Raw genomic sequence first — 230686 nt, forward strand, 5'->3', positions numbered from 1 at the left:
CGATACTGTTTTGAGATACATCCCATATATAGTAGGAAATAGTATCTGTATTTTTTTTGCTGGTTCTGCTAAGAATCGAAACAGAATATCCTTTTTCAAGCAACATTGCTGTCAAATAGCGCCCAATAAATCCAGTACCTCCCGTCAATAATACATTTTTTTTCATAACACGTGCATTAGGTATCAATTAATCCTATACAAATATAACAAAATATTTTGTTTAACTATATTAATAATTCATTAAACATTACGTACCTTTATACTCTAATTAAAATAGAATTAAAATGGCAACTAAAAAATCTCCTTTATCCAAAGACAAAATTGTTTCAATGTATATGAATTATACTTTAGAACACAATGAAAAGCCGAAGTCTGTATTTCATTTCACTAAGATAAATGATTTTACTGAAGCTGAATTTTACATCTATTTTGGCAATTTAGAGATCATCGAAAAAGAAATATTCAATATGTTTTTTGACAAAACCATTGAATTACTGAATAAAAATACCGATTACGAAACCTACGACATGAAAAGTAAGTTGCTCAGTTTCTATTTTACTTTTTTCGAATTGGTAACAGCGAACAGAAGTTATGTGGTATTGACATTGAAACAACATCAAAATCAGTTGAAAAATGTAATGATTTTGTCTGATTTGAGAAAGAAATTCAAAAGCTATATTTCAGAAATTATCACCGACGATTTCAGAACACAACAAGAAAAGTTGCAAGAATTTCAAGAAAAAGCGACTACAGAATCGTTTTGGTTTCAATTTTTACTAACCATCAAATTTTGGCTCGATGATTCATCAGCCGCGTTTGAAAAAACTGATATTTATATCGAAAAATCCGTAAAAGCATCATTTGAATTGATGAATATCACTCCTATTGACAGCTTAATTGACTTTGGAAAATTCATTTTCAAAGAAAAAATCTACAACAAATAAATGAAAACAATCGATTATATTCCAACTTCAAAAATTGAAAGAGCCTCAAAACTGGTGCAAACCGGTGCAAAAGTAGGTGTGAATTATTTGAAATATTACGGCGAAAAAATGGTCAATTCTGATTTGACACGTGATAAACTCAACGAAGACAATGCCGAAGATATTTATGACGGACTAAAAAGCTTAAAGGGCAGCGCACTCAAAGTCGCGCAAATGTTAAGCATGGACAAAAGTTTTCTGCCTCAAGCGTATGTAGAAAAATTTTCTTTGTCGCAGTTTTCGGTTCCACCATTATCTGCTCCATTAGTTTTAAAGACCTTCAAAACTAATTTCGGAAAAACACCTTACGAGATTTTTGACGAATTTAATGCGAATTCTGTTAATGCGGCCAGTATTGGACAAGTGCATTTGGCCGTGAAAAACGGAAAAAAATTAGCCGTGAAAATTCAATATCCGGGTGTTGCCAATAGTATTTCATCTGATTTGGCTTTGGTAAAACCTATTGCCATCCGAATGTTCAACCTGCAAGGAAAAGATTCCGACAAATATTTTAAGGAAGTTGAAGACAAACTGATTGAGGAAACCAATTATTTATTGGAACTCAAACAAAGTCAAGAAGTAGTAGAAGCCTGTAAAAAAATTGAGAATCTGGTATTTCCTAATTACTATCCGAAATTTTCTTCTGAGAAAATAATCACCATGGATTGGATGACAGGAATTCACCTTTCTGAATATACCGCAAAAAATACCAATCAGGAATCGGCGAACGCCATTGGTCAGGCACTTTGGGATTTTTACATGTATCAAATTCATATTTTAAGAAAAGTACATGCTGATCCACATCCCGGAAACTTTTTGGTTAATGATCAAAACCAGTTGGTTGCTTTGGATTTTGGATGTATGAAAAAAATACCGAGCGATTTCTATATTCCTTATTTTGAATTAATTGACAAAAAAGTAATCGACAACAAGCAATTGTTCAGCGATAAACTTTTTGAGTTAGAAATCCTGAGAGTGGATGATTCTGAAGAAGAAATCAAGTATTTCACCCAAATGTTTTATGATTTATTGTCTTTGTTTACCAAACCTTTTCAGGAAGAAAATTTCGATTTTTCGGATGCCGTTTTCTTTGAAAACATAGCACAATTGGGCGAACGCTTTTCGAAAGACACTAATTTGAGAAAAATGAATGGCAACCGAGGTTCGAAACATTTTATCTATATGAACCGAACATTCTTTGGTTTATACAATTTAATGTTTGACTTGAAAGCTACGATTGTGGTGAATCAATATAAGAAATACGAATAAATTGAAAAAGGAAAATCTGCCCACAAAGGTCTGTTTGGTTTGCAAACGACCTTTTACCTGGCGGAAAAAATGGGAAAAAGTTTGGGAAGAAGTTAAATATTGTAGCGAAAAATGCAGCAGAAACAAAAAGGGTTAGTTTGGTTTAGAAATAATTTAAGAGTCCATGACAATGCGTCATTAACTCAGGCAATTCAAGAAAATGAAACTGTAATAGCCGTATATTGTTTCGATCCCAGACATTTTGAAAAAGATGCTTTCGGATTTAAAAAAACCGAAAAATACAGAGCTCAATTTTTGATTGAATCGGTAAATGAGTTAAAAACAAATCTGGAAAAAATTAATATTTCTCTTTTTGTTTATCACGATACACCCGAGAACAGTATTAGCGCTTTCGCAAAAGAGCATCAGATTAATACGATTTATTTTCAGGAAGAATGGACTAGTGAGGAAGTTGAAGTTAGTGCTAATTTGAGAACCCAATTACAAACAACGGTTACTTTTACGACCCATTACGACCAGTTTTTATTTCATCCTGATGATATTCCTTTTGATTTAAATAGCATTCCAAAAGTTTTTACGCAGTTTAGAACGCTATGTGAAAACCGAGTAAAAATAAGACCTATTTCGGTTTTGAGTTCTTTGGATAAACAAAATTTAATTGCCAATAGTACACTAATTCCTTCCCTGACCGATTTAGGACTGGATACATTTACAAAGGATATGAGAACTGCTTTTCCTTTTCGAGGTGGCGAAAATCAAGCCTTAAAGCGAATGGAGCATTATTTTTGGGACACCGAAAAATTAAGCGTTTACAAATCCACCCGAAACGGATTGATTGGCACCGATTTTAGTTCAAAATTTTCGCCTTGGCTGGCTAATGGTTCCATTTCGGCAAAGATGATTTATTGGGAAATCATGCAATATGAACAACAAATCGTCCGAAACGATTCGACCTATTGGCTGATTTTCGAATTGATTTGGAGAGATTATTTCAAATACGTCTCGATGCAATATGGGAATTCTATTTTTAAAATTGGTGGAATTTTAGACAAAAACTATGATTGGAAAACCAATACAGCTGAAGTCAGCAATTGGATTAACGGGAATACGCCGGAACCGTTTGTGAATGCAAATATGATAGAATTGCAACAAACAGGCTGGATGAGCAATCGAGGTCGACAAAATGTAGCTTCGTATTTTGCTAAAAACCTGCTTCTGGATTGGCGCATTGGAGCAGCTTATTTTGAATCGCTTTTGATTGATTATGATGTTCATAGCAATTATGGCAATTGGATGTATGTTTCCGGAGTTGGCAATGATCCGAGGGATCGAAAATTCAATATTAAGTTACAAGCAGAGAATTACGACAAACAATCAAAGTTTCAACAATTATGGCTGCAACAACAATTATTTTAGAACAATAGATGAATCACAATCGAAATCATATTAATGTAGTTTGGTTCAAAAGAGACCTGCGTTTGCTGGATAACGAGGCGATTTACAATGCCATTCAATCAAATAAGCCAACGTTGTTGCTTTATGTTTTTGAAAATTCGTTAGAAAATGATCCGCATTACAACGCAAGACATTGGAATTTCATCAAACAATCTATTGTAGATATCAACAAACAATTGGCTGCTTTTAACACCAAGATATTGAGCGTTTCCGGTGAAGTAATTGCTGCTTTTAATAGCATTCAGGAAAATTATCGAATAGATACCGTGTATTCGCATCAGGAAACTGGGTTGAAAATCACATATGAAAGAGATAAATCCTTCAAAAGATTTTGTAAAAACAATCGAATTGAATGGGTTGAAAATGTGAATAACGGCATTTTTAGAGCGTTAAAAAACAGAAGCAACTGGGTGGAAAAATGGGAAAATTACATGAATGCATCTCAATTTACGTTCAACCCAACTGCTGAAAACTTCTTGAATACAGATGCGATTCTGGAATTAGAAAATAGCTTAGAAAAACCCAATTTATACACTATTCCGGATACCGTTTTTCAAAAAGGAGGATTCACCATGGCCAATAAATACCTGGACAGTTTTTTTAACGAACGCTATCACGGCTATAGTTCTAATATTTCAAAACCATTATTAGCCAGAAAAAGTTGCAGCCGATTATCACCTTACATCGCTTGGGGAAATCTATCCTCAAGACAGGTTTTACAAAAAGCAGCGACATTCCGGTTGACGTGTACGGATAAAAAACAAATTGATTCTTTCGTTTCGAGATTGACTTGGCAAGCGCATTTTATTCAAAAGTTTGAAATGGAGGAAATCATGGAGTTTGAAAGTGTCAATAAAGGATTTCATTCATTGAAAAAGAAAGTCAATGAGAACTATATTGAAGCTTGGAAAACCGGACAAACAGGATTTCCGCTGATTGATGCCTGCATGCGTTGTTTGAACGAAACCGGCTATCTAAACTTTAGAATGCGCGCGATGTTAGTTTCTTTTTTTACCCATAATTTATGGCAGCCTTGGCAGGAAGCTACCCAACATTTGTCGCAAATGTTTCTGGATTTTGAGCCGGGCATTCATTTTCCTCAATTGCAGATGCAAGCCGGAGAAACAGGCATCAATATGTTGCGCATTTACAACCCGATAAAAAACAGTTATGAACACGATCCTGAAGGGGAATTTATAAAGAAATGGGTACCCGAATTGCGCGATTTACCCAAACAGTTCATCCATGACCCATCGAAAATGACTTATCTGGACCAAAAATTCAGTGGTTTTGAACTGGGTGTTCATTACCCGAAACCCATTGTAAATATGGAAAGAACCCGAAAATTTGCCAGTGATTTTTTATGGGGAATGAAAAAAAACCCTTTAGTAAAAGAAGAAAGTTTCCGGATTTTGAAACTGCACACCATGGCCGATATTGGCGACAGTGAATAATTGTTCCATAGAAAATTTAAATCAATAGTAATTTTAATTAAAAAATATCGTGACTACAAAAAAAGAACTTACCGATATCGATAAAGACCGAATTATAGAAATGGCATGGGAAGACCGAACTACATTTGATGCTATTTTACTGCAATTTGGATTAAAAGAACAAGAAGTAATCGACCTAATGCGGGCAGAAATGAAACGGTCCAGCTTCAAGATGTGGCGCGAACGCGTTCAAGGGCGAAAAACAAAGCACGAAAAATTGAGAGATTTTAGAGAAGGCCGTTTTAAATGCTCTATGCAAAGACAAATAAACAACAACAAAATTGCCAAAAGATAGGTGGCGCTTTTGAGATTAAACTAACTATAAACCTAATAAATTTTTAAATAACAGATTGAATAATACATATGAGAAACATAGTAATCATTGGCGGAAGCAAAGGAATTGGAAGTGCTATTTTATTGCAACAATTAGAAAATAATAAAGTATATAACATCAGTAGAACCGCTCCGGAAGTTTCGCATCCTAATTTAGTGCATTTCCCGATTGATATGCTGCAGGACGCTTTACCGGAAATTGAAGCCGTCGATGTTTTAATTTACTGTCCGGGTTCGATTACACTGAAACCAATTTCAAATTTGAGCATTGATGATTTCAGAACTGATTTTGAAATCAATGTGATCGGTGCTGTAAAAGCCATTCAGAAATATTTACCAAATTTGAAAAAAGGACAAAATCCATCGATTATTTTGTTCAGCACAGTAGCAGCAAAACTAGGAATGCCATTCCACGCCAGTATTGCCACCGCAAAAGCAGGAGTTGAAGGTTTAGTGAAATCGTTAGGAGCAGAATTAGCATCGGTAGTACGCATCAATGCCATAGCTCCTACGATCACTGAAACTACCCTTTCAGCAGGAATTTTAAGAAATGACCGAATGAAAGAAAACATGACAGAGCGCCACCCGATGAAAGGGTATTTGAAACCGGTTGAAGTCGCACAAATGGCCAACTTTCTGATATCAGAAAATGCGAAGTCTATATCAGGACAAGTATTCGAAATGGATTACGGCATTGTCACTTTTAAAATATAAAAACTAAACCCATTTAATATAGAAGACCAAAACAGCATGATAAAAGAAATGAGAAGTTACGAGAAAATTGAACAATACGACACGGAAGTAACCAATGCGTTATCCGAAAATTACAAAATAATCATTGGTAATTTAGGCGAAGATGTGACCCGAGAAGGGCTCGAAAAAACTCCGGAGCGCGTGGCAAAAGCCATGCAATATTTAACCCACGGATACGAATTAGACCCGTTAGAAATTTTGAAATCGGCATTGTTTAGCGAAGACCACCAACAAATGATTGTCGTAAAAGACATTGAAGTATACTCTATGTGTGAGCACCACATGTTACCGTTTTTTGGTAAAGCACACGTTGCGTATATTCCGAACGGGAAAATTGTCGGATTGAGCAAAATCCCAAGAGTTGTAGATGCTTACGCCCGCAGAATGCAAGTTCAAGAGCGATTGACAGACCAAATAAAAAACTGTATTCAAGAAGCCTTAAATCCGCTTGGAGTGGCTGTCGTTATTGAAGCGCAACACATGTGCATGCAAATGCGCGGGATTCAAAAACAAAACTCTGTTACGACAACTTCTTCTTTTACCGGCGCGTTTGAAAAAGACAAAACCCGTAAAGAATTCATTAGTTTAGTGTCCAATCGCTTGAGCTAAAAATAAAGAAAAAACCAAACCATGAAAATTCTCTTAACAGGCGCAACAGGTTATATCGGGAAGAGGCTGCTCCCTATTTTGGTCGCGCAAGGTCACGAAATAATCTGCTGCGCAAGAGATAAACATCGGTTTTATTGCCCAAAGGAATTCGAAAAAAGTGTAACAGTTATCGAAGTCGATTTTCTGAAACCAGAAACATTGTCGGCTATACCTCCCGATATTGATGCGGCGTATTATCTGATTCATTCGATGTCCGGTTCAGCATCTAATTATGATGAATTAGAAAGTATTTCGGCGCTAAATTTTGTAGAAAGAATCAATCAAACCCGTGCCAAACAAGTGATTTACTTGAGCGGTATTGTTAATGACAAATCCCTCTCTAAGCATTTATCCTCCCGAAAAGCAGTAGAAGATATCTTGAACATGGGCGTCTTTGCAACCACCACTTTACGGGCAGGAATTATTGTAGGTTCCGGAAGTGCCTCGTTCGAAATTATTCGGGATTTAGTGCATAAACTTCCCGTGATGATTACTCCAAGATGGCTGAATACTAAGTGCCAACCCATTGGTATTCCTGACGTTTTAGAATTTTTGATGAAATCTCTATTAAATCCAAGTACGTACAATCAGAGTTTTGATATTGGCGGACCAGACATTTTGACTTATAAAGAAATGCTTTTGGGTTTTGCAAAAGCAACACATGTTAAACGGTGGATTTATACCGTTCCCATCATGACGCCCAAACTGTCTTCGTATTGGCTGTATTTTGTGACCTCAACCTCGTATAAATTAGCATCGGCATTAGTGAGCAGCATGAAAGTAGAAGTGATTTGCAGCGACAACCGAATCAATGATTTACTGCAAGTAACCCCCATGACTTATGAGCAAGCCTTGTCACGAGCCTTGATAAAAATCAATAAAGACGACATCCCGTCGAGCTGGAAAGATGCTATGATTAGCGGGCGCTTCAAAGGAAGTTTGATGGATTATCGTAAAGTACCCAAAAAAGACTGTTTTATAGACCGTCGCAAAATGGAAATTGAAAACCGTGATTTTACCATCGAAAGAATTTGGTCTATTGGTGGAGAAACTGGCTGGTATTACGGCGATTGGCTATGGAGTTTGCGTGGTTTTATCGATAAATTGTACGGTGGCGTGGGTTCCCGCAGAGGAAGAACCAACAAACACGATATTCATTCCGGAGATGCATTGGATTTTTGGCGTGTTTTATATGCCAATAAAGAAGAAGGCAAACTTATTTTGTATGCCGAAATGAAATTACCCGGAGAAGCCTGGCTTGAATTCAAAATCATCAACAACACCTTATACCAAGCGGCAACATTCAGACCAAAAGGCGTTTGGGGAAAATTATACTGGTATTCCGTTTTGCCGTTTCATGGTTTTATTTTTAAAGGGATGTTGGAAAAACTGATTAAATAATTCTGCTGAAAACGAAAATTTCTATTGGGAAGCCTACTATAGAAACACAATCACCTAAAAGAATCTAAAAAGGTCAAATTTGGGGTTAAGGACGTCATCTATGACGCGCTTGAGGTCATATTTGACGTTGACGACGTCATATTTGACCCTATACCACGTCAAATTTGAGGTTCTTGACGTCAAATTTGACGTAGCGGACGTCAAATTTGAGGTTCGCTACGTCATGCATGACGTTCTGTTCGTCAAATTTGACGTTTTGGAGGTATTTTGAGGAAAATTACTTTACGATTCCTGCTTTATAGGTAGCAATGGCTCGGTCTCTGGCCATAGCATGTTCCACAATGGGTTTACCGTATCCCAAATTGAATTCGGGTATCCATTTGCGGATGTAAATTCCTTTTTCGTCAAATTTTGTGAGTTGAATTTCGGGATTAAAAACTCGGAAATACGGTGCAGCATCACAACCGGTTCCCGCAGCCCATTGCCAATTGCCAACATTAGCCGACAATTCGTAATCTAATAATTTCTGGGCAAAATACGCTTCCCCCCACTGCCACTGAATCAATAAATGTTTGCATAGAAAACTGGCCACCACCATCCGAACCCGGTTGTGCATATAGCCCGTTTCGTTCAGTTGACGCATTCCGGCATCAACCATCGGATATCCGGTAGTTCCGGTACACCAGCGCTTGAACTCTTCTTCGTTATTGCGCCACTGAATGCCATCGTAAGCCGATTTGAAATTATGGGTAACCACTTTTGGAAAGCTGAATAGAATTTGCATAAAAAACTCTCTCCAAATTAATTCACTCAAAAAGACTTCGTTTTTACGAACCGCCCAATTGACTAATTTTCGGATACTGACGGTCCCAAAACGCAAATGTGGCGACAAATAAGAGGTGCTGTCTATTGCAGGAAAATCGCGGGTTTCGTGGTAATTAGCAATTTTTGATAAGTTGTGTGGTTGTACTTTTATGGTGCTTTCTTCAAATCCGATTTGTTCCAATGTTGGAAAATCAAAATGAAATTTAAAGAAATTTGAAAAGATATTAACCGCCTCAAATTCTGGAATCGGTGCCATGGATTTGTATTTTTCCAGCCACTTATTTTTATACGGTGTATAAACGGTATAGGGCAATCCATCGGCTTTTGTGATTTCTTTTTCTTCAAAAATCACTTGGTCTTTATACGAATGTGGTTTTGTTTTATTGGATTCTAATAATTCGCTGATGGCCAAATCCCGCTCTAATGCATACGGTTCGTAATCTTTATTGAAATAGACTTCCTTTACTTCAAATTCCTGAAGGAGTTCTTGCCAAACTTGCTGTGTTTTTCCTTTTTTTACCAAAAGGGAACTACCAATTTCCTGCAATTGTTGGTTGATTTTAGCCAAGGATTCGTGTATAAAACCAACTCTGGCATCGTTTTTTGGTAAACTGTCTAAAATCGCATCGTCAAAAATAAACAAGGGAATCACCGGAAATTTTGATTGTAAAGCGTGGTACAAACCTACATTATCTTCTAATCGTAAATCACGTCTGAACCAAAAAAAAGTTACTTCTTGCTTTGTCATTATTTAGCATTAAAAAGTTGATCTACCATGACGTGTCTGTGGTCAAAAATGGCTTTCAATTTATTTTTTACTATTAATGTATTCATGATACGGCCAATGAAACCCAGTGGTAAACCGTAATGAACTAAATCGGTCATTTTGACTCCATTTTCTGTTTCTTCAAAAAAATGTTTGTGATGCCAAAGTGCATACGGTCCAAAACGTTGTTCATCAATAAAATAACTATTTTCTTTTACGAAAGTAATTTCGGTTACCCAAGGCAGTTTTATACCCAAAAGAGGAGAAACTTTGTATTGAATTATTTGACCTGCATACATTTTTTTTCCATCAAAATCGGTGATTTGAAAACCCATTGTTTCAGGAGTAATTTTCTGCAGGTTTTGTGGACTGGAGAAAAAGGCCCAACATTCTTCGATACTGGCATTTACATATTGTGTGCTTTCTTTGGTATAGAGTTTCATGGGTAGGATTGTTGTAGTTTTTAATAGGTTTTTTGGAGTAAATTGGAGTGCGTGAGGGATAATAGTGGAGCTCTTTTTGAGGTTGGCTTTTTGGCCAGCCTCAAAAAAGCGGGAACGGATAGCCCGACCCTTGTGGTCACGCCCAAATACTGTTGTTACATTTTGTAATATTTGAAAGGCACAAATAACATACCGAAGCACTCGCCATGCTCTTTTCCAAGATGTTTGTGGTGTACTTTGTGGGCTTTTCGCAAACCAACCAGGTACTTGTTATTGGTGTTTTTAAACCATTTGAAACGTTGGTGAATTAAGACGTCGTGTATCGTGAAATAGCAAAAACCGTAAAAGGTTATCCCTAAACCAATGAAAAATTTGTAGTTCATACCGCCTTCTACCCCGAAGTAAAAAAGAATGATGCTGGGTATGGCAAAAATGACAAAAAAGATGTCATTACGCTCAAAAACACCTGCATATTTAGGCTGATGATGATCGGCATGAAAATACCACATCAAGCCGTGCATAACGTATTTGTGGGTACACCACGTAACACATTCCATAAAAAGGAAAACGCCCAGAAAAATCAAAAAAGATATCATTTTGTTATTTGTTTAATGAAAAAAGTGTCTTTATAAAAATACAATTATTGAACTAATTTTAATTTATAGGATACGAAAGATTGTGCCAATAATCCGGCTTTGGTATAATTTGACACCCGAATTCTAGTCGTGCCAATTTCGTGACATGGTGTGTTTTCGAGTTTCTTAAGCAGCTTTTTGTAATAGACAAAAGCGGTGTAAACACCAAATTTAGCTTCTATCGGCAGCTTGATAATTCCTTGATACGCTACTCTAAAATCTTCTTGTATCTCTTTTATGATGGCAATTTTTGACTTTTCGTCAAAGGAATTCAAATCGACACCAGGGAAATAATTACGGTTTAAAACCAAATTATCATCTTTCAAATCGCGTAAAAAATTCACTTTTTGAAAAGCAGAACCCAAACGCATCGCCTCGTCTTTGAGTTGGTCGTATTTAGTGTTATTCCCTTGCACAAAAACTTTGAGACACATCAATCCCACTACATCAGCCGAACCGTAAATGTACTCATCATACTCGGATTTACTTTGGTATACTGATTTAGTCAAATCGAGTTTCATACTTTTCAAAAAAGCCTGAATCAAATCATCGGAAATATTGTTTTGCTTCACCGTAATTTGAAAGGCGTTTAAAATAGGGTTTAAACTAATTCCAGAATCGTATGCTTTGTAATATTCTGCTTCAAAATCATGGATAAGGTTTTCTTTTTCGAAACCATGAAAAGAATCTACAATTTCATCGGCAAAACGCACAAAACCATAGATGCTGTAAATGGCATCCCTAATGCTTGGCGAAAGCATGTAAACCGCCATTGAGAATGAAGTGCTGTAGTTTTTGGTAACCAATTTGCTGCACTTAAAAGATACCTCATCAAATAATTGCTTCATATTATGCTTCTGAAAATTGTTTATTTATTAAATCTGATACTAGTTTTCCTGAAATTAATGCCGGTGGAACTCCGGGACCAGGAACGGTTAATTGCCCTGTGAAATATAAGTTTTTTACTTTTTTACTTTTTAATTTCGGTCTCAAAAATGCGGTTTGTAATAACGTATTGGCCATTCCGTATGCATTTCCTTTGTAGGAGTTATATTCTTCTACAAAATCATTTTTGCAAAATGAGTGTTGAAATATAACATTATTTTTTACACTTTGCTGTGTCAAAGCCTCAAAACGATCAATAATTTTATCAAAATATTCAGACCTCAAGGCTTCTGTATCTTCTATTCCGGGTGCTAATGGCACTAAAAAGAAGGCTGATTCCATTCCTTCGGGCGCAGCAGTTGGATCGGTCAAAGAAGGAAAGTTAGCATAAAACAAAGGCTCCGCAGGCCATTGCGGTTCATCATAAATGTCTTTGGCATGCTGATAAAAATCAACATCAAAAAACAATGCATGATGCGAAATATTCTCTATTTTTTTGTTAAACCCAATATAGAAAAGCAATGACGATGGTGCAAAAACTCGACTGTCCCAATATTTTTCGGAGTAAACACGATGCTCTTCGTCTAATAAGGTTTCGGTATGATGGTAATCGGCTCCGCTTAAAACCAAATCAGAATCTATTCTTTCTCCATTTACAATAAGTGCTTTTGCTGTTTTATTTTCAACAATAATTTTATCAATTGCTGCATTGGTCACAAATTTTACACCTAATTCTTTGGCTAAACTTTCCATGGCAAAAACCACATCAAACATTCCTGTTTTTGGATGCCAAGTTCCTAAACCAAAATCTGCATAATTCATAAAACTATAAAACGACGGTGTATCTGATGGTTTCGCTCCAAGAAACAAAACTGGAAATTCAAGAATCTGAATCAATCGTTGGTTCTTAAATTTTTTGCGAACATCTCGGCTGATTGTACTGAAAAACTGCCCCACTTTTTTAGCTGTTTCTACTGTAACTAATTCTAAAGGAGAAACTCCCGGACGGTAAACCAAATCTTTTATGGCAATGTCATAATTGCTTTTGGCTTCAGCCATAAAATCTTGTAAAATTTTACCGCTTCCTTTTTCAATTCCTTCAAAAGTGGCTACAATTTCCTCCAAATTATCCGCTATTGTAATGTAATCATCAATGCCATAGTACACTCTGTAAGCCGGAGACAACTTTATCAGTTCGTAGTAATCGGTTGTTTTTTTGTTGAAATCAGCAAAAAAACGATCAAAAACATCTGGCATCCAATACCAACTTGGTCCCATATCAAAGGTAAAACCTTCTGCTTTTAACTGTCGCGCTCTTCCTCCTGTGGTTGCATTTTTTTCATACACGGTAACTCTGTGTCCGCTTTGCGCTAAATAGCATGAAGCAGCCAATGAAGAAAACCCAGAACCTATAATTGTAATATTTTTTATCTTTGTCATTTGTTCAGCAAAAGTATAAAATGTTTAAACAAAAATACTATAACAGACTAACTAATTCTGAGATAGAAGTGAAAATTGAAATTTTATCGGACAGGTTTTCCTTTTGGATAAACTCTACTTGTCGGCCTGTAAACCACAACTCAGTATTTTCATCAACCAACTGTGAAGTCATTTCATTGATATATGTATCGATTGAATCCCTTTCCGGCTGAACGGTAAGATAAGAAACAAATACAATAGCGTCATAATGTCTTTTTAAATCTTTCAGATTCTCAATAGGCATACTTTCACCCAAATAAATTGACTTGTAACCATTTAACAGAATTTCGTAATGCAAATACATCAAACCCAACTCATGAATTTCATTCATAGGAAGCGAAAGAACGAAGACTTTATCATTTTTAGTTTGTTTTAAAACTTGAAGTTTTTCGGTGTTGACTAATAATTTTTGTTTGATTAGATAGCTTATAAAATGCTCATGTGCAGGCGTAATCGTATCTGACTGCCATAATAATCCAAGTTCATTCATCAAGGGAATAAAAACTTGATGAAAGATTTCTTTGAATGATTTTTCAGCAATAAGCCAATTGTAAGTCGTAAAAAAGAGCTCTTGATCAAAGTTCATCATTGCCATTTTAAAATCACTTATTGCATGACTTTTGGCCGTTTTAGACGAAATTATTTCTCTTACCAAAGAAGGAATCTTATCTTCGGAATAAGTTGCTATTTTTGATATTTTGTATCCGTAATCATGTAACAATGTAATATTCAAAAGTTTTTGAAGACTCGGAAGATCATACAGTCTGATATTTGTATCGGTACGCATGGGTTTCAAAACATTATATCTTTTTTCCCAAATTCGTATGGTATGCGCTTTTATCCCGGAAAGATTTTCAAGATCTTTAATGCTAAAAACATTTTTTATATTGTTCATCGAATATTAAAATTTATTAAACAAATGTAAAATAAATTTTGTTATAAATCTAACGAATTCAAAAACTATCTTTTATGGTTACTTATTGCTTAATTACTTTTGTGGTGGTGAAAGTATTTTCATCATAAATGGTAATAAAATACAAACCTTTGGAATACGAGCTAAAATCAACTGAAATCATATCTGTTTTTGGTTTGATTTCAGTTATTAAATGCCCTGAAACATCAAAAATTTTGACGCCTTTAATTGTTTTTTGAACACGAATATTTAAAATATCAGCAACCGGATTTGGATAAACCGAAATTGTAGAAGTTTCAACATAAGATGGAGTTGCCAAAGTTACACTCGATGACGAAATCCAACTCGAAGCCAAACCATTGTCTAATGTCGTATCAATTAATTGCAAATAACTGCCTTGTCCATCGGCATCGGCAGGCCAAGGTGCTACATCAAAATATTCTACCGAATCGATGGTGTTTCCATATCCATCCGCCAAAACCAGTTTTTGAGAACTGTTAGATAAATTCCTTGTAAATTGTCCAAACGCCGTTATTCCGTACTTCGCCTTAAAAGTAGTTGGATTACTTGCCAGAAAAATACTTTCATTAGCCAAAACCGAAGAATTAGCCGGAAACTGATAACTCACACCCAATTCCCGCAAATAGAAACCCGTCAAATTAACGGTAGTAGCGCCTGTGTTTTTTATTTCGATGAATTCTAAATCATTCGCTGGAAAACCATCAGAAATTACAGGATTATAATTTATTTTATTGATTACTAATGCTGGAATTACAACTGAATTACAATCGGAATAAGAACCCAAATTAGTTGTAATCCAAGAAATTCTATTAGACAAAAACGCTTTCAAATTGGTTATTTCCGTGTCTTGATTGGTTACAGTTCCCCATTTTTGATGTTCTCTGACTTTGGCTTCACTAATATAATTCAGTGTTGCATCAACAAACTGAACCAGACTAGAATAATTCAAAGGCTGTCCGGTTTGAGTAAGCTGGTTCCATCTTTTGGCGAAATAGCATTTATACAGTGGATTATTGAATAAATCAGTCCAAAATTTAGCTCCTTCATTGTCTCCGTTTGAAAACTGCCAGATATCGGTTTTGCTTCTGTCAAATCCCCATAAAAACAAATCATTCCCGTATGTTAAATTAAAATCCCAAATAGGTCCGGCACGTAATTTTCCGTTTCTGTCTTTGTGAAAATAGGTACTGAATTGATAGGCATCAGCGTTAGAAGCCAATTCATTAATGAGCATGAAATCTACAAAAGAAGGCACATCGATTACGGAAGGATATCCATTAATTACACTCGTTGCATTAGCATTTGAAGTGGATGCCAATTGAAGAAACTGATCGTAAATATAGGCCGTTTGTGCTGGCTGAACAGCTGCAGGCTTTGGCAATTCATGAATAAAATCTACTGTTGTGGTATAAGATGGCATTGACCAGGCAATTGGATCGCCTCCTGTGGTTTTATCCGCTTTAGTAATAAAACCTCCTGTAACATTTGGCGAAGTAATATCTGAAGTCCCAATTTTTAAAACATTGACACGATCAGAACCTGCTTTGATTTTTTCCTGCAAAATATACAATCCTTTGTACTCGCCATTTATTACAACCTCACAATATGCGGTTCGGGTGGCATAATTCCCTATTTGTCTGGACAAGTTATATGACAAGTAATCTCTAACCAATGACGGATCAAAAGCGATTCCGTTTAGAATCCAGTCATTTTCACTGGGCATTCCTAATAATTCTACATTATTATTACTGGTATTATCTGCTTTTAAAGTAGTTAATCCGTAGCCTTTTTTAGGCAAAGTTTGCGAAGAGGAACCTCGGATTTCAATACCTATTCTGCCGTTATAATTTAAAAAAGTCGGTGTATTTATATCTGTAAGATAGTTTCTGGTTCCATCCGGTCTTTTGATGATTTTCATAGTCGCCAAAATTTTGGGATCATCCAAAATATCAAGAGGCAAATTTGTATTGGGATTATTATCTGTAGTAATACTGACAATTGGTAAATTACTGTCGGTAAAAGTCTGCGCAGAACTGTTAAAAGAGAAGAAGAAAACAAATCCTAAAAGAATATTGGAAACCGTAAAAGGTCTTACAAAGTAAAATTTTATCATAACTAATTTATTTCGATAAAAATAAGAAATAAATCACAAATAAAAACATAAAAGTCCCGTTTAAATATCTTTTAAACGGGACTTTTTATAAAATTTTAATTCAAAAAATAAACGCTACTTTTTAAGTATTTTTTTGGTAGTCTGACCATCTTCATCATAGACTGTTATAAAATACGTTCCATTGGCATACGCACTCAAATCTGTATTTATGGTTTCTGATTTTGCTTTAATCTCTTGAATTAAAACGCCTGAAATCGAATATATTTTAACCCCATCCATCGTTTTTGTACTGTGAATCATCAATGTATTCGTAACCGGATTAGGATATATAGACAAAGATGATTTAGCAGCAAAAGATTTATTTGATAAAACGACATTATTAGAAGCTACCCAATTTGTTGCTATATTATTATCCGAAGCCGTATCAATTAACTGCAAATAACTTCCTTTTCCATCAGCATCTGAAGGCCAAGGCGAAGCATCAGAATATTCAACTTTGTCAATAACATTACCGTAAGCATCCGCTAAAACAATTTTTTGCGTCTTATCCGAAAAATTTCTTGAATATTGACCAAAAGCAGGAAAGCCGTATTTGCTTTGAAATGTAGCCAAATTACTGGTGAGATAAAGACTTTCATTAGCTCCAATAGTTGAATCAAAAGGAAATTGATAACTTGTTCCTAACTCTTTAAGATAAATTCCCGAAAGATTTACCGTTTCTGAACCGGTATTTTTAATCTCAATAAATTCTAAATCTTTAGACGTGAAATCTGTTGAAGCTACAGGATTATAATTGATTCTTGAAATCACCAAAGGCGGAGTAACTACATCTGCACATTTTGTATAAGAACCTATATTACTTGATATCCAACTGATGCGTTGAGCAATAAAGGTTTTTATACGAGTCACATCAGTTTCATGATCTGTCAAAGTTCCCCATTTCTCATTCTCTCTGGGAATTGCTTCGCTAATATAAGCCAATGTATTGTCTATAAAAGTGTTTAAAACATCCACATTCATTGGTTGACCTGAAGCAATCATCTCATTCCATCTTTTAGAAAAATAACATGGGTACGTTTTATTATCAAACAATCCAGCCCAAAACCAAGGTCCTGTATTGCTGTTATTGCTAAATTGCCATTGATCAACATCACTTCGGGGCGTAAAAGTAGTTCCAAAAGTAAGATTGAAATCCCAAACTGGTCCTGCTCTTAATTTCCCTCCTCTGTCCTTATGGAAAAAAGTACTGAACTGATACGCATCAGCATTTGATGTTAATTCATTCACCAACATAAAATCAACAAAAGAAGGAACATCAATAACAGATGTATATCCATCCAACAAAGAATCATTGTACAAATTATCCGCTAATTTATCGAACTCGCCTTTGATATAAGCCGTTTGTTCTGCAGTAGCATTTTCCGGTTTTGGCAATTCATTGATAAACTGTGTTTCTTCCATAACCCAAGCCGGTAATTCTCCTTCATCTGTTCGGTCAGCTTTTGTAATGTAACCTCCTGTAACGTTAGGAAAATCAATATCGGACGAGCCAATCTTAACCACATTTACTCTGTTTTCATTCGATTTTATTTTTTCCTGAAAAATATACAATCCCCTGTAAGAACCATTTACAATCACTTCACAATATTCAGTTCGAGTAGCATAATTACCCATTTTTCGGGCCATATTATAAGCAATATAATCTCGAATTAAGGAAGGGTCAAATGCTAATGAATTTAAAATCCAATCATTCTCACTCGGCATTCCTAATATACTAACATTATTATTAGACGTATTATCTGATTTTAAAGTAGTTAAACCATATGGCTTTTTGCGTAATTCCTGTGACGTAGAACCTCTTAGTTCAATTCCTATTCTACCATTATAATTTAAATATTCAGTAGTATTCTGGTCCGTAAGATAATTTCGGGATCCATCTGGTCTTTTGATGATTTTCATCGTAGCCAATACTTTCGGATCGTCCAAAATTGCAAGAGGAGAACCTGTTAAAGGATCTGTATCTGTAGTAATAATAACAATTGGCAAATTACTATCAGTAAGGGTTTGAGAAGAAACTCCCAAAGAAGATAATAATACAAAAGCTAAAATAATTTGGGAAACTAAAGTGATTTTTTGGGGGTAAAGTTTTATCATAAAAAAATTAATTTTTACAAATGTAAGAATAAGTTTAATTAAAAAGAACTAAAAAAGTTCGCTTCTTCATCAGTAAAACATTAATCCATAATTTAATACAAAAAATTAGGCATCCAAAATGATTGTAAAAGTGGCTCCTTTTCCAGTATCACTTATTGCGGTAAGGGTTCCGCCTTGTTTTTCGATACTGTTTTTAGACAAATACAATCCTATTCCGGTTGATGGCTCATTTGAAGTTCCCAATCGGCCTTCTTTCGTGAATTTTTGAAACAACACTTCTTTTTGATTGGAGTCAAAACCAATTCCAGAATCAGAAACGGTGAAGATTATTTTTTTAGCTTCCAAATAAATTCGAACATGAATCTCACTATCTGGAAATGAAAATTTAATGGCATTATTAACTAAATTTGACAAAACGCTAAGCAAGGAATCTTGATCTATTTTCAGAAATACTTCCGAAACTTCTATTTCCGAAATCAATTTGATGTTTTTCTTGTTTAATGATTGTGTCGCTAGTTCAGTTACAGATGCAATAAGTTCCGCTGGACTGATGCGGTTTTTCTGTTCTGTTTTTTTAATAAACTGATCCTGATCTTTCAATACTTTTATAAAATTCTCTATATATACGAGTTGCTGTTTAGACGATTCTACAATTAATTCTGCTAATTCTTGAATTGCTGCCGAAGGATTTTCGTCTAAAATAAGGGTAGCAATCGCTTGTGGATTTCCGGCAAATGTCCTTAAATCATGAGAAAGCAAATAAACCATATCTTGTTTATCCTTGATAAAAGTTTCATTATCCTGAATCGATTCATGAATATTGCGCATCAACAAACCGGCTTCATCAGTAAAATTTAATGGTAAATCCGAAAAAACTCTGTCGGTTCTGTAATCATTTAATGCTTTAGAAGCCACTTCGATTGGTTTTATTAACCTTTTCAGAATAAACAACGTCAATATCGTAGCGGTCAAAGTCATTACAAGTGCAAAAACCAAAATCATATTGGGAGAAATATTCTGACTGCCGTAAAGAACAAAAAACAACAATCCTATAAGCGGAATATGAATGCCAATAAAGGCAACAAAAAGAAATTTAAATGCATAACTATTTTTGAGAAATCCAATCTGAGCTAATTTTTTATACAATACCATAAACACTTTATTTTTACAAACTCAACAGAGTTTTGATTTTCAATTTGTTAAAACTTATAAAAATAATATTAAAGTTATAATCAACTGTAAAAAAATATATTTTTAATTTATTCTGTTATTGTTTTTGTATATCAGTTTTTTTTAAACAAAAAAGAGGCTCAATTTATACCTAAACTGAACCTCTTTTTTTTATGAAAATTTTACACTAAAGTCGCTGTAGTAGAAATTTCGGTGTTGAATAATTTTGAAATAGGGCAATTTTTCTCTGCCTTAGTCACTAATTCCTGAAAAGCTTCATTTGCAATCCCTTTAACTTTGGCAGTAACCGTCAGATGAGATTCAATAATTGTTCCTTCAACCAAATTAATATCACATTTTGTTTCGATACTTTCTATCTCAAAACCGCCTTCGCTAATGTAAGCCGAAAGCTGCATAGTAAAACAACCTGAGTGAGCGGCTGCAACCAATTCTTCAGGATTTGTCCCTACGCCTTCTTCAAAACGGGATTTGAAAGAATATTGCGTATTCTCTAACGTCGTACTTTGTGTCGTTAATTTACCGGCGCCTTCTTTAAGCGAACCGGTCCAAACTGCGGTGGCATTTCGTTTCATAATAGATTTTTTAGTGTACTCAAATTTAGCTTTTTAAACAAAGTATGATTTTATAAGGTTAGTTTTTTAACGAAAATTTAAAACTAAATCCACATTCCAGAATTTGAAATTAGACCTATTTAATTACTTGATTGCAGTTATTGAAGCAAAAAGCAATTGTAGATTTAAATAAAAAACAGCCGATATTAAAAATATTTCCCAATTTGAATTTATAAAACCATTCAAACACTTATTTTTGCGCTATGGCAAAGAAAAATACAGACAAAGTTGTCTTTCATCAAATAAAAGTCCTTGATGCTGGTGCAAAAGGCGTATCGGTAGCGAAAGCTCCTGATGGGAAAGTAGTTTTTATCCCCAATGTAGTTCCGGGTGATGTAGTTGATGTGCAAACCTTCAAAAAGCGCAAAGCCTATTATGAAGGAAAAGCAGTGAAATTTCATGAATTCTCAGAACACAGAATCGAACCTATTTGCGAACATTTTGGAGTTTGTGGTGGTTGTAAATGGCAAAATATGAAATACAGCCAACAATTATTCTACAAACAAAATGAAGTTAAAAATCATTTGCAACGCATTGGAAAAATAGAACTTCCGGAATTTGAACCAATTTTAGGTTCTGAAAAACAGTTCTTTTATAGAAACAAAATGGAGTTTTCGTTTTCAAACAGCCGTTGGTTGACCGAAAAAGAAATTGAAAGTACCGAAGATCTAGGCAACAGAAACGCACTTGGTTTTCATATTCCAAAAATGTGGGACAAAATTCTGGATATCAATAAATGTCATTTACAAGAAGACCCTTCAAATGCGATTCGAAATGAAGTTCGTGCTTTTGCAAACGAGCATGGTTTGACTTTCTTCAATCCAAGAGATCATGAAGGTTTGTTAAGAACTTTAATGATTCGTACCGCTTCGACAGGTGAAATCATGGTTTTGATTCAGTTTTTTGAAAATGACAAAGCCAACAGAGAATTACTTTTAGACCATCTTTACGAAAAATTCCCTCAAATTACTTCGCTTCAGTATGTAGTCAACAATAAAGCAAACGATACTTTATACGATACCGATATTAAATTGTATAAAGGAAGAGATTATATCTTGGAAGAAATGGAAGGGTTGAAATTTAGCATTAATGCCAAATCTTTTTACCAAACTAACTCGGATCAAGCCTACGAATTATATAAAATTACCCGCGATTTTGCCGGACTTACCGGAAATGAAGTCGTTTATGATTTGTACACCGGAACCGGAACTATTGCACAATTTGTTTCAAAAAAAGCAAAAAAAGTAATTGGTGTAGAAAGTGTTCCTGATGCGATTAAAGACGCTAAAGCAAATGCGGTACGCAATGAAATCACGAATTGTGAGTTTTTTGTAGGTGATATGAAAGTAGTGTTCAACGATGATTTCATCGGACAACACGGACATCCTGATGTAATTATCACAGATCCGCCAAGAGATGGAATGCATAAAGACGTAATTGAACAAATCATGAAAATTGCTCCCGAAAAAGTAGTTTATGTAAGTTGCAATTCGGCCACACAAGCGCGTGATTTAGCGTTAATGGACGAAAAATACAAAGTGACTCGTGTTCGACCTGTGGATATGTTTCCGCAAACGCATCATGTGGAAAATGTAGTACTTTTGGAAAGAAGATAATATTTTGTAATTACAAATTGAAATTTTCCCTTGGGCTGTCCAATTTTGTTCGGGTTTACACAAAAATAAATGGTAAATGAAAAAAATAATTTTATTAGTATTGCTGGTCGTTTTTGCTTTCTCAGGTTGTGAGAAGGATGATATTTGCGACGCCAATACGGCTACTACGCCCCGATTAGTCTTATCTTTTTATGACATTAATAATTCGACAGTTTTAAAAAATGTAACCCGATTAAAAGTAGTGGGAGAAGGAATGACCGAAGGTGTTATTTTTAACGCCTCCGCATCTGGCGAATCAAAATACCTAACGAGCGGAAACACGATTTCTATTCCTTTAAAAACGGATGAAGACACCACCACTTACAGCTTTACATTCAATTCAGGAAATACAAATCCTGACTTAATTTTTGTAGATAACGTAACGATCAATTACACTCGAAATACGATTTATGTATCCAGAGCTTGCGGGTATAAAACTATTTTCACACTAAACCCAACGAATGCGATAGTCCATACTGCAGAACCTGTTTCTAGTGAAACATGGATGCAATATATTTCAGTTGAAAAAACTAACATAGAAAACGAAAATGAAACACATCTTAAAATATTCTTTTAGTTTCTGTCTTTTGTTGTCTTTGTTTTTGGCGAAAGCGCAAGAAACTACTTCAACTAAACCCAATCCTAAAACCACCCAAATTGAGGAAATACTTCCTGAACCTCCAAAAAAAGTGATTAAAAAACTTCCAGAGGAAAAAGTGCTTGACAGTATAGCTCCAAAAACAAACCGATATGGATTGCGTGTAGGTGTTGACTTGTATAAATTAACACGTGCCTTATATGACAGCAATTATAAAGTAATAGAATTAGTGGGAGATTACCGATTAACCAAAAAATACTATTTGGCCGCCGAAATCGGAAATGAAAATAAAACAACCGATGATGACCGACTGAATTCAACCGCAAAAGGAACATATATCAAAGCAGGTTTTGATTACAATGCCTATGAAAACTGGCTGGATATGGAGAATATCATTTCTGTAGGAATGCGTTATGGCGCAAGTACTTTCAGCCAAGAATTAAACAGTTATAAAATTTACAATGCAAATCCATATTGGGACGAAGTACCTTCGATTACCAGCGGAGAAAAATACAACGGATTATCTGCCAGTTGGATTGAAGTGGTTACTGGTGTAAAAGCTAAAGTTTTCAATAATGTCTTTATTGGCTTTAGTTTACAATTGAAAATGCTAATTACCAATAAGCAACCAGACAATTTTGAGAATCTTTATATTCCGGGATTCAACAGAACCTATAATGGCGATTTTGGAGTAGGATTTAATTATACCGTATCGTATTTTATTCCTATTTACAAAAAGAAAGCAGTAGCCGAAAAGAAGAAATAATTACGATTCAAACTCAATAAAAAAAGTGCCAATTTAAATTTTAAATTGGCACTTTTTTTTCTAGTTAATCTCTTTGATTCCTTTTACAAAAATCCATTTCATAAATAGCTTCTCCCCGTCTTTGGTCTTTACCGCTTGGAATTTTGGAGACAAAACAGTTCCAATCACAAAAGCAGCCAATGAAATATAAAAACCGGTTAAAGGCGTGTACTCTTGAACTAAATATCTAAATGATGTGAATAATATCGCAAAACAACCTATTTGGTATAGAAATGCGCGTACTTGTAATTTGGTCATTTTCTGGTTTAAAGTTTAAGTTTTAAAAAAGTATAAAATAGTAAATACAGTTATTTGAATCTAAATACTGGTGTCTGGAACAACCTGAAATTTGGTTCTTTTGCTTCCTTCATACATTTCGTATTTTACCAAACGAGCTTCTAGGCTGGCATTAAAAAGTTTTATTTTTCGGGAAGGTTTTAGTCCAACAAATTTTAAAGCTTCCAGATTTGCAGTAATAAACCAAGCATTAGTTCCCGGATAATTTTTCTTTAAGGTATCGCCAATATTTTTATAGAATTCTTCCATATGAATGTCCAATCGCTCATCATAAGGCGGATTAAAAACCATATGTAATTTTCCTTGAGACGTTTTTTCGGTATCAAAAAAGTTCTTTTCTTCGATAGAAATATATTCGTCAAGATTGGCATTTTTGATATTGTCTTTGGCTTTTTGAACCGCACTTGGCGCTTTGTCATAGCCTTTTATAGTGTAATGAAACTCCCGCACTCTTTTCAACAAACTATCAGTAATATTGTCGAATAAATCGTTGTCCCAATCATTCCATTTTTCGAAAGCAAATTCTTTACGGTTGATATTCGCCGGAATATTACAAGCAATCATTGCTGCTTCGGCCAGAAATGTTCCGGAACCACACATCGGATCCAAGAAATCGCCTTGACCTTCCCAACCCGAAAGCAATAAAATTCCTGCTGCCAAAACTTCATTTATCGGAGCAATATTGGTAGCCGTTCTATAACCACGTTGGTGTAAAGAATTCCCGGAAGTATCCAGCGCAACCGAAACCTGGTCTTTGTCGATATGAATATTAATTCTCAAATCAGGAAAAGCCTTATCTATACTCGGACGTTGCCCGGTTCGTTCTCTAAACTGATCTACAATCGCATCTTTACATTTTTGGGAAACAAACTCAGAGTGATTAAAATACTCTGAATGTACCGTTGCATCAATCACAAAAGTCTGATTGGCATCAATGAATTTTGACCAATTTACTCCTGAAATTCCTTTATACAATCCTTGCTCATTATTAGCTTTAAAAAAATAGATGGGTTTTAAGATTTTAAGAGCCGTACGCAAAGACAAATTTGCTTTGTACATAAATCCCTTATCGCCTTTAAAACTAACCATTCTAACCCCTTGCTCCACGTCTTGTGCGCCCAACATTTGCAATTCTTTTGCCAATATTTCTTCAAAACCAAAAAAGGTTTTGGCAATCATTTTATAATTATTTTCCATTGTAAAATCAAGTATTCGTTGCAAAAATACACTAAATTTGCGGTACTTGAATTAATTGAAAACGAATAAATGCCGAATTCCGAAAAACACGAAACCTTAAATCCACAAGAGCCCACTCAAAACTGGTTTGCTTCTTGGTTTGATACTCCTTATTACCACATTCTGTATAAAGAAAGAAACTATAGAGAAGCCCAGATTTTTATGGATAATCTGACGCATTATCTCAACCTGCCCGAAAAGGCAAAAGTATTGGATTTAGCGTGTGGCAAAGGCCGTCATTCTATTTACCTGAATCAATTGGGATTTACTGTTCTGGGAGCTGATTTATCTGAAAACAGTATCGCCGAAGCTACTAAAAACAGTAATGAAAACTTGCAATTCAAGGTTCATGATATGCGTGAAACTTTCGAAGAGAAATTTGATGCTATTTTTAATTTGTTTACCAGTTTTGGCTATTTCGAAAATGATGAAGACAACCTCATCACCTTAAAAGCCATAAAAAACAGCTTATCTGAATACGGATTTGCAGTAATTGATTTCATGAATGTCAATCAAGTTCTTGACACTTTGGTTCCTGAAGAGACAAAAACAGTTGATGGAATTGACTTTTACATCAAAAGATATTTAAAAGACGGACATATTTACAAAGAAATTGACTTTGAAGATAAAGGACAAAAATTTCATTTCACCGAAAAAGTAAAAGCCCTGACGCTCAAAGATTTTGAAGAATTAATGGAAGAAGCCGGGATTTTCTTATTGGATGTTTTTGGCGATTACAAATTAAAAAAATTCCACAAAACAGAAAGCGAGCGATTAATCATGATATTTAAATAGGTAAATTGTTTATAGATAAAACCATTAACCCATTCAACGATTCAACAAGAAATATGAATTACCTTTTACCCTTACTTTCTGTTTTATTAGGCTACATACTGGCGTTAATCATAAAGCCAAAAGACAAAACTAAACTCAAATTATTATTAGCATTTAGTGGTTCTTTTTTGCTTTCGATAACGGTTATGCACTTATTACCCGAAGTGTACGAAAACAATAATCAGAATGTTGGAATATACATTATGCTTGGAATTTTATTTCAAATTATATTGGAATTTTTCTCCAAAGGTGCGGAACACGGGCATGTACACGGACACAAAAAAATGTTACATATGCCTTGGCTACTGTTCATCAGTCTTTGTATTCATGCTTTTCTAGAAGGATTTCCGGTAAGCCATCATCATGATTTAGCCATAGGAATTGCGATACACCATTTGCCAATCGCTATTATTCTGACGACTTTTTTCATCAATTCATTCTTAGATAAAAAAGAAGTTTTTCTATTTATGGCAACCTTTGCCATAATGACGCCACTAGGAACAGTCCTTTCGGATTATTTACCCATTTTGAATGACTATTATACCGAAATTACCGCTGTTGTAATCGGAATATTGTTTCATATTTCTTCCACTATCATTTTTGAAAGCAGCGAAGGACACAAATTTAATATCGCTAAAGTTTCAATGATTATTTTTGGAATTGCATTGGCTTATTTTATATAATATTCACCGTACGGACAACTCGTAAGTTTTCCCTTCAAAAAATATAAAAATGACTTTTACCAAAACGACTGAACAATCCTCAAAATACGAACATTTAGAAAAAATGTCGGTGAAGGAATTACTTTTCAATATCAATCAAGAAGACCAAACTGTGCCTCTTGCTGTAGAAAAAGCAATGCCGCAGATTGCCTCTTTGGTTGCCGAAATCGTAACAAAAATGAAACTTGGCGGACGATTATTTTATATCGGGGCAGGAACTTCAGGACGATTAGGAGTCGTTGACGCATCAGAATGTCCACCAACATTTGGCGTTTCATTCGATTTGGTTGTAGGGATAATTGCAGGTGGTGACAAAGCCATTCGCAGAGCCGTAGAAAATGCCGAAGATAATGCCACACAAGCTTGGATAGATTTGAAAGCATTTGATGTAAATGAAAATGATGTCGTTGTAGGAATCGCAGCTTCAGGAACAACTCCATACGTTATTGGCGGGTTACAAGCTTGCAACGAACACAATATAAGCACCGGAAGTATTTCCTGTAATGCAGAAAGTCCACTTTCGCAAACTGCAAAATTTCCTATTGATGTTGTCGTAGGACCCGAATTTGTTACGGGAAGCTCCCGAATGAAAGCAGGAACTGCTCAGAAATTAGTGCTCAACATGATTTCAACCGCTGCCATGATTCAACTCGGAAAAGTGAAAGGCAACAAAATGGTTGATATGCAATTAAGCAACAGCAAATTAGTCGATCGTGGAGTAAAAATGATTATGGGAGAAATTCCGGTTTCATACGAAGAAGCATCACAATTATTAAAAGAATATGGAAGCGTGAGAAAAGCAGTTGATTATTACCTGACTAAATAATGGTATTTATTTTCTATTTTCTTTTGTCACTAATTCCTGTTTTATGGATAGTAACAGTCTATTTTTTAAGAAAATGGAAACACATTTACAGGTTTTGTTTCGTGAATATTTTACTGGTGGCACTTTACTTCTTTTTGCAATTTAATTCCACTTTACGCATTTTCAAAACGGATCCTATGGGACTAAAAAACGTTTTTTTATTTCTGTATCTAATTGTTTTTCAAACAGTATTCGGTTTTATTTTTGCACTGTATTATAAATTTAAGTTATCTAAAAATGGCAACTAACAAAGAACAGTTAACAAAAGGAATTAAATATTTAGCCGGTGCATTACCGCTATTATTTATTGGTCCGGTCGTGATTCATAATGCATTTATGAACCAACAGAATATATGGCATTATTTGGTTTTAGCCATTGGAATAATAGCTTGTATTTCGGCGATGTATTTGATGTATTGGGGTTTAAAAACAATTATGAAAGGATTATTTAACGACTAATGGAAAAAATGGAAAGCCTAATTCACGTTCAAAAAACATTTGAAAAAGTAGTTTACATTGATAAAAGAATTAACCACAGGGAGTTTGATGATTGCGTTTTTAAAAACAGTGATTTCTCTAACAGTGATTTCTCCTATAATAGTTTTATAGATTGCGAATTTATAGATTGTAATCTTTCGATGCTCAATTTGGGCGGAACAAGTCTAAAAACAGTTCGTTTCAAAAACTGTAAATTGTTAGGTATTCAATTTAATGCTTGCGAAGATTTTTTATTCAGCGTTGAATTTCAAGATTGTGTTTTAGATTATTCTCTATTTAATAATAAGAAAATGCCAAAGACAAAATTCAATTCCTGTTCGATGAAAGAAACGAGTTTTATTGGGACTAATCTAACGAATTCGGTTTTTGACAATTGCAATTTAGACAACGCTATTTTTAATGATACTATATTAGCTGCAGCCGATTTTACAACGGCTTACAATTACAAAATAGATCCTGAATTCAATCCGATGAAAAAAGCTAAATTTTCTACGCGAGGAATTGCGGGACTTTTAGACAAATATGACATTAAAATCGAATAATAGTAAACTAGAATTCTACTTATGAAAAAAATAATTGTACTGCTTCCGCTCCTATTGCTATTTTCTTGCTACAATGTCGAAAATAATTGCAAAGATTTTAAAACCGGAAAATTCAAATTTGAATATGAAGTGGATGGCATTAAGAAAACCACCGTTTTCGAACGCAATGACAGCATTGAAGTCGAAACTTTTGAAGGTAAAACTGATACTGCTTCTATCCGATGGGTTAACGATTGTGAATATATATTACAAAAATTACATCCAAAAAATATGTTGGAAGAAAAAGCAATCGTTATGAAAATTTTGACAACATCAAAAAATTCCTATACCTTTGAATTTGGGATGGTTGGCGTAGATGCAAAACAAAGAGGAACCGTAACCAAGATTTCCGAATAGGACTTTTGAACAAAAAATAAAAATCATAAACTATAACTAAATAAAATGGAAGTATTTTTAAATCCCGATGCTTGGATTGCCTTATTGACCTTAACTTTTCTGGAAATCGTATTAGGAATCGACAATATTATTTTCATCTCGATTGCCACGGGAAAACTTCCTGTAGAAAGTCGTAAAAAAGCGACCAAAATAGGAATGTTCCTTGCCATGTTCATGAGAATTGCGTTGTTGTTTGGTATTAATTTATTGATTCAAATGAAAAAACCTTGGTTCACGATAGATTTCAGTTGGTTATCAGCAGGAATCACCGGGCAAAGTGTCATTTTATTCTTAGGGGGTTTATTTCTTATTTACAAAAGCACCAAAGAAATTCATGAGAAAGTAGATATAAAAGGGCATGAAGAACAAGAAATAAGTAAAGCAGCAACAAAATCATTACAAAGCGTGCTTTTGCAGATAATAATGATTGATTTGGTTTTCTCTTTTGACAGTATTCTTACTGCTGTCGGGATGACAAACGGAGTTCCTGGCGCATTATACATTATGATAACTGCAGTTGTAATTTCAGTATTAATAATGATGCAATTTGCTGTTCCTGTTGGGAATTTTGTCAATAAACATCCTTCAATTCAAATTTTAGGTTTATCCTTCTTGATACTAATTGGATTCATGCTATTAACAGAAAGTGCTCATTTATCTAATGCCCTTATTTTAGGAAGTCATGTAACACCGGTACCAAAAGGCTATTTATATTTTGCCATATCATTCTCTCTATTTGTTGAGATTTTGAATATGAAAATGAAGAAAAAAGAATAAAATATTCTATTAGAAAAAGCTCCATTAAGGAGCTTTTTTTTATACAGAAGACAAATTAATTCCAACCCGTTAACCAAACTAAAATAAGTGCAAATTTGATCTTTTTTCTTTTCCACTATTATTTTATAAATTAACTTAGTTGCTACAAATAAGCGTTATGAAAAATACAATCTCCCATAGAGTTGCAGACTTTTTAAAAAACTTCCCTCCTTTTAACTTTTTGCAGCAAAAAGAAATCGAAACACTTTCCGAACAAATATCAATTATTTACAAAGAAAAAGACAGCGTGGTTTTTGCCGAAAATGAAGAAACGCATTCTTCTTTTTATGTTGTCCATAAAGGAGCTGTAGCACTCCGAAAAGGAGAGAAAAATGATGTTTTGGACATGTGTGACGAAGGAGATATTTTTGGATTAAGACCACTTATAGCCAATGAAAACTATAAAATGGAAGCCAGAACCTATGAAGAAAGTATTCTTTATGCTATTCCTATCGCCATATTTAAACCTTACGCTCTTGAAAATAAAGCTGTAGGGAACTTTTTAATAGAAAGTTTTGCTTCTAACACCCGTAATCCTTATTCTAAAAGTCATCGCGGAAAATTATATGGTGACGCAACAGGTGGCGAATTATTAGATTCTGATAAAAATTTATTAGACTTACAGCCTGTAAAATATTCTAAAAAACTAATTACCTGTTCTTCGACAACCACAGCAAAAAACATTGCTGAAATCATGACCAAAAAAAATGTAGGCGCTATTCTCGTAGTAGAAGACACATTGCCAATTGGTATCATTACTGATAAGGATTTGAGAAACAAAATTGTAACGGGAGAATATCCAATCACTACCTCAGCCGCTGAGATAATGACAGCGCCTGTAATCACGTATCCAAAAAAACTGACCATCACGCAGGCTCAAATGGCCATGATGAAAAGTAATATCAGCCATTTATGTCTTACAAAAGATGGAACAACGAATACTAAAGCTGTTGGAATCTTGTCTAAACATGATGTCATGGTATCGCTGGGAAACAATCCGGCAGTATTAATAAAAGCTGTAAAAAGAGCAAAAAAATTCAAAAACATAAAACCGATACGAGCCGGAATTATGCATTTGCTACAAGGATATTTAGATCAAAATATTCCTATGACGCTGACTTCTAAAATCATTACTGAATTAAATGACGCTTGCATCAAGCAAGTCATAGCAATAGCATTAACCAAAATGAAAACGCCTCCGCCTGTAAAATTTGCATGGTTGGCATTGGGAAGTCAAGGACGAAGTGAGCAGTTACTACAAACAGATCAAGACAATGCTTTAGTTTATGAAGATGTTCCAGAAGAGTTAGAAGCAGCAACCAAAAAATATTTTTTAGAATTGGCGACACATGTCAACAAAGGACTTTTTGATATTGGCTATGAATATTGTCCGGCAGAAATGATGGCTTCGAACCCAAAATGGTGTTTGAGCCTTGGTCAATGGAAAGATTTAGTCTACCATTGGATTACTAATCCCGGGAAAAATGAAGTCTTATTATCGTTTATATTTTTTGATTACAGTCTTTCCTATGGCGATAGCGAATTGGTAAATAATCTCTCCGACTCTATTTTCGAAAACATAAAGGCGAATCCTGTATTTTATATTCACTTAGTAAGTGGCGCTTTGCAAAGCCCATCACCAACCGGTTTTTTCAGACAGTTTTTATTGGAACAAGACGGCGCAAACAAAGATTTTTTTGATATAAAAAGACGGGCTCTAATGCCTTTGACTGATGCCGCAAGAGTATTGATTATCTCACATTCGGTAAAATCCATCAGTAATACTCCAGAACGTTTTGAAAAATTAGCCGAGTTAGAACCTGCCAATAGAGAGTTGTATTTAGCCTGTTCCTACTCCTATAAAACCTTATTGAAATTCAGAACCAAACAAGGTCTTTTACATAATGATTCCGGGCAATATATTGCCTTGGAAACGCTCTCTAAGCTAGAAAAAATAAAGCTGAAAAGCACCTTCAAAACCATTAAAGAATTGCAAGAACTTATTACTATCCGATTTAATGTTTCAAATGTATTATGATAAACTTCTTCCAAAAAATCAAAGCAGTTTTATCTGATTTTTGGGGTAAACCCGATGAATCATTCGATGAATCAATATCTATAGATTCGACTCGTTTTGTAGTCTTGGATACTGAAACTACTGGTTTCGATTACACAAATGACCGAATACTCTGTATTGGAGCACTCGTTTTACAAAACGGTGTAATTCCCATTAACGAAAGTTTAGAAATTTTTATCCAACAGGAACATTACGATGAGTCAAGTGCCAAAATTCATGGAATCTTAAAAGAATGCGTGATAGAACGTCCCTCAGAATTACAAGCGTTACAAGAGTTTCTAAGCTTTCTGGGAGATTCAATCATAATTGCGCATCATACCGTTTTTGACATTACGATGATTAACAAAGCATTAAAAAGAAATGGTTTACCAGAATTAAAAAACAAAACACTAGACACTGCAGTTCTTTACAAAAAAACATTATTGATTTCTAATTTATTAGAACGCAAGGAAGCCTATAGTTTAGACGAGCTGGCCGATAAATTTGATATTTCTAAAAAAGACAGACATACCGCAATGGGCGATGCTTACATTACCGCAATAGCTTTTTTAAAAATTCTAAAAAAATTGAGAGAAAAAAAGGAAATGACGCTAAAAGAATTATTCAGATAAAAACAGCAAACAATTCCTAAAAGTATTTAAATTAAAAAAGCTCCTAAAAAGGAGCTTTTTTTTCTATTCTAAACTTAATGTTATTTGTCCGTCATCTTCAAGTTGACCAGAAATAGCATCAGAATCCGTTTCGCCTTGAACTTCTATTTCTTCGGGAATAATTTCCTCTGGTGCTTCATAAGGCAGCGGTTCCAGTAAATTAACTTGTTTCAATTTATCTGTTGTTAATTGATTTCCTAAAGCTTTAAATCCTTTCACAGCAATAAAAGACTCAATATCTACCGTCATGTTTTCTTTTTGAACTCCTTTCACTTTAGTGAAAATTAATTCGGCAACAGGACGATAATCCGTAGCAACAATTTCCAATTGAGAATTAGGATGTTCCGTTATGAAAATTTCCTCTTTATTTTCGGTTTCCACCAAAAAACGCTTGATGTAATACCGTTCTTTTTCACCATCATAATAAATGGCAGAAATTGGTTTTTTAGGAATCCATTTTTCCAAAACAACCATATCTTCATCAAAATGAGTAGATAATTCCGGCGTAATCACTTTCAGTTTTCCCGATTGATGAATCACTAATATTTTGTCATTTGGCCTGAATTCACCTAACAATTCTCCTCGCGCATCTACATTTAATCTTTGCACAGTGTCATCAAACCAGACTTTTCTTGGTAATAAAGTAGAAATTCCTTTCTCTTTCAATTCGATTTTTTTGATTGGATATTTGGTTACCAAATTCCCTTTAGACGCTCTGCCTTTTATAGCTAAATTAGCAAAATCAATATCGAATTTTAATTTTTTCACACTTCCAACCTGACGTAATATAATCGTGATAACCTCCGCTTCTCCGTTTGGATTGCAGGAGAAATAAAGAATTTGTGAACCAGCGGTTTCATTAGTCAAATCGTATGCTTTATCACGAGTCACTCCGGAAACATTAAATCGTTTAATGTAAGACGGACCTGATTTTCCGTCGCGATAAATCATATTGTAAATCGTTCTTTTATCACTTTTATCAAAAATCGCAATATGAATGATGTCCTTACCTACGAATGTTTTTGCATCCACTTTGGTAATCATCATTTTTCCATCTCGCAGAAAAACAATTACATCATCAATATCAGAACAATCGGTAACATATTCGTCTTTTTTCAGGCTTGTTCCCACAAAACCTTCTTCTCTGTTTACGTAGAGTTTTGTATTTCTTAAAACTACTTTTGTCGCTTCAATATCATCAAAAATTCGAAGTTCTGTTTGGCGTTCCCGTCCTTTACCGTATTTTTCTTTTAATTTGGTAAAATAGGCAATCGCAAAATCAATCAGATGCTCTAAATTATATTTTACTTGTTCGATATCACCTTCCAGTGATTCGATTTTATCCTGTGCTTTATTGCTGTCAAATTTAGAAATACGCATGATTCGAATATCCAACAAACGCAAAATATCTTCTTCGGTAACGGCTCGTTTCAAATGTTTAATGTGTGGTTTCAAACCATCATCAACGGCCTTAATTACCGTTTCTCTCGTCGTCATTTCTTCAATATCGCGATAGATTTTATTTTCAATAAAAATACGTTCCAATGAAAGGAAATGCCATTGCTCCTCTAATTCCCCCAACTGAATTTCGAGTTCACTTTTCAAAAGTTGAACCGTTCTGTTGGTCGAAATTTTCAACATATCCGTCACCCCGATAAACAATGGTTTATTGTCTTCGATCACACAACCCAGTGGCGCCACCGAAGTTTCGCAAGCGGTGAATGCAAACAAAGCATCAATAGTTTTATCCGGAGAAACTCCAGGAAAGAGATGAATTAATATCTCAACATCGGCAGCTGTATTATCTTCAATTTTTTTGATTTTGATTTTCCCTTTGTCATTGGCTTTCAAAATACTGTCAATCAAAGTCGTCGTATTGGTAGAAAACGGGATTTGGGTAATCACCAAAGTATTTTTATCCAGTTGGCCAATTTTTGCACGCACACGCACACGACCGCCTCGCATTCCATCATTGTAATTCGACACATCGGCAATACCTTGCGTCATAAAATCCGGATACAACGTAAACGGTTTTCCTTTTAATATTTTTATGGAGGAATCAATTAATTCATTGAAATTATGTGGCAATACTTTTGTCGAAAGTCCCACTGCAATACCTTCGGCTCCTTGTGCCAAAAGCAACGGAAATTTCACAGGAAGATTGTTCGGTTCTGCACGACGACCATCATAAGAAACACCCCAATCGGTTATTTTTGGAGAATATAAAACTTCTAAAGCAAATTTTGACAAACGCGCTTCAATATAACGAGAAGCCGCAGCGCCATCTCCTGTTAGAATATTCCCCCAGTTTCCCTGGCAATCTATAAGTAATTCTTTCTGACCAATTTGTACCATTGCATCACCGATACTCTGATCTCCGTGCGGATGATACTGCATGGTGTGACCAACAACATTAGCCACTTTATTGTAGCGACCATCATCAAGCTCTTTTAGAGAGTGCATGATTCTGCGCTGCACCGGTTTGAAACCGTCCTCAATAGCGGGGACAGCGCGCTCCAAAATTACATACGAAGCATAATCCAGAAACCAGTCCTTGTACATTCCCGTAACTTTGGTAATGGTATCGTTTCCGTCTTCTTGATTTTCGTAAAAATGCTGTCCTTCAAAAGATTTTCCTTCAAACTGATTTTCATCAATTGAATTATCCTCGTCTTGCCCTTCTGGAATTGTATTTTCGTCTTCTTCGTCTTTCATTTATGCTAATTCGAAATTAAAATTCGATTTTATTTTCAATTTAAAAAAGCAAATAATCCTGATGCTTTTTCTAATTTTATAAAACTGTAGATTACTCTACTAATATCTTTTTCATGCAATCAGATTATTAACTTACCTCTATTACATCTAAATCTACTTTTAGATTTTTAATAATAAACTCTTGTCGGTCCGGTGTGTTTTTCCCCATATAAAAGGACAGCAATTGCTCGATTGAGGTATTTTTGTCCATCATAATCGGATCTAAACGAATGGTTTCTCCAATGAAATTTTTAAACTCATCCGGAGAAATTTCTCCCAAACCTTTAAATCGAGTGATTTCTGGTTTCGGTTTTAATTTTTCAATGGCATCTTTACGCTCGTCATCAGAATAGCAGTAAATCGTTTCTTTTTTATTTCGAACCCTGAAAAGTGGCGTTTGCAAAATATACAAATGCCCCTCTTTGATTAATTCAGGAAAAAATTGCAGGAAAAAAGTAATCAATAACAGGCGAATGTGCATTCCGTCGACATCGGCATCGGTTGCAATCACGATGTTGTTGTACCGCAATTTTTCCAATCCGTCTTCAATATCTAATGCCGCTTGCAACAAATTGAATTCTTCATTTTCGTATACAATTTTCTTGCTCATTCCATACGAATTCAACGGCTTACCACGCAAACTAAAAACGGCTTGTGTATTTACATCACGTGATTTGGTAATCGACCCGGAAGCCGAATCTCCCTCAGTAATAAAAAGGGTGCTCTCTAAACTTTTAGGATTTTTAGTATCCGGAAGATGCGCCCGACAATCTCTTAATTTCTTATTATGCAGATTCGCTTTTTTGGCACGATCTGTTGCTAGTTTTCGAATACCTGATAATTCTTTACGCTCTCTTTCGGCTTGAAGAATTTTTCGCAACAATGCTTCGGCAGTTGGAGGATTCTTATGTAAATAATTGTCTAATTTCGTTTTCACAAAATCATTTACAAAAGTACGAACCGAAGGCATTCCGGGTTCTGAACCCATATCTGTCGAACCCAATTTGGTTTTGGTTTGTGACTCAAAAACCGGCTCCATCACTTTGATACTAATCGCCGTAACAATCGATTTTCGAACATCAGAAGCTTCAAAACTTTTATTGTAAAATTCACGAATGGTTTTTACAATTGCTTCACGATAAGCAGCTAAATGTGTTCCGCCTTGCGTTGTATTTTGTCCATTCACAAACGAATGGTATTCTTCGCTGTATTGAGTTTTACTGTGCGTTAAGGCAATTTCTATATCATCACCTTTCAAGTGAATGATTGGATATTCCAGATCATCCGCATTAATAGTTTCTTCTAATAAATCTTTCAGACCATTCTCTGAAAAATATTTTTCACCATTAAAGATTATAGTCAAACCATTGTTTAAGTAACAATAGTTTTTGAGCATTTTGATGATGTACTCAAATCTGAATTTATAATTTTTGAAAATCGCTTCATCCGGAATAAAAGTAACTTTGGTTCCTTTTCGCTTGGTCGTTTCAATGATATCTTCTTCGAGAACTAAATTTCCTCCACAAAATTCTGCTGCTTTTTGTTTATCGTCACGTACGGATTCTACACGAAAATAATTAGATAAAGCATTAACGGCTTTTGTTCCAACCCCGTTTAAACCAACGGATTTCTTAAAGGCTAGTGAATCATATTTTCCACCGGTATTCATTTTAGAAACAACATCGATTACTTTTCCAAGCGGAATTCCACGACCATAATCCCGAACGGTAACCGTTTTATCCTTGATGGTTACTTCAATAGTTTTGCCCGCACCCATAACGAATTCATCGATACAGTTATCGAGCACTTCTTTTAATAAAATATAAATACCATCATCGGATGATGAACCGTCGCCCAATTTCCCAATGTACATTCCAGGACGCATACGGATGTGTTCTTTCCAGTCGAGAGAGCGAATATTGTCTTCGGTGTATTGATTTTGATCGGACATGAGAAATTTTATCGATTTTGTGCTAATGTAAGCTATATCGATAGATTTTAAAAGAGGAAAACACCAAAGTTATTAAGAATGATATTGACAAAAAAAAGTAAAAATTTGAAGTTTCAAAAATTAAAAACCCTTAACGATGTCTTTCAGTTGCTTATCTAATGCTGGGTTCGAAATTGTATTATTTACAACATCAAAATTTTCATTGAAACTAGGTAAGGAAAACGTTGCTTTAATATTTCCTCCATAACGAGGCAAAGCATTTTTTGCTATTTCCAATACACTTAATCCGCCTCTGGCTCCCGGCGAAGTTGCCATGAGAAGCATAGGCTTATCTTGAAATACTTTGGCACCAATTCTGGAACACCAGTCGAAAATATTTTTGAAAGCCGCAGCATAATTTGCGTTATTTTCGGCTAATGAAATTACTAAAATATCCGCTTCACTAATTTTAGAAAGAAATGCTTTTGCGAGCGGGTGTTGACCAATCTCAGCCTCGATGTCGACACTAAAAATTGGCATCTGAAAATCATTCAAATCCAAAACTTCCACTGTGGCATTTTCGAACAAATGTGCGGCATAAGTGGCTAATTTCTTGTTGATTGAATTTTTACTGGGGCTTGCGCCAAAGGCTATAATTTTCATAAGAATTAGTTTTTTTACTAAAATTAATCGAAATATAAATAGTAAACCAACACTTACGGATTAAATTATGAAAAAATTAGAACTTTAAAAAAAAGAGATACTTATTCTTTGTAGTATTTACACAATTTTCTATTCAAATCTCTAGGGATAAACGGTTTTGTAATATACTCATTGACGCCTATTTGTATTGCTTTTTCCAAACTCAAGTAAGAAGTTGAAGCCGTTAAAGCTATTATAGGAATCGAAGAATTTGTTCTTCTTATAATTGCTGTCGCTTCATAGCCATCCATTACAGGCATGGACAAATCCATCAAAATGAGATTATACATATTTTCTTTAAACTTTTCTATAGCCTCAAGCCCATTTACAGCAATATCAACATCAATATTCCAGCGCTTTAATATTCTATCGGCAACTTTAATATTGATTAAATTATCTTCAACCAAGAGTACTTTAAATCCACTCAGGTCTTTTTCTTGATAATCATCCGAATTACCAATTGCATTTAACTGGCTATTTTTTTCTGCTATCGGTAAGTCGAGAACAAAACTAAAATTAGAACCTGAACCTATTTCACTTTTTAATTCAATCTCAGAAAGCAAAATTTTAAGTAATTTTTTTACAATTATCAAACCTAATCCTGAACCACCATATTCTCTTGACGTCTTATTATCAGCCTGGGTAAACTTTTCAAAAATAGAATTAAACTTTTCTAAATCGATTCCAATTCCATTATCAATGATTTGAACTTTAAAAACAGAATTATTATTCTTAACTCCAATTTGATCTATTTTAATCTGAATCAATCCATTTTTAGTGAACTTTATTGCATTCATAACCAAGTTGGTTATAATTTGACTGATTCGTAATGGATCACTAATAACACTAGTTACAAAATGATCATCAAAAAGCACTTCTATCTGATTTCCATTCTCTAATGCTCTTGTTTTAAGTGATTTAACTACATCTAAAACCAATTCTTTGAAGTCAAACGGAATAGTTTCTAAAATTATTTTTCCAGCTTCAATTTTATTAAAATCTAAAATATTATTGATTAATAAGAATAAATTTTGAGCGGAATTTTTTAAGACATCTAGATTTTCCTGAAAGCTTTCTATCGTCCCTTCCTTTTCCATGATATACAAAAGACCAATAATTGCATTCAATGGAGTACGGATTTCGTGACTCATAATCGACAAAAAATCAGACTTAGCTTCGTTTGCTTTCTCGGCATTAAGTTTAGCTGTAAACAATTGACTTTCTGCTTCTTTTTTAAATTCTATTTCATTTTGCAATATTTGCAACAACTCAACTAAATTATCATCAGTATCAAGCGCTATGTTATTATTTGTATTTAATTGTTTTATAGCGCCAATCAACTTTTCTTGAATACTTCTTTTTTTATCTAATTGATCTTTAATTCTGTTATTAATATCATAAAATTCTATATCGTTTAAACGAATAGATTGTTCAAATAGTTCCGCATCTTTTTCATAATTCAAATAGGATTGATTTACCACATCAATAAATTTTTGAATCGAAGGATTATCATTAATAATTTCCTCTGACAAAAACTTATTAATTTGTCTTTTTAAATGAATATGCAAATCAGTACTATTCATGCAATTATTCCTCCATTATTGTTAAAACAGCTATCGTTTGATTGTGTAATTCACATGTTTTATTTTTATCAACCACTGGTGCAATTTCTCCATAAGAATAAAACCCACAAATTAATGTTTCATTCCCAGAAGCTTCTTTTACCGATTCAAATTCCTCCTCTATTCTATCCCCAAGCACCACTTTTCTTCCTACACAACTTACAACCAATGCTAGTTTTGGTTTTTTTGAATGGCTCGAAAATGAATCCATTGTTGCACTATATGAGGCGTCAATTAGTTTATCGACATTTCCTTTCATTAAACGAACAAATGAACCTTGCGGAACATTTCCTGCAAAAGTCATTGATTTACGATTTTCATCAATAGATAAAATAGTTCGCACAACCGGCAAAGAATGTTTGTTTTCTTTCATTGAAAGCGGAAAATACAATGCCGATCCTGGTAAATCATTCGCATATTTGCCCAAATATTCCTTATATAAATCCAAGGCAAATCGGTCTCCTATTTTATATACTATATTATTCTCTGCAACTGAAACCTCTCTTTCCGGACCAAAATCAGACCATCCCCCTTCACAACCATATCCTAAATGTATAGCATCGCCGTAAAAACCAATAACCACGATTTTTCCTTCACTTCCATCAGCATTAAACCCCACCAAAGTTCTTTCGAAATTAAGATTATCTCCAGCCAAACCTCCAAAAATTGGAATTTTGAATTCGGTTTGTTTTTCTAACTCATTTACTAACTCACTTCCATTAACATAACTCCCTTCAGAAATAACTAAAAGAGATTTCAAATCTTCTGATAAAAGTTCTTTTTTAATGACTTCTCCTAAAGCGCTAATACTATTATTTTCCAAAAGGTCAATCTCGGCAACTTTAATTTCAGTTTTTTCGAATGCTATCGCTGTCGCAATAACATTTTCAGATTCTATAGTATTATTTGAGATTTGACCGGCAGTAGAACAAATAACAATTTGAGCATTAGGATACAATTCTTTCAGTTGAGCATAAGGCATAGAAACCTCTAAAATAACTCGTTCTCCAAACACCAATACTAAATTTGCTTGTGCTGCCAAAAAATCAGGATTAGAAAAAATAATTTCCGATTGATTTTTATCACTAATTTTAATTTGCTGTAGTTTCATGTTACTTTATTCAAATATTAGCTTATTTGCTATTAATTGTATTTAAATTATTAAAAACAAATTAATTTAATAAATAAAAATACTGTTTTTTACGATTAAATAACAGAAACTAATATATAAAAGCAAATTAAAAAGCTATAAATTAAAATCTCAAACGAAAATTTAACTTCCTATTTCTTAAAATAAATTAAATTTTATAAAAAAAGCTGCAAAATTACTCTTGCAGCTTTTTTTATTACCATTACTATTTTTCAAATTTAAACACCTGCCTTTAAATTAAAAGTATTTGTGTTCAATTGAAAAGATTTTATAAATACAAAAGACATTCCTGCCTCCTGAAACGTATCTTACTAAACGTTGAATCTAAAATGCATTACATCACCATCTTTTACAACGTATTCTTTTCCTTCTACTTTGAATTTTCCGGCTTCTTTACATTTAGCTTCTGAGCCATAGTGAACGAAATCTTCATATGAAATAACTTCGGCACGAATGAATCCTTTTTCGAAATCAGTATGAATAACTCCTGCAGCTTGTGGTGCTGTTGCCCCTACATTGATTGTCCAAGCACGAACTTCTTTAACACCAGCAGTAAAATACGTTTGTTGTTTCAATAATTTATAAGCCGCACGAATTAATACAGATGCTCCCGGCTCTTGTAATCCCATGTCTTCCAAAAAAACCTGACGCTCTTCGTAACTTTCCAGTTCTGTAATATCAGCTTCGGCACCTACCGAAAGTACAATAACCTCTGCTTCTTCGTCTTTTACCAATTCACGAACTTGGTCAACATATTTATTTCCGCTAACTGCTGAATTCTCATCAACATTACAAACATACAATACTGGTTTTGCAGTAATCAATTGAAAACCTTCCATTAATACTTCCTCGTCATTGCTTTGAGGAATTACAGTTCTGGCAGATTTTGCTTGAAGCAACGTTTCTCTGATTCTATCTAAAAGTGCTTTTTCGGTTTGCGCTTCTTTGTTACCGGTTTTAGCTGCACGGTTCACTTTTTCCAAACGTTTTTCAACATTTTCAAGATCTTTTAACTGCAACTCGATATCAATCGTTTCTTTATCTCGAATTGGATTTACGTTCCCGTCAACGTGAACAATGTTATCATTATCAAAACAACGCAACACATGAATAATAGCATTACATTCTCTAATGTTACCCAAAAATTGATTTCCAAGTCCTTCGCCTTTACTCGCTCCTTTTACAAGACCTGCAATGTCAACAATATCAACTGTTGCCATTTGTACACGTTCTGGTTTGACCAACTCTTCTAATTTTTCCATACGGGAATCAGGAACATTGACAACTCCTATATTAGGTTCGATTGTGCAAAAAGGAAAGTTAGCACTTTGCGCTTTTGCATTAGATAAACAATTAAACAATGTTGATTTTCCAACATTCGGTAATCCTACAATTCCTGCTTTCATGATATTTTAGTTTACAAACAGCAGTTTCCTGCTAAAAGTTTTTAGTACTTAACTTTAAAAGTTTGCAAATATAAGATTAAAAAAATTTTAGAAAGCATAATGCTTCCATTAATCCATTAAGATTGGTTCTTTTTCGTATTATCAATTCAATATTATTTTTTGCATCATTTTATTTACTCCATAATTTTAATTATTGATTTTAGTTTATCCGTAATATTTACAAAAAAATAAATCGACTGTAAATGTTTTGTTAAAAAAAATCTATATTGCACCTAAATTAAACCAAACCAAACAAAAATTCAACAGATTATGAAAAAAATGACCTTATTGTTTTTTTTACTGAACATCAGCTTTCTTTTTGCTCAAAAAGAAGTTTCCGGTGTGGTAAAAGACAACGCCGGAGCAACACTTCCGGGCGTTAATGTGATTGAAAAAGGGACCAAAAATGGAGTTTCTACCGATATGGACGGAAACTACAAAATCAAAGTCAACGAAGGTGCTACTTTAGTATTCAGTTATATTGGATACAAATCAGTTTCAAAAGCGGCTACAGACACTACAATTGATGTAGTATTATCTGGAGAAGGCGAACAAGAATTGAAGGAAGTTCAAATTGTAGGTTCCAGAAATTCTAAAAGAACAGTAGTAAATTCAGCCGTGCCGATTGACATCATAAGTGTTAAAGATGTTACTACACAAAGCGGAAAATTAGAAATTAATGAATTATTGCAATACGTTGCTCCTTCATTTAACGCAAACAAACAATCCGGTTCTGATGGTGCGGATCACGTTGACCCAGCTTCGTTAAGAGGTATGGGACCGGATCAGACACTTGTTTTAATTAACGGAAAAAGAAGACATCAATCGTCACTTATCAACCTTTTTGGAACACGCGGAAGAGGAAATACAGGAACCGATTTGAATGCAATTCCAGCTTCTTCTATTAAAAGAATTGAAATTTTAAGAGATGGTGCAGCAGCACAATATGGTTCTGATGCCATTTCTGGAGTTATCAATATTGTTTTGAATGACAATGTAAACGAATTAACCGGTAGCGTAACTTATGGCGCTTTTAACACCAACGCCAAAGGAGATTTTCCTGCGGGAACAGCTAATACAGACGGGAACCGTTTAGATCAAAACGGAAACGGGAATACCTTTGGAAAAGACAAAGCTTTTGACGGAGGTTCTGTAAAAGTAGCTGCAAATTATGGTGTTGCTCTTGGCGAAAAAGGTGGTTTTGCTAATTTCACAACAGAATATTTAAGTAAAAACAAAACTTTACGTCCTGGATTTGATTTCAGAAAAGGATTTGGAGAAGCTGAAATACAAGGTTTCAACTTTTTTGGAAACATGGCAATTCCAGTGTCTGATAAAACAGAATTTTATGCTTTTGGCGGAAGAAACTACAGAGATACTGATGCCTATGCTTTTACCAGAAATGATGGAAAAAGAGTGGTAGAGTCTATTTACCCGGGAGGTTACACGCCAAGAATCACCTCTAATATTCTTGACAACTCCTTTGCTGCAGGTTTCAGAACTGAAACGGCCAGCGGTTGGAAAATTGACATCAGTAATACCTATGGAAAAAATCTTTTTCACTACTTTATTAAAGGAACTATCAATGCTTCTTTGGAAGAAGCTTCACCAACAGAATTTGATGCGGGTGGACATAGTTTAAGCCAAAATACAATGAATTTTGATTTTTCAAAAAATTATAGTTCTGTTTTAAACGGAATGAATATCGCTTTTGGAGCAGAATTCCGTACTGAAAAATTCAACATTTTTGCTGGAGAACAAGGCTCTTATGCAACTTACGATACAAATGGATTGCCAATTACTAATCCTGCAACACAATCTGCGCCTATCGACCCAATTTCGGAAGAAGCAAGACCAGGAGGTTCTCAAGGTTTCCCAGGATACAGTCCAGCAAATGCAGTTGACCAAAGCCGAACAAACTTATCTTTGTATTCTGATGCGGAGTTTGACTTGTCAGAAAGTTTCTTAGTAAGTACAGCAGTTCGTTATGAAAACTACAGTGATTTTGGAAGTACCCTTAACGGAAAAATTGCCGCCAGACTGAAAGCTTCTAAAAACATTAATTTCAGAGGTTCATTGAGTACTGGATTCAGAGCACCTTCATTGGCACAAATTTACTATAATTTAAGATTTACCAATTTCTCTTCTAGTGGAGCATCAGAAATCTTACTTTCTCCAAACAACAGCCCGGTAACAAAAGCTTTTGGAATAGATAAATTGAATGAGGAAAAAGCGATTAACGGTTCCTTAGGTATGACGGCAAATTTTGGAGATTTCACCGCTACTATTGACGGATACATGATAAATGTAAAAGATAGAATTGTATTGACCGGATATTTTGATGCATCAACATTTGATATTGGTGTAGATGAGGCTCAATTTTTCGTAAATGGTGTAGATACTAAAACAACAGGTCTTGATGTCGTTTTGGCTTGGAAAAAGAAATTTGGAGACAGTTCTTTTGGAGCTACATTAGTAGGAAACGTTAATAACATGAAAATTGACAAGGTTAAAAACGGATCTTTAGACAAAGAAATTTTCTTTGGAGAAAGAGAAAAAGCGTTTTTATTAGCTTCTGCTCCAGAAAACAAATTTGGTTTAAATTTGAATTTCGACCAAAAATGGTTTAATGCTGGCTTAGCATTCACTCGTTTTAGCGAAGTAAAATTATTAGATTATCAAATGTATGAAAGCGTTGAAGACTATGGTACTTTTGCTGACCAGATAAAAGCGGCAACAGATACTTATGGAGCTAAAATCGTAACTGATTTAACTTTAGGCTTCAAACTTTCTAAAGCTACTAAATTAAGTATTGGAGCAAATAACTTATTCAACATCTATCCTGATCAACAAGATGACTGGGTTGAAGCTGGTGGATATTGGGATGCTGTTCAAATGGGCTTCAATGGAGCGTATTATTATGCCAGATTAGGATTTAACTTCTAATCAAGACACATATAAAACAAAAAAATCCTGAGTTAACACTCAGGATTTTTTTATATAAAAATATTTTTTTTTTAATCTATTCGTTGTGCAATAATGCTTGTCTGTTAAGCAATGTTTCCTCGCTTTCAACATGATTATCGTCAGGAATACAACAATCTACTGGACAAACTGCAGCACACTGCGGCTCATCGTGAAAACCTTTACACTCGGTACATTTCCCAGGAACAATATAATACACTTCATCAGAAATTGGTGTTTGTGCAGCATCAGCATCTATCTCAGTTCCATCTGCCAAAATCACTTTTCCTTTTAGCTTTGTACCATCTTTGTATCTCCAATCATCTGCTCCTTCGTATATTGCAGTATTTGGACATTCTGGTTCACAAGCACCACAATTGATGCATTCATCTGTTATTATAATTGCCATTTTCTTATTGGTTATGAGTTAGAAAGTTATGTATTGTGAAGGAAAACTGTTGAACATTTTTTTCTCCATTGACTTATAACTTATTATAGCTTATTTTTGTGCAAAATTACAATCAAAACTATTCATATACAAATTACTTATGTTACAAAACGAAAAAAAAAGAAGTTTTATTGAATTAGGAAAATTTTTAAGTCAGTTTTCCGAAAATAATTCATCAAAGAATCCGACTGTTTTACATAACGATATTTTTTTTGAGGATTGTATCAAATTAATCCATTTATCGCAGTCTCACAACGGCTGGTATACTCCGGAACAAGTTTATTTTGCTATAGAATCATGGGCAGAAGCTTTAAAAGAAGAAAATTTAGGCCAATGGTTATCTGCTTATGAGCCTATAATAAATGAACCTAAAAATATAGCCTTAATTTTAGCAGGAAATATTCCTCTGGTGGGTTTTCATGACTTTTTATCGGTATTGATTTCCGGTCATAACGTATTAGTGAAAACATCTTCAAATGACCAACATTTACTGCCTTTTTTAGCTAAATACATTATTTCTGTTGACCCTGAATTGACACATAAAATCACTTTTGTGGATGGAAAACTAGAAAATTTTGATGCTGTAATCGCAACAGGAAGCAACAATACATCCCGATATTTTGAATATTATTTTAAAGACAAACCTTCTATCATTCGAAAAAGCAGAAATTCGGTAGCGGTTTTAAACGGCGAAGAAACCAAAGAAGACTTAATTGCTTTAGGAGAAGACATATTCCGCTATTTTGGTTTAGGTTGTCGCAATGTTTCTAAATTATTTGTTCCAAAAGACTATTCCTTTAATTCCTTTTTTGAAGCTATTTTCGAATATCAAGACGTTATTCATTACGAAAAATATGCTAATAATTATGATTACAACAAAGCAGTCTTCCTGATGAGTAATTTCAAATTATTAGATAATGGTTTTCTTACTTTAAAAGAAGATAAAAGTCATGCATCACCTATTTCGAGTGTTTTTTATGAATATTACGAAGATCTTACTAATTTAGAACAACAATTACAATCGGAAAGTGAACATATTCAATGCATTGTGAGCAATAATCTGGTTGAAAACAGTATTTCTTTTGGGCAGACTCAAAGGCCTAAATTATGGAATTACGCAGATAACAGAGATACCATTTCGTTTTTGTTAACAATAAAGTAGAAAAATGTTTAATTATTTCGAATTATTTAACGCTTTTTAAACTCCTATTCCCGAAATTTGCATTTTTAAATTTTGGACATAAACTACACCATGAAAAAACACAACTACAGCGCAGGACCTTGTATTTTACCACAAGAAGTTTTTGAAAAATCAGCACAAGCTATTTTAAATTTCAATAATTCTGGCTTATCTATTTTAGAAATTTCGCACCGAAGTAAAGATTTTGTTGCCGTAATGGAAGAAGCAAGAGCACTCGCTATTGAATTATTAGGATTAGAAGGCAAAGGATATCAAGCGCTTTTCCTAGCCGGCGGAGCTAGTTTAGAATTTTTGATGGCACCATATAATTTGATGAAAGAAGGCGGAAAAGCTGCTTATCTTGATTCAGGAACATGGGCAAGTGCTGCAATAAAAGAAGCTAAGTTTTTTGGAGAAACTGTTATTGTAGCTTCTTCAAAAGAAGAAAATTACAATCACATTCCAAAAGGATATACTGTACCAGCTGATGCAGATTATTTCCATTGCACGAGTAACAATACTATTTTTGGAACTCAAATGAAGGAATTCCCTTCTCTTGATATGCCAATTGTATGTGATATGAGTTCTGATATATTTTCAAGAGTATTAGATTTCTCTAAATTTGATATTATTTATGCCGGAGCACAAAAAAATATGGGCCCTGCAGGAACTACTTTGGTTGTTGTTAAAGAAGAAATTCTTGGTAAAAACGGACGTGCAATTCCTAGTATGTTAGATTATACGAAACATATTAAAGCAGAAAGTATGTACAATACTCCACCTGTTTTCCCAGTATATGCTTCATTACTAACGTTACAATGGTTAAAAAACCTTGGCGGAATTGCTGCAATTGAAAAAATAAACAATGCCAAAGCGGCTTTGCTTTATGCAGAAATAGACAGAAACCCATTATTCAAAGGAGCTGCTGTTACTGAAGATCGTTCTAATATGAATGCTACTTTCTTATTAAATGACGAAGCACATGCGCCAATTTTTGATGCTATGTGGAAAGAAGCCGGAATTTCAGGATTACCCGGACACCGTTCAGTAGGAGGTTACAGAGCTTCTATGTACAACGCACTTCCATTAGAGAGCGTTCAAGTATTAGTGGATGTAATGAAAGAATTAGAAACAAAAGTTTAGTCGGTTAATCGTTAATTTGGTTAAACGAAATAACCAGATAACAAATCGATTTTTTAATAAATATCTACGTTAATCAAAATCTAAACGATTAAACGGTTAACCAAAAAAACAAATAAACTAAAAATGAAAGTATTAGCAAACGACGGAATTTCAAAAAGCGGAATTGTAGCTTTAGAAAAAGGTGGATTTGAAGTAATCACTACAAAAGTAGCACAAGAACAAGTGGCTAATTTTGTAAACGAAAATAATGTAAGTGTAGTTTTAGTTCGTAGTGCAACCAAAGTTCGTAAAGATATTATCGATGCATGTCCAGGTCTTAAAATCATTGGTCGTGGTGGTGTAGGAATGGACAATATTGATGTGGATTATGCAAAAAGCAAAGGAATTCACGTAATTAATACCCCTGCATCTTCATCAGAATCTGTAGCAGAATTAGTTTTTGCTCATTTATTCTCTGGTGTTCGTTTCTTACATGATTCAAACAGAAATATGCCTCTTGAAGGAGATTCAAATTTTGAAGGTTTGAAAAAAGCATATGCTAATGGAATTGAATTAAGAGGAAAAACTCTTGGTGTTGTAGGAATTGGCCGTATTGGTCAAGCTACAGCAAAAATGGCATTAGGTTTAGGCATGAAAGTTATCGCAGCTGACAGTTATATTGATAAAGTAGATGTAAAAGTTGAATTTTTTGACGGACAATCTATTACTACAACTATTGTTTCTCAATCATTAGAATCTTTATTTAAAGAAGCTGATTTCATAACATTGCACGTTCCTGCTCAAGATGGTTACATCATCAGTGAGAAAGAATTAGCGATAATGAAAGACGGTGTGGGTATTGTAAACTGTGCTCGTGGTGGTGTTATTGACGAAGTGGCATTAGTAAAAGCATTAGACAGCGGAAAAGTATTATTCGCAGGGTTGGATGTTTTTGAAAACGAACCAACTCCTGAAATGACTATTTTAATGAATTCAAAAATCTCATTAACTCCTCACATTGGAGCTGCAACTGCAGAAGCTCAAGATAGAATTGGAACTGAATTAGCTTCACAAATTATAGGTTTATTGGGTTAGTCTATTTCAATTAAAAATAAAAAAAGGATGTCCACAAAAGACATCCTTTTTTTTATGTTAAAATACAAATAAGCGATGATTTGTTTTTGTAACTTTATGCATCATTTCAACGTCATGAAAAATAGTTTTTACATAGTCGTCCTTATAGTTTCTGTTCTCGTGGGATGTAAAACCTCAAACTCAGGTTTTACAGAGACGAAAAAACCTGCAACATCAATAAATGACACCGTAAGAATTGCAAATGAGGAATTAGAATATGAAGTTATTATCATTGATCCAGGCTTCAGTACTTGGCTAAATACAATGGCTTTACCTCGTGGTTATTATTCCCAATCCTATTTAGAAAGTAAAAATCAGCTTTATGTAAGCGAATGGAATAATCGTGTTATGCAACCGCTAAGATACAACCCGAATCTTTATGAAATGACTATTAATTATGACCCTGCAGTTAATTATGGTTATGAAGTAAATTATTTAATATACAACTATATGATTTATTTTCAGAACAAATACAAACAAAGACTTTTTGGTCATGTTCCCATAAGATAATGTCCCAAAACTTGAATGCTTCATATATTGCAGATGGAAAAATTAAAAAAACGTTGGGGAATTGAAACCAACTTACAACTCACAATCATATTTATCGTTTTTGCGATTACCGGTTCCGCTTCAGCTTGGGTTTCAAAACCATTTTGTTTTTGGCTGGGAATTGTAAAAGAAGACTTAGGCTATTTATTCACACCTATCAGGTTGCTATTAATTTTCCCTTTATACCAAGTTTTATTAGTTGCAATTGGATTGATTTTTGGACAATTCAAATTCTTTTGGGCATTCGAGAAAAAAATGTTGAAACGAATGGGATTAGGTTTTCTGTTTAAAGAACAATAACATTATTTGACACGACCTTTATTCTTTTTTTATCCAATAATTATAGATCCAAGTCATTGTAAATGTTGGAATAAAATCTGAAAACGGTAAAATTTCTTCTAAATAAGTAATCACTCCTCCTACTTTTCCCACGGTTCCTTTATACATCCAAGTCATCAGAAATCCCGCTAATGGCGCCCAAACTACATCTGTAAATTCACCCACAAAAGGAATCGTAAACGACAACATACCTATAGCATCAAAAAGTAATCCTAAGAGCAGCTGTTTCTTTTTATTTGTTTTTGTTTCCGATGCGGTTTCTATTGGTATTATTTCTTTCATTATCACTAATCTAAATTTTAAATCTAGTTAACAAAACTAATGCCAATTACTTTTTGAGTTTATCTGAATATACCTTTTTCAACTTCTCCATTTTTGGTGTGATCACATAATTACAATACGATTGTGTTTTATTTAGATTGTAATAATTACTATGATACGTTTCTGCAGGATAGAAAATTGGCGCTAATGACACTTTGGTTACGACTGGTTTTCCAAAAGTATTTTCATGATTCAAAATCGAAATATACTCTAAAGACAGTTGTTTCTGATTTTCATTATGATAAAAAATTTCACTTCGGTATTGAGTACCAATATCATTTCCTTGACGATTTAAGGTTGTAGGATCATGAGTCGCAAAAAAGAGTTCCAGTAATTCCCCGAAAGAAATTATATTTGGATCAAAAACAATCTCAATTGCTTCTGCATGACCTGTATCTCCGTTACAAATTTCTTTATATGTTGGATTCTGCGTCAATCCACCAATGTAGCCCGAGCGAACTGACTTTACACCTTCTATTGCTAAAAAAACGGCTTCGGTACACCAAAAACAACCTCCCGCAAATGTTGCCGTTTCTAATTCTTGATTCATTTCCATTATTTTTCTTAATTGATTATAAATTCTATTTCTAAAAAAATCAAACTGATTCCTTTTCTTCTTTTCAAAGTTATTCATTATTATTCATCTGCCCATTTATTAACTTTTATTTATAGTCTGTTGCACTTAAATTTATAAGGTCTTCCATTTCATTATCGACAGAATCTTTGTTTCTTTGTAAAAACAGTTTCAAATGATACAGGCAAAAAACATACATAAATATTACGATCAACTTCAAGTTTTAAAAGGAGTCGATTTACACATTTTGAAAGGCGAAATTGTTTCGATTGTTGGCGCTTCCGGTGCCGGAAAAACTACTTTATTACAAATTTTAGGCACTTTAGACAAACCAACTATAGAAGCAGGAACAACTTTATCTATCAATGGCGAAGAAGTGCTAACCATGAATGACAAATCACTATCTAAATTCAGGAATTTGAATTTAGGTTTTATTTTTCAATTTCATCAACTTTTACCTGAATTTACCGCTTTAGAAAACGTATGTATTCCCGCTTATATTGCCGGAAAAAAACCTGCAGAAACAGAAATCGAAGCAAAAAAATTATTGGATTATCTGGGGCTTTCGCACCGCATAAACCACAAACCAAATGAACTTTCCGGTGGCGAACAACAACGAGTTGCCGTAGCCAGAGCATTAATAAACAAACCTGACGTTATTTTTGCCGATGAACCTTCGGGTAATCTTGACACCCATTCTGCCGAAAATTTACATCAATTATTCTTTCAACTTCGCGATGAATTCGGACAGACTTTTGTTATTGTAACCCATAACGAAGAATTAGCCAATATGGCCGACAGAAAACTAGTGATGGTTGACGGACAAATCAGTTTATAATACTCAAAAGTTTAGTTCAAAAAATGAATTCATCCGAACTCAAAGAATTTCTTGACGAAAAAGTGTTGTTGTATAACAACTTTGACTTTATCGAAAGTGATCCTGTACAGATTCCGCATTTATTTTCTCAAAAAGAAGATATTGAAATTTCCGGATTTTTGAGCGCAACAATCGCTTGGGGAAATCGCAAAATGATTATCAAAAATTCTCATAGAATGATGGATTTGATGGGAAACTCGCCTTATGATTTTGTAATGTCTCACTCCGAAACCGACTTAGAACGATTAGAAAATTTTGTTCACAGAACGTTTAACGGACAGGATTTTACGAGTTTCATCAAAAGTTTGCAGCATATCTACAAAAATCACAACGGACTGGAAGCTGTTTTTTCGGCGAACCAAGAAGCACATTCGATGCAAAAAAGCATCCATGAATTCAAAAAAATATTTTTTGAAATACCCCATCAATACCGAACACAAAAACACATTTCGGATCCCTTAAACAATTCTGCGGCAAAAAGAATAAATATGTACCTGAGATGGATGATTCGACAAGACAATAAAGGAGTTGACTTAGGGATTTGGAAGAACATTTCTCCCGCACTTCTGTCCTGCCCTTTGGATGTTCATTCCGGAAACGTGGCTCGAAAATTAGGAATCCTTACCCGAAAACAAAATGACGGAAAAGCATTAACCGAATTAGATTTGAAACTTAGAGAGTTCGATGTTGAAGATCCGGTTAAATATGATTTTGCTTTATTTGGTTTAGGTGTGTTTGAGGGATTTTAATGTAATACGTCGAAAATTTTTTTTTAAGGGCTGTTTTATTTGTAATATTACAACATAAAACACTGTATATCATGGACTTATTTATTTTATATCTAAAATATTATATCATTCCGACACTACTAATTTCAACTGTCTTATTGACACTTCTCTTACTTTTTAAACGAATATACTACGAGCAAAAAAAACCGCTCAAGGAATCAATTACTAATAAAGTAGAAATTTTCCTGACAGAAATGATTCTGTCAAAATCAAATAAAGAAATCCTAAGGAAGAATTTATCTGAATTCAGAAAAGAAATTCCACTTCATAAATCATGGTGTAAGGAAATGGTCATTAACGATATGATTCGTTTTAAACAAAACTTAAAGGGAAAATCAGCTGAACATGTAAATTATTTTTATCAGGTTCTTAAACTCAATACGTATTCGGCAGGATTAATTCGAGATTTTAGAAACTATAACAAATGTGAAGGTTTTTATCATTATCAGGCTTTGGATTATAAGGAAGGAATGCCACTAATAAAACCTTATCTCAAACATTCTAATATTATTATTCAGTCGAATGCTAATATGGCCTACATCTCATTATCCAAAAACATCATGGAAAGTTTCAAGGAATTTTCCGCTAAAATTTCCTTTTTGAACAGCATAAAAATAATGGATATTTTTCATGAGAAAAAAGTCCCTATGCCAAAAAATATTGACGAATGGATAGCAACCAATAACAATTCGGTAACACGATTAGGGCTAAAAACTATGGTCTATTACAATTACAGAAACAGGTCAAAAGAAATCATAGCATTGCTTAAAAAAGAAGATGATGTTTTAAAGAAAGAAGTTCTGATTACTGTTCGAGAACTCTTTTTGACAGAGGCTAAAGAAGATTTAATGTCCCTTTTTGAAACTTCTTCTGTAGAAATAAAATCAGAAATTCTGGAATCATTGAAAGTCATTGGTGATGAGAGTATAATTCCGTTCTTAAAACATCAAATACAATTAGAAACGAATAAAGACATCAAACTAAAAGCTGTTGATTGTTTGAATCAATTGAACAAAACAGCCTTAGATGAATTGGCAGATATGGATTCTGACACTGCAAAAATGGTTAAACACGTAAGAGAAATTTATTTATGATACATAATATAACCTATCAGCTCATTCATTCTTATGAAATTTTCATATTCATTTTTTCTGTAACCTACATTTTGATTTATGTTATTTTATCGTTTTTGTCTTATTATGCAATCTCAAAACATCTGAGATATCAAAAATTTATTTCGGAAGATATTCTCACCAGATCCAATCATGTATTAGGTGTTTCGGTTGTTGCTCCTGCTTTTAATGAAGGCGTAAATATTGTATATAACGTAAAATCATTATTGTCATTAACCTATCCGAAATATGAAATCATTATCATAAATGACGGTAGTACTGATGACACATTAACAAAATTAATAACTGAATTTGAATTGGTTAAAATCGATTTTTACTATCAGGAAAAAATTGTGACCCGACCCGTAAACGGACATTATAAATCGACCAATCCTATCTATTCAAAATTGATGGTTGTTGATAAAGAGAATGGAAAAAGTAAAGCTGATGCTTCTAATGCCGGTATTAATTCCGCTCAATATCCTTTATTTTTATGTACTGATGTAGATTGTATCCTTAAAAGAGATACCATTCTCAAATTAGCAAAACCTTTCATGGAGAATGAAACCAAAGTAATTGCAACCGGAGCCGGAATCCGAATTTCAAATTCCTGTGAAGTTGAAGAAGGTTTTTTACACAAAGTACATTTCCCGAAAGATTGGTATCCAAGATTCCAAGAATTAGAGTATGTTCGTTCGTTTCTCTTTGGTAGAATGGCTTGGAGCCAAATCAACGGATTACTTTTAGTTTCAGGTGGATTGGGAATGTTTGACAAAGAAATCGCTATTAAAGTAGGTGGTTATTGGCATAAATCATTAGGCGAAGACATGGAACTAATTACCCGAATGCGAAAACACATGCACGAAAACAAACAGAAATTTTTAATAAAATACATTCCTGAATCCTTATGCTGGACAGAAGTTCCAGAAACAAGAGAAGTCTTATTAAGACAAAGAACCCGCTGGGCAAGAGGACTTGTTCAAACACTTTACTTACATCGCAAAATGTTTTTTAACCCAAAATATGGCAAAACTGCTTTCCTGATATTACCATTCTTCTTTATGTTTGAATTTTTGGTACCCATCATAGAATTCTTTGGAATTATTGCTCTGACAACAAGCTTTATTATGGGATTTACAAATATTGAATACTTGGTAACGGTAAGTATATTTGTATATATTTTCTATTTATTAATTACATTGATTTCTATTTTGATAGATGACTTACTGTACAAAAGCTATGCAAATCACAAAGAATTAATCCTCTTAATTTTAATGGCCGCCATAGAACCCTTTGTTTATCATCCGTTAAATGTTTTTGCTTCGCTAAAAGGATACTGGCTCTTTTTTAGACAAACAGAACAAAAATGGGGAATAATGATTCGTAAAGGATATGGCACCATACAAAAACAAACCTCTTGATTAACCTTAAAACCAGAAGTATAATTTGTACTTAATTTTACCAGAATTCAAAATACTGTTGCCGGTTTATCCATTCGGCAAACCATTAATACTCCGTTTGATTGCGTAACTTTGGTCCCAGAAAAGTTCAAATCTTTAGATTCGTTCAACAATAAATGGAGAATCTTTTGAAGTATTAAAACTACTCCAGAAACTAAAATACCATTTAGCGTTAACGATAATTAACATTGGCATTATAAATTTAAAAATATGTACTCTAAACAACTAATTTTATTCAGAATACTATTTTTCTTAATTCTTTTCAGCTTCAAAACGATGGCTCAATCTACTATTATTATAGAAAATAAAAAAGCATCCGAAAATGTAATTCACATAACAAATGAAAGTGAAAAACCAGCTGCGTTACTTTTAAAATCCTATTTAGATAAAAGCTTTTTAAATTCTTTTTTAATTGAACTCGGAAATAAGAAAAATGAAAAATCGGCAATAATTAATCTTGAAATAACAAATGTAGAAGATGCTTTGGCAAAAAACACATTTACTATTAAAAGTGATGCCACGTCTATTTACTTGATTGCTCCTAATGAAAAATTATTGCGATATGCTGTTTATACACTTTTAGAAAATTGGGGATTTAGAAAATTCACTTCAAAAGATACTTACATACCACAGATAAAACAGGTTGAATTTCCAAGAAACACAGTGCAACAGCACCAACCTTCATTTGAATATAGAGTATTATTGTATCCGGATGCATATGATGAGGATTTTAGAGATTGGCATAAACTGGATTGGCATTTAGACGATTTTAGCGTTTGGGGACATTCGTTTGACAAACTGTTGCCTCCAGGAACTTATTTTAAAACCAATCCTGATTTTTTTGCACTGTACGAAGGCAAACGTATGGCGGAATCTATTTGTATGACGAACGATAGCGTCATAGAACTTGTGGCCAATAAAATGCAAAAAGTAATTGACGAAAATCCAAATCTTTCCTTTTACTCTGTAAGTCAAAACGATAATGCCATTTATTGCGAATGTGATAAATGTGGATTATTAAATGAAAAATACGGTGGTCCGCAAGGTTCTCTTTATTCGTTTTTGAATAAAATTGCTATCCGTTTTCCTAAAACGAAAATAGTAACTTTAGCTTATTTACATACGTATAAACCACCCATTGACCTGCCATTAGAAAAAAACATATATACTTTGTTTTGCCCAATTGAATTGAATCGAGGAAAAGCAATCATAGACGATACCGATGATACTTTTTTTATAAAAACACTTCAAAATTGGGATAAAACGGCTTCCCATCTTTATTTATGGGATTATACCGTTCAGTTTTCAAATTACCTGTCGCCTTTTCCTAACATTCATACTTTTGCAGATAATTACAAACTCTTTAAACAAAATAATGTAAAAGGTGTTTTTGTTCAAGGATATGCTGATGTTCCCGGAGATTTTACAGAGCTAAGACAATACCTTTTGGCCAAATTATTATGGAATACCGAAATAGATATTGAAGCCACAACCGATGATTTCTTAAGAGGATTTTATGGAAAAGCTGCACCTTATGTAAAAAAATATCTGAATCAATTAACGGAAAACCAACTAATATCAAATGCTGTTTTAGACATATACTCCGGTCCTGTTCAAAGCAGAATGACATTCTTGTCTCCTGAAAAAATGGATCTTTATGACCAATTGCTAGATGAAGCTGCAGTAGCCGTTGATGAAAACCCGAAATTACAATACCGAATAAAAAAATTACGACTCGCTTTAGAATTTGTATATTTTGAACAATCAAAGTTTTACGGAAAAGACCAGCACGGCATGTTTTTTATAAATGATAAAGGGTTGAAAGAAGTTAAAAAAGGACTTAATGAAAGAGTACGGAATTTTGCTGAAAATTGTAAAGAATTCGGAATATATGAATTGAGCGAGGGCGGATTATCACCGGAACAATACTATCAGGAATGGATTGAAATTGGATCAAAAACAATACACCATCTTGGAGAAAACTTAAAGGTTAATTTTATAACTCCTCCTGCAGAAGACTTTAAAGGAAAAGGAAGTTATGGCCTAGTTGATGGAGTTATTGGCAACAAAGATTATAACATCAACTGGATTGGCTGGTATGGAACAAATCCGGAAATAGAACTGATAACCAATAAACTCGAATTTAATCGAATTAAAATTAATTTTTTGGACAACCAAAGACATTGGATTTTTCCGCCTGAAAAAATTGAAGTTTATGGTTTTAAAAATAAAAAATGGCAAGTTCTCACTCATAAAAATTTAGATAATTTAACAGAAAATTATATCACAGAAATTACTGAAATAGAATTAGTTAACGAAAAATTTAGTAAATTTGATAAACTAAAAGTGGTTCTTCACAATCAAGAAAATTTACCCCTTTGGCAAAAAAGAAAAAACAAAAAACCAATGGTCATGATAGATGAGATTCAATTGTATAATAACTAAAATTTCTCAAAATGAGTAGTACAAAAAAAATATTAATAATCGACGACGATGAATTAATGATCAAGATTCTAAAATTCATTCTCCATAAAGAAGGCTATCAATTAAGCGTTGCAAAAGATGGTTTAAGTGCAATGAGACAGATGACTTTAATAGTTCCGGATATGGTAATTACAGATCTTATTTTACCATACAAATCCGGGCTTGAGGTAATTAATTTTGTTAAAAATAATTTTGAGAAAACTGCAATAATTGTTTTATCAGCTTTAGGTGAAGAAGAACAATCAGTCACTGAAGCATTCAAACTTGGTGCTGACGATTTTGTTTCAAAACCCTTCAATCCAAAGGAATTATTACTAAGGGTAAAGCGATTTTTAAAATCTGAATCCAATGAAAAACAATCAAAAGGACCAGTATTCCTTAATGATTAAAATTTATTTTCCAAAAGCACTCACAACATTACTTTCAACTACTAAATTTAAAAACAATCCACTAAACCAGTCATAATTCAAATTTAAAACTCAATCAAAATCAAGTTATTCTGTAAAAAAAAATTGATTTAATTAATGCTTTGACCGTTAATTTTTTATATTTACCTTTATGCTGTTAAAATTCACTTACTATTACAATAGTACTTAGTGTTATTATTAACTAATTTAAGGATACAACTATAGAATAAATCAAACAAAGCATGGTAAATTACTTGTGGTTTCTGATTAGGAACACTTACAATATGATTTTTTTTTCAAATTCAAATTCTAGCTTTGAAGATTTCTTTGCAGGTGCAAAAAAAGAATTATCAAATATTAATTATTCCTTTTTTACTACTGAATTTTCGTATGAAATACTTAAGTATTTTGTTATACCTTTTTTATTATTCCTTATCATACTTTTGGTAATTTTGTTAATTGCAAACCGCTATGGTTTTGAAAAAAAACTGATTCTAAAAAAAGAAGTTGAAATAAAAATAAATGATTTTCTTACTGAAATTATTTTCTCTGACTACACACCTCAAGAAACAAAAGAAAAAATAAATTTGTTTAAAGAACAAGAAGTTCCCTTTAAAAAAAAATGGTGTAGAGGGATAATCCTAAATAATATAATTACTGTAAAACGAAATATCAACGGAGTCAATCCAAACCAGATGTTATTGATTTACAAATACTTTGGATTTCACGCTTACAGTGACAAACTCATTCGAAGTAGTAACTGGGAAAATAAATTATTAGGGATTTATCATTATCAAATATTAGAATATAAAATAAAAACAGGACATATACGACCTAATATATATGTCAAAAATAAGTTTTTAAAGTCTAATGCCTTGATTGCAGTCATATCTCTTTCAGATGAAAAATTTGAATTTTTAAGCAAATATCAGAAAAAAATATCAACTGCTGATGAGCTTAAAATACTTGATATAATCTATCAGAAAAAATCTGCTTTACCTAAAAATATTAATGATTGGATCCACAATAAAAATAGCTCAATTGTAACATTGGCTATCAAATTAATGGTGCGATATAGAGAATCATTGACAATTGATCAAATAAAACATCTTTTGACTAATCCAAATGACCGCGTACGAAAAGAGACTCTGTCAGCCATAAGAACACTATATACAATCGAAGCGTCTGATATTTTAATAGATTACTATAAAGCCGAAACTAATAAACGCAATAAAATTTCTACTCTAAAGACTATGAGCGTTATAGGCGACAATGAAACTAAAGATTTTATTGCGAGTATAATGACACAAGAAAAAGACTTGGAAGTAAAATTTGAAATGATTAATTGTATTATTAAAATTGACAAAACCTTTTTTGACACATACAAATCAGATGATATCTCAGAAAACGAAGTCGTGAATAGAATTATTTTACATGTTAATAACCCACATTTAAATTGAATACATTAAAAAATATAATCAGGGCATATGAAATTTTTATTTCTTACTATTCTGTAAGCTATATTATTTTCTACTTATTATTAGCTATACTATCATGGGTAGCAATAAAAAGATATTATAAATCTAAATACTTCTTACTTAAAGAAATACTCGTAAAATCAAATCATGTTGTTGGTGTATCAATAGTTGCACCAGCTTTTAATGAAGAAACAACGATAGTATATAACGTTAAATCTTTACTTTTTCAAGAATATCCAAAATTTGAAGTTGTCATTATAAATGATGGTAGTACTGACAGCACCCTTGAAAAATTAATAAAAGAGTTCAGCCTTGTCAAAGTCGACTTTTTTTATCAAGACAAAATACCAACTCAACCAGTAAGAGGACATTATAAATCTACAGATCCAATATATTCAAAACTGCTTGTTGTGGATAAAGAAAACGGAAAAAGTAAAGCTGATGCCTCAAATGCTGGTATCAATTCTGCAAAATACAGTCTTTTTTTGTGTACTGATGTAGATTGTATTTTGAGAAAAGATACCATTTCAATGTTAGCTAAACCTTTCATTGAAAATACAGAAAAAGTTATTGCTACAGGAGCTGCAATACGAATTTCAAATTCTTGTGAATTTAAAGACGGAATGCTTTATCAATCCCATTTTCCGGACAACTTTTTTGCTCGCTTTCAAGAATTAGAATATATTCGTTCTTTTTTATTCGGCAGAATGGCATGGAGTAAAATAAATGGTCTACTTTTAGTTTCAGGAGGTTTAGGCATGTTCGACAAACAAACCGCAATAGAAGCAGGAGGATACTGGCATAAATCGTTGGGGGAGGACATGGAACTCATCACGAGAATGAGAAAACTGATGCATGAGAAAAAAGAAAAATTTTTAATCGTTTATATTCCTGAATCACTTTGTTGGACAGAAGTTCCTGCTAGTATGACTATTTTTCTAAGACAAAGAGTTCGCTGGGCAAGAGGTTTAATTCAAACGCTATTCTTGCATAAAAAAACAATTTTTAACCCTAAATACGGGATGACAGGTTTAGTAATACTACCCTACTATTTGTTCTTTGAATTTGCAGTACCCATTTTAGAAGTTTTAGGATTGATTGTACTAACATTAGATTTTTTATTTTTTTCAATTAATTATAATTTCTTGTTTATAGCTAGTGCTTTTGTATATTTATTTTACATTACAATAACTCTAATTTCTGTATTTTTAGATCAATTAATTTATAAACATTATACAGGAATTAAGGAAGTACTTATTTTGTTAGTGATGGTGTTCATTGAACCCGTTGTTTTCCACCCTATAAATGTTTATGCTTCTATCAAAGGGTATTGGCACTTCTTTAGACAAAAAGAACAGTCATGGGGAGTTATGATCAGACAAGGCTTTAACAAAAATGATTCATTACAATAAAAAACTAAATAGAAAACATCATGAAAAAAATATTAATAATTGAAGACGATAATTTAATAATCAAAATTCTTGATTTTATTTTAAAAAGAGAAGGTTACGAAACTTTCATCTCTAAAGATGGAAACGATGGTATAGATAAAATAGGCAAAGTACAACCAGATTTAATAATCACTGATATTATGATGCCTTATAAATCAGGTTTAGAAATTACTGCTTATTCTAAAAAAAATTACCCAACCATTCCTATCATTATAGTTTCAGCTTTAGGTAAAGAAGATTTAACTGTAATTGAAGGATTCAAATTAGGTGTTGATGATTTTATAGCAAAACCATTTAATCCAATCGAATTAGTACTAAGAGTTAAACGTTTTGTATAAAACAATTACAGTCAAAAAAACAACTATACTAAAGCACAGCTCACTATCCTCATAAAAAACGTATCTTTGCACAAAATATACGTTTTATGACCACTTTTGAGCAATTCAATCTACCAAAATCAGTACAAAAAGCAATCGATGAATTGGGATTTGTAACCCCTACTCCCATTCAAGAAAAATCATTTTCTGTAATAATGTCAGGACGTGATATGATGGGGATTGCACAAACTGGTACTGGTAAAACATTTGCTTACCTTTTACCATTACTTAAATTATATAAATTTACTCCTGGGCATACACCAAAAATTGTCATTCTTGTCCCTACACGTGAACTGGTGGTTCAAGTAGTAGAAGAAGTAGAAAAACTGACAAAATACATGTCCGTTCGTACTATTGGTATTTTTGGTGGTGTAAATATTAATACTCAAAAAAAAGCTGTTTATCAAGGTATCGATATATTAATAGGAACTCCTGGTCGGACTATGGACTTAGCATTAGATAATGTAATTCGATTTGAGGAAACTCAAAAACTCGTCATAGACGAATTTGACGAAATGCTAAATTTAGGTTTCCGAACACAATTGACAGCACTTTTGGCAATGATGAAAATCAAACGTCAAAACATACTCTTTTCAGCAACTATGACTGACGAAGTAGATGCTATTTTGAACGACTATTTTGATTATCCAGAAGAAGTTACGCTTTCTGCATCTGGAACTCCATTAGAGAATATTAAACAAATTACCTACCAAGTTCCTAATTTCAATACAAAAATAAACCTATTAAAGCACTTATTACAAACTAACAAAGACATGAGCCGTGTGTTAGTATTTGTAAACAATAAGAAGATTTCTGATATGGTTCATGAACGTATTGAAGAAGATTTCGAAGGACAATTTGGAGTTATTCACTCAAATAAATCACAAAATTATCGTTTGAGTACAATGGCATCTTTTCAAGAAGGAAACTTACGTGGACTAATCACAACCGATATTATGGCAAGGGGATTGGATATTTCAAACATTACTCATGTCATCAACTTCGAAATGCCTGAAATACCCGAACTATATATGCACAGAATCGGTAGAACAGGTCGTGCAGATGCTACCGGAACAGCGATAAGTCTTATAACTCCTCGCGAGGAAGAATCAAAAGTTGAAATAGAAGTATTAATGAATATGGAATTAGAAATTGAAGCTTTTCCAGAAGTCGTAGAAATTTCATCAAAATTGATAGAACCCGAAAAAGACAGACAGCCAATTAAGTTTTTAATGAAAAAACAAAAATTAGATGGTGATGGAGCTTTTCATGAAAAAGATAAAAAAAATAAAAAAGTAAATCTAGGAGGCCCATCCAAAACAAAGAAAAAAACGCATGGTTCGGTAAATAGAAATATGTTAAAAACGAGAGATAAAAAGAGAAAAGACAAGAACAAATAATATAGAAATATCTACTAAAGGGAAAGGCTTAAATTAAATTTAAGCCTTTTTTTTGCGATCTAAAATAATCAAGCTACGTTTTTATCTAAAAGAATTCGGTGCTATTTAGGATTCATTTTTTTTTCGAAGCAAAACAAGTATCATTTCAGAAGATTATTGCAGCTTGTTCTCTCGAACGATAGCATTTAGAAAGAATGAAAAACGCAATGAGATAAAATACAGTTATAAAACAAAAAAGCCTATTCCGATAGGAATAGGGTTTTCAAAAGAAAGTCGACATTTGATAGTAAGAGGAGGAATCCCAGTGTGCTTCAGGTATTTAAATACTTATTAAAAACAAAAAAAGCCTATCTTTTCAGATAGGCTTTCAAAAGAAAGTCGACGAACCGAGGCTTTAGCCGAACACGTCGTTCCTATAAAACAAAAAAGCCTATCTTTTCAGATAGGCTTTCAAAAGAAAGGCGACGACATACTCTCCCACATAACTGCAGTACCATCTGCGCAGGCGGGCTTAACTACTCTGTTCGGGATGGGAAGAGGTGAGCCCCGCCGCAATAACCACCTTAAGGTTGTTAGTCTAAAGTCGAAGGTCTTAAAGTCTAAAGTTGCCTTTTGGACTGTTGACTTTCGTCTTTGGACTGCTCTTGCGTCGAGCAAATATCTTAACATACTGAGATAAAGAAAATAAAAAGTTTATCCTGAACTTGATTCAGGACCTAAGAAAGTTTCTTCCTGCCGATTGCTCGGCAGGAAAAGCGTACATAAGCTTACGGGTTATTAGTACTACTCGACTATGACATTACTGCCTTTACATCTATAGCCTATCAACGTGGTCATCTCCCACGACCCTTAAAAGAAATCTCATCTTGTGGTGGGTTTCGCGCTTATATGCTTTCAGCGCTTATCCCTTCCAAACGTAGCTACTCTGCCATGCCACTGGCGTGACAACAGATACACTAGAGGTTTGTCCAATTCGGTCCTCTCGTACTAGAATCAGATCCACTCAAATTTCTTGCGCCCACAGTAGATAGAGACCGAACTGTCTCACGACGTTCTGAACCCAGCTCGCGTGCCACTTTAATGGGCGAACAGCCCAACCCTTGGGACCTTCTCCAGCCCCAGGATGTGACGAGCCGACATCGAGGTGCCAAACCCCCCCGTCGATATGAGCTCTTGGGGGAGATCAGCCTGTTATCCCCGGCGTACCTTTTATCCTTTGAGCGATGGCCCTTCCATGCGGAACCACCGGATCACTATGCTCTACTTTCGTACCTGATCGACCTGTATGTCTCTCAGTCAAGCTCCCTTATGCCATTGCACTCTACGCACGGTTACCAAGCGTACTGAGGGAACCTTTAGAAGCCTCCGTTACTCTTTTGGAGGCGACCACCCCAGTCAAACTACCCACCAAGCAATGTCCCCCCGATTGGGGGTTAGGCCTCAGATAAACAAAGGGTTGTATTTCAACAATGACTCCACAACGCCTAGCGACGCCACTTCACAGTCTCCAACCTATCCTACACATCATTTATCCAAGGTCAATACTAAGCTATAGTAAAGGTGCACAGGGTCTTTTCGTCCCACTGCGGGTAAACGGCATCTTCACCGTTACTACAATTTCACCGAGCTCATGGCTGAGACAGTGTCCAGATCGTTACACCATTCGTGCAGGTCGGAACTTACCCGACAAGGAATTTCGCTACCTTAGGACCGTTATAGTTACGGCCGCCGTTTACTGGGGCTTCAATTCAATGCTTCTCCGAAGATAACATCTCCTCTTAACCTTCCAGCACCGGGCAGGTGTCAGGCCCTATACTTCATCTTACGATTTTGCAGAGCCCTGTGTTTTTGATAAACAGTCGCCTGGACCTCTTCACTGCGGCCAGCATTGCTGCTGGCGACCCTTCTCCCGAAGTTACGGGTCTATTTTGCCTAATTCCTTAGCCATGAATCTCTCGAGCACCTTAGGATTCTCTCCTCGACTACCTGTGTCGGTTTGCGGTACGGGTACTTATTACCTGAAGTTTAGAGGTTTTTCTTGGAAGCCCTTAGGCGCACTATCTCTTTGTCCGAAGACTCCGAGTACTATCGTATTTCCCCAAGCCGCGTGGATTTGCCTGCGCAGCTTATAGGTAGGTACTTCAACGAACTATTCCGTCAGTTCGCGGCGCTTTCATCACTCCGTCACCCCATCACAGTAATAACTAGTACGGGAATATTAACCCGTTGTCCATCGACTGTCCCTTTCGGGTTCGCCTTAGGTCCCGACTAACCCACAGCTGATTAGCATAGCTGTGGAAACCTTAGTCTTTCGGTGTGCGGGTTTCTCGCCCGCATTATCGTTACTTATGCCTACATTTTCTTTTCTAACCAGTCCAGCATGCTTTACAACACACCTTCTACCCTGTTAGAATGCTCCCCTACCACTTGTAATAAATTACAAATCCATAGCTTCGGTAATATGTTTATGCCCGATTATTATCCATGCTCGTCCGCTCGACTAGTGAGCTGTTACGCACTCTTTAAATGAATGGCTGCTTCCAAGCCAACATCCTAGCTGTCTGGGCAGACAAACCTCGTTCTTTCAACTTAACATATATTTGGGGACCTTAGCTGATGGTCTGGGTTCTTTCCCTCTCGGACTTGGACCTTAGCACCCAAGCCCTCACTGTTATGAAACATTATATAGCATTCGGAGTTTGTCAGGAATTGGTAGGCGGTGAAGCCCCCGCATCCAATCAGTAGCTCTACCTCTATATAACTTTACGCATAACGCTGCACCTAAATGCATTTCGGGGAGTACGAGCTATTTCCGAGTTTGATTGGCCTTTCACCCCTACCCACAGGTCATCCGAAGACTTTTCAACGTCAACCGGTTCGGACCTCCACTATGTGTTACCACAGCTTCATCCTGCCCATGGGTAGATCACACGGTTTCGCGTCTAACACTACTGACTAAAGCGCCCTATTCAGACTCGCTTTCGCTACGGATCCGTGGCTTAACCACTTATCCTTGCCAGCAACGTTAACTCGTAGGCTCATTATGCAAAAGGCACGCCGTCACCCCACGAAAGGGCTCCGACCGCTTGTAAGCGTATGGTTTCAGGATCTATTTCACTCCGTTATTCACGGTTCTTTTCACCTTTCCCTCACGGTACTGGTTCACTATCGGTCTCTCAGGAGTATTTAGCCTTAGCGGATGGTCCCGCCAAATTCAGACAGGGTTTCACGTGCCCCGCCCTACTCAGGATACCACTATCGTTATCTTCTATTACTTATACAGGGCTATCACCTTCTTTGGCTCTACTTTCCAGTAGATTCTAATTCTATCCGCAACAAATATCGTGGTCCTACAACCCCAGTATTGCCGTAACAACACTGGTTTGGGCTAATCCGCGTTCGCTCGCCACTACTTACGGAATCACTTTTGTTTTCTTCTCCTCCGCCTACTTAGATGTTTCAGTTCAGCGGGTTTGCCCACCTATCGGTGTACTATGTCTTCAACATAGTGGGTTGCCCCATTCAGGTATTTACGGATCGTATCGTGTGTGCCAATCCCCGTAACTTTTCGCAGCTTATCACGCCTTTCATCGCCTCTGAGAGCCAAGGCATCCCCCATACGCCCTTATTTTGCTTATTGTACCAACACATTAATTAAAATGTGCCGTTTCTTTTACTTGTCTAATGATAAACAAGCAAAAAATGCTTTCTACTTTTTATTATTTCTTATCTCAATATGTCAATGAACTTTTATGCTGAATTTATTTCAGCATATTGTGGAGAATAACGGAGTCGAACCGTTGACCTCCTGCGTGCAAGGCAGGCGCTCTAGCCAGCTGAGCTAATCCCCCATTTCTAATTTTAAATTATGAATGTTGAATTTTGAATTACAGTAATTCATACTCATACTTCTAAAATTTCCTTTTTTTAAGTCTAAAATAGTTGTCTCGGACAGACTCGAACTGTCGACCCCTACATTATCAGTGTAGTACTCTAACCAGCTGAGCTACGAGACACTCTTTTCTTAAAAATAAAGCCGCTGCTTTGCAACGTCTCTAACGTGTATTATTTGAACTAACAGCAAGAGTAATATAATGTCCTTTTTTGTTTCCAATAGTCTTTTCGTCTTCTTTCTTTAGCGTGCATTAAGCTAACACTAAAGCTCTAGAAAGGAGGTGTTCCAGCCGCACCTTCCGGTACGGCTACCTTGTTACGACTTAGCCCTAGTTACCAGTTTTACCCTAGGCAGCTCCTTGCGGTCACCGACTTCAGGCACCCCCAGCTTCCATGGCTTGACGGGCGGTGTGTACAAGGCCCGGGAACGTATTCACCGGATCATGGCTGATATCCGATTACTAGCGATTCCAGCTTCACGGAGTCGAGTTGCAGACTCCGATCCGAACTGTGACCGGTTTTGTAGATTCGCTCCTGGTCACCCAGTGGCTGCTCTCTGTACCGGCCATTGTAGCACGTGTGTAGCCCAAGGCGTAAGGGCCGTGATGATTTGACGTCATCCCCACCTTCCTCTCAGTTTGCACTGGCAGTCTCGTTAGAGTTCCCGACATGACTCGCTGGCAACTAACAACAGGGGTTGCGCTCGTTATAGGACTTAACCTGACACCTCACGGCACGAGCTGACGACAACCATGCAGCACCTTGTAAATTGTCTTGCGAAAGATCTGTTTCCAAACCGGTCAATCTACATTTAAGCCTTGGTAAGGTTCCTCGCGTATCATCGAATTAAACCACATGCTCCACCGCTTGTGCGGGCCCCCGTCAATTCCTTTGAGTTTCATTCTTGCGAACGTACTCCCCAGGTGGGATACTTATCACTTTCGCTTAGCCACTGAAGTTGCCCCCAACAGCTAGTATCCATCGTTTACGGCGTGGACTACCAGGGTATCTAATCCTGTTCGCTACCCACGCTTTCGTCCATCAGCGTCAATCCATTAGTAGTAACCTGCCTTCGCAATTGGTATTCCATGTAATCTCTAAGCATTTCACCGCTACACTACATATTCTAGTTACTTCCTAATAATTCAAGTCAGACAGTATCAATGGCCGTTCCACCGTTGAGCGATGGGCTTTCACCACTGACTTATCTGACCGCCTACGGACCCTTTAAACCCAATGATTCCGGATAACGCTTGGATCCTCCGTATTACCGCGGCTGCTGGCACGGAGTTAGCCGATCCTTATTCTTACAGTACCGTCAAGCTGGTTCACGAACCAGTGTTTCTTCCTGTACAAAAGCAGTTTACAATCCATAGGACCGTCATCCTGCACGCGGCATGGCTGGATCAGGCTTGCGCCCATTGTCCAATATTCCTCACTGCTGCCTCCCGTAGGAGTCTGGTCCGTGTCTCAGTACCAGTGTGGGGGATCTCCCTCTCAGGACCCCTACCCATCGTTGCCTTGGTAAGCCGTTACCTTACCAACAAGCTAATGGGACGCATGCTCATCTTTTACCGTTGTGACTTTAATAATGTGTTGATGCCAACTCATTATACTATGAGGTATTAATCCAAATTTCTCTGGGCTATCCCTCTGTAAAAGGTAGATTGCATACGCGTTACGCACCCGTGCGCCGGTCTCTAGTTCCGAAGAACTATACCCCTCGACTTGCATGTGTTAAGCCTGCCGCTAGCGTTCATCCTGAGCCAGGATCAAACTCTTCATCGTATATTGTTTGAGATTAGATAAATCTTCTCTCTTTATTTATTCGACTCAAATTCTAGTGGTTTTTTCAAATCTATCGATTCTATTACTCTTATTTTATTTGTTTTGAAATCTCTTTCAAAACGGCTGTCAATTCAATATGTCTAGGAACGTGTCTTATCTTATTTTTCCCTTCTCAATTCACTTAGCGTGTTTCTCGAAGCGGGTGCAAAAGTATAAATTATCTTTTTAACTGGCAAGAAAATTTTGAAGTTTTTTTGAGATTATTTTAATCCCCTTTTCTCCTCTTTCCCTTATCAGTCTCTCAATGAACTTAGCCCGTTTACGGGGTGCAAAACTACAACCTCTTTTCTAATTCTACAAGCTTTTTTGAATCTTTTTTAGAAAATAAATCTTCTAGTTTTATTCCTTTTACTTGTCAACTTATTAATGAACCTATGCGCTGTTGCGGGTGCAAAAGTAACACCTTTATCCGCTTTTACAAACATTTTTAATCCTTTTTTCTATTGTATTTTTTAATTCACTGACTTTTTGATATTTACAGAATGTCTTTTTTGCCATTTTGTAACCAATAGTCTTTATACTCAATAGAAATCAGTTCTATATCTTATAGAATAGTTTAAAATATCCTTGAAAATTGTATAAAAAGAACACCAACATGAACAATCAAATCAAAGCATACTACATTATCAAGAAGATGTTCTAAAACTCATAGACTCTTTTTATCCAAATCTTTATAAAAGAGAAAAATATCTAATTAAAAAAACAATTTTGAGAATTGTGGAAAATATAAAATATTGATTCTTATATCTCAAAAATATTTAGGAATGAAAGATTCATTTGTAGAACTTCTCAAATTATTATTACCAGAAATTACAGTGAATTACTTTTTATGAAAAGGAGAAGAAGTACTATGTTTTTATTTAAGAAAGATTAATTCAGTAACTAAAGAATATAGACAATGCAAGTTAGAATCCAAAAGATTCTTTAACCTAGTAACTGTTCCGTATTTCCCAATTCGTGAACACCAAGTATATATTTATATGATTCGCAGAAGATGACTCAATGAAGACATCAGAAAAGTAGTTTTTAGAGATTAGAATTTAGTAGCAGACAAAACTCATGTAACACCGAAGTTTGCGTCTTTTTTTAAAGGAATATAGAATCGAAATGCTAACATCGCGTTCTATGGCGTTAGAAGTAATAACTTATAATATAATTACAAGCATTTTTTGAGCGATTTTAAAATTTAGTAACAAAAAAACAAAAAAAGCAGTTGCTTTTCTCTAAAAAAATTGGAAAACGTTTGCAGATGGATGAAACCTCCTTATCCAATTTTAACCAACAAATTTGTTATAAAAAAGTCTTCAAACTAGCGTTTTTTTTCAAAAGAAAGTCGACATTTGATAGTAAGAGGAGGAATCCCAGTGGGCTTCAGGTATTTTAAAACTTATTAAAAACAAAAAAGCCTATTCCGATAGGAATAGGGTTTTCAAAAGAAAGTCGACATTTGATAGTAAGAGGAGGAATCCCAGTGTGCTTCAGGTATTTAAATACTTATTAAAAACAAAAAAAGCCTATCTTTTCAGATAGGCTTTCAAAAGAAAGTCGACGAACCGAGGCTTTAGCCGAACACGTCGTTCCTATAAAACAAAAAAGCCTATCTTTTCAGATAGGCTTTCAAAAGAAAGGCGACGACATACTCTCCCACATAACTGCAGTACCATCTGCGCAGGCGGGCTTAACTACTCTGTTCGGGATGGGAAGAGGTGAGCCCCGCCGCAATAACCACCTTAAGGTTGTTAGTCTAAAGTCGAAGGTCTTAAAGTCTAAAGTTGCCTTTTGGACTGTTGACTTTCGTCTTTGGACTGCTCTTGCGTCGAGCAAATATCTTAACATACTGAGATAAAGAAAATAAAAAGTTTATCCTGAACTTGATTCAGGACCTAAGAAAGTTTCTTCCTGCCGATTGCTCGGCAGGAAAAGCGTACATAAGCTTACGGGTTATTAGTACTACTCGACTATGACATTACTGCCTTTACATCTATAGCCTATCAACGTGGTCATCTCCCACGACCCTTAAAAGAAATCTCATCTTGTGGTGGGTTTCGCGCTTATATGCTTTCAGCGCTTATCCCTTCCAAACGTAGCTACTCTGCCATGCCACTGGCGTGACAACAGATACACTAGAGGTTTGTCCAATTCGGTCCTCTCGTACTAGAATCAGATCCACTCAAATTTCTTGCGCCCACAGTAGATAGAGACCGAACTGTCTCACGACGTTCTGAACCCAGCTCGCGTGCCACTTTAATGGGCGAACAGCCCAACCCTTGGGACCTTCTCCAGCCCCAGGATGTGACGAGCCGACATCGAGGTGCCAAACCCCCCCGTCGATATGAGCTCTTGGGGGAGATCAGCCTGTTATCCCCGGCGTACCTTTTATCCTTTGAGCGATGGCCCTTCCATGCGGAACCACCGGATCACTATGCTCTACTTTCGTACCTGATCGACCTGTATGTCTCTCAGTCAAGCTCCCTTATGCCATTGCACTCTACGCACGGTTACCAAGCGTACTGAGGGAACCTTTAGAAGCCTCCGTTACTCTTTTGGAGGCGACCACCCCAGTCAAACTACCCACCAAGCAATGTCCCCCCGATTGGGGGTTAGGCCTCAGATAAACAAAGGGTTGTATTTCAACAATGACTCCACAACGCCTAGCGACGCCACTTCACAGTCTCCAACCTATCCTACACATCATTTATCCAAGGTCAATACTAAGCTATAGTAAAGGTGCACAGGGTCTTTTCGTCCCACTGCGGGTAAACGGCATCTTCACCGTTACTACAATTTCACCGAGCTCATGGCTGAGACAGTGTCCAGATCGTTACACCATTCGTGCAGGTCGGAACTTACCCGACAAGGAATTTCGCTACCTTAGGACCGTTATAGTTACGGCCGCCGTTTACTGGGGCTTCAATTCAATGCTTCTCCGAAGATAACATCTCCTCTTAACCTTCCAGCACCGGGCAGGTGTCAGGCCCTATACTTCATCTTACGATTTTGCAGAGCCCTGTGTTTTTGATAAACAGTCGCCTGGACCTCTTCACTGCGGCCAGCATTGCTGCTGGCGACCCTTCTCCCGAAGTTACGGGTCTATTTTGCCTAATTCCTTAGCCATGAATCTCTCGAGCACCTTAGGATTCTCTCCTCGACTACCTGTGTCGGTTTGCGGTACGGGTACTTATTACCTGAAGTTTAGAGGTTTTTCTTGGAAGCCCTTAGGCGCACTATCTCTTTGTCCGAAGACTCCGAGTACTATCGTATTTCCCCAAGCCGCGTGGATTTGCCTGCGCAGCTTATAGGTAGGTACTTCAACGAACTATTCCGTCAGTTCGCGGCGCTTTCATCACTCCGTCACCCCATCACAGTAATAACTAGTACGGGAATATTAACCCGTTGTCCATCGACTGTCCCTTTCGGGTTCGCCTTAGGTCCCGACTAACCCACAGCTGATTAGCATAGCTGTGGAAACCTTAGTCTTTCGGTGTGCGGGTTTCTCGCCCGCATTATCGTTACTTATGCCTACATTTTCTTTTCTAACCAGTCCAGCATGCTTTACAACACACCTTCTACCCTGTTAGAATGCTCCCCTACCACTTGTAATAAATTACAAATCCATAGCTTCGGTAATATGTTTATGCCCGATTATTATCCATGCTCGTCCGCTCGACTAGTGAGCTGTTACGCACTCTTTAAATGAATGGCTGCTTCCAAGCCAACATCCTAGCTGTCTGGGCAGACAAACCTCGTTCTTTCAACTTAACATATATTTGGGGACCTTAGCTGATGGTCTGGGTTCTTTCCCTCTCGGACTTGGACCTTAGCACCCAAGCCCTCACTGTTATGAAACATTATATAGCATTCGGAGTTTGTCAGGAATTGGTAGGCGGTGAAGCCCCCGCATCCAATCAGTAGCTCTACCTCTATATAACTTTACGCATAACGCTGCACCTAAATGCATTTCGGGGAGTACGAGCTATTTCCGAGTTTGATTGGCCTTTCACCCCTACCCACAGGTCATCCGAAGACTTTTCAACGTCAACCGGTTCGGACCTCCACTATGTGTTACCACAGCTTCATCCTGCCCATGGGTAGATCACACGGTTTCGCGTCTAACACTACTGACTAAAGCGCCCTATTCAGACTCGCTTTCGCTACGGATCCGTGGCTTAACCACTTATCCTTGCCAGCAACGTTAACTCGTAGGCTCATTATGCAAAAGGCACGCCGTCACCCCACGAAAGGGCTCCGACCGCTTGTAAGCGTATGGTTTCAGGATCTATTTCACTCCGTTATTCACGGTTCTTTTCACCTTTCCCTCACGGTACTGGTTCACTATCGGTCTCTCAGGAGTATTTAGCCTTAGCGGATGGTCCCGCCAAATTCAGACAGGGTTTCACGTGCCCCGCCCTACTCAGGATACCACTATCGTTATCTTCTATTACTTATACAGGGCTATCACCTTCTTTGGCTCTACTTTCCAGTAGATTCTAATTCTATCCGCAACAAATATCGTGGTCCTACAACCCCAGTATTGCCGTAACAACACTGGTTTGGGCTAATCCGCGTTCGCTCGCCACTACTTACGGAATCACTTTTGTTTTCTTCTCCTCCGCCTACTTAGATGTTTCAGTTCAGCGGGTTTGCCCACCTATCGGTGTACTATGTCTTCAACATAGTGGGTTGCCCCATTCAGGTATTTACGGATCGTATCGTGTGTGCCAATCCCCGTAACTTTTCGCAGCTTATCACGCCTTTCATCGCCTCTGAGAGCCAAGGCATCCCCCATACGCCCTTATTTTGCTTATTGTACCAACACATTAATTAAAATGTGCCGTTTCTTTTACTTGTCTAATGATAAACAAGCAAAAAATGCTTTCTACTTTTTATTATTTCTTATCTCAATATGTCAATGAACTTTTATGCTGAATTTATTTCAGCATATTGTGGAGAATAACGGAGTCGAACCGTTGACCTCCTGCGTGCAAGGCAGGCGCTCTAGCCAGCTGAGCTAATCCCCCATTTCTAATTTTAAATTATGAATGTTGAATTTTGAATTACAGTAATTCATACTCATACTTCTAAAATTTCCTTTTTTTAAGTCTAAAATAGTTGTCTCGGACAGACTCGAACTGTCGACCCCTACATTATCAGTGTAGTACTCTAACCAGCTGAGCTACGAGACACTCTTTTCTTAAAAATAAAGCCGCTGCTTTGCAACGTCTCTAACGTGTATTATTTGAACTAACAGCAAGAGTAATATAATGTCCTTTTTTGTTTCCAATAGTCTTTTCGTCTTCTTTCTTTAGCGTGCATTAAGCTAACACTAAAGCTCTAGAAAGGAGGTGTTCCAGCCGCACCTTCCGGTACGGCTACCTTGTTACGACTTAGCCCTAGTTACCAGTTTTACCCTAGGCAGCTCCTTGCGGTCACCGACTTCAGGCACCCCCAGCTTCCATGGCTTGACGGGCGGTGTGTACAAGGCCCGGGAACGTATTCACCGGATCATGGCTGATATCCGATTACTAGCGATTCCAGCTTCACGGAGTCGAGTTGCAGACTCCGATCCGAACTGTGACCGGTTTTGTAGATTCGCTCCTGGTCACCCAGTGGCTGCTCTCTGTACCGGCCATTGTAGCACGTGTGTAGCCCAAGGCGTAAGGGCCGTGATGATTTGACGTCATCCCCACCTTCCTCTCAGTTTGCACTGGCAGTCTCGTTAGAGTTCCCGACATGACTCGCTGGCAACTAACAACAGGGGTTGCGCTCGTTATAGGACTTAACCTGACACCTCACGGCACGAGCTGACGACAACCATGCAGCACCTTGTAAATTGTCTTGCGAAAGATCTGTTTCCAAACCGGTCAATCTACATTTAAGCCTTGGTAAGGTTCCTCGCGTATCATCGAATTAAACCACATGCTCCACCGCTTGTGCGGGCCCCCGTCAATTCCTTTGAGTTTCATTCTTGCGAACGTACTCCCCAGGTGGGATACTTATCACTTTCGCTTAGCCACTGAAGTTGCCCCCAACAGCTAGTATCCATCGTTTACGGCGTGGACTACCAGGGTATCTAATCCTGTTCGCTACCCACGCTTTCGTCCATCAGCGTCAATCCATTAGTAGTAACCTGCCTTCGCAATTGGTATTCCATGTAATCTCTAAGCATTTCACCGCTACACTACATATTCTAGTTACTTCCTAATAATTCAAGTCAGACAGTATCAATGGCCGTTCCACCGTTGAGCGATGGGCTTTCACCACTGACTTATCTGACCGCCTACGGACCCTTTAAACCCAATGATTCCGGATAACGCTTGGATCCTCCGTATTACCGCGGCTGCTGGCACGGAGTTAGCCGATCCTTATTCTTACAGTACCGTCAAGCTGGTTCACGAACCAGTGTTTCTTCCTGTACAAAAGCAGTTTACAATCCATAGGACCGTCATCCTGCACGCGGCATGGCTGGATCAGGCTTGCGCCCATTGTCCAATATTCCTCACTGCTGCCTCCCGTAGGAGTCTGGTCCGTGTCTCAGTACCAGTGTGGGGGATCTCCCTCTCAGGACCCCTACCCATCGTTGCCTTGGTAAGCCGTTACCTTACCAACAAGCTAATGGGACGCATGCTCATCTTTTACCGTTGTGACTTTAATAATGTGTTGATGCCAACTCATTATACTATGAGGTATTAATCCAAATTTCTCTGGGCTATCCCTCTGTAAAAGGTAGATTGCATACGCGTTACGCACCCGTGCGCCGGTCTCTAGTTCCGAAGAACTATACCCCTCGACTTGCATGTGTTAAGCCTGCCGCTAGCGTTCATCCTGAGCCAGGATCAAACTCTTCATCGTATATTGTTTGAGATTAGATAAATCTTCTCTCTTTATTTATTCGACTCAAATTCTAGTGGTTTTTTCAAATCTATCGATTCTATTACTCTTATTTTATTTGTTTTGAAATCTCTTTCAAAACGGCTGTCAATTCAATATGTCTAGGAACGTGTCTTATCTTATTTTTCCCTTCTCAATTCACTTAGCGTGTTTCTCGAAGCGGGTGCAAAAGTATAAATTATCTTTTTAACTGGCAAGAAAATTTTGAAGTTTTTTTGAGATTATTTTAATCCCCTTTTCTCCTCTTTCCCTTATCAGTCTCTCAATGAACTTAGCCCGTTTGCGGGGTGCAAAACTACAACCTCTTTTCTAATTCTACAAGCTTTTTTGAATCTTTTTTAGAAAATAAATCTTCTAGTTTTATTCCTTTTACTTGTCAACTTATTAATGAACCTATGCGCTGTTGCGGGTGCAAAAGTAACACCTTTATCCGCTTTTACAAACATTTTTAATCCTTTTTTCTATTGTATTTTTTAATTCACTGACTTTTTGATATTTACAGAATGTCTTTTTTGCCATTTTATGAATTAGACATAGGTATTTTTGACAATTTGATCAGTTTTTGCCTGTTTTGGTGATTGTGTTTGATTTAAAAACGTCTAATTAGGTCGTGATTGAAGGATTTATATTCTGAAAAAGGATTAATATTACTGATGTAGTTTATGTTGTTCAAGAAATTGGAACAAAACTTAGAAACCGCATAAAAACATTCACCTTATATATAGTACAAACTTGTCATTATATAAGGATATAAAAAGTATACAATATAAAATCTTATTAAAGTTACAACCTAAAATATCATAACTACTCATTACCACACTATATAATAAGCACTTACAAAAATAAAAGCCTGTTTTTTATTCTAAAAAAAGCATTTGTAAAAAAATAATTTATTAAATTTACATAACATATTTTAATAAGAAGAGAATCCTACTACTCTCGATTTTTTTAGTTCCTCAAATCGTCAATTTTTAATTTAAGTAATGCTTTCAGGTTTTTAATAACCTGAAAAAACAACTCGCCTCAAATATTTTTCTATTGTACTATTCCATCAGATCCCCTACTGGTCTGCTTGTATTTAAAATACATACAAAATGAAAAATTATAAATATATTCTGTTTTTTAATCAGATTGGTATTGGTTCTATTGGCAAAGTTGGAGGTAAAAATGCGTCTCTTGGCGAAATGTACAATCAGCTAAACCCTATGGGCATTAATATTCCTAATGGATTTGCTTTGACTGCCAAAGGATATCGGCTTTTCCGTAAAGCAAATAATCTGGAAAAACCATTGAAAGATTTATTGTCTTCATTAGACACAAAACAGTACTCTAACCTTTCTTTCATTGGAGAAAAAGCAAGAAATCTTATTTTATCTGCAACTATTCCGGAGGAAATTCGGCTTGAAATACATTTTGCTTACCAATCGCTATGCAAACAATGCGGAGTAGATTCTCTTGATGTAGCCGTTCGAAGCAGCGCTACTTCAGAAGATTTACCTTCCGCAAGTTTCGCCGGTCAAATGCAATCTTTTTTGAATATTAGTGGAGAATCTCAATTAGTGGATGCCATACACCGCTGTTTTATATCCTTATATACTGATCGTGCTATTAAATACCGCCATGATATGGGCTTTGCCAAGCTAGGCATTGCTATTTCCGTAGGCGTACAACAAATGGTGCGAAGCGATAAAGCGTCCTCTGGAGTTGCTTTTACTATTGATCCAGATTCAGGATTTGAGAACACTATTATCATTAATGGCTGCTGGGGATTAGGCGAAAACATTGTGCAAGGTACCGTTACTCCTGACGAATGGATGGTGTTTAAACCTATTTTGGGCAATCCTGATTTTAATCCTATTCTAAAGAGAAATTGCGGAAGAAAAGAATTTACCATGATTTACTCCGAAAAACCAGAAAGTTCCTCTGCAGAAGATACAATTGTAAATACTAATACTGCTTTAGAAAAACAAAATCAATTCTCATTAACAAACCAAGAAGTGATTCAGCTTTCGCAATGGTGCTATACAATTGAGAAACATTATAAAAAAGCTATGGATATAGAATGGGCAAAGGACGGGTTGAACAATCAACTATATATTGTTCAGGCGCGCCCGGAAACTGTTCATGAAAAAGCAAATAAAAAGGTCCGGGAAATTTACAAACTCAAAGAAAAAGGAACGGTTTTAACCCAAGGAATTGCTCTTGGCGATAAAATTGCTTCCGGAAAAGCCCGGATTCTAAACAATCCACAAGAGGGTCATTTGTTGCAAAACGGAGAAATCATCGTTACCGATTTGACAAATCCTGATTGGGATCCAATAATGAAAAGAGCATCGGCAATCATTACCAATAAAGGAGGACGCACCAGCCATGCCGCCATTGTTGCCCGTGAATTGGGCACCGTTGCCGTGGTAGGATGCGGAAATGCAACTTCTGCAATAAAAAACGGTCAGGAAATCACTGTATCCTGTGCCGAAGGAAAAGAGGGTATTATTTACGACGGAATTCTGAAATGGGACATAAAAGAACATGATTTCAGTCTGCTTGAAATGCCAAGAACGGACCCAATGCTGATTCTTGCTGATCCGGAAAGAGCTTTTGAACTGAGTCATTACCCCAATCAGGGTGTGGGTTTGATGCGAATGGAGTTTGCAATTTCGAATACAATTAAAATTCATCCCTTGGCTTTGTGCGAACCTGAAAAGATAACAGATGAAAAAGTGGTCTCCCAAATAGCCGAATTAACGAAAGGCTACACCGATCCTAAAAATTATTTTATCGACAAACTGGCCGAAGCAGTAGCAATAGTCGCAGCAGCTTTTTATCCGAAAGATGTTATTGTGCGAATGAGTGATTTCAAAAGTAATGAATATGCCAATCTCATCGGAGGGAAATATTTTGAACCTGATGAAGAAAATCCAATGATAGGTTTTCGGGGCGCTTCCCGTTATTACAGTGATTTTTATCGAAAAGGTTTTGCTTTAGAATGTGAAGCTATGAAAAAAGTACGAAACGAAATGGGACTTCATAATGTAAAACTGATGATTCCTTTTTGCAGAACGGTCGATGAAGGTGAAAATGTACTTACAGAAATGGCTAAAAACGGATTAGTACAAGGCATCAACGAACTGGAAGTATATGTAATGATTGAGATTCCAAGTAATGTATTAATGGCCGATGAATTCGCCAAACTATTTGATGGATTCTCTATTGGTTCTAATGATTTAACACAACTTACTTTAGGTTTAGACAGAGACTCGGCATTAGTAAGTTATCTGTTCAGCGAAGAAAATCCTGCTGTCAAAGCTTTAATCAAAGAAACGATTCGGGTGGCAAAGCGTTTCAAAATAAAAGTGGGTTTATGCGGACAAGCTCCAAGTGACCTTCCGCAATTTGCGAGATTTTTAGTAAACGAAGGAATTGACAGCATCTCATTTAATCCTGATGCATTAATAAAAGGCATTGAAAATATTTTGGAAGCCGAAAAAAAAATAAAAAGAAAAATTTTAATGTAATACGTTCTATTATGGAAACACCATTCAAAAATAAAGTAGCTATTGTAACAGGCGGTTCATTTGGAATTGGACAAGCAACGGCTCTAGCTTTCGCAAAAAAAGGAGCAAAAGTTGTCATTGTAGATTGGAAAGAAAATACTGAAACGTTAGATTTTATTAAAAATTCAGGAGGTGAAGCTCTTTTTATCCAATGTGATGTTTCAAAATCCACAGATGTAAAAGCAATGGTCGAAAAAACCATTAAAACTTTCGGCCGATTAGATTATGCTTTCAACAATGCCGGTATCGAAGGAATTCAAGCTCCTGTAAAAGATTGCAGCGAGGAAAATTGGGACAAAACCATTGGTGTAAACCTAAAAGGAATTTGGCTTTGTATGAAATATGAAATCCCCGAAATGATAAAACAAGGAAAATGTGCTATTGTTAATTGCTCCTCGGTAGCGGGACTCGTTGGTTTTGCTGGTCTGCCTGCTTATGTAGCTTCAAAACATGGCGTTGTAGGATTAACAAAAACCGCAGCATTAGAATGTGCTAAACTTGGCGTCAGAGTTAATGCCGTTTGTCCCGGAGTGATACAAACTGCGATGATGGATCGAATTACCGGAAAGAAAAAAGAAGCCGAAGAACAATTTACTGAACTTGAACCTATTGGTCGTTTTGGTCAACCCGAAGAAATTGCTGCTGCTGTATTATGGTTGTGCTCCGACGAAGCTTCTTTTGTAACCGGACATGCAATGGCTGTAGACGGTGGTTTTGTAGCGCAATAATTAGTATGAATTCTAATTTTTTAATTTAAAAACAGATATCAAATGCAAACGTACGAAGTAAACTTAAAATGGACCGGCAGAAGAAAAGGAGTTCTCAGCTCTCCGGTTCTGCCAAAAGAAATTGAAGTCGCCACACCTCCTGATTTTCCGAAGGGAATGGAAGGAATCTGGTCACCTGAACATTTATTCGTCGCATCGGTCAACAGTTGTCTGCTGAGTACATTTTTGACTATTGCCGAAAATTCTAAATTAGAATTTGTCAGTTTTGAAAGCAAATCTACTTGCAAAGTCGATCTCGTGGACGGAAAATACACCATAACAGAAATCATTTTGAAACCAAAAATCGTGATTCCTTATTCGCAAAAACCAGACAGAGCAAAACATATTATAGAAATGAGTGAAAAATCATGTATTATTTCTAATGCCATCAAAACAACTATTCGCTTAGAACCGGAAATATACGTTGAACACAGCCTTATAAAACTTAGTGATTTGCCCTAAGTCGCCTATTCATTGAAAACAGCTTAATCAACAATTAATTTTAAAAGTATGATTTCCATCAAAAATAAAACAGAACACCACCTTTTGGATTATGAAAAAGTTCGTACTTCTTTTTCATGGAAAAATATTGCACAAGAATTAAGCGGTCTTCCTGACTCAAAAGGACTGAATATTGCCCACGAAGCCGTTGATCGTCATGCTGAAACAGAGCTGAAAGATACTGTTGCGCTACGTTTTATTCGAAAAGACAGGAGTTTTCAAGACTTTACTTATGGCGAATTACAGAAACTAACTTCCAAATTTGCTAATGTGCTACAGAATTTAGGAATAAAAAAAGGAGAACGCATCTTCTCTTTAGCTGGAAGAATTCCCGAATTATACATTACTGCATTGGGAACCTTGAAATTCACGGCTGTATTTTGCCCACTTTTTTCTGTTTTTGGGCCTGAACCTATTTTTCAAAGATTAAGCAGAGGTGATGCGTCCGTAATAATTACAACTTCAGCTTTATTTGAAAAAAAGATACAATCTATACTCGAAAGGCTTCCCGCGCTTCATTATATCATTCTTATTGATACCAAAGAACATCTTTCGAAAAAAATACTATCCTACTCTAAACTAATGGAACAAGCCAAAGACGAGTTTATCATTCCGGAAACAAATCCGGAAGATTCGGCACTTTTGCATTTCACAAGCGGTACCACAGGAATGCCTAAAGGAGTTTTGCATGTTCACCAAGCCGTTCTCACTCATTATATAACCGGCAAATATGTACTGGATTTTCATAAAGGCGACCGGTATTGGTGTACCGCAGATCCTGGCTGGGTTACCGGAACATCATACGGAATTATTGCTCCGTTACTTCACGGAATCACCAGTATTATTGATGAAGAAGAATTTGATGCCGTAAGGTGGTATTCTATCCTCGAAGAACATAAAATAAACATTTGGTATACCGCTCCCACTGCCATCAGGCGATTGATGCGGATGAATATAAAACCCTACAAAGAATATAATCTCAAAAATCTGAGGTTAATTCTGAGCGTAGGAGAACCGCTTCATGCCGAAGCAGTCCTTTGGGGTCAGAGAAATTTTGGGATTCCAATTTTGGATAATTGGTGGCAAACTGAAACTGGAGGAATTATGATTGCCAATTATCCATCAATGAAAGTAAAACCCGGTTCTATGGGAAAACCTTTACCCGGAATTGAAATTGCGATTGCCGAAGTCAATAATAAAGAATTAAAAATAATTACAGAGCCTGATTTTCAAGGTCATTTGGTTTTAAAAAAAGGATTTCCATCTCTTTTCAGAAGCTATTTACATGAAGAAGAACGCTATAAAAAATGCTTTATTGGCGAATGGTACCTCAGCGGTGATTTAGCCAAAAAAGATATCGATGGCTATTTTTGGTTTATTGGTCGAGCCGATGACATTATCAAAACTTCAGGTCATATGGTTGGTCCTTTTGAAGTTGAAAGTACACTAATGCGTCATCCTGCTGTAGCCGAAGCCGCCGTAATAGGAAAGCCCGAAGCAACTATTGGAGAATTAGTCAAAGCTTTTGTGGTATTAAAACCCGAAAAAGAAGCCAATGAGGAAACCAAAATGGATATCATGGCTTTTGCTCGAAAAGAAATGGGACCCGCAGTTGCTCCCAAAGAAATTGAATTCACAGACAATATTCCCAAAACACGAAGCGGGAAAATTTTAAGACGATTGCTAAAAGCCCGAGAATTGGGATTACCGGAAGGAGATCTTTCAACATTAGAACAATCGTAAACTATCAAAAAATAAAGTTGTTTTTAAAAAACACAGCGAAACTAATTTTTAATAAATCAATTTGAGTCATGACAACATTCGGAAAAAGAAATTGGAAAAATACTGGAATATATTGGTTGTTTATCCTTCTATTATTTCAAGGATGCCAGGCACAGGATAAAAAAAGCGAAAAAAATATTGACGTAATTCAACAAAATGCGGCATCAAATCCCGAAAAAGTTTCTTACACCGGAAATGTAGATTTCAGATTAGCCGCCAAAATAGCAACTCCAGGCGTAGTACACATTAAATGCTCTTTCAAATCTCAAATGCAACAATATAGAAATGAGGACAAAAATGAATTCTATTTTTATGACATTCCTGACCCACTAAAAGATTTTTTCAAAAGTGATCCTTTTTTTAGGGATTTTAAATTTCAAGTTCCAAAAGGAGAACAGTATGATTCTCTTCCGGTTATTGGCAGCGGATCTGGAGTAATACTAACACCTGACGGATTTATTGTAACCAATAATCACTTGGTCAAAGACGCCTATGAAATCAACATTACTTTATTTGACGGACGCTCCTATCCTGCAAAAGTAATTGGTAATGATCCGCAAACAGATTTAGCACTCCTTAAGATTAACGAAAACAAACTTTCCTTTATCCAATTTGGCGATAGTGACACTATTGAAGTTGGAGAATGGGTAGTTGCAGTAGGAAATCCTTTCAATCTAGCCTCAACCGTTACTGCAGGAATTGTAAGTGCCAAAGCCCGAAACATAAATATCCTGACAGATCAAGGGGCTATTGAATCCTTCATACAAACCGATGCTGCCGTAAATCCCGGTAACAGCGGCGGTGCATTAGTTTCATTAGAAGGAAAACTCATTGGGATTAATACCGCAATAGCAACGCCTACTGGTGTTTATGCGGGCTATGCTTTTGCTATTCCAGTAGATATTGTAAAAAAAGTGGCTAACGATCTTATGAATTTTGGTACTGTACAAAGAGGCGTTTTAGGAATTGTAATTCGGGATATGAACAGTACACTTGCAAAAGAAATCCCTATTGACCGTGCCAATGGTGTTTATGTCGATAGCGTAACAGCAGCCGGTGCAGCAAAAGAAGCTGGCGTGAGAGCCAAAGATGTTATCATCAGTATTGATGGTATTGAGACCGTTACCTCGGCAAAACTACAAGAGATTGTTATGCGAAAACGTCCTGGTGAAAAAGTAAAAATTACATTAATCCGAAACGGAAAAGACCAAAAAGAACTTACTGCAATTCTCAAAAAACAAGAAGAAAACATTCCTATCATAAAAAATACCGAAAAAGTTTTACTTAAAAATTTAGGAGTGGAACTAGTTGCGATTAATAAGGAAGACCAGAAAAAATATAATGTTAAAACCGGACTAAAAATCACAAAGCTTTATGATGGAAAACTAAAACAAAATACGAACATAAGAGAAGGATTTGTAATTACGGCAGTCAATAACCATGTAGTTTCTAACATTTCATCATTTGTTGAAGCCCTTAAATCACAACAAAGAGGCATCATGCTTGAAGGAAAATATGCCGGCGATCCCACTTTATATTATTACGCATTTGGCCTGTAATTCCTGAATATTGAAACAATACCATTTTATCATTTGCAATCCAATTTTCAAAAAAAATAAAATACTATGTTACAAGCAACCACTATTCCTAAATCTATTGATGCAAAAAATGGCTTGCTCCATTTGTATCAAATGCTGCTCATTCGACGATTTGAAGAAAAAGCTGCTGAACAATATAGCAAAGCCAAAATTAGAGGTTTTCTACATTTATATATTGGAGAAGAAGCTGTAGCTGTTGGGGTAACACAAGCTTTAACTGATGACGACATTATATTAAGTACTTACCGAGAACACGGTCATGCTATAGCTCGAGGAATAAATCCCGAAGTTATCATGGCTGAAATGTATGGCAAACTAGAAGGTTGCAGCCGAGGCCGAGGCGGCTCAATGCATATTTTTGATGTCTCAAAAAAATTTTACGGAGGCAATGCAATCGTTGGCGGGCATCTTCCGATGGCAGTCGGAATGGCATTAGCATCCAAAAAACAAAAGAAAAAAACCATTACTTGTTGCTTTTTTGGTGAAGGCGCCGCTGCTGAAGGTGAATTTCACGAAGCGCTGAATCTGGCGTCAATTTGGAAAGTTCCCGTATTATTTGTCTGTGAAAATAATTTGTATGCCATGGGAACAGCACTCAAGTATTCTCATGCCGAAACTGAATTGAAAAAAAAGGGAGTTTCATATGGAATTGAAGCTTCTTCAGTTGACGGAATGGATTTAATGGCAGTTATAGAAGCTACAAATTCAGCAGTACAAAAAATAAGAAGCAACGGAAAACCGTACTTATTGGTATGCAACACCTATCGCTTTCGGGCACATTCAATGTTTGATGCCGAGTTATACCGCGATAAAAAAGAAGTGGAAGAATGGAAAAAAAGAGATCCAATTCCGCAATTTGAGCAGTTTCTTTTGCAAAAGCAATGGATAACGGCAGCTGAAATTGCCACTTTTGAAAGGAAAATAGAGATAAGCGTTCAGAAAGCAGTAGATTTTGCGGAAGCAGGAACATGGGAACCTTTAGATCAATTGACAAAATTTGTTTACAGTGAAAAATAAATATAACTAATAAAACCTTAAACATCATGAAAGCCATTAAACTAAACTCTTTAAAAAACAAAAGTATTGAAGACATTCAATTTTGTCAAAGTTGTGGCGTGCCACTTAACACAAATAAAATTAAAGGAACGGAACATGACGGTATTAAAAGCAATGAATATTGTAAGTATTGTTATGAGAACAGTAATTTTAAAAATCCCGAGATGAATTTGGATGAAATGAAAAAGAACGTCAAAAATAAAATGGAACAATTAAATCTTCCTAATTACATGGTTCAAAAAGCACTAAATATTTTGCCGGCTTTAAAAAGATGGAAAAACAAACAATTTGTTATTTAAAAAATAAAAACATGAAAAATGAAACAATCTGTCAAAGTTGCGGTATGCCAATTGACTCAGAAGTGATAAAAGGAACAGAAAAAAATGGTTCAATAAATAATGACTATTGTAAGTTCTGTTATGATGATGGTGTTTTCAAAAGCCCCAAAATGAATTTGGACGAAATGAAAAATAACGTAAAAACTCAAATGAAAAAATTGGATCTTCATGAGTATACCATTCAAAAAGCGATAAATATCTTACCTGCACTAAAACGCTGGAAAAGTTAACATTCCAATAATTTTACACATGCAAAACAACGGCGCAACAATAACCATCACGTATAGAGAAGCCTTAAAACAAGGCCTTCGTGAAGCATTACAAAATGACGAAAGTGTTTTTTTAATGGGAGAAGACGTGGGTCGCTACGGTGGTGCTTTTGCCGTGAGCAAAGGATTGCTAAAGGAATTTGGAGAAGAACGCATTATGGATGTTCCACTATCAGAGTCTGGTTTTGTGGGAGCGGGTATCGGTGCTGCAATAGCCGGAATGAAACCCATTATTGAAGTCATGACTGTTAATTTCAGTTTACTGGCCATGGATCAAATTGTGAATAATGCCGCTACTTTACAGCATATGTCGGGCGGGCAATTACATGTTCCGTTAGTTATAAGAATGGCTTGCGGAGTTGGAAGACAATTAGGAGCGCAACACTCTCACAGTTGGGAACCTTTTTATGCACACATTCCGGGATTAATAATTCTATCTGTTGGCACTCATGAAGATGCCCGAAATATGTTGCGATCGGCGTTACAAAGTACAGATCCTGTTATCATTTTTGAATATACGGCAATGCTGAATATGGAAGAAAAAATTGATTTAAACCCAACAATTGTTGATATTAACAAAGCAAAAGTACTAAGAAAAGGAAAAGATATTTCTATTATCACTTATGGCACTGGCGTCTATAAAAGTTTACAAGCCGCTATAGAATTAGCCGCTGTAGGAATTGATGCCGAAGTGATTGATTTGCGGGTTTTACATCCTTTAGATGAAGAGACTTTTCTGGCCTCGGTTGCCAAAACACATCGGGCAATTATTGTTGAGGATGCTTGGCGTTCTGTAAGTATTTCATCAGAAATTAGTGCGCGAATCATGGAAAAAGCCTTTTATGAGTTGGACGCCCCAGTACAACGGTTATGTGGGATAGAAGTTCCCATTCCCTACTCTGCCCACATGGAAGAAGCTTCTGTTCCTCAACAAAATGATATTATCAATGCAGTAAAAAAAATGATACGCCATGATTGAATTTCGAATGCCCAGTCTGGGTGCTGATATGGAAGACGGCACATTAATCGAATGGAAGAAAAAAACAGGCGATACGGTGAAGCGCGGAGATTGTATTGCCGAAGTGGAAACTCAAAAAGGACTCATTGAAATTGAAGTATTTGATGAAGGAATTATTGATGAAATACTAATCCCAGAAGGAACCAAAGTACCGGTAGGAACCATTATGGCGATGATAAAACCAAGCAGCGTTTCATTAGAAACAAAACCAACTACTTTACAACCAACCGAAGAAAAAATTACCGAACCAATATTGATAGAAAATATTGAAGAGAAAAGTATCAAAGCATCGCCTTTGGCCAAACGAATTGCTTCTGATAATCATATTGATATTTCAAAAATAAAAGGAACAGGTGAAGACGGAGTGATTACTAAAGATGATGTGGAGCAGGTTATCAGACAACAAAAACCAACTGAGACAGCAAAAAAAATCCCTTCTACTGAAACCATTCGCGCTGCCGTAGCTGCTGCAATGAGTAAATCGAATAGAGAAATTCCGCATTATTATTTAGAGAAAAAAATAAATATAACCCAAGCGTTAGTATGGCTAAAAGAACAAAATAAAGAACGAAAAGTAACTGCCCGACTTCTTCCAGTTGTTTTATTTATAAAAGCAACTGCAAAAACCCTGACCGGATTTCCTGATTTGAATGCCGTTTGGGAAAATGGTTTACAACCAAAGACGTCTATTAATATTGGTTTTGTAGTATCACTGCGTACCGGTGGAATTATTGTTCCTGCCATTTCAAATGCTAATCTAAAAAGTATTGACGAAATTATGGAAACACTAAACGATATTATTCCACGGGCAAGAGCATTGAAATTGCGAAGTTCAGAATTGAGTGATTCTACAATTACCTTGACAAACCTTGGCGAAGGTGGAGCCGATTCTGTTTTTGGTGTAATTTATCCTCCGCAAGTTGCTGTTATTGGTTTTGGAAGTATATCCGATCAGCCTTTTGCCGAGAACGGAATGTTAGGCATTCGGTCTGTTGTTTCTGTAAGTCTGGCCGGAGATCATCGCGCCACTGACGGACTTACTGGCAGCCGGTTTTTGAGTGCTTTAGATACTAATTTACAAAATCCGGAAACCTTATGAACGAAGATGAAATTAAACAAACTGTTTTTCAATTGTTGAAACGAATTGCGCCCGATACGGAACCTTCGGAATTAAAACCCGATCAAAACATCAGAGAAATACTCAATATTGATTCATTTGATTCGCTGCAATTCATTGTGGCATTAAACGAAAAATTAGCCATTGAAATCCCGGAAGAAGATTATGGAAAAATACCTACGCTGCAAAAATTAGTCTCTTATATAAAGGACAAGATGAAATAATATTGGTATTGTAAATAGCAACCCGTACAGATAATCAGGAACAGAACTTATTTTGGACACCAAAAAAAAACAAAATGAAAGGATCATTAAAACTCGGAAAAATTGCAGGCATCGGAATCTTCATTCATTGGACATTCTCCCTACTCCTTCTTTTCATCATTTTTATAAATTACAGAACTGGCTACAGCGCCTTACAAACGGCGTGGTCGGTGTTATTTATTTTAGTGGTGTTCGTTACCGTTTTATTACATGAACTCGGACATGCTTTAGTGGCCAAAAATTATCACATCAAAACCAAAGACATTACGCTTTTACCCATTGGAGGTTTAGCCCAATTAGAACGAATTCCCGAAAAACCTATCGAAGAATTACTCGTGGCTATTGCGGGACCTTTGGTAAATTTAACTTTAGCATTGCTTACTGGATTTTTTATATCGGTTCCTGAAACTGCCGAAACCCTTTTGGCAGAACTATCAAAAGGAATCAACGCCAATAATTTTTTCCTTAATTTCTTTCTGGTCAACATCTGGCTGGCTATTTTCAACCTGATTCCTGCTTTTCCTATGGATGGCGGAAGGGTTTTACGAGCTATACTTTCTTTTAGATTTAAAAGAAATGTAGCCACAAAAATCGCAGCGCGAACCGGACAACTCTTAGCAATCGGATTTATTATTTTAGGTTTTATTTCGAATCCATTTTTAATTTTTATAGGATTATTTGTCATTGTGGGAGCGCAAATTGAAACCGAGCATGCCGAAGCAAAATATTTGCTCAAAAATTACAAAGTACGTGATGTTGTAATGACGCAATACCAAACAATTGATGCTGATGAAAAAGTAGAAAAAGCAATAGCAATGTTGCTTGACAGCCAAAATAAAAGTTTTTTGGTAACCGAAAACAAAGAAGCCGTTGGAACATTGCATCGAGATGAAATCATAACTGCGCTTGCTCTAAAAAAAGAGAATGAAACTATTAAAGAAATCATGAATAAAAACTTGATTTTCTTAGATGTTGATGCGCTTTTGGAAGATGTTTTTGAGAAAATCTATGAAAATAAATTAACTTTAATGCTAGTTAACGAAAATGACAAAATCATAGGAACCTTGGATACCGAAAATATTTTAGAGTTCATTTTAATCAAAGAGGTTAAAACTAAAAAAGCGTATGCTAATTTCTAAAAACACTCTTCCTACCACAGAAAAAATAACACTGGTACATAGTGGTGACGATTATTTTTCTCGTTTAGAACAACTAATTTCTGAGGCACAATCAGAACTTCATATCCAAATTTATCTTTTTGAAAACGACGCTACAGGAAAAAAAATAATCCATGCGTTGCAAGAAGCGGCGAATCGCCAAGTAACAATATATCTTTTATTGGATGGTTTTGGTTCTCTGTCACTTCCTTTAGAAATAATCAATAAACTGAAACAAAACGGCATCAACTTTCGCTATTTTTCCCCATTATTTTCGGCAAATTCATTTTATCTTGGTCGAAGATTACATCAAAAAGTAGTTGTCGCTGATGCAAAAGTTGCCTTAATTGGCGGAATTAACATTGCCGATAAATACCACGGAACCAAAAATGAGAAACCATGGCTGGATTATGCCGTACTGATCAACGGAAAAATCGCAGCGCCATTACAAGAACTCTGTAAAGCGATTTATTGTAAAGAAAAGAAAATTCAAAGAAAAAAAATACTTCCTGCTTTTCAACCGCAACAAGAAGCACTGATTCGGATTTTGCAAAATGACTGGCTCAATCGAAAAAACGAAATTTCTAATGCGTACATAAAATCCATTCGCAATGCCAAAGAAGAAATAACCATTGTAGGCAGTTATTTTCTTCCGGGTCGAAAGCTGACCAATGCCTTAAAAAAAGCATCTCAAAATAAAGTTCGCATTCGATTAATATTATCTGGCGTTTCCGATTTGCCGATGACCCGTCGCGCAACTTGCTATTTTTACACCAAACTTCTGGGCTATAATATTGAATTATACGAATGGAATCAATCTGTTTTACACGGAAAAGCGGCGGTTGTTGATTCGATATGGACAACAATTGGTTCCTTTAACCTCAATAATCTGAGTTCTTACGGAAGTGTTGAAATGAATATTGGAATCGATTCAGCTATTTTTTCAAAAATGTATCAAAATCACCTCAACGAAATTATTTTGCAATGCCAAAGAATCACTCCGGAATCATTGAAAACGACTGATACTATACTTTCAAAAATCATAAACGGATTATCGTATTACAGTACCAGAGCAATAGAAATCATCATGACTTATTTGCCTTACAGAAGGTTTAATAATTAACAACTACAAATCAGTATTGCTATAAACAATTCAAAAGAATTGAACCTAATTTTTACAACTGTAAAATTCATGTTAAATACTTTATTTTTTTGCGGGCTTAATTATTATTTTTCGTAACTTTATTTAGTTAATTTTTTTATTTAAAATATTGAAAATAAACAAGTTAAATACTTTTCAATTTATATAAAAACACTTCTAATCAAACCGAAAAAATGGACTCTGACAAAGCAAAAAATAAAAAAAAGGAAGATTGGATTCTAAAGGATTTAGAGCACAAAATCCGAAAATTGAAAACAAAAACAGTCTTTATTCCAAAATATAATGAATTGTACTTTTAAGTCAATTCATAACGAAATGTTAGTTTCGACTAGCGTCGGAGCCGTGAGTCACTGCTCTGTAATTGAACGCTTTTTCAAGCACAGGATTTAAAAGAGCTCCGCAGAGCTACACTCTTTTAAACCTGCTTTCTTAATTGGAGTGCGGGATTTAAAACTCCCCACTCCATTAATGATTCAAACTATGGAATTTACCCTATACAAAAACAGTTTTACTAAGGAAGCCCAGAATTTAGGCTATACAGAACAGACTATAAAACACTGTCTTAATTATGCAGCCGTTTTGTTTTCTAATCACGTTCCTATTATATACAACACCTCCCACTTGTCAGGACTTGTGGGTTACAAAAAAGAATACTTGAAAAAAGCGATACTTTATCCAAATTCTTTTTATAGGGATTTTCAAATTCTAAAAAAAAACGGAAAGAAACGCGAGATTTCAGAACCGCTTCCGAGTTTAAAAGAAATACAACTTTGGATACTCAAAAACATCCTTTATAAAGTTCCCGTAAGTCCTTTTGCGAAAGCATACAAACCCAATATAAGTCTTATTGAAAACCTGAAATTTCATAAAAATCAGCCTAAAGTGTTTACATTGGATTTAGAAAACTTCTTTCCATCGATTAAAATACAAGCTATCGAAAAAATTTTCATCGGATTGGGCTATTCCAGATTGGTTTCAAAAATGCTTTCTAAATTATGCACCCGAGAAGGAGTTTTGCCACAAGGTGCGCCAACAAGTCCTTATCTTTCGAATCTAATTTTTAAAAATGCCGATGCAGAGATAGCCGATTTTTGTAAACAACGAAAAATAAGATATACCCGTTATGCGGATGATTTGAGCTTTTCCGGTGATTTTGATGAGAATGAACTTCTAACCAAAATAACTGAAATTATCGAAAATTTAAACCTGAAAATCAATCCCGATAAAACAAAACTCATGACTCCCAACACCCGGCAAACGGTTACAGGTATTGTCGTCAACGAAAAACCACAAGTCGTGTTTCATAAACGAAATGAATTAAGACAGGCAATGTATTACATTAAAAAATTTGGTTTTGATGAACATCGGGAATACAAGGAAATCAATCAGGCCAATTATTTAGAACATCTGCTGGGAAAAATAGATTTTGTACTGCAAATAAATCCGAAAGATTTAGAGTTTATAGGCTACAAAGCCTATCTTATTGATTTGAAAATGAAACAAGAATTGAAACTAAAAAAACCAGATACCATACTGATTTCCAAAACAACCGTTTTGATTACAATGTAAAATATTTTCTTTCGAAAAAAATCAGAATAAACCATTAATTATTTTGATAACCATTTGAAATAAAACATTTTATAACCGATACTACAACTTTAAATTGATTAAATTTGATAAAGAAAATATCCCATAGAATGATTGATTTTATTCCTATTGAGGTAAAAACAGAAATCAGAAAAACAAGGTAAAAATGGCATTTATAGACTATTATAAAATATTAGAAGTAGATAAAACCGCGACAGAAGCCGAGATAAAAAAAGCGTATCGAAAAATGGCCAGAAAATACCATCCTGACCTAAATCCGAACGATAAAGAAGCTGAAAAAAAGTTCAAGGAAATCAACGAAGCCAATGAAGTATTGAGTCATGCCGAAAATCGAAAAAAATACGATGAATACGGAGAGAATTGGCAACATGCGGAACAATATGAAAGTGCGAAACAGCAACAGCAATATCAAAGAAGCAGCCAAGGTGGGGGATTTGGTGGATTCGGTGGAGGCGGAGATTATTCGGATTTTTTTGAATCTATGTTTGGAGGACGTTCTGCAAGAGGAGGACGCCGAACTTCGCAATATAAAGGAGAAGATATTAGCGCTGAATTGCATCTTGATTTAAAAGACGTTTACACCACAAACAAACGGACCTTAACAATAAACGGCAAAAACATACGACTTACTATTCCAGCCGGAGTTGAAAATGGCCAACAAATAAAAATCAGCGGACAAGGTGATGAAGGAATTAACGGAGGACCAAAAGGAGATTTATACCTCACTTTCACGATAGAAAACCATACCAACTTTAAAAGAGACAAAAACAATTTATACAGTACTGTACCTATTGATTTGTATAGTGCCATTCTGGGCGGAGAAGTGACAGCTGGTACTTTTGACGGAAAAGTAAAACTAACCGTAAAACCGGGAACTCAAAACGGCACTAAAGTAAAATTAAAAGGAAAAGGCTTTCCCATTTATAAAAAAGAAGGAGAATTTGGCGATTTATACATTACCTACCAAATAGAAATCCCAACCAACCTCTCCGAAAAAGAAAAAGAATTATTTGCGGAACTTGCTAAGTTAAAAAACTCATGAACATCGAAAACCTCATCCCAGTAACTGCCTTATGTACCTATTATAAATTAGAAATGCCTTTTTTTGGTCATTTAAATGAAATGGGACTTATAGAAATTCAAATTATTGAAGAAATCCAATATATCCATCCCGATGCCTTATATGAAATAGAAAAAATGATACGAATGCATCAGGAATTAGCGATTAATATTGAGGGAATAGATGTAGTTTTTAATCTGTTACAAAAAATAGATGCTTTACAAAATGAATTAATTGCCGTCAAAAACAGATTGCGACTTTATGAAAGTTAAAATTCAGTATTCTTACTACTCCATTTATTGTATTCAATTATAAAAAATAAAGAACATGAACTGGCATTTAATCCCTATATCGGAAATCGCCCAGTTATTGAATACAAAACCATCAGGTATCGATTCTGTAACTGCTTCACAACTCCTTATTCAATATGGAAAAAATGAAATAGAGGACAAAAAAAAGAAATCTATTTTACAAATGGTATTACACCAGCTACTGGATTTCATGATTCTCATTCTTATTGTAGCAGCAATTATTTCGGGATTATTGGGCGATGTAACAGACACCGTGATTATTCTTGCCATTGTTTTAATAAATGCTTTGGTTGGAGTCGTACAAGAATACCGAGCCGAAAAAGCAATGGAAGCTTTGAAGAATATGATTGCAAATCATGCCTGTGTTTTGCGAGAAGGAAAACCCATAGACATTCCGGTTTCTAATTTAGTTCCAGGAGATGTTGTCATACTTAAAGGAGGAAACAGCATTCCTGCCGACATTCGTTTTTTTGAAACCCATCAGATAAAAGTAGACGAATCAACCCTTACCGGAGAATCACATAATGTAGAAAAAAATACTGAAACCTTACCCGAAGCGGAATATTCTCTTGGTGATTTTTCGAATATGGGATTCAAAGGAACCTTTGTCACTGCGGGTCGCGCACTTGCTTATGTAGTGGCGACAGGAATGGACACAGAGTTAGGGAACATTGCAAAATTGATTCAAACCGACGAAACCTCAACGCCTTTACAAAAAAGATTAGCAGCTTTTGGCAAACGTTTATCAGTAGTGATACTTATAATATGTACCGCAATTTTCTTGATTGGCTGGTTGCGTGGTGAATCTGCTTTGACTATGTTAATCACCTCCATTTCACTTGCCGTTGCTGCAATACCCGAAGCACTTCCGGCCATGGTAACTATAGCACTTGCCTTTGGCGCAAAGCGATTAGCCAAAAATAATGCACTAATTCGTAAACTGCCGGCTGTAGAAACATTAGGTTCGGTAACACACATTTGCACTGATAAAACAGGAACACTTACGTTGAATAAAATGACTGTTGAAACCCTCTATGAAACTTCAGATGGAAAACAGTTTCCCGATTTTACAAAAGGGAGCGCCTTATTGCATGCCATGGCTTTGAGTAATGATGTCTCAAAAGATAAAAAAGGGACTTGGCTGGGCAGTTCCACCGAAATTGCTTTGGCACAATTTGCTTTCAATGAAAAATTAGAAAGAACCAATTTAGAAAAAAAACACCCACGAATTGGTGAATTACCTTTTGATTCTACCAGGAAAATGATGACGACAATTCACCAATCCGAAAATGGGATTCTGATAATTACCAAAGGTGCCGTTGATATTTTGCTAAACAAATTGGTTGATAACCAGTCTTCACAGGTTTCTGAAATAGAGCATAAAGCAAATGAAATGTCTGAAAAAGGATATCGGGTATTGGGATATGCCATAAAAGTACTGCCTAGTTTACCCGAAAAATTAATTCCTAATGAAATCGAATCTGAGTTAACATTTATCGGTTTTGCAGGAATGATTGATCCGCCGAGAGAAGAAGCAAAACAAGCCGTATCAGAATGTAAAGAAGCAGGAATTATTCCCATCATGATTACCGGAGATCATAAATTGACAGCTAAATCTATAGCAGAAAAATTAGCAATCATTACTTCTGAAGAAGATCTTGTATTGACTGGAGCCGAAATGGCCAGATTAACTCGGGAAGAATTTATTGAAATTGTCGAAAAAGTACGCGTTTATGCCCGCGTGAATCCGGAACAAAAATTAAAAATTATTACCGCCTTACAGTCTAAAAATCATTATGTAGCCATGACCGGCGATGGTGTAAACGATGCTCCGGCGCTAAAAAATGCTGATATCGGAATTGCGATGGGAATTAATGGAACAGAAGTTTCAAAAGAAGCGGCTCATATGATTTTGCTTGATGATAATTTTGCCACCATAGTAATTGCCGTAAAGCACGGACGAAAAATATTTGATAACATCCTAAAATTCATCAAATACATCATGACGGGAAATTCAGGCGAAATATGGGCTATTTTCTTAGCACCATTTTTTGGATTACCAATTCCGCTCTTGGCCATACACATTCTTTGGATTAATCTGGTAACAGATGGTTTGCCCGGATTAGCTTTGGCCTCCGAGCCTGCCGAAGCAGATATCATGAAAAGACCACCCAGAAAACCCAACGAAAATATTTTTGCAGGCGGTATGGCCATTCATATTTTATGGGTTGGCTTTTTGATGGGAATCGTAACACTTGGAATGCAAGCTTGGGCCATTCATTCCCAAAATGGTCATTGGCAAACAATGGCTTTTACCGTACTTTGTTTCAGTCAGTTGGGTCATGTTATGGCCATTCGTTCAGACTGGAAATCTATTTTTCAAACAGGGATGTTTTCTAATAAATCCATGTTAGGAGCACTATTTATAACTATTGCTTTGCAATTAATGTTGATTTATGTTCCGTTTTGTAACGCTATTTTTAGAACTCAACCGCTCACAGTTTATGAATTAGCGGTAACTCTGGCTGTATCAAGTATTATTTTTTGGGCTGTAGAAATAGAAAAATGGATAAAAAGCATGAACCAAAAAAGGACAAATTAGTTCCCGTAATGCACTCTTTCTTTATTTTAAAAATAAAAATAGAGCATTATAAAAAGCTCCATTTTCCAGCTTTTTTCTGAGTATTTATTTTTTCGACAAAAGCCCTGATAAAACAGATAAACTACATGTAAAATATCTGATAATCAGCATAATAATTGTATATTTGATAAGCCGTTTCTTCTTAAAAATTAATTCATCCGTTTTATGAATAGCATTTTTAAAATAGTCGAATTATTCAATGTTTTTTTACTCGAAATTGGTGAACTATCCTACTTTGCAGGCCGATTTTTTAAAGAAGCTTTTAAGCGTCCTTTTGAGTTTAAGGAGTTTCTTAGGCAATGTTTTTATATGGGGAATCGATCTTTACTCCTTGTAGCTGTTACCGGATTTATTATTGGTTTGGTTTTTACACTGCAATCCCGGCCAACACTTCAGGAATTTGGTGCTGTTTCCTGGATGCCTTCAATGGTAAGTATTTCAATCATTCGAGAAATCGGACCTATAATTACGGCTTTGATTTGTGCAGGACGAATTGGCTCCGGAATTGGGGCTGAGTTAGGTTCTATGCGAGTAACAGAACAGATTGATGCCATGGAAGTTTCTGGCACAAATCCTTTTAAATATTTAGTAGTAACACGCATATTGGCAACGACATTTATGCTTCCTGTATTGGTTTTCTTTGGAGATTGTATCGCTATTTTTGGCTCCTTTCTGGTCGAAAATTTAAAGGGAAATGTCTCTTTCCTGTTGTATTATAATCAGGTTTTTGATGCTTTAGAATTTGGTGATTTAATTCCGGCAACGGTTAAGACTTTCTTTTTTGGATTTGCAATAGGACTCGTCGGTTGTTTCAAAGGATACAATTGTAAAAAAGGCACTGCCGGCGTAGGTTTAGCAGCAAACTCAGCGGTGGTTTATACCTCGATGCTGCTTTTTATTATTGACTTTATTGCTGTTTTTGTAACGGATATTTTTTATGATTTATAACCCAGATTATGAATAATTCAACACCTAATCTAAAACCTATTATAGCAATCAAAGACTTAAAAAAAAGTTATGGTGACAACCATGTTTTGAATGGTTTTAATATGGTTTTAAATGAAGGGGAAAATTTAGTTATCATGGGGAAATCCGGTTCCGGAAAATCTGTAATGATTAAATGTTTAATTGGATTAGAGGAATATGATAGCGGCACAATACTCGTGATGGGGAAAAATATCAGGGAATTGAATCATGAGCAATTAGATGAACTTCGAACCGAAGTGGGTTTTTTATTTCAAGGAAGCGCGCTTTATGATTCGATGACGGTGAGAGAAAATTTAGAATTTCCATTGCGGCGACATACCAAAAAGTTTGGTGTTATAAAAGATACAACACCATTGGTTATGGAAGCTTTAGAAAATGTAGGATTGGCACAAACGGTTAATCTGATGCCCGAAGAACTTTCTGGCGGAATGAAACGTAGAATTGCCTTGGCTAGAACATTAATTCTGCAGCCCAGTATTATTCTTTATGACGAACCAACCACCGGATTAGATCCCATTACGGCAAAGGAAATTTTGTTACTAATGATATCCATTCAAAAAAAATACAACACTTCGGCTATAATTATCACGCATGATGTGGATTGCGCCAGAGTGATTTCGAACCGAATGATTTTATTGGTAGATGGCATCAATTATGCCGAAGGTACATTTGAAGAGCTATCAACCTCAACAGATCCTAAAGTACAAGCTTTCTTTAAATAAATATAAAAATGGAAAAAACTGCTTCACAAAAAATACGACTTGGACTATTTGTAATCATCGGCTTATTGATTTTTATATTGGCCGTGTATTTTATTGGAGATAAACAAAAAATGTTTGGGAAAACCAATCATCTCAGCGCGGTTTTCAATAACGTAAGCGGATTACAATTAGGCAATAATGTGCGTTATTCCGGAATAAACGTGGGAACCGTTAGAGCAATCGAAATGATTAATGATACCACAATCAAGGTTGATATGATTATTGATAAAACTATTTTTAAACATATCAAAAAAAATGCAATTGCCATAATTGGTTCTGACGGTTTAGTAGGCAACATGATTATAAACATTCTGCCCGGTAAAGAAGACCAAACTCCTGTTGAGCCTGGAGACCAAATTAAATCTATGAGCCGCATTCGAACTGATGACATGCTCAATACACTTGGTGTTACCAATAAAAATGCATCATTGCTCACCATAGATTTACTCAAAATAACAAAAGAAATCACGCAGGGAAAAGGAACCGTTGGTTTACTGATTAAAGATTCAGTTTTATCCAAAGACTTGAAAGAAACCATGCGGTATTTGAAAATTACCGGAAAAGAAACCTCCGAAGCGGTGACCAAATTAAATACTCTCATGGGTTCTTTAGACAAAAAAAATAATGTAATTGGTGTTTTAAAAGATACGGCTGTAGCCAATAATATAAAAACAATCGTTTCGAATTTAGATCAATCCAGTACTGAGATTACCAAAGTGGTTGGTAACCTGAACACGACCATTTTGAATGTTAAAGAAGGAAAAGGCGCAATAAATTACCTTTCTAATGACCCAAAATTAGTTCGGAAAATAGATTCTACTATCACCAACATTAATGCTGCCAGCATCCGTTTGAACGAAGACTTGGAGGCTCTAAAACACAATTTTTTATTTAGGGGCTATTTCAAAAAACAAGAAAAAGCAAAATTAAAAGAGCAAAAAAAATAAAACGCTCAACCACACTATCAAGTAAAAAAATCAAATTATGATAACAATAGAAAAATTAGGCATTGTTCTTAGTCCTACTGATTTGGAATTTGAGAACAATGGCGTATTCAACCCAGGAGTTTATCAGGAGGGAAATACGATACACTTTTTATACAGAGCTGTAGAGCATGGTAATTATTCGACCATTGGTTATGCAAAAATGGAAGGACCACTTAAAGTAATTGAAAGAAAGGAAAAACCATTGATAAGCCGTGAATTTGATTACGAAAAACACGGTGTAGAGGATGCCCGAATTGTAAAAATTGACGGCATGTACTACATCACCTATACCGCTTATGATGGCGTCAACGCTATGGGAGCGCTTATCACTTCAAAAGATTTAGTTCATTTTGAAAAGCACGGAATAATAACGCCACATGTAAATTACCAAGAATATGAAGATTATGTAAAGTGCTGTAATGAAGCCAGACTAAATCCGAAATACCATCAATACTATAACCTTTTTGCACAAATTGGATTAGTAGAGGATGAATTTCGTTTGCTCCGAGATAAAGATGTGGTTTTGTTTCCAAGAAAAGTAAATGGAAAATTTGTATTGCTACATCGCATTTGGCCAGGAATTCAAATAGTACAATTTGAAAATTGGAGTGATTTAACCGAAGCTTTTTGGGAAGATTATCTTAGAAACCTTGATAAACATATAGTACTTGACCCCAAAGATATCTTTGAGGTAAACTACATTGGCGCTGGTGGCCCTCCCATAGAAACTGAATTTGGCTGGTTGCTTATTTATCATGGTGTACAAGAAACTCCAACAGGAAAAATATACCATGCCAAAGCTGCTTTATTACAATTAGACAAACCCGAAATTGAAATAGCGCGATTACCTTATCCTCTTTTTTCTCCAACAAAAAAGTGGGAAATAGAAGGAGAAGTCAGCAATATTGTGTTCCCAACCGGTCATGCTTTATTCGGGAATGACCTTTATATTTATTACGGTGTGGCTGACAAACACATCGCTGTAGCAAAATTAGATATTAACGAATTGCTTTTGGAACTAAGAAAGCAACCTTAAAAATTACCACCATGAAATTTGAAAAAGGAATAAAAATGCTACTGGTAAGTTCGTATCCGCCAAGAGAATGTGGATTAGCAACTTTTTCAAATGACATTGTAAATGCAGTGGAGCTTGTTTTTGGGAACACCCTTCCCATTGAAGTTTGTGCTTTGGAAAACAACAATCATCAATTCACCTATAATGATGAGGTGAAATATACTTTATCCGCTTCTTGTTTAGACGATTATCGGCAGGTTGCAGAAAAAATAAATGAACGAAACGACATTGGTTTAGTTTGTATTCAGCATGAATTTGGGCTTTTTGGAGGAGAATATGGCGACTATATTCTCTCTTTTATCTTAGCATTAAACAAACCAATTGTTACTGTTTTTCATACAGTATTGCCAAATCCTGATGAGAAAAGAAAAAAAGTGGTTCATGCCATTGCCGATTTATCCGATCGCATTATAGTATTGACCAAAAATTCCCAAACCCTTTTGACAACTCATTATGACTGTCCTAAAGCAAAAACTATCGTAATTCCGCATGGAACGCATAGCATTCTTTGGGAACAAAAAGAAAAATTAAAAATCAAATATGGATTCTCGGACAGGATTGTATTATCTACTTTTGGTTTAATCAGTGAAAACAAAAGTATCGAAACCGTATTGCATGCTTTACCCGAAATTGTTGCTAAATACCCAACCGTTATTTACTTAGTCATTGGAAAAACACATCCTGAAGTTATTAAAAATGAAGGCGAAAAATACCGCAACAAACTTACTAGCATTACAGAAGAACTTCATTTAGAAAATAATGTTCTTTTTATTGACGAATACTTAGAGTTGAAACAATTACTGGAATATTTAACTTTATCTGAAATCTATTTATTTTCTTCTAAAGATCCAAACCAAGCGGTAAGTGGAACTTTTGCTTATGCTTTGAGTTGTGGATGCGCTGTAGTTTCAACCCCGATTCCGCATGCAGTTGAATTACTGGTTGATGGCAACGGAATTTTATTGAAAGAGTTTGATAATCCGAATGAATTTAAAAATGCTATTTTACATCTTATCGAAAATAAGGATGAGCGTATTGCAATGGGGAAAAAAGCTTTTTCATTGGCGCACGCCACAACTTGGGAAAATATTGCTATTCAATATCGATTGCTTTTTGACCAATTAACCAACAGAGAAGAGGATTTAAAGTTTAATTTTCCTCCGATGAAACTGGACCATATAGAAAAACTCACTACAGATTTTGGCATACTTCAGTTTTCAAAATTTAGCGAACCCGATCCAGAATCCGGTTATACTTTAGATGATAATGCCAGAGCCTTAATCAACATGACTTTATACCAAAAAGCATATCCAAATGACGTTAACCTTAAACTGGCCAATACATACTTGAGTTTTATTGAAGGCATTCAACAAGACAATGGTTGGTTTAATAATTACAAAGATTTTGATCATGTGTTAACAAAACAAAATGGAGAAGTAAACCTTGAAGATGCTAACGGAAGAGCGTTATGGAGTTTAGGAACTGTAATTGGTCATACTAATTCCTTACCGAAAGATTTAGTGAACCGGGCAGAAATCTGTTGGGACAAAGCCATAGAACGAATAGACGACATCCTTTCACCACGCGCTATTGCATATAGTTTGAAAGGACTTTACAACTATTATTCAACTCACAAGGAAGATTCCATAAAAAGAAATATCGAACGATTGGCGGATAAACTATTACATCATTATAATATTAATTCTGATGAAAGTTGGTGCTGGTATGAAGATTATATGACGTATGCCAATAACGTTTTACCAGAAGCAATGATGTACAGCTATCTGGTCACCGGAAAACAGAAATACAAAAAAATTGCGGCCGTCACCTTTGATTTTTTGCTGTCTCATTATTTTATGAAAGGACAACTAAAAGTGATTTCAAACAGAGGATGGTTCAAAAAAGAAAACGAAAGATTTTTTTACGGCGAACAACCCATCGAAGTTTCAACAACCATTATTGCGCTGGACTTATTTTATGAAGTGACAAAAAATACAAAATATAAAGAGCAACTTAAGTTGGCTTTCATTTGGTTTTTAGGAAACAATCACCTCAAACAAATCATGTATAATCCGGAAAATGGAGCTTCATATGATGGTCTTGAAGACAAACACATCAATATAAACCAAGGTGCCGAATCTACTTTATGTTATTTTAAAGCGCGATTAATCATGGAAAAATATGCCGAGAATTAGTGTTTAAATCCTTCAGAAAAAACAATTCTCGGTTTTAAAATTTAGTTCGGCTTTAAGACGCAATTGCCCGTAATGCAGATTGTTAATGATTTTATTTTTCTAAATACTTTTCAAAGCTTGAATAAGTAAATCGATATCCTCTTTGGTGTTTTCATGACTAAATGAGATTCGCAGACTCGGTTTTTTTAAATCTTCATTCGAAAGCATTTCTGCCAAAACATGAGACGGTTTTATACTTCCGGATTGACACGCACTTCCGCGGGAAACAGCAATTCCTTTCATGTCCAAATGAAATAAAATCATCGCCGTTTTATCTTCTGAAAAAGGCAATAAGACATTTAAAACAGTATAAAATCCTTCTGAACTTCCGTTGATTTTAAATTCGGGAAATTCTAATTTCAGTTGATTTATAAGATATGTTCTTAGTTCAGTAATACCCTTTTTTTCTGCTTCTAAATTTGCATACGAAAGCGACAAAGCCTTAGCCATACCTGCAATTTGATGCAACGCTTCGGTTCCTGCTCGCAATCCTTTTTCTTGCTCCCCTCCGTAAAAAAGAGGCTGTAATCCTGAATTTTTTCTAACAAAAGCAAATCCAACTCCTTTAGGTCCATGAAATTTATGGGCACTTGCCACAATAAAGTCAATTGGCAATTTTTGTAAATCAATGACTGTTTTACCAATAGACTGCACAGTATCCGAATGAAAAAGAACATTGTGCTCTTGACAAATTGTACTTATTCGGTCTAAATTTAAATCCGTTCCAATTTCGTTATTGACATGCATCAGGCTCACTAACGTTTTCTTTTCCTGTGAAAGTAATTCTACTAAGTGGGTAATATCTACTTCACCATTGGGTCTGACGGCTACATAATCAACTTGAATATTATATTCTTTTTTCAAAGCCAAAACGGTATATAAAACAGCATGATGCTCTATTTTGCTGGTTATGATTCGTTTTACTTTCAAATCTTTGACCGCTGAACGGAGAATCCAATTAGTCGCTTCGGTTCCACAAGAAGTAAAAATAATCTCTTGGGCGGAGACGTTAAAATGCTTTGCAATAGATTTTCTGGAAAGTTCCAAAATACTTTTTGCATTTCGCCCAAAACTATGCGTTGACGAAGGATTACCATAATCTTCACTCAAAATTTTAGTCATTTCAGTAATGACTTCCGGGCGAATGGCTGTTGTGGAGGCGTTATCGAGATATACTTTTTTCATTGTTGCAAAGTTATGAAATATCAATTGTGAATTCTCCAATATCATTTGTCAATTTTTTCACTATTTTTGACCCAAATATTATAAAAATGAAAAGAGTTGTAAGCCTACTGATAGTATTATTGGCCTTAAACAGTTGTGATGATGGAGATTTAATTCAAGAAGACATTAGTTTTGAAGATACTAAAACACTTAGTTGTACCACAAACAACATTATCTTTAAACTAAAAGATAAAGAATCATTACTGTTAGAAATTCCTGAAAGTTCCTTTGTAAATGAGCCTACGCCAGAAGGAGAACCTACGATAATAGCTATTAACAGTACAAATCGTGTGGTGTATCGTTTTTACAGTGGAACCGTTTCTCAAGATAATATTTGTGAAACAATACCGCCTGCATCACCTGCCGTGACAGACCAATGGACCGCCACTGATGGCGAAATCCAAATTACAACTACTGCAGTAAAGACAACAAATACCTCTACTGGCCGTACAACAATCACGGGTTATAATCATAATATTGTTTTCAAAAACATTACGTTTGACAAAGGTGACGGAACTTCATTCGTCAAAGAAACTTTCCCATTTGGTGACTATGTAACAACAGCTACCACACTACCTTTTGGTTTTGATGAGGTTGTAGAACAATGCAGCACTTCGAAACAAATTTACAATTACACTAGTAGTGAGGCATTAACATTAGATGATATTGATCCTGATTTAATCAAGAATGAAATTACTCCTTTAGATGCTCCAAGAACCGGATTGACAGGAACTACTGTAAACAAACTTGTGTACCGTTTATACTCTAATGGAGTGTTAACGCCTAGTTATTTTTGCAACACAACAACCCCTACACTTCCTACAAAAAGTGAAGAGTGGATTGCTGATGCCGGAGTCGCAAATGTGAGTGGTATTATTGAGGTTACAACAACGAGTGTATTAGGAACATTCATCCATAAAATTGTTCTCAAAAAAGTAATTTTAACCAGCGGAAATAGTAATTTTACTCTTGGTGACAGTTACATTTATGGTGAATTAATCACTACAAATTGATAAAAAAAGCTAAAAAAAAACGCGAATTAATCACATAAAAAAACGTCAGTATAAATTTATACTGACGTTTTTTTATGCGGTTTATAATCTAAAAAACGATTATTTGCTGTTTTGTTTGATATAAACTTCGGTTGCACCTAATCCATATTTTTGATAATTTCCATCTTGAAAAGCAATATTATCATAACGTCCCAATAAAAAATCGAGCTCCGCTTTTAGAATCCCTTCACCAACTCCATGAATAAAAACAATCTTCGGAATGCGATTTCGAATAGCAAATTCGATGTGTCGTTTTGCCGTTTCAGATTGCAGTGTTAAAATATCATAATTAGACATTCCACGTTTGTTTGGCACTAATTTTTCGATATGTAAATCAAATTCAGGAGCTGCAATTTCGTTCTTTTCTTTGCGTTCTTTGACAAAACTTCTTGGTTTTGGAATCTCTTTCTCCTTTGCCGCTTCAGCTATATTGATTCTTTTGATAGAATCCATTAAGTTACTGGTATTGTTTATTTTAATCAATTCATTGACAAAAAATGTCATCACAAATCCATCCTTTGTTTCGATAGTCACCTGCTTATCTTGAACCGATAACACCACTCCGTCAACAGCTTCATCAAGTACTGAAACTTTATCTCCTTTACTAAACATTTCCTTCTTCTTTATCTTGATTTTTACTTGGTGTTTTAGCACTCAACCGCATCATTCCGAACATAAAAACAGCGATTGCAATTACCGTTATATATACATTTTTATCTTGACTTCTTTGCTCATAAAAAGCAACCAAAATCGCAATAATCATTATTGGGATTAAAAACTTTTTCATCTTTCTATTTTTGAATTTTCAAAAGTAAGGAATTTAAAATAGCTTCAATTTATTATCGCAACCGTTTCTTATTTTTTTGTAAAATTGTAAAAATAAAAAACCATTGAATTTAGAGAAATACATGATTCCTTGTCTTAGCAAAACACTCTTTGGAATTGAGTGTTTAGGTTGTGGATTTCAGAGAGCATTCCTCCTACTCTTGAAAGGAGAATTTTCGATGGCTTTTCAAATGTATCCAGCAGTTTATACGACCCTTATTTTTTTAGGATTTTTAGTATTACATTTTGTTGATAATAGCAAAAATTACAAAAAACCACTTACAAGTATGGCTGTAATAAATGTCTTGTTTATGGTTGCCGGATATTATTACAAGCACTTTTAAAAACTATTTTTTTATTCGGCTCAAAATATCATTCATCATTTCGATTTGTACTTTCTGGATTTCAATCAATTCGTGTTGTTGATGCTGTATCAAATGATCTAATTTGTCGTGCAACATTCTAATTTCGAGTTCTGATTTTAGATTAATCATATAATCTTTTCTAGCCCGTTCTCTGTCTTTTTCCTCCTGACGATTTTGACTCATCATAATTACAGGAGCTTGAAGCGCGGCAAGACAAGATAAAATCAGGTTTAATAAAATGAACGGATATGGATCGAAACCTTTATTTAATAAAATGTAAATATTAGCTAAAATCCAAAGAAGAATAAAAACTCCAAACAGAATTATAAATTTCCAACTGCCACCAAAATTAGCCACTTGATCCGCTACTTTTTGACCTATTGTTCTGGTTTCAATCTCATCTTCTACTTGACTAACCAATGAGGTGTCTTCTTTCAAAGAACCCATAACATGCTTTTCGAGATTAGAAAGTTCTCCTATTTCGGCCAACAAATAATTAGAAATATATTTTTCCCGATACAAGTTCAATTCACTTATCGAAATAAATTGATCGCTGGTAAAATCCGGATGATCTTTAATTATTAATCCTAAAATAGGATTTTGAATCGATTTACCGGAAATTCTTTCATTCACTGGAAATTCAATATCCGAAATGGCGCTCTTAAATATTGAACTGGTTTTCATACAATCTATTTTAAGGACTAATTTACGCATTAAAAAAATGACTTTGCGAAAAAAATCAATTAAAAATTCACTAAAAAATCAGCTAAAAACCTACAAAACAATCACTTAAATTCAACAAGAATAAATATAAAAATAAGAATAAAACTGTAAGTAAATAATTATATTTGTATGTATTTTAACATTGTTTTAAATACAAAATCAGCTATTATAATGCTATTAAAAAAACAAACAACCTAACCCTTTACAAAAATTTAAACTCCTTTTAGAAATGAAACTTTCGAAAATTATTTTTTTATTATCATGTGCGTTTTTATTTAATAGTTGTGCTTCTGGATACAAAACTATAAATCCAACTTCTTTAAATTACATTTCAAATAACACCAGTAATGGCGTAACTCTTGAGTATAAATACGACTTATTAAACAATAAAAAATACATCAAAAAAGAGAAGAAAAACGGAATACGACTAATAGCTATTAGAATAAAAAACGATACTGAAAAAGATTTAGTTTTTGGAAAAGACATAAAACTAACCTATGAAAATTGGAATGAAATATACATCATAGAAACTGAAACTGTTTACAAAGAATTGAAACAAAGCCCTGCTTCCTACTTGTGGTATTTATTATTAAGTCCTATACAATTTTACACCACAAAAACAGACGCCTACGGTTATACCGAACAAACTAGCTCATTCCCTGTTGGCCTGATAGCCGGACCAGGATTAGCTGGCGGAAATATGATTGCAGCAAGTTCCGCAAATGCAAAATTAAAAAAAGAGTTAAACGACTTTTCTATTAATGGAAAAATCATAAAAAAAGGAGAAACTGTTTTTGGATTAATCGGAATCAGAGCATATAATTACAATGCGCTACGTCTTAAAATTCAGTAAATAAATTTAGGAAAAATAAAAACACTAAAAATCATGAATCTATGAAAAAAGCACTTCTGGCTCTCTTCTCATTACTATTGTTTAGTTGCAGTCCAAAAATCACAACCAGTTTTGAAACCACTGCTAAAGCTTTGACTATTGAAGATAAAGTAGCTTTTCTTGACCTTCACCATGCAGTTCCTGAAGGCGCTAAAAAAATAGGAAATGCCCATTTTCAAGATAGCGGATTTTCTACGGATTGCGATTTTAATTCCAATTTAATTAAAGCCCGAAAAATAGCTAGAGAAAAAGGAGCGAATATCGTAAAAGTAACCGAAAAGAAAACTCCTGATTTATGGAGTTCTTGTTACCGAATAAAAGTGGACTTCTATTTTTCTGAAAAAGATGTCACTAAAATTCCTCAATATCAATTACAAATTAATTAACCCTTATTTAAAAAAAAATGAAAAAAACAGTACTCGTTGCAACATTATCATTGAGCTTACTCGTATCAAGTTGCGCAACAATCATTTCAGGTTCAAAACAAAAAGTTAACTTTCGAAGCAATCCTGCAGCAGCATCAATCTTTATTGATGAAGTAGAAGTTGGAAAAACCCCTTTTGAAATTAAATTGGAAAGAAAAAAAGAACATCATGTAATGATCAAATTAGACGGATATCAAACTTATGAAACTAATTTGACCAAGAAATTTAATGCTTGGTATATTGGAAATATAGTATTTGGTGGATTAATTGGAATTATTATTGACCCAATTACAGGAGCAATCTATAATTTATCTCCAGACGAAGTTAATGCTGAAATGAGTAAAGGAACAGCATTTAAAGTCAACAAAAGTGATGTCTATATTGCAGTGGCATTAAATATTGATCCAAATTGGAAAAAAGTGGGACAGTTAGAAAAACTAAACTAACAGAACCTATTGTAATTTCTCTTTAAAAGAAATAAAAAAAAAAAAGCTACAACTCTCCCTATATAATGGGAGGTTGTAGCTTTTTTTTAATAAAACAAAAACACTTCAACAGGCCTCAAAACCAAATTGTTTCCTTGAATTTCACAAATTTCTTTGAACTTTTGTTTCTGCTTTCTCTAAAAACGCCTTACTTTTACTGCTTTCATTTAATAATTCAATTTTATAATCGTGACAAAAAATCAGATTATCCAAAATATCAGCTCTTTAAAGAGTCATTTTTCCATCAATTACGGGATTAAAACAAAAACAGAAGCATTCACTGAAAAACTTTTTTATACACTATTTGACGGTAACGCTCCCTTGAACGAAAGTATCGACGAGTTAGAAAAACAATTTAAAGAAATCTCATCAATCGCTTGTAAAAAAACCGATTCTTTATGTGATTCTATTTGGGAAAAATTTCTGGAAAAATTACCCACCGTACTTGAAAAGCTTAATCAGGATGCCGCATATATTTTAGAAAACGACCCGGCTTCAAATGATATTGAAGAAGTATATCTTGCTTATCCGGGATTTTATGCCATTGCTATTTACCGTTTAAGCCACGAATTATACTTACTTGACTTATTGCTTTTCTCTCGGTTAATGAGCGAATATGCGCATCGTATTACAGGAACAGACATTCATGCAGGTGCTACTATTGCTTCGCCATTCTTCATTGACCACGCAACCGGAATCGTAATTGGTGAAACAACTGTAATTGAAAAACACGTAAAAATTTACCAAGGCGTAACTTTAGGTGCTTTGAGTATTACCAAAGACATGAAAAATTCCAAAAGACATCCTACCGTGGAGAAAAATGTTTGCATTTATGCTAATGCTACAATTTTAGGAGGAACAACCACTATTGGAAAAAACAGTATCGTTGGTGGAAATGCCTGGGTAACCAAATCGATTCCCGCAGATTCAATTGTAACTAACACCACAACTACCGAAGTAAAAGTAAAAGAGAAAAAATAGCATGAAGCCACAAAAATTATTAGACCTGATAGGGAATACTCCTTTAGTGGAAACTACAAATTTGATTCAGAATCCAAACGTAAAACTTTTATTAAAACTTGAAGGAAACAATCCTGGAGGCAGTGTAAAAGATCGTGCGGCATACAATATGATAGCCTCAGCATTAGAAAGAGGAGAAATAAAAAAAGGAGATAAGCTAATTGAAGCGACCAGCGGAAACACTGGAATTGCTTTGGCTATGATTGCCCAATTATTCAACATTGAAATTGAATTAGTACTTCCGGAAGATTCAACCATTGAGCGTACACAAACCATGCGCGCTTATGGCGCAACCGTAATTTTAACTCCGGCAAGCACGGGAATTATTGGCTCCAGAGATTATGCCGATAAGAAAGTTGCTGAAGGCGGTTACATCATGCTCAATCAATTTGCGAATGACGACAACTGGAAAGCACATTACAAAACTACAGGTCCTGAAATATGGAACGATACCGAAGGAACCGTAACCCATTTTGTATCTGCAATGGGAACCACAGGCACAATTATAGGGACTTCTTCTTATTTAAAAGAACAAAATCCAAACATTCAAATTATTGGCGCTCAACCTAGTGACGGTTCTCAAATTCCAGGAATCAGGAAATGGCCTCAAGAGTATTTACCAAAAATTTTCGATGCCTCAAAAGTTGATACTGTTATCGAAGTCAGCGAAAAAGAAGCACGCATCATGACCAAAAGACTGGCTCTTGAAGAAGGCGTTTTTGCAGGAATGAGTAGCGGAGGTTCTGTTGCTGCTGCTATAAAAATTGCAGAACAATTAGAATCCGGTGTCATCGTTGCCATTATCTGTGACCGAGGCGATCGATATTTGTCTTCGGATTTGTTTGATTAAAACAGAAACTTTTTTCTAAATCAGAATCAATCACTAATCTATTTTATTTAATACAAAAAAAAATGAAAACCAAAAAATTAACGTATTGCATTCTATTCTTATCCATCTTTATGGGACAAAAAACAATAGCACAGGATTGGGCGAATTTAAATAAATACCAAAACGAAAATGCGAAGTTGGCAGTAGCGGAGCCAGGGAAAAACAGAATCGTATTTATGGGAGATTCCATAACGGAATTTTGGTTTCCTACTGACCCCGATTTTTTCTCCGGTAAACCTTATATCAACAGAGGCATAAGCGGACAAACCACACCGCAAATGTTAGTTCGTTTCAGAGCCGATGTGATTGCATTAAAACCTGAAATCGTATTGATTTTAGCAGGCATCAATGATATTGCCGGTAACACAGGACCATCAACGTTAGATATGATTAAGGACAATATTTTTTCGATGGCAGAACTGGCAAAAGCAAATCACATCAAAGTCATTCTTTGCTCAGTATTGCCTGCCTATGATTTCCCTTGGAAACCCAATCAAAATCCTGCCGATAAAGTAGTAGCACTTAATGGAATGATAAAAAAATATGCAGAAGCGAACAAGATGGTATATTTAGATTATTATTCCGCTATGGCGAATGAACAAAAGGGACTAAAAGCAGCTTACTCAGGCGACGGAGTACATCCTAACAAATTGGGATATCAAGTAATGGCGCCCCTAGCCGAAAAAGCAATAAACACCATTTTATCTAAAAAATAAATTATCTTCTTAAAAAACTGGATATGAACTATCGTAAACTGGGAAAAACGAATTTTAAAATTTCGGAAATAGCACTTGGAACATGGCAAGTAGGCGGAAAATGGGGTTCTCCATTCAATGATAAAACCGCAGACGAGCTAATCAATACCGCTATTGATAATGGCGTAAATTTTATTGACACTGCCGATGTTTATGAAAACGGATTAAGTGAAGCCGCGGTAGGAAGAGTAGTTCGTTCTCGTTCGGAGCGTATTTATGTTGCCACAAAATGTGGACGGCACATTAATCCGCATGTAAACGAAGGCTACCAACCGAAAGTACTCCAAAAATTTGTAGAAGACAGTTTAAAAAGAACCGGATTAGAAACTTTGGATTTAATACAACTGCATTGTCCTCCGAACCAAGTATTTTACCGACCTGAAATTTTTGAATTATTTGACCGTTTGAAAGAACAAGGAAAAATTTTAAATTTAGGTGTAAGTGTCGAAAAAGTGGAAGAAGGATTAAAAGCAATCGAATATTCAAATGTAACTACAGTTCAAATTATATTTAACCTTTTCCGCCAGCGACCATCAGAATTGTTTTTTAAAGAAGCGCAAAAACGAGATATTGGTATTATTGCAAGAGTTCCATTGGCCAGCGGACTGCTTACGGGATTATTCAATCCTCAAACTACTTTTGGAAAAGAAGACCATAGAAATTTTAACCGAAACGGAGAGGCTTTTGACAAAGGGGAAACATTCTCTGGAATTAATTATGAATTGGGTTTAAAAGCTGTTCAAGAATTAAAAGCATTATTTCCGGAAACTACAAATTTAGCACCAATTGCATTACAATGGATTTTGAATTTCAAGGAAATCAGTTGTATTATTCCCGGCGCTTCAAAAGAAAGTCATGTGCTTTCGAATTTATCCGTTTATGATTTACCCAAATTAACGGATGAAAAAATTGCCGCTATGAATGCCATTTACGAACGTTACATCAAGCCCGAAGTACATCAACTTTGGTAAAGAATAAAAAACATTCTATTAAAGCTTAATGCTTCAAAATACTTTAAAACAAAAAAATCCTGAATAAAATATTCAGGATTTTGTATTTATAAAAAAGATGCAATAAGTACATCTTCAATTTTTCAATTAAGAAAGTGCTGCTTTTACTTGATCCGCAGCTTCTTGAAACTCAACAGCAGATAAAATTGGCATTCCTGAATTATCAATTAATTCTTTTGCAATTGCAGCATTAGTTCCTTGTAAACGAACAATTATTGGCACTTTTATAGCATCACCCATATTTTTGTATGCATCAACAACTCCTTGCGCCACACGGTCACAACGAACGATTCCACCAAAAATATTAATTAAAATTGCTTTTACGTTTTCATCTTTCAAGATAATACGGAAAGCAGTTTCCACACGTTTTGCATCAGCAGTTCCACCTACGTCAAGGAAGTTAGCAGGCTCAAAACCAGCATACTTAATTAAATCCATGGTTGCCATAGCCAAACCAGCTCCGTTTACCATACATCCAACAGTTCCGTCAAGATCTACATAGTTTAATCCTACTTCTTTTGCTTCTACTTCGATTGGGTTTTCCTCACGAATGTCACGCATATCAGCATATTTCTTTTGTCTGTATAGCGCATTATCGTCAATGTTTACTTTAGCATCTACTGCCAAAATTTTATTGTCAGATGTTTTTAAAACTGGATTGATTTCAAACATCGAGGCGTCAGAACCAATATAGGCATTGTATAGAGAATCGATGAATTTCACCATTTCTTTGAAAGCATTTCCAGAAAGACCTAAGTTAAAAGCAATTCTTCGTGCTTGAAAACCTTGTAATCCTACAGCTGGATCTACTTCTTCGGTAAAAATTAAATGAGGTGTGTGTTCAGCAACTTCTTCAATATCCATTCCACCTTCAGTAGAATACATAATCATGTTACGACCTGTTCCTCTATTTAATAAAACAGAAACATAAAATTCAGAAGTTTCACTTTCACCTGGATAATAAACATCTTCCGCGATTAAAACTTTGTGTACTTTTTTACCTTCAGCCGAAGTTTGAGGTGTTATCAATTGCATTCCGATGATTTGTTCTGCAATTTCTTCCACTTGTTGTAAATTTTTAGCAAGCTTAACTCCGCCTCCTTTTCCACGTCCACCTGCATGAACTTGGGCTTTAACAACATACCAACTTGTACCTGTTTCGGTAGTTAATTGTTTTGCAGCAGCAACAGCTTCTACTGGACTATTAGCCACAATTCCGCGTTGTATGCGAACTCCATAGCTAGCTAAAATCTCTTTTCCTTGATATTCGTGTATGTTCATAATATAGAATTTGTCTGGATTCTGAATTTATTTCAGAATAAAAGTGGGACAAAAATAGCAAAATTAAACTTAACTGTTATTTTTTTTTTAATATATTGTAAGAGCCTCATTTCTTTGATATAAACTCAATTAAAAAAAGGAAGTGAATTTAAAAATTTAAAAAATACTTGTAAATTTGTTATAAATCTTCAACTAAAATTCTAACTGAATTTTTTAGTTAAAAAAAAGGACATTATGGCTTTTTGCTTGCTTTCTTTTTATTAATAAATCAATTCCGATGTAATTAAATAACAATATTGTCATTTATCGAACGTTTTTCTGTTATTATAGCAAAAATAAGCTCAAAAAGGCATTTCAATTCATTATATGTTATGAAATCTTTAATTTTGTAAAAAAAATAGCAAGCATGAAAGTTAAAGAACAAGGCCTTTATTTGCCTGAATTTGAACACGACAACTGTGGCGCAGGATTTATTTGTAATTTGAATGGAATAAAGTCTAATGACATTATCCATAAAGCTCTCGACATCTTAATAAAACTAGAGCATCGTGGAGCCGTAAGTGCTGATGGAAGAACCGGAGATGGAGCAGGAATATTGTTTGATATTCCTCATGATTTTTTTAAGAAAGTATGTGATTTTGATATTCCAGAAACTAGAGAATATGCAGTTGGAATGGTTTTTATGCCTAAAAGCAAAAATCAGGTCTCATTCTGTATAACAACATTTGAAGATTCTATAAAAGCTCAAAATTTAGAAATCATAGGATGGAGAGATGTTCCTGTGGATGTTTCTAATTTAGGACAAATTGCTGCAGAAAAAGAACCAACCGTAAAACAAGTATTTGTTGGTAAAAACGGATTGGATTTAACAGAACAACAATTCAACGCAAAAATGTTTGCTGCAAGAAAAATTGCAGAACACACCATCAGAAATTCAAGAACTTCGGAAAGTCATATGTTTTACTTTTCAAGTTTTTCTACAACAACGATAATATATAAAGGTCTGTTGATGCCGGAAGACATTAGCAGGTATTATACCGATTTATTAGATGATGACTTGGTTACCAGATTAGCTCTTGTACACCAACGTTTCTCTACTAACACTTTCCCTTCTTGGGAATTGGCACAACCTTTTAGATATATGTGTCACAATGGTGAAATCAACACATTACGTGGAAACATCAGCAGAATGCGTGCTCGTGAAGAGTTAATGCAAAGTGATGTTTTTGGTGATGATATCAAAAAATTATTCCCTATTATATTAGAAGGAAAATCAGATTCTGCTTCTATGGATATGGTTGTTGAGTTATTATTAATGACTGGACGTTCTTTACCGGAAGCTATGATGATGGTTGTTCCTGAAGCTTGGGAAAAACACCAAACGATGTCGGAAGACAAAAAAGCGTTTTATGAATACAATGCTTGTATCATGGAACCTTGGGATGGTCCAGCTTCTATTCCGTTTACCGATGGTAATGTAATTGGTGCTTTATTAGATAGAAATGGATTACGTCCATCAAGATATACACTTACAAAAAGCGGTTTTGTAATTATGTCATCAGAGATTGGTGTTCTTGACATCAAACCAGAAGATGTAATACAACACGGTCGATTGGAACCAGGAAAAATGTTCCTTGTTGACATGAATGAAGGTCGTATTATTGAAGACGAAGAAATTAAAAATTTAGTTGTAACTAAACGTCCATACAAACAATGGTTAGATGAGAATTTAGTTCAACTGGCACAGATTCCTTACACAAATAACCCAATACCTACTGAAACTATCGATTTCTCGACAAGACAACGTTTGTTTGGTTATACTATTGAAGATTTAAAAACGATCATCAACCCAATGGGAGCTAATGGTGCGGAAGCAATTAGTTCTATGGGTAACGATACACCTTTGGCCGTTTTATCAGATCAACCACAATTATTATACAACTATTTCAAACAATTATTTGCTCAAGTAACTAATCCACCTTTGGATGGTATTCGTGAAGAAATCATTACTGATATCAGTTTAGCAATTGGTGGAGATTTCAATATTTTTGATATTGAACCAAAACATTGTAAAAAATTAAAAATTCAAAATCCAGTTATATCAAACGAGGATTTAGATAAAATAAGAAATATTGATCACGCAGATTTCAAATCAGTAACTATTTCTACTTTATACAAAATAGAAAAAGGTGTTAATGGTTTAGAGCGCTCTTTGGAGAAATGTGTTCAAGCTACTTTTAAAGCGGTATCTGAAGGTTGCAATATTGTTATTCTTTCAGACAGAGGTGTCAGTGAAAAAATGGCTCCAATACCAATGTTATTGGCGTGTTCTTACATTCACCATTCGCTTAATATATTAGGAGTACGTTCTAAATTTGGAATCATCATTGAATCTGCTGAACCTCGCGAACCACATCATTTCGCTTTATTATTTGGTTACGGTGCCAGTGCGATAAACCCATACATGGTAAACGAAATTATTCACGACCAGGTAAACCAAGGATTTATTACAGGTGTAAAAGCAGATTATGCAATTACCAATTACAATAAAGCTATTGCTAAAGGTATCCTTAAAATCATGAACAAAATTGGTATCTCTACATTACATTCTTACAGAGCTGCACAAATTTTTGAGATTTTAGGTTTAAATAAAACATTAACTTCTAAATATTTCCCTTATACTCCTTCAAGAATAGAAGGAATCGGTTTGATGGAAGTTGAAAAAGAAGTGAAGAAAAGACACCAGAAAGCATTCCCTAATTCAAAAATTGCCAACTTATTGCCATTAGAAATTGGAGGTATTTACAGATGGAGAAGATCAGGTGAAAAACACATGTTTAACCCAACTACTATTGCTAAACTACAACAGGCAGTTCGTTTAAACAGTCCAGAAAGCTACAAGGAGTATTCTGATATGGTTAACAATCAGAGTAAAAACCTAATGACAATTAGAGGTTTATTTGAATTTAATAATTTAGACCCAATTTCTATTGACGAAGTAGAGCCTTGGACAGAGATTGTGAAAAAATTCAAAACCGGAGCTATGTCTTATGGATCTATCAGTTTAGAAGCCCATGAAAACTTAGCAATCGCAATGAACAGAATTGGTGGGAAAAGTAACTCTGGAGAAGGTGGAGAAGATCCAAAACGTTTCCAAAAAGAACTTAACGGAGATTCTAGAAATAGTGCTATCAAACAAGTAGCTTCTGGAAGATTCGGGGTATCTATCAATTATTTGACTAATGCCAAAGAGATTCAAATAAAAATGGCTCAAGGTGCTAAACCTGGAGAAGGTGGACAATTACCTGGTGAAAAAGTTGTGCCTTGGATTGCAGAAACTAGAAATTCAACACCTTATGTTGGACTTATTTCTCCTCCGCCGCACCACGATATTTATTCTATTGAGGATTTATCACAATTAATATTTGATTTAAAAAATGCCAACCGCGAAGCAAGAATTAACGTTAAGTTAGTTTCTGAAGTTGGTGTTGGGACAATTGCTGCGGGTGTTGCTAAAGCAAAAGCTGATGTAATCTTGATTTCTGGATATGATGGAGGAACTGGTGCTGCACCACTTACTTCATTACAACATACAGGTATTCCATGGGAACTTGGACTTGCCGAAGCACAACAAACTTTAATCTTAAATGATTTAAGAAGTCGTGTAGTATTAGAATGTGACGGACAATTGAAAACTGGACGTGACGTAGCAATCGCTGCTTTACTTGGTGCTGAGGAATTTGGTTTTGCAACTGCTCCTTTAGTAGCTTCAGGTTGTATCATGATGAGAGCTTGTCACTTGAACACATGTCCAGTAGGTATTGCGACTCAAGACCCAGAATTGAGAAAAAATTTCAAAGGAACACCAGAACACGTTATCAACTTCATGTATTTCATTGCTGAAGAATTGAGACAAATTATGGCACAATTAGGATTCAGAACGCTTAAAGAAATGGTAGGACAATCACAAAAACTGAATGTCAACAAAGCTATCAAACATTATAAAGCAAGCGGTTTAGATTTATCTACTATCCTTTACAAACCAGAAAAAGCGAAAGTAGTTCCAAATCATAATACTACAAGCCAAGATCACGCATTAGAACATGTTCTTGATTTTGATATTATAAAAGCAGCTATCCCTTCTATTTATAGAAAAGAAAAAACAAGAGTTACTTTTGACATCAAAAACACAGATCGTTCTGTTGGTGCTATTTTGAGTAATGAAATTTCAAAAATATATGGTGCACAAGGTTTACCGGAAGACACCATATTAGTTGACTTTGCAGGTTCTGCAGGACAAAGTTTTGGTGCATTTGCCACGAATGGATTGTCATTCAAAATTCATGGAAACTGTAATGACTATTTAGGAAAAGGTCTTTCTGGAGGTAAATTGATTATCAAAGTTCCGCCAACTGCTACTTTCAAACCAGAAGAAAATATCATCATTGGAAACGTAGCCCTTTACGGCGCAATTACCGGTGAAGCATATATCAATGGTATGGCAGGTGAACGTTTTGCTGTAAGAAACTCTGGAGCAACAGCAGTTGTTGAAGGAATTGGAGATCATGGATGTGAATATATGACCGGTGGTACAGTTGTAATACTTGGAAAAACAGGTAGAAATTTTGCAGCTGGAATGAGCGGTGGAGTTGCTTATGTTTTTGATGAGAAAAAACAATTCGAGAACGGTTTGTGCAACATGGAAATGGTAGCTTTAGAAACATTAGAATCAGATGACTTAACTAAATTAAGACGCTTGATCAGAAACCATTCTATGTATACCAACAGTCCTTTGGCCAAAAGAATCTTGGGAGATTGGGAAAACCAACAAAAACACTTTATCAAAGTAATGCCAACCGATTACAAAAAAGCATTATTAAGATTAGCAGAAGAAAAGAAAATACAAGAAGAACTAATAGCAGTATAGTCATGGGCAAGATAGGTGGATTTAAAGAATACAATAGAACAGACGAAAGTAATGTTGCTGTTTTAGAACGTGTATCAAATTATAATGAATTTACAATTCCTTTAGCAAAAGAAAAAATAAAGGAACAAGGATCAAGATGTATGGATTGTGGTATTCCTTTTTGCCACAGTGCCTGTCCGTTAGGAAATTTAATTCCTGATTTTAACGACATGGTACACCAAGAGGAATGGGAAAGCGCATTAGCTATATTGCAATCAACAAATAACTTTCCAGAATTTACAGGTAGATTATGCCCTGCTCCATGTGAAAAATCATGTGTATTAGGTATCATCAAAGAACCTGTTGCTATTGAAAATATTGAAAAAAGCATCATCGAAAGAGGTTTTGCTGAAGGTTGGATTAAACCCCAGACTCCAGCAACAAGAACTGGTAAAACAGTAGCAGTTGTAGGTTCTGGTCCTGCTGGATTAGCGGCTGCACAACAATTAAACCGTGCCGGTCATACAGTAACTGTTTTTGAAAGAGATAACGCTATCGGTGGTTTACTTCGTTATGGAATTCCAAATTTCAAATTAGAAAAAGGAATTATCGACAGACGAGTAGCTATTTTAGAAGCCGAAGGAATTGTTTTCAAAACAAATGTAAACGTTGGTGTAAACTTCAGCGTTGAAGAATTGAAAGCTTTTGATTCTATTGTATTATGTGGAGGAGCTACTGAAAGAAGGGGCTTACCTACTAAAGGTGCTGATAGCAAAGGTGTTGTTCAAGCTATGGATTTCTTATCACAACAAACCAAAGTTTTATACGGAGAAAAAATCGAAAATCAAGTTAAAGCTACTGGTAAAAACGTTATCGTTATTGGTGGTGGAGATACCGGTTCTGACTGTGTAGGAACATCAAACAGACACGGTGCATTATCTGTGACTAACTTTGAGATCATGCCAAAACCTCCAGTAGGAAGAAGCGAAAGTACTCCTTGGCCATTTTGGCCTTTGCAACTTAAAACTTCATCTTCACACGAAGAAGGTTGTAACAGAAACTGGTTAATTAACACCAAAGAATTCATTGCGAATGAAAAAGGAGAATTGACAGGTTTAAAAACCGTTGAAGTAGAATGGAAAATGACTCCTGGACAAAGACCTGAATTAATTGAAAAACAAGGTTCAGAAAAAATCTGGCCATGCGATCTAGCGTTATTGGCTCTTGGATTTACAGGTCCGGAAAAAACATTAAGCGAACAATTGGGATTAGAAACTGATATGAGAAGCAATTATAAAGCGACTAATTATCAAACTAATGTACCAAATATATTTACAGCCGGAGATATGAGAAGAGGACAATCTCTAATCGTCTGGGCCATTTCTGAAGGTCGTGAAGCGGCCAGAGAAGTTGATTTATATTTAATGGGCTGCACCAATTTGCCAACTAAAGGCAATGGCGATTTACCTAGCCTATAAATAATGCCTAATTACAAAATCCCTTGATAATTGATTTTATCAAGGGATTTTTATTTTAAAAAAGTTACAAAAAACAGCATAAAAACACTAATTGTTTAAAAACAAACATTTTGTTATAATTTGTTAAAAAGAGTGTTTTTATTTGTTTGTATTGATAAAGAATAATAAATTTGCGTAAAATTATATCAAAATGCAAGGAAAAGACTTATTACAATTAGCAGAACAATTTGGTAGCCCCTTATATGTTTATGATGCCGAAAAAATACAATCTCAATACAACAGATTAACAAAAGCTTTTTCAAAGGTCGATAAGTTACGCATTAATTATGCAATGAAAGCCTTGTCAAATGTGTCAATTCTTCAATTATTGAGAGAAATGGGTTCTGGTTTAGATACCGTTTCTATTCAAGAAGTTTTGTTGGGTTTGCATGCAGGATATGACCCTGAAAAAATATTTTATACGCCTAATGGAGTTTCTTTGGAAGAAATTGAAGAAGTAGCTGCAATGGGAGTTCAAATCAATATTGATAATTTATCTATTTTAGAACAATTTGGAACAAAATATCCAAATGTTCCTGTTTGTATCCGAATTAATCCTCACGTAATGGCGGGAGGAAATGCCAATATTTCAGTAGGACATATTGATAGTAAATTTGGAATTTCTGTACATCAGTTACCTCATTTGGTTCGTATTGTAGAAAATACAAATATGAATATCGTGGGGATTCACATGCATACCGGTTCTGATATTTTAGACATTGAAGTGTTTTTATATGCTGCCGAAATATTATTTGATGCCGCAAAAAACTTTAAAAATCTAGACTTCTTAGACTTTGGTAGTGGTTTCAAAGTACCGTACAAAAAAGATGATATCGAAACTGATATTGAAGAATTAGGTAAAAAATTATCTAAAAGATTCAATTCATTCTGTGCGGAATACGGTAGAGAATTAACTTTGATTTTTGAACCTGGTAAATTTTTAGTAAGTGAAGCTGGATTCTTTTTGGCCAAAGTAAATGTGGTAAAACAAACTACCTCAACTGTTTTTGCAGGAATCGATAGTGGTTTTAATCATTTGATTCGCCCAATGTTTTACGGATCACAACATCATATCGAAAATATTTCGCACCCAAAAGGAAAAGAACGTTTCTACTCTGTAGTAGGTTACATTTGTGAAACGGATACTTTTGCCAATAACCGAAAAATTGCCGAAATAAAAGAAGGAGATATTTTATGTTTCCGAAATGCAGGAGCTTATTGCTTCTCTATGGCTTCAAATTACAACTCGCGATATAAACCAGCAGAAGTATTATGGATGAACGGCGAAGGACACTTAATCCGAGCACATGAAACCTTTGAAGATTTATTACGAAATCAAATTCCATTGCCCGTAGCAGCGGCAACAGTTTAAATATAAATCCCGTCTCCTAACTGAGACGGGATTTTTTTATGTCATAAATAATCAAATCTTAACATAGCCAATGAATTAGTTTATTTACTTTTGAAATTCTTACAAAAAAAATACAAACCATGAATAGACGGAAATTTTTCAAGAATGGTTCTTTATTTGCAATTGGAGCAAGCCTTATAAATCCTTTTGAAGGAAATGCACAAGAAGTAGATTTTGATACTTTAAAAAAAAATAAGAAAGCTAAAAATATCATTGTAATTGTTAGTGACGGTATGAGTATTGGTACGCTGAACATGACTGATATTTATTTAAACAGAAAAACGGGAAAAGGAAGTAATTGGCTTCAATTGTACAAAGACAATAAAGTAAGTCGTGCCTTGATGGATATGGCTTCGGCATCATCAATCGTAACGGATTCGGCAGCGGCAAGTTCCTCTTGGGGAAGTGGTTTTCGTGTAAAAAATGGTTCATTGAATGTAGGTGTAAATGGAGAAGAATATCTTCCTATCTGGCAGAAATTTAAAAAGGCAGGAAAAATGGCGGGTTGTGTAACCACAGTTCCCATTACTCATGCCACACCAGCCGGTTTTTGTATTTCCTCTGAAAGCCGTAACAGCCAAAACAGTATTGCCGAAATGTATCTGGATCTAAAATTCGATATCATGATGGGTGGTGGTAATAATTATTTCTCCCCCGAAAGCCGTAAAGACAAACGCAATATGTACCAAGAATTTGCTGAAAAAGGTTTTACTGTTGTAAAAAATAGAGCCGAAATGCTTGCAAGCGATAACAGCAAACCAATTCTTGGTGTTTTCTACAACGACGGACTTCCGTATTCTAAAGACAGAGAAAACAGCAAAGAATTAACTGATGCAATTCCTACATTAGCAGAAATGACAGAACGCGCCATTGATAAAATGAAAAATCATCCCAATGGTTTTGTACTTCAGATTGAGGCCGGAAAAGTAGATTGGGCTGCTCATGGAAATGACATTGCAGGTCTTATATACGATCAGGTGGGACACGACGAAGCCATAAAAGTAGCTATGGATTTTGCCGAAAAAGACAAAAATACATTAGTCATCATCACCACAGATCACGGAAATGCGAATCCCGGAATTATCTACGGAAAAGACGCTAACGATAATTTTGACAGCATTCAAAACTACAAACATACCAATGAATGGATTTTGAACGGAATGGGTCAAGAAACCTCTATTAATCAAGTGATAGAAAGAATTGAATATGCTAATAAAATAGTTTTGAAAGAAGATGAAGCCAAAGAAATTTTAAATTATTATTCGAATATTAAGTTGGAAGACGGTTTGTATAATCCCAAACATTTACCATTCAAGAAACTATCCGATATTCAAAAGAAACGCAATTCTGTGAGTTGGATAAGTATGGATCATTCGGCTGATTACAGTGAAACCGCCATGTTTGGACCTGGAAGTCATTTATTAAAACCATTCTTAAAAAACACCGATTTGCATTATTTAATGTTAGAAGCAGCTGAAGTAGAAAATAATTTTTAGAACAACAAAAGCTTTCATGCTAAAACAAAAAACTCCCGTCTTTATATTAGACGGGAGTTTTTTTGTTCAAATATATAAAGGAATCTATCCGATTATTTTTTTTCTAAAAGTGTTTCCAATACTTCGGATTCTGTTCCGTTTGGAAATGGAATTTTCAATAATTGTGAAAGTGTCGGTGCAATTTGCGTAATGTATTTTTTAGCATGCAACTCCCCTTTTGGAATCTGCCATCCATAAAAAAGCAATGGCACATGTGTATCATAACTATTCGGAGATCCGTGTGTCGTTCCTGTCGCTTGATATTCCATGAAACCGGTCTTGTCTAAAATAACAATATCCCCATTTTGCTTTGGATCATAACCTTTGGCAATACAACTCAAAAAATAATCATCCCCGGACGAAGCCAAAATATCTTCCTCAGTATAGACTCTTTTAACTTGCTCTTGTGTCATCAAAAAATCTTTAAAACTTTGTTTTACTTTAGTCAATTCCAGCCCTTTCAATTTTATAGTTTCTTTATTAAAAAAAAGATTAAAATTAGAGTAATCCAAAATTAAATCGGCACCAAACGTATCTGTTGAATATTTTTTCAACGCATCAACAATATCTTTTGTCGGAACATTTTTGACATTGTATTTATTGTCTTTCAGGTAATTTGAATTCTCAGCACCAGCATGATCCGCAGTCAAGAAAAGTAAGTAATTATCTTTGCCAACCGTTTTATCCAAATAGGCTAAAAAAGTAGCCAATGTTTGGTCTAAACGCAAATACGTATCTTGTAATTCCATAGAACGAGGACCAAAAGTATGTCCAACATAATCCGTTGAAGAGAAACTAACCGTCAAAAAATCGGTAATATCATCTTTTCCCAAATCTTCTTTTTCAATGGCTTTCATGGCTAAATCAGCCAATAAATCATTACCAAAAGGAGTCGTGCGCAAAACATCTGCACCTTTTTCTTTATAAATTTTGTTCAAATCGTACGGGAAAACCGGACCTGTTGTTTTATCTATTTTCCCTTCGTAAGGATTGTCATCAGGAAGACTTTCGTTATAAGTGGCAATAGGTTTCAACAAATTCCATCCTTTATTGATGTAATTCATATAGCGCTTTTCCTGATTGAATTCCGTAACCCAATTCGGCAATGTTGAACCATAAAAAGTACTGGAAATAAAAGATCCTGTTTTACTGTACCAAAAAGCCCAATTCGCAAAATGACCAGCAGGCAAAATTGCACCACGATCTTTAATACTTAAACCGATTACTTTTCCTTTAAAATTTGTCGCCATGCGCAATTCATCAGTAATTGTAGTACTCAATAAATTTTTAGGAGACATCGCACCCTCTTTTTCAGTTCCGTCACCCAAGATTTTTACAGCGGCATCATCCGTGCAATACATGTCTTTTCCTATCGCTTTATTGAACCAATCATTTCCCACAATTCCATGTGTAGAAGGCGTTGTTCCTGTATAAATTGAAGCATGTCCCGGTGCTGTATATGTCGGTACATAATTATAATGCATGTTATGAAAAGTATATCCATTATTCATGATTCTTTTGAAACCATTGGCAGAGAAATCATCCGAAAAACGATATAAATACTCCATTTTCATTTGATCGACTACAATTCCAACAACCAATTTAGGGCGTTGCTGCGCTTGACTATTAATAAAAATACTTAAAGCCAAAAACAAAATTATTTTTTTCATATCATACTTTTTTATAGGAACAAAAATACAGATTAAACTTTGAATTTATTTTAAAATCAGAAATGATAAAGAAGAATTAACAACCAATACCGCAACTAAAACCCGCTATTTCTGATTTTCTTCAAAATATCGGGCTTCAATTCTTTTGATGTCTTTTATGGAATTTCTCGCCCAAGCCAAACGTTTTTCTAAAATTTCTTCTTCAGAAAGATGCCAATCGATAGTTGAATTGCGCAATCGATTCGTCAGGTTTTGAATAATGATAGCGGCCGAAACCGAAATGTTCAAACTTTCTGTAAAACCAACCATCGGGATTTTAAGAAAACCATCTGCTTTTTGAAGAATTTCTTCGGATAATCCGTCCCGTTCTGTACCAAAAAATAAAGCGCTGGGTTTTGAAATATCAAAATCTTCTAAGAGACAGTCGTTTTCGTGTGGCGTTGTGGCAATAATTTGGTAACCTTTATTCTTTAAGGTTTCAACACAATTCGTAATACTGTCAAAAGTGTTAATATCAACCCATTTTTGGGCGCCCATTGCAATTTCCTTATCGATACTTTTCCCGTAACGTTGCTCGATTACGTTCAATTCCTGAATTCCAAAAACTTCACAACTGCGCATCACCGCACTGGTATTATGCATCTGAAAAATATCTTCAACAGCAATCGTAAAATGATTGGTTCTGTTTTGCAATACTTTCAAAAACTTTTCTTTTCGGTTGTCGGTAAGGATATTTTCGAGAAAATTAAGGTAATCAATGTCAATCATTATGGATTATTTTTTGGCAAAAATACTAACTATTTATTCTACGAATTCACTAATTTTATCTTTTATGTAAATTGCAATACTTCGAAATTCAAGACAACATACAAACTATGAAAAAGAAACTGGTCGTTTTGACGGGAGCAGGAATCAGCGCCGAAAGTGGCATCAAAACCTTTCGTGACAGCGACGGACTTTGGGAAGGTCATAACGTTATGGATGTAGCAACTCCTGAAGGTTGGAGGAAAAATCCGGTGTTGGTTTTAGACTTTTATAACCAAAGAAGACAGCAACTCAAAGAAGTACAACCGAATCTTGCCCATCAGATTTTAGCCGAATTAGAAAACGATTTTGACGTCTTTATCATCACCCAAAATGTTGATGATTTACACGAACGTGCCGGAAGTACAAGCGTTTTGCATTTGCATGGCGAATTATTAAAAGTAAGAAGCAGCATCAATCCAAATTACATTCTGGATTGGCGTGAGGATTTAAATTTGGGTGACACCGACAAGAATAACAATCAACTCAGACCACATATTGTTTGGTTTGGCGAAGCAGTTCCTGCGCTGGAAGAAGCTGTTGCAATTACTCAAAACGCTGATTATTTTGCCGTTATTGGCACATCATTACAAGTTTATCCGGCTGCAGGATTACTTGATTTTACAGCACCCCAAATTCCTGTTTTTTATATTGATCCAAAACCAATTAAAATTCCAAATCTCAGAAACCCATTGGATATTATCCCGGAAGTGGCTTCTGAAGGAATGAAAATACTAAAAAAGAAGCTTCTCCCTTTTATTTAAAAAAGCAATCGTTTTCTAAATTGTTTCTAAAGGTTTATATTTGTGCCTTTCGAACAAACAACACGACAATGACAACTTTAAATGAATTGAACGCCATCTCTCCGATTGACGGAAGATATAGAAATAAAACCCTTTCTTTAGCTCCTTTTTTCTCAGAAGAAGCGTTAATAAAATACCGCGTATTGGTTGAAATTGAATATTTCATTGCTTTATGCGAAGTTCCTTTGCCACAATTAAAAAATGTTGACGCAAACTTATTCGAAAGTCTGCGTGATATTTATAAAAATTTCTCTACCGAAGATGCTCTTTGGATTAAAGAAACTGAAAAAGTAACCAACCACGATGTTAAAGCGGTGGAATACTTCATTAAAGATGCTTTTGAAAAATTAGGTTTATCCGAGTACAAAGAGTTTATTCACTTTGGTTTGACTTCACAAGACATCAACAACACAGCAATTCCGCTTTCGACTAAAGAAGCTTTTGAGAAAGTATACATGCCTTCTTTAATTACTTTAACTTCAAAATTAAAGGATTTAAGTCAGGAATGGAGAGACATTCCAATGCTTGCGCGTACTCACGGACAACCTGCTTCACCAACTCGTTTGGGGAAAGAAATTGGTGTTTTTGTAGAACGTTTAGAAGAGCAAATGCGTTTGTTGTTTAACATTCCTTTTGCTGCAAAATTTGGTGGTGCAACCGGAAATTATAACGCACACCACGTGGCGTATCCGCAGATTGACTGGAGAAAATTTGGAGGAAAGTTTGTAGAAGAAAACCTTGGTTTACACCACTCCTTCCCTACTACACAAATTGAACATTACGATCATTTCGCCGCCTTTTTTGATGCGTTGAAAAGAATAAATACCATCATCATTGATTTAGACCGAGACATTTGGACGTATGTTTCTATGGAATATTTCAAACAAAAAATCAAAGCAGGAGAAATAGGTTCTTCGGCGATGCCACACAAAGTAAACCCGATTGATTTTGAAAACTCTGAAGGGAATTTAGGAATAGCCAATGCTATTTTCGAGCATTTATCTGCTAAATTACCGTTGTCAAGATTGCAACGCGATTTGACTGACAGTACGGTTTTGAGAAACATTGGTGTACCAATGGGACATACTATAATTGCCTTTGAAGCTACTTTGAAAGGGTTGAACAAATTGTTGTTGAATGAGTCTAAGTTTCACGAAGATTTAGAGAAAAACTGGGCAGTTGTTGCCGAAGCTATTCAAACGATTTTACGTCGCGAGGCTTATCCGAATCCGTATGAAGCGTTGAAAGGATTGACCAGAACCAATGAAGCGATTGATAAAAATGCGATTCACGGTTTTATTGCCACCTTAGACGTTTCGGATGCAATAAAAGAGGAACTACTGCAAATCACACCTAGTAATTTCTTAGGAATATAAGCCCTAAAAAATTATTTGAATCCTAATAAATTCCTGTTGAAAGAAGTATAAAAAGCCTTTTCAACAGGAATTTTTCTGTTAAAGAATCGGTAAAAAGGGTTGTTCCGGGAGATTTATCTTTTTAGAACAGCGTTTTTTTCTTATCTTACCAAAATACCTTTTTACATCAATACAAATAAATGCCTATGACTCCAACAGAAACTGTAACACAAGCCACACAACACTTAGAGCCACTTATCAGCGATCTTGGACTTATTCTTATGACCGCAGGAATTGCCGTTTTGTTGTTTAGAAAACTAAAACAACCACTCGTTTTGGGCTATTTGATTGCAGGTTTTATGGCTGGAAATCATTTTGATTTTTTCCCTTCTGTAAAAGACATTAAAAGTGTAGAAGTTTGGGCAGAGATAGGCGTTATCTTTTTATTGTTCAGTTTGGGACTGGAATTCAGTTTTAAAAAGCTGATGAAAGTTGGCGGAACCGCTTCCATTACAGCCACTACACAAATCCTCACCATGATTTGCATTGGTTTTCTTGTGGGGCAATGGATGGATTGGTCTAAAATGGACAGTATCTTTCTGGGCGTTATTCTTTCTATTTCATCGACTACTATTATTCTGAAAACCTTTGATGAACTGGGAGTAAAAGCACAAAAATTTGCCGGAATCGTTATTGGTTCACTTATTGTTCAGGATATTGTTGCCATCTTGATGATGGTTTTGCTCTCTACTATTGCCGTTAGTCAGCAATTTTCAGGAATGGAATTGATGCAATCGGTGTTGAAACTGATTTTCTTCCTTACGATTTGGTTTGTTGGCGGTATCTTTTTTATTCCGACATTATTAAAAAAAGCGAAGCATTTATTGACGGACGAAATGTTGCTTATTATTTCACTTGCTTTGTGCCTGATGATGGTGGGTCTTGCGGCTAATGTTGGTTTTTCTCCTGCACTGGGTGCTTTTATCATGGGTTCTATTATTGCCGAAACGACGCAAGCCGAACATATTGAGCATTTGGTCAAACCGGTAAAAGATTTATTTGGTGCTGTTTTCTTTGTATCTGTTGGGATGTTAATTGATCCGCACACTTTGTATACACACACGTTTCCGGTGGTGATTTTAACTTTCGTTACTATTTTCGGGCAGTCTATCAGTTCCACTATTGGTGCTTTACTTTCGGGGCAGCCTTTAAAACAGTCTGTACAAACCGGAATGAGTTTGTCTCAGATTGGGGAATTCTCCTTTATCATCGCTTCTTTGGGTATGACATTGCATGTAACAAGCGGTTTTCTGTATCCAATTGTGGTGGCGGTCTCGGCGGTGACCACTTTTACTACGCCGTTTATGGTGAAGTTCTCTACCCCTTTTTCTGACTATTTATCTAAAAAATTACCTCGAAGATGGATCAAAAAGATTGAACGCTACAGTGCCAATGCGCAAGCGATAAAATCGGTGAGTAACTGGCAAATTTTAATCAACAGTTATCTGACGCAATTGATTGTGCTTTCGGTAATTATTTTTGCGGTTATCTTACTTTCGTCTAAATATATTTTACCCTTGACTGATGATTTTAAATTTGGAAATGCCTTGGGTGCGTTAATCACTTTGATTGCGGTTTCGCCGTTTTTATGGGCTTTATCTTTGCGTCGCTTTGCTGCAAATGAAGTCTCTATTTTGATGGAAGAGCGCAAATACCAAGGACCAATTGTTATGATGTTCTTATTTCGCTTGGTACTTTCGGTGTTTTTTATTGGGTTTTTATTGAATATCTTTTTCTCGCCTGCAATTGCTTTGATTGTATTGGTTGCGTCGCTTGTTGTGTATTTTATTTTCCAAAAGAGATTGAATGCGCAATACCATAAAATTGAGACGCACTTTTTGACCAATTTGAATGATCGTGAAATCACTAAAGTAAAAAGAAACCGAAGTAGTTTATCGCCTTGGGATGAACACATGGCGTTTTTTGACATTGCGCCTGCTTCCAATCTTGCCGGAAAAACGCTGGAAGAACTACAGATTCGGGAGCAGTTGGGGATTAACATTGCCTCGATTAAACGGGGGGAATTTATGATTAATATTCCCAAAGGAAACGAGCGTTTGTTTCCCGGAGATGAGATTTGCGTAATTGGAACGGATATTCAAGTGAAGGAATTTAAAACCTATTTAGACCAGCACGAAATGGATGCGCCTGATGCGTTCACCGAACCTGAAATTGTGTTGCGTCAGATTGAGTTGAAAAACGAGAGTTACATTGGTAAAAGCATCCGGGAGTCGAAATTGCGGGAAAAAACCAGCGGTCTTATTGTTGGTATCGAGAAAAAAGGAAAGCGTATTCTGAATCCGGAGTCGAATGTTATTTTAGACAAAGACGATATTCTTTGGATTGTGGGAGACAAAAAACTACTGGCCGATTTGGTTCGCAACTAGACCTCCTATTTCTCTTAGTCCTAAAGGGGTTATTGCCTTGTTTTCTTTTTGCCAACCTATTTATACTACCACTACTTCAACTATATGCATCATTGGCTGCTTATGGATTCCCTTTTGCTTGTTTTGAAAACCGAGCATCGCAAAATTGCATAGGAGAATCGTGAATGTGCATGCCAATATCCTAAATGCGCATAGGAGAATCGTGAATGTGCATGCCAATATCGTGAATGCGCATAGGAGTATCGTGAATGCGCATGGCAATATCGTGAATGCGCATAGGAGAATCGCAAATGTGCATGGCAATATCGTGAATGCGCATAGGAGTATCGTGAATGTGCATACCAATATCCTAAATGCGCATAGGAGAATCGTGAAATGCATACGAGTATCGCGAAATGCATACGAGAATCGTGAATTGCATACGAGTATCGTGAAATGCATACGAGAATCGTGAAATGCATACGAGAATCTTAACTACAGGCACAAGAATCGCAACTGCAGGTAGGAGAATCGTAACTACAGGCACAAGAATCATAACTAAAGGTAGGAGAATCTTAACTGCAGGCTCGAGAATCATAACTACAGGTAGGAGAATCGTAACTGCAGGCACAAGAATCATAACTAAAGGTAGGAGAATCGTAACTACAGGCACAAGAATCACAACTACAGGTAGGAGAATCGTGGTTTTGGGTTAGTCTACCCAATGCGCTAATGCTCTTATGTACGAAACGTTCTCGAAGAATTAAAGCTGGATCCATGATTTGTAGGAAAAAATGAATATATTTGAAAATCAATAAAGTCTGATGTCTATCAGACCTATCTACCCAAATAAGGGGTGATATGTCTGACTTTGTCAGACTTATTTACTAGTTATATGCTACTTGTGCCGAAATGACGCAGTTGAAAACATTCAGGAAATAACAATATTTGAAAAATGAAAAAACTAATTTCCGTAATAATTATAGTTTTATTAAGTAGTTGCGAAAAGAAAAAAGAAAGTTGCTACACAAACTTTACTTATTCAAAAGGAAATATTAAAATGTTTTATAATTTAAAATTTAATTCATCTGATACAGTCTATTATTTAGATAAATATCCATTTGAACCAAAAGGTTTAAACTATTTCGTACTTGAAAAGAATGAAAAGAAAATATTAGATAGTTTAATATGTAAATTAAAATTTCCTGTCAAAGATTCTGTCCTTATAAATAACGGAATACACGATGGAACAACAATTGCTTTCTCAATTGACAATAAAAGATTAATGCTTCACGGTCATAAAGGTCCGAAAGAGTTTTGGAAATTTGAAGAGTGGATGAATTATTTGCTAAACCATAAACAATTAATACCAATTGAAAGGAAAGTAAAATTTGATAAGTTTGATAAAATGTTTCCAGGTCCTCCTCCTCCTATTGTAAAAGAATAACGTTAATTGACCAATATTTGGATTCGCAGAAATATATAAAGCAGTAAAGCGAAAATTGAAATCTGCCAACAGAAATTGGAAAGTTGGAATCTAAAAAACAGAGACTTGAAAGTCAGAATACTCAACAGAAACTTGAAAAATTTTGTGGTTTAAATCGTAATTTAGAGCAAAAATAAGCAGCATATAACAGCTGTTTCAATATACTTGCTGATTTAGTGGAATTACGTGCTGTTATCATAAATCCGTTCAACCAAAGCTACTCTGCTATCAAGGCAGCAAGCATCTTGAAGCAGCAGGACGTTATAGGCAATATTGACACAAATGAATAAACAAGAACAAGATTTTATTTCTCTTTTAGTAATCATATTTTCTTTTGCGTATACTTTTTTCTATATGCTTAATGGGAAAGGAAATAGCCCTTTGAGTTTTAGGTACAATCAATTATTTGAGTGGAAAAGTCTAAAATATCATTTGCTTTTTGCTACAATATTTGCAATATTAGGTTTTGTAAGAATTGATTCTCTAACACTTGAAACATATTATTTTACACCAATCCTTTTTATAACTTCAACTTTAATGTGTAATTCAATCATTAAAGCTATTTACAACAGAAATATTTTAATGGAAGTGCCGAGTAGATTAGGTGATACATTTAGTAAAAATGCCAAATCTTTAGACAAGTTTTTTACGTTCATAATATTTTTAATTTCCCTGACTGTTCCTATAATTTTAAAAGCTCCGAAATTTAAAGAAATAAATAATAGACATTTAACCGAAATAAAAAATACTGCCTATAACAGCCACTACAACGGATTTGGGTAATAGGTTTAATGGGAAAATGGTTTTGTCTTTGGAAATTTAGGCATAACCGAAAGATTACGCATTTTTAATCCCAAACCCGCTGTAGTGCCAGAACGTTGTGTGCAAGCCTCACCGAACAAGACGTAATAAAAACATATAAAACGCAATATAATGACTGGTGAATATCCTAATTTTAAAGACATTAAAGTTCATTGGACAAAATTTCATACTTTAATTGTGATGGTAATAACTTTCAGTGTAATTCTGTTTTTAATAAATCAAGCTAAATCAAAACCAATCACACTTACACAATATCTAAATGTCGCAGGATTATATTTAGATTTTTGGGGAGTTATAATTGCTTCCTTAAAAACACCATATTATGGAGCTTTTTTCGATGCTGGAAAAATTGAAATTGAACGTCAAAAAGTGGAAAGCAAATACCTTAACATAGGGATGATTTTAATTTTCATTGGAATGCTTTTACAAGTTTTGAGTACACTAAATAATTTTTTGACATAAATACAAATATTTAATAAAACCTAATCAAAATGGAAACCCTAAATATATTACTAGAAGCCATTAATACTGGCGAAGTATTGGATATAAAATATAATGGAGGTAGTCAACCTGGAGCTTTAAGAGAAATAGCCCCAATTAGCATTTCAAATGGCAAAGTCAGTGCAAGGTGTTTAACCTCAAATTCAACAAAGACTTTCGATATAAATAAAATCGAAATATCTAAGAATTTCAACAGTGAAAATGAAGTTTGGAAAAAAGATTATATAAAAACTTTTAAGTACCAAAATTTAGATGATTTTTTTAATGCAGAATTTAATGAATTATTGAAATTAGGTTGGCATATTGAGCATACAAAAGAAAAAACATTATCACTCCATAAAATCTACAAAAATGGAAAAATAATGAAACGAAAAGAAGTTTCGTTAGAATTTGAAAAATTCGCATATGATTTTGTTGTTAACCCAGAAACAGCCGAAATAACCTGCGAAAATGAAAGAGTTAGGGAAAGACCTTGGATTGTAAGAGCCGAAAAACATAAAACAAATACATACGCAAATTTTGATAAAGCTCTAGAAATTTTTTTAAATTATGCTGAAAAATTAGCTACAATATAAAGAGTAGTAAAAAGGCCAGCACACAACAGCCGTTACACGAGATTTGGGTATTAGGCTTAATTTGAAAATGGTTTTATATTTGGGAGATTTGCTTCGCCTGTTCGCTATCGCTCGGGTGGTAAATCCGAGAATAGGGCTTAATTTAGTCCCAAACCCGCTGTATTACCAGGACGTTAGCGATAATTATATTGAAAACCGTAAATATGAAAATTTATACATTGATTTTAGTTTCACTTTTTATAGTTAGCTGTAACATTAAAAAGCAAAATAATAAACATATTGAACATTCTGAAAAGTTATATCCAACTGTAAGTTATCTTGACCTAAAATTGGACGAATCGGGAAATTTACCCGAAAATCCATATATATTAGAATTTGAAAATGGAAAGAAAAAAATCGTCTTTTGTGGTGTAAACCATTTGACCGACAATAGCGATATTACTAATCCAATGTTTGGGAAAATTGAAAAAAAATTTTTTGATATTTCTCCAAATATTTCCATAAATGAAGGCGGCGACATTTCCAAAAAAGTATACAAATCCAAACGAGAAGCATTATTAAAAGATGGCGAAATTGGGTTACTAAAAATAATATCTGATAGTTTAAAAATAAAAACTATTGATGGCGACATTAAAGCCAACTTAGAATTTAAAGAATTGCTAAAATATTATTCAAAAGGTGAATTTTTAGCTTACATAGTTACTGAAAGATTTATGTGGTCTTTAAAAGGAGAACGTATTAAAGACCAAAAAGAAATTGACACAAGATATTCTCAATTTATTCAAAACTATATAATGAAATTTGGAGAAGTTAAATTGAATACGAAAGAGCAAACTCTTGATTTTTATAAAGCTAATTATGAAATGCTTCTAAATAGGAAATTTAATCTTGAAGAACTTGAGCCAACAAATCCTTTCGATCCGATTGGAAAATTTCAAGAAATTGGCAGAAAATCAAAAGAAATTAGAGATCAATATTTGCTAAAAACGATTGACAATTTATTAGATACGAACGATAAAGTATTTATTGTTTTTGGTGGTTGGCATTTATTAACCTGCGAACCTGGATTAAAGCAAATAATTAATCGTAAACGAGAATAACTATCGCTAACCGCAGTTACCCGAAATTGCTGTTGTTCATCTTTTTTTCCTATTTTCGTTTTCGGTAATGGAGAAAACTCGGTTACCAAGCCGCAACTTCGGGTAGCAGCCAAACGTTAGGTATCATTTAACCACAAAACGAATGAAAAAAGGATTTTACATTATAATTTCAATTTTGTTTTTGAATTGTAGCGAAATTTCAAAATCAGACAAACGGGATTTTGAAAAAGTAAAAATTAGTAATGAAATGTTTACTCCATATTCTCAATTTGAAAACTTATTTATTTGCAAAGATAGTATCGAAGATTTTGATACTGGATATTCGAAAATTGAACTAAATCAAGAGAATATTCAAATATTAAACTCTAAAAATGATGGTTACGAATCAACGCAAATTGAAATTATAATTGACAAAAACTTAAAAATTGAGACTGTTAAATATTCGTATAGCGACGATGTGGAAGATGGTTCAAAAACAGAATATGAGGTAATTGACGCTAAAATCAATATGAACAAAAATCCATTTGAACAAAATTCAAAACAAATTACCGCGTATTATTTATTAAGAATTAGAGAAACAAATATTCCGAGCGAATTTTGGAAATTCAAAAAAGAAACTGAATATTATTTCAAAGGAAAAATTGAATGTAAATAAACGATACATAACAACTACAACTGATTTGGCAAATATGAGAATAGAGCTTAATTTAGTGCCAAAACCGCTGTAGTAGCGAAACGTTGGCAATACTAGACTACAAGACTGTAAAAGAACCAAAAACATAAGAAAATGAATAAACTAAAATACATTCTTATCTGCTTTACAATTACACTTCAAAGTTGTAACGGACAAACTACACCCAAAAAAGAAATTTACAATCAAGACTTTAAGTGGACAATTACGATACCTGAAAACTTTCAAAATGTTAGTGCAGAAGAATGGGCAATAATGCAAAATAAAGGTGCTGATGCAATCGAAAAAACTTACGAAGCAGAAGTTATTAATCAAGCAAATACAATCTTTGTATTTAAAAGTGACCAGTTAAATTATTTTGAGTCTAACTATCAACCTTTTGACATATCAACTGACGGTGATTATTTAGAATCTTGTAAAAATGTAAACGACATTTTATACGAAACATTTAAAACTCAAATGCCTGACATTAAAATTGACACAACAAAAATGGTTGAAAAAATTGATAATTTAGAATTTCAGACTTTTAAAATGAAAATTGAGTATCCGAATAAGATGGTTTTGAATGTATTAATGTATAGTAGACTTTTCGACAAAAAAGAATTTACAGTTAATATTATGTATTTGGATAATAAAAAAGGTCAATTAATGCTTGAAGCTTGGAAAAAATCTAAATTCACTAAATAATAAAAATGAGTACTGCCACTAACAGGTGTTTGACAAGATTTGGAATTTTGTGACAAATTCACGTTTCGCAAGAAATTTTATCCTAGCCGAAAGAACCCGGTTATGAAGTTCGCAACCACGCCAAGCGGAGAGACGCCAAAGGCAAGTTTAAACGAATCAATATGAAAGAATATCTTTTTAAAAATGCAACAATCACATTTATAATTATGAATGTTTGGACATTATTTTTATTCTTCAATTATCTACTTGAAGAACCCGGTTTATTTCGTGGATTAGGGACTTTAGGATTATACATATATAGCTTGGTTTTTGGAATTTTAATTGGAATAATAACATTGCTTTTAAGAATTTTAATATTTAGAAAAGCTAAAAGTGAAAAACTTAAAACCAATTTTTTCTATCTTTTTGCTGGAGTGTTTAATTTGACTCTTTTTATTACTTGGTTAACTTTAGTGTTATTAAAAATTCTTGAAGTACGTCAAGGAGAAATTCAAAATGCTGCAATTTGTAATGGTATTTTGTCCTTATTACTATTAGCTGACTTGTTTATAGTAAAAGGAATAACTAAACCCGAAAGGAATATGGAAACCAAAGCTATTGAATAAAAATCCGCTGCAATAACCCTTAAAACTGAGCTGTATTGTTCATTAGAAAAAAGAAATAGAATTTTTGTAAAAACGTTTCTGTTTACAACATAAAAAAAAGTGTAAGAACTGAATCTTACACTTTTTTTTATTTTAGACCTGCCCTTTCGGACTGATTTTATCTTGAATAATTTGGAGCCTCTTTTGTAATGGTTACGTTGTGTGGATGGCTTTCGTTGATTCCGCTTGCTGTTATGCGAACAAAACGTCCGGTTTCCTGCAAGGTTGGAATGTCTTTTGCACCACAATATCCCATTCCGGCGCGAAGACCACCAATGAATTGTTGCATACTTTCGTTTAATTCTCCTTTGTAAGGTACACGTCCTACAATTCCTTCCGGAACTAATTTCTTAACGTCATCTTCGACATCTTGAAAATAACGGTCTTTTGATCCTTCTTGCATGGCTTCAACAGAACCCATTCCGCGGTATGATTTGAATTTTCTTCCTTCGAAGATAATCGTTTCTCCCGGAGATTCTTTGGTTCCTGCCAAAAGAGAGCCTAACATTACACAATCGGCTCCGGCAGCAATGGCTTTAGGAATATCCCCTGTGTAGCGAATTCCACCATCGGCAATTACAGGAACTCCAGTTCCTTTGATAGCCGCAGCTACTTCAAGCACTGCAGAAAACTGAGGAAAACCAACACCGGCTACAATACGAGTGGTACAGATTGAACCTGGACCAATTCCTACTTTTACCCCATCGGCACCGTTTTCGACTAAATATTTAGCGGCTTCGGGAGTCGCAATATTCCCTACGATAACGTCTAGTTGCGGGAATTTGGCTTTTACTAATTTTAGTACATCAACCACTCCTTTTGTATGTCCGTGAGCGGTATCTATAATCACTGCGTCGACTCCGGCATTTACTAAAGCAGTTGCTCTTTCGACCGCATCGGCAGTAACGCCTAAAGCAGCAGCTACGCGCAAACGTCCGTACTTGTCTTTATTGGCATTTGGTTTCTGAGTTAATTTGGTAATGTCTCTGAAAGTGATTAAACCCACTAACTCTGATTTATCATTTACCACAGGAAGTTTTTCGATTTTATGACCTTGCAAAACAACTTCGGCTTGTTCCAGAGAAGTTCCTTCGGCAACGGTCACTAAGTTTTGGCTGGTCATTACCTCAACGATTGGTCTTGCGTTGTTTCTTTCAAAACGCAAATCTCTATTGGTAACAATTCCTTTTAGGATTCTGTTTTCATCAACGATTGGAATTCCTCCAATTCCGTATTCCTTCATTGCATTTTTAGCATCTGCTACAGTAGAAGTCAACGGTAAAGTGACTGGATCGATAATCATTCCTGACTCGGCACGTTTTACTTTACGTACTTTGGCAGCTTGTTGTTCGATAGTCATGTTTTTATGTAAAACACCGATTCCTCCTTCTTGTGCCATAGCAATTGCCATTGCACTTTCGGTTACGGTATCCATAGCAGCGGATACAATAGGAACATTAAGCGTTATATTTCTTGAAAATTTTGATTGGATACTCACTTCGCGAGGAAGCACATTCGAATAGTTAGGAACTAATAGTACATCATCGTAAGTTAATCCTTCACCGATAATCTTAGAGTTGTGTGCGATCATTGCAATTTGTAGTTGTAGTTAAATTGCGTGCAAATATAGACAATCTTAAGATAAAAACCATCTTAATTTTGTTTTTAATGATTAAATTGCAATACATCGAGGATTTCATTCCTTATTTCAAACCTTGACTGTTTACAATTCATACTACCCTATTTCTTTTGATATGACAGAACAAAACCAACAAATACAAGGACTTTCTGCTGCTGAAGTAACGCAATCCCGAACTCAAAATGGTTCCAATTCATTAGACCATCAAAAGAAAAATAATTTCCTTTCCTCGGTAATAGAGATGGTCAAAGAGCCTATGTTTTTGTTACTTCTCACGGCAACAAGCATTTACTTTATCATCGGCGAATATGGAAATGGTATTTTTATGGCTGTTGCTATTGCCTTAGTCTCTACGATTTCGTTATACCAAGAATCTAAAAGCAGAAATGCCATAGAAGCCTTAGAAAAATTGACGCAACCCAAAAGTAAAGTCATCCGAAATGGTGCAGTTCTTGAAATTCCAAGTGAAGAAATCGTATTGGGAGATTATATCCAAACAGAAGAAGGCACTTTTATTCCGGCCGACGGAATCATCATACAATCGAATGATTTTTCAGTAAATGAATCTATCTTAACCGGAGAATCCTTTACGGTTTTTAAAAATGAAAAGTCAGAAGACAATAAGGTTTATCAAGGAACGATTGCTGCCAGCGGACTCGCGATTTGTCAAGTAACCGCCATTGGTAGCTTAACACAACTGGGGAAAATAGGGAAAAGTTTAGATACAATTGTGGAGGAAAAGACGCCTTTGCAAAAGCAAATGGAAAACTTTGTCACCAAAATGTCTTTGGTAGGATTGGTTATTTTTGCAATTGTATGGGCTATCAATTACTGGAATTCCAGACTGATTTTGGACAGTTTATTAAAAGCATTGACCTTGGCCATGAGCATTATTCCGGAAGAAATTCCTGTGGCTTTTACCACCTTTATGGCTTTGGGCGCTTGGCGCTTAATGAAAATGGGGATTATCGTTAAGCAAATACGAACCGTAGAAACACTGGGAGGCGCTACTGTAATTTGCACTGATAAAACCGGAACCATTACAGAGAACAAAATGAGTCTGGCACAATGGTATACTTTATCATCGAATGTTATTTCGGATTCAAAAGAAAAAAGCAGCGAGGAAGAGCAAGAATTACTGAGCCTCTCGATGTGGGCGAGCGAACCCATTCCTTTTGATGCGATGGAAATTGCTTTGCATGATGCTTATGGGAAATTAGCATTAGAAGACGAGCGCTCCAACTTTAAACTCGTACACGAATATCCTTTGAGCGGAAAACCGCCCATGATGACGCATGTTTTTGAAAATCAAAACGGCGTAAGAATCATCGCTGCCAAAGGTGCGCCAGAAGCACTAATGGCGTGTTCTGATTTATCTGAAGAGGAATCCCAAAACATACTTTCAGCCATAGAAACGATGACCAATGAAGGTTTTCGTGTTTTAGGTGTTGGTGTTGCCAAATTCTACGGAACAGATTATCCTAAAAAACAGCAGGAATTTACGTTTCAGTTCAAAGGGTTGGTCGCTTTTTATGACCCACCAAAAGAAAATATAAAAACTGTTTTTGAGACTTTTTACAACGCTGGAATTGAAGTAAAAATAATAACCGGAGATAATGCGGCTACGACCTCCACCATTGCCAAGCAAATTGGTTTTAAAAATCCTGAAAAAGTGCTGAATGGTGATGACTTGATGGACATGGACGAAGCGACTTTAAAATCAAAAGTTATGGAAACAACCATTTTCACCCGAATGTTTCCGGAAGCCAAACTCAAAATCATTAAAGCTTTAAAAGACAACAATCAGATTGTAGCCATGACAGGCGACGGCGTAAACGATGGTCCTGCTTTAAAATCAGCTCATATTGGGATTGCGATGGGTAAAAAAGGGACTGAAATTGCTAAACAAGCCGCTAATTTAATTCTGATAGACGATGATTTTGCTAAAATGACGGACGCCATTGCTATGGGAAGAAAAATTTATATCAACCTCAAGAAAGCCATTCAATATATCATTTCGATTCACATTCCTATTATCTTGATTGTTTTCATTCCGCTGGCATTGGGATGGATTTATCCTAATATTTTTTCACCGGTACATATCATTTTTCTGGAAATTATAATGGGTCCAACGTGTTCCATCATTTACGAGAACGAACCTATGGAAGACAATTTGATGTTGCAAAAACCAAGACCTTTAACGACTACTTTTTTTAATTTAAAAGAAATCACCATCAGTATCATTCAGGGGCTTGCTATCACATTAGGGTTACTTTTTGTCTATCAATATTGCATCCGTGAGAATTGTACCGAAAATGCTACCCGAACCATTGTGTTTTTGACTTTGATTGCTTCAAATATATTCCTGACGCTTGCCAATCGTTCGTTTTACTATTCGATATTTACTACAATAAAATACAAAAATAATTTGGTTCTGCTCATTATCGGAGTAACGCTTTTCATTACGGTTTTGCTGTTATTTGTTCCGCAATTCTCCCAATTCTTTATGTTTGATACTGTTTCCATTCAACATATAGGTTTGAGTATTTTAGTTGGAGGAATTTCAGTGTTTTGGATTGAAATTTACAAAGGATTTAAACGTTTAAAAAAGGAGTAGCTTATTTGTCGTTGAAAATAACATTCAATCCCAATTGAAAAGAGAAACTGTTTGATTTTGTAATGTCTTTATATTCCAAAAGATTGTCCGCCAATACATAGAAATTAACAGGCCCTAATTTGCTCGACAAACCCAAACCTATGTTCGTATATGAAAACGAATCTAAAGTGTAGGTTGCTTTCAATTGCAATCCGTTGGAAATTTTTCTTCGATAATAGGTTGTAAAAGCGACCAAAGGCGTTCTTGGTGTAGTCATCACAAATAATTGGGCGCCAACTGCGTTTTTATAAACGGTTTCCGAATCGAAACCTTGACAATTGCATTCTTCATCGGATCGTTCTTCTCCAAAAGAATATTGAATCGAAGAATTAAATTTTGCAGGACGCCAAGTTGTATATTTAGTATATACGGTATCCAAAGGAATCGCATCTTTAAATTCCTGATACGCATCCGAAACCTGACTTGGATCTAAAAAATTAGGTTTCACACCTTCGAACTTATAGTATCCTTTATAGCGCAACCCTTCTACTTCTTTAGTATGGTTTATGAATCCAATATCGACTGCACTAGCTGTAAATTGGATGTTTTTTTGAGGATAATAGGTTAATCCTAAATCAATTCCTACTCCTAAATTGCCTCCCAATAAAACTTTTTTTCTAATGTCGCTTGCTACATCAGCCGTATAATTTTCATCATCATATTGGGCAATTCCTGACGTATTTAATTGTAAATCCGAATAAATAACTTGTTCATAAACCGAATTACCAGCTGACGGAATGGTATAAATATATCCGGAATTCTTAGTTGAAGTAGCGTTAAAAACACTGGAATAAATTTTACCGCGAACTCCCAAAATAAGATTCTCCTTTATATTTTTATGGTAACCAACATGCAGTACCGAAAGCATTTCGGCCTTGACATTCAAATCTCCCAAATCAAATACTTTTCCTAAATAATCTTTATTGCCATCAATAGCCAATACGGCAATATCTTTAGGCATGTACGACAACATATCAAATTCCTGATACATCCCGAAAGAGATGTAGGCTTTCTTTTCATCGGGTCCTATTCTGAAACCTCCACTAAACAATTCGATTTGCTCGTTTACAGCAACCTTATCTTTTTTGGTAGTAGAGAAAAGCACATTTCTCAATTTATCATTAAAATCGACTCCATTATCCGCAAATAAATCATAGGCAGAAAACCCGCTCGACCCAACATTTGCAGAAACACCGGACAATAGAGGAACTCCAAAATACCATTTATACTTGACATCCGAACCGGGATTGGTCATCATGGATTGCGGAATTGAAGTGAAGTTATATAGAATTTGTTTATTCTGCGAAAAACAACTCATTGCAATAAACAAAGTAAAAATCAATGCTTTTTTTCTCATTCTATTATAAAATAGGCGGTTACACCTGAGCGTAATTTTATACTTCCCAAGCTATTTTCGGTTAATGCAGGACCTGATGCCATTCTAAGTAAGAAAGCCATTTTTGTTGTCCTTTTTAATATATTTAATTGGGTATTCTCAAATGTTTCCGTTGTTGAAACCAAGTTTTCTGTTCCTGTGTAAGCAGGAATACTAAAGTTAACACTATGAATGGGAGAATCATTAACATCGAGAAACGTTATTTCTAAGGTATAAGCACGGTTAATGGTATTGTTAATTTCAAAATCTAAACCAGCTTTGACCAAATTATTTCTAAAAAAGGAATCATTGAATATGTCAACGGTTGGCACGGCATAAATTACATTTTGTTCTACACCGCCTGTAACAAAATCTTTTGCAGGAATCTCGAAAGAAGCTAAATTCGAAACGAAAACAGGTTCTAATTTGACATCATTTACTTGATTAAAATCTAAATCACTGGCACAAGAAAAACATACTATTACCAGTAACAACAATCCCGAAAATTTTTTAAAAACTGTATTTTTCATAACTTTAAAATAAAAAAGTACTCCTTCTCGAATGGGCATTCATTCGGTTGAAATAGCGTATTGTTGAAACGCTTAACTATAGCAATTATTGCCGTCAATGAAAGGTTCCAAATAATTTTGAAGCTTCGTTGTAGGCACTTTCAAAACTCATGGGGCTCAAATTCGTATTCTCTTTTTTGGAAGTAAAATAAGAAAGCAACTTTTCGGTAGGCATATTTCCCGTTAATTGATCTGTAGCCATCGGGCAACCGCCAAAACCTTGAATCGCGCCGTCAAAACGTCGACAACCGGCATTGTAAGCAGCATCTATTTTTTCAAACCATTTGTCCGGAGTGGTATGGAGATGTGCTCCAAACTCAATCTGAGGATATTTAGGAATCAAATTCGAAAATAAATAACCAATCACATCTGGAGTTGAACTGCCAACGGTATCCGAAAGCGAAAGTATTTTCACTCCCATATCGGCTAATTTCTCCGTCCACTCACCTACTATTTCAGTATTCCAAGGGTCTCCATACGGATTTCCAAAACCCATAGAAAGATAGGCAACCACTTCTTTATTACTTTGATTGGCAATCGCTAAAATTTCACGCAAGGTAATGATCGATTCGGCTATCGTTTTGTGTGTATTTCGCATTTGGAAATTCTCAGAAATAGAAAATGGGAATCCTAAATATTGAATTTCAGGAAAAGCAGCTGCTGCAATTGCGCCTTGCGTATTAGCAATTATAGCTAATAATTTACTTTTTGTTTGGGACAAATCAAGTTGTGCAAGGACTTCGGCAGTATCCTGCATTTGAGGAATCGCTTTTGCGGAAACAAAACTACCAAAATCGATAGTGTCAAAACCAACACGCAATAATGATTGAATGTAAGCCACTTTATTTGCCGTAGGAATAAAGGCTTTTATGCCTTGCATGGCATCGCGTGGACATTCGATAATTTTTACTGTTTCCATAGCGGTTCAAAGATAGGGGAAACAATTATAAATTAAAAAACTTTAGAAACATTCAGAGTACGGCATTTTGAAAAGAATCAAAACACACCACAAGATTAATACTATCAAACAGTTAAAAAATCACATTCCTTTCAAAAGTGATAATTAATGCTCGTTTTCAAACAGCTAAACTATTTTAATCGCTCTAAAATTTTCTTATTTATGGCTTTTACTAAAGAGGGGCCTTCGTAAATAAAACCAGTATAAAGTTGTACCAGACTTGCTCCGGCTTCTAATTTTTCTATAGCATCTTCGGCAGAATGAATTCCTCCTACTCCAATAATTGGGAATGCTTTATTGCTTTTTTCAGATAAAAAACGAATTACTTCGGTAGAACGATGTGCTAATGGTTTTCCAGACATTCCGCCAGTTTCCACTTTATTTTCTGATTGTAAACCTTCTCTTGAAAGCGTTGTATTTGTAGCAATTACTCCCGCGATTTTGGTTTGTTTGACAATATCAATAATGTCTAACAATTGCTCATCGGTCAAATCAGGTGCTATTTTTAATAAAATTGGCTTTTGCTTTGGCTTAGCCAAATTCTTGTTTTCTAATGTCTGAAGCAGTTGCGTTAAAGGCTCTTTGTCTTGTAAGGCGCGTAAATTTGGAGTGTTTGGCGAACTTACATTCACTACAAAATAGTCCACATAATCAAACAATGCGTCAAAACAAATTTCGTAATCTGAAGTAGCTTCTTCGTTTGGCGTCAACTTGTTTTTACCAATGTTTCCACCAATCAGCACTCCATTATTCTTTTTTAATCGAACGATTGCTTCTTGAACACCACCGTTATTGAAACCCATTCTGTTAATAATAGCCTGATCTTCTTTTAAACGGAACAAGCGTTTTTTTGGATTCCCTTCTTGTCCTTTTGGCGTAAGCGTACCGATTTCGATAAAGCCAAAACCAAAATTAGAAAGTTCTTTGTACAAGGAAGCGTCTTTGTCAAATCCTGCTGCCAATCCAACGGGATTTTTAAATTTTAAACCAAAAACTTCTGTTTCTAACCGACTGTCATTGACTTCGTAAAGCGCTTTGAAAAGAGATGGAAAACCTGGGATTTTCGAAACTAATCGTATTAATGAAAAGGTAAAATAATGCACTTTTTCTGGATCAAAACAAAAAAGTATCGGACGAATTAGTAGTTTGTACATGGTTATTATATTGTGTGGTGCAAAAGTAAAGAATAGTTTTCAGTCCCGAAACTTCGGAAGGAGTTTTTACGATGTAAATACCTCATAAAAAAATAGTAAAAGAAAAATACACGCTTCGGAATTGAAAAATCTTTGTTCGAAAATCCAAAAAGGACTTTATTATGCTTTAACCGCATACAAACCTTGTTTATATTTTGTATGTGTTTTTGCAATGACCTATATTTGCATTCCTAAAATAATAAAAAATGATTAAGATTACTTTGCCCGATGGGTCAGTTAAAGAGTTTGCGCCTGGGATTACTCCTATGGATGTTGCTAAAAGCATTAGCGAAGGATTTGCCAGAAACGTAATTTCGGCTTCTTTTGATGGTACAATTGTTGAAACAACGACTCCTTTAACCACAGACGGCAGTCTTATTTTATATACTTGGAATGACGAAGGTGGTAAAAAAGCATTTTGGCATTCTACTTCACACGTAATGGCGCAAGTTCTTGAGGAAATGTATCCTGGAATCAAATTAACGCTTGGACCTGCAATCGCTAATGGGTTTTATTATGATGTGGATTTTGAAGAGCATAAAATCACCGATGCCGATTTCAAAAAAATCGAAGATCGTGTTTTAGAAATTTCAAGAGGAAAATTCGAATTCAAATTGCGTCCGGTATCTAAAGCAGAAGCTCTAGAAACCTACAAAGACAATGTTTATAAAACCGAATTAATTTCGAATCTTGAAGATGGAACCATCACGTTTTGTGACCACTCTACTTTCACCGATTTATGTCGTGGTGGACATATTCCTAACACCGGAATCATCAAAGCGATGAAAATCATGAGCGTTGCCGGAGCGTATTGGAGAGGAGACGAAAAGAACAAACAGTTGACACGTGTTTACGGAATTTCGTTCCCTAAACAAAAAGACTTAACAGAATACCTGGAATTATTGGAAGAGGCAAAACGTCGCGACCATAGAAAACTAGGAAAAGAATTAGAATTGTTTGCGTTTTCACAAAAAGTAGGTGCAGGTTTGCCATTGTGGTTACCAAAAGGCGCCGCTTTGAGAGATCGTTTAGAGCAATTCTTGAAAAAAGCACAGAAAAAAGCAGGATACGAACAAGTAGTTACACCACATATTGGTCAAAAAGAATTGTATGTAACTTCGGGTCATTATGCAAAATATGGTGCCGATAGTTTCCAACCGATAAATACTCCTGCTGAAGGTGAAGAGTTTTTATTGAAACCGATGAACTGTCCTCACCACTGCGAAATTTATAATGTACGTCCTTGGTCTTACAAAGATTTACCAAAACGTTACGCTGAATTTGGAACGGTTTACAGATACGAACAAAGTGGTGAATTACACGGTTTGACTCGTGTACGTGGCTTTACTCAGGATGATGCTCATATTTTCTGTACACCAGAACAATTAGACGAAGAGTTCAAAAAAGTAATTGACTTGGTACTTTATGTATTTGGTTCATTAGGGTTTGAAAACTTTACCGCTCAGATTTCTTTAAGAGACAAAGAAAACAAAGATAAATACATTGGTACAGACGAAAATTGGGAGAAAGCAGAAAATGCAATCATCAATGCTGCTGCCGATAAAGGACTAAATACAGTAGTTGAATACGGAGAAGCCGCTTTCTATGGTCCAAAGCTGGATTTCATGGTAAAAGATGCTTTGGGAAGACAATGGCAATTAGGAACAATTCAAGTTGATTATAACTTGCCAGAACGTTTTGAATTGACTTACAAAGGATCTGACAATGAATTACATAGACCCGTGATGATTCACAGAGCTCCATTTGGTTCAATGGAACGTTTTATCGCTATTTTACTAGAACACACGGCAGGAAATTTCCCACTCTGGTTAATGCCTGAACAAGCTATAATATTGTCTTTGAGCGAGAAATATGAAATATATGCCAAAAAAGTTTTAGATTTGCTAGAAAATCACGAAATTCGCGCCCTCATTGATAATAGAAACGAGACAATCGGTAAGAAAATTAGAGATGCCGAAATGCAAAAAACACCGTTTATGTTGATTGTAGGTGAAGAAGAAGAGAAAAACGGTACCATTTCTATCCGTCGTCATGGACAAGAAGGTAAAGGAAATATCAGCGTTACAATAGAAGAATTTGCTGCTATTGTAAACGAAGAGATTAGCAAAACATTAAAAGTATTTACAGTTTAACTTAAATTATAAAGTCATAGCAATAAGAAGCAACAGAGGTTACCAACCTCGCGTAGAAAAAAAAGATGCACACAGAATAAATAATTTTATTCGTGGTGTACAAGAAGTAAGACTTGTAGGTGAAAACATTGAGCCTGGAGTTTTTAAACTTGCAGAAGCTTTAAGATTAGCGGACCAATTTGAATTGGATTTGGTTGAAATTTCACCAAATGCTGATCCACCAGTTTGTAAAATCATGGATTACAAGAAATTTGTTTACGAACAAAAGAAACGTGATAAGGTTTTAAAAGCCAAATCTACACAAGTAGTTGTGAAAGAAATCCGTTTTGGCCCTCAAACAGATGAGCATGATTATGAATTTAAGAGAAAGAACGCGGAGAAATTCCTAAAAGAAGGCGCAAAATTAAAAGCTTTTGTATTCTTCAAAGGACGTTCGATTATCTATAAAGATCAAGGTCAAATCTTGTTATTAAGATTAGCTACAGATCTTGAAGAATTTGGTAAAGTAGAAGCGATGCCAGTTCTTGAAGGAAAGAGAATGATTATGTTCATTGCTCCTAAAAAGAAAAAATAAGTCTTAAAGTCGAAAGTCTTAAAGTAAAAAGTCAGCAACTGACATTCAAACTTTAGACGTTCAAACTTTAGACTAAAGATAAGTAAGTAAGAATAAATTAAAACACTAGGAAAAAATGCCTAAAATGAAAACCAAATCTAGCGCCAAGAAACGTTTCAAAGTTACTGGTTCTGGAAAGATTAAAAGAAAGCATGCTTTTAAAAGTCACATCTTGACTAAAAAATCTAAAAAACGTAAATTAGCTTTGACACACTCAGCGCTAGTTCACTCTACAGATATGAAAAGCATCAAACAACAATTAAGAATTATTTAATTAAGTATTAAAGTTGCAAAGTCAAAGGTCATAAAGACTTTCGACATTCGACTTGAAAAACTTTTGACTAAATAGTCTTTAGGTTAAAACAATTTCAATAACCTTGGAGTATGGCTTTTAAGTTCTCTTGATTAAATTCGGGACGCCTGCTACAAAAAAACAGTAAAAATTATGCCAAGATCGGTAAATTCAGTTGCTAAAAGAGCAAGAAGAAAAAAAATAATGAAGCAAGCCAAAGGTTTCTTTGGTAGACGTAAAAACGTTTGGACAGTTGCTAAGAATGCGGTAGAGAAAGCAATGTGCTACGCTTACCGTGACAGAAAAGTGAATAAAAGAAATTTCCGTGCTTTATGGATTCAACGTATCAACGCTGGAGCTAGATTGGAAGGAATGTCTTATTCTCAATTCATGGGGAAAGTAAAAGCTAACAATATCGAATTGAACCGTAAAGTTCTTGCAGATTTAGCGATGAACCACCCAGAAGCTTTCAAAGCAATACTTAATAAAGTAAAATAAACGTTTTATCAACTCAATTTAGATTACTTACTTATATAGAAAAACCCATTCGTTCTGCGAATGGGTTTTCTGGTTTATAATAACCTTTATCATCAAAAAATCACTTATTTGTAATATACTTTTTTATAATATAAGGACTTATTTTCTTTAATGTTTTTCCGGTTATAGGATGAAGACCGGGTTGGGAAAAATATTCATATTTCCCTGTTATTGGTTCTTTCCCATACCAAACCATTGGTAAATCATGCAATCCATTTTTAAAAAAAGTAGTGGTATCACAAACCGATATCTTCCTGAAATGATCTACTTCAAATTGATTAATAGGCTTTACATCTTCCTTATTCTTAACCTCATCATAACCTACTACTTCATAATGATTCTCAACCCATATCATTCCGTTTTTATTTGGAAAACAAATACTCTTTAAGCTATACCCCAGCGAAGTAAATAACAAAAGAACAAAAAAACCAATTATTACCTTTCCTCTAAAAGAAAACCTTTTTACAGGCTCAAGACCTTGAATGAAATCTGTTACATTCAATTTATTCTTACCCCCACTTATTTTTACACTTACAATTCCTTTATTATCATCATAATCTCCGTTTCGAAACTTGACGTAAGGTCTTGGACTAAAATCAACCAAAACAGCTATCAAATTCAAACTTTCAATCTGAGTAATATCAGTATTCTTAATCAAAAAATTTATAAAAGGTCTGAACTTATCAGTATCAAACTTTTCTATTTGTTTGATTTTATCTTCCTTTTCTTCAAAATTGAAAAACCGATCAAAAATCCCCTTATCAACCAAGTCCTTATTTATTTCAAAAATCAAAGCACATAATTTTTTAATTTTTGCAGGAGAAGGATTTATTAAATAATCCGAAAAATCACCAGATTTTACTCCTTCGTATTTTTCCTTAATAGCCTTTTTATATCCATCAAGTGTATTCATGTTAAGTCAGTTTATTGGAATTATTTGGAATCTGCCGGAATTGGGTGGAATCATTGGAATGATTGGAATTCCATACCATTTCCTCTTCATAATCAGCATTCCTTTGCCTTAGAATTAGTTTTTGTCTTATCCTGCAATTAAGACAAATGTACGAAACTAGTTTCAAAAAAGGTGTCGCTAAACAGTACAGAAAATTTATCCGGGAAGTATAAATCATTCTATTCTGTTTTAGCACACTCACTTCCCAAAAAGAATAAAAGAGCAGTCCCAAAAAAAAGGATTTCCAGCTCAGCTAAGCTTCGATTTCAATTTCGAACAGCACAACTTATGTCTAATTTTTAATTCCAAAAAAATGAAAAAAGTATTTTTAGCCTCAATGTTTCTTTTAATAAGCACAATAATGGCATCCTGCACTAATGACGAGGTCGAAACTAAGCCAAACAATTCTAAAACACAAATAACCGCAGAAACCGGAGGAGATTCCAGTGGGCAAACTCCAATAAGTCCACCTAAAAGATAATACAAATATTGTTAATTAGAAAAGTGCACAATTTTAATTAATTTCAGTAATTTCGGGAAATGATACTCAAAAAGTTCCATTTCCCGATTTTTCTATTAGTACCAATCCTACTAATGACTTTGCAATCCTGTAAAAAAGAACAACACATTAGTCCGGAGTCAAAATCCAATTTTGATTATGATAAAATTTTAGATCTGGCAGAAAAAAATTTAGAGTCTCAAAATTTTGACAGTGCCTTTTATTACTATAATAAAATTAAATCAAATTGCGACCCAAATAAAGAACAAGATGAAATTATCTATGCTTTATTACGAATGGCTTACATCCAACAAACGCAAGGTGACTACTCTAGTAGCGAAACCAGTGCGACAGAAGCAATTTCTTATTTCAAAAAAAATACAGACTCTTATTATAAAGTAGCCAGCTATAATTTATTAGCTATAAATTACAAACAGTTATTTGATTTTAACAACAGTATCTATTACTACAAGCAAGCTTTAAATTTAGCAGAAGATGAATTACAAAAGGCAGTTATTCTAAACAATATTGCTGTTGTATATATGGATAAGGACAAATATTCCCACGCTATAAAAATTCTTATGCCTTTATCCTTAAAAAAAGAGGTTATAAATAATTCAGATAATTATGCCAGGGTCTTAGATAACTTAGGTCGTTGCTATTATAAAATTGGAAATCACAAAAGCATTGATTATCTAAAACAATCCTTAGCTATTAGAAACAAATTCAAAAATGACTACGGATTAACCACCAGTTATCTTAATATTTCTGAATTTTATGAAAAAACTCAACCCCACATCGCGACTAAATATGCCAAATTAGCTTATGAAAAAGCAACTATAGTTAATAATGTTGATGACCGTCTGAAAGCATTAGCTTCAATAATCAGAAACAGCGACGGAGATCAGTCTAAAACCTATTCTGCAGCCTACCTCTACATTAACGACAGCATCAATAAAATAAGACAGAAAGCGAAAAATCAATTTGCTAAAATTAAATATGACTCTAAAAAAGAACGAGATGAAAATTTAAAACTCAAAACTCAAAGAGCAGAAAATGCACTTCAATTAGAACAACAAAAAAACAGCAATCTCTTTTTATCTTTTGTTATTGTTCTTGGTATTATTGCTACACTTTTTCTAATTTATTTTTTTAAAGAAAGAAGTAAAAAAGAAAAAATTAAAACATCTTATGATACAGAAACCCGAATTTCAAAAAAATTACATGATGAACTGGCCAATGATGTTTACCACGCAATGGCTTTTGCCGAAACCCAAGATTTATCTTCGAGTGAGAATAAAGAATTATTACTTACGAACCTTGATACCATTTATTCAAGAACGCGGAATATTTCAAAAGAAAACAGTGCGATAGAAACCAGAATTAATTTTGTGGGAAACCTAAAAGAAATGATGGCTGCTTTCAATACCCAAGAAGTAAATATTTTAGTCAACGGATGGGAAGCTTGTCCTTGGAACATTTTAAAAGATGAAACAAAAATAACACTCTATCGCGTGCTACAAGAATTATTAGTTAACATGAAAAAACACAGTAAATGCAGTTTAGTCGTAATTACTTTTAAAAAAAATAAAAATAAATTAGAAATAGATTACAGTGATAACGGGCTTGGAGCAACATCTGAAGAAATAAATATGAAGAATGGACTTCAAAATGTGGAAAACCGTATTCTTGGTATAAAAGGAACTATTACTTTTGACACAGTATCCAAAAAAGGATTCAAAGCAAGTCTCACATTACCCATTTAATCATTTAATTCTATGTTCAACAAAGTTTTAGTTGCAGAAGATTTAGACACTATCAATTTGTCAATGGTTCAGGCGCTCAAAGACCTCAATGTTAACGAAATTCACTATGCTAAATACTGTGACGAAGCCTATCTGAAAATCAAGAGAGCATTACATGATAAGACTCCATATGATTTATTAATCAGCGATTTATCATTTAAAACAGACCATCGGGAAAGTCAATTAAATTCAGGAGACGAACTTATAGAAGCAGCAAAAAAAGCGCAACCTGACTTAAAAACTATCGTTTTCTCTATTGAAGATAAATCCTTCAAAATAAAATCCCTTTTTAATACATTAGGAATTAATGCTTATGTTTGTAAAGGTCGTAATAGCATTCCTGAACTAAAAAAAGCAGTCCAACGCATTTATGACAACGACGAAAAAACTATTTCTACTGAATTATCCCACGCTCTGAGAGATAACTCACTTTATGAGATTGAAGCCTTTGATATTGCACTGCTAAAATCATTATCTAAAGGACTTACTATTGAAGATATTTCATTAGAATTTAAAGATTCAGGGGCATTTCCTTCAAGCTATAGCAGCTTAGAAAAGCGCATTAATAAGCTAAAAATATATTTTAAAGCGAACAACAAAGTACATCTCATTGCCCTTGCCAAAGATTTTGGATTAGTATAATCACTTTAAAAAATAGCTACTATTTAATAGCAAATTGAGTGAAAATTAAGTTAATTTTATTACAAGATTATATTCTTTAAAAACAGGTCCCAAAACTGTATTATAACGAATAAAAACACAGATTAACGATTTAATACTTCTTTTAGAATTATTTTATTTTACTTTATATATGAGTTTTTTCGTATGCAAGAAAAACAAATGTAAAATTGATTTTTTAGGAATTATAAAATATACTTACAAAAGTACAACTATCATTTTTAAGTCATTTTTATCCTTGATAAACTTACTTTTTTTGCCTTAAGTTTGTAATAAAAATTACATTCTTTAATCTAAAATTAAAAAAAAAGAATGAAAAATTTCACTCTAAAACTATCACTGTTTTTAATGATTCTGTTAACATCTTGTACTCAAAAAACTGAGATTGTTAATCTAAAAAGTTCTTTTTATATTCCCTCTCAGGATAAAACATGTGCATTAAAAAACGGTATTCATAAGGGCTCAATGTATTACTATGACAAAAAAACAGCTTATTCCAGAACCTATATTTCAGAAATTGAAATCCATGATTGCGAAATAAATAAAATAATTTTTGAAGATGGAACTTCTCTCAACAAAAACCAGATCTATTCTACACCTATAGACAAAAAAGGAAAAGTTACTATCACTACTGATAAAGGTATAATCTATGAAGTTTCCATAAAAAAATAAAAAAAAAGATATTTATTTTAATGAAATGAGGAAAACCGTAAAATAATATTTTTTTATCATGGTAAGTTTACCAAACTAATAAACCTCTCCATGGAAATCTTAAATTTTTCTAGTACTGATTACTTATTAATGCTCGAATTAGTTGTACTTTTTTTGAGTATATTCGTTATAATCTTTTTACTATATAAAATCCGAAAAAAATAGTACTAAAATTAAAAGCTAAAAATGTATTCTTACCTGTAAACCGTACTTCGTTTTATACAGGCAATCTATATAAACGTTTCAAAAAAATTCACATAAAAGCTATAAGATAAAATCAAAACTATCCAATAAAAATAATATTTTAGCTTTATAATAACACCCCAAATTTTAAAAATTGAAACCTCTTTACTGCTTACTATTTTTCCTAATTTCCTTTACTGCTTTCTCCCAAACGAAAATCTTATCTTGGAATTTGGAGAATTTTGGACAATCAAAATCAGAATCAACAATACTTTATATTGCTAACCTACTTCGTAATTATGACCTCATCGCTATTCAAGAAGTAGTCGCAGGTTATGGTGGCGCACAAGCTGTAGCAAAACTAGCTGATGAACTCAATCGGAAAGGTGCCAAATGGGATTATGTGATTAGTGACCCAACCAGCAGCAATGCATACAAAACAGAACGTTATGCTTTCATCTGGAAAACGAATAAACTAAAAAAAATAGGTCGCCCTTGGCTAGAAAAAAAATACCATCTTGAAATTGACAGGGAACCATTTTATTGCACCTTTCAATATGAAAATAAACAATTTACTATCGTTAATTTTCATGCCATAACCAAAAGCAAACAACCCGAAACTGAGATTAAATATTTTAAGTTTTTACCAGACTTATACCCAACCCTAAATTTAATTTTTGCAGGTGATTTTAATTGTCCTCAATCGCATACTGTCTTTAATCCTTTGAAAAAAATAGGATATACCTCAATTTTGATTAATCAAAAAACATCTTTAAAGCTAGAATGCAGAAACGAGAATTGTCTTGCTTCAGAATTCGATAATATCTATTTTAATACTTCAAAATTCAATACTATTCAATCCGGTTATATTCCTTTTTATAAAAATTTTAATTCATTGAAAGAAGCAAGAACAGTTTCTGATCATATTCCAATTTGGTTTGAATTTTCTTTAAATTAATTGCTTCAAAAAACCTGACAGTCTTAGAATAACAAATCAGGTTTGTATTTAACACTAAAAGGATTTAAAAAAATTAATTTCTACAAATACATTCCTCCGGAAGCTTCAATCCTTTGGGCGGTAATCCAACCTGCAGATTCTGAACAAACGAAAGCTACAATACCACCTATATCTGTGGGCAACCCTACTCTACCCAATGCAGTAATTGAAGCTACGTATTTTTCGAGTTCGGGATGTGCCGCAAAAGCTGCTTTTGTAAAATTAGTTTTCATAATTCCAGGCACTACTAAATTGGCAGTAATTTTTCGGTGTCCCAATTCTTTTGCTAAGTATTTAGTCAAAACTTCAACCGCTCCTTTCATAGCAGCGTAGGCAGCATAACCTGGAGTAGCAAAACGGGTTAATCCAGTTGAAATATTTACAATTCTACCATTATCCGCTATAAGAGGCAATGCACGTTGAGTGAAAAAATAGACTCCTTTAAAATGCACATTCATCAAATTATCAAAATCATCTTCAGTAGTGTCCGGAAATAAGGAATATGCATCATGTCCAGCATTGTTAACGAGAAAATCAAAAGTATTTCGATTCCAATTTTCATTCAAAATGACAGATAATTTATTGTAAAATGCATCAAATGTGAATGTCTTTGCAATATCTAATTGCATCGCAACAGCAGTTCTCCCTATACTTTTAATTTCGCTGACCACTTCATCAGCTTCCTCATTATTATTGCGATACACTACAATAACATCAGAACCGGATTGGGCAAGTTTTAATGCCATGTCTTTACCTAAACCTCTATTTGCTCCGGTAACTAAAGCAATTTTGTTATTTGTCTCCATCTTTATCTTTTTTTAATTGTTTTGATGTTACAAAAATAAAAGTAGGTCCATTGTAGATTATGGCAATTGGCTCTATAAAAAATCGAATTCCTATAAGAAATCAATACTAATTTAGCGCAGAGGGGCAAGTGTTTTCTATAGAATTTAAGTAATTCTTTACGTTTATATTAATGAATAAAAGTATATCAAATTTAATGTATTTAAAATACAATTTGAAGATTTAGAAGAAATAATAATCAGATTTCAATCATCAAAAAGAAACAAAACGAAACTCGAACAATAATATATGCAAAATTACACATATCTGATTATGAGCCGTTAAACAATTTAGACTAAATAAAAAGCAGCGATAAAGAATTTAGAACTGCTTACGTTTTCATTTTTTTCTTTTTGGCTGCAGGGAACAATACATTATTTAAAATCAAGCGATACCCCGGAGAATTTGGGTGTAAATCTAAAACGGTAGCAGGGTCTCCCACCTGATGCTGAAAATCTTCAGGATCATGTCCGGAATAATATGTAAACATGCCTTTTCCTTTTTCGCCATGGATATAACGGGCTTCTCCATTGAGTTCACAAGTCCCCATAATCAACACATTCGATTTGATAAGTTCTGCATCAAATGCAGTGGTTTGCCCCATAAACCCCTTTACTAATTGTGTATGATTTTGGCACAGCATGCTGGGAATAGGATCCCATTTTGCTGAAAATTCCATTAAAGTAAAATAATCTTTCTCCATAGGAATTCTGCGTTTCATAGTCATATCAATATCGGAGAACTCATATTGTTCGGGTCTTCTTTCTAATGTAAAATCTTTGAAAGCAAAAGAATTTCCATAATTCATTTTTGATTGATAGTTTGCTGTACTCGCATCACCATCAAACATTGATTCACAAATATCAATACCATCTGCTGCCAAAGCTATATCAAAACTATCTGTTGCAGAACACATGGCAAACATAAACCCCCCGCCTATAACAAAATCCCTGATTTTTTTGGCCACAGCACCTTTCTCTTGTGAGACTTTAGAATATCCTAAATTAGTTGCTAAAACTTCGGCATCTTTCTTTTGCTCTATATACCAAGGTGTGTTTTTATATGCACCGTAAAATTTCCCGTAGTGCCCGGTAAAGTCTTCATGATGCAAATGCAACCAATCATAAAGCAGTAATTGATCGCTAAGCACTTCTTCGTCATAAATGGGTGTAAACGGTATTTCTGCATAAGTTAAGACCAAGGTGACTGCGTCGTCCCAAGGTTGTTTCCCTTTTGGTGTATAAACCGCTATTTTAGGCGCTTTTTCTAACACAACCGATTCCATGTTTTGAGAAGGACTTGAGATCTCGTTCAAAATAGTTGTTTCTTCATTGTCTGACAAAATTTCAAAACTCACACCGCGGATTTGACATTCTTTACGAATTTCTGCAGCATCTGGCAACAAAAATGAGCCTCCGCGATAATTGAGTAACCAACTGGCTTTGTAATTTTTGTCTAAACACCAATAGGTAATTCCATATGCTTTAAGATGATTTTGTTGCGAAGTTTCATCCATTGGCAACAAAATAAAGGATGCTTTTGCTGAAAAGGAAATAAAAATTAGAAAAATATAAAGTGACTTTCTGAAAGGCATTACTGTTTTTTATTTCAAAGATAACCGTTTTTAAGCGATGATATTCATAAAAAAATCCGCTATTGAAGCGGATTAAATCGATATATTAAAAAGGTACATCACTATCATCATCAAGATTATTCAAATTACTTCCGAAAGCTTCATTGGCAGAAGGCAAATTTTTAGTAATAAATGAATTCTCATCTTGGTTCATGCTTGAAGGCAAGTCGTCATAACCACCACTGTAATCTTCGAGATTATCAAATTTACCCAAATTACCAATAAATTTCAATCGAACATTTTCTATACTACCATTACGGTGTTTTGCGATCATTATCTCTGCCTGACCTGCAGTTGGCGAAGCCTCATCATCATCCCATTCGTCAATTTTATAATATTCAGGACGATATAAAAACGAAACAATATCAGCATCTTGCTCAATCGCTCCCGATTCACGAAGGTCAGAAAGCAACGGTCTTTTACTAGAACCACGGGTCTCCACCGCACGAGATAATTGAGAAAGTGCAATAACAGGAACATTTAATTCCTTGGCTAGTGCTTTTAAGTTTCGGGAAATTGTTGAAATCTCCTGTTCTCTGTTCCCTCCGCCTTTTCCGTTTCCTCCGGCCGTCATCAATTGCAAATAATCCACAATGATAATTCGGATACCATGTTGGGAAACCAAACGTCTGGCTTTTGCTCTCAAATCAAAAATGGATAATGAAGGTGTATCATCAATAAAAAGTGGCGCTTTTTCCAGGTTTTTGACTTTGGTACTCAATTGTTCCCACTCGTGTTTTTCTAATTTTCCTGTACGTAATTTTTCTGATGACAAGCCTGTTTCCGAAGAAATTAAACGGGTAATTAACTGAACTGATGCCATTTCTAAAGAAAATAAAGCAACAGGCATTCCAAAATCAATAGCCATATTTCTGGCCATCGATAATACAAATGCAGTTTTCCCCATCGCTGGTCTGGCTGCAATAATGATTAAATCACTTGGCTGCCAACCAGATGTAATCTTATCTAATTTATCAAAACCAGTCGCAACACCACTCAATCCTTCCTGACCGGCAATTTCTTCAATTCGTTTTTTAGCTTGTAATACTAAACTTTGTGCCGTTTCGGAACTACGTTTAATATTTCCTTGTGTTACTTCATATAATTTTGATTCGGCTCTATCTAATAAATCAAAAACATCTGTTGTTTCATCGTAAGATTCTTCAATAATTTCAGATGAAATACGAATCAGACTGCGTTGAATAAATTTTTGAAGAATAATTCTGGAGTGAAATTCAATGTGTGCAGAAGAAGATATTTTCTGAGTTAATTGAATTAAGTAAAAATCACCTCCAGCCAACTCCAATTTTGCATTTTTCTTGAGTTGAGCAGAAACGGTTAATAAGTCAATGGGCTGCGTTTCTGTAAACAGTTGAACGATAGCCTCAAAAATATGTTTGTGAGCGTCTTTGTAAAAAGCATCAGGTTGTAAAATGTCGATGACATCATCTACTCCTTTTTTGTCAATCATCATCGCACCAAGTACAGCTTCTTCTAGCTCTAACACTTGGGGAGGTAACTTTCCTTTTTCAAGACTTATGATAGTCGATTTATCTACCTTCACAGGATTTATATTTCTGAAATTTTCCATGGAGCGAAAGTAACAAAAATTAAAAAATTATGACCACTGAGTTATTACAAAAATTTGTTGATAAGTAACTATTTTTTGTTTATAACCCAAAAAAAATCCGAAACCACAAGGCTTCGGATTGTATATAATTTTGTAAGATTTTATTCTTTAAAATCGCCCATTTTACAGTATTTATCCATTCTTTGAGCAACTAATTCTGTTGTTGATAAGTCTTTTAACTCATTAAATCCTTTCATGATATATTGCTCCACTGTTTTGAATGTACTGGCTCTGTCATAATGAGCCCCACCAAGTGGTTCAGGTATAATATCATCAATTAATTTTTGTTTTTTCATGTCAGTAGAAGTTAATTTCAAAGCTTCGGCAGCTTGTTCTTTATACTCCCAACTTTTCCATAAAATAGAAGAGCAAGATTCTGGAGAAATTACTGAATACCATGTGTTTTCAAGCATATAAACGCGATCTCCAACACCTATTCCCAAAGCTCCTCCCGATGCACCTTCACCAACAATAACAGTTATAATAGGCACTTTTAAACGAACCATTTCAAAAATATTTCTTGCAATGGCTTCTCCTTGTCCGCGTTCTTCGGCTTCAAGTCCAGGATAAGCTCCCGGAGTATCAACCAAAGTCAATACCGGAATTCCGAATTTCTCGGCCATTTTCATTAAACGCAATGCCTTTCTATATCCTTCAGGATTTGCCATCCCAAAGTTTCTGTATTGACGGGTTTTAGTGTTGAATCCTTTTTGTTGACCTACAATCATAAAAGATTGTCCATCTATTTTACCTAAACCACCAATCATGGCTTTATCATCTTTAAATCCTCTGTCTCCGTGAAGTTCCAGAAAAGTATCTCCGCAAAGTGCTTTGATATGATCTAAGGTATAAGGTCTGCTTGGATGTCTTGATAATTGTACACGTTGCCAAGCCGTCAGGTTTTTATAGATATGTCGTTTGGTTTCTTCTAGTTTCTTGTTGATTTGTTTACAAGTATTCGTCACATCAACATCTGATTCCTGACCAATAACAACACATTTTTCTAACTGTTCTTCCAGTTCTTTTATAGGAAGCTCAAAATCTAAATATTCCATAGGATTTTTGCTTTATTTTTTTCTGATTTGGAAATGCAAATATAAAATTTAAAATCGTTTGATGAGGGATATTTTCTATTTAAGTGCAAATATTACCTCTTAACCACATAAACTTCTTATTACTCTTTGTCTTTTTGGTAATGTTTAATAACGCCATTGAGAATTACAGTAATTACAATTATCAGGGCTCCAATATAAAATTCTTTACTCATTTTTTCTTTTCCACCAAGGATAAAATAAGCTAAAATAATCCCATAAACCGGCTCTAAATTTGTCGTTAACATAACCGTATATGGTGATAATTTCTGCATGACTTTCACAGAAGCGGTAAATGCATAAGCGGTACAAACAGAAGCTAATATCAAAATCAATACCCAATTATTTACGGTTAAAACAAAAAAATCAAAGGAGAATTTTTGTTGGAACAAAAAGTAGAAAGTTATAAAAACAAAACCGGCTAAAAATTCATAAAAAGAAATTACCGACGGATCATGACGCTCGATTAATTTACCGTTCATTAACGTGAATAAAACGCCTAAAATAATAGAAGTTAAAGCATAAAGCATCCCATCCAAATAATTAATTTCGACTTGCATAATGAGTGCCAATCCTGCAATAATAATTAATCCGAAGAAAACTTCATACCAAAGCACTTTTCTGCCATAAAAAATAGGTTCCAACAAAGAGGCAAAAAAAGCTCCCAATGAAAAAACCGATAGTGTAATGGATACATTCGAAACATGAATGGCTTTAAAGAAAAAGATCCAATGTAGGGCAATCAGCAAGCCGACAAACACTAATTTCAATAATGAGCGTACCGGAATCTGGAAGGATTTTTTTTTGAAAACAATAAAAATAGCCAGAAAAAAACCGGCAAAAAGCATTCGATACCATACCAAAGCATCTGCAGTGATTGTGATCAAAGCTCCCAAAATAGCAGTAAAACCCCAAATAAATACTATTAAATGAAGATTTAAGTAACTCTTTAAATTATCGTTTCGCATTGCGCAATAAGTAAATGGCTAAAATTCCGAAGGCTATATTAGGTAACCAAACGGCCAACATTGGAGGAATACTTGATTTTTCGGCTAATACTCCGAAGATTTTATCAAAAAAGACAAATGCAAAAGCAAGTGCAATTCCTATTGCTAAATTAGTTCCCATTCCTCCTCTTCGTTTCATAGAAGAAACTGCAACAGCAATAACTGTAAGTATAAATGCAGAAACCGGAATACTATATTTTTTGTATAAAACAACCAAATACACATTGATATTTGAAGAACCACGACTCTTTTCTTTTTCAATAAAAGCATTTAATTTACCTAAACTTAAAGTCTCTGCAATGTAAACTACTGGTGTTAAATCTTCTAAATCAAAAATAAATTTAGCCTTTTTTTCAGGTACTTTTTCTATTTTGTCACCCAGTTTCCCCACGGTTCTTTTCGTATAATCATAGAGTGTGTAGGTACTATCTTTTGGATTCCATTTAATTCTGCTTGCCGTTATTTTATGTACCAGTTTCTCTTCTTTAAACTTTTCTAACGAAAAATTAAATGCAGTCTTAGATTCGGTATTAAAACTATTTACATAAATAAATTCATCATCACTAATTTGTCTGTAAACATCTGTATTATCGCCCATCATAGCTTGCTTTCCATCATTCCTCAGATAAGTGTATCTAAAGCTGTTGAAACCTTCACTGGAAGCAGGAACAATAAAAAAACCCATTAACAACACAAAAACAGATATAATAGACGCACCAATAATATAGGGTCTTAAAAAACGAGTAAAAGATATTCCGGAACTTAGAATAGCTATAATTTCGGTATTATTTGCCAATTTAGAAGTAAACCAAATCACCGATAAAAACAGAAATATCGGAAATAGCATGTTAGCGAAATAAACTGTAAAATGATAATAATAGATAGCAATTTCAAGGAATGGAACTTTATTTTCCAACATTTTATTGATCTTCTCCGAAACATCAATAACAATTCCTATTGGGATAAACAATAACAACATAACCGCAAAAGTGGCTAAATATCGCTTAAGAATGTATTTATCTATAATTGTTAACATGATTTTGGGGTGTTGGGTTCTGGTTATCAGGTCTTAAAACCTGATAGCAAAACCTAATATTTATAATCTCTGACTCATATTTTTCACCATCATTTCTTTCCAAGGTCTGAAATCTCCTGCTAAGATATGTTTTCTGGCTTCACGAACCAACCACATATAAAACCCAAGATTATGAATAGTGGCAATTTGTTTCCCCAAATATTCATTGGCAGCAAACAAGTGACGTAGATATGCTTTTGTATATTCCGTGTCCACGAAAGTGATTCCCATTTCGTCTATTGGAGAAAAATCAGCTTCCCACTTTTTGTTTTTGATGTTAATAGAACCATTTGCAGTAAAAAGCATTCCGTTTCTGGCATTTCTAGTAGGCATCACACAATCGAACATATCAATTCCAAGTGCAATATTTTCGAGAATGTTTATTGGCGTCCCAACTCCCATCAAATAACGAGGCTTGTCTTCCGGAAGAATTTCGCAAACCACTTCGGTCATCGCATACATTTCCTCGGCAGGTTCTCCAACAGAAAGTCCGCCAATGGCATTTCCCTGCTGTCCAGAATTAGCAATATATTCTGCCGATTGTCTACGTAAATCTTTATAAGTACTTCCTTGAACAATAGGAAAAAATGTTTGTTCATAACCATATTTCATTGGCACTTTATCCAAATGACTGATACAACGATCCAGCCAACGGTGTGTCATATGCATCGAGCGTTGTGCATACCGATAATCACAAGGATATGGCGTACATTCGTCAAAAGCCATGATGATATCAGCGCCAATTGTACGTTGAATTTCCATTACATTCTCTGGCGTAAAAAAATGATACGAACCATCGATATGCGATTTGAACTTCACTCCTTCTTCCTTGATTTTTCTATTGGCCGAAAGAGAGTATACTTGATAACCTCCGGAATCAGTCAAGATATTGCGATCCCAATTCATGAATTTGTGCAAACCACCGGCTTTTTCGAGGATTTCGGTTTGAGGGCGTAAGTATAAATGATAGGTGTTTCCCAGAATAATATCTGGATTGATATCGTCTTTTAGCTCCCGCTGATGCACTCCTTTTACAGAGGCTACGGTCCCTACAGGCATAAAAATTGGAGTTTCAATCACACCGTGATCTGTGGTAATACTTCCCGCTCTAGCTTTTGACTGCGGATCTTTTTGTAATAAATCAAACTTCATAGATACATTTTTCTCCCAACTGTTCGGGACGGCAAAGATAGGTTAATTTGAAAATTAGATAATTACTTAATTTAAAAATTTAATTAAGATTTGGGAATTCGCATACAATCCCGATTTTTTTAAAGAAGATAATCCATTCCCATATAACGAAAAGCATTGCCTTTACAGCAAATTTTAAAAAAAAGCTCGTTTAAGCGATTCATTTCTTAAAAATTTTCGAACAAATACTTTATTTTTGTGTTCTCCTAATGCAATTTATTTTTAAGTATTAGCTCTAATAAATTCTATCTAAAATGTATATTTGCCAAGCATTTGAGAGAACTAGAGTTCGTTACTTTTTTTAATTTTATAAAAGTCATCAACCCTTTTTACTGCTTAATTGAAATGTTATTTTAATAAATAATTGCGAACAATCATGAGTACTTTAAAAAAAATAAATGTAGTAAGAAGAGCATTAATGCAAGGTCTTACTAAAAACATTGGTAACACAAACTCAACAAAAAATATTAAATTAACAGATAAAACTACTATTAAAAAAGTTTTAATCAGCAGACCAAATCAAAGGCTGGGTAATTTATTATTGATTACACCATTAATTCAAGAAGTTACAAACACTTTTCCAGGATGCAAAATTGACTTGTTCGTAAAAGGAACGATTGCTCCTATTGTGTTTGAAAATTATGAAAACATAAATAACGTGGTTGAATTGCCTAAAAAACCTTTTAAAGAAACCCTGAATTATATTAAAGTCTGGATAAAACTAAAAAAACAACACTACGACATTGCAATTAACGTAGATAAAAATTCTTCGTCAGGGAGATTATCAGTACAATTTGCCAATGCGACCTACAAGTTTTTTGGCGAGGCAAGCGAAGATATTGAATCAAAATACAAAGATTACGAACACATTGCAAAATATCCTATCTACAACTTCAGAAGCTTTTTGACGCAGTTAGGTCTAGATAAAAACGAAAGTCCAATTCCATCTTTGGATCTCAAATTAAGCAATTCCGAAATCGCTAATGGTCAAAAATTATTAAAAGACATCGTCAACAACGAAAAAAAGACCATTTGTATCTTTACTTATGCAACCGGTGACAAATGTTATTCAGAAACTTGGTGGGAAGTATTTTATGAAAGACTAAAAGCAGAATATCAAAATAATTATAATATCATCGAAGTTTTACCTGTTGAAAATATTTCTAAAATTGGATTTAAAGCGCCCACTTTTTACAGCAAAGATGTTCGTGAAATTGGCTCTTTAATTGCTAACAGCGTTTTATTTATTGGTGCAGATAGCGGCATCATGCATTTGTCCAGCGCTTCAAAAACGCCTACTGTCGGACTGTTTTCTAAAGATAATATCAGAAAATACGAACCTTATAACAACAATAGTGTAGCTATAAACACTAACGATTCTACAGTTGACGATTGGATTAAAGTGATAAATAAAATTCTCTCCTAGTATTCAAAACGCATTGAAGAAACACGTTATAAAACAAAAAAACACGAAGAAATTCTGCCAGAAATTATTGTAAAACTCTGTTGATTTGAGTAAAATTTTTCTCGTAGTATTTCTCTTTGGTAGACGAAATAATTACTCCGCTACTCACTGAAGAATGTATGAATTTTATTTCCCCATCACATACCTCAACTACCATTCCGACATGGTTTATTTGTCTTCGACCATTTGTTTTAAAAAAGATTAAATCGCCTTTTTGTGCATTTTCGGTGTCAATTTTAGAACCAAAATTAGCTTGCTCAAAAGAAGATCTTGGCAACTTAATATCAAATGCACCAAAAGTAGTACACATCAAACCAGAACAATCAAAACCATTCTTTGAGGTTCCTCCGGTTCTGTATCTCGTCCCAATATTATCGGAAGCAATGCGAATTAATTGATCAACCAATTCAACGTTGCTGGTTGGTCTTATAAAACTATTTGATTCTGAGGTTTGATTTTTTTCAGTTTCTGTTTTTTCTACTATTGCATTTTCTACAGTACTATTTGGATTACGGATGGTTAATTTATAACCTACAAGTAATTTTTTGACAATTCCTGGATTTTGCTTTTCTAATTCTTCAACAGAAATTCCATATTGTTTTGCAATACCGAATTTAGTTTCCTTCGGTAAAACTTCTCTCGTTATTACCGTATTTAGTTCCGAAACAGCTTCTTTTGATGGAGTCGCTACAACAACTTCCGCTTTTGATGTTTCTTTTATTGAAATGGCTGGCGCTTCAATACTTTTTGCCGATTCATTTTCTGCTAAAAAGTTTGCTTTAGTTCCTTCTTTTACTGGAATATTTATTTTTTGACCAATTTTAAGAGATCCTTTTTCTACTGTCGGATTGGCTTTATCTATAGCTGTTATTGAAATTCCATATTGTTTAGCAATGGCATATTTTGTCTGATTTTGCAACACTTCATGCACTATAATTTCCGTTTTTTCTTCGGTAATTTCTTTTTCAGGAGTTACTGTAACTGTCTCTAATTTCAGAACGTCTTTAGTTGGAGTAACTATCTTTTCAACTATCTTAACTGGTTCTTTTTCTAAAATCGGATTTGCATTGATTCCTTCTTTTGCCGGAATATTAATTTTCTGACCTATTTTAAGCGATTGCTTTTCTAATTTCGGATTAGCGTTGTACAAATCTGTAATCGAAATTCCGTATTGTTTTGCTATAGCATATTTCGTCTCATTTTGGGCGACTTCATGAATACTATTTTCAAGAACAACCTCGCTTTTAGAAACTAAAATTGGTGTCTTTAATTTTTCTTTTGAAGGAGTTGCGGTTTCTTCAACTATTTTTACTTGTTCGTTTTCTAAAACCGGATTCGCATTTTGTGGAATAGCAATCTTCTGACCCTTTTTTAATCCTGAAGTTCCTATTTTTGGATTGGCTTTATTCAAATCATCAACCGTAAGTCCGTATTGTTTCGCGATTCCAAAAAGAGTTTCTTTCGCTAAAACTTCATGTGTTCTTTCACTTTTAACTGAGGCTACCTCAACAGCATCATTCCTTTTATTTGCATTTTGAGAAGGAATCAATAAAACGGAGTTTAGTTTTAAAACTCCTCGGCAATCTGGATTTAATTCGTAAATAACACTCGATTTTATCTTATATTTTTGTGCAATACTTGATATTGTTTCGCCTTTTGAGATGGTGTGCTTCGTATACTTTTCTTGCGCAAAAATACTTATGCTGCTAAAAAATACCATTATTAAAATTAATTTGAAATACCTCATTCTATTTTTTTAAATTATTATTGCAAGTTTTTAATGCTAATGGTTTTCAGGATTTAATTTCTGAATCACCTAGCCCTTACCTTCTTAATTGCGATAAGAAATAAAGTTTGTAGTATTATTTCACAAAGAAATAAAAACAGGGAAATTTTTACAAAATTTGGAATTTAAGTCAATTCCAAAATATCCCGATGAAATAGTTGAATTTCTACAAAAAGCTAATTTAAGCATAAAAAATAAAAAAACCTCCTTTTCGAATGGTAATTTTTAAAAATCCGCACATAAAACTTCTCTTTTTTAGTAAAAGCTTACATAATGGACTTGAAAAATTGCAAAGGAATTGAACTCTTTTTTTTAGCTGATTGCAAAGTTCCCTTATTAAAGCCATAAGTCCAATGTTTTTAAGAAAATTTTAGAAATAAATTATGATACTCGAGAAGGTGATGTATGCCTATATTAATTCAGAGCAAACTGTCCTAGCCCTGATCGCAGTGAAAAGCCTTTTTTGAAATGGTCTTGACTTTTTTCTTGACGAAAAAGAGCGACCGGAGGAAGCTCCTTTTTAGTCTTAGAAAAAGCAAGAACAGGAAAAAAGCTTGTAACGAAGAGCGGGAAATTGCTCCTAAAAAAAAGCTCCCCTTAAAAAAGAGAAGCTTTCATGAAACTATATTGAATTACTTATGCTTTTCCGGCAGCAGCAATCAAATTTAATGCTGAACCAGCAACAAACCAACCAATTTGCCCTTCGTTATAGGTGTGGTTTGCCAATATAATATCTTTGGTTCCATCAGTATGAACGAACTCTAACGTTAATGGTTTTCCTGGAGCAAAATCTACTAAATCTGTAATGTTGATGGTGTCATCTTCTTGGATTTTATCGTAATCTGCTTCGTTAGCAAATGTCAATCCTAAAAGACCTTGTTTTTTAAGGTTTGTTTCATGGATACGTGCAAATGATTTCACCAATACCGCTTGAACCCCCAAGAAACGTGGCTCCATAGCCGCATGCTCACGAGAAGAACCTTCACCATAATTGTGGTCTCCCACTACGATTGATGGAACTCCAGCTGCTTTATAAGCACGAGCAACTGCAGGAACTGCATCGTACTGACCTGTTAATTGATTTTTAACCGAATTTGTTTTTTCTGTAAAAGCATTTACGGCTCCAATCAACATATTGTTTGAAATATTATCTAAGTGACCACGGAAACGCAACCAAGGCCCAGCCATAGAAATATGATCTGTAGTACATTTTCCGAAAGCTTTAATCAATAATTTAGCTCCCATAATATTTTTTCCGTCCCAAGGTTCGAATGGCGCCAATAATTGCAATCTATCCGAAGTTTTGCTTACCAAAATTTGAACTCCCGAACCATCGGCAGCTGGTGCTTGGAACCCTGCATCTTCTACAGCGAATCCTTTTTTAGGTAATTCATCACCAAAAGGGGCAGTCAATCTTACTTCTTCACCGTTGTCGTTAATCAAAGTATCCGTAATAGGATTGAAATCCAAACGCCCTGAAATTGCTAATGCAGCAACCATTTCTGGAGACGTTACAAAAGCGTGCGTGTTTGGGTTACCATCGGCACGTTTTGAAAAGTTACGGTTAAAAGAATGAACAATTGTATTTTTCTCCCCTTTATCCGCTCCAGCTCTATCCCATTGTCCGATACAAGGTCCACAAGCATTGGTAAACACTTTGGTTCCCATTTTTTCGAAAGTGGCGATGATTCCGTCTCTTTCGATAGTATATCTAATTTGTTCCGAACCTGGATTGATACCAAACTCCGCTTTAGGACTAATTCCTAATTCAACCGCTTGATTCACGATTGACGCAGCGCGAGCCATATCTTCGTAAGAAGAGTTAGTACAAGAACCAATTAATCCCCATTCTACTTTAATTGGCCATCCGTTTGCAGCAGCTTCTTCTTTCATTTTAGAAACCGGAGTTCCTCTGTCTGGAGTGAAAGGCCCATTAATATGTGGCTCTAATTCCGAAAGATTAATTTCGATTACTTGATCAAAATATGTTTCTGGATTAGCGTAAACTTCTGGATCGGCAGTTAAGTATGAGGCTACTTTATCGGCAGCATCAACCACGTCTTGACGACCAGTTGCAGAAAGATATCTTCTCATAGACTCGTCATAACCAAATGTAGATGTAGTTGCACCAATTTCGGCTCCCATATTACAAATAGTTCCTTTTCCGGTACATGACATTGAAGTAGCGCCTTCTCCAAAATATTCAACAATAGCGCCTGTTCCTCCCTTTACCGTAAGAATATCGGCTACTTTAAGAATTACGTCTTTTGGCGCTGTCCAACCCGATAATTTTCCGGTTAGTTTTACACCTATTAATTTTGGAAATTTCAATTCCCACGACATTCCTGACATTACATCTACCGCATCAGCACCACCAACACCGATAGCTAACATTCCGAGTCCACCTGCATTTACAGTATGCGAATCAGTACCAATCATCAAACCTCCGGGAAACGCGTAGTTTTCTAAAACGATTTGGTGAATAATTCCTGAACCTGGTTTCCAAAAACCAATTCCATATTTATCAGACACTGAAGAAAGAAAATCAAAAACTTCTTTGGATTGTGTATTTGCTGCAGCCAAATCAAATTCAGCTCCATTTTTAGCCAAAATCAAATGATCACAATGTACTGTTGTGGGAACGGCAACCGTTTTCTTTCCAGCGTGCATAAATTGCAATAAAGCCATTTGAGCAGTAGCATCTTGACACGCTACTCTGTCTGGAGCAAAATCTACATAATCCACACCTCTTCCGTATACTTGCTTAGCAACGCCGTCCCAAAGGTGATTGTATAAAATTTTCTCCGTTAAAGTAAGCGGACGACCAACTATTTCACGTGCAACATCAACACGACTCGTCATGTTGTTATACACTTTTTTAATCATTTCAATATCAAAAGCCATAATGTTTTAGATGTTTTTGTTATTATATTTTGAACATTACAAGGTACAAAAAAATAGAGTACAAAAAAAAGCCTGAGTCATATGACTCAGGCTTTTACATTATAATTAACTAATTATATGAATTATTTAACTAATAACTTATGAGAAGGCGCAAATTTAGTTAGGTTGATACCTTCTACCGCCGCTTTATATTCTTCAATTGTTGGAGTTCTACCAAGGATTGTAGATAATACCACAACTGGTGTAGATGAAAGCAATGACTCTCCTTTTTTACCGTCAGTATCTTCAACAACTCTTCCTTGGAAAAGACGAGTAGATGTTGCCATAACCGTATCTCCTTTGGCTGCTTTTTCTTGGTTACCCATACAAAGGTTACAACCTGGACGCTCTAGATACAACATCTTTTCATATGAAGTTCGTGCCGCAGCTTTAGGAACATTATCGTCAAATTCGAAACCAGAATATTTTTGTAAAATTTCCCAGTCACCTTCTGCTTTTAATTCATCTACGATATTGTAAGTAGGAGGAGCTACAACTAAAGGCGCTTTAAACTCTACTTTGCCGTTTTGCTCATCAATATTCTTAAGCATATGAGCTAGAATTTTCATGTCCCCTTTGTGAACCATACAAGATCCGATAAACCCAAGATCTACTTGTTTAACCCCACCATAGAAAGATAGAGGTCTAATGGTATCATGAGTATATCTTTTAGAAACATCAGCATTATTCACATCTGGATCAGCAATCATTGGCTCAGCAATTTGATCCAAATCAACAACAACTTCAGCGTAATACTTAGCGTTTGCATCTGGTCTTAAAGCAGGTTTCTCACCTGAAATAATCTCAGCGATTCTCTTATCTGCAATAGCAATCAATCCTTTCAGCACTTGATTTTTATTATCCATTCCCTTGTCGATCATAATCTGAATTCTACCTTTCGCCATTTCTAACGATTCAATTAAGGTATAATCTTCAGAAATACAGATAGAAGCTTTTGCTTTCATTTCTGCAGTCCAGTCCGTAAACGTAAACGCTTGATCCGCATTAAGAGTTCCTAAGTGAACCTCAATAATTCTTCCTTGGAATACATTCTCTCCACCAAATGTTTTAAGCATCTGAGATTGTGTAGCATGAACTACATCACGGAAATCCATATACCCTTTCATGTCCCCTTTGAATGTTACTTTCACAGATTCTGGAATTGGCATTGAAGCCTCACCAGTAGCCAATGCAAGAGCAACTGTTCCTGAGTCAGCACCAAAAGCAACACCTTTTGACATTCTGGTATGAGAGTCACCACCAATGATGATTGCCCATTCGTTTACAGTAATATCATTCAATACTTTATGAATTACATCCGTCATGGAGTGATAAACACCTTTCGGGTCACGAGCTGTGATCAATCCGAAATCGTTCATAAATTTCATTAACCTAGGAATATTAGCTTTAGATTTATTATCCCAAACCGAAGCTGTGTGACAACCTGATTGGTATGCACCATCAACAATTGGAGAAATCACAGTAGCTGCCATAGACTCTAATTCTTGAGAAGTCATCAAACCAGTTGTATCTTGTGAACCAACAATATTTACGGTAACACGAACATCAGAACCAGCGTGTAACACTTTACCTGGTGTTGTTCCAACCGCATTTTTATTAAATATTTTTTCTACAGCTGTAAGACCTTGCCCTTCAACAGAAACTTCTTTTGACGGAGCATATACAGGTACAATATCAATACCAAGAGTCTTTGATGCAAATGTTTGTAATTTTTTTCCAAACACAATTGCATAAGAACCTCCCGCTTTTATAAATTCAATTTTCTGAGGCGTAAATGCTTTAGAAATATCAATCAATTCTTTATCTCCACTATACAATTTCTTTGTCTTTGTATTGATGGTAAGAACTGTACCAGTAGCAACAGAGTAAACTTCTTCTAAAATAGGATCTCCACTTTCATTGCGAACAGGATTACCATTTTCATCTAATTTTTTTACCCAGTTTTTAAGGTCCAGACCAATACCACCAGTAACATCTACAGTAGTAAGGAAAATTGGCGAAATACCGTTTGTTCCTGCAACAATTGGAGCAAAGTTTACAAACGGAACATAAGGACTTGCTTGTTTACCTGTCCAAAGTGCCACGTTATTTACACCTGACATTCTTGAAGAACCAACTCCCATTGTACCTTTTTCAGCAATTAACATTACCGATTTGTCTGGATGCTGTGCTTGTAATGCTTTAATCTCGGCTTGTGCTTCAGGTGTAATCATACATTTACCGTGCAATTCACGATCTGAACGCGAGTGTGCTTGGTTTCCTGGAGAAAGTAAATCTGTAGAAATATCTCCTTCACCAGCAATAAAAGTAACTACCTTAATTTCTTCTGCAATTTCAGGTAATTTAGTAAAGAACTCAGCCTTAGCATAACTCTCTAGAATTTCTTTTGCTATTTCGTTACCACTTTTAAACGCATTAACTAAACGGTCTGTATCTGCCTCATAAAGATATACTTGTGTTTTAAGAACTTTTGCTGCTTCTTTTGCAATTACAACATCATTTCCTAATGCCAAATCAAGAAGTACTTCAATTGAAGAACCCCCTTTCATGTGAGATAATAATTCTAAAGCAAAGGCAGGTGTAATTTCAGCAACTACTGATTGACCTAAAACGATTTCCTTTAAAAACTTAGCTTTCACATTGGCAGCAGGAGTAGTCCCTGGAACAACATTATAAATAAAAAATTTAAGAGAATCTTCTCTGTACTCGTTACTCAAATCTTTAATTTGCGCAATGATTTCGCTTAGTAATTCAGCGCCATCAATTGGTTTTGGGTGAAGACCTTGGCCTTTTCGCTCTTCAATCTCTTGAATGTAATCGTTATAAGTGTTCATAATCTTTTCAATGTTAATGGCAAATTTTCTTAATTAATTCAAAATCAAATGCCCTATTTTAAGGTGTTTTTATTTTTTGTACGCAAATTTAGGAATTAAAGATGATAATTTAAAGAAATTTAATAGAAGTACGCTTTTTAAAAATTATTATTGCAAAATAACGAATTACACTGCGTTTAATTACGAAAACACTATATTATATCCATAAAACTAAACAATCAATAATATAGAATTGAATTTCTAACAAAGTTAAAATGTATTGTTACACCTAAAAAGCACGAATTATGCATTTATACGCAATTCGTTTCCTAAATTATTATTTATTCTTCATTAAATTAGTTTTTCAATAATCATTTCTTCGGTAATTCCTTCCGCATCAGCTTTGTAGTTTTTGATGATTCTATGACGAAGGATTCCCGTAGCTACTGCTTTCACATCTTCTATATCTGGAGAAAATTTTCCATTGAAAGCTGCATTGGCTTTGGCTGCCAAAATCAAGTTTTGCGAAGCTCTTGGTCCTGCTCCCCAATCGAGATAATTTTTTACAAATTCGTTCGATAACGGATTATCTGGACGTGTTTTACTAACCAAAGTAACAGCATATTCTATAACATTATCCGCAACAGGAATTCTACGAATCAAATGTTGAAAATCAATTATTTCTTGTGCCGTAAATAATGGATTTATAGTCTTTTTCACATCTGAAGTCGTCTGTTTCACCACCTGAACTTCTTCTAAAAAAGAAGGATATTCAAGTTTTACAGCAAACATAAAACGGTCCAACTGTGCTTCTGGCAAAGGATAAGTTCCTTCTTGCTCTATTGGGTTTTGAGTGGCTAATACAAAATAAGGCAAATCTAACTTATGGTTTTCACCCGCAATAGTTACAGAACGTTCCTGCATTGCCTCCAATAAAGCTGCTTGTGTTTTTGGCGGCGTTCTGTTTATTTCATCCGCCAAAATGATATTGGAAAAAATAGGCCCTTTTATAAATTTAAATTGACGATTTTCATCTAATATTTCACTTCCCAAAATGTCCGAAGGCATCAAATCAGGCGTAAATTGAATTCTTTTAAAATCCAGTCCCAAAGCTTGCGCAAGCGTATTGACCATTAATGTTTTTGCCAATCCCGGAACACCTACCAACAAAGCATGTCCGCCAGAAAAAATACAAAGTAAAATCTGGTCCACTACAGCATCTTGACCAACAATAATTTTGGCAATTTCTTTTTTTAACTCGTTTCGTTTCTCAACTAAATTATGTATTGCTGCTACGTCAGACATTTTAAAAAGTATTTTAAATTAAAAAGAGTTAGTCTTATTACTTATAAAACTAACTCTTTTTATTTATTTAATAAAAATTATTTTTTCAACCAGTTGTTTGTAAAAGTACAATCTCTGTATTCTCCGATAATTTTAATGTACGTCTCTTTTATTTTTTCATCAAACCATTTTCCAATGGTTTTAATTTGTTTTTCTTTCAACGCTAATTCTTTAATTTTGATATAATCTTTTGCGTAATCAGCGGTATGCTCATTAATTCTGTTTGTTACAGTAATCAACTTGAATTTTTTCTTCCCTTGTTGTTCTTCGTCTAAATAAGGTGCTGAAATTTCATTTTCTTTTAAATTTGAAACTCTGCTGTATAAACTTGGATCCATTTTTGTCAACTCAAAACGAGTATCTTGTGTTTTTGGATTGATTAAAGCTCCACCATTTGCTCTGGTTTCTTTTTCATCAGACATGGTTCTGGCTGCTTCCGCAAAAGTGATTTCCTTATCTTCAATTCGTTTCTTAATCAAAGCAATTTTTTCTTTAGCTTCTTTCAAAGCATCTTCGGATACATTTGGTGCTAATAAAATATGGCGCAATTCAACTTCTTGCCCTTTTATTTTTTCTACATAAATAATATGAAATCCAAAATCGGTTTCAAAAGGAGCCGAAATTTCACCTTCAGCAAGACTAAAAGCAACCTCTTTAAACTCTTTTACAAAAGGTGTTTTTCGATTCATTTTATAATATCCACCATTTGATCTAGAACCTGGATCCTGTGAATACAAAACTGCTTTTGTTGCAAAACTCGATCCTTCCTGAATATCTTTTTTGAAACCATTTAATTTATCAATTACCTTTTGTTTATCCGCCTCAGAAACTTTTGGCTCTACAACAATTTGTGCTACTTCCATTTCTGCTCCAAAAACTGGCAAATCTGCAACTGGAATTGTTTTGAAAAAATTACGAACTTCCTCTGGCGTTATCTCTACCTCATCAATGATTTTCTTTTGCATTTCAGAAGTTAACTTTTGTTCTTTCAAGATATCAAAGAAATAGGTTCTGAATTCCTCTTCTGAATTCTTTTTGTAATATTTCACTACTTTTTCCATAGAACCAATTTGTTCTACCATATAGTTCAATCTATCATCCATCAATCCTTTTACCTCTGCATCAGTCACCTTAACACTATCCTGAATGGCTTGATGCGCATACAATTTATCTTCAAGTAATTTCCCTAACATCTGACATCTTGAAATATCTTTTACAGAACCTCCTTGGCTGGAAATTTCTAAATAAGACTTATCAATATCCGAATCTAATATGATGTAATCCCCTACTGTTGCAATAACTCCGTCAACTTTAAGCTTCTGATTTGAAGAAATTTTAGGCGCTGCAACAACTGCACCATCCTTTATTATTTCTTGTGCATTGCTGACAACGCTTGAAAAAATTCCAAGAAAAAAAGTAAGTACAATTCTATTTTTTATGGATTTCATTGGTATTGATTTTAATAGCATTTCTTGAAATTTTATTTTATTTAGTAATATAAAATATTTTTGTTTTTTATTACAATCCTATTTTAAACTGATTCTGTTAATTTTGGTCAAATATACGTTTAAAGTATCAAGAAATCGAATTGTTTTTACAATCTCAATCCTATTGAATTCTTTATAGTTATAGCAAACAAAAATAGCAATTCAATTACATAATACAAGTTTCATTAGTAGTATTAACAAAAAATTATAAAGCCTTTATTTATTATTATGTTACCATTATAAATCTCTATTTAAATTTAATTGTAGCATCTACTTTCAAAAGAATTGATTTTTAAAAAATAAAAATTTTATTCTCCTTTGAAAAACCAAAACCAGATACACAAACCACTCTTGTATTTATTTTTAATTAGCATTTATAAATAGTACTTTTGCAAACTATTTATATGAAATATGAGTTTTTTAGAAGAAATAAAAAGAAGAAGAACATTCGGTATTATATCACATCCCGATGCCGGAAAAACAACACTTACAGAAAAACTGTTACTTTTTGGTGGTGCGATTCAAGAAGCGGGTGCGGTAAAAAATAATAAAATTAAAAAAGGAGCCACGAGTGATTTCATGGAAATTGAACGTCAGAGAGGAATTTCGGTTTCAACATCTGTATTGGCCTTTAATTATAAGGACAAGAAAATAAACATTCTTGACACACCCGGTCACAAGGATTTTGCCGAAGATACCTTTAGAACATTAACTGCGGTAGACAGCGTAATTGTTGTTATTGACGTTGCAAAAGGGGTTGAGGAACAAACCGAAAAACTGGTTGCAGTATGTAGAATGCGAAAAATTCCTATCATTGTTTTCATTAATAAATTAGACCGTGAAGGAAAAGATGCTTTCGATTTGATGGATGAAGTGGAGCAAAAATTAGGTTTAACTGTTACTCCATTAAGTTTTCCGATAGGAATGGGATATGATTTTCAAGGAATCTATAACTTATGGGAACAAAACATAAACTTATTTAGCGGAGACAGTAGAAAAAATATAGAAGAAACTATTGCTTTTTCTGATGTTCAAAGTCCTGAATTAGAAAAAATAATTGGTCAAAAACCAGCTGACAAATTACGGGAAGAATTAGAGTTAATAGATGAAGTTTATCCAAAATTTGATCGTCAGGATTATTTAGACGGAAAATTACAACCTGTATTTTTTGGTTCTGCTTTAAATAACTTTGGAGTTAGAGAATTATTAGATTGCTTTGTAGCGATTGCTCCTTCACCAAGACCCAAAGATTCAGAAACCCGATTAGTTGACCCAACAGAAGAAAAAATGTCTGGTTTTGTGTTCAAAATCCATGCTAATATGGATCCAAAACACAGAGACAGATTAGCCTTTATAAAAATAGTTTCGGGAACTTTTGAAAGAAACAAACCGTATTATCACGTTCGCCAAAAAAAGAATTTAAAATTTTCTAGTCCAAATGCCTTTTTCGCTGAGAAAAAAGAAATTGTAGACATCTCCTATCCTGGAGACATTGTTGGCTTACACGATACTGGAAATTTTAAAATCGGAGATACTTTAACCGAAGGGGAAATCATGAGTTTCAAAGGAATTCCAAGTTTCTCACCGGAACATTTCAGATACATCAATAATGCGGATCCAATGAAAGCGAAACAACTCGATAAAGGAGTTGATCAGTTAATGGACGAAGGTGTTGCTCAATTATTCACCTTAGAAATGAATAACAGAAAAGTTATTGGAACTGTAGGAGCGCTTCAATATGAAGTAATTCAGTACCGATTAGAACATGAATATGGTGCAAAATGTACGTATGAAAATTTTCCTGTTCATAAAGCATGCTGGGTAAAACCAGATGATGCAAAAAATGACGAGTTTAAAGAATTCAAGCGGATTAAGCAAAAATTCTTGGCAAAAGACAAGTACAACCAGCTTGTTTTCTTGGCTGATTCTGATTTTACTATTCAAATGACGCAAAACAAATACCCAAGTGTCAAATTATTTTTCACTTCAGAATTCGAATAATTCATTTCTGTATACAAAAACAAAAAACGCTAACTTTAATAAGTTAGCGTTTTTTTATGCTTTGAAAATTTTATTTAAACTTGTTAGGATAATGTATTCTCTAAATTTATTGCTTTTTTCAAAAAAGTCTTTATCAACAAACGGTTTGGAGCCATTCCAGAAGTCATAATTTGCTTTTTTGCATTTGTTTTATCTGAAGAAATAACAGTATTAGGATCTTGTTTTGAACCCATAAACCATAAAACAAAATTCATATTTGATGATACTGATGAAGATTCAACACTTTCAGCAACTGAAATTTTTTCGAAATTATCGATAGAAACAAGACTTTCTTTAGATTGAGCAAAAACAGAAAAATTAGCAAACAACAAAAAAAACAAAATCAGACTAACCGATTTTGTATTTATAGTATTGTATATATGAAACTGCGACATCAAAGATATTTTTAGTGCAAATTCAAATATAAAATAATGGTTCAGTAGTAAAAAAAATTATCGATGAAACACCATAATAGTCGTTTAAGCTACATACTTTTAGATTTAAAAATACCCGAAAATCAATTGAGTAAAAAATAACAAACTATAATTAAAATAAAAAAGGCTCCATTTCTGGAGCCTTTATATTTCAATTAAGCTTGTCCTGCGGGACCAAAATTCAAAGGAATTGGAGCTTGTTCGGTGTCTTTTATTTCGCCATGAGCGACTTCAAAACGGTGAATGTTTTCTCCAATAGCTTTCAACAACCTTTTGGCATGTTGCGGTGTCAAGACAATTCTTGATTTTACCTTGGCTTTAGGAATACCAGGCATAATACTTACAAAATCTAAAACAAATTCTGAAGAAGAATGATTAATGATAGCCAAATTAGAATAAATCCCTTCGGCAATTTTTTCATCCAACTCAATGTTGATTTGCTCTTGTTGTTGGTTAGAATTAGCCATGTCTTAGTAAATGTACTCTTCTTTATTAGCCATCATTTCATTATAATCTTCTTTAGATCCTACAATTGTATGATCATATTCTCTCATACCTGTACCGGCAGGAATTCTATGACCTACAATTACATTTTCTTTCAATCCTTCTAAGTAATCAACTTTACCTGCAACAGCAGCTTCGTTTAATACTTTAGTTGTTTCTTGGAAAGATGCAGCAGAAATAAATGATTTCGTTTGAAGTGACGCTCTTGTAATACCTTGTAATACTGGTGTTGCAGTTGCAGTAACTACATCACGGGCAACAACAAGATTTTTATCTGTACGTTTCAAAAGAGAGTTTTCATCACGCAACTCACGAGGCGTGATAATTTGTCCTTCTTTTAAAGCACTAGAATCTCCAGCATCTTCAACCACTTTCATACCGTATAATTTATCATTTTGAACGATAAAGTCTTTAGTGTGAATTAATTGATCTTCTAAGAATAAAGTATCACCTGGATCTTGTACTCTTACTTTACGCATCATTTGACGTATTACTACTTCAAAGTGTTTGTCATTGATTTTTACCCCTTGTAAACGGTATACTTCTTGAATTTCATTAACCAAATACTGTTGAACAGCTGCTGGTCCTTGAATTCTTAAAATATCGTCTGGAGTAATTGCACCATCAGACAATGGAACTCCTGCTCTTACGAAGTCATTTTCTTGAACTAGAATTTGGCTTGATAATTTAACCAAGTATTTTCTAATATCTCCAAATTTAGATTCGATAACGATCTCACGGTTACCTCTTTTAATTTTTCCAAAAGAAACAACACCATCAATTTCAGAAACTACCGCTGGGTTTGAAGGATTACGAGCTTCTAACAACTCTGTAATTCTAGGTAAACCTCCAGTAATATCTCCTGATTTAGAAGAACGACGTGGAATTTTTACCAATACTTTACCTGCTTTAATTTTCTCACCGTTTTCAACCATCAAGTGGGCTCCAACTGGTAAGTTATATGAACGAATTAGTTCCCCTTCTTTACCGTAAACCAATAAAGTTGGAATTAATTTTTTAGCTCTGGATTCAGAAATTACTTTTTCTTGGAAACCGGTTTGCTCATCAATTTCAACCATGAATGATTGACCTTGCTCTAAATCTTCGTAAGCAATTTTACCTGTAAACTCAGAAACGATAACTCCATTATATGGATCCCATTTACAGATTACATCTCCTTTTACAACAGACTGACCGTCTTTTACAAAAATACTTGAACCGTAAGGAATATTATTAGTACTCAAAAGAATACCTGTTTTCTCGTCAATTAATTTCAACTCTGTAGAACGAGACACAACGATATCAACAGCGTTTCCTTCGTTATCTTCTCCTTTAACAGTTTTTAAATCTTCAATTTCAAGCTTACCGTTGAATCTTGTAACAATACTGGATTCTTCAGATATACCACCCGCAACCCCACCAACGTGGAATGTACGTAATGTTAACTGTGTACCTGGCTCTCCAATAGATTGAGCAGCGATAACTCCTACTGCCTCACCTCTTTGTGTCATTTTTCCGGTAGCTAAGTTTCTACCGTAACATTTAGCACAAATACCTTTCAACGCTTCACAAGTTAATGGAGAACGCACTTCCACTTTCTCAACCGGAGAAGCTTCAATTGCTTTCATTATAGCTTCTGTGATTTGTTCACCAGATTTAACTAAAATCTCACTATTCAAAGGATTAATTACGTCTTGTAATGCAACACGTCCTAAAATTCTTTCTCCTAGTGATTCTACGATTTCTTCGTTTTTCTTCAATGCAGAAACTTCGACACCTCTTAAAGTACCACAATCCTCAATGTTAACAATAACGTCTTGAGAAACATCATGTAATCTTCTTGTCAAGTATCCAGCATCCGCTGTTTTAAGAGCCGTATCCGCAAGACCTTTACGCGCACCGTGAGTAGAGATAAAGTACTCAAGGATAGAAAGACCTTCTTTAAAGTTAGAAAGAATCGGGTTTTCAATAATTTCACCACCACCAGCATTTGATTTTTTAGGCTTAGCCATCAAACCACGCATACCAGTTAACTGACGAATTTGTTCTTTTGAACCCCTTGCTCCAGAATCAAGCATCATATACACAGAGTTGAAACCTTGTTGGTCTTCTCTAATGTTTTTCATAGCTAACTCTGTCAATTGAGCATTTGTTGAAGTCCATACATCAATAACTTGGTTGTAACGTTCGTTATTGGTAATAAGACCCATATTATAATTTGCAGAAATTCCTTCAACTTGCTCTCTGGCATCTGCAATTAATTCTCCTTTTCTTTCCGGAATTTTGATATCTCCTAATGAGAATGACAATCCACCTTTAAATGCGAATTTGTATCCCATATCTTTCATATTGTCCAAGAAAGCAGCTGTAGTTGGAACATTCGTAACACTTAATACGTGTCCGATAATGTCTCTAAGGTTTTTCTTAGTCAATACATCATTGATATATCCTGCAGCTTCTGGAACTACTTCATTAAACAATACACGACCTGCAGTTGTTTTTACGATTTGGTAAACCAACTCTCCAGCTTCATTAAAATCTTTTGCTCTAATTTTCACAGAAGCATTCAATTCTAATTTTCCTTCGTTTAATGCAATATTTACTTCTTCAGCAGAATAAAAAGTTAAGCCTTCACCTAAAATTTTCAATTCTGGAGTTGACAAACGCTCTTTGGTCATATAGTATAGACCAAGTACCATGTCCTGAGAAGGTACCGTAATCGGAGCACCATTAGCAGGATTCAAGATATTGTGAGAAGCCAACATTAACAATTGAGCTTCTAAAATAGCCTCTGGTCCTAACGGCAAGTGAACCGCCATTTGATCCCCATCAAAATCCGCATTAAATGCCGTACAAACTAAAGGGTGTAATTGGATTGCTTTTCCTTCAATTAATTTTGGTTGGAATGCCTGAATACCAAGTCTGTGCAAAGTAGGTGCACGATTCAGTAATATTGGGTGACCTTTGATAACATTTTCAAGGATATCCCAAACTACAGGCTCTTTTTTGTCTATTATTTTCTTAGCTGATTTAACCGTTTTAACAATACCTCTTTCAATCAATTTACGGATAACAAAAGGTTTGTATAGTTCAGATGCCATATCTTTCGGAATACCACATTCGAACAATTTCAATTCAGGTCCAACAACAATTACCGAACGAGCAGAATAATCCACACGTTTTCCAAGTAAGTTTTGACGGAAACGTCCTTGCTTACCTTTTAAGGAATCAGATAATGATTTTAATGGTCTGTTTGATTCTGTTTTTACAGCAGATGCTTTACGAGTATTATCGAAAAGTGAATCTACAGATTCTTGCAACATACGTTTTTCGTTTCTCAAGATCACTTCTGGAGCTTTAATCTCCATTAATCTTTTCAAACGGTTGTTACGTATAATTACGCGACGGTATAAGTCATTTAAATCTGAAGTTGCAAAACGACCTCCATCAAGTGGAACTAATGGACGCAATTCTGGTGGAATAACTGGTACCACTTTCATAATCATCCATTCTGGACGATTCTCACGGTTCAAGTTAGACTCACGGAAAGATTCAACAACTTGTAATCTTTTTAATGCTTCCGTTTTACGTTGTTTAGACGTTTCGTTGTTTGCATTATGTCTCAATTGGTAAGACAATGCATCTAAATCAATTCTTGCTAATAAATCCATGATACATTCTGCTCCCATTTTGGCAACAAATTTATTAGGATCAAAATCATCAAGATACTGATTGTCTGCAGGAAGAGTATCTAAAATATTCAAATATTCTTCTTCAGTCAAAAAGTCTAATCTTTGTAATGATTCTCCATCAGCATTTTTAGCAATACCAGCTTGGATTACTACGTATCTTTCGTAATAAATAATCATATCTAATTTCTTAGATGGAAGACCAAGGATATAACCAATTTTGTTAGGAAGAGAACGGAAATACCAAATATGAGCAATTGGCACAACAAGATTGATGTGACCAACTCTGTCTCTACGTACTTTTTTCTCAGTAACTTCAACACCACAACGGTCACAAATGATTCCTTTATAGCGAATTCTTTTATATTTACCACAAGCACATTCAAAATCTTTTACTGGTCCGAAAATTCTTTCGCAGAAAAGACCATCACGCTCTGGTTTGTGCGTTCTGTAGTTGATAGTTTCTGGCTTCAATACTTCACCTCTTGATTCTTTCAAGATAGATTCAGGAGAAGCTAGTCCTATGGAAATTTTGTTGAATCTTTTTACAGGATTCTTATCTTTATTATTATTTCTATTATTCATCATAGTTTTTACTATTGATTTATTTGCAATTAAAAAATTGATTTTAGTTATTAGTCTAAAGTCAAATGTCGTAAAGTAGTAAAGTCTCGATTGACTTTGGACTTTGGACTTTCAAACTTTGGACTTAAAACACTACCTCGGATTACTTCTCTAAACTTTCAAAAAAGATATTTTGAAGTGCTAATTATAAAACCCATATTGGTTTACATAAAAAATCGGAACGGGTTACGGGTATAAATCCTAAAAACTCTTATAAATGAGTAATCAGCCCCGAAAAATCGGGACTGAAAACTAAATTTTTTGTTATTCTTCTAATCTAATGTCTAATCCAAGACCTTTCAATTCATGCATCAATACATTGAATGATTCAGGTAATCCTGGCTCTGGCATAGACTCTCCCTTAACGATTGCTTCGTAAGTTTTAGCTCTACCAATAACATCATCAGATTTAACAGTCAAGATTTCTCTAAGTGTACTTGATGCTCCATAAGCTTCAAGTGCCCAAACCTCCATCTCTCCAAAACGTTGACCTCCAAATTGAGCTTTACCTCCAAGTGGTTGTTGTGTAATCAACGAGTATGGTCCGATTGAACGTGCGTGCATCTTATCATCAACCATGTGTCCTAATTTCAACATATAGATTACACCAACAGTCGCTGCTTGATGGAAACGCTCTCCAGTTCCACCATCATAAAGATGTGTGTGTCCAAAACGTGGTACTCCTGCTTCATCAGTCAATGCATTGATTTGATCAAGAGAAGCTCCGTCGAAAATTGGTGTAGCAAATTTTCTACCCAAGTTTTGTCCAGCCCAACCAAGAACAGTTTCATAAATTTGACCGATGTTCATACGTGAAGGCACCCCAAGTGGATTCAACACGATATCAACTGGTGTTCCGTCTTCCAAGAAAGGCATATCTTCATGACGAACGATACGAGCAACAATACCTTTGTTACCGTGACGTCCTGCCATTTTATCCCCAACTTTCAGTTTACGTTTTTTAGCAATATATACTTTAGCTAATTTCAAAATTCCTGCTGGCAATTCATCTCCAACAGTAATTGTGAATTTCTCTCTACGTAATGCTCCTTGTAAATCGTTCAATTTAATTTTATAGTTATGAATTAAATCATTAACCATTTTATTAGTTACATCATCTGCAACCCATTGACCTTTACTTAAGTGAGCGAAATCTTCAACAGCATAAAGCATTTTTTGAGTATATTTTTTACCTTTTGGTAAAACTTCTTCACCCAAATCATTCATTACACCTTGAGAGGTTTTCCCGTTTACGATCAAGAAAAGTTTTTCTACCAATCTGTCTTTTAATTCAACAAATTTAACTTCAAACTCCATTTCAAGTGCTCCTAAAGCATCTTTATCTTGAGTACGTTTACGTTTATCTTTTACTGCTCTTGCAAACAATTTTTTGTCTAAAACAACACCGTGTAAAGATGGAGACGCTTTCAATGAAGCATCTTTTACATCCCCTGCTTTATCCCCGAAGATTGCACGAAGCAATTTTTCTTCCGGAGTAGGATCTGATTCTCCTTTTGGTGTAATTTTTCCGATAAGAATGTCGCCAGGTTTAACCTCAGCTCCAATTCTGATCATACCATTTTCATCTAAATCTTTAGTAGCTTCTTCAGAAACGTTAGGAATATCGTTTGTTAACTCTTCATTTCCTAACTTAGTATCTCTAACCTCTAATGAATAATCATCAACATGAATAGAAGTAAAAATATCGTCACGAACTACTTTTTCAGAAATAACAATCGCATCCTCAAAGTTATACCCTTTCCATGGCATGAACGCTACTTTTAGGTTACGACCTAAAGCTAATTCCCCATTTTGAGTTGCATATCCTTCAGACAATACTTGACCAAGAACTACTCTGTCCCCTTTTCTTACGATAGGTTTCAAGTTGATACTTGTACCTTGATTGGTTTTTCTAAATTTAATTAGATTGTATGTTTTATCATCTGATTCAAAACTCACCATTCTTTCTTCTTCAGAACGATCGTATTTGATAGTGATAATATTAGCATCTACATATTCTACTGTTCCGTTTCCTTCAGCATTGATTAAAACTCTGGAATCAGAAGCAACTTGACGCTCCAATCCAGTTCCAACAATAGGAGCTTCAGGACGAATTAATGGTACAGCTTGACGCATCATGTTAGATCCCATCAAGGCTCTATTCGCATCATCATGTTCCAAGAACGGAATCAACGAAGCTGAAATAGAAGCAATTTGATTTGGAGCAACGTCAGTATAATCAACATTAGTTGGTTCAATTACTGGGAAATCACCTTCTTGACGAGCAATTACGTTATCAGCAGTAATTTTTCCTGTAGCATCCATTTCGATATTTGCTTGCGCAATCATCATTCCTTCTTCTTCTTCAGCACTTAAGTAAATTGGAGTAGATTCTAAATCTACAATTCCATTAGTCACTTTACGGTAAGGTGTTTCAATGAAACCCATTCCGTTTACTTTAGCATAAACACCAAGAGATGAAATCAAACCAATATTTGGTCCCTCAGGAGTTTCAATTGGACATAAACGTCCGTAGTGCGTATAGTGAACGTCACGAACCTCAAATCCAGCTCTTTCTCTCGAAAGTCCACCTGGTCCTAGCGCAGATAATCTTCTTTTGTGCGTAATCTCAGCTAATGGATTCGTTTGATCCATAAATTGAGACAACTGGTTTGTACCAAAGAAAGAATTGATAACTGATGATAATGTTTTAGCATTAATCAAATCAATTGGTGTAAACACCTCGTTATCTCTAACGTTCATACGCTCTCTAATAGTTCTAGCCATACGAGCTAAACCAACACCGAATTGTTGAGACAATTGTTCTCCAACTGTTCTAACACGACGGTTTGATAAGTGATCAATATCATCAATCTCTGCTTTAGAGTTGATCAATTCAATCAAATATTTTACAATGGTAATGATATCTTCTTTGGTAAGCACTTGCTTTTCCATCGGAATATCTAAACCAAGTTTTTTATTCATCCTGTAACGACCTACTTCACCTAAGTTATAACGTTGGTCAGAGAAGAATAATTTATCTATAATACCACGAGCAGTTTCTTCATCAGGCGGTTCTGCGTTACGCAATTGTCTGTAGATATGCTCAACAGCTTCTTTTTCAGAGTTTGTTGGATCTTTTTGTAACGTATTGTGAATGATTGCATAATCACCTTGATTTGCATCTTCTTTATGTAACAAAATAGATTTAACGTTAGAATCAATGATTTCTTCCACATTATCTTTGTCGATAATAGTATCTCTATCAAGGATTATTTCGTTACGTTCGATAGAAACTACTTCACCAGTATCTTCATCAACGAAATCTTCATGCCATGTATTCAATACACGTGCAGCTAATTTTCTACCGATATATTTTTTAAGTCCTGTTTTAGAAACTTTAATTTCCTCAGCAAGATCAAAAATCTCAAGAATATCTTTATCTCTTTCGAAACCAATTGCACGGAATAAAGTAGTAACCGGCAATTTTTTCTTTCTATCAATATAAGCATACATTACGCTGTTTATATCTGTAGAAAATTCTATCCAAGAACCTTTAAAAGGAATTACTCTGGCAGAATATAATTTTGTTCCATTTGCATGGAATGATTGTCCGAAGAAAACACCAGGAGAACGGTGCAATTGCGAAACAACAACACGTTCAGCGCCATTGATAACAAAAGTACCACTAGGAGTCATATAAGGAATTGTACCAAGATATACATCTTGAACAATAGTTTCAAAATCTTCATGTTCTGGATCTGTACAGTACAGTTTTAACCTAGCTTTTAAAGGTACACTATAAGTAAGACCGCGTTCAATACATTCTTGAATTGTGTAACGCGGAGGATCAACAAAATAATCAAGGAATTCCAATACAAAGTTATTTCTTGTATCTGTAATAGGAAAGTTTTCCATGAAGGTATTGTATAGCCCTTCGTCGCCTCTTTCGTCAGATTTAGTTTCTAATTGAAAAAAATCTTTAAACGATTTAACCTGAACATCTAGAAAATCTGGATATTGAGGTATGTTTTTTGTTGAGGCAAAATTCAATCTTTCAGTCTGATTTGTTATCATCAATGGACAAAATTTTGATTAAAAAAAGTAATTTTTTGTGTAAAACACTATTTATTTTATAAAACAATCAATACTTTTTATTTATAATCAATACCTCTTTAAAAATAACTCAAGAGCTTACTCTTTCATTGATTTTCTTTCATCGTATTGATTTAAAAACCTTTTCGTATTTTAAACTATTTTATAATAAAATTTGATATAATTTTATTATACGAAAAATGGTTTAGGTCATTGAAAGTATATTTCAAGACCTAAACCTAGTTCTCTAAAGCGAGTTGAATTATTTTAATTCAACAACAGCTCCAGCTTCTTCTAAAGATTTTTTAAGCCCTTCAGCTTCTTCTTTAGAAACACCTTCTTTAACGTTACTTGGTGCGCTATCTACTACATCTTTAGCTTCTTTCAAACCTAAACCTGTAAGTTCTTTAACTAATTTTACAACTGCTAATTTAGAAGCTCCAGCTTCTTTTAATACAACTGTAAATTCAGTTTGAACATCTTCAACAGCAGCGTCACCACCACCTGAAACTACTACTGCAGCAGCAGCTGGTTCGATACCGTACTCATCTTTTAATATTGTTGCTAATTCGTTAACTTCTTTTACTGTTAGGTTAACTAATTGTTCTGCGAATTGTTTCAAATCTGCCATTTTTTCTATCGTTTTAAAATGATTTGTAAAAATATAATTTATTTATTGTGCGCTTTTTAAAATAAAACTTAGACTATTAAAGTCGGTTTTATTATGCTTCCACTTCTTCTGTAGCCTCTTCGCTGTTTGCGAATTGATTTTGAAGAGCAGAAATAACTCTTTGTGCTGGTGATTGCAACAATCCAATGATTTCGCCAATAAGCTCTTCTTTAGATTTAATAGTTGCTAATGCATCTAATTGATCATCTCCAATGTAAACTTCTGCATTAATGTAAGCTCCTTTTAAAATAGGTTTAGCTGATTTTTTGCGGAAATCTTTGATTATTTTTCCAGGTGCATTTGCAACATCTGAAATAAATATAGCGCTATTACCTGTCAATACAGAAGGTAAATCTCCATAATCATTATCAGAAGCTTCCATTGCTTTTGCAAGCAAAGTGTTTTTTACAACCTCTAATTTTATACCTGCTTTAAAACAAGCTCTTCTTAAATTTGAAGTTGTTTCTGCATTTAATCCAGAAATATCAGATACATAAATAATATTTGTACCAGCTAACTGTGCAGTTAAATCTTCAATCGCGATTGATTTTTCTTCTCTAGTCATACTAAAAATTATTAACTACCAATTATACTGCTTTAGGATCCAACGCAATTGCTGGACTCATTGTGCTTGTAAGGTGAATTCCTTTAATGTAGGTACCTTTAGCAGCAGTTGGTTTAAGTTTGATTAATGTTTGAATAATTTCGTGTGCATTGTCATAAATTTGCTCAGCTCCAAAAGAAACTTTACCAATTCCTGCATGTACGATACCAGTTTTATCAACTTTGAAATCGATTTTACCAGCTTTAACTTCTTGAACAGCTTTTGCAACATCCATAGTTACAGTTCCTGTTTTAGGGTTTGGCATTAAACCTCTAGGTCCTAATATACGACCTAATGGACCTAATTTACCCATAACAGAAGGCATTGTGATGATTACATCAACATCTGTCCAACCATCTTTGATTTTTTGTAAATAATCATCAAGACCAACATAGTCTGCTCCTGCTGCCAAAGCTTCCGCTTCTTTATCTGGAGTAACCAATGCTAATACTTTAACATCTTTACCAGTTCCATGAGGTAATGTTACCACACCTCTAACCATTTGATTCGCTTTTCTTGGATCTACACCCAAACGAACTGCGATATCAACAGACTCATCAAATTTTGCAGAAGCTATAACTTTAATCAATGCAGCAGCATCTTTCAAAGAGTATAGTTTATTCTTTTCAATTTTTGAAGCAGCCTCTTTTTGCTTTTTTGTCAATTTTGCCATGTCTTTCTCTTAATTAAAAAGGAGCTTCTCCTGATACAGTTATACCCATAGATCTAGCTGTTCCAGCAACCATACTCATTGCAGACTCCATTGTGAATGCATTTAAGTCAGGCATTTTGTCTTCAGCAATTGCTCTAATTTGTTCCCAAGTAACACTAGCTACTTTTTTACGATTAGGCTCACCAGAACCAGATTTTAGCTTTGCAGCTTCCATTAACTGAACTGCTGCTGGAGGAGTTTTTACAACAAAATCAAATGATTTGTCTTTATACACAGTAATTTGTACTGGGCATATTTTGCCGGGTTTATCTTGAGTTCTAGCATTAAATTGCTTACAAAACTCCATGATGTTTACCCCAGCAGCTCCTAAAGCAGGTCCAACCGGTGGCGACGGATTCGCTGCACCTCCCTTAACTTGTAGTTTAACTACCTTACTAATTTCTTTAGCCATTTTTTAAAAAATTTAACACTGCAATCATTGGAAGCGATTGCAATGGATATTATAGATGTAACAAAAAATTATACTTTTTCAACTTGCATAAAACTCAATTCTAATGGAGTTTTTCTTCCGAAAATTTTCACCATTACTTCTAGTTTACGCTTTTCTTCATTTATTTTTTCAACCGTACCGTTAAAACCATTAAAAGGACCATCAATAACCTTTATAGTTTCACCTAAGTTAAATGGTATTGCACGAGTATCTGTATTAACAGCCAACTCATCTACTTTACCTAACATTCTGTTTACCTCAGAAACTCTCAACGGAACAGGTTCTCCATTTTTTGTCTCTCCTAAAAAACCAATAACACTTGTTATAGACTTAATAATATGAGGAATTTCTCCAACTAGGTTTGCTTCTATCATTACATAACCAGGAAAATAAACTTTATCCTTAATTATTTTTTTCCCCTCTTTTACAGTTACTACTTTTTCAGTAGGCACTAAAACTTGAGAAACATAATCTCCCATACCTAATCTAGCGATTTCTGTCTCAATGTAAGCTTTCACTTTATTCTCTTGTCCGCTTACTGCTCGAACGACATACCACTTTTTTATATTATTATCTGTCATAACAAAAAGATTACGCTTGTTTTAACCAGTTAAAAAATCCAGCCAATGCTTTTGCAAAAACTTCATCCACTCCCCATGTTGCCAAGGCGAATACTACTGAAAAAACAGCAACAATAATTGTTAGACGTTGTACTTCTGCCCAAGCTGGCCAAGTTACATTTGACTTTAATTCTTCAAACGCTTCTGATATGTAATTAACAACTTTTGTCATTATGATATATTTTTTGCACGGGCGGAGGGATTCGAACCCCCATCAACGGTTTTGGAGACCGCTATTCTACCCTTGAACTACGCCCGTTTGTTAAAAGCCAGCAACAACCAAAGGCTATGCTGGCTTAATAATTATTTTATAGGATTATGCAATTTCAGTTACCTGACCTGCACCTACTGTTCTACCACCCTCACGGATAGCGAAGCGTAGACCAACATTTAATGCAATTGCACTTAACAATTTAACATCAATAGTTAAGTTGTCCCCTGGCATAACCATTTCTACACCTGTAGGCAAAGTAATGATTCCAGTTACGTCAGTTGTACGTACATAGAACTGTGGACGGTAGTTATTATGAAATGGAGTGTGACGTCCACCTTCTTCTTTTTTCAAGATATAAACCTCAGCTTTAAAAGTATCGTGTGGTTTAACAGAACCTGGTTTACAGATTACCATCCCTCTTTTGATATCTTCTTTTTGAATACCTCTCAAAAGGATACCTACGTTATCTCCAGCTTCACCTCTATCAAGGATTTTACGGAACATTTCAACTCCAGTAATTGTTGAAGTCAATTTTTCAGCTCCCATACCAATGATTTCAACCGCATCTCCAGTATTAGCAACTCCTGTTTCGATACGACCTGTAGCAACAGTTCCACGACCAGTGATTGAGAATACATCTTCAACAGGCATCAAGAAAGGTTTTGCAACGTCTCTTACAGGCTCTTCAATCCAAGCATCAACAGCTTCCATCAATTCAAGAATTTTTGGTACCCAAGCTGGATCATTATTCAATCCACCTAAAGCTGAACCTTGAACAACAGGACCATTATCTCCATCATATTCGTAGAAAGATAATAAATCTCTAATTTCCATTTCAACAAGTTCCAACAATTCCTCATCATCAACCATATCCACTTTATTCATGAATACAACCATTCTAGGAATACCTACTTGACGACCTAAAAGGATATGCTCACGTGTTTGTGGCATTGGCCCATCAGTAGCAGCAACAACTAAAATAGCACCATCCATTTGAGCAGCTCCTGTAACCATGTTTTTTACGTAATCCGCGTGACCTGGACAGTCAACGTGAGCGTAGTGACGATTAGCAGTTTCATACTCAACGTGAGATGTATTAATTGTAATACCTCTTTCTTTCTCCTCTGGAGCGTTATCAATTTGATCAAACGATTTTGCTTGACAGTAACCAGCATCAGATAATACTTTCGTTATTGCAGCAGTTAAAGTAGTTTTTCCGTGATCTACGTGTCCAATTGTACCTATATTTAAGTGCGGTTTGGAACGATTAAAATTTTCTTTTGCCATTTTACTTAATTTTTAATCTTAGTTATATATTTATTAGTGTTCAAATATTCTATTTTGAGCCAATGTCGGGAATTGAACCCGAGACCTCTTCCTTACCAAGGAAGCACTCTACCCCTGAGCTACACCGGCAGAGAGTTAATTTTAGATTTTTGATTTCAGAACTTAGACTTCAGATTATTAATCCTAATTCTAAATTTTAAAATCTAAAATAAATTCTTGTGGGGAGAGCAGGATTCGAACCTGCGAAGTTCACACAGCAGATTTACAGTCTGCCCTCGTTGGCCGCTTGAGTATCTCCCCAATAATTATTAATTTCAATTTTTAAAAGAACATATTTCAAATCGCATTTGAAATAAAAAAGAGCCGGTGGAGGGACTCGAACCCACGACCTGCTGATTACAAATCAGCTGCTCTAGCCAACTGAGCTACACTGGCAATATCAATAAAAAAAGTCCGCTATTTCTAACGGACTGCAAATGTATAGATTTTATCTCTCAATCAAAACATTTTTTAAAAAAAATTTGTATTAAATATGAGAACTTAATTTTTCTTTCCTTTTTATCAACAATCGCTCTAAAGATTCTGCCGAAAGTTCTATTGCTTCTTCAAATGTTTTACACTGTTTTTTCACCATAAAATCATCCCCAGGAACATTAATTTTAACCTCCGCGATTTTATTTTCTTTATCACTAGTTTTTTCAACCTTCAGAAAAACGTCAGATGAAACTATCTTGCCATAGTATTTTTCCAACCTATCCATTCTTTCTTGAACAAAATCAACTAGCTTTTTGTCAACAGTAAAGTTAACTGCATGAACATTTACCTTCATAATCTTTTATTTTAATGGTTATACATTGAATCATTTTTGACCTCTTGGATGCGCTTCTTGATATACTTTTTTTAGTTCTGATAAACTATTATGCGTGTATATCTGTGTAGACGCTAAACTAGAATGTCCCAATAATTCTTTCACTGAATTCAAATCGGCCCCGTTGTTTAATAAATGAGTCGCAAATGTATGTCTTAATATATGAGGACTTTTTTTTACTTTCTCGGAGACAGTACTAAAGTAAGAATTTATTAATCGATACACAAAGGAATCGTTTAATTTTAACCCTTTTTTTGTGAGAAAAAAATAATCTGCATCAACAATCACAGCTAAATTCAGCCGTTCTTGACCGTATAACAAAAACTGATTTGCCACAATTGGCAAAAGAGGAAGAATCCGTTCTTTGTTTCTTTTACCAAGAACCTTGATTGTATTCTTAGCCAAATCAACATTAATCTTCTTCAAATGAATAAGTTCCGTTCTCCGCACACCTGTAGTATAAAACAAATCAACAATAAGCTTGTTTCTAATAGCTTCAAAACCCTGTGGATTTTGCATTTGACTTAGCGCTTCTTCAACTTCTTTCTCCGAAAATGGAATTTGTAGCGTTTTTGGAACTTTTAACGCCTTGTGTTTTAACAACGGATTTATTTCTATTTGTTTAATTTTCAACAGAAATTTATAAAATGCTTTTAAGGAAGCTATCTTTCTATTCACAGAGCTATTAGAAATACCACTATCTACAAGCGACACTATCCAATTTCTAATTTGACCGTAATTTACTTGCTCTACATTTTCTTGGTCAAAATGAATTGCATTAAACGACTCGAAACTAATCACATCATTTAAATAAGCATTCACAGTATGAGGAGAATATTTTTTCTCCAATTGCAAATAATCACTGAATGCATCTTTATTAGTAGTCATAAAAAAACCGTTAGCATCAAATTTATAAAATTATGATGACTAACGGTAATTTATTTTAATAGATATTGACTAACTCTCTAAGTTATCTCTCATATTTTGGATATAAGCCGCTTTTTGAATTTTGATTCTATTTGTTACTGATGGCTTTATAAAAGCAGTACGTGCTCTTAGTTGACGAACAGTTCCAGTTTTATCAAACTTTCTTTTGTAACGTTTTAACGCTCTATCGATATTTTCTCCGTCTTTAATTGGTATAATTAACATAATTTTATCACCCCCTTTCGTTAAGAGCGCAAAAGTATATTTTTATTTTGAATTTTGAATCATAAATTATCAATTATTTTAAAGAAGAAAGATAAAAGATTAAAACCTGTTACTCTTTCAAAATATTTCTGGAAATCACTATCTTTTGAATCTCAGTAGTTCCTTCCCCAATAGTACATAATTTAGAATCTCTGTAGAATTTTTCAACAGGATAATCCTTAGTATATCCATAACCTCCATGAATTTGAATCGCTTCGTTTGATACTTTGACACAAACTTCGGAAGCATACATTTTTGCCATTGCCCCCATTGTGGTAACTGGTTTATGCTGTTCTTTAAGGAAAGCAGCTTTATACAATAATAATTCTGACGCTTCGATTTCAGTTGCCATATCAGCCAGTTTAAAGGCAATTCCTTGAAACTCGGAAATTGCTTTCCCAAACTGATGTCTTTCTTTCGAATATTTTAAAGCGGCTTCATAAGCGCCTTTTGCAATTCCTAACGACAATGCTCCAATTGATATTCTGCCGCCATCAAGAATTTTCATCGCCTGAATAAAACCTTGCCCAACATCACCTAACCGATTAGCATCAGGTATTTTGCAATTATCAAATATCAATTCAGCCGTTTCGCTGGCACGCATTCCTAATTTATTTTCTTTTTTCCCGGAACTAAATCCCGGCATTCCTTTTTCAAATACAAAAGCGGTCATTCCTTTTGAATCTCCTTTTTCACCCGTACGAACAATTACAACAGCAATATCTCCGGAAATGGCATGCGTAATAAAATTTTTAGAACCATTAACAATCCAAGAATCACCGTCTTTTACCGCCGTAGTATTCATTCCTCCAGCATCCGAACCCGTGCCATGTTCCGTCAATCCCCAAGCACCAATATGTTCACCAGAAGCTAGTTTTGGAATCCATTTTTTCTTTTGCTCTTCGTTTCCAAAGGTCAAAATATGATTAACGCATAATGAATTATGAGCCGCGACTGACAAACCAATTGAGGGATCTACTTTTGAAATTTCCTCCACAATGGTAACATATTCATGATATCCTAAACCGGAACCTCCCAGTTCATGAGGAACTAAAATCCCCATAAATCCCATTTTCCCCAGTTTTTTAAACAAAGGAACAGGAAATATCTGAGCTTCATCCCAATCCATTATATAAGGTCTGATATTATGTTCCGCGAAATCTCGTATAGATTGTGCAATCAAAGACTGTGTTTCGTTGTAATCGAAGTTCATCGTAATCGTTTTTGTTTTTAAAAGTCCAAATATAAGCCAATTATATTTGCTTTTTCAACAGGAAAACCCTTAATTTTTATTAAATCCTCAACATTCTTAATATCTCCATTCATACTTCGGAACGTTACGATTTGTTTAGCAAGCGGATATTTGAAATAAGGAAATTGTGAAAGTTCTTTTAAAGAAGCATTATTTATATCTATTTTCTTCAGATTGGGAAGTACCAGAACTTTAAAATGAGCATTCAAGTTTTCAACAACTTCGGGCGAAAGTCCCCAAACGTCATTCATTTGTTCCATAGATACAAATCCGCCTAAACTTTCTTTTTGTTTTAAAATTCGAAGTGAAATCGCCTCTCCTATTCCGTATATTTTAATTAAATCCTCTTGTGAAGCTTTGTTAATGTCTATCAAAACTATCTTTTCTTTTTTGGCGAAAGCCGTATTTGAAAATTTCTTAAAATCCTTAGAATCCTTTTTAGCGTTAACCCAATCCGGAAATTTAAAATACGGAGTTATTTTTTTTAATAAAGAATCAGAAACTTTTGTGACATTTTGAAATTCCTGCGGAGAATTGACATATTTATTTTCTTTTCTAAAAGCCAGCAATCGGTCTATTTCCTGCACAGACATCCCTAATTTATAGCCTTTATAATCTGTAATGAAATTTGGATTGAAAGGGTATATTTTTGGCGAATACTTTGGCACTTCCCCTTTCATCGAATCAATTTCAGATTGTAACGAAAGCCATTTTTGCTTAGCGGGATATTCTTTTGAAATCACACTAAAATCAACAAAAAAATAAATCATTTGCAAGGCAATAATAAAACAAAAAAGTACCAATATACCGTTACGTTGGTCACGGGAAAAATTAAAATATGTTTTTATGGTTTTAAAACTCATTTTTCAAAAGGAAATTACTGAATCTGATTTAATATTTTCATTTTCTAAAAATACGAAATAATTTCCTACTTACCATTCCCATGAAAAAAAATTAAATACTACATAAAGACAAACTAAAACAACTACCCCTGTTATATGAGTATATATCACCCCAAAAAGCATCTTATACCGGAGCTACCCATCAACAAAACTGCTTTTGAATATTTTTTATAACTTAAAACATAATTTTTGTTTTTATTTTTTATAAAAAACAATACATTTGAAAACTAATAACAATAAAACTAAAAATAATATGTCTATTTGGAAAAGAAAACCATTGGCACAACTTTTAGCAGAAGCTGCTGACTCCGAAAAAGGATTAAAAAGAACGCTAACCGCTTGGTCATTAATTGCATTAGGAATTGGCGCTATTATTGGTGCCGGACTGTTTGTAAGAACAGCAACTGCTGCTGCTCAGAGCGCAGGACCTTCCGTAACGATTGCCTTCATTGTTGCTGCAATTGGGTGTGCTTTAGCTGGCTTATGTTATGCAGAACTTTCATCTTCAATTCCAATTTCTGGTAGCGCATATACATATACATATGCCACAATGGGAGAGTTCCTAGCTTGGATTATTGGCTGGGATTTAATCCTTGAATATGCTGTAGGAGCAGCAACAGTTGGGATTGCCTGGAGTGAATATTTAAACAATCTATTGATTAATGTGCTCCATATGAGCCCTATACCATATTCGCTATGTCATTCCCCTTTTCAGACTTCGTTGACTGGGGAACAAGGAATAATCAATTTACCAGCACTATTCATAGTAGGTGCAATTAGTTTATTATTGATAAAAGGGATTCAAGAATCAGCTTTTGTAAATGGAATTATTGTAGTAGTTAAAGTTGTAATTGTTGTACTAATCATTGTTATTGGTTGGAATTTTGTAAACCCTGCAAATCATACTCCTTATATTCCACCAAGTTCTATTTTTACAGATGAACATGGTGTTGGCCATAATTACGGAGGAGTAATGGGGATTTTAGGTGCAGCAGGAACGGTTTTCTTTGCATTTATTGGATTTGATGCTGTAAGTACAGCAGCCCAAGAAACTAAAAACCCAAAAAGAGCTATGCCAATTGGAATATTAGGATCATTAGCCGTTTGTACTATTTTATATATTCTTTTTGCACATGTCTTGACAGGAGTTGCAACAGTTGAAGACTTTAGAACTGGAGGTAAAGAAGCTTCAGTAGCATTCGCTATCGATAAATACATGATTGGATATGCTTGGTTAGGTCAACTGGTAACAGTAGCTATTTTGGCCGGATTTTCTTCTGTTATTTTAGTGATGCTATTAGGTCAATCCAGAGTTTTTTATGCAATGGGTAAAGATGGATTATTACCTAAATCATTCAGTGATCTTCATCCAAAATACAAAACACCTTACAAAGCAAATATTGCTATTTTAGTAATAGTTGGAGCTTTTGCAGCTTTTGTACCTGGTGATATTGTAGGTGATATGACAAGTATAGGAACCTTATTTGCTTTTTCACTTGTATGTGTTTCCGTAATCATTCTAAGAAAAAAAGAACCTAATATGGTTCGTGAATTCAAAACTCCTTTCGTACCGCTTGTACCGATATTAGGAGTTGGTGTTTGTTTTGCTATGATGTACGGCTTAGGCTGGACAAACTGGTTGAGACTATTTGTATGGATGGCATTAGGAGTAATTTTCTATTTTGCTTACGGCAAGAAAAATAGTGTCCTGAACAATCCAGAAAAATAACACACTACAACCCAAATTAAAAAAGGATTTTAAAGCTGTTTTCAACTTTAAAATCCTTTTTTTTATTTAATTTCTTTACAAATCAAAAACCGAGGTACGTTTAGCTCTAATTAAATCCTTTAGACGAATCCAAAAAGCCAATGTCAAATAAACGGCAAACCACAATCCAACAGTAACAAACGACAAGTAGATAAAAAACAATCGCACACTACTGGCGCGCATTCCTAATGTATCAGCTAAACGAGAAGAAACATGGAAGCCATACTTTTCAAAAAAAAATTTAAGTTTTATAACTGCAGACATGCTTTAGTTGATTTGATTATTTGTTGAATCGAGAAACAAATTTACAACATTATACCATTTCTACTATATGAAATGCAGAAATAACTCAATTCACTTTTTTTAATAATTCTATTCCAATAGCGCATTCCAAGCACTTACTTTTATTGCAATATTCGTTTTTAAGCTGTAATAACGATTGCGTCTCAAAAGCATTTTTCGACTGAATTCCAAAAGAAATAAATTTGTCTAAAACCGCATTTTTCTCAGGAGTAACTTGTTTCAAAAGATAAATCAGGTCTTCAGAGATTTCCTTACCTTGACTTTTGGCGTAAGCAAATTGCAACGGAATAATAGTATTTATGACTAATAAATCTACAAATGACTTAGAGAGTAATTTCTTTTTCTTTGGACTTTCCTTATCAAACTGATAATGATTTTGCCAATATTCAGATACGGAAACCGCGAATACTTCATAAATATTCTCAAGAGACTTTAAAGTACTTATTTTCGAAAATAAATTCTGGTGCTTGTGGTATACGTTAGCCAATTGAGAGAGTCTTATTGTAGGGAAATTATCCGGTCGATGTTTAAAAAACTGTACTGGTTCGATTATTTTCTTATCCATCTGATATTTATGAAGCAAATAAAAATATCTAAATTTTAAATCTTTGAAATAGTTATCTTCATTTTCTGAGTTCAACAATCCTGAATTTCCAAAAAACAATGCCTCTAAATTTTCTATTTCAAAACTTTCTTTTCTAATGACAGAAAAAGGAATTGATTGGGCAATTTTCATAAAAATTTCACCATTGGTATTCAAACCAAAATTCTTAGCCAAAAGACAAAATAAAACGGCTTCCCAATCGTGATGCGTTTGTTCTAATAATTCAAAAATAGGGTTAGATTTTCTTTCTAATCGCTCAAAAAATAATCGTTCCTGCCAATTTTCGAATAAAAAAGAATCAATCTCTTTAATTTGTTTCTCACAAAAAATCCAAGATTTTTGCAACATTAAGGATTGATAATTAGCAATTGTCAGAGCGTCAACATATTTTTTGAGTTCTAAAACAGGAATTTCAGTATTATTTTTCCTAAAAATTTCGGTGTCATGTTCCCAAACTACGTGTAGAATTACGTTTTCATAAGCAGCATCTCTTTCGTGATGATGCACATACCAATCCGAAGATTTTAAATGAATTTCTATATTTCCCGCCCATTTTTGATTACCAATTGTAATCTGGGCATTAAAGAAATCCGGTCCGGACAATTCTAAATATTGCCCTACTGACAAGATTGTAATTATTTCTCCATTGAATGTTTTCAAATTCAAAGAATCAAACTTTTTGAACTTCCAGAGGTAATGAAGAAAATCTTCTTTCATATTTCAGACTATTAGTAATGGCATATAGCGGAGATACTAAAGTAGTAAAAAAAAACAGAAATGAAAGAAATTTATTTCATTAAATACAATTTGGCACAAGCTCTGGCATCGGATAAAGCTTCGTGATGATTTAAAGAAATATTCATCTCACGACAGCAATCACTTAATTTAGTTGGCTTTAAACCTTTAGCTTTATAAATTTTAACAGTACATTCCCAGCGGCTGGCAATATTCAAATCTGAATAATCTAAATTATAAAGAAGCATTGATTTAGCCAATACGTTCCTGTCAAAACTTTCATTATGAGCTACAACTATTCTGTTTTGCAGTCTTTTTTTAATTTCAGGATACACTTGCGCAAATGATTTTGCATTAACAGTATCTTTTGGATAAATACCATGAACCTGAATCGTAAAAGGAGAGTATAAATTATTTGGTGGTTTGATTAAACTAACGAATTCATCTACTATTATTCCGTTTTCTACGGTTACAATACCAACAGAACACGGATGATATGCTGTTGCTGTTTCAAAATCTATGGCGGTGAAAGTCATTTGGGTTTACTATTTTATAATACAATTTAGAAAAATCAAAGCACATGGAATTTCCTTTATTTTCTTCATCAATTGAATTACAAATATAATTTTAATAACTAGAGTTCATAGAAAATAAATATCCTTTTTATTTTCAAAATCTAAAAAAACGAATCCTTCTTTACAAATCAAAATTCTATTTCATAAACGTCGCAGCTTACATAATCTAATAAAATTTCTTTATATTGTTTTTTACTCGAAAAATGTTCCGGCCAGAATGTTGATGAATAAAAATACATTAATTCAAACACATCGTCATGATTTGTTGCTAAAACATCCAGATATTTCACGTAGCGATTATAGCAAAAATAATCTTCATCAACACCGCCATTAATCAAACTTAAAATTCTTTTCTGAATAGGAAAACCTTCTACTTCATAGCCTTTATCAATACAATAACTGGATATTATTTCGATCACATAACTTTCGTGAATTTCACCGTAATTAAAACAATCCAAACCGTCTCCTAAAACATACCAAACGTCATGAATTTCCATGATTTTACTTTTTATCGTATCCATTTCCATAAAATATTTTTGTTTTTTCAAAAATAAATAAGCTTATAATTATTCCTTTACGGTTTTCCTCATTTCGGATTAATTTTTAAAACCATACAAATTAATAAAGCCTGTAAAATCTTTAAATCTTACAGGCTATACAATTAAAATGAGAACTAAAGTCTCTTATTTTATCGAACCGATAATATCCGATTTTGTTATAATATGATGGCTGCCATTTTCTAAATCTACCAAAACCGCATCGTTTTCTCTAGTAAACAGCTTGGATAGTTCTTCGATCGGCGTTCCTAATTTTACTATAGGAAATGGTTTTCCCATAACCTCTTTAATGGGTTTATCTGCTACATTTTTATCAGCAACGTAACTTTGGAACAAATCACTTTCATCAACAGACCCTACAAATCCTGTAACATCGATTACCGGAATTTGTGATATTTTATATTTACGCATTCTTTCGATTGCGTGTGAAACTAACTCTTCTGTTCGTACAACAATCAATGGTTTATTGATATGGTCTTTAATAACATCTTCGGCTTTTGTAATGTCCTCATCCAGAAAACCACGCTCGCGCATCCAGTCATCGTTAAACATTTTACCCACATAACGACTTCCTGAATCATGAAATAAAACCACAACAACATCATCTGGTTTGAAATGTTCCTTGAGCTGCAACAATCCTTTTATAGCTGCGCCTGCCGAATTCCCAACAAAAATACCTTCTTCAAGCGCAATTTTACGCGTATACACCGCCGCATCTTTATCGGTAACTTTTGTGAATCCGTCTATCAATGAAAAATCAACATTTTTAGGTAAAATATCTTCGCCAATTCCTTCGGTGATGTACGAATAAATTTCATTTTCATCGAAAATGCCGGTTTCATGGTATTTTTTAAATACAGAACCATAAGTATCAATACCCCAGATTTTGATGTTTGGATTTTTCTCTTTTAAATATTTTCCAACACCCGAAATAGTTCCTCCTGTACCAACACCCACCACAAAATGAGTGATTTTACCTTCGGTTTGCTCCCAAATTTCAGGACCGGTTTGTTCATAATGCGCCATCGAATTTGATGGATTATCATATTGATTGACGTACCATGAATTAGGAGTATCTTCGGCTAACCTTTTTGAAACCGAATAATAAGAACGCGGATCTGTTGGTTCAACATCAGTAGGACAAACAATAACTTTGGCTCCTACGGCACGAAGAATATCCATTTTTTCTTTGGATTGTTTGTCCGAAATTACACAAATCAGTTTATATCCTTTTATTATTGCCACTAAGGCTAACCCCATTCCTGTATTGCCAGAAGTCCCTTCGATAATAGTTCCACCGGGTTTTAATCTTCCGTCAGCTTCGGCATCTTCAATCATTTTTACGGCCATTCTGTCTTTTACAGAATTTCCAGGATTAAAGGTTTCTACTTTGGCGAGTACCAAAGCGTCTATTCCGGCAACGACTTTATGAAGTTTTACTAATGGTGTGTTACCTATAGTACCTAATATATTTTCTGAATAATTCATCGTTTCTCTTTTTAATGATTGAATTTAGTGGGGCTTATTAAACTCTACTATTCCTATATAATAAACAAATATAAGTAATAGTTCTATATCTTTAAGAGCTTTTATTACGAAATAAAGCGTAGAACGTTACTGAAAGAAATTCCAAACTAAACCAAAACGAATGGTGAAGTCACGATATGGGTTATTTGGTGAAGAATAAAAATTATTTCCTGTCAAAGAAGAATTGAAATGTTCTGCTTTAAAATAAATTCTCGTGCGTTGAATTCTGGCATTAATGAAGAAATCTAAATTAGGAAAATTTCCAATTTCCTTTTCGCGCTGAACAAAAAACTCACCTACAACCGGATTATAATCATTCGCATAATACTTTGTAAAATAATTAAAAACGATTCCTGTTTGCAAATACAATGCTTTTTTGAAAAAATAATTAGAGAAATAAAAGGTATTTCTCGTTACAATTTCAGGAACATTCAAAATAGCATCTTGTTGATCTACTTTTTGATATAAAAAAGTGTTGTCTAATGCAAATTTACCAAATTGAATCTCTTTGCTTAGTTTAACCGATAAATAATTAATGGTTCCATTGTATTGAGATGGTGACACAATTTGTGTATTGGCCAGCTTTTGTGAAGCTGTTGATACATCATCAAAATACAAATGATCATTCAACACCGAAAACTGCAATGACGCATTTACCCATTGTGTAGTAGCATTTGCAGTGAAAGAATTTATTTTTTCGTTCTTAAAATCATTAGACCAATTGTAATCTATGTAACTGCTTTGATACAAATTATAATTATTGTTAGGCAATTTATTTATATTCTGATATTGAAATGTCACTTGGTTTTCATCATCTAAATCATATTGCAACTTTGCATCCAGATTAGACAAAGACTGATTAGTAATGGATCTTGAATATAAAAATTTACCGTTCCACTTATTTTTGCGGTATTCATATTGCCCTCCGGCGCTATTTATCTTTTGGCTCAAAGCACTCGGAACTGTTCTGTTATCAAAAACTAATAATTTGTTATAATAGAAATTGGACCTGAAATCGTCAACAAAAAACTGAAATTTACCTAAAGTAGTATTTTCATAGACCAATCCCGCTTTGTTATACATTTTATTATAATGCGTTTGATCATTGATACCGCTATCCTTAAAAGAATCCCCAAAACGGTAAACTACACTTCCGTTTACTGTTGATGGAACCGTGGCTTGATTGTATTCGAAGAATTTATTTTCGTAATTAAATTGATGCGTAACATATAAATTATTGGCACCTTTGGTTGGATTAACTCTGAAAAAATGATCTAAAAATACTCTTTTACCTTTCAAAAAAGATTTGGCATCTGTAAAATAAACTTCTAATCTTTGTCTGTTTTTATAATCTATATTTTCACTTTCAAAATCTTCGATGGTAGTTATTCCGCCATTTTCCTCATTCAATATATCTTGATGTGTGAAATGTGTATTAGCAAAATAACGTTTGTTTTTAGTATTATAACTTACCGTAAACCTAAAATTTCCGGTACTTGACATTTGATTAATATACTTTCCTGTAGAACGCAATCCTCTATAAGCCATCGAAAAATTAAGGTTTTCAGAAGTATTTAAAGTAATGAATGAATCAACAGACTGCCCTTTTTGTTGTGTGGTTTTAAAATACAATTCGGTTACAGGAGTAGCTACCGAACAATATCTAATTTGGTTGGCTTCGAGAAAATTAAAATGTTTTGCTTTGAAACCAAATTCCGGATATGGAGAAAACTCAGTCAAACTATATTGCAAGGTATTGTAAGTTTGCCCATCATTTGGAAAAGGAAGAAGTCCAAAATTATCTTTTCGCAAATAATTATGACTGTACTCTTTTTGAATGGTTAACGAAGTGTCAATATACGTTGTGTCGCGCTCTAAAGTAATCACCCGATACATATCTATAGTTGCCACTTTTTGCGGTTTCTTAGCTCTGACAGTATCCGTTGAACTTTGATATTTACTATTAATATCGAACTCTTTACTAAATTTTTTTTGAGAAAATAACAGCATTGGCAATGCTAAAAAATAAAATATAAAGAGAATTCTCATTTGAAAAAGGATATAATTAGGTACTTATTTTTACAATTTTAATGAAGCAAAGGTAAATGATAAAACCGTATAAATAAAAAATACATTTATTTAAAGAATGTTAAATGAATTAGAACGTAAACAAAAAATATTCAATAAATTTTCATAATATTTGTTCTTTAAAAAATTAAGATGCTTCAAAATAACTTTTCAGGATTCATGTTAGAAACCGGTACTGATGAAGCAGGACGCGGTTGTCTTGCTGGACCGGTAACTGCGGCAGCGGTTATTCTTCCGAAGGATTTCAAGAATGATATTTTGAATGACAGCAAACAATTATCGGAGAAAACAAGAGAAAAATTAAGACCTATAATTGAGCAGCAAGCCATCTCGTTTGCGGTAGTCCATTTAGAGCCGACAGAAATTGATGAAATAAACATTTTAAATGCTTCGATGAAAGGAATGCAGGAATGTGTTTTGAAATTAAATCCAATTCCGGAATTTATTATTGTTGATGGTAATCGATTGCTCAACGCAAAATTGGGATTAAAAAATACTTCAGGGAAACAATTTTCTAAAACAGAAATAGAATTATTGAAAGCAATTCCTAATAGGAGCATTATAAAAGGAGATGCGAAATTTATGAGTATTGCTGCGGCTTCCGTATTGGCCAAAACATATCGGGATGATTATATGAATCGGATTCACGAGGAATTTCCCATGTATAATTGGAAAAAAAACAAAGGGTATCCCACTAAAGAACACCGTGAAGCCATTAGAAAATTCGGAGTTACTAAATACCACCGAATGACGTTTCGGTTATTGCCTGAGCAGTTGAAAATTGATTTCTAACTGTTATAAAAAGCACTAATTTATAAGTAGTTTTACGTAAAATTTTACGCTAAGGACCTAAAAAATTACCCTATACTATGTAAAATTTTAACTCAAGGACGTAAACTTTTACCCCTCATGACGTAAAATTTTACGTTAACAGCCTAAAATTTTACGTACCCATACGTAAAATTTTAGGTCCTTGACCCAAAATCTTAGGTTGAAATACGCAAAATTTTAGGTTATTGTAAACAATTGCAATTGGTATGTAAAAAATTAAGATACAAACGTAGCGTCGAACAAATTTGCAAAATGTTTCAGGATTTTTTCTTTGACTTCGGCTTCATCTACTTTTTCTACGCCAAGTTCTACCTGTAATGAGGTTACTGCTTTACCACGGATTCCACACGGAATAATATTATCAAAATACCCTAAATCAGCATTTACGTTTAAAGCAAATCCGTGCATGGTTACCCAACGGGAAGCTCGAACGCCCATGGCACAAATTTTTCGGGCAAATGGTGTTCCTACTCCTAACCAAACTCCGGTTTCACCTTCGCTTCTGCCACAAGTGATTCCGTATTCCTGCAACGTTAAAATGATAGCTTCTTCAAGAAAACGTAAGTATTTATGAATATCTGTAAAGAAATTTTCTAAGTCTATAATGGGATATCCCACAATTTGTCCCGGTCCGTGATACGTAATATCACCACCGCGATTAATTTTATAAAAAGTGGCGCCTTTGGCTTCCAATTGTTTTTCAGATAGTAATAAATTACTTAAATCTCCGCTTTTTCCTAAAGTATACACATGAGGATGCTCAACAAAAAGGAAATAATTGGGCGTTTGCAAACTCGTTTCCTCTCTCCTGTTTTTAATTTTTAAGTCAACTATTTCTTTGAACAATTCTTCCTGATATTGCCAAGTTGCGTTGTAATCTTTATTTCCTAAATCTTGAAGTTGGATGGTCTTGTTCATTTAAAAAGTGTTCTAAAATGCAAAGATACAAAGTAAACCTTTGTCAAAGTTTAGAACTTTGACAAAGGTTTACTCTAAAACTACTTCGAGATTTGTAATTTCAGGATTTTCTAAACAATCAGTTATTAGAAATTGCAATACTAATGCTTTCTTATCTTCGCTTATTGTTGCGTTGGCATTTGAAACTGATTTAATTTTTCGAGGAAAATGATATTTTAAAACATATGGCTGATTGATTTTAAAATTAGAAACCTGAGTTTTTAATGCTGCAATTTTATCCTGTTGTTTTTTTAATTCAAGAGTATCTGTAATTTTCACTATCCTTTTAAAAAGACTTCCGTCAAAAGTATAACTGACATTATAATAATGTTCTTCTGCACTGAGGGCATAATTGTGTTCTAAATCATCCGCATATTCCTGGGTTTTATACAAATCTGGAACTGCTGAAATTTTATCGAAGTTTTGATTGATTGTTGTTCGAAATTCTTTTTCGTAAGAACTATTCTTGATATGGACTTTGACGGTTTTAAATTTTTGAAAAATGGCTTGTTCTGATACGGGAAGCTTAGAGAACGTTTCAGAATACTTTGTTATAAAGTCATTGAAGACATAGGTGGTGTCTTCGAATTTTTCTTCTTTCGAATAATTTTCACCAGCTAATTGCATGTAACTGTGTTCATCGCGCAGTGACTCTGTTTCTATTTTTCCGGTTCCGTCTTCCTGGAGATAAATGGTTTCGGTGATTTGACAACTCGCCGCAAAGAGAATTAAAAACAGAAAATAATACTTTTTCATTTTTAGGGGAAGTAATAGTTTATTGAAAGCGAAGTTACAACGTTTTTGATTGATGATGAATACTATTGAAGCTTTAAGAAAGGTCTTATAAAAAATAAAAGATGTAAAATAGCCCCGATAGTAGTGACATCCCGCGCCTTTTTTTGGCGTGGATATAACGAATAGCGGGACAAATGCCGATGAAAACTACCTCTATTTCTGCTTCTAAAAAAACTGAAATCTGCATTCTGCAATCTGCAATCTTTTCTTATCTTTGCACACTTAAAATCAGAATATAATGGCATTATCCGAACAAGAAATATTACGTAGAGAAGCACTTACCGAATTGCGCAATTTAGGCATTGAGCCTTATCCAGCAGCCGAATTTATCACAACCGCTTATTCCAGCGAAATCTTAGCCGATTTTGAAAAGTATGAAGGTAAGGAAGTGGTTTTAGCAGGACGTTTGATGGGGAAGCGCATCATGGGGAAAGCCAGTTTTGCTGAATTGAAAGATGCTGAAGGACGTATCCAGATTTATGTTTCAAGAGATGATATTTCGACTGATGAGGAGAAAACAATGTACAATGTGGTTTTCAAAAAACTATTGGATATTGGCGATTTTATAGGAGTTCGCGGAACAGTTTTCAAAACGCAAGTGGGTGAAATTTCTGTTCATATTTATGGCTTGACAGTTTTGGCTAAAGCCTTGAAACCACTTCCTGTAGTAAAAACAGATGCTGACGGAAAAACACATGATGCTTTTGCAGATCCGGAACAAAGATACCGTCGTCGTTACGTGGATTTGACTGTGAACGATCATGTGAAAGAAACGTTTATCAAGAGAACAAAATTGTTCAATTCGATGCGTTCGTTCTTTAATGACAAAGGATATCTAGAGGTAGAAACTCCCGTTTTACAACCGATTCCCGGGGGTGCTGCAGCGAGACCTTTTACCACACACCACAACTCGCTTGATATTCCGTTATACATGCGTATAGCAAACGAATTGTACCTAAAAAGATTGATTGTTGGTGGTTTTGATGGTGTTTATGAGTTTTCTAAAAACTTCCGTAATGAAGGAATGGATAGAACGCACAACCCGGAATTTACTGCCATGGAAATATATGTAGCTTATAAAGACTACAACTGGATGATGGATTTTACCGAAAACTTACTAGAGCATTGCGCTATTGGGGTAAACGGAACCAGCGAAGCAACTTTTGGAGAACACACTGTGAACTTCAAAGCGCCTTATACTCGCGTTACAATGACAGATTCCATTAAGCATTTTACCGGTTTTGATATTTCAGGCAAAAACGAAGCCGAATTATTTGAAGCTGCCAGAGGAATGGGAATTGATGTGAATGCTACGATGGGTAAAGGAAAATTGATAGATGAGATTTTTGGCGCTAAATGCGAAGGGAATTATATTCAACCAACATTCATTACAGATTATCCTAAGGAAATGTCTCCTTTGTGCAAACAACACCGAGACAACCCAGAATTGACAGAACGTTTTGAGTTGATGGTTTGCGGTAAAGAAGTAGCCAATGCATATTCTGAACTAAATGATCCTATTGACCAAAGAGAACGTTTTGAAGACCAAATGAGATTATCTGAAAAAGGTGATGATGAAGCTACCGGAATTATTGATGAGGATTTCTTGAGAGCTTTAGAGTATGGAATGCCACCAACCTCAGGATTAGGAATTGGAATGGACCGTTTGATGATGTTTTTAACTAATAATTCTTCTATTCAAGAAGTGTTGTTGTTCCCACAAATGAGACCTGAGAAAAAACAAGTCCAAATTGAGTTGTTAGACGAAGAGAAATTAATTCTTGCTCTTTTGCAAACCAATGAAAACAAAATGGATTTGGGTTTATTAAAAATAAAATCAGATTTGAGCGGAAAAAAATGGGATGCTGCCATGAAAGGATTAGCAAAACACGGACTCATAAAAGTTTCATTAGTTGGTGACAGCAAAATAGTAGAAATAGCAGGATAACACTATAGCTACAAATAGATATTTATAAAAAGTGTTACAGTTTCAATAGAAAAACTGTAACACTTTTTTATTTGGATAAATTATCATCATCGAATAGTATGCATAAAAAAACAGGATAAATTGTTAAACAATCTATCCTGTTCTTATTATTAGGTATGAGATTTTACTTCGAATAACTTTCTCAAACTCTTTTTATTTCATGTTCTCAATAAATTGGTCAAACAAATAGCTTGAATCATGTGGACCTGGACTAGCTTCCGGATGGTATTGAACCGAGAAACAATTCTTATTTTTCATACGCATACCAGCAACGGTTCCGTCATTGAGATGAAGATGTGTGATTTCTAAATCAGGATGATTGTCTAATTCTTCTTTGTTAACTGCAAAACCATGGTTTTGAGAAGTAATTTCACCTTTTCCAGAAATTATGTTTTTTACAGGATGATTAATTCCTCTATGTCCATTAAACATTTTATACGTAGAAACGCCGTTTGCAAGAGCAATTACTTGATGTCCCAAACAAATTCCGAACAATGGTTTGTCATTTTTCAGAATATTTTTAGCTACTTCAATAGCACTAAAAAGAGGATCAGGATCACCAGGACCATTAGATAAGAAAAAACCATTTGGATTAAAAGCGGCTAAATCTTCATAAGTAGAATTAAAAGGAAATACTTTTATGTAGCAATCTCTTTTAGCAAAATTGCGAAGAATATTGGTTTTTATACCTAAATCTAAAGCGGCAATTTTATAAGTTGCATTTTCATCCCCAAAGAAGTAAGGCTCTTTAGTAGAAACTTTTGAAGCTAATTCTAAACCTTTCATATCTGGAACTTTCGCTAAAGCAGCTTTTAACTCTTCAATTGGAGTATCATCTGTACATATAACAGAATTCATAGCGCCATTATCGCGAATATAGCTCACTAAAGCCCTTGTATCAACGTCAGATATACAAATAAGGTTTTGCTTAGTAAAATAACTCTCTAAACTCTCAGAAGCATCTTCACGAGAATAATTAAAACTAAAGTTTTTACAAACTAATCCTGCAATTTTAATTCCTTCTGATTCAACTTCTTTATCATTTACGCCATAATTACCAATATGTGCGTTAGTGGCTACCATTATCTGTCCAAAATAAGATGGATCAGTAAAAATTTCTTGGTATCCTGTCATTCCTGTATTAAAGCAAACCTCTCCGAAAGTTGTTCCACTAATTCCAATTGATTTACCATGAAAAATAGTTCCGTCGCTTAATAGTAGAATTGCTTTTTGTCGTGTTGTGTATTTCATTTTATTTTAACTATAAGGTATCGTAGTATTGAAATATCTTTAACAAATCAGTTTCAGATTTAAAACTCAACTTAAAATCTGAAGCATACTTTTCAACAGAAGATGCTTTATCACCCATAAGTTGCAAAAAAGATTTTTTATTTAAGTCTATTTCAATAAAATTTGTATTGTTTAATTTTAAATAATAATTTTCATCTATCGAATATTTGTCTTTATGAATGTATTCGAGTGTCAGCGGATTTATGCTGCCTTTTTTTAAAACAGCATCAAAACCTTTAAGTAAAGTAACTTTATTAGAAAAATAAATTTCTTGAAAAAGTTCGTTCTCAGTATGGATTTTATATAATTTATATTTTTTTGAACCTTGTCTTATAAATTTAACTTTATTAATATCAAATTGAAAAACAGAGTCTTTAGAAATTTTTGATTCAAGAGTATTTGTTTTAAGGTTATAATTCAGATTCGAAATTGAATATCCTTTTTTATCAGAAATATAAATCTCAAACTTACCTTCCCAGTTAGAAAACAAATACACTGAAGTACCTCCATTTAATTCATCTAATTGTCCAGGTGTCAAATACAAACCCTCATATTGCATTGCATTAGTAAAACCTGACCTTTGTGAATCATGCATACCTTGTGCAAAGATAATTGAAGAAGTAATAAGGAAACAAACTAATATACAATTTTTCATATCGATCTAATTAAGATTACTTGGTAAAAATATGCAAAAAAGGACAAATTTTTTAAGTTATTTTTTAAGACAAAAAAACAACTATAAAAGTATACTAGAATGGATTTAATAATCAATCTTTTCTATCAATCTAAAGAATCAAAATATTTCAAAATTTTGCTAACATCATCATCTAAATCATACTTCAGTTTATTTTTTAAAACAAATTCTTTAACCAATACACTTTTATCTTTTGTGTACTTTACTATTGAATTTTTATTGAGTTTAGCTTTTTCATATTTTCCATTGAAAAAAAAATAATAGGAATACATTTTAACATATTTATCTTCCTGCATTTTAGTTTGCGTAAGTGGATTTAAAACTCCGTATTCAACAATAAGTGTAGCCTCTTTAAACAATTTTATTCTATTCCCATTAAAAACTTCGTAGAAAAGACCATCTAATAAATCCTCATTTAAAACTTTAAACTTTTTATCCTGAAGTATTACATAATCAAATTGACTAAGATCGTATTGAAAAACAGAATCTTTAGAAACAAAGGCTTCCAGTTTTTTAGAATTTAAATTATAATTTAAATTAAATAATGAAGCAGTTATTCCCTTTTTAGAAATTACTTTATAAGAACCGACCCAATTAGAAAATAAATAAGTTGAGCCTTCGATATGAGAACTAATTGATTTTCCTGGTAACCAGATACCATTATTACTCATGTCCCCATCATTAATAGCTGTCCTGTAAGTATCACTAACCGATTGTGACGAAACAGTAAATATTACAAAAAGATAAAAAACAAAAAAAAGATTATATTTCATAAAATATTATGTGTGCTTTTAATTAATCACAAAAAAAAGGATAAACTAACACTAGTCTATCCTTGATTTTTATTAAATGGTTATTTTCATAACTATTCAGCAGCGTCAGTAGTTGTTTCAGTTTCAGCAACTGGAGCTTCAGAAGCTTCATCAGCTTTCTTAGCTTTACCACCACGACGGCTTTTTGCTTTTTTAACTTCTTTTTTACCACCATTGTAAAGTTCATTGAAATCAACCAATTCGATCATTGCCATATCAGCATTATCTCCTAAACGATTTCCAACTTTAATGATACGAGTGTATCCACCTGGACGGTCTCCTACTTTAGCAGCTACGTCTCTGAACAAGTCAGTTACAGCATATTTACTACGTAAGTAAGCAAAAACGATACGACGATTGTGAGTAGTATCCGCTTTAGATTTTGTTATTAAAGGCTCAACAAATTGTTTAAGCGCTTTTGCTTTAGCAACAGTAGTGTTAATACGTTTGTGCTCGATAAGAGAACAAGCCATATTAGCCAACATAGATTTTCTATGTGCAGTCTGTCTGCTTAAGTGATTGAATTTTTTTCCGTGTCTCATTGCTATGTTAAATTTAACCCCGATTATACAATCGGGACTGAATTATTCTTTATCTAATTTGTATTTTGCTAAATCCATTCCGAAGTTTAAATTTTTAATTGCAACTAGTTCATCTAGTTCAGTTAAAGATTTTTTACCGAAATTACGGAATTTCATTAGGTCATTTTTATTGAAAGATACTAAATCTCCAAGTGTATCAACTTCAGCCGCTTTCAAACAATTTAATGCTCTTACAGATAAATCCATATCAACAAGCTTAGTTTTAAGCAATTGTCTCATGTGTAATGACTCTTCGTCATACGATTCTGTTTGTGCAATTTCGTCAGCCTCGAGTGTAATTCTTTCGTCAGAAAACAACATGAAGTGGTGAATTAAAACTTTTGCAGCTTCAGTCAAAGCATCCTTAGGATTAATAGATCCATCAGTTTTTATTTCAAAAACTAATTTCTCATAATCTGTTTTTTGCTCTACACGGAAGTTTTCAATTGCATATTTTACGTTTTTTACCGGAGTAAAAATAGAATCTGTAAAAATGGTTCCAATTGCAGCATTCTGTTTTTTGTTCTCTTCAGCAGGAACATATCCTCTACCTTTTTCGATAGTTAAATCGAAATTCAGTTTGATTTTACTGTCTAAATTACAGATAACTAGTTCTGGATTCAAAACTTGAAAACCTGATATAAATTTTTGAAAATCACCAGCTGTTAATTGATCTTTACCAGAAACAGAAATAGTAACTGCTTCATTATCGATATCTTCAATTTGACGTTTGAAACGTACTTGTTTAAGATTAAGAATAATTTCGGTAACGTCTTCAACAACTCCTGAAATAGTAGAAAACTCATGATCTACACCTTCGATACGAACCGATGTAATTGCATAACCTTCTAACGCTGAAAGCAAAACTCTTCTAAGTGCATTACCAACTGTCAATCCGTAACCAGGTTCTAAAGGTCTAAATTCAAATTTACCTTCAAAATCGGTTGAATCGATCATGATAACTTTATCGGGCTTCTGAAAATTAAATATTGCCATAAATTTCGACTAAGTCAATTATTATTTGTTGTACAACTCTACGATTAATTGTTCTTTAATGTTTTCTGGAATTTGAAGTCTTGCAGGTACAGAAACAAAAGTTCCTTCTTTAAGATCATTATTCCAAGTAATCCATTCATAAACTTGACTTGAATTTGATAAAGAACGTTCGATAGCTTCTAAAGATTTAGATTTTTCACGAACACCTACTTTATCACCAGGTTTAAGGTGGTAAGAAGGAATATTAACCACTTCACCATTTACAGTGATGTGTCTGTGTGATACGATTTGACGAGCACCTCTTCTAGAAGGAGCAATACCCATTCTAAAAACTACATTGTCTAATCTTGCTTCACACAATTGTAATAAAACTTCACCAGTAACACCTTTAGTAGCTGATGCTTTTTCGAATAAGTTTCTGAATTGTTTTTCTAAAATTCCATAAGAATATTTAGCTTTTTGCTTTTCCATTAATTGGACAGCATATTCAGATTTTTTTCCTCTTTTTTTAGCCATCCCGTGTTGTCCGGGTGGATAATTTCTTTTTTCGAAAGCTTTATCGTCTCCGAAAATTGCTTCGCCGAATTTACGGGCGATTCTTGTACTTGGACCAGTATATCTTGCCATTTTAAATTGTTTAAGATAGAGATTATGAATTCAGGTCTTATCCTTCGATAATCTATATTCTATCTAGGTTATACTATAAATATTTTGAGTATTAAACTCTACGTCTTTTTGGAGGACGACACCCATTGTGAGGCATTGGAGTAACATCGATAATCTCAGTAACTTCAATTCCACCGTTATGCAAAGAACGAATAGCAGACTCACGTCCGTTACCTGGTCCTTTTACATATACTTTCACTTTTTTAAGTCCAGCCTCAAGAGCTACTTTACTACAATCTTCTGCTGCCATTTGGGCTGCGTATGGAGTATTCTTTTTAGAACCTCTAAAACCCATTTTACCAGCTGAAGACCAAGAAATAACTTCACCTTTTTTGTTTGTCAAAGAAATGATGATGTTATTGAAGGTAGCAGAAATATGAGCTTCTCCCGTTGATTCAACGATAACTTTACGTTTTTTTGCAGTTGCTTTAGCCATATTACTTATTATTTAGTTGCTTTTTTCTTGTTAGCAACAGTTTTTCTTTTACCTTTTCTTGTTCTAGAGTTGTTTTTAGTTCTTTGCCCTCTTAATGGAAGACCTGATCTATGACGAATACCTCTGTAACAACCAATATCCATTAAACGTTTGATGTTTAAAGAAACTTCAGAACGTAATTCTCCTTCAATCTTAAAAGCTGATACTGCTTCACGAATTGCTCCGATCTCATCATCATTCCAATCTTGAACTTTTTTGTCTTGGCTAACTTGAGCTTTATCTAAAATCTCAATTGCTCTACTTTTTCCTAATCCGAAGATGTAGGTAAGTGCTATAACACCTCTCTTATTTTTTGGGATATCTACCCCTGCTATTCTTGCCATAATTATCCTTGTCTTTGTTTAAATCTAGGATTCTTTTTGTTTATTACGTACAATCTCCCTTTTCTTCGCACAATTTTGCACTCGGGACTTCTCTTTTTTACTGAAGCTCTAACTTTCATTTTGAATATCCTTTAATATCTATAAGTAATTCTTGCTTTTGACAAATCGTAAGGGCTCATTTCTAGTTTCACTTTATCACCAGGTAATAATTTGATATAATGCATACGCATTTTTCCAGATATATGTGCAATTACAATATGTCCATTTTCTAACTCTACACGAAACATAGCATTTGACAATGCTTCAATGATTGATCCGTCTTGTTCTATTGCTGATTGTTTTGCCATAAGTTAAGCTACTGCTTTTCTATTTTTACCACTTTTCATTAAACCATCATAATGTTTGTTTAACAAGTATGAATTAATTTGTTGAATTGTATCTATGGCAACACCAACCATAATTATTAATGAAGTACCTCCAAAGAACATTGCCCAAGATTGTTGAACATCCATAACGCTTACAACAATTGCCGGGAACACAGCGATTAGTGCAAGAAATAAAGATCCGGGGAAAGTTATTAAAGACATCACTTTGTCAAGAAAATCAGATGTTTCTACACCAGGTCTAACACCAGGAATAAAACCACCACTTCTTTTTAAATCATCAGACATTTTGTTAGTAGGCACAGTGATTGCAGTATAAAAGAATGTAAAAACAACTATCAAAGTTGCAAAAACAAAATTATACCAAAATCCAAACATGTTACTAAAAGCACCAACAATTGATTGTGACGCATCTGACTTAGACAATCCAGCAACCGCAGCAGGTATAAACATAATTGCCTGAGCAAATATAATTGGCATAACACCTGAAGCGTTTAACTTCAAAGGAATCCACTGTCTATTACCACCCATTAAATCTTGTTCGTAATCTCCTGAAGAAGTACGACGAGCATATTGAACAGGTATTTTTCTAACTGCCATTACTAACAATACACATGCAATAATTACCAATAACCAAACAATAATTTCGATTACAAGCAACATTGGCCCACCATTATTATTGGTAACTCTGGTTGTAAATTCTTGTATAAAAGCCTGAGGTAATCTAGCTAAAATACCAACCATAATCAATAATGATATACCATTTCCAATTCCTTTGTCAGTGATTTTTTCTCCAAGCCACATAGCGAAAACAGTACCTGTAACCAAGATAATAACTGAAGAAAATAAGAATTCAAAAGAATTAAATCCTAATAAAAATGCATTACTAGGTAAAGTTCTATATAGATTATAGATATAAGTTGGCCCTTGAACCAAAGTAATACCTATTGTTAACCAACGTGTAATTTGATTAATCTTCTTTCTACCACTTTCTCCATCACTTTGAAGTTTTTGCAAATATGGAATCGCAATTCCCATTAACTGAACAACAATAGATGCAGAAATATAAGGCATAATACCTAAAGCAAAAACTGAAGCTTTAGAAAAAGCACCTCCCGTAAACATATCTAGAATAGAACCTATACCATCTTTGGTTTGTCCTGCTAAACTATTCAATTGAGTTGCATCAATTCCTGGAAGTGTAACGTGTGCACCAAAACGGTAAACTAAAAGCAATCCTAATGTAATTAAGATTCTGTTTTTCAGTTCTTCGATTTTCCAAACATTACTTATTGATTCAATAAATTTCTTCATCTTAATTGAAAAATTATATTGTTACAGCTTCTCCTCCAGCAGCTTCAATAGCAGCTTTTGCAGTAGCAGTAAATTTGTGAGCGGTTACCTTTAATTTAGCTTTCAGTTCTCCTCTTCCTAAAATCTTAACGATTTCATTTTTGGTAGCCAAACGATTTGCAACATAAACTGTCATATCAACAGCATCTGTAATCACACCATTATCAACTAATAATTGAAGCGTATCAAGATTAACACCTTCGTATTCTTTACGATTGATGTTTGTGAAACCAAACTTAGGCACACGTCTTTGAAGAGGCATTTGACCACCTTCAAAACCAATCTTTTTAGAATAACCAGAACGAGATTTTGCTCCTTTGTGACCTCTTGCAGAAGTACCACCTTTTCCAGAACCTTCTCCTCTACCTAATCTTTTATTTTGATTGTGTGTAGAACCTTCAGCAGGTTGTAAGTTACTTAAATTCATAACAGTATTTGTTATTTAGTTTCTTCAACAGAAACTAAGTGTTTAACTTTATTTATCATCCCAAGGATTGTAGGATTTGAATCATGCTCTACAACTTGTCCCATTTTACGTAGACCTAAAGCTTCCAAACCTCTTTTTTGAGTTAGAGGGCAATTGATTTTGCTTCTAACTTGTTTTACTAATAATTTAGCCATAATTTCCTTGAATTAACCTTTAAAAACTTTTTCTAAAGAAACACCTCTTTGTTTTGCAACAGTATAAGCACTTCTCATTTGTAATAAAGCATCAAAAGTTGCTTTCACTACATTGTGAGGATTTGAAGATCCTTGAGATTTAGATAATACATCATGAATTCCTACTGATTCAAGAACTGAACGAACAGCTCCACCAGCAATAACTCCTGTACCATGAGAGGCAGGAATTAAGAATACACGTGCACCACCAAATTTACCTTTTTGTTCGTGAGGAACTGATTGACCATTCAAAGGAATTTTTACTAAATTTTTCTTAGCATCTTCTACTGCTTTCGCAATTGCTTCAGAAACATCTTTAGATTTTCCTAATCCATGACCAACAACACCATTTTCATCACCTACAACTACAATAGCAGAAAAACCAAAAGCTCTACCACCCTTTGTAACCTTAGTAACACGATTAACACTCACCAAACGATCTTTTAATTCAAGACCACTTGGTTTTACTAACTCTACATTCTTGTATTTATTAGACATACTATATTAGAATTTAAGTCCAGCCGCTCTTGCGCCTTCCGCTAATGATTTAATACGACCGTGATATAAATAACCTCCTCTATCGAAAGTTACTGTTTCTATCCCAGCTTTTAAAGCTTTTTCAGCAACTAGTTTTCCAACTGCTGTAGCAACTTCAATATTCGTACCGTTACCTATTTCTTTTTCTCTTGAAGAAGCCGCCAATAAAGTAACTCCGTTTACGTCATCAATAAGTTGAGCATAAATTTCTTTGTTACTTCTAAATACAGATAGTCTTGGATTTGTAGCAGTACCACTAATCGTTTTTCTAATTCTGAATCTAATTCTTTGTCTTCTTTCAGGTTTTGTTAATGACATAATCTTATTTTTTAAGCTGATTTACCTGCTTTTCTTCTTAATACTTCACCTACAAATTTAACACCTTTTCCTTTGTATGGCTCTGGCTTACGGAAACCTCTGATTTTCGCAGCTACCTGACCTAAAAGTTGTTTGTCAAATGATGTTAATTTCACAATAGGGTTTTTACCTTTTTCAGATATCGTCTCCAAAGTTACTTCTGGAGCAATTTCTAAAACAATATTATGTGAATATCCAAGAGCTAAATCTAATTTTTGTCCTTGATTTGAAGCTCTATAACCAACTCCTACCAATTCTAATGATTTTGTAAAACCATCTGTTACACCGATAATCATATTATTGATTAAAGATCTATACAATCCGTGTTTTGCTCTTTGGTCTTTGTGATCAGACGCTCTATCAACTTGAACTTGACCGTCTTCAACTGTTACAGTAACGTCCGAAAACTCCTGTGTTAGTTGACCATTTTTTCCTTTTACTGTAATTATACCATTTGCAACTTCAACAGTTACACCAGCAGGGATTACAACCGGATTTTTACCTATTCTTGACATCTTCTACTATTTTAATGATTAGTAAACGTAACAAATTACTTCACCACCTACGTTCAATTGTTTTGCTTTTTTTCCAGTCATCAAACCTTTAGATGTAGAAACGATAGCAATACCTAATCCGTTAAGGATTCTTGGAATGGATGAAGAACCTGAATACTTACGTAAACCTGGTTTACTAATTCTTTGGATATCTTTAATTACAGACTCTTTAGTATCTTTATCATACTTCAAAGCGATTTTGATTGAACCCTGAACAGCGTTGTCTTCAAATTTGTAACTCAAGATATAACCTTGATCAAATAAGATCTTAGTTATTTCTTTTTTTAGATTAGATGCAGGAATTTCAACAACTTTGTGGTTTGCAGCCACAGCGTTACGAACTCTTGTCAAATAATCTGCAATAGGATCTGTATACATGTGTATTAATTTGCGGTTTTGGTTTTCAATAAAACTATTTTATCGAACCTGAAACCAATTTATAAATGTTTGATTACCAAGATGCTTTTTTAACACCAGGGATTAATCCGTTATTAGCCATCTCACGGAATGTTACACGTGAAATACCAAATTGACGAATATAACCTCTTGGTCTACCTGTTAATTTACAACGATTGTGTAAACGAACTGGTGAAGCATTTTTCGGTAATTTTTGCAAACCTACGAAATCTCCAGCTTCTAACAAAGCTTTTCTTTTCTCAGCATACTTAGCTACAGTTTTTTCTCTCTTAACCTCGCGGGCTTTCATTGATTCTTTAGCCATGTCTTAATTCTTTTTAAAAGGTAATCCTAATTCAGCCAATAATGACTTTGCTTCCTTATCAGTTTTTGCAGTAGTAACAAAAGAAATATCCATTCCTGAAATTTTGTTTACTTTATCAATATCAATTTCTGGGAAAATGATTTGTTCCAAAACTCCTAAGTTATAATTACCTCTTCCATCAAAACCAGTAGCTTTAATACCACTAAAGTCTCTTACACGTGGTAAAGCAGAAGTAATAAGTCTATCTAAAAACTCATACATTCTTTCTCCTCGCAAAGTTACTTTTGCTCCAATAGGCATCCCTTTTCTCAATTTAAAAGACGCAACGTCTTTCTTTGATATTGTAGATACTGCTTTCTGTCCAGTGATCTTTGTTAACTCATCAACTGCATAGTCAATTAGTTTTTTATCAGATACAGCTGCACCAACTCCTTTACTTAAAACGATTTTTTCCAATTTTGGAACTTGCATTACGTTTACGTATCCGAATTCCTCTTTAAGAGCAGCAATTACTCTGCTCTTATATTCTTCTTTTAGTCTAGGTATATACGCCATTACTATAGTACTTGATTAGATTTTTTTGAAAATCTTACTTTCTTATCTCCTTCTACTCTAATTCCTACTCTCGTTGTTTCCTTAGTTTTAGGATCAATAAGTGAAATATTAGATATTTGTATTGAAGCTTCTTTCTTTACGATACCACCTTGAGGGCTTTTTGCACTCGGTTTCGTATGTTTTGAAACCATGTTTACACCTTCAACAATCGCTTTATTCTTCTCACGATAAACACGTAAAACTTTACCTTCAGCACCTTTATGGTCTCCAGCAATTACTCTTACAATGTCACCTGATTTTATTTTTAGCTTTATCATCTTAAAACGAATTAAAGCACTTCTGGTGCTAATGATACAATTTTCATGAATTGTTTTTCACGAAGTTCTCTTGCTACTGGACCAAAAACACGAGTTCCTCTCATTTCCCCTGCAGCATTCAAAAGAACACATGCATTATCATCGAAACGGATATAAGAACCATCGGCTCTTCTCACTTCTTTTTTGGTACGTACAACAACTGCAGTTGAAACAGCTCCTTTTTTAACGTTTCCGTTTGGAGTTGCATCTTTGATAGAAACTACAATCTTGTCACCAACAGAGGCATACCTTCTTTTGGTACCTCCTAAAACACGGATAGTTAAAACTTCTTTAGCTCCTGTGTTATCTGCTACTTTTAGTCTTGATTCTTGTTGTACCATAATTATTTAGCTCTTTCTAGGATTTCAACTAATCTCCAACATTTTGATTTACTCAAAGGACGCGTTTCGCTAATTCTTACAGTATCTCCAATGTTACAGTCGTTTGTTTCGTCATGCGCAACAAATTTCTTTGTTTTCAACACGAACTTACCGTATAATGGGTGTTTTACTTTAGTCACTTGTGCAACCACAATGGATTTATCCATTTTGTTTGAAGTAACAACACCAACTCTCTCTTTTCTTAAATTTCTTTTTTCTTCCATCTTTCAGCAGAATACAATTATTGTAACTCTCTTTTAGTAAGCTCTGTAGCTAGTCTCGCAACTGTTCTTCTTACACTTCTAATTTGAAGTGGATTTTCAATTGGTGAAATAGCATGAGCCATTTTTAGGTCAGCATATGTTTTCTTAGTCTGGCTAAGTTTTTCTTGCAACTCCGCTGCAGAAAGATCTTTTATTTCTGATTGTTTCATAATATAATATAGATTATTATGCTTCGAAATCTCTAGCAACAACGAATTTAGTTTTTACTGGAAGCTTTTGAGCTGCAAGACGTAACGCCTCTTTTGCAACTGACAAAGGTACTCCTCCAACTTCAAACATTATTCTTCCGGGTTTAACAATGGCAGCCCAATATTCAACGGCACCTTTACCTTTACCCATACGTACCTCAAGAGGTTTCTTAGTGATAGGTTTGTCTGGAAATATTTTGATCCATAATTGTCCTTCTCTTTTCATAAAACGAGTTGCAGCAATACGCGCAGCTTCGATTTGACGAGAGGTTAAGAACATTCCATCTTCATGTACAGATTTAATACCAAACATTCCATTAGAAAGTTCATGCCCTCTTTGAGAGTTCCCTTTCATTTTACCTTTTTGTACCTTACGGTATTTTGTTCTTTTAGGCTGTAACATTTTTCTTTAGTTTAAAAATTTACTTTCTTTTACGAGCGTCTGGTTTTCCACCTTTATTAAAGGGTTTTCTATCTCCTCTTGGAGAATCACCACCTTTACCACCAGCACCAGATTGTTTTTTGTCCATTCCAGCAAGTGGAGAAAGATCTCTCTTTCCATAAACTTCACCTTTCATGATCCATACTTTGATTCCCATTCTACCATAAGTAGTATGAGCTTCAGCCAAAGCATAATCAATATCAGCTCTGAAAGTTGATAGAGGAATTCTACCTTCTTTGAAACCTTCTGAACGAGCCATCTCTGCACCATTCAAACGACCAGAAATCAAAACTTTGATACCTTCAGCGTTCATACGCATAGAAGCAGCAATAGCCATTTTGATTGCACGTCTGTAAGAAATACGGCTTTCGATTTGACGACAGATGCTTGTAGCAACTAGATACGCGTCAAGTTCAGGTCTTTTAATTTCAAAGATGTTGATTTGAACCTCTTTGTCAGTAATTTTCTTAAGTTCTTCTTTTAACTTGTCTACCTCTTGTCCACCTTTCCCAATAATAATACCAGGTCTTGCAGTAGTGATAGTAACGGTTACAAGTTTCAAAGTTCTCTCAATGATTACTTTTGATACACTAGCTTTTGATAAACGAGCATGGATATACTTTCTGATTTTGTGATCTTCGGCAAGTTTATCACCGTAATCATTTCCACCATACCAGTTTGAGTCCCATCCTCTGATGATACCAAGTCTATTTCCAATTGGATTTGTCTTTTGTCCCATGCTGCTTAAGAATTGCTTTGTGTGTTATTGATAGCTCCAAGCACGATTGTTACGTGATTAGAACGTTTTCTTATTCTGTGTGCTCTTCCTTGTGGAGCTGGACGAAGTCTTTTTAACATCATTCCACCATCTACACGAATTTCCTTAACAAATAAACCAGCTTCTTCCATATTAGATTCAGGGTTTTTAGCTTGCCAGTTGGCAATTACTGATAAAACCAATTTTTCTAATTTTCTTGAAGCTTCTTTAGAACTAAATCTTAAGATGTTAAGTGCTCTTTCTACCTTCTGACCTCTTACTAGATCTGCTACTAAGCGCATTTTTCTAGGTGAAGTAGGGCAGTTATTTAACTTTGCAAAAGCCAATGACTTGTTAGCCTCTTTTCTTGCATCTGCTGTTTCTCTTTTACGAACTCCCATTGCTTCTTATTTTTTACCTTTATTTTTTGCTCCAGCGTGACCTCTAAAAGATCTAGTTGGTGAAAATTCTCCTAATTTGTGACCTACCATATTTTCTGTTACGTAAACTGGTACAAATTGACGACCGTTATGAACTGCGATTGTCTGTCCAACAAAGTCTGGAGTAATCATAGAAGCTCTAGACCAAGTCTTAACCACTCCTTTATTTCCTTTTTCAATGTTTTCTTGAACTTTCTTGTCTAACTTATAATGAACAAAAGGTCCTTTTTTTAATGAACGTGCCATATCTTATTATTTCTTTCTACGTTCTACGATATACTTGTTACTCGGGTTTTTCTTAGAACGAGTTCTATAACCTTTAGCTGGTATTCCATTTCTTGAACGTGGATGTCCACCAGAAGAACGTCCTTCACCACCACCCATTGGGTGATCGACAGGGTTCATTGCAACAGGTCTTGTTCTAGGTCTTCTTCCTAACCATCTTGTTCTACCTGCTTTACCAGATACAACTAATTGGTGGTCTGAATTAGAAACCGCTCCAATTGTAGCCGAACACGTCAACAAGATTAATCTTGTTTCCCCAGAAGGCATTTTAATTGTTGCATATTTTCCATCTCTTGCCATTAATTGAGCAAATGTTCCAGCAGAACGAGCGATTACAGCTCCTTGTCCTGGTCTCAATTCAATACAAGAAATTACAGTTCCAAGCGGAACTCTACTTAAAGGTAAAGTATTACCAATTTCAGGTTGTGATTCTGGACCAGAAACTAATTTCTGACCAACTTTCAATCCGTTTTGAGCAATAACATACGTTTTCTCTCCATCAGCGTAAGCTAACAAAGCGATAAATGCAGTACGATTTGGATCATACTCAATTGATTTAACCGTAGCAGGAATTCCTTCTTTTGTACGTTTAAAATCAATGATACGATATCTCTGCTTGTGACCACCACCCGTATAACGCATGGTCATCTTTCCTTGACTATTTCTACCACCAGAGTTTTTTATCGGCGCTATCAAAGAGCGTTCCGGCTTATCAGTTGTAATGGCGTCATAACCATTCACAACTCTAAATCGCTGACCTGGGGTAATAGGTTTTAATTTTCTTACTGACATTTTATCTTAGATATTGTTGTAAAAATCAATTGTTTCTCCTTCTTGTACTTGAACAATTGCTTTTTTAATTGCATTCGTCTTTCCACTGATTAAACCACTTTTAGTGTATTTTGTAGTTCTATCCGGTCTTACGTTCATCGTGTTAACACTCAAAATAGTTACTCCATAAGCAGCTTCAACAGCTTTCTTAATTTGTACTTTGTTTGCTTTTTTATCAACAACGAATCCGAAGCGGTTTAAAACTTCACTTTCTTTGGTTACTTTCTCCGTTACTATAGGCTTAATTATGATGCTCATATCCTATTATTTACTTAAATTTTCTTCAATTATCTCCAAAGAACTCTCTAAAAGCACTAAATTATTAGCATTTAATATAGCGTAAGTACTTAATTCTAAGCTGCTTACTACGCTAGAGCCTTTTAAATTGCGTGACGACAAATATACATTTTTATTTGTATCACCCAACACAAACAGGGATTTTTTATTTTCTAACTCTAAAGCTTTCAAAACATTGATGAAATTTTTAGTGTTTGGCGTTTCAAAATTAAAGTCTTCAAGAACGATAATGTTCGACTCTTTTGCTTTAATTGAGAAAGCTGATTTTCTAGCCAATCGTTTCAAGCTTTTATTCAATTTGAATGAATAACTTCTTGGTCTTGGTCCAAAAACAGTTCCACCACCTTTAAACAATGGATTCTTTGCACTACCCGCACGAGCAGTACCAGTTCCTTTTTGTTTTTTTATCTTACGAGTACTTCCCGCTACTTCAGCTCTTTCTTTAGCTTTGTGCGTTCCTTGTCTTTGATTAGCAAGATATTGCTTAACATCAAGGTATACTGCATGATTGTTTGGTTCTATACCAAATACTGAATCAGAAAGTTGAACTTTTCTTCCAGTATCTTTTCCGTTGAAATCTAATACTTTTGCTTCCATTACTTCTGAATGATTACATAAGAGTTGTTATGACCAGGAACACATCCTTTAATAACAAGTAGATTCTTTTCAGCAACTACTTTTAAAACTCTAAGGTTTTGAACTTTTACATTATCTCCTCCCATTCTTCCAGCCATACGCATTCCTTTGAATACTCTAGATGGATAAGAAGAAGCTCCTACAGAACCTGGCGCTCTTAAACGGTTGTGTTGACCATGAGTTGCTTGTCCAACACCACCAAAACCGTGACGTTTAACAACCCCTTGAAAACCTTTACCTTTAGATACACCCTGTACATCTACAAACTCTCCTTCTTCAAAAATAGAAACATCAATAAGATCTCCTAATTTTTGTTCAGTTGCAAAATTTTGGAATTCAACGACTTTTTTCTTAGCTACAGTTCCCGCTTTTTTAAAGTGACCTAAAGCCGCTTTTGTGGAATGTTTCTCGTTTTTGTCATCGAAACCAAGTTGCAACGCTTCGTACCCGTCAACACCTTTGGTTCTGACTTGGGTAACAACACATGGACCAGCTTCGATTACAGTACAAGGAATATTCTTCCCGTTTGCATCAAAAATACTTGTCATGCCGATTTTTCTACCAATTAACCCAGACATAAATATTAATTATTAATTATTAAATATAAATATAGAACGCAGCTTTTAAGCGAATCCTATTTTTTTAAGAGGTGCAAATGTATAACTTATTTACATACAATCCTAAAAAATATTTTTCGTTTAAAAACAGCGTTCTTTTCTTACTAGTAAGCTATTTAAACTTTGATCTCTACTTCAACACCACTAGGCAATTCAAGTTTCATCAAGGCATCAATAGTTTTTGATGAAGATGAGTAAATATCAATTAATCTCTTATATGACATTACTTCAAATTGCTCTCTCGCTTTTTTGTTAACGTGTGGAGAACGTAATACAGTGAAAAGTTTTTTATGAGTTGGTAATGGAATTGGTCCAGTTACTACTGCTCCGGTACTCTTAACCGTTTTTACAATCTTTTCAGCAGACTTGTCTACCAACATGTGATCGTAAGATTTTAGTTTTATTCTGATTTTTTGACTCATTTTCTTAAAGATTAAGCGTTTCCTTTTGCTTTTTTGATAACTGCTTCTGATATATTAGAAGGCGTTTCGGAGTAGTGTGAAAATTCCATTGTTGAAGTTGCACGACCTGAAGATAAAGTTCTCAAAGTAGTAACATATCCAAACATTTCTGATAATGGAACATCAGCTTTAATAGTTTTAGCACCTGCTCTGTCACCCATGTCATTCACCTGACCTCTACGACGGTTAATATCACCTACGATATCTCCCATGTTTTCTTCTGGTGTAATAACTTCCATTTTCATGATTGGCTCAAGAATAACAGCTCCAGCAGCTTTCGCAACTTCTCTATACCCCATTCTTGCAGCTAACTCAAAAGAGAGTGCATCTGAATCGACAGGGTGAAAAGATCCATCTAATAAAGTTACTTTCAAACTATCTACCTGATATCCTGCTAAAGGACCCGTTTTCATAGCTTCTCTAAATCCTTTTTCAACAGATGGAATATATTCTTTTGGAACGTTACCACCTTTTACAGCATTTACAAACTGCAATCCAACAGGAGCTTTACCATCAACTTCATCTGCCGGCTCAAGTATAAATACGATATCACCGAATTTACCACGACCTCCAGATTGTTTTTTGTATGTTTCTCTGTGTTGTGCTTTTTTAGTAAAGGCTTCTTTGTATTCAACTTGAGGCTCACCTTGGTTTACTTCAACTTTGAATTCACGTCTCATTCTATCTACTAGGATATCTAAGTGAAGCTCACCCATACCCGAGATAATAGTTTGCCCTGAAGCTTCGTCTGTTCTAACTGTAAACGTCGGATCTTCTTCAGCTAACTTAGCCAAAGCCATACCCATTTTATCTACGTCAGCCTTAGTTTTAGGCTCAATAGCAATACCAATTACCGGAGCAGGGAATTTCATTGACTCAAGAATAATTGGGTGTTTTTCATCACACAATGTATCTCCAGTTTTAATATCTTTAAATCCAACTGCCGCTCCAATATCACCTGCTTCAATATACTCGATTGGGTTTTGCTTGTTAGCATGCATTTGGTAGATACGAGAAATTCTTTCTTTATTTCCTGAACGAGTGTTCAAAACATAAGAACCAGCATCTAAACGTCCTGAGTAAGCACGGAAGAAAGCTAAACGACCTACGAATGGGTCAGTAGCAATTTTAAAAGCTAAAGCAGCGAATGGCTCTTTAACATCTGGCTTACGCAAAATTTTAGTTTGATCTTCTTCTAACAAATCAGCATCATCAGGATGAATTCCGGTAATACCTTCTTTGTCCATTGGAGATGGCAAATATTTACATACAGCATCTAACATGAATTGAACTCCTTTGTTTTTGAAAGAAGAACCAGCAATCATAGGAATGATAGCCATATCCATTACAGCAGCTCTTAAAGCAATGTTGATTTCTTCCTCAGTAATTGAGTCTTCATCTTCCATGAATTTTTCAAGCAAGTTCTCATCATAATCAGCTACCGCTTCAATAAGAATTGATCTGTATTCTTTCACTTCTTCAAGCATATCTTCCGGAATAGGCACAATATCATAAGTTGCTCCCAAACCTTCTTCATGCCATACTATAGCTTGATTTTTAACCAAATCCACAACGCCTTTAAAATCATTTTCTTCACCAATTGGCAAAGTGATTGCAACTGCATTTGATTTCAACATATCTCTTACTTGCTGACAAACCATCAAAAAGTTAGATCCTTGTCTATCCATTTTATTAACGAATCCAATACGTGGAACTCTGTATTGATCTGCTAATCTCCAGTTAGTTTCTGATTGCGGCTCAACACCATCAACAGCACTAAACAAGAAAACTAAACCATCAAGCACACGCAAAGAACGGTTTACTTCAACCGTAAAGTCAACGTGTCCCGGAGTATCGATAATATTAAAGTGATAAGGCAATGTTTCAGGTAAAATTTTACCTTGTGTAGTCGGGAAATTCCATTCACAAGTTGTTGCTGCAGAAGTAATTGTAATACCTCTTTCTTGCTCTTGTGCCATCCAGTCCATTGTTGCAGCACCATCATGCACTTCACCAATTTTGTGTGATTTTCCTGTATAGAATAATATACGCTCCGTTGTTGTTGTTTTACCAGCATCAATGTGAGCAGCAATTCCAATATTTCTTGTATATTTTAAATCTCTAGCCATTTCTTATGAATTAAAATCTAAAATGTGAGAATGCTTTATTTGCTTCAGCCATTTTATGAGTATCCATTCTCTTTTTAACAGCAGCACCTTCTTCTTTAGCCGCAGCTAAACATTCAGAAGCTAACCTTTGAGCCATAGATTTTTCATTTCTTCTTCTAGAATAAAGTATTAACCACTTCATTGCCATAGAAATTTTTCTGTCCGGACGAATTTGCATTGGAATTTGAAATGTAGCTCCTCCAACTCTACGACTACGTACTTCTACGTGAGGCATAACGTTTGTTAAAGCATCTTTCCAAATTTCTAATGATGGTTTCTCCGCATCTTGCTTTTTAGATTCTATAATGTCAATTGCATCATAAAAAACTTTAAAAGCTGTTGATTTCTTACCATCCCACATTAAGTTGTTTACAAAACGTGTTACCAACTGGTCATTAAACCTTGGATCTGGTAAAAGTGGTCTTTTCTTTGCCGCTCTTTTTCTCATGTCTTTTTTTTAATAAAATGTCATACCCATACAATTGCGATTAATCACATTTCTATGAGAAAAACTTTTTAAATTACTTTTTTGCTTCTTTTGGGCGTTTTGCTCCGTACTTAGATCTTCTTTGCGTTCTTCCTGCTACTCCTGACGTATCAAGTGCACCACGAACGATGTGATATCTAACTCCTGGTAAATCTTTTACCCTTCCACCCCTAACTAATACTATCGAGTGCTCTTGTAAATTGTGTCCTTCACCAGGGATGTAGGCATTTACTTCATTACCATTTGTCAAACGTACACGCGCTACTTTACGCATTGCAGAGTTTGGTTTTTTTGGTGTTGTAGTGTAAACACGCGTACAAACCCCTCTTCTTTGAGGACAAGAATCTAAAGCAACCGATTTACTCTTCTTAGTTATCTGAGTTCTTCCTGTTCTTACTAATTGTTGAATTGTTGGCATAATTAATACTAAAAATTTCTTATTATATTAAATTCCCGCTTTTTACGGGGTTGCAAATGTATAAAATATTTTTTATTCCACAAACCTTAATTCATTAATTTTCACATGAAGTAAATATTTGTTTTTTAATGAAATACAGAATAACCAATATGAAAATTTTACCGTAAATAAAACAACACGCCTAACACTTCCTAAACAAGATTATTAAACCTTAAAATTTCCTTGTAAAACAAACCATATTTGCATTATATTTATTAAAATTTATAATCTTTTGAAATCAATTCTCTTCTTTCTACTTCTAATAATTTTTGGACAAAGTATTTATGCCCAAAATTTTCAATTAAAAATAATCGGGACATCAATTATCGAAACCAAAACAATCGACTCTTTACAATACATTTCTAAACACATCAGCATAAAATCAGTAAGTAACGAAATAAACAAAATATCTAAAGAGCTAACTAAAATAGGATTCCTTGAAAACAAGACAGTAGAAAACAAAAAAGCAAACGACAGCACTTACACTATAAAATTTGATTTAGGAAAAAAAACAAAATCAATACATATATATATAGGTACAAATCAAATTATAAGAAACATCATTTCTACCAATAAAGAAAACGATACTTTAATTATACCATACAACGAAATTGAATCATTCCTTGATCAGACATTAAAAAAAATAGAACAAAAAGGGTTTGCACTAGCTAAATTTAAATTGATCAATCTTAAAAAGAACAAAAACATCCTTTACGCTGACTTAATTACAGACATCGATAAAGAAAGACACTTAAATTCTGTTATAACAAAATTTTCTAAAAAAGACATTAAAGACACTTTTCCAAAAAGCCATTTAAAACAAATCAATCGAAAATATAAAAACACAGTCTTCAACCAAGACCTATTAAAACAGATTTATAATGATTTCGAAAAATATGGATTCATAAGCCAATTAAAATATCCCGAAATTTTACTGACCAAAGACACCACAAAAGTTTATGTTTATTTAGAAAAAAGAAAATCAAACACCTTTGACGGATTTATAGGCTTTGCCAACAATGAAAGCAAAAAAATTTTATTCAACGGCTATTTAGATATACAATTAGAAAACATATTACATACAGGAGAACAATTCTCAATTTATTGGAAAAGCGACGGAAACAAACAAAAAACGTTTAAAGCAGGAATAGAAATCCCTTATTTATTCCAAAGCCCATTAGGCTTTAAAGCACAAATTCAAATTTTCAAACAAGACAGTATTTTTCAAAACACAAAAAAAATAATAGAATTAGGCTATTTGAGTAACTACAATACAAGATTTTACATTGGCTTCCAATCAACAGAATCCAGCGATATTCAAAACACAAACAATTCACTGATAAGTGATTTTAATAACTCATACCTAACAGCAAGTCTGGAACACACAAAACCAGATTACAACAATCCTATTTTTCCAAAAAAGACGACAATAGAATTAACATTGGCCACAGGCAAAAGAGACAATAATCCAAGTGAAAAAATACAAGAAAAATCAAATCAATTCTTCATAAACCTTCAAGCTATGCATAATTTCTATTTAAACAGAAAAAACTGCATTAACATAAAAACACAAAATTATTATTTAAAAAGTAATAACTATATTTTGAACGAACTCTATCGGTTTGGCGGAATAAACTCAGTTAGAGGCTTCACAGAGAACAGCCTTCAAGCACAATTTACAACTTCAATTCTTACAGAATACAGATATATCTTTTCACCTACATTATTTTTAAATACAATTACAGACTACTGTTTCTACAGAGACCCATTAGCACTTGAAAACCAAAATAAAAATAAAAATTTAATCGGATTAGGCATAGGAATGGGAGTTCAAACCAAAAACGGATTATTAAGAATAACCATGGCAAACGGTAGCGAAAAAAGCCAAGAATTCAAGTTTTATAACACTACGATTAATATATGTTATAATGTTAAATTTTGAATGCGTGCATAAAAAATCAATTCAAATGTTAGGAAAGTTAACAAATTATTAAGATTTTTGTCTCACTAATTCAAAATATTTAAAAATGAAACTAAAGTTCAATGGATTCTTAGTACTACTTGTAGTACTTGTGGCGCAACTAACTTTTGCGCAAGAGAGATCTGTTTCAGGAGTTGTTTCCGACAATGCAGGATTGCCATTACCAGGCGTGAGTGTATTAGTAAAAGGGACAAAAACTGGAGCACAAACTGATTTTGATGGAAAATATTCTATCAAAGCATCATCAAGCCAAGTCTTGATTTTTAGCTACATTGGGATGAAAACCCAAGAAATTACAGCTTCTTCCACAAATTTAAATGTAAAACTGAAAGATACTTCAGTTGAACTGGAAGGTGTTGTTGTAACTGCTTTAGGAATCAAAAAATCCGAAAAAGCAATTGGTTACGCTGCTCAGAGCGTAAAAGGTTCTGACATAACAGAAGCAAGAGAAAGCAATTTAGTTAATGCCTTGAGTGGTAAAATTGCAGGGGTTCAAGTTACAAACAGTTCTGGTGCTGTTGGAGCATCTTCAAGAGTTGTATTAAGAGGTAACTCTTCTATCACAGGAAATAACCAAGCGTTATTTGTTGTTGATGGTGTACCTTTTGACAATTCATCTTATGGTAATGCAGGTTCAGGTGGTGGACGTGATTTACCTAATGGAGTTGCCAGCATAAGTCCAGATGATATTGAAAGTATGACTGTACTTAAAGGACCTAATGCAGCTGCATTGTACGGTCTTAGAGCAAGTAATGGTGTTATTATCATCACAACTAAATCTGGAAAAGCAGGAAAATCAAAAAGTGTAGTTTCATTTAATACAAATACTACATTTTCAAATCCTTTAGTATTACCAAGTTTCCAAAACTCATACGGTCAAGGTTCAACTTCAAATTATTTTGAATTTGTTGATGGTGCAGGTGGAGGTTACAATGATGGTGTTGATGAAAGCTGGGGTCCAGCATTAGACAGAGGTTTATCTTTTGTTCAATGGGATTCATACAAAGTTGGAGGAGCTCCTCTACCTTGGATATCTCACGCAAACAATGTAAAAGATTTTTACCAAACTGCTATTTCGACATCTAACAACTTATCATTATCTTCTGGTAATGAAGATGCTAGTTTCAGAATGTCTGTTGGTAACACTGACGAAAAAGGGATGTTACCTTCAACTGATTTCAAGAAATTTACAGTTAGCTTAAATGGAAACATCAAATTGAGCGAAAAATTATCTTCTGGAGTATCGTTAATGTATTTTAATGATAAAAGTAATAATTTACCAATTGCAGGATACAACAATGAGAATGCAGCTCAACAATTTATTTGGTCTGCAAGAAGTGTTAATTTCGCAGACTTGAAAGATTGGAGAAATTTACCATTAGCACCAGCCGGTACAGCTGGAGAGGGAACTCCATTAAACTGGAATAATAATTTCCAAAATAATCCTTACTGGGTTTTAGCAACTAACAGAAATACATTTGATAAAGACAGACTTACAGGATCTGCTTTTATGTCTTATCAACTTGCTAAAGATTTAACTGCAACTGGTAAAGTTTCATTAGATCATTATTCTCAAGTAACAACTGGAAGACAAGCTTTAGGGTCTAATAGTGCTCCAGATGGTTCATATAACGAAAATACTTTAAGATATTCCGAATTAAATGCAGAAGCGCTTTTAGGGTACAAGAAAAGTATTACAGATGACATCAGTTTTACAATAAATTTTGGTGCTAACCAAATGAGAAGAAAAGTGAATCAAACTTTTGGATCTATAAGTGCATTAGAATTACCAAATTTTTATAATTTATCTAATGTAAAATCAGGATCTACACCAGTATCTGGAAATAATTATAATGAAGTTAGAATCGGATCTTTATATGGTTTCGGTCAGGTTTCTTATAAAAACTACTTCTTTGTGGATTTCTCTGGAAGAAATGACTGGGCAAGTGTACTTCCTGCTGCAAACAATTCATTCTTCTACCCTGCAGTTTCAGGTTCATTAGTATTATCTGAAATTTTAAACACAACAAATTCTGCTGTTAATTACATAAAATTAAGAGGAGGTTGGTCTAAAGTTGGGGGAACAGGAGCTTTAGGAGCATATAACCTGAATTCAACTTACAGTTTAAGTAATAATGGTTGGGGAAATCAAGCATCTACTCCAAACACTCAATACAATCCAAATTTAAAACCTGAAACTGTTGTTGGAACAGAAATAGGTATTGATTTAAATGCTTTCCAAAACAGACTTCGTTTTGCTGGTACTTATTACACTAAAGTCAGTTCAGATTTATTAGTGCCAATTCAAGTTTCGGCTTCTACAGGATTCACAAGCGTTTGGGATAATATTGCGTCAATGGAAAACAAAGGAATTGAATTGCAATTAGGTGTTACA

General features: G+C 34.6%; 207 protein-coding genes, 8 tRNA genes and 6 rRNA genes (2 of these 221 cut by a window edge). 99 read left to right on the top strand and 122 right to left on the bottom strand.

Translation table 11 applies throughout. The features are described 5' to 3' along the window. On the bottom strand, positions 1–166 hold the start of the coding sequence (locus tag O6P34_RS00330) for a TIGR01777 family oxidoreductase (RefSeq protein WP_269685377.1). It extends 767 nt beyond the left edge of the window; 166 of the gene's 933 nt are visible here — the first part of the coding sequence; its start codon is at positions 164–166; its stop codon lies beyond the left edge, outside the window. A 118-nt stretch (positions 167–284) separates the two neighbouring features. Here O6P34_RS00330 and O6P34_RS00335 point away from each other — a divergent pair, with 118 nt between their 5' ends. From O6P34_RS00335 to O6P34_RS00375, 9 genes are all read left to right on the top strand, one after another. Beyond that, positions 285–944: a TetR family transcriptional regulator C-terminal domain-containing protein gene (locus tag O6P34_RS00335; protein ID WP_269685378.1), complete on the top strand. Its 660-nt coding sequence runs from the start codon at positions 285–287 to the stop codon at positions 942–944. Then, the gene (locus O6P34_RS00340) at positions 945–2252 is read left to right on the top strand and encodes an ABC1 kinase family protein (protein ID WP_269685379.1); all 1308 of its coding nucleotides are present in this window, start codon (positions 945–947) and stop codon (positions 2250–2252) included. Between the two features lies 1 nt (position 2253). Then, the gene (locus tag O6P34_RS00345; protein WP_269685380.1) at positions 2254–2388 is read left to right on the top strand and encodes a DUF2256 domain-containing protein; all 135 of its coding nucleotides are present in this window, start codon (positions 2254–2256) and stop codon (positions 2386–2388) included. After that, positions 2364–3668, top strand: coding sequence for a DASH family cryptochrome (locus O6P34_RS00350; RefSeq protein WP_269685381.1), 1305 nt, complete (start codon positions 2364–2366; stop codon positions 3666–3668). Before O6P34_RS00345 ends, O6P34_RS00350 begins: the two co-directional genes overlap by 25 nt. Before the next feature lie 8 nt (positions 3669–3676). Next, positions 3677–5161, top strand: coding sequence for a cryptochrome/deoxyribodipyrimidine photo-lyase family protein (locus O6P34_RS00355; RefSeq protein ID WP_269685382.1), 1485 nt, complete (start codon positions 3677–3679; stop codon positions 5159–5161). 49 nt (positions 5162–5210) lie between these two features. Next, positions 5211–5495 (top strand): TIGR03643 family protein, encoded by a 285-nt coding sequence (locus tag O6P34_RS00360; protein ID WP_269685383.1) that lies wholly within the window; start codon positions 5211–5213, stop codon positions 5493–5495. Positions 5496–5563: 68 nt separating this feature from the next. Further along, positions 5564–6247, top strand: a complete 684-nt coding sequence (locus O6P34_RS00365; protein ID WP_269685384.1) for an SDR family NAD(P)-dependent oxidoreductase — start codon at positions 5564–5566, stop codon at positions 6245–6247. A 48-nt stretch (positions 6248–6295) separates the two neighbouring features. Next, on the top strand, positions 6296–6895 hold the full coding sequence (folE, locus tag O6P34_RS00370) for a GTP cyclohydrolase I FolE (RefSeq protein ID WP_432419588.1): 600 nt from the start codon (positions 6296–6298) through the stop codon (positions 6893–6895). A gap of 21 nt (positions 6896–6916) precedes the next feature. Continuing rightward, positions 6917–8335, top strand: coding sequence for an SDR family oxidoreductase (locus tag O6P34_RS00375; RefSeq protein WP_269685386.1), 1419 nt, complete (start codon positions 6917–6919; stop codon positions 8333–8335). Between the two features lie 277 nt (positions 8336–8612). Here the strand turns inward: O6P34_RS00375 and O6P34_RS00380 are convergent, their stop codons facing one another. The 10 genes from O6P34_RS00380 to O6P34_RS00425 form a co-directional block, all read right to left on the bottom strand. Beyond that, positions 8613–9908, bottom strand: coding sequence for a cryptochrome/photolyase family protein (locus O6P34_RS00380; RefSeq protein ID WP_269685387.1), 1296 nt, complete (start codon positions 9906–9908; stop codon positions 8613–8615). Further along, entirely contained in the window at positions 9908–10369 is a 462-nt protein-coding gene (locus O6P34_RS00385) for an SRPBCC family protein (protein WP_269685388.1), read from the bottom strand. The genes O6P34_RS00380 and O6P34_RS00385 overlap by 1 nt, the downstream gene beginning before the upstream one ends. Positions 10370–10524: 155 nt before the next feature. Beyond that, the gene (locus O6P34_RS00390) at positions 10525–10965 is read right to left on the bottom strand and encodes a sterol desaturase family protein (protein WP_269685389.1); all 441 of its coding nucleotides are present in this window, start codon (positions 10963–10965) and stop codon (positions 10525–10527) included. A gap of 44 nt (positions 10966–11009) precedes the next feature. Further along, positions 11010–11852 carry a phytoene/squalene synthase family protein gene (locus O6P34_RS00395; RefSeq protein ID WP_269685390.1) on the bottom strand — a complete coding sequence of 281 codons (843 nt, stop codon included), beginning with the start codon at positions 11850–11852 and terminating at the stop codon, positions 11010–11012. A 1-nt stretch (position 11853) separates the two neighbouring features. Beyond that, positions 11854–13329 carry a phytoene desaturase family protein gene (locus O6P34_RS00400; RefSeq protein WP_269685391.1) on the bottom strand — a complete coding sequence of 492 codons (1476 nt, stop codon included), beginning with the start codon at positions 13327–13329 and terminating at the stop codon, positions 11854–11856. Between the two features lie 37 nt (positions 13330–13366). After that, the gene (locus tag O6P34_RS00405) at positions 13367–14263 is read right to left on the bottom strand and encodes a MerR family transcriptional regulator (RefSeq protein WP_269685392.1); all 897 of its coding nucleotides are present in this window, start codon (positions 14261–14263) and stop codon (positions 13367–13369) included. Positions 14264–14345: 82 nt separating this feature from the next. Beyond that, on the bottom strand, positions 14346–16415 hold the full coding sequence (locus O6P34_RS00410) for a CotH kinase family protein (RefSeq protein ID WP_269685393.1): 2070 nt from the start codon (positions 16413–16415) through the stop codon (positions 14346–14348). 114 nt (positions 16416–16529) lie between these two features. Then, positions 16530–18569, bottom strand: coding sequence for a CotH kinase family protein (locus O6P34_RS00415; protein WP_269685394.1), 2040 nt, complete (start codon positions 18567–18569; stop codon positions 16530–16532). A gap of 105 nt (positions 18570–18674) precedes the next feature. Further along, the gene (locus O6P34_RS00420) at positions 18675–19721 is read right to left on the bottom strand and encodes a sensor histidine kinase (protein WP_269685395.1); all 1047 of its coding nucleotides are present in this window, start codon (positions 19719–19721) and stop codon (positions 18675–18677) included. Positions 19722–19921: 200 nt separating this feature from the next. After that, a complete protein-coding gene (locus tag O6P34_RS00425) occupies positions 19922–20332 on the bottom strand; it encodes an OsmC family peroxiredoxin (RefSeq protein ID WP_269685396.1) in 411 nt (136 codons plus the stop codon). A 242-nt stretch (positions 20333–20574) separates the two neighbouring features. Between O6P34_RS00425 and rlmD the strand changes: the two genes are divergently transcribed. The 3 genes from rlmD (at position 20575) to O6P34_RS00440 (ending at position 23390) form a co-directional block, all read left to right on the top strand. Continuing rightward, positions 20575–21987, top strand: coding sequence for a 23S rRNA (uracil(1939)-C(5))-methyltransferase RlmD (gene rlmD, locus O6P34_RS00430; RefSeq protein ID WP_269685397.1), 1413 nt, complete (start codon positions 20575–20577; stop codon positions 21985–21987). Positions 21988–22063: 76 nt separating this feature from the next. After that, entirely contained in the window at positions 22064–22603 is a 540-nt protein-coding gene (locus O6P34_RS00435; protein WP_269685398.1) for a DUF6452 family protein, read from the top strand. Continuing rightward, on the top strand, positions 22575–23390 hold the full coding sequence (locus O6P34_RS00440) for a DUF6048 family protein (protein WP_269685399.1): 816 nt from the start codon (positions 22575–22577) through the stop codon (positions 23388–23390). The genes O6P34_RS00435 and O6P34_RS00440 overlap by 29 nt, the downstream gene beginning before the upstream one ends. 60 nt (positions 23391–23450) lie before the next feature. On the opposite strand, the gene O6P34_RS00445 is transcribed toward O6P34_RS00440, so the two are convergent. Both O6P34_RS00445 and O6P34_RS00450 read right to left on the bottom strand, forming a co-directional pair. Then, positions 23451–23687: a hypothetical protein gene (locus tag O6P34_RS00445; RefSeq protein WP_269685400.1), complete on the bottom strand. Its 237-nt coding sequence runs from the start codon at positions 23685–23687 to the stop codon at positions 23451–23453. Between the two features lie 60 nt (positions 23688–23747). Further along, entirely contained in the window at positions 23748–24923 is a 1176-nt protein-coding gene (locus O6P34_RS00450) for a THUMP domain-containing class I SAM-dependent RNA methyltransferase (RefSeq protein WP_269685401.1), read from the bottom strand. A gap of 69 nt (positions 24924–24992) precedes the next feature. Here O6P34_RS00450 and O6P34_RS00455 point away from each other — a divergent pair, with 69 nt between their 5' ends. The 9 genes from O6P34_RS00455 (at position 24993) to O6P34_RS00495 (ending at position 32362) form a co-directional block, all read left to right on the top strand. Further along, positions 24993–25757 (top strand): class I SAM-dependent methyltransferase, encoded by a 765-nt coding sequence (locus O6P34_RS00455; RefSeq protein ID WP_269685402.1) that lies wholly within the window; start codon positions 24993–24995, stop codon positions 25755–25757. A gap of 53 nt (positions 25758–25810) precedes the next feature. Next, positions 25811–26479 carry a ZIP family metal transporter gene (locus O6P34_RS00460; protein ID WP_269685403.1) on the top strand — a complete coding sequence of 223 codons (669 nt, stop codon included), beginning with the start codon at positions 25811–25813 and terminating at the stop codon, positions 26477–26479. Positions 26480–26528: 49 nt separating this feature from the next. Beyond that, positions 26529–27344 (top strand): N-acetylmuramic acid 6-phosphate etherase, encoded by an 816-nt coding sequence (gene murQ / locus O6P34_RS00465; protein WP_269685404.1) that lies wholly within the window; start codon positions 26529–26531, stop codon positions 27342–27344. 276 nt (positions 27345–27620) lie between these two features. Beyond that, complete coding sequence (locus O6P34_RS00470) at positions 27621–27842, top strand: DUF6095 family protein (RefSeq protein ID WP_269685405.1); 222 nt, start codon at positions 27621–27623, stop codon at positions 27840–27842. 8 nt (positions 27843–27850) lie between these two features. Next, positions 27851–28423, top strand: a complete 573-nt coding sequence (locus O6P34_RS00475) for a pentapeptide repeat-containing protein (protein WP_269685406.1) — start codon at positions 27851–27853, stop codon at positions 28421–28423. Between the two features lie 21 nt (positions 28424–28444). Further along, positions 28445–28819 carry a DNA topoisomerase IV gene (locus O6P34_RS00480; RefSeq protein WP_269685407.1) on the top strand — a complete coding sequence of 125 codons (375 nt, stop codon included), beginning with the start codon at positions 28445–28447 and terminating at the stop codon, positions 28817–28819. A gap of 45 nt (positions 28820–28864) precedes the next feature. Next, positions 28865–29635 (top strand): TerC family protein, encoded by a 771-nt coding sequence (locus O6P34_RS00485; RefSeq protein WP_269685408.1) that lies wholly within the window; start codon positions 28865–28867, stop codon positions 29633–29635. A 157-nt stretch (positions 29636–29792) separates the two neighbouring features. Continuing rightward, positions 29793–31712: a DUF294 nucleotidyltransferase-like domain-containing protein gene (locus O6P34_RS00490; protein ID WP_269685409.1), complete on the top strand. Its 1920-nt coding sequence runs from the start codon at positions 29793–29795 to the stop codon at positions 31710–31712. Then, a complete protein-coding gene (locus tag O6P34_RS00495; RefSeq protein WP_269685410.1) occupies positions 31709–32362 on the top strand; it encodes a 3'-5' exonuclease in 654 nt (217 codons plus the stop codon). The genes O6P34_RS00490 and O6P34_RS00495 overlap by 4 nt, the downstream gene beginning before the upstream one ends. A 63-nt stretch (positions 32363–32425) precedes the next feature. Here the strand turns inward: O6P34_RS00495 and O6P34_RS00500 are convergent, their stop codons facing one another. From O6P34_RS00500 to ychF, 6 genes are all read right to left on the bottom strand, one after another. Beyond that, positions 32426–35116: a DNA gyrase/topoisomerase IV subunit A gene (locus O6P34_RS00500; RefSeq protein WP_269685411.1), complete on the bottom strand. Its 2691-nt coding sequence runs from the start codon at positions 35114–35116 to the stop codon at positions 32426–32428. 127 nt (positions 35117–35243) lie between these two features. Then, entirely contained in the window at positions 35244–37106 is a 1863-nt protein-coding gene (locus O6P34_RS00505; RefSeq protein WP_269685412.1) for a DNA topoisomerase IV subunit B, read from the bottom strand. A gap of 120 nt (positions 37107–37226) precedes the next feature. Next, the gene (locus O6P34_RS00510; protein WP_269685413.1) at positions 37227–37748 is read right to left on the bottom strand and encodes an NADPH-dependent FMN reductase; all 522 of its coding nucleotides are present in this window, start codon (positions 37746–37748) and stop codon (positions 37227–37229) included. A gap of 101 nt (positions 37749–37849) precedes the next feature. Then, positions 37850–39370, bottom strand: coding sequence for a response regulator (locus O6P34_RS00515; protein WP_269685414.1), 1521 nt, complete (start codon positions 39368–39370; stop codon positions 37850–37852). Between the two features lie 4 nt (positions 39371–39374). After that, a complete protein-coding gene (locus O6P34_RS00520; protein ID WP_269685415.1) occupies positions 39375–40520 on the bottom strand; it encodes an FIST signal transduction protein in 1146 nt (381 codons plus the stop codon). Between the two features lie 350 nt (positions 40521–40870). Next, complete coding sequence (ychF, locus tag O6P34_RS00525; protein ID WP_269685416.1) at positions 40871–41965, bottom strand: redox-regulated ATPase YchF; 1095 nt, start codon at positions 41963–41965, stop codon at positions 40871–40873. A 309-nt stretch (positions 41966–42274) separates the two neighbouring features. Between ychF and O6P34_RS00530 the strand changes: the two genes are divergently transcribed. Continuing rightward, the gene (locus O6P34_RS00530; protein WP_269685417.1) at positions 42275–44950 is read left to right on the top strand and encodes a TonB-dependent receptor; all 2676 of its coding nucleotides are present in this window, start codon (positions 42275–42277) and stop codon (positions 44948–44950) included. Between the two features lie 76 nt (positions 44951–45026). On the opposite strand, the gene O6P34_RS00535 is transcribed toward O6P34_RS00530, so the two are convergent. After that, positions 45027–45377 (bottom strand): 4Fe-4S dicluster domain-containing protein, encoded by a 351-nt coding sequence (locus tag O6P34_RS00535; protein ID WP_269685418.1) that lies wholly within the window; start codon positions 45375–45377, stop codon positions 45027–45029. Between the two features lie 139 nt (positions 45378–45516). On the opposite strand from O6P34_RS00535, the gene O6P34_RS00540 reads away from it, so the two are divergent. From O6P34_RS00540 to O6P34_RS00560, 5 genes are all read left to right on the top strand, one after another. Continuing rightward, positions 45517–46578, top strand: a complete 1062-nt coding sequence (locus O6P34_RS00540; RefSeq protein ID WP_269685419.1) for an acyl-CoA reductase — start codon at positions 45517–45519, stop codon at positions 46576–46578. A gap of 90 nt (positions 46579–46668) precedes the next feature. Then, entirely contained in the window at positions 46669–47739 is a 1071-nt protein-coding gene (gene serC, locus O6P34_RS00545; protein ID WP_269685420.1) for a 3-phosphoserine/phosphohydroxythreonine transaminase, read from the top strand. A gap of 123 nt (positions 47740–47862) precedes the next feature. Next, entirely contained in the window at positions 47863–48813 is a 951-nt protein-coding gene (locus tag O6P34_RS00550; protein ID WP_269685421.1) for a D-2-hydroxyacid dehydrogenase, read from the top strand. A 114-nt stretch (positions 48814–48927) separates the two neighbouring features. Further along, positions 48928–49362, top strand: a complete 435-nt coding sequence (locus O6P34_RS00555; RefSeq protein WP_269685422.1) for a DUF6146 family protein — start codon at positions 48928–48930, stop codon at positions 49360–49362. Positions 49363–49395: 33 nt separating this feature from the next. Continuing rightward, positions 49396–49701, top strand: coding sequence for a DUF6787 family protein (locus O6P34_RS00560; RefSeq protein ID WP_269685423.1), 306 nt, complete (start codon positions 49396–49398; stop codon positions 49699–49701). Between the two features lie 18 nt (positions 49702–49719). On the opposite strand, the gene O6P34_RS00565 is transcribed toward O6P34_RS00560, so the two are convergent. Both O6P34_RS00565 and msrA read right to left on the bottom strand, forming a co-directional pair. Continuing rightward, positions 49720–50022 carry a hypothetical protein gene (locus O6P34_RS00565; protein WP_269685424.1) on the bottom strand — a complete coding sequence of 101 codons (303 nt, stop codon included), beginning with the start codon at positions 50020–50022 and terminating at the stop codon, positions 49720–49722. 46 nt (positions 50023–50068) lie between these two features. After that, on the bottom strand, positions 50069–50611 hold the full coding sequence (gene msrA / locus O6P34_RS00570; protein ID WP_432419580.1) for a peptide-methionine (S)-S-oxide reductase MsrA: 543 nt from the start codon (positions 50609–50611) through the stop codon (positions 50069–50071). A gap of 199 nt (positions 50612–50810) precedes the next feature. Here msrA and O6P34_RS00575 point away from each other — a divergent pair, with 199 nt between their 5' ends. The 10 genes from O6P34_RS00575 to O6P34_RS00620 all read left to right on the top strand — a co-directional run bounded on the left by O6P34_RS00575 (position 50811) and on the right by O6P34_RS00620 (position 62469). Next, positions 50811–51473 carry an ABC transporter ATP-binding protein gene (locus tag O6P34_RS00575; RefSeq protein WP_269685425.1) on the top strand — a complete coding sequence of 221 codons (663 nt, stop codon included), beginning with the start codon at positions 50811–50813 and terminating at the stop codon, positions 51471–51473. 23 nt (positions 51474–51496) lie between these two features. Beyond that, on the top strand, positions 51497–52261 hold the full coding sequence (locus O6P34_RS00580) for a TIGR02757 family protein (protein WP_269685426.1): 765 nt from the start codon (positions 51497–51499) through the stop codon (positions 52259–52261). 71 nt (positions 52262–52332) lie between these two features. Continuing rightward, the gene (locus tag O6P34_RS00585; protein ID WP_269685427.1) at positions 52333–53394 is read left to right on the top strand and encodes a HEAT repeat domain-containing protein; all 1062 of its coding nucleotides are present in this window, start codon (positions 52333–52335) and stop codon (positions 53392–53394) included. After that, the gene (locus tag O6P34_RS00590) at positions 53391–54833 is read left to right on the top strand and encodes a glycosyltransferase family 2 protein (protein WP_269685428.1); all 1443 of its coding nucleotides are present in this window, start codon (positions 53391–53393) and stop codon (positions 54831–54833) included. Before O6P34_RS00585 ends, O6P34_RS00590 begins: the two co-directional genes overlap by 4 nt. A 315-nt stretch (positions 54834–55148) precedes the next feature. Then, positions 55149–57317: a DUF4838 domain-containing protein gene (locus tag O6P34_RS00595; protein ID WP_269685429.1), complete on the top strand. Its 2169-nt coding sequence runs from the start codon at positions 55149–55151 to the stop codon at positions 57315–57317. A gap of 11 nt (positions 57318–57328) precedes the next feature. Continuing rightward, on the top strand, positions 57329–57745 hold the full coding sequence (locus tag O6P34_RS00600; RefSeq protein ID WP_269685430.1) for a response regulator transcription factor: 417 nt from the start codon (positions 57329–57331) through the stop codon (positions 57743–57745). A gap of 302 nt (positions 57746–58047) precedes the next feature. Next, positions 58048–59223, top strand: coding sequence for a HEAT repeat domain-containing protein (locus O6P34_RS00605; RefSeq protein ID WP_269685431.1), 1176 nt, complete (start codon positions 58048–58050; stop codon positions 59221–59223). Continuing rightward, the gene (locus O6P34_RS00610) at positions 59220–60653 is read left to right on the top strand and encodes a glycosyltransferase family 2 protein (RefSeq protein ID WP_269685432.1); all 1434 of its coding nucleotides are present in this window, start codon (positions 59220–59222) and stop codon (positions 60651–60653) included. The genes O6P34_RS00605 and O6P34_RS00610 overlap by 4 nt, the downstream gene beginning before the upstream one ends. 20 nt (positions 60654–60673) lie before the next feature. Beyond that, positions 60674–61030 (top strand): response regulator transcription factor, encoded by a 357-nt coding sequence (locus O6P34_RS00615; protein WP_269685433.1) that lies wholly within the window; start codon positions 60674–60676, stop codon positions 61028–61030. Between the two features lie 86 nt (positions 61031–61116). Continuing rightward, positions 61117–62469, top strand: coding sequence for a DEAD/DEAH box helicase (locus tag O6P34_RS00620; protein ID WP_269685434.1), 1353 nt, complete (start codon positions 61117–61119; stop codon positions 62467–62469). Between the two features lie 456 nt (positions 62470–62925). Here O6P34_RS00620 and rrf (O6P34_RS00625) read toward each other — a convergent pair. From rrf (O6P34_RS00625) to O6P34_RS00670, 10 genes are all read right to left on the bottom strand, one after another. Further along, positions 62926–63035: ribosomal RNA gene (rrf, locus tag O6P34_RS00625) — 5S ribosomal RNA — on the bottom strand. Positions 63036–63226: 191 nt separating this feature from the next. Continuing rightward, positions 63227–66109, bottom strand: a 23S ribosomal RNA gene (locus tag O6P34_RS00630). 137 nt (positions 66110–66246) lie between these two features. Then, positions 66247–66320: transfer RNA gene (locus O6P34_RS00635), tRNA-Ala, on the bottom strand. A 91-nt stretch (positions 66321–66411) separates the two neighbouring features. Then, positions 66412–66485, bottom strand: a tRNA-Ile gene (locus tag O6P34_RS00640). A 152-nt stretch (positions 66486–66637) separates the two neighbouring features. Then, positions 66638–68151 (bottom strand): 16S ribosomal RNA (locus O6P34_RS00645). A gap of 1683 nt (positions 68152–69834) precedes the next feature. Then, a 5S ribosomal RNA gene (rrf, locus tag O6P34_RS00650) occupies positions 69835–69944 on the bottom strand. 191 nt (positions 69945–70135) lie between these two features. After that, positions 70136–73018: ribosomal RNA gene (locus O6P34_RS00655) — 23S ribosomal RNA — on the bottom strand. Positions 73019–73155: 137 nt separating this feature from the next. Continuing rightward, a tRNA-Ala gene (locus O6P34_RS00660) sits at positions 73156–73229 on the bottom strand. A 91-nt stretch (positions 73230–73320) separates the two neighbouring features. After that, positions 73321–73394 (bottom strand) — tRNA-Ile (locus O6P34_RS00665). Positions 73395–73546: 152 nt separating this feature from the next. Then, positions 73547–75060 (bottom strand): 16S ribosomal RNA (locus O6P34_RS00670). Together the 16S, 23S and 5S rRNA genes with 4 tRNA genes alongside form the textbook arrangement of a ribosomal RNA operon. Positions 75061–76193: 1133 nt before the next feature. Here O6P34_RS00670 and ppsA point away from each other — a divergent pair. The 22 genes from ppsA (at position 76194) to O6P34_RS00780 (ending at position 101305) form a co-directional block, all read left to right on the top strand. After that, the gene (gene ppsA, locus O6P34_RS00675) at positions 76194–78614 is read left to right on the top strand and encodes a phosphoenolpyruvate synthase (RefSeq protein ID WP_269685435.1); all 2421 of its coding nucleotides are present in this window, start codon (positions 76194–76196) and stop codon (positions 78612–78614) included. 11 nt (positions 78615–78625) lie between these two features. Further along, positions 78626–79381: an SDR family oxidoreductase gene (locus O6P34_RS00680; protein ID WP_269685436.1), complete on the top strand. Its 756-nt coding sequence runs from the start codon at positions 78626–78628 to the stop codon at positions 79379–79381. A 42-nt stretch (positions 79382–79423) separates the two neighbouring features. After that, positions 79424–79882 (top strand): OsmC family protein, encoded by a 459-nt coding sequence (locus tag O6P34_RS00685; RefSeq protein WP_269685437.1) that lies wholly within the window; start codon positions 79424–79426, stop codon positions 79880–79882. A 48-nt stretch (positions 79883–79930) separates the two neighbouring features. After that, the gene (acsA, locus tag O6P34_RS00690; RefSeq protein ID WP_269685438.1) at positions 79931–81664 is read left to right on the top strand and encodes an acetate--CoA ligase; all 1734 of its coding nucleotides are present in this window, start codon (positions 79931–79933) and stop codon (positions 81662–81664) included. A gap of 68 nt (positions 81665–81732) precedes the next feature. After that, entirely contained in the window at positions 81733–83262 is a 1530-nt protein-coding gene (locus O6P34_RS00695) for a trypsin-like peptidase domain-containing protein (RefSeq protein WP_269685439.1), read from the top strand. A 66-nt stretch (positions 83263–83328) separates the two neighbouring features. Beyond that, positions 83329–84318: a pyruvate dehydrogenase (acetyl-transferring) E1 component subunit alpha gene (pdhA, locus tag O6P34_RS00700; RefSeq protein ID WP_269685440.1), complete on the top strand. Its 990-nt coding sequence runs from the start codon at positions 83329–83331 to the stop codon at positions 84316–84318. Positions 84319–84344: 26 nt separating this feature from the next. Further along, positions 84345–84656: a zinc ribbon domain-containing protein gene (locus O6P34_RS00705; RefSeq protein WP_269685441.1), complete on the top strand. Its 312-nt coding sequence runs from the start codon at positions 84345–84347 to the stop codon at positions 84654–84656. 11 nt (positions 84657–84667) lie between these two features. Next, a complete protein-coding gene (locus O6P34_RS00710; protein WP_269685442.1) occupies positions 84668–84925 on the top strand; it encodes a zinc ribbon domain-containing protein in 258 nt (85 codons plus the stop codon). Positions 84926–84944: 19 nt separating this feature from the next. Beyond that, positions 84945–85943, top strand: coding sequence for an alpha-ketoacid dehydrogenase subunit beta (locus tag O6P34_RS00715; RefSeq protein WP_269685443.1), 999 nt, complete (start codon positions 84945–84947; stop codon positions 85941–85943). Next, positions 85936–87081: a dihydrolipoamide acetyltransferase family protein gene (locus O6P34_RS00720; protein ID WP_269685444.1), complete on the top strand. Its 1146-nt coding sequence runs from the start codon at positions 85936–85938 to the stop codon at positions 87079–87081. Before O6P34_RS00715 ends, O6P34_RS00720 begins: the two co-directional genes overlap by 8 nt. Further along, positions 87078–87323 (top strand): acyl carrier protein, encoded by a 246-nt coding sequence (locus O6P34_RS00725; RefSeq protein ID WP_269685445.1) that lies wholly within the window; start codon positions 87078–87080, stop codon positions 87321–87323. The genes O6P34_RS00720 and O6P34_RS00725 overlap by 4 nt, the downstream gene beginning before the upstream one ends. 74 nt (positions 87324–87397) lie before the next feature. Next, positions 87398–88501 (top strand): site-2 protease family protein, encoded by a 1104-nt coding sequence (locus tag O6P34_RS00730; protein WP_269685446.1) that lies wholly within the window; start codon positions 87398–87400, stop codon positions 88499–88501. After that, positions 88488–89642: a phospholipase D-like domain-containing protein gene (locus tag O6P34_RS00735; RefSeq protein WP_269685447.1), complete on the top strand. Its 1155-nt coding sequence runs from the start codon at positions 88488–88490 to the stop codon at positions 89640–89642. Before O6P34_RS00730 ends, O6P34_RS00735 begins: the two co-directional genes overlap by 14 nt. 519 nt (positions 89643–90161) lie before the next feature. Beyond that, a complete protein-coding gene (locus O6P34_RS00740) occupies positions 90162–91250 on the top strand; it encodes a reverse transcriptase family protein (protein WP_269685448.1) in 1089 nt (362 codons plus the stop codon). Positions 91251–91434: 184 nt separating this feature from the next. Beyond that, on the top strand, positions 91435–92331 hold the full coding sequence (locus O6P34_RS00745) for a J domain-containing protein (protein ID WP_269685449.1): 897 nt from the start codon (positions 91435–91437) through the stop codon (positions 92329–92331). Then, positions 92328–92621 carry a chaperone modulator CbpM gene (locus tag O6P34_RS00750; protein WP_269685450.1) on the top strand — a complete coding sequence of 98 codons (294 nt, stop codon included), beginning with the start codon at positions 92328–92330 and terminating at the stop codon, positions 92619–92621. The genes O6P34_RS00745 and O6P34_RS00750 overlap by 4 nt, the downstream gene beginning before the upstream one ends. Before the next feature lie 55 nt (positions 92622–92676). Next, a complete protein-coding gene (locus tag O6P34_RS00755) occupies positions 92677–95262 on the top strand; it encodes a cation-translocating P-type ATPase (protein WP_269685451.1) in 2586 nt (861 codons plus the stop codon). 204 nt (positions 95263–95466) lie between these two features. Next, positions 95467–96249 (top strand): MlaE family ABC transporter permease, encoded by a 783-nt coding sequence (locus tag O6P34_RS00760; protein WP_269685452.1) that lies wholly within the window; start codon positions 95467–95469, stop codon positions 96247–96249. An 8-nt stretch (positions 96250–96257) separates the two neighbouring features. Beyond that, entirely contained in the window at positions 96258–97010 is a 753-nt protein-coding gene (locus O6P34_RS00765) for an ABC transporter ATP-binding protein (protein WP_269685453.1), read from the top strand. Between the two features lie 8 nt (positions 97011–97018). Then, on the top strand, positions 97019–97996 hold the full coding sequence (locus O6P34_RS00770; RefSeq protein WP_269685454.1) for an MlaD family protein: 978 nt from the start codon (positions 97019–97021) through the stop codon (positions 97994–97996). Positions 97997–98033: 37 nt separating this feature from the next. Then, positions 98034–99071, top strand: a complete 1038-nt coding sequence (locus tag O6P34_RS00775; protein ID WP_269685455.1) for a glycoside hydrolase family 130 protein — start codon at positions 98034–98036, stop codon at positions 99069–99071. 11 nt (positions 99072–99082) lie between these two features. Continuing rightward, on the top strand, positions 99083–101305 hold the full coding sequence (locus tag O6P34_RS00780; RefSeq protein WP_269685456.1) for a glycosyltransferase: 2223 nt from the start codon (positions 99083–99085) through the stop codon (positions 101303–101305). A 99-nt stretch (positions 101306–101404) separates the two neighbouring features. Here the strand turns inward: O6P34_RS00780 and O6P34_RS00785 are convergent, their stop codons facing one another. Beyond that, on the bottom strand, positions 101405–102529 hold the full coding sequence (locus O6P34_RS00785) for a cysteine desulfurase family protein (RefSeq protein ID WP_269685457.1): 1125 nt from the start codon (positions 102527–102529) through the stop codon (positions 101405–101407). A gap of 86 nt (positions 102530–102615) precedes the next feature. Here O6P34_RS00785 and O6P34_RS00790 point away from each other — a divergent pair, with 86 nt between their 5' ends. Beyond that, on the top strand, positions 102616–103581 hold the full coding sequence (locus tag O6P34_RS00790) for a hypothetical protein (RefSeq protein WP_269685458.1): 966 nt from the start codon (positions 102616–102618) through the stop codon (positions 103579–103581). A gap of 99 nt (positions 103582–103680) precedes the next feature. On the opposite strand, the gene O6P34_RS00795 is transcribed toward O6P34_RS00790, so the two are convergent. Both O6P34_RS00795 and O6P34_RS00800 read right to left on the bottom strand, forming a co-directional pair. Then, a complete protein-coding gene (locus tag O6P34_RS00795) occupies positions 103681–104232 on the bottom strand; it encodes a DUF8465 domain-containing protein (RefSeq protein ID WP_269685459.1) in 552 nt (183 codons plus the stop codon). Further along, entirely contained in the window at positions 104225–104407 is a 183-nt protein-coding gene (locus O6P34_RS00800) for a hypothetical protein (RefSeq protein ID WP_269685460.1), read from the bottom strand. The genes O6P34_RS00795 and O6P34_RS00800 overlap by 8 nt, the downstream gene beginning before the upstream one ends. 103 nt (positions 104408–104510) lie before the next feature. On the opposite strand from O6P34_RS00800, the gene O6P34_RS00805 reads away from it, so the two are divergent. After that, on the top strand, positions 104511–104789 hold the full coding sequence (locus O6P34_RS00805) for a DUF2752 domain-containing protein (RefSeq protein WP_269685461.1): 279 nt from the start codon (positions 104511–104513) through the stop codon (positions 104787–104789). A 3-nt stretch (positions 104790–104792) separates the two neighbouring features. Here O6P34_RS00805 and O6P34_RS00810 read toward each other — a convergent pair whose 3' ends face one another. Next, complete coding sequence (locus O6P34_RS00810; RefSeq protein ID WP_269685462.1) at positions 104793–105494, bottom strand: DUF1003 domain-containing protein; 702 nt, start codon at positions 105492–105494, stop codon at positions 104793–104795. A 268-nt stretch (positions 105495–105762) separates the two neighbouring features. On the opposite strand from O6P34_RS00810, the gene O6P34_RS00815 reads away from it, so the two are divergent. The 7 genes from O6P34_RS00815 (at position 105763) to O6P34_RS00845 (ending at position 110970) form a co-directional block, all read left to right on the top strand. Continuing rightward, positions 105763–106386 carry a hypothetical protein gene (locus O6P34_RS00815; RefSeq protein ID WP_269685463.1) on the top strand — a complete coding sequence of 208 codons (624 nt, stop codon included), beginning with the start codon at positions 105763–105765 and terminating at the stop codon, positions 106384–106386. 41 nt (positions 106387–106427) lie between these two features. Further along, on the top strand, positions 106428–106811 hold the full coding sequence (locus tag O6P34_RS00820; protein WP_269685464.1) for a hypothetical protein: 384 nt from the start codon (positions 106428–106430) through the stop codon (positions 106809–106811). 17 nt (positions 106812–106828) lie between these two features. Then, positions 106829–107296: a PEGA domain-containing protein gene (locus O6P34_RS00825; RefSeq protein ID WP_269685465.1), complete on the top strand. Its 468-nt coding sequence runs from the start codon at positions 106829–106831 to the stop codon at positions 107294–107296. Positions 107297–107524: 228 nt separating this feature from the next. After that, positions 107525–108316: a serine O-acetyltransferase EpsC gene (epsC, locus tag O6P34_RS00830; RefSeq protein WP_269685466.1), complete on the top strand. Its 792-nt coding sequence runs from the start codon at positions 107525–107527 to the stop codon at positions 108314–108316. A gap of 1 nt (position 108317) precedes the next feature. After that, positions 108318–109205 (top strand): cysteine synthase CysM, encoded by an 888-nt coding sequence (gene cysM / locus O6P34_RS00835; protein WP_269685467.1) that lies wholly within the window; start codon positions 108318–108320, stop codon positions 109203–109205. 62 nt (positions 109206–109267) lie between these two features. Continuing rightward, positions 109268–109960, top strand: coding sequence for an SGNH/GDSL hydrolase family protein (locus O6P34_RS00840; RefSeq protein ID WP_269685468.1), 693 nt, complete (start codon positions 109268–109270; stop codon positions 109958–109960). Between the two features lie 23 nt (positions 109961–109983). Next, positions 109984–110970 (top strand): aldo/keto reductase, encoded by a 987-nt coding sequence (locus O6P34_RS00845; RefSeq protein WP_269685469.1) that lies wholly within the window; start codon positions 109984–109986, stop codon positions 110968–110970. A 126-nt stretch (positions 110971–111096) separates the two neighbouring features. Here the strand turns inward: O6P34_RS00845 and sucC are convergent, their stop codons facing one another. After that, positions 111097–112290 carry an ADP-forming succinate--CoA ligase subunit beta gene (sucC, locus tag O6P34_RS00850; RefSeq protein ID WP_269685470.1) on the bottom strand — a complete coding sequence of 398 codons (1194 nt, stop codon included), beginning with the start codon at positions 112288–112290 and terminating at the stop codon, positions 111097–111099. A gap of 406 nt (positions 112291–112696) precedes the next feature. On the opposite strand from sucC, the gene gltB reads away from it, so the two are divergent. The 4 genes from gltB to O6P34_RS00870 all read left to right on the top strand — a co-directional run bounded on the left by gltB (position 112697) and on the right by O6P34_RS00870 (position 121620). Then, on the top strand, positions 112697–117217 hold the full coding sequence (gene gltB, locus O6P34_RS00855; protein WP_269685471.1) for a glutamate synthase large subunit: 4521 nt from the start codon (positions 112697–112699) through the stop codon (positions 117215–117217). A gap of 2 nt (positions 117218–117219) precedes the next feature. Beyond that, entirely contained in the window at positions 117220–118674 is a 1455-nt protein-coding gene (locus tag O6P34_RS00860) for a glutamate synthase subunit beta (protein WP_269685472.1), read from the top strand. Positions 118675–118864: 190 nt separating this feature from the next. Beyond that, positions 118865–120085 carry a diaminopimelate decarboxylase gene (gene lysA / locus O6P34_RS00865; protein WP_269685473.1) on the top strand — a complete coding sequence of 407 codons (1221 nt, stop codon included), beginning with the start codon at positions 118865–118867 and terminating at the stop codon, positions 120083–120085. A 119-nt stretch (positions 120086–120204) separates the two neighbouring features. Continuing rightward, positions 120205–121620: an alkaline phosphatase gene (locus tag O6P34_RS00870; protein ID WP_269685474.1), complete on the top strand. Its 1416-nt coding sequence runs from the start codon at positions 120205–120207 to the stop codon at positions 121618–121620. Between the two features lie 92 nt (positions 121621–121712). On the opposite strand, the gene pafA is transcribed toward O6P34_RS00870, so the two are convergent. Next, the gene (gene pafA / locus O6P34_RS00875) at positions 121713–123329 is read right to left on the bottom strand and encodes an alkaline phosphatase PafA (protein WP_269685475.1); all 1617 of its coding nucleotides are present in this window, start codon (positions 123327–123329) and stop codon (positions 121713–121715) included. Between the two features lie 105 nt (positions 123330–123434). Continuing rightward, entirely contained in the window at positions 123435–124097 is a 663-nt protein-coding gene (locus O6P34_RS00880; protein WP_269685476.1) for a TrmH family RNA methyltransferase, read from the bottom strand. A gap of 107 nt (positions 124098–124204) precedes the next feature. Between O6P34_RS00880 and O6P34_RS00885 the strand changes: the two genes are divergently transcribed. From O6P34_RS00885 to O6P34_RS00895, 3 genes are all read left to right on the top strand, one after another. After that, positions 124205–124897 carry an SIR2 family NAD-dependent protein deacylase gene (locus O6P34_RS00885; RefSeq protein ID WP_269685477.1) on the top strand — a complete coding sequence of 231 codons (693 nt, stop codon included), beginning with the start codon at positions 124205–124207 and terminating at the stop codon, positions 124895–124897. Positions 124898–124965: 68 nt separating this feature from the next. Further along, entirely contained in the window at positions 124966–126312 is a 1347-nt protein-coding gene (purB, locus tag O6P34_RS00890; RefSeq protein WP_269685478.1) for an adenylosuccinate lyase, read from the top strand. Positions 126313–126497: 185 nt separating this feature from the next. Beyond that, a complete protein-coding gene (locus O6P34_RS00895; protein WP_269685479.1) occupies positions 126498–128738 on the top strand; it encodes a cation:proton antiporter domain-containing protein in 2241 nt (746 codons plus the stop codon). A 181-nt stretch (positions 128739–128919) separates the two neighbouring features. On the opposite strand, the gene O6P34_RS00900 is transcribed toward O6P34_RS00895, so the two are convergent. Further along, positions 128920–129078: a hypothetical protein gene (locus tag O6P34_RS00900; RefSeq protein ID WP_281324525.1), complete on the bottom strand. Its 159-nt coding sequence runs from the start codon at positions 129076–129078 to the stop codon at positions 128920–128922. A 214-nt stretch (positions 129079–129292) separates the two neighbouring features. After that, positions 129293–129496: a hypothetical protein gene (locus O6P34_RS00905; protein ID WP_281324526.1), complete on the bottom strand. Its 204-nt coding sequence runs from the start codon at positions 129494–129496 to the stop codon at positions 129293–129295. A gap of 176 nt (positions 129497–129672) precedes the next feature. Here O6P34_RS00905 and O6P34_RS00910 point away from each other — a divergent pair, with 176 nt between their 5' ends. From O6P34_RS00910 to O6P34_RS00945, 8 genes are all read left to right on the top strand, one after another. Then, positions 129673–130164 (top strand): hypothetical protein, encoded by a 492-nt coding sequence (locus tag O6P34_RS00910; protein ID WP_269685482.1) that lies wholly within the window; start codon positions 129673–129675, stop codon positions 130162–130164. 321 nt (positions 130165–130485) lie between these two features. After that, the gene (locus O6P34_RS00915) at positions 130486–130986 is read left to right on the top strand and encodes a hypothetical protein (RefSeq protein WP_269685483.1); all 501 of its coding nucleotides are present in this window, start codon (positions 130486–130488) and stop codon (positions 130984–130986) included. 150 nt (positions 130987–131136) lie between these two features. Continuing rightward, a complete protein-coding gene (locus tag O6P34_RS00920) occupies positions 131137–131487 on the top strand; it encodes a hypothetical protein (RefSeq protein ID WP_269685484.1) in 351 nt (116 codons plus the stop codon). Between the two features lie 29 nt (positions 131488–131516). Beyond that, positions 131517–132101, top strand: a complete 585-nt coding sequence (locus O6P34_RS00925; protein WP_269685485.1) for a WYL domain-containing protein — start codon at positions 131517–131519, stop codon at positions 132099–132101. Between the two features lie 203 nt (positions 132102–132304). Then, positions 132305–133201, top strand: coding sequence for a TraB/GumN family protein (locus O6P34_RS00930; protein ID WP_269685486.1), 897 nt, complete (start codon positions 132305–132307; stop codon positions 133199–133201). 142 nt (positions 133202–133343) lie between these two features. Further along, positions 133344–133856, top strand: coding sequence for a hypothetical protein (locus O6P34_RS00935; RefSeq protein WP_269685487.1), 513 nt, complete (start codon positions 133344–133346; stop codon positions 133854–133856). A 132-nt stretch (positions 133857–133988) separates the two neighbouring features. Next, positions 133989–134579 carry a hypothetical protein gene (locus tag O6P34_RS00940; protein WP_269685488.1) on the top strand — a complete coding sequence of 197 codons (591 nt, stop codon included), beginning with the start codon at positions 133989–133991 and terminating at the stop codon, positions 134577–134579. Between the two features lie 161 nt (positions 134580–134740). Then, on the top strand, positions 134741–135184 hold the full coding sequence (locus O6P34_RS00945) for a hypothetical protein (RefSeq protein ID WP_269685489.1): 444 nt from the start codon (positions 134741–134743) through the stop codon (positions 135182–135184). Positions 135185–135341: 157 nt separating this feature from the next. Here the strand turns inward: O6P34_RS00945 and guaB are convergent, their stop codons facing one another. After that, complete coding sequence (gene guaB, locus O6P34_RS00950; RefSeq protein WP_269685490.1) at positions 135342–136814, bottom strand: IMP dehydrogenase; 1473 nt, start codon at positions 136812–136814, stop codon at positions 135342–135344. Between the two features lie 163 nt (positions 136815–136977). Between guaB and O6P34_RS00955 the strand changes: the two genes are divergently transcribed. Continuing rightward, positions 136978–139479, top strand: a complete 2502-nt coding sequence (locus O6P34_RS00955) for a cation-translocating P-type ATPase (RefSeq protein WP_269685491.1) — start codon at positions 136978–136980, stop codon at positions 139477–139479. A gap of 1 nt (position 139480) precedes the next feature. Here O6P34_RS00955 and O6P34_RS00960 read toward each other — a convergent pair whose 3' ends face one another. The 4 genes from O6P34_RS00960 to O6P34_RS00975 all read right to left on the bottom strand — a co-directional run bounded on the left by O6P34_RS00960 (position 139481) and on the right by O6P34_RS00975 (position 143574). Beyond that, positions 139481–140875: a DUF5723 family protein gene (locus tag O6P34_RS00960; RefSeq protein WP_269685492.1), complete on the bottom strand. Its 1395-nt coding sequence runs from the start codon at positions 140873–140875 to the stop codon at positions 139481–139483. Continuing rightward, positions 140872–141423, bottom strand: a complete 552-nt coding sequence (locus tag O6P34_RS00965; RefSeq protein ID WP_269685493.1) for a hypothetical protein — start codon at positions 141421–141423, stop codon at positions 140872–140874. The genes O6P34_RS00960 and O6P34_RS00965 overlap by 4 nt, the downstream gene beginning before the upstream one ends. Positions 141424–141517: 94 nt before the next feature. Beyond that, complete coding sequence (locus tag O6P34_RS00970) at positions 141518–142381, bottom strand: hydroxymethylglutaryl-CoA lyase (RefSeq protein ID WP_269685494.1); 864 nt, start codon at positions 142379–142381, stop codon at positions 141518–141520. A 170-nt stretch (positions 142382–142551) separates the two neighbouring features. Further along, complete coding sequence (locus O6P34_RS00975) at positions 142552–143574, bottom strand: quinone-dependent dihydroorotate dehydrogenase (protein WP_269685495.1); 1023 nt, start codon at positions 143572–143574, stop codon at positions 142552–142554. A 245-nt stretch (positions 143575–143819) separates the two neighbouring features. On the opposite strand from O6P34_RS00975, the gene thrS reads away from it, so the two are divergent. The 4 genes from thrS to rplT all read left to right on the top strand — a co-directional run bounded on the left by thrS (position 143820) and on the right by rplT (position 147169). Continuing rightward, entirely contained in the window at positions 143820–145766 is a 1947-nt protein-coding gene (thrS, locus tag O6P34_RS00980) for a threonine--tRNA ligase (protein ID WP_269685496.1), read from the top strand. Between the two features lie 16 nt (positions 145767–145782). Next, positions 145783–146340 carry a translation initiation factor IF-3 gene (gene infC / locus O6P34_RS00985; protein WP_432419589.1) on the top strand — a complete coding sequence of 186 codons (558 nt, stop codon included), beginning with the start codon at positions 145783–145785 and terminating at the stop codon, positions 146338–146340. 115 nt (positions 146341–146455) lie between these two features. After that, complete coding sequence (rpmI, locus tag O6P34_RS00990; protein ID WP_007810722.1) at positions 146456–146653, top strand: 50S ribosomal protein L35; 198 nt, start codon at positions 146456–146458, stop codon at positions 146651–146653. A gap of 171 nt (positions 146654–146824) precedes the next feature. Then, positions 146825–147169, top strand: coding sequence for a 50S ribosomal protein L20 (gene rplT, locus O6P34_RS00995; protein ID WP_024982755.1), 345 nt, complete (start codon positions 146825–146827; stop codon positions 147167–147169). Positions 147170–147269: 100 nt separating this feature from the next. Here rplT and O6P34_RS01000 read toward each other — a convergent pair whose 3' ends face one another. Beyond that, a complete protein-coding gene (locus O6P34_RS01000; RefSeq protein WP_269685497.1) occupies positions 147270–148121 on the bottom strand; it encodes a hypothetical protein in 852 nt (283 codons plus the stop codon). Between the two features lie 579 nt (positions 148122–148700). On the opposite strand from O6P34_RS01000, the gene O6P34_RS01005 reads away from it, so the two are divergent. From O6P34_RS01005 to O6P34_RS01020, 4 genes are all read left to right on the top strand, one after another. Further along, a complete protein-coding gene (locus tag O6P34_RS01005; protein WP_269685498.1) occupies positions 148701–150425 on the top strand; it encodes a tetratricopeptide repeat-containing sensor histidine kinase in 1725 nt (574 codons plus the stop codon). Between the two features lie 12 nt (positions 150426–150437). After that, positions 150438–151106: a DNA-binding transcriptional response regulator gene (locus tag O6P34_RS01010; protein WP_269685499.1), complete on the top strand. Its 669-nt coding sequence runs from the start codon at positions 150438–150440 to the stop codon at positions 151104–151106. A 348-nt stretch (positions 151107–151454) separates the two neighbouring features. Then, positions 151455–151814 (top strand): hypothetical protein, encoded by a 360-nt coding sequence (locus tag O6P34_RS01015; RefSeq protein WP_269685500.1) that lies wholly within the window; start codon positions 151455–151457, stop codon positions 151812–151814. 376 nt (positions 151815–152190) lie between these two features. Beyond that, entirely contained in the window at positions 152191–152994 is an 804-nt protein-coding gene (locus tag O6P34_RS01020; protein ID WP_269685501.1) for an endonuclease/exonuclease/phosphatase family protein, read from the top strand. Between the two features lie 80 nt (positions 152995–153074). Here O6P34_RS01020 and O6P34_RS01025 read toward each other — a convergent pair whose 3' ends face one another. The 7 genes from O6P34_RS01025 to tgt all read right to left on the bottom strand — a co-directional run bounded on the left by O6P34_RS01025 (position 153075) and on the right by tgt (position 161464). After that, a complete protein-coding gene (locus O6P34_RS01025) occupies positions 153075–153839 on the bottom strand; it encodes an SDR family NAD(P)-dependent oxidoreductase (protein ID WP_269685502.1) in 765 nt (254 codons plus the stop codon). 368 nt (positions 153840–154207) lie between these two features. Further along, positions 154208–155470, bottom strand: coding sequence for an asparagine synthetase B (locus O6P34_RS01030; protein ID WP_269685503.1), 1263 nt, complete (start codon positions 155468–155470; stop codon positions 154208–154210). Positions 155471–155555: 85 nt separating this feature from the next. Then, a complete protein-coding gene (dnaB, locus tag O6P34_RS01035; RefSeq protein ID WP_269685504.1) occupies positions 155556–157100 on the bottom strand; it encodes a replicative DNA helicase in 1545 nt (514 codons plus the stop codon). Between the two features lie 140 nt (positions 157101–157240). Next, positions 157241–158194 (bottom strand): acetyl-CoA carboxylase carboxyltransferase subunit alpha, encoded by a 954-nt coding sequence (locus tag O6P34_RS01040; protein WP_269685505.1) that lies wholly within the window; start codon positions 158192–158194, stop codon positions 157241–157243. Between the two features lie 119 nt (positions 158195–158313). Beyond that, positions 158314–159198 carry a DMT family transporter gene (locus O6P34_RS01045; RefSeq protein WP_269685506.1) on the bottom strand — a complete coding sequence of 295 codons (885 nt, stop codon included), beginning with the start codon at positions 159196–159198 and terminating at the stop codon, positions 158314–158316. After that, positions 159185–160273, bottom strand: a complete 1089-nt coding sequence (locus tag O6P34_RS01050) for an LptF/LptG family permease (protein WP_269685507.1) — start codon at positions 160271–160273, stop codon at positions 159185–159187. Before O6P34_RS01050 ends, O6P34_RS01045 begins: the two co-directional genes overlap by 14 nt. A 60-nt stretch (positions 160274–160333) precedes the next feature. Next, positions 160334–161464, bottom strand: coding sequence for a tRNA guanosine(34) transglycosylase Tgt (gene tgt, locus O6P34_RS01055; RefSeq protein WP_269685508.1), 1131 nt, complete (start codon positions 161462–161464; stop codon positions 160334–160336). A 415-nt stretch (positions 161465–161879) separates the two neighbouring features. Between tgt and O6P34_RS01060 the strand changes: the two genes are divergently transcribed. After that, positions 161880–162929: a glycosyltransferase family 9 protein gene (locus O6P34_RS01060; protein WP_269685509.1), complete on the top strand. Its 1050-nt coding sequence runs from the start codon at positions 161880–161882 to the stop codon at positions 162927–162929. A 64-nt stretch (positions 162930–162993) separates the two neighbouring features. On the opposite strand, the gene O6P34_RS01065 is transcribed toward O6P34_RS01060, so the two are convergent. The 5 genes from O6P34_RS01065 to O6P34_RS01085 all read right to left on the bottom strand — a co-directional run bounded on the left by O6P34_RS01065 (position 162994) and on the right by O6P34_RS01085 (position 173344). Then, positions 162994–164715, bottom strand: a complete 1722-nt coding sequence (locus O6P34_RS01065) for a peptidoglycan endopeptidase (RefSeq protein ID WP_269685510.1) — start codon at positions 164713–164715, stop codon at positions 162994–162996. 675 nt (positions 164716–165390) lie between these two features. Further along, a complete protein-coding gene (locus O6P34_RS01070) occupies positions 165391–167658 on the bottom strand; it encodes an aconitate hydratase (RefSeq protein ID WP_269685511.1) in 2268 nt (755 codons plus the stop codon). Positions 167659–167780: 122 nt separating this feature from the next. Next, positions 167781–170552: a bifunctional aconitate hydratase 2/2-methylisocitrate dehydratase gene (locus O6P34_RS01075; protein WP_269685512.1), complete on the bottom strand. Its 2772-nt coding sequence runs from the start codon at positions 170550–170552 to the stop codon at positions 167781–167783. 330 nt (positions 170553–170882) lie between these two features. Continuing rightward, a complete protein-coding gene (locus O6P34_RS01080; protein ID WP_269685513.1) occupies positions 170883–171836 on the bottom strand; it encodes an AAA family ATPase in 954 nt (317 codons plus the stop codon). 77 nt (positions 171837–171913) lie between these two features. Continuing rightward, positions 171914–173344 carry a peptidylprolyl isomerase gene (locus O6P34_RS01085; protein WP_269685514.1) on the bottom strand — a complete coding sequence of 477 codons (1431 nt, stop codon included), beginning with the start codon at positions 173342–173344 and terminating at the stop codon, positions 171914–171916. Between the two features lie 429 nt (positions 173345–173773). Here O6P34_RS01085 and O6P34_RS01090 point away from each other — a divergent pair, with 429 nt between their 5' ends. After that, positions 173774–175363, top strand: a complete 1590-nt coding sequence (locus O6P34_RS01090; protein ID WP_269685515.1) for a peptide chain release factor 3 — start codon at positions 173774–173776, stop codon at positions 175361–175363. An 83-nt stretch (positions 175364–175446) separates the two neighbouring features. On the opposite strand, the gene O6P34_RS01095 is transcribed toward O6P34_RS01090, so the two are convergent. The 20 genes from O6P34_RS01095 to O6P34_RS01190 all read right to left on the bottom strand — a co-directional run bounded on the left by O6P34_RS01095 (position 175447) and on the right by O6P34_RS01190 (position 193480). After that, positions 175447–175797, bottom strand: coding sequence for a hypothetical protein (locus O6P34_RS01095; RefSeq protein ID WP_269685516.1), 351 nt, complete (start codon positions 175795–175797; stop codon positions 175447–175449). 194 nt (positions 175798–175991) lie between these two features. Further along, the gene (locus O6P34_RS01100) at positions 175992–176303 is read right to left on the bottom strand and encodes a DUF3467 domain-containing protein (RefSeq protein ID WP_269685517.1); all 312 of its coding nucleotides are present in this window, start codon (positions 176301–176303) and stop codon (positions 175992–175994) included. 3 nt (positions 176304–176306) lie between these two features. Further along, positions 176307–180617, bottom strand: coding sequence for a DNA-directed RNA polymerase subunit beta' (gene rpoC / locus O6P34_RS01105; protein WP_269685518.1), 4311 nt, complete (start codon positions 180615–180617; stop codon positions 176307–176309). Positions 180618–180917: 300 nt separating this feature from the next. Next, positions 180918–184730: a DNA-directed RNA polymerase subunit beta gene (gene rpoB, locus O6P34_RS01110; protein ID WP_269685519.1), complete on the bottom strand. Its 3813-nt coding sequence runs from the start codon at positions 184728–184730 to the stop codon at positions 180918–180920. Positions 184731–185010: 280 nt separating this feature from the next. After that, complete coding sequence (gene rplL / locus O6P34_RS01115; RefSeq protein ID WP_143386191.1) at positions 185011–185379, bottom strand: 50S ribosomal protein L7/L12; 369 nt, start codon at positions 185377–185379, stop codon at positions 185011–185013. Between the two features lie 91 nt (positions 185380–185470). After that, the gene (gene rplJ, locus O6P34_RS01120) at positions 185471–185983 is read right to left on the bottom strand and encodes a 50S ribosomal protein L10 (RefSeq protein WP_269685520.1); all 513 of its coding nucleotides are present in this window, start codon (positions 185981–185983) and stop codon (positions 185471–185473) included. A gap of 22 nt (positions 185984–186005) precedes the next feature. Further along, a complete protein-coding gene (gene rplA, locus O6P34_RS01125) occupies positions 186006–186695 on the bottom strand; it encodes a 50S ribosomal protein L1 (RefSeq protein WP_144255196.1) in 690 nt (229 codons plus the stop codon). A gap of 13 nt (positions 186696–186708) precedes the next feature. Further along, positions 186709–187146, bottom strand: a complete 438-nt coding sequence (rplK, locus tag O6P34_RS01130) for a 50S ribosomal protein L11 (RefSeq protein ID WP_269685521.1) — start codon at positions 187144–187146, stop codon at positions 186709–186711. 68 nt (positions 187147–187214) lie between these two features. Beyond that, entirely contained in the window at positions 187215–187766 is a 552-nt protein-coding gene (gene nusG / locus O6P34_RS01135; RefSeq protein WP_269685522.1) for a transcription termination/antitermination protein NusG, read from the bottom strand. A gap of 10 nt (positions 187767–187776) precedes the next feature. Then, entirely contained in the window at positions 187777–187977 is a 201-nt protein-coding gene (gene secE / locus O6P34_RS01140) for a preprotein translocase subunit SecE (RefSeq protein WP_269685523.1), read from the bottom strand. 16 nt (positions 187978–187993) lie between these two features. Next, positions 187994–188064 (bottom strand) — tRNA-Trp (locus O6P34_RS01145). 57 nt (positions 188065–188121) lie between these two features. Continuing rightward, the gene (gene tuf, locus O6P34_RS01150; RefSeq protein WP_269685524.1) at positions 188122–189306 is read right to left on the bottom strand and encodes an elongation factor Tu; all 1185 of its coding nucleotides are present in this window, start codon (positions 189304–189306) and stop codon (positions 188122–188124) included. 57 nt (positions 189307–189363) lie between these two features. After that, positions 189364–189435: transfer RNA gene (locus O6P34_RS01155), tRNA-Thr, on the bottom strand. 90 nt (positions 189436–189525) lie between these two features. Continuing rightward, positions 189526–189606 (bottom strand) — tRNA-Tyr (locus tag O6P34_RS01160). Between the two features lie 61 nt (positions 189607–189667). Further along, positions 189668–189741, bottom strand: a tRNA-Thr gene (locus tag O6P34_RS01165). Between the two features lie 91 nt (positions 189742–189832). Then, complete coding sequence (gene hpf / locus O6P34_RS01170; RefSeq protein ID WP_269685525.1) at positions 189833–190135, bottom strand: ribosome hibernation-promoting factor, HPF/YfiA family; 303 nt, start codon at positions 190133–190135, stop codon at positions 189833–189835. Positions 190136–190165: 30 nt separating this feature from the next. Beyond that, complete coding sequence (locus O6P34_RS01175; protein ID WP_269685526.1) at positions 190166–191062, bottom strand: tyrosine-type recombinase/integrase; 897 nt, start codon at positions 191060–191062, stop codon at positions 190166–190168. A gap of 69 nt (positions 191063–191131) precedes the next feature. Continuing rightward, the gene (gene rpsU, locus O6P34_RS01180) at positions 191132–191326 is read right to left on the bottom strand and encodes a 30S ribosomal protein S21 (protein ID WP_035670421.1); all 195 of its coding nucleotides are present in this window, start codon (positions 191324–191326) and stop codon (positions 191132–191134) included. 109 nt (positions 191327–191435) lie between these two features. Continuing rightward, complete coding sequence (locus O6P34_RS01185) at positions 191436–192578, bottom strand: acyl-CoA dehydrogenase family protein (protein WP_269685527.1); 1143 nt, start codon at positions 192576–192578, stop codon at positions 191436–191438. 17 nt (positions 192579–192595) lie between these two features. Continuing rightward, positions 192596–193480 carry a ComEA family DNA-binding protein gene (locus O6P34_RS01190; protein ID WP_269685528.1) on the bottom strand — a complete coding sequence of 295 codons (885 nt, stop codon included), beginning with the start codon at positions 193478–193480 and terminating at the stop codon, positions 192596–192598. 292 nt (positions 193481–193772) lie between these two features. Between O6P34_RS01190 and O6P34_RS01195 the strand changes: the two genes are divergently transcribed. Further along, a complete protein-coding gene (locus O6P34_RS01195) occupies positions 193773–195248 on the top strand; it encodes an amino acid permease (protein ID WP_269685529.1) in 1476 nt (491 codons plus the stop codon). A 75-nt stretch (positions 195249–195323) separates the two neighbouring features. On the opposite strand, the gene O6P34_RS01200 is transcribed toward O6P34_RS01195, so the two are convergent. From O6P34_RS01200 to O6P34_RS01225, 6 genes are all read right to left on the bottom strand, one after another. Further along, positions 195324–195551, bottom strand: coding sequence for a PspC domain-containing protein (locus O6P34_RS01200; protein WP_269685530.1), 228 nt, complete (start codon positions 195549–195551; stop codon positions 195324–195326). Positions 195552–195636: 85 nt separating this feature from the next. After that, positions 195637–196911 carry a DUF2851 family protein gene (locus tag O6P34_RS01205; RefSeq protein WP_269685531.1) on the bottom strand — a complete coding sequence of 425 codons (1275 nt, stop codon included), beginning with the start codon at positions 196909–196911 and terminating at the stop codon, positions 195637–195639. Positions 196912–196982: 71 nt separating this feature from the next. Next, a complete protein-coding gene (locus O6P34_RS01210) occupies positions 196983–197465 on the bottom strand; it encodes a 3'-5' exonuclease (protein ID WP_269685532.1) in 483 nt (160 codons plus the stop codon). Between the two features lie 167 nt (positions 197466–197632). Continuing rightward, the gene (locus O6P34_RS01215; RefSeq protein ID WP_269685533.1) at positions 197633–198025 is read right to left on the bottom strand and encodes a hypothetical protein; all 393 of its coding nucleotides are present in this window, start codon (positions 198023–198025) and stop codon (positions 197633–197635) included. A 162-nt stretch (positions 198026–198187) separates the two neighbouring features. Next, positions 198188–199549, bottom strand: coding sequence for a pyridoxal-phosphate dependent enzyme (locus O6P34_RS01220; protein ID WP_269685534.1), 1362 nt, complete (start codon positions 199547–199549; stop codon positions 198188–198190). 126 nt (positions 199550–199675) lie between these two features. Further along, positions 199676–201637: a putative porin gene (locus O6P34_RS01225; protein WP_269685535.1), complete on the bottom strand. Its 1962-nt coding sequence runs from the start codon at positions 201635–201637 to the stop codon at positions 199676–199678. Between the two features lie 171 nt (positions 201638–201808). On the opposite strand from O6P34_RS01225, the gene rnhB reads away from it, so the two are divergent. After that, positions 201809–202468: a ribonuclease HII gene (rnhB, locus tag O6P34_RS01230; RefSeq protein ID WP_269685536.1), complete on the top strand. Its 660-nt coding sequence runs from the start codon at positions 201809–201811 to the stop codon at positions 202466–202468. 255 nt (positions 202469–202723) lie between these two features. Here rnhB and lipB read toward each other — a convergent pair whose 3' ends face one another. Both lipB and O6P34_RS01240 read right to left on the bottom strand, forming a co-directional pair. Further along, the gene (gene lipB, locus O6P34_RS01235) at positions 202724–203425 is read right to left on the bottom strand and encodes a lipoyl(octanoyl) transferase LipB (RefSeq protein WP_269685537.1); all 702 of its coding nucleotides are present in this window, start codon (positions 203423–203425) and stop codon (positions 202724–202726) included. 69 nt (positions 203426–203494) lie between these two features. After that, on the bottom strand, positions 203495–204220 hold the full coding sequence (locus O6P34_RS01240; protein ID WP_269685538.1) for a hypothetical protein: 726 nt from the start codon (positions 204218–204220) through the stop codon (positions 203495–203497). A 277-nt stretch (positions 204221–204497) separates the two neighbouring features. Here O6P34_RS01240 and lysS point away from each other — a divergent pair, with 277 nt between their 5' ends. Continuing rightward, entirely contained in the window at positions 204498–206207 is a 1710-nt protein-coding gene (gene lysS, locus O6P34_RS01245) for a lysine--tRNA ligase (RefSeq protein WP_269685539.1), read from the top strand. Positions 206208–206399: 192 nt separating this feature from the next. Here the strand turns inward: lysS and carA are convergent, their stop codons facing one another. From carA to rpsL, 35 genes are all read right to left on the bottom strand, one after another. Then, complete coding sequence (carA, locus tag O6P34_RS01250; RefSeq protein ID WP_269685540.1) at positions 206400–207497, bottom strand: glutamine-hydrolyzing carbamoyl-phosphate synthase small subunit; 1098 nt, start codon at positions 207495–207497, stop codon at positions 206400–206402. Positions 207498–207507: 10 nt separating this feature from the next. Continuing rightward, on the bottom strand, positions 207508–208191 hold the full coding sequence (locus O6P34_RS01255; RefSeq protein WP_269685541.1) for a hypothetical protein: 684 nt from the start codon (positions 208189–208191) through the stop codon (positions 207508–207510). A 125-nt stretch (positions 208192–208316) separates the two neighbouring features. Further along, a complete protein-coding gene (locus tag O6P34_RS01260) occupies positions 208317–209003 on the bottom strand; it encodes a hypothetical protein (protein WP_269685542.1) in 687 nt (228 codons plus the stop codon). A 92-nt stretch (positions 209004–209095) separates the two neighbouring features. Then, positions 209096–209584, bottom strand: coding sequence for a 50S ribosomal protein L17 (rplQ, locus tag O6P34_RS01265; RefSeq protein ID WP_269685543.1), 489 nt, complete (start codon positions 209582–209584; stop codon positions 209096–209098). Positions 209585–209626: 42 nt separating this feature from the next. Next, positions 209627–210619, bottom strand: coding sequence for a DNA-directed RNA polymerase subunit alpha (locus tag O6P34_RS01270; protein ID WP_269685544.1), 993 nt, complete (start codon positions 210617–210619; stop codon positions 209627–209629). Between the two features lie 21 nt (positions 210620–210640). Next, entirely contained in the window at positions 210641–211246 is a 606-nt protein-coding gene (gene rpsD, locus O6P34_RS01275) for a 30S ribosomal protein S4 (RefSeq protein WP_269685545.1), read from the bottom strand. 91 nt (positions 211247–211337) lie between these two features. Further along, positions 211338–211721, bottom strand: a complete 384-nt coding sequence (rpsK, locus tag O6P34_RS01280) for a 30S ribosomal protein S11 (RefSeq protein WP_024981527.1) — start codon at positions 211719–211721, stop codon at positions 211338–211340. An 8-nt stretch (positions 211722–211729) separates the two neighbouring features. Beyond that, on the bottom strand, positions 211730–212104 hold the full coding sequence (rpsM, locus tag O6P34_RS01285) for a 30S ribosomal protein S13 (RefSeq protein WP_269685546.1): 375 nt from the start codon (positions 212102–212104) through the stop codon (positions 211730–211732). 2 nt (positions 212105–212106) lie between these two features. Beyond that, positions 212107–212223: a type B 50S ribosomal protein L36 gene (ykgO, locus tag O6P34_RS01290; protein ID WP_008992256.1), complete on the bottom strand. Its 117-nt coding sequence runs from the start codon at positions 212221–212223 to the stop codon at positions 212107–212109. Positions 212224–212235: 12 nt separating this feature from the next. Next, positions 212236–212451, bottom strand: a complete 216-nt coding sequence (gene infA, locus O6P34_RS01295) for a translation initiation factor IF-1 (protein WP_007136545.1) — start codon at positions 212449–212451, stop codon at positions 212236–212238. A gap of 3 nt (positions 212452–212454) precedes the next feature. Next, positions 212455–213801 (bottom strand): preprotein translocase subunit SecY, encoded by a 1347-nt coding sequence (gene secY / locus O6P34_RS01300; RefSeq protein WP_269685547.1) that lies wholly within the window; start codon positions 213799–213801, stop codon positions 212455–212457. A gap of 13 nt (positions 213802–213814) precedes the next feature. Beyond that, positions 213815–214267, bottom strand: a complete 453-nt coding sequence (rplO, locus tag O6P34_RS01305) for a 50S ribosomal protein L15 (RefSeq protein WP_269685548.1) — start codon at positions 214265–214267, stop codon at positions 213815–213817. Positions 214268–214278: 11 nt separating this feature from the next. After that, on the bottom strand, positions 214279–214461 hold the full coding sequence (rpmD, locus tag O6P34_RS01310; protein WP_035668100.1) for a 50S ribosomal protein L30: 183 nt from the start codon (positions 214459–214461) through the stop codon (positions 214279–214281). A 12-nt stretch (positions 214462–214473) separates the two neighbouring features. After that, positions 214474–214998, bottom strand: a complete 525-nt coding sequence (rpsE, locus tag O6P34_RS01315; protein ID WP_269685549.1) for a 30S ribosomal protein S5 — start codon at positions 214996–214998, stop codon at positions 214474–214476. A 6-nt stretch (positions 214999–215004) separates the two neighbouring features. After that, the gene (gene rplR / locus O6P34_RS01320) at positions 215005–215355 is read right to left on the bottom strand and encodes a 50S ribosomal protein L18 (RefSeq protein WP_114753106.1); all 351 of its coding nucleotides are present in this window, start codon (positions 215353–215355) and stop codon (positions 215005–215007) included. An 11-nt stretch (positions 215356–215366) separates the two neighbouring features. Then, positions 215367–215909 (bottom strand): 50S ribosomal protein L6, encoded by a 543-nt coding sequence (gene rplF, locus O6P34_RS01325; protein ID WP_269685550.1) that lies wholly within the window; start codon positions 215907–215909, stop codon positions 215367–215369. Positions 215910–215927: 18 nt separating this feature from the next. Beyond that, positions 215928–216326 carry a 30S ribosomal protein S8 gene (rpsH, locus tag O6P34_RS01330; RefSeq protein WP_269685551.1) on the bottom strand — a complete coding sequence of 133 codons (399 nt, stop codon included), beginning with the start codon at positions 216324–216326 and terminating at the stop codon, positions 215928–215930. Positions 216327–216399: 73 nt separating this feature from the next. Continuing rightward, complete coding sequence (rpsN, locus tag O6P34_RS01335; RefSeq protein ID WP_121337687.1) at positions 216400–216669, bottom strand: 30S ribosomal protein S14; 270 nt, start codon at positions 216667–216669, stop codon at positions 216400–216402. Positions 216670–216672: 3 nt separating this feature from the next. Further along, complete coding sequence (gene rplE, locus O6P34_RS01340) at positions 216673–217224, bottom strand: 50S ribosomal protein L5 (RefSeq protein ID WP_131917005.1); 552 nt, start codon at positions 217222–217224, stop codon at positions 216673–216675. Positions 217225–217226: 2 nt separating this feature from the next. Continuing rightward, complete coding sequence (gene rplX, locus O6P34_RS01345; RefSeq protein WP_035668111.1) at positions 217227–217541, bottom strand: 50S ribosomal protein L24; 315 nt, start codon at positions 217539–217541, stop codon at positions 217227–217229. An 11-nt stretch (positions 217542–217552) separates the two neighbouring features. Further along, positions 217553–217921 (bottom strand): 50S ribosomal protein L14, encoded by a 369-nt coding sequence (rplN, locus tag O6P34_RS01350; protein WP_007803649.1) that lies wholly within the window; start codon positions 217919–217921, stop codon positions 217553–217555. A 2-nt stretch (positions 217922–217923) separates the two neighbouring features. Then, positions 217924–218184 (bottom strand): 30S ribosomal protein S17, encoded by a 261-nt coding sequence (rpsQ, locus tag O6P34_RS01355; RefSeq protein ID WP_026707010.1) that lies wholly within the window; start codon positions 218182–218184, stop codon positions 217924–217926. Positions 218185–218201: 17 nt separating this feature from the next. Next, positions 218202–218393, bottom strand: a complete 192-nt coding sequence (gene rpmC / locus O6P34_RS01360) for a 50S ribosomal protein L29 (protein WP_047774317.1) — start codon at positions 218391–218393, stop codon at positions 218202–218204. 16 nt (positions 218394–218409) lie between these two features. Beyond that, positions 218410–218835, bottom strand: a complete 426-nt coding sequence (rplP, locus tag O6P34_RS01365; protein WP_269685552.1) for a 50S ribosomal protein L16 — start codon at positions 218833–218835, stop codon at positions 218410–218412. Between the two features lie 19 nt (positions 218836–218854). Further along, positions 218855–219613 (bottom strand): 30S ribosomal protein S3, encoded by a 759-nt coding sequence (gene rpsC, locus O6P34_RS01370; RefSeq protein WP_035668118.1) that lies wholly within the window; start codon positions 219611–219613, stop codon positions 218855–218857. A gap of 5 nt (positions 219614–219618) precedes the next feature. Then, the gene (rplV, locus tag O6P34_RS01375; protein ID WP_269685553.1) at positions 219619–220032 is read right to left on the bottom strand and encodes a 50S ribosomal protein L22; all 414 of its coding nucleotides are present in this window, start codon (positions 220030–220032) and stop codon (positions 219619–219621) included. Positions 220033–220038: 6 nt separating this feature from the next. Continuing rightward, positions 220039–220317, bottom strand: coding sequence for a 30S ribosomal protein S19 (gene rpsS / locus O6P34_RS01380; protein WP_014085019.1), 279 nt, complete (start codon positions 220315–220317; stop codon positions 220039–220041). Between the two features lie 6 nt (positions 220318–220323). Next, positions 220324–221148, bottom strand: coding sequence for a 50S ribosomal protein L2 (rplB, locus tag O6P34_RS01385; RefSeq protein ID WP_035668122.1), 825 nt, complete (start codon positions 221146–221148; stop codon positions 220324–220326). Positions 221149–221154: 6 nt separating this feature from the next. Further along, a complete protein-coding gene (gene rplW, locus O6P34_RS01390) occupies positions 221155–221445 on the bottom strand; it encodes a 50S ribosomal protein L23 (RefSeq protein WP_035668124.1) in 291 nt (96 codons plus the stop codon). Positions 221446–221451: 6 nt separating this feature from the next. Next, the gene (rplD, locus tag O6P34_RS01395; RefSeq protein ID WP_035668126.1) at positions 221452–222081 is read right to left on the bottom strand and encodes a 50S ribosomal protein L4; all 630 of its coding nucleotides are present in this window, start codon (positions 222079–222081) and stop codon (positions 221452–221454) included. Continuing rightward, positions 222081–222698, bottom strand: coding sequence for a 50S ribosomal protein L3 (gene rplC / locus O6P34_RS01400; protein WP_269685554.1), 618 nt, complete (start codon positions 222696–222698; stop codon positions 222081–222083). Before rplC ends, rplD begins: the two co-directional genes overlap by 1 nt. 155 nt (positions 222699–222853) lie before the next feature. After that, positions 222854–223159 (bottom strand): 30S ribosomal protein S10, encoded by a 306-nt coding sequence (gene rpsJ, locus O6P34_RS01405; protein ID WP_011963470.1) that lies wholly within the window; start codon positions 223157–223159, stop codon positions 222854–222856. Positions 223160–223170: 11 nt separating this feature from the next. After that, the gene (fusA, locus tag O6P34_RS01410) at positions 223171–225327 is read right to left on the bottom strand and encodes an elongation factor G (protein WP_269685555.1); all 2157 of its coding nucleotides are present in this window, start codon (positions 225325–225327) and stop codon (positions 223171–223173) included. Between the two features lie 10 nt (positions 225328–225337). Next, positions 225338–225814: a 30S ribosomal protein S7 gene (gene rpsG, locus O6P34_RS01415; protein WP_035668130.1), complete on the bottom strand. Its 477-nt coding sequence runs from the start codon at positions 225812–225814 to the stop codon at positions 225338–225340. Positions 225815–225887: 73 nt separating this feature from the next. Continuing rightward, a complete protein-coding gene (rpsL, locus tag O6P34_RS01420) occupies positions 225888–226271 on the bottom strand; it encodes a 30S ribosomal protein S12 (protein ID WP_007136570.1) in 384 nt (127 codons plus the stop codon). Positions 226272–226542: 271 nt separating this feature from the next. On the opposite strand from rpsL, the gene O6P34_RS01425 reads away from it, so the two are divergent. After that, positions 226543–228252, top strand: coding sequence for a BamA/TamA family outer membrane protein (locus O6P34_RS01425; RefSeq protein ID WP_269685556.1), 1710 nt, complete (start codon positions 226543–226545; stop codon positions 228250–228252). A gap of 85 nt (positions 228253–228337) precedes the next feature. Then, positions 228338–230686, top strand: partial view of a SusC/RagA family TonB-linked outer membrane protein gene (locus tag O6P34_RS01430; RefSeq protein WP_269685557.1) — the 5' portion only. It continues 789 nt past the right edge of the window; only the first 2349 of its 3138 coding nucleotides appear in the window; it begins with the start codon at positions 228338–228340; its stop codon lies off the right edge, out of view.

It is taken from the genome of Flavobacterium lacustre (assembly GCF_027474525.2).
Lineage (GTDB): Bacteria > Bacteroidota > Bacteroidia > Flavobacteriales > Flavobacteriaceae > Flavobacterium > Flavobacterium lacustre.

Coding starts and splice junctions, on each gene's coding strand:
- O6P34_RS00335 (WP_269685378.1), top strand. CDS start 285: ATGGCAACTAAAAAATCTCCTTTATCCAAAGACAAAATTGTTTCAATG.
- O6P34_RS00340 (WP_269685379.1), top strand. CDS start 945: ATGAAAACAATCGATTATATTCCAACTTCAAAAATTGAAAGAGCCTCA.
- O6P34_RS00350 (WP_269685381.1), top strand. CDS start 2,364: ATGCAGCAGAAACAAAAAGGGTTAGTTTGGTTTAGAAATAATTTAAGA.
- O6P34_RS00355 (WP_269685382.1), top strand. CDS start 3,677: ATGAATCACAATCGAAATCATATTAATGTAGTTTGGTTCAAAAGAGAC.
- O6P34_RS00365 (WP_269685384.1), top strand. CDS start 5,564: ATGAGAAACATAGTAATCATTGGCGGAAGCAAAGGAATTGGAAGTGCT.
- folE (WP_432419588.1), top strand. CDS start 6,296: ATGAGAAGTTACGAGAAAATTGAACAATACGACACGGAAGTAACCAAT.
- O6P34_RS00375 (WP_269685386.1), top strand. CDS start 6,917: ATGAAAATTCTCTTAACAGGCGCAACAGGTTATATCGGGAAGAGGCTG.
- O6P34_RS00380 (WP_269685387.1), bottom strand. CDS start 9,908: ATGACAAAGCAAGAAGTAACTTTTTTTTGGTTCAGACGTGATTTACGA.
- O6P34_RS00385 (WP_269685388.1), bottom strand. CDS start 10,369: ATGAAACTCTATACCAAAGAAAGCACACAATATGTAAATGCCAGTATC.
- O6P34_RS00390 (WP_269685389.1), bottom strand. CDS start 10,965: ATGATATCTTTTTTGATTTTTCTGGGCGTTTTCCTTTTTATGGAATGT.
- O6P34_RS00395 (WP_269685390.1), bottom strand. CDS start 11,852: ATGAAGCAATTATTTGATGAGGTATCTTTTAAGTGCAGCAAATTGGTT.
- O6P34_RS00400 (WP_269685391.1), bottom strand. CDS start 13,329: ATGACAAAGATAAAAAATATTACAATTATAGGTTCTGGGTTTTCTTCA.
- O6P34_RS00405 (WP_269685392.1), bottom strand. CDS start 14,263: ATGAACAATATAAAAAATGTTTTTAGCATTAAAGATCTTGAAAATCTT.
- O6P34_RS00410 (WP_269685393.1), bottom strand. CDS start 16,415: ATGATAAAATTTTACTTTGTAAGACCTTTTACGGTTTCCAATATTCTT.
- O6P34_RS00415 (WP_269685394.1), bottom strand. CDS start 18,569: ATGATAAAACTTTACCCCCAAAAAATCACTTTAGTTTCCCAAATTATT.
- O6P34_RS00420 (WP_269685395.1), bottom strand. CDS start 19,721: ATGGTATTGTATAAAAAATTAGCTCAGATTGGATTTCTCAAAAATAGT.
- O6P34_RS00425 (WP_269685396.1), bottom strand. CDS start 20,332: ATGAAACGAAATGCCACCGCAGTTTGGACCGGTTCGCTTAAAGAAGGC.
- rlmD (WP_269685397.1), top strand. CDS start 20,575: ATGGCAAAGAAAAATACAGACAAAGTTGTCTTTCATCAAATAAAAGTC.
- O6P34_RS00435 (WP_269685398.1), top strand. CDS start 22,064: ATGAAAAAAATAATTTTATTAGTATTGCTGGTCGTTTTTGCTTTCTCA.
- O6P34_RS00440 (WP_269685399.1), top strand. CDS start 22,575: ATGAAACACATCTTAAAATATTCTTTTAGTTTCTGTCTTTTGTTGTCT.
- O6P34_RS00445 (WP_269685400.1), bottom strand. CDS start 23,687: ATGACCAAATTACAAGTACGCGCATTTCTATACCAAATAGGTTGTTTT.
- O6P34_RS00450 (WP_269685401.1), bottom strand. CDS start 24,923: ATGGAAAATAATTATAAAATGATTGCCAAAACCTTTTTTGGTTTTGAA.
- O6P34_RS00455 (WP_269685402.1), top strand. CDS start 24,993: ATGCCGAATTCCGAAAAACACGAAACCTTAAATCCACAAGAGCCCACT.
- O6P34_RS00460 (WP_269685403.1), top strand. CDS start 25,811: ATGAATTACCTTTTACCCTTACTTTCTGTTTTATTAGGCTACATACTG.
- murQ (WP_269685404.1), top strand. CDS start 26,529: ATGACTTTTACCAAAACGACTGAACAATCCTCAAAATACGAACATTTA.
- O6P34_RS00470 (WP_269685405.1), top strand. CDS start 27,621: ATGGCAACTAACAAAGAACAGTTAACAAAAGGAATTAAATATTTAGCC.
- O6P34_RS00475 (WP_269685406.1), top strand. CDS start 27,851: ATGGAAAGCCTAATTCACGTTCAAAAAACATTTGAAAAAGTAGTTTAC.
- O6P34_RS00480 (WP_269685407.1), top strand. CDS start 28,445: ATGAAAAAAATAATTGTACTGCTTCCGCTCCTATTGCTATTTTCTTGC.
- O6P34_RS00485 (WP_269685408.1), top strand. CDS start 28,865: ATGGAAGTATTTTTAAATCCCGATGCTTGGATTGCCTTATTGACCTTA.
- O6P34_RS00490 (WP_269685409.1), top strand. CDS start 29,793: ATGAAAAATACAATCTCCCATAGAGTTGCAGACTTTTTAAAAAACTTC.
- O6P34_RS00495 (WP_269685410.1), top strand. CDS start 31,709: ATGATAAACTTCTTCCAAAAAATCAAAGCAGTTTTATCTGATTTTTGG.
- O6P34_RS00500 (WP_269685411.1), bottom strand. CDS start 35,116: ATGAAAGACGAAGAAGACGAAAATACAATTCCAGAAGGGCAAGACGAG.
- O6P34_RS00505 (WP_269685412.1), bottom strand. CDS start 37,106: ATGTCCGATCAAAATCAATACACCGAAGACAATATTCGCTCTCTCGAC.
- O6P34_RS00510 (WP_269685413.1), bottom strand. CDS start 37,748: ATGAAAATTATAGCCTTTGGCGCAAGCCCCAGTAAAAATTCAATCAAC.
- O6P34_RS00515 (WP_269685414.1), bottom strand. CDS start 39,370: ATGAATAGTACTGATTTGCATATTCATTTAAAAAGACAAATTAATAAG.
- O6P34_RS00520 (WP_269685415.1), bottom strand. CDS start 40,520: ATGAAACTACAGCAAATTAAAATTAGTGATAAAAATCAATCGGAAATT.
- ychF (WP_269685416.1), bottom strand. CDS start 41,965: ATGAAAGCAGGAATTGTAGGATTACCGAATGTTGGAAAATCAACATTG.
- O6P34_RS00530 (WP_269685417.1), top strand. CDS start 42,275: ATGAAAAAAATGACCTTATTGTTTTTTTTACTGAACATCAGCTTTCTT.
- O6P34_RS00535 (WP_269685418.1), bottom strand. CDS start 45,377: ATGGCAATTATAATAACAGATGAATGCATCAATTGTGGTGCTTGTGAA.
- O6P34_RS00540 (WP_269685419.1), top strand. CDS start 45,517: ATGTTACAAAACGAAAAAAAAAGAAGTTTTATTGAATTAGGAAAATTT.
- serC (WP_269685420.1), top strand. CDS start 46,669: ATGAAAAAACACAACTACAGCGCAGGACCTTGTATTTTACCACAAGAA.
- O6P34_RS00550 (WP_269685421.1), top strand. CDS start 47,863: ATGAAAGTATTAGCAAACGACGGAATTTCAAAAAGCGGAATTGTAGCT.
- O6P34_RS00555 (WP_269685422.1), top strand. CDS start 48,928: ATGAAAAATAGTTTTTACATAGTCGTCCTTATAGTTTCTGTTCTCGTG.
- O6P34_RS00560 (WP_269685423.1), top strand. CDS start 49,396: ATGGAAAAATTAAAAAAACGTTGGGGAATTGAAACCAACTTACAACTC.
- O6P34_RS00565 (WP_269685424.1), bottom strand. CDS start 50,022: ATGAAAGAAATAATACCAATAGAAACCGCATCGGAAACAAAAACAAAT.
- msrA (WP_432419580.1), bottom strand. CDS start 50,611: ATGAATCAAGAATTAGAAACGGCAACATTTGCGGGAGGTTGTTTTTGG.
- O6P34_RS00575 (WP_269685425.1), top strand. CDS start 50,811: ATGATACAGGCAAAAAACATACATAAATATTACGATCAACTTCAAGTT.
- O6P34_RS00580 (WP_269685426.1), top strand. CDS start 51,497: ATGAATTCATCCGAACTCAAAGAATTTCTTGACGAAAAAGTGTTGTTG.
- O6P34_RS00585 (WP_269685427.1), top strand. CDS start 52,333: ATGGACTTATTTATTTTATATCTAAAATATTATATCATTCCGACACTA.
- O6P34_RS00590 (WP_269685428.1), top strand. CDS start 53,391: ATGATACATAATATAACCTATCAGCTCATTCATTCTTATGAAATTTTC.
- O6P34_RS00595 (WP_269685429.1), top strand. CDS start 55,149: ATGGCTCAATCTACTATTATTATAGAAAATAAAAAAGCATCCGAAAAT.
- O6P34_RS00600 (WP_269685430.1), top strand. CDS start 57,329: ATGAGTAGTACAAAAAAAATATTAATAATCGACGACGATGAATTAATG.
- O6P34_RS00605 (WP_269685431.1), top strand. CDS start 58,048: ATGATTTTTTTTTCAAATTCAAATTCTAGCTTTGAAGATTTCTTTGCA.
- O6P34_RS00615 (WP_269685433.1), top strand. CDS start 60,674: ATGAAAAAAATATTAATAATTGAAGACGATAATTTAATAATCAAAATT.
- O6P34_RS00620 (WP_269685434.1), top strand. CDS start 61,117: ATGACCACTTTTGAGCAATTCAATCTACCAAAATCAGTACAAAAAGCA.
- ppsA (WP_269685435.1), top strand. CDS start 76,194: ATGAAAAATTATAAATATATTCTGTTTTTTAATCAGATTGGTATTGGT.
- O6P34_RS00680 (WP_269685436.1), top strand. CDS start 78,626: ATGGAAACACCATTCAAAAATAAAGTAGCTATTGTAACAGGCGGTTCA.
- O6P34_RS00685 (WP_269685437.1), top strand. CDS start 79,424: ATGCAAACGTACGAAGTAAACTTAAAATGGACCGGCAGAAGAAAAGGA.
- acsA (WP_269685438.1), top strand. CDS start 79,931: ATGATTTCCATCAAAAATAAAACAGAACACCACCTTTTGGATTATGAA.
- O6P34_RS00695 (WP_269685439.1), top strand. CDS start 81,733: ATGACAACATTCGGAAAAAGAAATTGGAAAAATACTGGAATATATTGG.
- pdhA (WP_269685440.1), top strand. CDS start 83,329: ATGTTACAAGCAACCACTATTCCTAAATCTATTGATGCAAAAAATGGC.
- O6P34_RS00705 (WP_269685441.1), top strand. CDS start 84,345: ATGAAAGCCATTAAACTAAACTCTTTAAAAAACAAAAGTATTGAAGAC.
- O6P34_RS00710 (WP_269685442.1), top strand. CDS start 84,668: ATGAAAAATGAAACAATCTGTCAAAGTTGCGGTATGCCAATTGACTCA.
- O6P34_RS00715 (WP_269685443.1), top strand. CDS start 84,945: ATGCAAAACAACGGCGCAACAATAACCATCACGTATAGAGAAGCCTTA.
- O6P34_RS00720 (WP_269685444.1), top strand. CDS start 85,936: ATGATTGAATTTCGAATGCCCAGTCTGGGTGCTGATATGGAAGACGGC.
- O6P34_RS00725 (WP_269685445.1), top strand. CDS start 87,078: ATGAACGAAGATGAAATTAAACAAACTGTTTTTCAATTGTTGAAACGA.
- O6P34_RS00730 (WP_269685446.1), top strand. CDS start 87,398: ATGAAAGGATCATTAAAACTCGGAAAAATTGCAGGCATCGGAATCTTC.
- O6P34_RS00735 (WP_269685447.1), top strand. CDS start 88,488: ATGCTAATTTCTAAAAACACTCTTCCTACCACAGAAAAAATAACACTG.
- O6P34_RS00740 (WP_269685448.1), top strand. CDS start 90,162: ATGGAATTTACCCTATACAAAAACAGTTTTACTAAGGAAGCCCAGAAT.
- O6P34_RS00745 (WP_269685449.1), top strand. CDS start 91,435: ATGGCATTTATAGACTATTATAAAATATTAGAAGTAGATAAAACCGCG.
- O6P34_RS00750 (WP_269685450.1), top strand. CDS start 92,328: ATGAACATCGAAAACCTCATCCCAGTAACTGCCTTATGTACCTATTAT.
- O6P34_RS00755 (WP_269685451.1), top strand. CDS start 92,677: ATGAACTGGCATTTAATCCCTATATCGGAAATCGCCCAGTTATTGAAT.
- O6P34_RS00760 (WP_269685452.1), top strand. CDS start 95,467: ATGAATAGCATTTTTAAAATAGTCGAATTATTCAATGTTTTTTTACTC.
- O6P34_RS00765 (WP_269685453.1), top strand. CDS start 96,258: ATGAATAATTCAACACCTAATCTAAAACCTATTATAGCAATCAAAGAC.
- O6P34_RS00770 (WP_269685454.1), top strand. CDS start 97,019: ATGGAAAAAACTGCTTCACAAAAAATACGACTTGGACTATTTGTAATC.
- O6P34_RS00775 (WP_269685455.1), top strand. CDS start 98,034: ATGATAACAATAGAAAAATTAGGCATTGTTCTTAGTCCTACTGATTTG.
- O6P34_RS00780 (WP_269685456.1), top strand. CDS start 99,083: ATGAAATTTGAAAAAGGAATAAAAATGCTACTGGTAAGTTCGTATCCG.
- O6P34_RS00785 (WP_269685457.1), bottom strand. CDS start 102,529: ATGAAAAAAGTATATCTCGATAACGCCTCCACAACAGCCATTCGCCCG.
- O6P34_RS00790 (WP_269685458.1), top strand. CDS start 102,616: ATGAAAAGAGTTGTAAGCCTACTGATAGTATTATTGGCCTTAAACAGT.
- O6P34_RS00795 (WP_269685459.1), bottom strand. CDS start 104,232: ATGTTTAGTAAAGGAGATAAAGTTTCAGTACTTGATGAAGCTGTTGAC.
- O6P34_RS00800 (WP_269685460.1), bottom strand. CDS start 104,407: ATGAAAAAGTTTTTAATCCCAATAATGATTATTGCGATTTTGGTTGCT.
- O6P34_RS00810 (WP_269685462.1), bottom strand. CDS start 105,494: ATGAAAACCAGTTCAATATTTAAGAGCGCCATTTCGGATATTGAATTT.
- O6P34_RS00815 (WP_269685463.1), top strand. CDS start 105,763: ATGAAACTTTCGAAAATTATTTTTTTATTATCATGTGCGTTTTTATTT.
- O6P34_RS00820 (WP_269685464.1), top strand. CDS start 106,428: ATGAAAAAAGCACTTCTGGCTCTCTTCTCATTACTATTGTTTAGTTGC.
- O6P34_RS00825 (WP_269685465.1), top strand. CDS start 106,829: ATGAAAAAAACAGTACTCGTTGCAACATTATCATTGAGCTTACTCGTA.
- cysM (WP_269685467.1), top strand. CDS start 108,318: ATGAAGCCACAAAAATTATTAGACCTGATAGGGAATACTCCTTTAGTG.
- O6P34_RS00840 (WP_269685468.1), top strand. CDS start 109,268: ATGAAAACCAAAAAATTAACGTATTGCATTCTATTCTTATCCATCTTT.
- O6P34_RS00845 (WP_269685469.1), top strand. CDS start 109,984: ATGAACTATCGTAAACTGGGAAAAACGAATTTTAAAATTTCGGAAATA.
- sucC (WP_269685470.1), bottom strand. CDS start 112,290: ATGAACATACACGAATATCAAGGAAAAGAGATTTTAGCTAGCTATGGA.
- gltB (WP_269685471.1), top strand. CDS start 112,697: ATGAAAGTTAAAGAACAAGGCCTTTATTTGCCTGAATTTGAACACGAC.
- O6P34_RS00860 (WP_269685472.1), top strand. CDS start 117,220: ATGGGCAAGATAGGTGGATTTAAAGAATACAATAGAACAGACGAAAGT.
- lysA (WP_269685473.1), top strand. CDS start 118,865: ATGCAAGGAAAAGACTTATTACAATTAGCAGAACAATTTGGTAGCCCC.
- O6P34_RS00870 (WP_269685474.1), top strand. CDS start 120,205: ATGAATAGACGGAAATTTTTCAAGAATGGTTCTTTATTTGCAATTGGA.
- pafA (WP_269685475.1), bottom strand. CDS start 123,329: ATGAAAAAAATAATTTTGTTTTTGGCTTTAAGTATTTTTATTAATAGT.
- O6P34_RS00880 (WP_269685476.1), bottom strand. CDS start 124,097: ATGATTGACATTGATTACCTTAATTTTCTCGAAAATATCCTTACCGAC.
- O6P34_RS00885 (WP_269685477.1), top strand. CDS start 124,205: ATGAAAAAGAAACTGGTCGTTTTGACGGGAGCAGGAATCAGCGCCGAA.
- purB (WP_269685478.1), top strand. CDS start 124,966: ATGACAACTTTAAATGAATTGAACGCCATCTCTCCGATTGACGGAAGA.
- O6P34_RS00895 (WP_269685479.1), top strand. CDS start 126,498: ATGACTCCAACAGAAACTGTAACACAAGCCACACAACACTTAGAGCCA.
- O6P34_RS00900 (WP_281324525.1), bottom strand. CDS start 129,078: ATGCACATTCACGATACTCCTATGCGCATTCACGATATTGCCATGCAC.
- O6P34_RS00905 (WP_281324526.1), bottom strand. CDS start 129,496: ATGGATCCAGCTTTAATTCTTCGAGAACGTTTCGTACATAAGAGCATT.
- O6P34_RS00910 (WP_269685482.1), top strand. CDS start 129,673: ATGAAAAAACTAATTTCCGTAATAATTATAGTTTTATTAAGTAGTTGC.
- O6P34_RS00915 (WP_269685483.1), top strand. CDS start 130,486: ATGAATAAACAAGAACAAGATTTTATTTCTCTTTTAGTAATCATATTT.
- O6P34_RS00920 (WP_269685484.1), top strand. CDS start 131,137: ATGACTGGTGAATATCCTAATTTTAAAGACATTAAAGTTCATTGGACA.
- O6P34_RS00925 (WP_269685485.1), top strand. CDS start 131,517: ATGGAAACCCTAAATATATTACTAGAAGCCATTAATACTGGCGAAGTA.
- O6P34_RS00930 (WP_269685486.1), top strand. CDS start 132,305: ATGAAAATTTATACATTGATTTTAGTTTCACTTTTTATAGTTAGCTGT.
- O6P34_RS00935 (WP_269685487.1), top strand. CDS start 133,344: ATGAAAAAAGGATTTTACATTATAATTTCAATTTTGTTTTTGAATTGT.
- O6P34_RS00940 (WP_269685488.1), top strand. CDS start 133,989: ATGAATAAACTAAAATACATTCTTATCTGCTTTACAATTACACTTCAA.
- O6P34_RS00945 (WP_269685489.1), top strand. CDS start 134,741: ATGAAAGAATATCTTTTTAAAAATGCAACAATCACATTTATAATTATG.
- guaB (WP_269685490.1), bottom strand. CDS start 136,814: ATGATCGCACACAACTCTAAGATTATCGGTGAAGGATTAACTTACGAT.
- O6P34_RS00955 (WP_269685491.1), top strand. CDS start 136,978: ATGACAGAACAAAACCAACAAATACAAGGACTTTCTGCTGCTGAAGTA.
- O6P34_RS00960 (WP_269685492.1), bottom strand. CDS start 140,875: ATGAGAAAAAAAGCATTGATTTTTACTTTGTTTATTGCAATGAGTTGT.
- O6P34_RS00965 (WP_269685493.1), bottom strand. CDS start 141,423: ATGAAAAATACAGTTTTTAAAAAATTTTCGGGATTGTTGTTACTGGTA.
- O6P34_RS00970 (WP_269685494.1), bottom strand. CDS start 142,381: ATGGAAACAGTAAAAATTATCGAATGTCCACGCGATGCCATGCAAGGC.
- O6P34_RS00975 (WP_269685495.1), bottom strand. CDS start 143,574: ATGTACAAACTACTAATTCGTCCGATACTTTTTTGTTTTGATCCAGAA.
- thrS (WP_269685496.1), top strand. CDS start 143,820: ATGATTAAGATTACTTTGCCCGATGGGTCAGTTAAAGAGTTTGCGCCT.
- rpmI (WP_007810722.1), top strand. CDS start 146,456: ATGCCTAAAATGAAAACCAAATCTAGCGCCAAGAAACGTTTCAAAGTT.
- rplT (WP_024982755.1), top strand. CDS start 146,825: ATGCCAAGATCGGTAAATTCAGTTGCTAAAAGAGCAAGAAGAAAAAAA.
- O6P34_RS01000 (WP_269685497.1), bottom strand. CDS start 148,121: ATGAATACACTTGATGGATATAAAAAGGCTATTAAGGAAAAATACGAA.
- O6P34_RS01005 (WP_269685498.1), top strand. CDS start 148,701: ATGATACTCAAAAAGTTCCATTTCCCGATTTTTCTATTAGTACCAATC.
- O6P34_RS01010 (WP_269685499.1), top strand. CDS start 150,438: ATGTTCAACAAAGTTTTAGTTGCAGAAGATTTAGACACTATCAATTTG.
- O6P34_RS01015 (WP_269685500.1), top strand. CDS start 151,455: ATGAAAAATTTCACTCTAAAACTATCACTGTTTTTAATGATTCTGTTA.
- O6P34_RS01025 (WP_269685502.1), bottom strand. CDS start 153,839: ATGGAGACAAATAACAAAATTGCTTTAGTTACCGGAGCAAATAGAGGT.
- O6P34_RS01030 (WP_269685503.1), bottom strand. CDS start 155,470: ATGCCTTTCAGAAAGTCACTTTATATTTTTCTAATTTTTATTTCCTTT.
- dnaB (WP_269685504.1), bottom strand. CDS start 157,100: ATGGAAAATTTCAGAAATATAAATCCTGTGAAGGTAGATAAATCGACT.
- O6P34_RS01040 (WP_269685505.1), bottom strand. CDS start 158,194: ATGGAATATTTAGATTTTGAGCTTCCTATAAAAGAACTGGAAGAACAG.
- O6P34_RS01045 (WP_269685506.1), bottom strand. CDS start 159,198: ATGCGAAACGATAATTTAAAGAGTTACTTAAATCTTCATTTAATAGTA.
- O6P34_RS01050 (WP_269685507.1), bottom strand. CDS start 160,273: ATGTTAACAATTATAGATAAATACATTCTTAAGCGATATTTAGCCACT.
- tgt (WP_269685508.1), bottom strand. CDS start 161,464: ATGAAGTTTGATTTATTACAAAAAGATCCGCAGTCAAAAGCTAGAGCG.
- O6P34_RS01060 (WP_269685509.1), top strand. CDS start 161,880: ATGAGTACTTTAAAAAAAATAAATGTAGTAAGAAGAGCATTAATGCAA.
- O6P34_RS01065 (WP_269685510.1), bottom strand. CDS start 164,715: ATGAGGTATTTCAAATTAATTTTAATAATGGTATTTTTTAGCAGCATA.
- O6P34_RS01070 (WP_269685511.1), bottom strand. CDS start 167,658: ATGGCTTTTGATATTGAAATGATTAAAAAAGTGTATAACAACATGACG.
- O6P34_RS01075 (WP_269685512.1), bottom strand. CDS start 170,552: ATGAACACTTATAACGATTACATTCAAGAGATTGAAGAGCGAAAAGGC.
- O6P34_RS01080 (WP_269685513.1), bottom strand. CDS start 171,836: ATGTCTGACGTAGCAGCAATACATAATTTAGTTGAGAAACGAAACGAG.
- O6P34_RS01085 (WP_269685514.1), bottom strand. CDS start 173,344: ATGCTATTAAAATCAATACCAATGAAATCCATAAAAAATAGAATTGTA.
- O6P34_RS01090 (WP_269685515.1), top strand. CDS start 173,774: ATGAGTTTTTTAGAAGAAATAAAAAGAAGAAGAACATTCGGTATTATA.
- O6P34_RS01095 (WP_269685516.1), bottom strand. CDS start 175,797: ATGTCGCAGTTTCATATATACAATACTATAAATACAAAATCGGTTAGT.
- O6P34_RS01100 (WP_269685517.1), bottom strand. CDS start 176,303: ATGGCTAATTCTAACCAACAACAAGAGCAAATCAACATTGAGTTGGAT.
- rpoC (WP_269685518.1), bottom strand. CDS start 180,617: ATGATGAATAATAGAAATAATAATAAAGATAAGAATCCTGTAAAAAGA.
- rpoB (WP_269685519.1), bottom strand. CDS start 184,730: ATGATAACAAATCAGACTGAAAGATTGAATTTTGCCTCAACAAAAAAC.
- rplL (WP_143386191.1), bottom strand. CDS start 185,379: ATGGCAGATTTGAAACAATTCGCAGAACAATTAGTTAACCTAACAGTA.
- rplJ (WP_269685520.1), bottom strand. CDS start 185,983: ATGACTAGAGAAGAAAAATCAATCGCGATTGAAGATTTAACTGCACAG.
- rplA (WP_144255196.1), bottom strand. CDS start 186,695: ATGGCAAAATTGACAAAAAAGCAAAAAGAGGCTGCTTCAAAAATTGAA.
- rplK (WP_269685521.1), bottom strand. CDS start 187,146: ATGGCTAAAGAAATTAGTAAGGTAGTTAAACTACAAGTTAAGGGAGGT.
- nusG (WP_269685522.1), bottom strand. CDS start 187,766: ATGACAGATAATAATATAAAAAAGTGGTATGTCGTTCGAGCAGTAAGC.
- secE (WP_269685523.1), bottom strand. CDS start 187,977: ATGACAAAAGTTGTTAATTACATATCAGAAGCGTTTGAAGAATTAAAG.
- tuf (WP_269685524.1), bottom strand. CDS start 189,306: ATGGCAAAAGAAAATTTTAATCGTTCCAAACCGCACTTAAATATAGGT.
- hpf (WP_269685525.1), bottom strand. CDS start 190,135: ATGAAGGTAAATGTTCATGCAGTTAACTTTACTGTTGACAAAAAGCTA.
- O6P34_RS01175 (WP_269685526.1), bottom strand. CDS start 191,062: ATGACTACTAATAAAGATGCATTCAGTGATTATTTGCAATTGGAGAAA.
- rpsU (WP_035670421.1), bottom strand. CDS start 191,326: ATGTTAATTATACCAATTAAAGACGGAGAAAATATCGATAGAGCGTTA.
- O6P34_RS01185 (WP_269685527.1), bottom strand. CDS start 192,578: ATGAACTTCGATTACAACGAAACACAGTCTTTGATTGCACAATCTATA.
- O6P34_RS01190 (WP_269685528.1), bottom strand. CDS start 193,480: ATGAGTTTTAAAACCATAAAAACATATTTTAATTTTTCCCGTGACCAA.
- O6P34_RS01195 (WP_269685529.1), top strand. CDS start 193,773: ATGTCTATTTGGAAAAGAAAACCATTGGCACAACTTTTAGCAGAAGCT.
- O6P34_RS01200 (WP_269685530.1), bottom strand. CDS start 195,551: ATGTCTGCAGTTATAAAACTTAAATTTTTTTTTGAAAAGTATGGCTTC.
- O6P34_RS01205 (WP_269685531.1), bottom strand. CDS start 196,911: ATGAAAGAAGATTTTCTTCATTACCTCTGGAAGTTCAAAAAGTTTGAT.
- O6P34_RS01210 (WP_269685532.1), bottom strand. CDS start 197,465: ATGACTTTCACCGCCATAGATTTTGAAACAGCAACAGCATATCATCCG.
- O6P34_RS01215 (WP_269685533.1), bottom strand. CDS start 198,025: ATGGATACGATAAAAAGTAAAATCATGGAAATTCATGACGTTTGGTAT.
- O6P34_RS01220 (WP_269685534.1), bottom strand. CDS start 199,549: ATGAATTATTCAGAAAATATATTAGGTACTATAGGTAACACACCATTA.
- O6P34_RS01225 (WP_269685535.1), bottom strand. CDS start 201,637: ATGAGAATTCTCTTTATATTTTATTTTTTAGCATTGCCAATGCTGTTA.
- rnhB (WP_269685536.1), top strand. CDS start 201,809: ATGCTTCAAAATAACTTTTCAGGATTCATGTTAGAAACCGGTACTGAT.
- lipB (WP_269685537.1), bottom strand. CDS start 203,425: ATGAACAAGACCATCCAACTTCAAGATTTAGGAAATAAAGATTACAAC.
- O6P34_RS01240 (WP_269685538.1), bottom strand. CDS start 204,220: ATGAAAAAGTATTATTTTCTGTTTTTAATTCTCTTTGCGGCGAGTTGT.
- lysS (WP_269685539.1), top strand. CDS start 204,498: ATGGCATTATCCGAACAAGAAATATTACGTAGAGAAGCACTTACCGAA.
- carA (WP_269685540.1), bottom strand. CDS start 207,497: ATGAAATACACAACACGACAAAAAGCAATTCTACTATTAAGCGACGGA.
- O6P34_RS01255 (WP_269685541.1), bottom strand. CDS start 208,191: ATGAAAAATTGTATATTAGTTTGTTTCCTTATTACTTCTTCAATTATC.
- O6P34_RS01260 (WP_269685542.1), bottom strand. CDS start 209,003: ATGAAATATAATCTTTTTTTTGTTTTTTATCTTTTTGTAATATTTACT.
- rplQ (WP_269685543.1), bottom strand. CDS start 209,584: ATGAGACACGGAAAAAAATTCAATCACTTAAGCAGACAGACTGCACAT.
- O6P34_RS01270 (WP_269685544.1), bottom strand. CDS start 210,619: ATGGCAATATTTAATTTTCAGAAGCCCGATAAAGTTATCATGATCGAT.
- rpsD (WP_269685545.1), bottom strand. CDS start 211,246: ATGGCAAGATATACTGGTCCAAGTACAAGAATCGCCCGTAAATTCGGC.
- rpsK (WP_024981527.1), bottom strand. CDS start 211,721: ATGGCTAAAGCAACTGCAAAAAAACGTAAAGTTATCGTTGAATCAACG.
- rpsM (WP_269685546.1), bottom strand. CDS start 212,104: ATGGCAAGAATAGCAGGGGTAGATATCCCAAAAAATAAGAGAGGTGTT.
- ykgO (WP_008992256.1), bottom strand. CDS start 212,223: ATGAAAGTTAGAGCTTCAGTAAAAAAGAGAAGTCCCGAGTGCAAAATT.
- infA (WP_007136545.1), bottom strand. CDS start 212,451: ATGGCAAAACAATCAGCAATAGAACAAGACGGATCAATCATTGAAGCA.
- secY (WP_269685547.1), bottom strand. CDS start 213,801: ATGAAGAAATTTATTGAATCAATAAGTAATGTTTGGAAAATCGAAGAA.
- rplO (WP_269685548.1), bottom strand. CDS start 214,267: ATGAATTTAAGTAACTTACAACCTGCTGAAGGTTCTACACACAATCAA.
- rpmD (WP_035668100.1), bottom strand. CDS start 214,461: ATGGCTAAATTATTAGTAAAACAAGTTAGAAGCAAAATCAATTGCCCT.
- rpsE (WP_269685549.1), bottom strand. CDS start 214,998: ATGTCTAATAAATACAAGAATGTAGAGTTAGTAAAACCAAGTGGTCTT.
- rplR (WP_114753106.1), bottom strand. CDS start 215,355: ATGTCATTAACAAAACCTGAAAGAAGACAAAGAATTAGATTCAGAATT.
- rplF (WP_269685550.1), bottom strand. CDS start 215,909: ATGTCAAGAATAGGTAAAAATCCGGTTGTAATCCCTGCTGGTGTAACT.
- rpsH (WP_269685551.1), bottom strand. CDS start 216,326: ATGTATACAGATCCTATTGCAGATTATTTGACAAGAGTTCGTAACGCT.
- rpsN (WP_121337687.1), bottom strand. CDS start 216,669: ATGGCTAAAGAATCAATGAAAGCCCGCGAGGTTAAGAGAGAAAAAACT.
- rplE (WP_131917005.1), bottom strand. CDS start 217,224: ATGGCGTATATACCTAGACTAAAAGAAGAATATAAGAGCAGAGTAATT.
- rplX (WP_035668111.1), bottom strand. CDS start 217,541: ATGATAAAGCTAAAAATAAAATCAGGTGACATTGTAAGAGTAATTGCT.
- rplN (WP_007803649.1), bottom strand. CDS start 217,921: ATGGTACAACAAGAATCAAGACTAAAAGTAGCAGATAACACAGGAGCT.
- rpsQ (WP_026707010.1), bottom strand. CDS start 218,184: ATGGAAGAAAAAAGAAATTTAAGAAAAGAGAGAGTTGGTGTTGTTACT.
- rpmC (WP_047774317.1), bottom strand. CDS start 218,393: ATGAAACAATCAGAAATAAAAGATCTTTCTGCAGCGGAGTTGCAAGAA.
- rplP (WP_269685552.1), bottom strand. CDS start 218,835: ATGTTACAGCCTAAAAGAACAAAATACCGTAAGGTACAAAAAGGTAAA.
- rpsC (WP_035668118.1), bottom strand. CDS start 219,613: ATGGGACAAAAGACAAATCCAATTGGAAATAGACTTGGTATCATCAGA.
- rplV (WP_269685553.1), bottom strand. CDS start 220,032: ATGGGAGTTCGTAAAAGAGAAACAGCAGATGCAAGAAAAGAGGCTAAC.
- rpsS (WP_014085019.1), bottom strand. CDS start 220,317: ATGGCACGTTCATTAAAAAAAGGACCTTTTGTTCATTATAAGTTAGAC.
- rplB (WP_035668122.1), bottom strand. CDS start 221,148: ATGTCAGTAAGAAAATTAAAACCTATTACCCCAGGTCAGCGATTTAGA.
- rplW (WP_035668124.1), bottom strand. CDS start 221,445: ATGAGCATCATAATTAAGCCTATAGTAACGGAGAAAGTAACCAAAGAA.
- rplD (WP_035668126.1), bottom strand. CDS start 222,081: ATGGAAGCAAAAGTATTAGATTTCAACGGAAAAGATACTGGAAGAAAA.
- rplC (WP_269685554.1), bottom strand. CDS start 222,698: ATGTCTGGGTTAATTGGTAGAAAAATCGGCATGACAAGTATTTTTGAT.
- rpsJ (WP_011963470.1), bottom strand. CDS start 223,159: ATGAGTCAAAAAATCAGAATAAAACTAAAATCTTACGATCACATGTTG.
- fusA (WP_269685555.1), bottom strand. CDS start 225,327: ATGGCTAGAGATTTAAAATATACAAGAAATATTGGAATTGCTGCTCAC.
- rpsG (WP_035668130.1), bottom strand. CDS start 225,814: ATGAGAAAAAGAGCGGCAAAGAAAAGACCACTTTTACCAGATCCAAGG.
- rpsL (WP_007136570.1), bottom strand. CDS start 226,271: ATGCCAACAATTCAACAATTAGTAAGAACAGGAAGAACTCAGATAACT.